This window comes from endosymbiont 'TC1' of Trimyema compressum, from assembly GCF_001584725.1.
Taxonomy (GTDB): domain Bacteria; phylum Bacillota; class TC1; order TC1; family TC1; genus TC1.
This window is the reverse complement of record NZ_CP014606.1, coordinates 504850-735535: the sequence shown is the minus strand read 5'-3', so window position 1 is coordinate 735535 and position 230686 is coordinate 504850. Positions and strand designations below refer to the sequence as shown.

283 protein-coding genes, 1 tRNA gene, 37 pseudogenes, 3 riboswitches and 2 other annotated features (2 of these 326 running past the window's edge) are annotated in these 230686 nt (G+C 33.4%); of the genes and pseudogenes, 34 read left to right on the top strand and 287 right to left on the bottom strand.

What is annotated here, in order from left to right; genetic code table 11:
* The 23 genes and pseudogenes from AZF37_RS04670 to AZF37_RS13215 all read right to left on the bottom strand — a co-directional run.
* Positions 1–281: the beginning of an ABC transporter ATP-binding protein gene (locus AZF37_RS04670; protein ID WP_088369786.1), read on the bottom strand. 646 nt of this gene lie to the left of the window's left edge; 281 of the gene's 927 nt are visible here — the first part of the coding sequence; the start codon lies at positions 279–281; its stop codon lies beyond the left edge, outside the window.
* A gap of 22 nt (positions 282–303) precedes the next feature.
* A pseudogene (locus AZF37_RS13225) lies at positions 304–1108 on the bottom strand (TlyA family RNA methyltransferase).
* A complete protein-coding gene (gene dxs / locus AZF37_RS04660) occupies positions 1101–2924 on the bottom strand; it encodes a 1-deoxy-D-xylulose-5-phosphate synthase (protein WP_088369785.1) in 1824 nt (607 codons plus the stop codon). The pseudogene AZF37_RS13225 and the gene dxs overlap by 8 nt, the downstream one beginning before the upstream one ends.
* A 126-nt stretch (positions 2925–3050) precedes the next feature.
* Positions 3051–3236: a 50S ribosomal protein L32 gene (rpmF, locus tag AZF37_RS04655; protein ID WP_088369784.1), complete on the bottom strand. Its 186-nt coding sequence runs from the start codon at positions 3234–3236 to the stop codon at positions 3051–3053.
* Positions 3237–3257: 21 nt separating this feature from the next.
* Positions 3258–3722 (bottom strand): YceD family protein, encoded by a 465-nt coding sequence (locus tag AZF37_RS04650; protein WP_088369783.1) that lies wholly within the window; start codon positions 3720–3722, stop codon positions 3258–3260.
* Between the two features lie 53 nt (positions 3723–3775).
* Positions 3776–4975 (bottom strand): acetate kinase, encoded by a 1200-nt coding sequence (locus AZF37_RS04645; protein WP_088369782.1) that lies wholly within the window; start codon positions 4973–4975, stop codon positions 3776–3778.
* A gap of 41 nt (positions 4976–5016) precedes the next feature.
* Positions 5017–5478, bottom strand: a complete 462-nt coding sequence (locus tag AZF37_RS04640; RefSeq protein ID WP_088369781.1) for a hypothetical protein — start codon at positions 5476–5478, stop codon at positions 5017–5019.
* A gap of 13 nt (positions 5479–5491) precedes the next feature.
* Positions 5492–6046 carry a 16S rRNA (guanine(966)-N(2))-methyltransferase RsmD gene (rsmD, locus tag AZF37_RS04635; RefSeq protein WP_162473897.1) on the bottom strand — a complete coding sequence of 185 codons (555 nt, stop codon included), beginning with the start codon at positions 6044–6046 and terminating at the stop codon, positions 5492–5494.
* An 18-nt stretch (positions 6047–6064) separates the two neighbouring features.
* Entirely contained in the window at positions 6065–6304 is a 240-nt protein-coding gene (locus AZF37_RS12300; RefSeq protein WP_088369779.1) for a histidine phosphatase family protein, read from the bottom strand.
* A 59-nt stretch (positions 6305–6363) separates the two neighbouring features.
* Positions 6364–6639 (bottom strand): histidine phosphatase family protein, encoded by a 276-nt coding sequence (locus tag AZF37_RS12295; protein WP_425425462.1) that lies wholly within the window; start codon positions 6637–6639, stop codon positions 6364–6366.
* Positions 6632–6682 (bottom strand): annotated as a pseudogene (locus tag AZF37_RS13220) (hypothetical protein); the annotation flags it as partial. The pseudogene AZF37_RS13220 and the gene AZF37_RS12295, both read right to left, overlap by 8 nt.
* A gap of 103 nt (positions 6683–6785) precedes the next feature.
* Entirely contained in the window at positions 6786–7325 is a 540-nt protein-coding gene (locus AZF37_RS04620; protein WP_088369777.1) for an ECF transporter S component, read from the bottom strand.
* A gap of 80 nt (positions 7326–7405) precedes the next feature.
* Positions 7406–7523, bottom strand: a riboswitch (FMN riboswitch).
* A gap of 38 nt (positions 7524–7561) precedes the next feature.
* On the bottom strand, positions 7562–8209 hold the full coding sequence (gene rpe / locus AZF37_RS04615) for a ribulose-phosphate 3-epimerase (protein WP_088369776.1): 648 nt from the start codon (positions 8207–8209) through the stop codon (positions 7562–7564).
* Positions 8210–9088, bottom strand: a complete 879-nt coding sequence (rsgA, locus tag AZF37_RS04610; RefSeq protein ID WP_088369775.1) for a ribosome small subunit-dependent GTPase A — start codon at positions 9086–9088, stop codon at positions 8210–8212.
* An 8-nt stretch (positions 9089–9096) separates the two neighbouring features.
* Positions 9097–10950: a Stk1 family PASTA domain-containing Ser/Thr kinase gene (gene pknB, locus AZF37_RS04605; protein WP_088369774.1), complete on the bottom strand. Its 1854-nt coding sequence runs from the start codon at positions 10948–10950 to the stop codon at positions 9097–9099.
* Between the two features lie 5 nt (positions 10951–10955).
* The gene (locus tag AZF37_RS04600; protein ID WP_088369773.1) at positions 10956–11675 is read right to left on the bottom strand and encodes a Stp1/IreP family PP2C-type Ser/Thr phosphatase; all 720 of its coding nucleotides are present in this window, start codon (positions 11673–11675) and stop codon (positions 10956–10958) included.
* Positions 11672–12733: a dual-specificity RNA methyltransferase RlmN gene (gene rlmN / locus AZF37_RS04595; protein WP_088369772.1), complete on the bottom strand. Its 1062-nt coding sequence runs from the start codon at positions 12731–12733 to the stop codon at positions 11672–11674. Before rlmN ends, AZF37_RS04600 begins: the two co-directional genes overlap by 4 nt.
* Positions 12734–12736: 3 nt before the next feature.
* Positions 12737–13435: a zinc metallopeptidase gene (locus AZF37_RS04590; RefSeq protein WP_088369771.1), complete on the bottom strand. Its 699-nt coding sequence runs from the start codon at positions 13433–13435 to the stop codon at positions 12737–12739.
* A gap of 13 nt (positions 13436–13448) precedes the next feature.
* On the bottom strand, positions 13449–14390 hold the full coding sequence (fmt, locus tag AZF37_RS04585) for a methionyl-tRNA formyltransferase (RefSeq protein WP_088369770.1): 942 nt from the start codon (positions 14388–14390) through the stop codon (positions 13449–13451).
* A complete protein-coding gene (gene def, locus AZF37_RS04580) occupies positions 14390–14842 on the bottom strand; it encodes a peptide deformylase (RefSeq protein WP_088369769.1) in 453 nt (150 codons plus the stop codon). The genes fmt and def overlap by 1 nt, the downstream gene beginning before the upstream one ends.
* A 10-nt stretch (positions 14843–14852) precedes the next feature.
* Positions 14853–17036, bottom strand: coding sequence for a replication restart helicase PriA (priA, locus tag AZF37_RS04575; RefSeq protein WP_088369768.1), 2184 nt, complete (start codon positions 17034–17036; stop codon positions 14853–14855).
* Between the two features lie 13 nt (positions 17037–17049).
* Positions 17050–17349: pseudogene (locus AZF37_RS12290) on the bottom strand (DUF554 family protein); the annotation flags it as partial.
* A gap of 10 nt (positions 17350–17359) precedes the next feature.
* Positions 17360–17763: pseudogene (locus tag AZF37_RS13215) on the bottom strand (DUF554 family protein).
* 84 nt (positions 17764–17847) lie between these two features.
* Between AZF37_RS13215 and AZF37_RS04555 the strand changes: the two are divergent.
* Positions 17848–18207 (top strand): hypothetical protein, encoded by a 360-nt coding sequence (locus AZF37_RS04555; protein ID WP_281178949.1) that lies wholly within the window; start codon positions 17848–17850, stop codon positions 18205–18207.
* A 79-nt stretch (positions 18208–18286) separates the two neighbouring features.
* On the opposite strand, the gene AZF37_RS10385 is transcribed toward AZF37_RS04555, so the two are convergent.
* Both AZF37_RS10385 and AZF37_RS04550 read right to left on the bottom strand, forming a co-directional pair.
* Positions 18287–18457 carry a hypothetical protein gene (locus tag AZF37_RS10385; protein WP_162473893.1) on the bottom strand — a complete coding sequence of 57 codons (171 nt, stop codon included), beginning with the start codon at positions 18455–18457 and terminating at the stop codon, positions 18287–18289.
* A 12-nt stretch (positions 18458–18469) separates the two neighbouring features.
* Complete coding sequence (locus AZF37_RS04550; RefSeq protein ID WP_088369763.1) at positions 18470–19612, bottom strand: aminotransferase class V-fold PLP-dependent enzyme; 1143 nt, start codon at positions 19610–19612, stop codon at positions 18470–18472.
* A 55-nt stretch (positions 19613–19667) separates the two neighbouring features.
* Here AZF37_RS04550 and AZF37_RS04545 point away from each other — a divergent pair, with 55 nt between their 5' ends.
* Positions 19668–19901 (top strand): putative Se/S carrier protein, encoded by a 234-nt coding sequence (locus AZF37_RS04545; protein WP_162473892.1) that lies wholly within the window; start codon positions 19668–19670, stop codon positions 19899–19901.
* Between the two features lie 7 nt (positions 19902–19908).
* Here AZF37_RS04545 and AZF37_RS04540 read toward each other — a convergent pair whose 3' ends face one another.
* The 56 genes and pseudogenes from AZF37_RS04540 to AZF37_RS04290 all read right to left on the bottom strand — a co-directional run bounded on the left by AZF37_RS04540 (position 19909) and on the right by AZF37_RS04290 (position 61915).
* Positions 19909–21801 carry a DUF2207 family protein gene (locus AZF37_RS04540; protein WP_162473891.1) on the bottom strand — a complete coding sequence of 631 codons (1893 nt, stop codon included), beginning with the start codon at positions 21799–21801 and terminating at the stop codon, positions 19909–19911.
* Positions 21794–22348, bottom strand: a complete 555-nt coding sequence (locus AZF37_RS04535; protein ID WP_245612055.1) for a LemA family protein — start codon at positions 22346–22348, stop codon at positions 21794–21796. The genes AZF37_RS04540 and AZF37_RS04535 overlap by 8 nt, the downstream gene beginning before the upstream one ends.
* Positions 22349–22443: 95 nt before the next feature.
* Positions 22444–23586 (bottom strand): RNA polymerase sigma factor RpoD, encoded by a 1143-nt coding sequence (gene rpoD / locus AZF37_RS04530; RefSeq protein ID WP_216634032.1) that lies wholly within the window; start codon positions 23584–23586, stop codon positions 22444–22446.
* Complete coding sequence (gene dnaG / locus AZF37_RS04525) at positions 23586–25427, bottom strand: DNA primase (RefSeq protein WP_162473890.1); 1842 nt, start codon at positions 25425–25427, stop codon at positions 23586–23588. Before dnaG ends, rpoD begins: the two co-directional genes overlap by 1 nt.
* Positions 25427–25873, bottom strand: a complete 447-nt coding sequence (gene nifU / locus AZF37_RS04520) for a Fe-S cluster assembly scaffold protein NifU (protein ID WP_088369757.1) — start codon at positions 25871–25873, stop codon at positions 25427–25429. Before nifU ends, dnaG begins: the two co-directional genes overlap by 1 nt.
* Position 25874: 1 nt before the next feature.
* A complete protein-coding gene (gene nifS, locus AZF37_RS04515) occupies positions 25875–27068 on the bottom strand; it encodes a cysteine desulfurase NifS (RefSeq protein ID WP_172793078.1) in 1194 nt (397 codons plus the stop codon).
* Positions 27055–27504 (bottom strand): RrF2 family transcriptional regulator, encoded by a 450-nt coding sequence (locus AZF37_RS04510; protein WP_088369755.1) that lies wholly within the window; start codon positions 27502–27504, stop codon positions 27055–27057. The genes nifS and AZF37_RS04510 overlap by 14 nt, the downstream gene beginning before the upstream one ends.
* Before the next feature lie 131 nt (positions 27505–27635).
* A pseudogene (locus tag AZF37_RS04505) lies at positions 27636–28147 on the bottom strand (GNAT family N-acetyltransferase).
* A gap of 43 nt (positions 28148–28190) precedes the next feature.
* The gene (locus tag AZF37_RS04500) at positions 28191–29852 is read right to left on the bottom strand and encodes a B12-binding domain-containing radical SAM protein (protein WP_088369754.1); all 1662 of its coding nucleotides are present in this window, start codon (positions 29850–29852) and stop codon (positions 28191–28193) included.
* A gap of 12 nt (positions 29853–29864) precedes the next feature.
* Entirely contained in the window at positions 29865–30872 is a 1008-nt protein-coding gene (locus AZF37_RS04495) for a deoxyguanosinetriphosphate triphosphohydrolase (protein WP_088369753.1), read from the bottom strand.
* Between the two features lie 21 nt (positions 30873–30893).
* The gene (locus AZF37_RS04490; protein ID WP_088369752.1) at positions 30894–31256 is read right to left on the bottom strand and encodes a hypothetical protein; all 363 of its coding nucleotides are present in this window, start codon (positions 31254–31256) and stop codon (positions 30894–30896) included.
* On the bottom strand, positions 31243–32397 hold the full coding sequence (locus AZF37_RS04485; protein ID WP_342668694.1) for a THUMP domain-containing class I SAM-dependent RNA methyltransferase: 1155 nt from the start codon (positions 32395–32397) through the stop codon (positions 31243–31245). The genes AZF37_RS04490 and AZF37_RS04485 overlap by 14 nt, the downstream gene beginning before the upstream one ends.
* Complete coding sequence (locus AZF37_RS04480; RefSeq protein ID WP_088369750.1) at positions 32387–33241, bottom strand: 3'-5' exoribonuclease YhaM family protein; 855 nt, start codon at positions 33239–33241, stop codon at positions 32387–32389. The genes AZF37_RS04485 and AZF37_RS04480 overlap by 11 nt, the downstream gene beginning before the upstream one ends.
* A 174-nt stretch (positions 33242–33415) precedes the next feature.
* The gene (locus tag AZF37_RS04475) at positions 33416–33580 is read right to left on the bottom strand and encodes a Smr/MutS family protein (RefSeq protein ID WP_088369749.1); all 165 of its coding nucleotides are present in this window, start codon (positions 33578–33580) and stop codon (positions 33416–33418) included.
* Between the two features lie 33 nt (positions 33581–33613).
* On the bottom strand, positions 33614–33820 hold the full coding sequence (locus tag AZF37_RS04470) for a MutS2/Smr-associated SH3 domain-containing protein (protein ID WP_088369748.1): 207 nt from the start codon (positions 33818–33820) through the stop codon (positions 33614–33616).
* 108 nt (positions 33821–33928) lie between these two features.
* The gene (locus tag AZF37_RS04465; protein ID WP_088369747.1) at positions 33929–34219 is read right to left on the bottom strand and encodes a hypothetical protein; all 291 of its coding nucleotides are present in this window, start codon (positions 34217–34219) and stop codon (positions 33929–33931) included.
* Between the two features lie 63 nt (positions 34220–34282).
* Positions 34283–34543 carry a MutS-related protein gene (locus AZF37_RS04460; RefSeq protein WP_245612078.1) on the bottom strand — a complete coding sequence of 87 codons (261 nt, stop codon included), beginning with the start codon at positions 34541–34543 and terminating at the stop codon, positions 34283–34285.
* A 34-nt stretch (positions 34544–34577) separates the two neighbouring features.
* A complete protein-coding gene (locus AZF37_RS04455; RefSeq protein ID WP_088369745.1) occupies positions 34578–34940 on the bottom strand; it encodes a hypothetical protein in 363 nt (120 codons plus the stop codon).
* Between the two features lie 184 nt (positions 34941–35124).
* On the bottom strand, positions 35125–35316 hold the full coding sequence (locus tag AZF37_RS04450; protein ID WP_088369744.1) for a hypothetical protein: 192 nt from the start codon (positions 35314–35316) through the stop codon (positions 35125–35127).
* A gap of 130 nt (positions 35317–35446) precedes the next feature.
* Positions 35447–35686 (bottom strand): hypothetical protein, encoded by a 240-nt coding sequence (locus AZF37_RS04445; RefSeq protein ID WP_088369743.1) that lies wholly within the window; start codon positions 35684–35686, stop codon positions 35447–35449.
* Positions 35687–35769: 83 nt separating this feature from the next.
* On the bottom strand, positions 35770–36639 hold the full coding sequence (locus AZF37_RS04440; protein WP_162473889.1) for a U32 family peptidase: 870 nt from the start codon (positions 36637–36639) through the stop codon (positions 35770–35772).
* Between the two features lie 27 nt (positions 36640–36666).
* Positions 36667–36786: pseudogene (locus AZF37_RS13210) on the bottom strand (hypothetical protein); the annotation flags it as partial.
* 20 nt (positions 36787–36806) lie between these two features.
* Positions 36807–36986 (bottom strand): hypothetical protein, encoded by a 180-nt coding sequence (locus AZF37_RS04435; protein WP_088369741.1) that lies wholly within the window; start codon positions 36984–36986, stop codon positions 36807–36809.
* Between the two features lie 5 nt (positions 36987–36991).
* A complete protein-coding gene (locus tag AZF37_RS04430; RefSeq protein WP_088369740.1) occupies positions 36992–37174 on the bottom strand; it encodes a hypothetical protein in 183 nt (60 codons plus the stop codon).
* A pseudogene (locus AZF37_RS12280) lies at positions 37159–37464 on the bottom strand (peptidase U32 family protein); the annotation flags it as partial. The gene AZF37_RS04430 and the pseudogene AZF37_RS12280, both read right to left, overlap by 16 nt.
* 23 nt (positions 37465–37487) lie before the next feature.
* A complete protein-coding gene (locus AZF37_RS12275) occupies positions 37488–37868 on the bottom strand; it encodes a peptidase U32 family protein (protein WP_088369738.1) in 381 nt (126 codons plus the stop codon).
* A 15-nt stretch (positions 37869–37883) separates the two neighbouring features.
* Positions 37884–38114, bottom strand: a complete 231-nt coding sequence (locus AZF37_RS04415) for a peptidase U32 family protein (protein WP_088369737.1) — start codon at positions 38112–38114, stop codon at positions 37884–37886.
* Between the two features lie 135 nt (positions 38115–38249).
* Positions 38250–38507: a radical SAM family protein gene (locus tag AZF37_RS11570; RefSeq protein ID WP_245612053.1), complete on the bottom strand. Its 258-nt coding sequence runs from the start codon at positions 38505–38507 to the stop codon at positions 38250–38252.
* Positions 38508–38543: 36 nt separating this feature from the next.
* Positions 38544–38723, bottom strand: coding sequence for a radical SAM family protein (locus AZF37_RS11565; protein WP_245612052.1), 180 nt, complete (start codon positions 38721–38723; stop codon positions 38544–38546).
* Positions 38720–38998, bottom strand: coding sequence for a radical SAM family protein (locus AZF37_RS11560; RefSeq protein ID WP_245612051.1), 279 nt, complete (start codon positions 38996–38998; stop codon positions 38720–38722). Before AZF37_RS11560 ends, AZF37_RS11565 begins: the two co-directional genes overlap by 4 nt.
* A 307-nt stretch (positions 38999–39305) precedes the next feature.
* A complete protein-coding gene (locus tag AZF37_RS04405) occupies positions 39306–39611 on the bottom strand; it encodes a hypothetical protein (RefSeq protein WP_088369736.1) in 306 nt (101 codons plus the stop codon).
* Positions 39612–39830: 219 nt separating this feature from the next.
* Positions 39831–41012 carry a methionine adenosyltransferase gene (gene metK, locus AZF37_RS04400; protein WP_088369735.1) on the bottom strand — a complete coding sequence of 394 codons (1182 nt, stop codon included), beginning with the start codon at positions 41010–41012 and terminating at the stop codon, positions 39831–39833.
* Between the two features lie 5 nt (positions 41013–41017).
* A complete protein-coding gene (locus tag AZF37_RS04395; RefSeq protein ID WP_088369734.1) occupies positions 41018–42019 on the bottom strand; it encodes a hypothetical protein in 1002 nt (333 codons plus the stop codon).
* Between the two features lie 2 nt (positions 42020–42021).
* Positions 42022–42309, bottom strand: coding sequence for a DNA-directed RNA polymerase subunit omega (rpoZ, locus tag AZF37_RS04390; RefSeq protein ID WP_162473888.1), 288 nt, complete (start codon positions 42307–42309; stop codon positions 42022–42024).
* Positions 42310–42313: 4 nt separating this feature from the next.
* Entirely contained in the window at positions 42314–42922 is a 609-nt protein-coding gene (gene gmk, locus AZF37_RS04385; protein ID WP_088369732.1) for a guanylate kinase, read from the bottom strand.
* 17 nt (positions 42923–42939) lie between these two features.
* A complete protein-coding gene (locus tag AZF37_RS04380) occupies positions 42940–43812 on the bottom strand; it encodes a YicC/YloC family endoribonuclease (RefSeq protein WP_088369731.1) in 873 nt (290 codons plus the stop codon).
* Between the two features lie 100 nt (positions 43813–43912).
* Positions 43913–44308 (bottom strand): hypothetical protein, encoded by a 396-nt coding sequence (locus tag AZF37_RS04375; RefSeq protein ID WP_088369730.1) that lies wholly within the window; start codon positions 44306–44308, stop codon positions 43913–43915.
* Positions 44309–44761: 453 nt separating this feature from the next.
* Positions 44762–45043, bottom strand: coding sequence for a hypothetical protein (locus tag AZF37_RS04370; protein ID WP_162473887.1), 282 nt, complete (start codon positions 45041–45043; stop codon positions 44762–44764).
* Between the two features lie 79 nt (positions 45044–45122).
* The gene (locus AZF37_RS04365) at positions 45123–45503 is read right to left on the bottom strand and encodes a hypothetical protein (RefSeq protein ID WP_088369728.1); all 381 of its coding nucleotides are present in this window, start codon (positions 45501–45503) and stop codon (positions 45123–45125) included.
* Positions 45496–46235, bottom strand: a pseudogene (locus tag AZF37_RS04360) (ABC transporter ATP-binding protein). Before AZF37_RS04360 ends, AZF37_RS04365 begins: the two are co-directional and overlap by 8 nt.
* A gap of 11 nt (positions 46236–46246) precedes the next feature.
* Complete coding sequence (locus AZF37_RS04355; protein WP_088369727.1) at positions 46247–47656, bottom strand: sodium-dependent transporter; 1410 nt, start codon at positions 47654–47656, stop codon at positions 46247–46249.
* Between the two features lie 40 nt (positions 47657–47696).
* Entirely contained in the window at positions 47697–49844 is a 2148-nt protein-coding gene (gene recD2, locus AZF37_RS04350; protein ID WP_088369726.1) for an SF1B family DNA helicase RecD2, read from the bottom strand.
* 12 nt (positions 49845–49856) lie between these two features.
* On the bottom strand, positions 49857–50186 hold the full coding sequence (locus tag AZF37_RS04345; protein ID WP_088369725.1) for a lipopolysaccharide assembly protein LapA domain-containing protein: 330 nt from the start codon (positions 50184–50186) through the stop codon (positions 49857–49859).
* A 122-nt stretch (positions 50187–50308) separates the two neighbouring features.
* On the bottom strand, positions 50309–50476 hold the full coding sequence (locus AZF37_RS10380; RefSeq protein WP_162473886.1) for a cell division protein ZapA: 168 nt from the start codon (positions 50474–50476) through the stop codon (positions 50309–50311).
* 2 nt (positions 50477–50478) lie between these two features.
* Positions 50479–52872: a phenylalanine--tRNA ligase subunit beta gene (gene pheT / locus AZF37_RS04340; protein WP_088369724.1), complete on the bottom strand. Its 2394-nt coding sequence runs from the start codon at positions 52870–52872 to the stop codon at positions 50479–50481.
* Between the two features lie 11 nt (positions 52873–52883).
* Positions 52884–53981: a phenylalanine--tRNA ligase subunit alpha gene (gene pheS / locus AZF37_RS04335; protein WP_245612050.1), complete on the bottom strand. Its 1098-nt coding sequence runs from the start codon at positions 53979–53981 to the stop codon at positions 52884–52886.
* A gap of 343 nt (positions 53982–54324) precedes the next feature.
* A complete protein-coding gene (locus tag AZF37_RS12725) occupies positions 54325–54831 on the bottom strand; it encodes a cation diffusion facilitator family transporter (RefSeq protein ID WP_342668693.1) in 507 nt (168 codons plus the stop codon).
* Positions 54809–55139, bottom strand: a pseudogene (locus AZF37_RS12720) (cation diffusion facilitator family transporter). Before AZF37_RS12720 ends, AZF37_RS12725 begins: the two are co-directional and overlap by 23 nt.
* Positions 55140–55210: 71 nt before the next feature.
* Complete coding sequence (locus tag AZF37_RS04325; protein ID WP_088369723.1) at positions 55211–55441, bottom strand: CBS domain-containing protein; 231 nt, start codon at positions 55439–55441, stop codon at positions 55211–55213.
* A gap of 12 nt (positions 55442–55453) precedes the next feature.
* On the bottom strand, positions 55454–55789 hold the full coding sequence (locus AZF37_RS12270) for an ATP-binding cassette domain-containing protein (protein WP_088369722.1): 336 nt from the start codon (positions 55787–55789) through the stop codon (positions 55454–55456).
* A 5-nt stretch (positions 55790–55794) separates the two neighbouring features.
* Complete coding sequence (locus tag AZF37_RS12265; protein ID WP_088369721.1) at positions 55795–56163, bottom strand: ATP-binding cassette domain-containing protein; 369 nt, start codon at positions 56161–56163, stop codon at positions 55795–55797.
* A gap of 9 nt (positions 56164–56172) precedes the next feature.
* On the bottom strand, positions 56173–56832 hold the full coding sequence (locus AZF37_RS04310; protein WP_088370659.1) for an ABC transporter permease: 660 nt from the start codon (positions 56830–56832) through the stop codon (positions 56173–56175).
* A 23-nt stretch (positions 56833–56855) separates the two neighbouring features.
* Complete coding sequence (locus tag AZF37_RS04305; protein ID WP_088369720.1) at positions 56856–57812, bottom strand: alpha/beta hydrolase; 957 nt, start codon at positions 57810–57812, stop codon at positions 56856–56858.
* Between the two features lie 21 nt (positions 57813–57833).
* Positions 57834–58310 (bottom strand): annotated as a pseudogene (locus AZF37_RS04300) (GNAT family N-acetyltransferase); the annotation flags it as partial.
* A 92-nt stretch (positions 58311–58402) separates the two neighbouring features.
* Positions 58403–61090, bottom strand: a complete 2688-nt coding sequence (locus AZF37_RS04295) for a calcium-translocating P-type ATPase, PMCA-type (protein ID WP_088369718.1) — start codon at positions 61088–61090, stop codon at positions 58403–58405.
* A 206-nt stretch (positions 61091–61296) separates the two neighbouring features.
* A pseudogene (locus tag AZF37_RS04290) lies at positions 61297–61915 on the bottom strand (ATP-binding protein).
* A gap of 98 nt (positions 61916–62013) precedes the next feature.
* On the opposite strand from AZF37_RS04290, the gene AZF37_RS04285 reads away from it, so the two are divergent.
* Both AZF37_RS04285 and AZF37_RS04280 read left to right on the top strand, forming a co-directional pair.
* Positions 62014–62700, top strand: a complete 687-nt coding sequence (locus AZF37_RS04285; protein WP_162473885.1) for a Crp/Fnr family transcriptional regulator — start codon at positions 62014–62016, stop codon at positions 62698–62700.
* A gap of 353 nt (positions 62701–63053) precedes the next feature.
* Positions 63054–64561 (top strand): annotated as a pseudogene (locus tag AZF37_RS04280) (catalase).
* Positions 64562–64589: 28 nt separating this feature from the next.
* Here AZF37_RS04280 and AZF37_RS12715 read toward each other — a convergent pair.
* From AZF37_RS12715 to AZF37_RS04205, 19 genes and pseudogenes are all read right to left on the bottom strand, one after another.
* On the bottom strand, positions 64590–64865 hold the full coding sequence (locus AZF37_RS12715; RefSeq protein ID WP_342668692.1) for a hypothetical protein: 276 nt from the start codon (positions 64863–64865) through the stop codon (positions 64590–64592).
* Positions 64866–65185: 320 nt separating this feature from the next.
* Positions 65186–65323: an aldehyde dehydrogenase family protein gene (locus AZF37_RS12710; RefSeq protein ID WP_342668707.1), complete on the bottom strand. Its 138-nt coding sequence runs from the start codon at positions 65321–65323 to the stop codon at positions 65186–65188.
* 35 nt (positions 65324–65358) lie between these two features.
* Positions 65359–65745 (bottom strand): aldehyde dehydrogenase family protein, encoded by a 387-nt coding sequence (locus AZF37_RS12705; RefSeq protein ID WP_342668706.1) that lies wholly within the window; start codon positions 65743–65745, stop codon positions 65359–65361.
* A 125-nt stretch (positions 65746–65870) separates the two neighbouring features.
* Positions 65871–66005 carry a hypothetical protein gene (locus tag AZF37_RS12700; protein WP_342668691.1) on the bottom strand — a complete coding sequence of 45 codons (135 nt, stop codon included), beginning with the start codon at positions 66003–66005 and terminating at the stop codon, positions 65871–65873.
* A gap of 34 nt (positions 66006–66039) precedes the next feature.
* Positions 66040–66258 carry a DUF6483 family protein gene (locus AZF37_RS04270; RefSeq protein ID WP_281178912.1) on the bottom strand — a complete coding sequence of 73 codons (219 nt, stop codon included), beginning with the start codon at positions 66256–66258 and terminating at the stop codon, positions 66040–66042.
* Between the two features lie 203 nt (positions 66259–66461).
* The gene (locus AZF37_RS10965; RefSeq protein ID WP_088369715.1) at positions 66462–66659 is read right to left on the bottom strand and encodes an N-acetyltransferase; all 198 of its coding nucleotides are present in this window, start codon (positions 66657–66659) and stop codon (positions 66462–66464) included.
* On the bottom strand, positions 66649–66903 hold the full coding sequence (locus AZF37_RS04260; RefSeq protein ID WP_162473884.1) for a hypothetical protein: 255 nt from the start codon (positions 66901–66903) through the stop codon (positions 66649–66651). Before AZF37_RS04260 ends, AZF37_RS10965 begins: the two co-directional genes overlap by 11 nt.
* A gap of 1 nt (position 66904) precedes the next feature.
* Positions 66905–67455 (bottom strand): annotated as a pseudogene (locus AZF37_RS04255) (DNA-3-methyladenine glycosylase I).
* 113 nt (positions 67456–67568) lie between these two features.
* Positions 67569–68390: a metal ABC transporter permease gene (locus AZF37_RS04250; RefSeq protein ID WP_088369713.1), complete on the bottom strand. Its 822-nt coding sequence runs from the start codon at positions 68388–68390 to the stop codon at positions 67569–67571.
* Positions 68380–69060 (bottom strand): metal ABC transporter ATP-binding protein, encoded by a 681-nt coding sequence (locus tag AZF37_RS04245; RefSeq protein WP_088369712.1) that lies wholly within the window; start codon positions 69058–69060, stop codon positions 68380–68382. Before AZF37_RS04245 ends, AZF37_RS04250 begins: the two co-directional genes overlap by 11 nt.
* A complete protein-coding gene (locus AZF37_RS04240) occupies positions 69061–69990 on the bottom strand; it encodes a metal ABC transporter substrate-binding protein (protein ID WP_088369711.1) in 930 nt (309 codons plus the stop codon).
* Positions 69991–69999: 9 nt separating this feature from the next.
* Positions 70000–70419 carry a Fur family transcriptional regulator gene (locus AZF37_RS04235; protein ID WP_088369710.1) on the bottom strand — a complete coding sequence of 140 codons (420 nt, stop codon included), beginning with the start codon at positions 70417–70419 and terminating at the stop codon, positions 70000–70002.
* Positions 70420–70579: 160 nt separating this feature from the next.
* Positions 70580–70842 (bottom strand): annotated as a pseudogene (locus AZF37_RS04230) (DUF1905 domain-containing protein).
* A gap of 40 nt (positions 70843–70882) precedes the next feature.
* Positions 70883–71338: a flavodoxin domain-containing protein gene (locus tag AZF37_RS04225; protein WP_088369709.1), complete on the bottom strand. Its 456-nt coding sequence runs from the start codon at positions 71336–71338 to the stop codon at positions 70883–70885.
* Positions 71339–71468: 130 nt separating this feature from the next.
* Positions 71469–71699 carry a hypothetical protein gene (locus AZF37_RS04220; protein ID WP_088369708.1) on the bottom strand — a complete coding sequence of 77 codons (231 nt, stop codon included), beginning with the start codon at positions 71697–71699 and terminating at the stop codon, positions 71469–71471.
* 26 nt (positions 71700–71725) lie between these two features.
* Positions 71726–71818 (bottom strand): TetR family transcriptional regulator, encoded by a 93-nt coding sequence (locus tag AZF37_RS04215; RefSeq protein ID WP_088369707.1) that lies wholly within the window; start codon positions 71816–71818, stop codon positions 71726–71728.
* A 324-nt stretch (positions 71819–72142) separates the two neighbouring features.
* Positions 72143–72541 carry a GyrI-like domain-containing protein gene (locus AZF37_RS11545; RefSeq protein WP_245612048.1) on the bottom strand — a complete coding sequence of 133 codons (399 nt, stop codon included), beginning with the start codon at positions 72539–72541 and terminating at the stop codon, positions 72143–72145.
* Between the two features lie 63 nt (positions 72542–72604).
* A complete protein-coding gene (locus tag AZF37_RS11540; protein WP_245612047.1) occupies positions 72605–72868 on the bottom strand; it encodes a MerR family transcriptional regulator in 264 nt (87 codons plus the stop codon).
* A gap of 343 nt (positions 72869–73211) precedes the next feature.
* Positions 73212–73382: a pyridoxamine 5'-phosphate oxidase family protein gene (locus AZF37_RS04205; RefSeq protein ID WP_088369706.1), complete on the bottom strand. Its 171-nt coding sequence runs from the start codon at positions 73380–73382 to the stop codon at positions 73212–73214.
* Positions 73383–73507: 125 nt separating this feature from the next.
* On the opposite strand from AZF37_RS04205, the pseudogene AZF37_RS04200 reads away from it, so the two are divergent.
* Positions 73508–74178: pseudogene (locus AZF37_RS04200) on the top strand (cytochrome c biogenesis CcdA family protein).
* On the opposite strand, the gene AZF37_RS04195 reads toward AZF37_RS04200, so the two are convergent.
* The 10 genes and pseudogenes from AZF37_RS04195 to AZF37_RS11520 form a co-directional block, all read right to left on the bottom strand.
* On the bottom strand, positions 74179–74496 hold the full coding sequence (locus AZF37_RS04195) for a hypothetical protein (protein WP_088369705.1): 318 nt from the start codon (positions 74494–74496) through the stop codon (positions 74179–74181).
* Positions 74497–74851: 355 nt separating this feature from the next.
* A pseudogene (locus tag AZF37_RS04185) lies at positions 74852–75753 on the bottom strand (radical SAM protein).
* Positions 75754–75805: 52 nt separating this feature from the next.
* Positions 75806–76525 carry a CorA family divalent cation transporter gene (locus tag AZF37_RS04180; RefSeq protein WP_281178947.1) on the bottom strand — a complete coding sequence of 240 codons (720 nt, stop codon included), beginning with the start codon at positions 76523–76525 and terminating at the stop codon, positions 75806–75808.
* Between the two features lie 21 nt (positions 76526–76546).
* Positions 76547–76741, bottom strand: a complete 195-nt coding sequence (locus tag AZF37_RS04175; RefSeq protein WP_088369702.1) for a hypothetical protein — start codon at positions 76739–76741, stop codon at positions 76547–76549.
* 104 nt (positions 76742–76845) lie between these two features.
* Positions 76846–77666, bottom strand: a pseudogene (gene modD / locus AZF37_RS11535) (ModD protein).
* Positions 77667–77736: 70 nt separating this feature from the next.
* Complete coding sequence (gene accC, locus AZF37_RS04160) at positions 77737–79077, bottom strand: acetyl-CoA carboxylase biotin carboxylase subunit (RefSeq protein WP_088369699.1); 1341 nt, start codon at positions 79075–79077, stop codon at positions 77737–77739.
* Positions 79078–79079: 2 nt separating this feature from the next.
* The gene (gene accB / locus AZF37_RS04155; RefSeq protein ID WP_088369698.1) at positions 79080–80957 is read right to left on the bottom strand and encodes an acetyl-CoA carboxylase biotin carboxyl carrier protein; all 1878 of its coding nucleotides are present in this window, start codon (positions 80955–80957) and stop codon (positions 79080–79082) included.
* 230 nt (positions 80958–81187) lie between these two features.
* On the bottom strand, positions 81188–81628 hold the full coding sequence (locus tag AZF37_RS11530; RefSeq protein ID WP_245612045.1) for an aminotransferase-like domain-containing protein: 441 nt from the start codon (positions 81626–81628) through the stop codon (positions 81188–81190).
* Between the two features lie 16 nt (positions 81629–81644).
* Positions 81645–81866 carry a hypothetical protein gene (locus AZF37_RS11525; protein ID WP_245612044.1) on the bottom strand — a complete coding sequence of 74 codons (222 nt, stop codon included), beginning with the start codon at positions 81864–81866 and terminating at the stop codon, positions 81645–81647.
* 213 nt (positions 81867–82079) lie between these two features.
* The gene (locus AZF37_RS11520; RefSeq protein ID WP_245612043.1) at positions 82080–82583 is read right to left on the bottom strand and encodes a GntR family transcriptional regulator; all 504 of its coding nucleotides are present in this window, start codon (positions 82581–82583) and stop codon (positions 82080–82082) included.
* A 276-nt stretch (positions 82584–82859) separates the two neighbouring features.
* Between AZF37_RS11520 and AZF37_RS04145 the strand changes: the two are divergent.
* A pseudogene (locus tag AZF37_RS04145) lies at positions 82860–83215 on the top strand (beta/alpha barrel domain-containing protein); the annotation flags it as partial.
* A 65-nt stretch (positions 83216–83280) separates the two neighbouring features.
* Here the strand turns inward: AZF37_RS04145 and AZF37_RS10960 are convergent.
* The 5 genes and pseudogenes from AZF37_RS10960 to tnpA all read right to left on the bottom strand — a co-directional run.
* On the bottom strand, positions 83281–83505 hold the full coding sequence (locus AZF37_RS10960; RefSeq protein WP_216634031.1) for a hypothetical protein: 225 nt from the start codon (positions 83503–83505) through the stop codon (positions 83281–83283).
* A gap of 145 nt (positions 83506–83650) precedes the next feature.
* Positions 83651–83830: a hypothetical protein gene (locus AZF37_RS10955; protein ID WP_216634030.1), complete on the bottom strand. Its 180-nt coding sequence runs from the start codon at positions 83828–83830 to the stop codon at positions 83651–83653.
* Between the two features lie 29 nt (positions 83831–83859).
* Positions 83860–84072 (bottom strand): annotated as a pseudogene (locus AZF37_RS04135) (VOC family protein); the annotation flags it as partial.
* Entirely contained in the window at positions 84071–84385 is a 315-nt protein-coding gene (locus AZF37_RS04130; protein WP_088369697.1) for a carboxymuconolactone decarboxylase family protein, read from the bottom strand. The pseudogene AZF37_RS04135 and the gene AZF37_RS04130, both read right to left, overlap by 2 nt.
* A gap of 70 nt (positions 84386–84455) precedes the next feature.
* Positions 84456–84875, bottom strand: a pseudogene (gene tnpA / locus AZF37_RS04125) (IS200/IS605 family transposase); the annotation flags it as partial.
* Positions 84876–85127: 252 nt separating this feature from the next.
* Here tnpA and AZF37_RS04120 point away from each other — a divergent pair.
* Positions 85128–86277: pseudogene (locus AZF37_RS04120) on the top strand (IS3 family transposase).
* Here AZF37_RS04120 and AZF37_RS10375 read toward each other — a convergent pair.
* The 8 genes from AZF37_RS10375 to AZF37_RS10360 all read right to left on the bottom strand — a co-directional run bounded on the left by AZF37_RS10375 (position 86267) and on the right by AZF37_RS10360 (position 89533).
* Positions 86267–86482, bottom strand: coding sequence for a WxL domain-containing protein (locus AZF37_RS10375; RefSeq protein WP_162473882.1), 216 nt, complete (start codon positions 86480–86482; stop codon positions 86267–86269). The pseudogene AZF37_RS04120 and the gene AZF37_RS10375 overlap by 11 nt on opposite strands.
* A 468-nt stretch (positions 86483–86950) precedes the next feature.
* The gene (locus tag AZF37_RS10370; RefSeq protein WP_162473881.1) at positions 86951–87103 is read right to left on the bottom strand and encodes a hypothetical protein; all 153 of its coding nucleotides are present in this window, start codon (positions 87101–87103) and stop codon (positions 86951–86953) included.
* A gap of 149 nt (positions 87104–87252) precedes the next feature.
* Positions 87253–87471, bottom strand: coding sequence for a DDE-type integrase/transposase/recombinase (locus AZF37_RS10875; RefSeq protein ID WP_088369696.1), 219 nt, complete (start codon positions 87469–87471; stop codon positions 87253–87255).
* A gap of 410 nt (positions 87472–87881) precedes the next feature.
* Positions 87882–88250 (bottom strand): PucR family transcriptional regulator, encoded by a 369-nt coding sequence (locus tag AZF37_RS04110; protein ID WP_162473880.1) that lies wholly within the window; start codon positions 88248–88250, stop codon positions 87882–87884.
* A gap of 61 nt (positions 88251–88311) precedes the next feature.
* Positions 88312–88536: a hypothetical protein gene (locus AZF37_RS04105; protein ID WP_162473879.1), complete on the bottom strand. Its 225-nt coding sequence runs from the start codon at positions 88534–88536 to the stop codon at positions 88312–88314.
* 286 nt (positions 88537–88822) lie between these two features.
* The gene (locus AZF37_RS10365) at positions 88823–88999 is read right to left on the bottom strand and encodes a hypothetical protein (RefSeq protein WP_162473878.1); all 177 of its coding nucleotides are present in this window, start codon (positions 88997–88999) and stop codon (positions 88823–88825) included.
* A gap of 138 nt (positions 89000–89137) precedes the next feature.
* The gene (locus tag AZF37_RS10950; RefSeq protein ID WP_216634028.1) at positions 89138–89263 is read right to left on the bottom strand and encodes a PucR family transcriptional regulator ligand-binding domain-containing protein; all 126 of its coding nucleotides are present in this window, start codon (positions 89261–89263) and stop codon (positions 89138–89140) included.
* Positions 89264–89329: 66 nt separating this feature from the next.
* Positions 89330–89533 (bottom strand): hypothetical protein, encoded by a 204-nt coding sequence (locus tag AZF37_RS10360; RefSeq protein ID WP_162473877.1) that lies wholly within the window; start codon positions 89531–89533, stop codon positions 89330–89332.
* Between the two features lie 442 nt (positions 89534–89975).
* Between AZF37_RS10360 and AZF37_RS04100 the strand changes: the two genes are divergently transcribed.
* Both AZF37_RS04100 and AZF37_RS13205 read left to right on the top strand, forming a co-directional pair.
* Positions 89976–90608, top strand: a complete 633-nt coding sequence (locus tag AZF37_RS04100) for an XRE family transcriptional regulator (RefSeq protein WP_088369693.1) — start codon at positions 89976–89978, stop codon at positions 90606–90608.
* Positions 90609–90828: 220 nt separating this feature from the next.
* Positions 90829–91083 (top strand): S24 family peptidase, encoded by a 255-nt coding sequence (locus tag AZF37_RS13205; protein WP_425425461.1) that lies wholly within the window; start codon positions 90829–90831, stop codon positions 91081–91083.
* A gap of 202 nt (positions 91084–91285) precedes the next feature.
* On the opposite strand, the gene AZF37_RS04090 is transcribed toward AZF37_RS13205, so the two are convergent.
* From AZF37_RS04090 to AZF37_RS03880, 44 genes and pseudogenes are all read right to left on the bottom strand, one after another.
* Positions 91286–95557 (bottom strand): 2-hydroxyacyl-CoA dehydratase, encoded by a 4272-nt coding sequence (locus AZF37_RS04090; RefSeq protein WP_088369691.1) that lies wholly within the window; start codon positions 95555–95557, stop codon positions 91286–91288.
* Positions 95558–95575: 18 nt separating this feature from the next.
* Positions 95576–96715 (bottom strand): radical SAM family heme chaperone HemW, encoded by a 1140-nt coding sequence (gene hemW / locus AZF37_RS04085; RefSeq protein ID WP_088369690.1) that lies wholly within the window; start codon positions 96713–96715, stop codon positions 95576–95578.
* The gene (gene lepA, locus AZF37_RS04080) at positions 96705–98510 is read right to left on the bottom strand and encodes a translation elongation factor 4 (protein ID WP_088369689.1); all 1806 of its coding nucleotides are present in this window, start codon (positions 98508–98510) and stop codon (positions 96705–96707) included. Before lepA ends, hemW begins: the two co-directional genes overlap by 11 nt.
* A 111-nt stretch (positions 98511–98621) precedes the next feature.
* Positions 98622–99221: an RdgB/HAM1 family non-canonical purine NTP pyrophosphatase gene (gene rdgB, locus AZF37_RS04075; RefSeq protein ID WP_088369688.1), complete on the bottom strand. Its 600-nt coding sequence runs from the start codon at positions 99219–99221 to the stop codon at positions 98622–98624.
* A complete protein-coding gene (gene rph / locus AZF37_RS04070) occupies positions 99218–99931 on the bottom strand; it encodes a ribonuclease PH (protein WP_088369687.1) in 714 nt (237 codons plus the stop codon). The genes rdgB and rph overlap by 4 nt, the downstream gene beginning before the upstream one ends.
* A 4-nt stretch (positions 99932–99935) precedes the next feature.
* Positions 99936–100709 carry a glutamate racemase gene (gene murI, locus AZF37_RS04065; RefSeq protein ID WP_088369686.1) on the bottom strand — a complete coding sequence of 258 codons (774 nt, stop codon included), beginning with the start codon at positions 100707–100709 and terminating at the stop codon, positions 99936–99938.
* Between the two features lie 307 nt (positions 100710–101016).
* Positions 101017–101397, bottom strand: a complete 381-nt coding sequence (locus AZF37_RS04060; protein WP_088369685.1) for an aminotransferase class I/II-fold pyridoxal phosphate-dependent enzyme — start codon at positions 101395–101397, stop codon at positions 101017–101019.
* Positions 101361–101579, bottom strand: a complete 219-nt coding sequence (locus AZF37_RS04055) for a hypothetical protein (protein WP_088369684.1) — start codon at positions 101577–101579, stop codon at positions 101361–101363. The genes AZF37_RS04060 and AZF37_RS04055 overlap by 37 nt, the downstream gene beginning before the upstream one ends.
* A gap of 10 nt (positions 101580–101589) precedes the next feature.
* Positions 101590–102021 (bottom strand): hypothetical protein, encoded by a 432-nt coding sequence (locus tag AZF37_RS04050; RefSeq protein WP_088369683.1) that lies wholly within the window; start codon positions 102019–102021, stop codon positions 101590–101592.
* A 5-nt stretch (positions 102022–102026) separates the two neighbouring features.
* Positions 102027–102791: an amino acid ABC transporter ATP-binding protein gene (locus tag AZF37_RS04045; protein ID WP_281178910.1), complete on the bottom strand. Its 765-nt coding sequence runs from the start codon at positions 102789–102791 to the stop codon at positions 102027–102029.
* Positions 102788–103453, bottom strand: coding sequence for an amino acid ABC transporter permease (locus AZF37_RS04040; protein ID WP_172793077.1), 666 nt, complete (start codon positions 103451–103453; stop codon positions 102788–102790). The genes AZF37_RS04045 and AZF37_RS04040 overlap by 4 nt, the downstream gene beginning before the upstream one ends.
* 13 nt (positions 103454–103466) lie before the next feature.
* A complete protein-coding gene (locus AZF37_RS04035) occupies positions 103467–104243 on the bottom strand; it encodes a substrate-binding periplasmic protein (protein ID WP_088369682.1) in 777 nt (258 codons plus the stop codon).
* 79 nt (positions 104244–104322) lie between these two features.
* Positions 104323–105050: pseudogene (locus AZF37_RS04030) on the bottom strand (tyrosine-protein phosphatase).
* A gap of 24 nt (positions 105051–105074) precedes the next feature.
* Positions 105075–106253 carry a TraB/GumN family protein gene (locus tag AZF37_RS04020; protein ID WP_088369679.1) on the bottom strand — a complete coding sequence of 393 codons (1179 nt, stop codon included), beginning with the start codon at positions 106251–106253 and terminating at the stop codon, positions 105075–105077.
* Complete coding sequence (locus AZF37_RS04015) at positions 106246–106704, bottom strand: methylated-DNA--[protein]-cysteine S-methyltransferase (protein ID WP_088369678.1); 459 nt, start codon at positions 106702–106704, stop codon at positions 106246–106248. Before AZF37_RS04015 ends, AZF37_RS04020 begins: the two co-directional genes overlap by 8 nt.
* Entirely contained in the window at positions 106679–106864 is a 186-nt protein-coding gene (locus AZF37_RS04010) for a hypothetical protein (protein ID WP_088369677.1), read from the bottom strand. Before AZF37_RS04010 ends, AZF37_RS04015 begins: the two co-directional genes overlap by 26 nt.
* On the bottom strand, positions 106821–106967 hold the full coding sequence (locus AZF37_RS10355; protein ID WP_162473875.1) for a hypothetical protein: 147 nt from the start codon (positions 106965–106967) through the stop codon (positions 106821–106823). The genes AZF37_RS04010 and AZF37_RS10355 overlap by 44 nt, the downstream gene beginning before the upstream one ends.
* A 179-nt stretch (positions 106968–107146) precedes the next feature.
* Positions 107147–108838 (bottom strand): putative polysaccharide biosynthesis protein, encoded by a 1692-nt coding sequence (locus tag AZF37_RS04005; protein WP_088369676.1) that lies wholly within the window; start codon positions 108836–108838, stop codon positions 107147–107149.
* Complete coding sequence (locus AZF37_RS04000) at positions 108831–109091, bottom strand: hypothetical protein (protein WP_172793076.1); 261 nt, start codon at positions 109089–109091, stop codon at positions 108831–108833. The genes AZF37_RS04005 and AZF37_RS04000 overlap by 8 nt, the downstream gene beginning before the upstream one ends.
* Positions 109064–109393, bottom strand: a complete 330-nt coding sequence (locus tag AZF37_RS03995) for an MATE family efflux transporter (protein ID WP_281178946.1) — start codon at positions 109391–109393, stop codon at positions 109064–109066. The genes AZF37_RS04000 and AZF37_RS03995 overlap by 28 nt, the downstream gene beginning before the upstream one ends.
* A gap of 100 nt (positions 109394–109493) precedes the next feature.
* Positions 109494–110183, bottom strand: a complete 690-nt coding sequence (locus AZF37_RS03990) for an MATE family efflux transporter (RefSeq protein ID WP_088369673.1) — start codon at positions 110181–110183, stop codon at positions 109494–109496.
* Positions 110184–110195: 12 nt separating this feature from the next.
* On the bottom strand, positions 110196–111473 hold the full coding sequence (locus tag AZF37_RS03985) for a DNA recombination protein RmuC (RefSeq protein ID WP_088369672.1): 1278 nt from the start codon (positions 111471–111473) through the stop codon (positions 110196–110198).
* Positions 111474–111485: 12 nt separating this feature from the next.
* Positions 111486–114893, bottom strand: a complete 3408-nt coding sequence (locus AZF37_RS03980; RefSeq protein ID WP_172793075.1) for a UvrD-helicase domain-containing protein — start codon at positions 114891–114893, stop codon at positions 111486–111488.
* The gene (locus AZF37_RS03975) at positions 114883–118131 is read right to left on the bottom strand and encodes a PD-(D/E)XK nuclease family protein (RefSeq protein WP_088369670.1); all 3249 of its coding nucleotides are present in this window, start codon (positions 118129–118131) and stop codon (positions 114883–114885) included. Before AZF37_RS03975 ends, AZF37_RS03980 begins: the two co-directional genes overlap by 11 nt.
* A gap of 12 nt (positions 118132–118143) precedes the next feature.
* Positions 118144–119286, bottom strand: coding sequence for a DNA-processing protein DprA (locus tag AZF37_RS03970; RefSeq protein WP_088369669.1), 1143 nt, complete (start codon positions 119284–119286; stop codon positions 118144–118146).
* Between the two features lie 55 nt (positions 119287–119341).
* A complete protein-coding gene (gene smpB / locus AZF37_RS03965; protein ID WP_425425445.1) occupies positions 119342–119800 on the bottom strand; it encodes an SsrA-binding protein SmpB in 459 nt (152 codons plus the stop codon).
* Positions 119784–121910: a ribonuclease R gene (gene rnr, locus AZF37_RS03960; protein WP_088369667.1), complete on the bottom strand. Its 2127-nt coding sequence runs from the start codon at positions 121908–121910 to the stop codon at positions 119784–119786. Before rnr ends, smpB begins: the two co-directional genes overlap by 17 nt.
* Before the next feature lie 47 nt (positions 121911–121957).
* Positions 121958–122185 carry a preprotein translocase subunit SecG gene (gene secG / locus AZF37_RS03955; protein ID WP_088369666.1) on the bottom strand — a complete coding sequence of 76 codons (228 nt, stop codon included), beginning with the start codon at positions 122183–122185 and terminating at the stop codon, positions 121958–121960.
* Positions 122186–122206: 21 nt separating this feature from the next.
* A complete protein-coding gene (eno, locus tag AZF37_RS03950) occupies positions 122207–123499 on the bottom strand; it encodes a phosphopyruvate hydratase (RefSeq protein WP_088369665.1) in 1293 nt (430 codons plus the stop codon).
* Between the two features lie 14 nt (positions 123500–123513).
* On the bottom strand, positions 123514–125049 hold the full coding sequence (gene gpmI / locus AZF37_RS03945) for a 2,3-bisphosphoglycerate-independent phosphoglycerate mutase (protein WP_088369664.1): 1536 nt from the start codon (positions 125047–125049) through the stop codon (positions 123514–123516).
* 16 nt (positions 125050–125065) lie between these two features.
* Positions 125066–126997 carry a triose-phosphate isomerase gene (gene tpiA / locus AZF37_RS03940; protein ID WP_088369663.1) on the bottom strand — a complete coding sequence of 644 codons (1932 nt, stop codon included), beginning with the start codon at positions 126995–126997 and terminating at the stop codon, positions 125066–125068.
* Positions 126998–127010: 13 nt separating this feature from the next.
* The gene (gene gap / locus AZF37_RS03935) at positions 127011–128015 is read right to left on the bottom strand and encodes a type I glyceraldehyde-3-phosphate dehydrogenase (protein WP_088369662.1); all 1005 of its coding nucleotides are present in this window, start codon (positions 128013–128015) and stop codon (positions 127011–127013) included.
* A gap of 83 nt (positions 128016–128098) precedes the next feature.
* Positions 128099–128401 carry a DUF2325 domain-containing protein gene (locus AZF37_RS03930; protein ID WP_088369661.1) on the bottom strand — a complete coding sequence of 101 codons (303 nt, stop codon included), beginning with the start codon at positions 128399–128401 and terminating at the stop codon, positions 128099–128101.
* A 380-nt stretch (positions 128402–128781) separates the two neighbouring features.
* Positions 128782–128892: a rubredoxin-like domain-containing protein gene (locus tag AZF37_RS13200; RefSeq protein WP_425425460.1), complete on the bottom strand. Its 111-nt coding sequence runs from the start codon at positions 128890–128892 to the stop codon at positions 128782–128784.
* Between the two features lie 63 nt (positions 128893–128955).
* Positions 128956–129318 (bottom strand): annotated as a pseudogene (locus tag AZF37_RS03925) (rubrerythrin family protein); the annotation flags it as partial.
* Positions 129319–129393: 75 nt separating this feature from the next.
* A complete protein-coding gene (locus tag AZF37_RS03920; RefSeq protein ID WP_088369660.1) occupies positions 129394–130152 on the bottom strand; it encodes a TrmH family RNA methyltransferase in 759 nt (252 codons plus the stop codon).
* Between the two features lie 45 nt (positions 130153–130197).
* The gene (gene rplT, locus AZF37_RS03915) at positions 130198–130554 is read right to left on the bottom strand and encodes a 50S ribosomal protein L20 (protein ID WP_088369659.1); all 357 of its coding nucleotides are present in this window, start codon (positions 130552–130554) and stop codon (positions 130198–130200) included.
* A gap of 21 nt (positions 130555–130575) precedes the next feature.
* On the bottom strand, positions 130576–130773 hold the full coding sequence (gene rpmI, locus AZF37_RS03910) for a 50S ribosomal protein L35 (protein ID WP_088369658.1): 198 nt from the start codon (positions 130771–130773) through the stop codon (positions 130576–130578).
* Positions 130774–130793: 20 nt separating this feature from the next.
* Positions 130794–131315 carry a translation initiation factor IF-3 gene (gene infC / locus AZF37_RS03905; protein ID WP_162473874.1) on the bottom strand — a complete coding sequence of 174 codons (522 nt, stop codon included), beginning with the start codon at positions 131313–131315 and terminating at the stop codon, positions 130794–130796.
* A 2-nt stretch (positions 131316–131317) separates the two neighbouring features.
* Positions 131318–131449, bottom strand: a sequence feature (ribosomal protein L20 leader region).
* A 42-nt stretch (positions 131450–131491) separates the two neighbouring features.
* A complete protein-coding gene (locus AZF37_RS03900; protein WP_088369657.1) occupies positions 131492–132046 on the bottom strand; it encodes a class D sortase in 555 nt (184 codons plus the stop codon).
* 73 nt (positions 132047–132119) lie between these two features.
* Positions 132120–132572, bottom strand: a complete 453-nt coding sequence (dut, locus tag AZF37_RS03895; RefSeq protein WP_088369656.1) for a dUTP diphosphatase — start codon at positions 132570–132572, stop codon at positions 132120–132122.
* Positions 132560–133837 (bottom strand): M16 family metallopeptidase, encoded by a 1278-nt coding sequence (locus AZF37_RS03890; protein ID WP_088369655.1) that lies wholly within the window; start codon positions 133835–133837, stop codon positions 132560–132562. The genes dut and AZF37_RS03890 overlap by 13 nt, the downstream gene beginning before the upstream one ends.
* A gap of 11 nt (positions 133838–133848) precedes the next feature.
* A complete protein-coding gene (locus AZF37_RS03885) occupies positions 133849–135474 on the bottom strand; it encodes a DAK2 domain-containing protein (RefSeq protein ID WP_088369654.1) in 1626 nt (541 codons plus the stop codon).
* A gap of 20 nt (positions 135475–135494) precedes the next feature.
* Entirely contained in the window at positions 135495–135851 is a 357-nt protein-coding gene (locus AZF37_RS03880) for an Asp23/Gls24 family envelope stress response protein (RefSeq protein ID WP_088369653.1), read from the bottom strand.
* A gap of 204 nt (positions 135852–136055) precedes the next feature.
* Between AZF37_RS03880 and rpmB the strand changes: the two genes are divergently transcribed.
* Positions 136056–136241 (top strand): 50S ribosomal protein L28, encoded by a 186-nt coding sequence (rpmB, locus tag AZF37_RS03875; protein WP_088369652.1) that lies wholly within the window; start codon positions 136056–136058, stop codon positions 136239–136241.
* Between the two features lie 162 nt (positions 136242–136403).
* On the opposite strand, the gene AZF37_RS03870 is transcribed toward rpmB, so the two are convergent.
* The 21 genes and pseudogenes from AZF37_RS03870 to AZF37_RS03765 all read right to left on the bottom strand — a co-directional run bounded on the left by AZF37_RS03870 (position 136404) and on the right by AZF37_RS03765 (position 154705).
* The gene (locus AZF37_RS03870; protein ID WP_162473873.1) at positions 136404–137225 is read right to left on the bottom strand and encodes a DUF4352 domain-containing protein; all 822 of its coding nucleotides are present in this window, start codon (positions 137223–137225) and stop codon (positions 136404–136406) included.
* A 33-nt stretch (positions 137226–137258) separates the two neighbouring features.
* On the bottom strand, positions 137259–137774 hold the full coding sequence (locus AZF37_RS03865; RefSeq protein ID WP_088369650.1) for a chromate transporter: 516 nt from the start codon (positions 137772–137774) through the stop codon (positions 137259–137261).
* On the bottom strand, positions 137761–138342 hold the full coding sequence (locus AZF37_RS03860; protein ID WP_088369649.1) for a chromate transporter: 582 nt from the start codon (positions 138340–138342) through the stop codon (positions 137761–137763). The genes AZF37_RS03865 and AZF37_RS03860 overlap by 14 nt, the downstream gene beginning before the upstream one ends.
* The gene (locus tag AZF37_RS03855) at positions 138317–140491 is read right to left on the bottom strand and encodes a polyribonucleotide nucleotidyltransferase (protein WP_245612042.1); all 2175 of its coding nucleotides are present in this window, start codon (positions 140489–140491) and stop codon (positions 138317–138319) included. The genes AZF37_RS03860 and AZF37_RS03855 overlap by 26 nt, the downstream gene beginning before the upstream one ends.
* Before the next feature lie 206 nt (positions 140492–140697).
* Positions 140698–140868: pseudogene (locus AZF37_RS03850) on the bottom strand (ABC transporter); the annotation flags it as partial.
* 101 nt (positions 140869–140969) lie between these two features.
* A complete protein-coding gene (locus AZF37_RS13195) occupies positions 140970–141194 on the bottom strand; it encodes an ATP-binding cassette domain-containing protein (protein ID WP_088370656.1) in 225 nt (74 codons plus the stop codon).
* A gap of 183 nt (positions 141195–141377) precedes the next feature.
* Positions 141378–141758 (bottom strand): ABC transporter permease, encoded by a 381-nt coding sequence (locus AZF37_RS11515; RefSeq protein ID WP_245612041.1) that lies wholly within the window; start codon positions 141756–141758, stop codon positions 141378–141380.
* 229 nt (positions 141759–141987) lie between these two features.
* Entirely contained in the window at positions 141988–142245 is a 258-nt protein-coding gene (gene rpsO, locus AZF37_RS03835; protein ID WP_088369647.1) for a 30S ribosomal protein S15, read from the bottom strand.
* Between the two features lie 108 nt (positions 142246–142353).
* Entirely contained in the window at positions 142354–143271 is a 918-nt protein-coding gene (locus AZF37_RS03830; RefSeq protein WP_088369646.1) for a bifunctional riboflavin kinase/FAD synthetase, read from the bottom strand.
* Positions 143258–144172, bottom strand: coding sequence for a tRNA pseudouridine(55) synthase TruB (gene truB, locus AZF37_RS03825; RefSeq protein ID WP_088369645.1), 915 nt, complete (start codon positions 144170–144172; stop codon positions 143258–143260). The genes AZF37_RS03830 and truB overlap by 14 nt, the downstream gene beginning before the upstream one ends.
* Complete coding sequence (locus tag AZF37_RS03820) at positions 144156–145145, bottom strand: DHH family phosphoesterase (protein ID WP_088369644.1); 990 nt, start codon at positions 145143–145145, stop codon at positions 144156–144158. The genes truB and AZF37_RS03820 overlap by 17 nt, the downstream gene beginning before the upstream one ends.
* 3 nt (positions 145146–145148) lie before the next feature.
* A complete protein-coding gene (gene rbfA, locus AZF37_RS03815) occupies positions 145149–145499 on the bottom strand; it encodes a 30S ribosome-binding factor RbfA (protein ID WP_088369643.1) in 351 nt (116 codons plus the stop codon).
* An 11-nt stretch (positions 145500–145510) separates the two neighbouring features.
* On the bottom strand, positions 145511–147787 hold the full coding sequence (gene infB, locus AZF37_RS03810) for a translation initiation factor IF-2 (RefSeq protein WP_088369642.1): 2277 nt from the start codon (positions 147785–147787) through the stop codon (positions 145511–145513).
* A 101-nt stretch (positions 147788–147888) separates the two neighbouring features.
* Complete coding sequence (locus AZF37_RS10350) at positions 147889–148059, bottom strand: hypothetical protein (RefSeq protein WP_162473872.1); 171 nt, start codon at positions 148057–148059, stop codon at positions 147889–147891.
* 20 nt (positions 148060–148079) lie between these two features.
* A complete protein-coding gene (gene rnpM / locus AZF37_RS03800) occupies positions 148080–148355 on the bottom strand; it encodes an RNase P modulator RnpM (protein WP_088369640.1) in 276 nt (91 codons plus the stop codon).
* Positions 148345–149646 (bottom strand): transcription termination factor NusA, encoded by a 1302-nt coding sequence (gene nusA / locus AZF37_RS03795; RefSeq protein ID WP_088369639.1) that lies wholly within the window; start codon positions 149644–149646, stop codon positions 148345–148347. Before nusA ends, rnpM begins: the two co-directional genes overlap by 11 nt.
* A gap of 14 nt (positions 149647–149660) precedes the next feature.
* Positions 149661–150110, bottom strand: a complete 450-nt coding sequence (locus AZF37_RS03790; RefSeq protein WP_088369638.1) for a ribosome maturation factor RimP — start codon at positions 150108–150110, stop codon at positions 149661–149663.
* 123 nt (positions 150111–150233) lie between these two features.
* A pseudogene (gene trmFO / locus AZF37_RS03785) lies at positions 150234–151536 on the bottom strand (methylenetetrahydrofolate--tRNA-(uracil(54)-C(5))-methyltransferase (FADH(2)-oxidizing) TrmFO).
* The gene (gene topA, locus AZF37_RS03780) at positions 151536–153620 is read right to left on the bottom strand and encodes a type I DNA topoisomerase (protein WP_088369637.1); all 2085 of its coding nucleotides are present in this window, start codon (positions 153618–153620) and stop codon (positions 151536–151538) included. The pseudogene trmFO and the gene topA overlap by 1 nt, the downstream one beginning before the upstream one ends.
* Before the next feature lie 442 nt (positions 153621–154062).
* Positions 154063–154424 (bottom strand): annotated as a pseudogene (locus AZF37_RS13190) (DNA-processing protein DprA).
* The gene (locus tag AZF37_RS03765; protein WP_088369635.1) at positions 154421–154705 is read right to left on the bottom strand and encodes a hypothetical protein; all 285 of its coding nucleotides are present in this window, start codon (positions 154703–154705) and stop codon (positions 154421–154423) included. The pseudogene AZF37_RS13190 and the gene AZF37_RS03765 overlap by 4 nt, the downstream one beginning before the upstream one ends.
* An 84-nt stretch (positions 154706–154789) precedes the next feature.
* Here AZF37_RS03765 and ychF point away from each other — a divergent pair, with 84 nt between their 5' ends.
* From ychF to AZF37_RS13185, 10 genes are all read left to right on the top strand, one after another.
* Complete coding sequence (ychF, locus tag AZF37_RS03760) at positions 154790–155890, top strand: redox-regulated ATPase YchF (RefSeq protein ID WP_088370654.1); 1101 nt, start codon at positions 154790–154792, stop codon at positions 155888–155890.
* 138 nt (positions 155891–156028) lie between these two features.
* On the top strand, positions 156029–157345 hold the full coding sequence (rsxC, locus tag AZF37_RS03755) for an electron transport complex subunit RsxC (protein WP_162473871.1): 1317 nt from the start codon (positions 156029–156031) through the stop codon (positions 157343–157345).
* Positions 157346–158392, top strand: a complete 1047-nt coding sequence (locus AZF37_RS03750) for an RnfABCDGE type electron transport complex subunit D (RefSeq protein WP_088369633.1) — start codon at positions 157346–157348, stop codon at positions 158390–158392.
* Entirely contained in the window at positions 158376–158957 is a 582-nt protein-coding gene (locus AZF37_RS03745; protein WP_088369632.1) for an RnfABCDGE type electron transport complex subunit G, read from the top strand. The genes AZF37_RS03750 and AZF37_RS03745 overlap by 17 nt, the downstream gene beginning before the upstream one ends.
* Positions 158958–158969: 12 nt before the next feature.
* Positions 158970–159581, top strand: a complete 612-nt coding sequence (gene rsxE / locus AZF37_RS03740; RefSeq protein ID WP_088369631.1) for an electron transport complex subunit RsxE — start codon at positions 158970–158972, stop codon at positions 159579–159581.
* Between the two features lie 3 nt (positions 159582–159584).
* Positions 159585–160169, top strand: a complete 585-nt coding sequence (rsxA, locus tag AZF37_RS03735) for an electron transport complex subunit RsxA (RefSeq protein WP_088369630.1) — start codon at positions 159585–159587, stop codon at positions 160167–160169.
* 10 nt (positions 160170–160179) lie between these two features.
* Positions 160180–161055 (top strand): RnfABCDGE type electron transport complex subunit B, encoded by an 876-nt coding sequence (locus AZF37_RS03730; protein ID WP_088369629.1) that lies wholly within the window; start codon positions 160180–160182, stop codon positions 161053–161055.
* Between the two features lie 21 nt (positions 161056–161076).
* Positions 161077–162150 carry an FAD:protein FMN transferase gene (locus tag AZF37_RS03725; protein ID WP_162473870.1) on the top strand — a complete coding sequence of 358 codons (1074 nt, stop codon included), beginning with the start codon at positions 161077–161079 and terminating at the stop codon, positions 162148–162150.
* On the top strand, positions 162137–162505 hold the full coding sequence (locus tag AZF37_RS03720; RefSeq protein ID WP_162473869.1) for a NusG domain II-containing protein: 369 nt from the start codon (positions 162137–162139) through the stop codon (positions 162503–162505). Before AZF37_RS03725 ends, AZF37_RS03720 begins: the two co-directional genes overlap by 14 nt.
* 2 nt (positions 162506–162507) lie before the next feature.
* Positions 162508–163011: a Gx transporter family protein gene (locus tag AZF37_RS13185; protein ID WP_088369626.1), complete on the top strand. Its 504-nt coding sequence runs from the start codon at positions 162508–162510 to the stop codon at positions 163009–163011.
* Between the two features lie 352 nt (positions 163012–163363).
* Here AZF37_RS13185 and AZF37_RS03710 read toward each other — a convergent pair whose 3' ends face one another.
* From AZF37_RS03710 to AZF37_RS11510, 11 genes and pseudogenes are all read right to left on the bottom strand, one after another.
* Positions 163364–163729, bottom strand: a complete 366-nt coding sequence (locus tag AZF37_RS03710) for a M15 family metallopeptidase (protein ID WP_281178944.1) — start codon at positions 163727–163729, stop codon at positions 163364–163366.
* A 5-nt stretch (positions 163730–163734) separates the two neighbouring features.
* Positions 163735–163950 (bottom strand): hypothetical protein, encoded by a 216-nt coding sequence (locus AZF37_RS03705; RefSeq protein WP_088369624.1) that lies wholly within the window; start codon positions 163948–163950, stop codon positions 163735–163737.
* A gap of 19 nt (positions 163951–163969) precedes the next feature.
* Complete coding sequence (locus AZF37_RS03700; RefSeq protein WP_088369623.1) at positions 163970–164419, bottom strand: hypothetical protein; 450 nt, start codon at positions 164417–164419, stop codon at positions 163970–163972.
* A 232-nt stretch (positions 164420–164651) separates the two neighbouring features.
* Positions 164652–164840, bottom strand: a complete 189-nt coding sequence (locus AZF37_RS12695; RefSeq protein ID WP_088369622.1) for a potassium transporter TrkG — start codon at positions 164838–164840, stop codon at positions 164652–164654.
* A gap of 17 nt (positions 164841–164857) precedes the next feature.
* Positions 164858–165679, bottom strand: a pseudogene (locus AZF37_RS03690) (TrkH family potassium uptake protein); the annotation flags it as partial.
* 55 nt (positions 165680–165734) lie between these two features.
* Positions 165735–165929, bottom strand: a complete 195-nt coding sequence (locus AZF37_RS03685; protein ID WP_088369620.1) for a hypothetical protein — start codon at positions 165927–165929, stop codon at positions 165735–165737.
* Positions 165930–166107: 178 nt separating this feature from the next.
* Positions 166108–166776, bottom strand: a complete 669-nt coding sequence (locus AZF37_RS03675; protein ID WP_088369618.1) for a potassium channel family protein — start codon at positions 166774–166776, stop codon at positions 166108–166110.
* Positions 166776–167222, bottom strand: coding sequence for a potassium channel family protein (locus AZF37_RS03670; protein ID WP_088369617.1), 447 nt, complete (start codon positions 167220–167222; stop codon positions 166776–166778). The genes AZF37_RS03675 and AZF37_RS03670 overlap by 1 nt, the downstream gene beginning before the upstream one ends.
* 73 nt (positions 167223–167295) lie before the next feature.
* Complete coding sequence (locus tag AZF37_RS03665; protein ID WP_088369616.1) at positions 167296–167514, bottom strand: carbonic anhydrase family protein; 219 nt, start codon at positions 167512–167514, stop codon at positions 167296–167298.
* A gap of 16 nt (positions 167515–167530) precedes the next feature.
* The gene (locus AZF37_RS03660) at positions 167531–167965 is read right to left on the bottom strand and encodes a carbonic anhydrase family protein (protein WP_088369615.1); all 435 of its coding nucleotides are present in this window, start codon (positions 167963–167965) and stop codon (positions 167531–167533) included.
* A gap of 313 nt (positions 167966–168278) precedes the next feature.
* Positions 168279–168896, bottom strand: a pseudogene (locus AZF37_RS11510) (SDR family NAD(P)-dependent oxidoreductase).
* A 71-nt stretch (positions 168897–168967) separates the two neighbouring features.
* On the opposite strand from AZF37_RS11510, the gene AZF37_RS03645 reads away from it, so the two are divergent.
* The 4 genes from AZF37_RS03645 (at position 168968) to AZF37_RS03630 (ending at position 170843) form a co-directional block, all read left to right on the top strand.
* Positions 168968–169249 (top strand): transposase, encoded by a 282-nt coding sequence (locus tag AZF37_RS03645; RefSeq protein ID WP_088369612.1) that lies wholly within the window; start codon positions 168968–168970, stop codon positions 169247–169249.
* Between the two features lie 251 nt (positions 169250–169500).
* Positions 169501–169683, top strand: coding sequence for a hypothetical protein (locus AZF37_RS10345; RefSeq protein ID WP_162473867.1), 183 nt, complete (start codon positions 169501–169503; stop codon positions 169681–169683).
* Between the two features lie 409 nt (positions 169684–170092).
* Complete coding sequence (locus AZF37_RS03635; RefSeq protein ID WP_088369610.1) at positions 170093–170365, top strand: fluoride efflux transporter FluC; 273 nt, start codon at positions 170093–170095, stop codon at positions 170363–170365.
* Between the two features lie 196 nt (positions 170366–170561).
* Positions 170562–170843: a DDE-type integrase/transposase/recombinase gene (locus tag AZF37_RS03630; RefSeq protein WP_342668705.1), complete on the top strand. Its 282-nt coding sequence runs from the start codon at positions 170562–170564 to the stop codon at positions 170841–170843.
* A gap of 194 nt (positions 170844–171037) precedes the next feature.
* Here AZF37_RS03630 and AZF37_RS03625 read toward each other — a convergent pair whose 3' ends face one another.
* From AZF37_RS03625 to AZF37_RS12250, 5 genes and pseudogenes are all read right to left on the bottom strand, one after another.
* Complete coding sequence (locus tag AZF37_RS03625) at positions 171038–171490, bottom strand: GNAT family N-acetyltransferase (RefSeq protein ID WP_088369608.1); 453 nt, start codon at positions 171488–171490, stop codon at positions 171038–171040.
* 11 nt (positions 171491–171501) lie between these two features.
* Positions 171502–172624 (bottom strand): annotated as a pseudogene (locus AZF37_RS03620) (O-acetylhomoserine aminocarboxypropyltransferase/cysteine synthase family protein).
* A 5-nt stretch (positions 172625–172629) separates the two neighbouring features.
* The gene (locus AZF37_RS12255; protein WP_281178909.1) at positions 172630–172758 is read right to left on the bottom strand and encodes a hypothetical protein; all 129 of its coding nucleotides are present in this window, start codon (positions 172756–172758) and stop codon (positions 172630–172632) included.
* Between the two features lie 105 nt (positions 172759–172863).
* Positions 172864–172965, bottom strand: a riboswitch (SAM riboswitch).
* Positions 172966–173051: 86 nt separating this feature from the next.
* Positions 173052–173372: a flavodoxin family protein gene (locus AZF37_RS03615; RefSeq protein ID WP_162473866.1), complete on the bottom strand. Its 321-nt coding sequence runs from the start codon at positions 173370–173372 to the stop codon at positions 173052–173054.
* The gene (locus AZF37_RS12250) at positions 173350–173472 is read right to left on the bottom strand and encodes an NADPH-dependent FMN reductase family protein (RefSeq protein WP_281178908.1); all 123 of its coding nucleotides are present in this window, start codon (positions 173470–173472) and stop codon (positions 173350–173352) included. The genes AZF37_RS03615 and AZF37_RS12250 overlap by 23 nt, the downstream gene beginning before the upstream one ends.
* A gap of 136 nt (positions 173473–173608) precedes the next feature.
* On the opposite strand from AZF37_RS12250, the gene AZF37_RS03610 reads away from it, so the two are divergent.
* Positions 173609–173893 carry a DUF4190 domain-containing protein gene (locus AZF37_RS03610; protein ID WP_088369606.1) on the top strand — a complete coding sequence of 95 codons (285 nt, stop codon included), beginning with the start codon at positions 173609–173611 and terminating at the stop codon, positions 173891–173893.
* 108 nt (positions 173894–174001) lie between these two features.
* On the opposite strand, the gene AZF37_RS12690 is transcribed toward AZF37_RS03610, so the two are convergent.
* The 9 genes and pseudogenes from AZF37_RS12690 to AZF37_RS10865 form a co-directional block, all read right to left on the bottom strand.
* Positions 174002–174217 (bottom strand): hypothetical protein, encoded by a 216-nt coding sequence (locus AZF37_RS12690; protein WP_342668690.1) that lies wholly within the window; start codon positions 174215–174217, stop codon positions 174002–174004.
* Complete coding sequence (locus tag AZF37_RS12685) at positions 174199–174564, bottom strand: HesA/MoeB/ThiF family protein (RefSeq protein ID WP_342668688.1); 366 nt, start codon at positions 174562–174564, stop codon at positions 174199–174201. Before AZF37_RS12685 ends, AZF37_RS12690 begins: the two co-directional genes overlap by 19 nt.
* A gap of 75 nt (positions 174565–174639) precedes the next feature.
* Positions 174640–174870, bottom strand: coding sequence for a MoaD/ThiS family protein (locus tag AZF37_RS03600; RefSeq protein WP_425425444.1), 231 nt, complete (start codon positions 174868–174870; stop codon positions 174640–174642).
* 9 nt (positions 174871–174879) lie between these two features.
* Positions 174880–176709: pseudogene (locus AZF37_RS03595) on the bottom strand (aldehyde ferredoxin oxidoreductase family protein).
* 16 nt (positions 176710–176725) lie between these two features.
* Positions 176726–176846, bottom strand: a riboswitch (molybdenum cofactor riboswitch).
* A 414-nt stretch (positions 176847–177260) separates the two neighbouring features.
* Positions 177261–177452: a hemolysin III family protein gene (locus AZF37_RS13180; protein WP_425425459.1), complete on the bottom strand. Its 192-nt coding sequence runs from the start codon at positions 177450–177452 to the stop codon at positions 177261–177263.
* Positions 177453–177467: 15 nt separating this feature from the next.
* Complete coding sequence (locus tag AZF37_RS10870; RefSeq protein ID WP_172793053.1) at positions 177468–177650, bottom strand: AdipoR/hemolysin III family protein; 183 nt, start codon at positions 177648–177650, stop codon at positions 177468–177470.
* Positions 177634–177717 (bottom strand): hypothetical protein, encoded by an 84-nt coding sequence (locus AZF37_RS13175; protein WP_425425458.1) that lies wholly within the window; start codon positions 177715–177717, stop codon positions 177634–177636. Before AZF37_RS13175 ends, AZF37_RS10870 begins: the two co-directional genes overlap by 17 nt.
* A gap of 369 nt (positions 177718–178086) precedes the next feature.
* Entirely contained in the window at positions 178087–178530 is a 444-nt protein-coding gene (gene lexA, locus AZF37_RS03590) for a transcriptional repressor LexA (protein WP_088369605.1), read from the bottom strand.
* A gap of 79 nt (positions 178531–178609) precedes the next feature.
* Positions 178610–178801, bottom strand: coding sequence for a hypothetical protein (locus AZF37_RS10865; protein ID WP_172793074.1), 192 nt, complete (start codon positions 178799–178801; stop codon positions 178610–178612).
* A gap of 18 nt (positions 178802–178819) precedes the next feature.
* Between AZF37_RS10865 and AZF37_RS03585 the strand changes: the two are divergent.
* Positions 178820–179969, top strand: a pseudogene (locus tag AZF37_RS03585) (IS3 family transposase).
* Between the two features lie 217 nt (positions 179970–180186).
* On the opposite strand, the gene AZF37_RS10335 reads toward AZF37_RS03585, so the two are convergent.
* From AZF37_RS10335 to AZF37_RS03545, 14 genes and pseudogenes are all read right to left on the bottom strand, one after another.
* Entirely contained in the window at positions 180187–180330 is a 144-nt protein-coding gene (locus tag AZF37_RS10335) for a hypothetical protein (protein WP_172793073.1), read from the bottom strand.
* A complete protein-coding gene (locus tag AZF37_RS10860) occupies positions 180320–180484 on the bottom strand; it encodes a hypothetical protein (RefSeq protein ID WP_172793072.1) in 165 nt (54 codons plus the stop codon). Before AZF37_RS10860 ends, AZF37_RS10335 begins: the two co-directional genes overlap by 11 nt.
* Positions 180485–180896: 412 nt before the next feature.
* A pseudogene (locus AZF37_RS13170) lies at positions 180897–181013 on the bottom strand (InlB B-repeat-containing protein); the annotation flags it as partial.
* A 186-nt stretch (positions 181014–181199) separates the two neighbouring features.
* Positions 181200–181538, bottom strand: coding sequence for an acyl-CoA thioester hydrolase/BAAT C-terminal domain-containing protein (locus tag AZF37_RS11505; protein ID WP_245612040.1), 339 nt, complete (start codon positions 181536–181538; stop codon positions 181200–181202).
* A gap of 147 nt (positions 181539–181685) precedes the next feature.
* Entirely contained in the window at positions 181686–181859 is a 174-nt protein-coding gene (locus AZF37_RS11500) for an acyl-CoA thioester hydrolase/BAAT C-terminal domain-containing protein (RefSeq protein ID WP_245612039.1), read from the bottom strand.
* A complete protein-coding gene (locus AZF37_RS11495; protein WP_245612038.1) occupies positions 181843–182181 on the bottom strand; it encodes a dienelactone hydrolase family protein in 339 nt (112 codons plus the stop codon). Before AZF37_RS11495 ends, AZF37_RS11500 begins: the two co-directional genes overlap by 17 nt.
* Positions 182174–182506 carry an acyl-CoA thioesterase/BAAT N-terminal domain-containing protein gene (locus AZF37_RS11490; protein WP_245612037.1) on the bottom strand — a complete coding sequence of 111 codons (333 nt, stop codon included), beginning with the start codon at positions 182504–182506 and terminating at the stop codon, positions 182174–182176. Before AZF37_RS11490 ends, AZF37_RS11495 begins: the two co-directional genes overlap by 8 nt.
* A 168-nt stretch (positions 182507–182674) precedes the next feature.
* Positions 182675–182824 carry a hypothetical protein gene (locus AZF37_RS10330; RefSeq protein ID WP_162473862.1) on the bottom strand — a complete coding sequence of 50 codons (150 nt, stop codon included), beginning with the start codon at positions 182822–182824 and terminating at the stop codon, positions 182675–182677.
* Positions 182825–183303: 479 nt separating this feature from the next.
* Positions 183304–183380 (bottom strand) — tRNA-Cys (locus AZF37_RS03570).
* 209 nt (positions 183381–183589) lie between these two features.
* On the bottom strand, positions 183590–184039 hold the full coding sequence (locus AZF37_RS03565; protein WP_088369604.1) for a hypothetical protein: 450 nt from the start codon (positions 184037–184039) through the stop codon (positions 183590–183592).
* Positions 184040–184094: 55 nt separating this feature from the next.
* Positions 184095–184442: a YtxH domain-containing protein gene (locus AZF37_RS03560; protein WP_088369603.1), complete on the bottom strand. Its 348-nt coding sequence runs from the start codon at positions 184440–184442 to the stop codon at positions 184095–184097.
* A gap of 351 nt (positions 184443–184793) precedes the next feature.
* Positions 184794–185150: an InlB B-repeat-containing protein gene (locus tag AZF37_RS03555; protein WP_088369602.1), complete on the bottom strand. Its 357-nt coding sequence runs from the start codon at positions 185148–185150 to the stop codon at positions 184794–184796.
* Between the two features lie 266 nt (positions 185151–185416).
* On the bottom strand, positions 185417–186034 hold the full coding sequence (locus AZF37_RS03550) for a hypothetical protein (protein WP_088369601.1): 618 nt from the start codon (positions 186032–186034) through the stop codon (positions 185417–185419).
* Positions 186031–186288 (bottom strand): hypothetical protein, encoded by a 258-nt coding sequence (locus tag AZF37_RS03545; RefSeq protein WP_088369600.1) that lies wholly within the window; start codon positions 186286–186288, stop codon positions 186031–186033. Before AZF37_RS03545 ends, AZF37_RS03550 begins: the two co-directional genes overlap by 4 nt.
* A 237-nt stretch (positions 186289–186525) precedes the next feature.
* On the opposite strand from AZF37_RS03545, the gene AZF37_RS10325 reads away from it, so the two are divergent.
* The 3 genes and pseudogenes from AZF37_RS10325 to AZF37_RS12240 all read left to right on the top strand — a co-directional run bounded on the left by AZF37_RS10325 (position 186526) and on the right by AZF37_RS12240 (position 187585).
* Entirely contained in the window at positions 186526–186663 is a 138-nt protein-coding gene (locus AZF37_RS10325; RefSeq protein ID WP_162473861.1) for a hypothetical protein, read from the top strand.
* Positions 186664–186701: 38 nt separating this feature from the next.
* Positions 186702–187061: pseudogene (locus AZF37_RS12245) on the top strand (iron-containing alcohol dehydrogenase); the annotation flags it as partial.
* A 47-nt stretch (positions 187062–187108) separates the two neighbouring features.
* Positions 187109–187585, top strand: a complete 477-nt coding sequence (locus tag AZF37_RS12240; RefSeq protein WP_088369598.1) for a dehydroquinate synthase/iron-containing alcohol dehydrogenase family protein — start codon at positions 187109–187111, stop codon at positions 187583–187585.
* 7 nt (positions 187586–187592) lie between these two features.
* Here the strand turns inward: AZF37_RS12240 and AZF37_RS03530 are convergent, their stop codons facing one another.
* From AZF37_RS03530 to AZF37_RS03500, 6 genes and pseudogenes are all read right to left on the bottom strand, one after another.
* A complete protein-coding gene (locus tag AZF37_RS03530) occupies positions 187593–187961 on the bottom strand; it encodes a hypothetical protein (RefSeq protein WP_088369597.1) in 369 nt (122 codons plus the stop codon).
* Positions 187962–188738, bottom strand: a pseudogene (locus AZF37_RS03525) (ABC transporter ATP-binding protein).
* A gap of 14 nt (positions 188739–188752) precedes the next feature.
* On the bottom strand, positions 188753–189043 hold the full coding sequence (locus AZF37_RS03515; protein WP_088369594.1) for a hypothetical protein: 291 nt from the start codon (positions 189041–189043) through the stop codon (positions 188753–188755).
* A 21-nt stretch (positions 189044–189064) separates the two neighbouring features.
* Positions 189065–189397, bottom strand: coding sequence for a type 2 periplasmic-binding domain-containing protein (locus AZF37_RS03510; protein ID WP_088369593.1), 333 nt, complete (start codon positions 189395–189397; stop codon positions 189065–189067).
* Positions 189398–189421: 24 nt separating this feature from the next.
* A complete protein-coding gene (locus AZF37_RS03505; RefSeq protein WP_088369592.1) occupies positions 189422–189817 on the bottom strand; it encodes an ABC transporter substrate-binding protein in 396 nt (131 codons plus the stop codon).
* 360 nt (positions 189818–190177) lie between these two features.
* Positions 190178–190471, bottom strand: coding sequence for an InlB B-repeat-containing protein (locus AZF37_RS03500; RefSeq protein ID WP_088369591.1), 294 nt, complete (start codon positions 190469–190471; stop codon positions 190178–190180).
* Between the two features lie 513 nt (positions 190472–190984).
* On the opposite strand from AZF37_RS03500, the pseudogene AZF37_RS13165 reads away from it, so the two are divergent.
* Both AZF37_RS13165 and AZF37_RS13160 read left to right on the top strand, forming a co-directional pair.
* A pseudogene (locus AZF37_RS13165) lies at positions 190985–191318 on the top strand (transposase); the annotation flags it as partial.
* A 61-nt stretch (positions 191319–191379) separates the two neighbouring features.
* The gene (locus AZF37_RS13160) at positions 191380–191850 is read left to right on the top strand and encodes a DDE-type integrase/transposase/recombinase (RefSeq protein ID WP_425425417.1); all 471 of its coding nucleotides are present in this window, start codon (positions 191380–191382) and stop codon (positions 191848–191850) included.
* Positions 191851–192153: 303 nt separating this feature from the next.
* Here the strand turns inward: AZF37_RS13160 and AZF37_RS12235 are convergent, their stop codons facing one another.
* The 46 genes from AZF37_RS12235 to rpmG form a co-directional block, all read right to left on the bottom strand.
* Positions 192154–192282 (bottom strand): hypothetical protein, encoded by a 129-nt coding sequence (locus AZF37_RS12235; RefSeq protein WP_281178907.1) that lies wholly within the window; start codon positions 192280–192282, stop codon positions 192154–192156.
* Between the two features lie 75 nt (positions 192283–192357).
* Entirely contained in the window at positions 192358–192708 is a 351-nt protein-coding gene (gene rplQ, locus AZF37_RS03490; protein ID WP_088369590.1) for a 50S ribosomal protein L17, read from the bottom strand.
* Positions 192709–192722: 14 nt separating this feature from the next.
* Complete coding sequence (locus tag AZF37_RS03485) at positions 192723–193673, bottom strand: DNA-directed RNA polymerase subunit alpha (RefSeq protein ID WP_088369589.1); 951 nt, start codon at positions 193671–193673, stop codon at positions 192723–192725.
* 25 nt (positions 193674–193698) lie between these two features.
* Positions 193699–194316: a 30S ribosomal protein S4 gene (gene rpsD / locus AZF37_RS03480; protein ID WP_088369588.1), complete on the bottom strand. Its 618-nt coding sequence runs from the start codon at positions 194314–194316 to the stop codon at positions 193699–193701.
* A gap of 16 nt (positions 194317–194332) precedes the next feature.
* Entirely contained in the window at positions 194333–194725 is a 393-nt protein-coding gene (gene rpsK / locus AZF37_RS03475; RefSeq protein ID WP_088369587.1) for a 30S ribosomal protein S11, read from the bottom strand.
* A 12-nt stretch (positions 194726–194737) separates the two neighbouring features.
* Positions 194738–195106, bottom strand: a complete 369-nt coding sequence (rpsM, locus tag AZF37_RS03470; protein WP_088369586.1) for a 30S ribosomal protein S13 — start codon at positions 195104–195106, stop codon at positions 194738–194740.
* 21 nt (positions 195107–195127) lie between these two features.
* Positions 195128–195241, bottom strand: coding sequence for a 50S ribosomal protein L36 (rpmJ, locus tag AZF37_RS03465; protein ID WP_088369585.1), 114 nt, complete (start codon positions 195239–195241; stop codon positions 195128–195130).
* A gap of 15 nt (positions 195242–195256) precedes the next feature.
* Complete coding sequence (gene infA, locus AZF37_RS03460) at positions 195257–195475, bottom strand: translation initiation factor IF-1 (protein WP_088369584.1); 219 nt, start codon at positions 195473–195475, stop codon at positions 195257–195259.
* A 90-nt stretch (positions 195476–195565) separates the two neighbouring features.
* Positions 195566–196312, bottom strand: coding sequence for a type I methionyl aminopeptidase (gene map, locus AZF37_RS03455; RefSeq protein WP_088369583.1), 747 nt, complete (start codon positions 196310–196312; stop codon positions 195566–195568).
* Positions 196313–196951 carry an adenylate kinase gene (locus AZF37_RS03450; protein ID WP_162473860.1) on the bottom strand — a complete coding sequence of 213 codons (639 nt, stop codon included), beginning with the start codon at positions 196949–196951 and terminating at the stop codon, positions 196313–196315.
* An 11-nt stretch (positions 196952–196962) separates the two neighbouring features.
* Positions 196963–198222 (bottom strand): preprotein translocase subunit SecY, encoded by a 1260-nt coding sequence (gene secY, locus AZF37_RS03445; protein ID WP_088369581.1) that lies wholly within the window; start codon positions 198220–198222, stop codon positions 196963–196965.
* Positions 198223–198225: 3 nt separating this feature from the next.
* The gene (gene rplO, locus AZF37_RS03440; RefSeq protein WP_088369580.1) at positions 198226–198666 is read right to left on the bottom strand and encodes a 50S ribosomal protein L15; all 441 of its coding nucleotides are present in this window, start codon (positions 198664–198666) and stop codon (positions 198226–198228) included.
* Between the two features lie 11 nt (positions 198667–198677).
* Positions 198678–198863 carry a 50S ribosomal protein L30 gene (gene rpmD / locus AZF37_RS03435; protein WP_172793071.1) on the bottom strand — a complete coding sequence of 62 codons (186 nt, stop codon included), beginning with the start codon at positions 198861–198863 and terminating at the stop codon, positions 198678–198680.
* Between the two features lie 5 nt (positions 198864–198868).
* Positions 198869–199366: a 30S ribosomal protein S5 gene (gene rpsE / locus AZF37_RS03430; RefSeq protein WP_088369579.1), complete on the bottom strand. Its 498-nt coding sequence runs from the start codon at positions 199364–199366 to the stop codon at positions 198869–198871.
* Between the two features lie 20 nt (positions 199367–199386).
* Positions 199387–199743, bottom strand: a complete 357-nt coding sequence (gene rplR, locus AZF37_RS03425; protein WP_088369578.1) for a 50S ribosomal protein L18 — start codon at positions 199741–199743, stop codon at positions 199387–199389.
* A 22-nt stretch (positions 199744–199765) separates the two neighbouring features.
* Positions 199766–200305 (bottom strand): 50S ribosomal protein L6, encoded by a 540-nt coding sequence (gene rplF, locus AZF37_RS03420; protein WP_088369577.1) that lies wholly within the window; start codon positions 200303–200305, stop codon positions 199766–199768.
* A 14-nt stretch (positions 200306–200319) separates the two neighbouring features.
* Entirely contained in the window at positions 200320–200721 is a 402-nt protein-coding gene (rpsH, locus tag AZF37_RS03415; RefSeq protein ID WP_088369576.1) for a 30S ribosomal protein S8, read from the bottom strand.
* Positions 200722–200748: 27 nt separating this feature from the next.
* Positions 200749–200934, bottom strand: coding sequence for a type Z 30S ribosomal protein S14 (locus AZF37_RS03410; RefSeq protein ID WP_088369575.1), 186 nt, complete (start codon positions 200932–200934; stop codon positions 200749–200751).
* 15 nt (positions 200935–200949) lie between these two features.
* Positions 200950–201489, bottom strand: coding sequence for a 50S ribosomal protein L5 (gene rplE, locus AZF37_RS03405; RefSeq protein ID WP_088369574.1), 540 nt, complete (start codon positions 201487–201489; stop codon positions 200950–200952).
* A gap of 19 nt (positions 201490–201508) precedes the next feature.
* A complete protein-coding gene (gene rplX, locus AZF37_RS03400; protein WP_245612036.1) occupies positions 201509–201829 on the bottom strand; it encodes a 50S ribosomal protein L24 in 321 nt (106 codons plus the stop codon).
* A gap of 20 nt (positions 201830–201849) precedes the next feature.
* Positions 201850–202218: a 50S ribosomal protein L14 gene (gene rplN / locus AZF37_RS03395; protein ID WP_088369572.1), complete on the bottom strand. Its 369-nt coding sequence runs from the start codon at positions 202216–202218 to the stop codon at positions 201850–201852.
* 27 nt (positions 202219–202245) lie between these two features.
* Complete coding sequence (gene rpsQ, locus AZF37_RS03390; protein ID WP_088369571.1) at positions 202246–202509, bottom strand: 30S ribosomal protein S17; 264 nt, start codon at positions 202507–202509, stop codon at positions 202246–202248.
* A 15-nt stretch (positions 202510–202524) separates the two neighbouring features.
* Positions 202525–202716 carry a 50S ribosomal protein L29 gene (gene rpmC / locus AZF37_RS03385; protein ID WP_088369570.1) on the bottom strand — a complete coding sequence of 64 codons (192 nt, stop codon included), beginning with the start codon at positions 202714–202716 and terminating at the stop codon, positions 202525–202527.
* Positions 202706–203149: a 50S ribosomal protein L16 gene (gene rplP, locus AZF37_RS03380; RefSeq protein WP_088369569.1), complete on the bottom strand. Its 444-nt coding sequence runs from the start codon at positions 203147–203149 to the stop codon at positions 202706–202708. Before rplP ends, rpmC begins: the two co-directional genes overlap by 11 nt.
* Entirely contained in the window at positions 203143–203817 is a 675-nt protein-coding gene (gene rpsC / locus AZF37_RS03375) for a 30S ribosomal protein S3 (protein ID WP_088369568.1), read from the bottom strand. The genes rplP and rpsC overlap by 7 nt, the downstream gene beginning before the upstream one ends.
* Positions 203818–203819: 2 nt before the next feature.
* Positions 203820–204164 (bottom strand): 50S ribosomal protein L22, encoded by a 345-nt coding sequence (gene rplV, locus AZF37_RS03370; protein ID WP_088369567.1) that lies wholly within the window; start codon positions 204162–204164, stop codon positions 203820–203822.
* Between the two features lie 18 nt (positions 204165–204182).
* Positions 204183–204452 (bottom strand): 30S ribosomal protein S19, encoded by a 270-nt coding sequence (gene rpsS / locus AZF37_RS03365; RefSeq protein WP_088369566.1) that lies wholly within the window; start codon positions 204450–204452, stop codon positions 204183–204185.
* 18 nt (positions 204453–204470) lie between these two features.
* Positions 204471–205304, bottom strand: a complete 834-nt coding sequence (gene rplB / locus AZF37_RS03360) for a 50S ribosomal protein L2 (RefSeq protein ID WP_088369565.1) — start codon at positions 205302–205304, stop codon at positions 204471–204473.
* 25 nt (positions 205305–205329) lie between these two features.
* The gene (rplW, locus tag AZF37_RS03355) at positions 205330–205614 is read right to left on the bottom strand and encodes a 50S ribosomal protein L23 (protein WP_088369564.1); all 285 of its coding nucleotides are present in this window, start codon (positions 205612–205614) and stop codon (positions 205330–205332) included.
* Positions 205607–206236 carry a 50S ribosomal protein L4 gene (gene rplD, locus AZF37_RS03350; RefSeq protein ID WP_088369563.1) on the bottom strand — a complete coding sequence of 210 codons (630 nt, stop codon included), beginning with the start codon at positions 206234–206236 and terminating at the stop codon, positions 205607–205609. Before rplD ends, rplW begins: the two co-directional genes overlap by 8 nt.
* Positions 206237–206251: 15 nt before the next feature.
* Positions 206252–206869: a 50S ribosomal protein L3 gene (rplC, locus tag AZF37_RS03345; RefSeq protein WP_088369562.1), complete on the bottom strand. Its 618-nt coding sequence runs from the start codon at positions 206867–206869 to the stop codon at positions 206252–206254.
* A 33-nt stretch (positions 206870–206902) separates the two neighbouring features.
* A complete protein-coding gene (gene rpsJ, locus AZF37_RS03340; protein ID WP_088370651.1) occupies positions 206903–207211 on the bottom strand; it encodes a 30S ribosomal protein S10 in 309 nt (102 codons plus the stop codon).
* Between the two features lie 168 nt (positions 207212–207379).
* The gene (tuf, locus tag AZF37_RS03335; protein WP_088369561.1) at positions 207380–208585 is read right to left on the bottom strand and encodes an elongation factor Tu; all 1206 of its coding nucleotides are present in this window, start codon (positions 208583–208585) and stop codon (positions 207380–207382) included.
* A 23-nt stretch (positions 208586–208608) separates the two neighbouring features.
* On the bottom strand, positions 208609–210687 hold the full coding sequence (gene fusA / locus AZF37_RS03330) for an elongation factor G (RefSeq protein ID WP_088369560.1): 2079 nt from the start codon (positions 210685–210687) through the stop codon (positions 208609–208611).
* A 15-nt stretch (positions 210688–210702) separates the two neighbouring features.
* Entirely contained in the window at positions 210703–211173 is a 471-nt protein-coding gene (gene rpsG / locus AZF37_RS03325) for a 30S ribosomal protein S7 (RefSeq protein WP_088369559.1), read from the bottom strand.
* A 16-nt stretch (positions 211174–211189) separates the two neighbouring features.
* A complete protein-coding gene (rpsL, locus tag AZF37_RS03320; RefSeq protein WP_088369558.1) occupies positions 211190–211564 on the bottom strand; it encodes a 30S ribosomal protein S12 in 375 nt (124 codons plus the stop codon).
* 14 nt (positions 211565–211578) lie between these two features.
* The gene (locus AZF37_RS03315; RefSeq protein ID WP_088369557.1) at positions 211579–211836 is read right to left on the bottom strand and encodes a ribosomal L7Ae/L30e/S12e/Gadd45 family protein; all 258 of its coding nucleotides are present in this window, start codon (positions 211834–211836) and stop codon (positions 211579–211581) included.
* Positions 211837–211875: 39 nt separating this feature from the next.
* A complete protein-coding gene (gene rpoC / locus AZF37_RS03310; RefSeq protein WP_088369556.1) occupies positions 211876–215382 on the bottom strand; it encodes a DNA-directed RNA polymerase subunit beta' in 3507 nt (1168 codons plus the stop codon).
* Positions 215369–218761: a DNA-directed RNA polymerase subunit beta gene (rpoB, locus tag AZF37_RS03305; protein WP_281178906.1), complete on the bottom strand. Its 3393-nt coding sequence runs from the start codon at positions 218759–218761 to the stop codon at positions 215369–215371. The genes rpoC and rpoB overlap by 14 nt, the downstream gene beginning before the upstream one ends.
* Before the next feature lie 442 nt (positions 218762–219203).
* Positions 219204–219578 (bottom strand): 50S ribosomal protein L7/L12, encoded by a 375-nt coding sequence (gene rplL / locus AZF37_RS03300; protein ID WP_088369555.1) that lies wholly within the window; start codon positions 219576–219578, stop codon positions 219204–219206.
* A gap of 38 nt (positions 219579–219616) precedes the next feature.
* Complete coding sequence (rplJ, locus tag AZF37_RS03295) at positions 219617–220189, bottom strand: 50S ribosomal protein L10 (RefSeq protein ID WP_088370649.1); 573 nt, start codon at positions 220187–220189, stop codon at positions 219617–219619.
* Positions 220162–220293, bottom strand: a sequence feature (ribosomal protein L10 leader region). Its footprint overlaps the gene before it by 28 nt.
* A gap of 41 nt (positions 220294–220334) precedes the next feature.
* On the bottom strand, positions 220335–221030 hold the full coding sequence (gene rplA, locus AZF37_RS03290) for a 50S ribosomal protein L1 (RefSeq protein ID WP_088369554.1): 696 nt from the start codon (positions 221028–221030) through the stop codon (positions 220335–220337).
* Between the two features lie 37 nt (positions 221031–221067).
* Positions 221068–221493, bottom strand: a complete 426-nt coding sequence (rplK, locus tag AZF37_RS03285) for a 50S ribosomal protein L11 (RefSeq protein ID WP_088369553.1) — start codon at positions 221491–221493, stop codon at positions 221068–221070.
* A 15-nt stretch (positions 221494–221508) separates the two neighbouring features.
* Positions 221509–222039 (bottom strand): transcription termination/antitermination protein NusG, encoded by a 531-nt coding sequence (nusG, locus tag AZF37_RS03280; RefSeq protein ID WP_088369552.1) that lies wholly within the window; start codon positions 222037–222039, stop codon positions 221509–221511.
* 11 nt (positions 222040–222050) lie between these two features.
* Positions 222051–222260: a preprotein translocase subunit SecE gene (gene secE / locus AZF37_RS03275; protein WP_088369551.1), complete on the bottom strand. Its 210-nt coding sequence runs from the start codon at positions 222258–222260 to the stop codon at positions 222051–222053.
* Positions 222261–222280: 20 nt separating this feature from the next.
* Positions 222281–222430 (bottom strand): 50S ribosomal protein L33, encoded by a 150-nt coding sequence (rpmG, locus tag AZF37_RS03270; protein WP_088369550.1) that lies wholly within the window; start codon positions 222428–222430, stop codon positions 222281–222283.
* Between the two features lie 299 nt (positions 222431–222729).
* Here rpmG and AZF37_RS03265 point away from each other — a divergent pair, with 299 nt between their 5' ends.
* Positions 222730–223194, top strand: coding sequence for a phage tail protein (locus AZF37_RS03265; RefSeq protein WP_088369549.1), 465 nt, complete (start codon positions 222730–222732; stop codon positions 223192–223194).
* A 469-nt stretch (positions 223195–223663) separates the two neighbouring features.
* Here AZF37_RS03265 and AZF37_RS13155 read toward each other — a convergent pair whose 3' ends face one another.
* From AZF37_RS13155 to AZF37_RS03250, 4 genes are all read right to left on the bottom strand, one after another.
* Positions 223664–223777 carry a DUF5362 family protein gene (locus AZF37_RS13155; RefSeq protein ID WP_425425457.1) on the bottom strand — a complete coding sequence of 38 codons (114 nt, stop codon included), beginning with the start codon at positions 223775–223777 and terminating at the stop codon, positions 223664–223666.
* A gap of 54 nt (positions 223778–223831) precedes the next feature.
* A complete protein-coding gene (locus AZF37_RS03260) occupies positions 223832–224155 on the bottom strand; it encodes a DUF2085 domain-containing protein (protein WP_088369548.1) in 324 nt (107 codons plus the stop codon).
* 71 nt (positions 224156–224226) lie between these two features.
* Positions 224227–225432, bottom strand: coding sequence for an elongation factor Tu (tuf, locus tag AZF37_RS03255; protein ID WP_088369561.1), 1206 nt, complete (start codon positions 225430–225432; stop codon positions 224227–224229).
* 318 nt (positions 225433–225750) lie between these two features.
* Complete coding sequence (locus tag AZF37_RS03250; protein ID WP_088369547.1) at positions 225751–226011, bottom strand: DUF2752 domain-containing protein; 261 nt, start codon at positions 226009–226011, stop codon at positions 225751–225753.
* 237 nt (positions 226012–226248) lie between these two features.
* Here AZF37_RS03250 and AZF37_RS12230 point away from each other — a divergent pair, with 237 nt between their 5' ends.
* Both AZF37_RS12230 and AZF37_RS03245 read left to right on the top strand, forming a co-directional pair.
* Entirely contained in the window at positions 226249–226374 is a 126-nt protein-coding gene (locus tag AZF37_RS12230) for a hypothetical protein (protein WP_281178905.1), read from the top strand.
* 37 nt (positions 226375–226411) lie between these two features.
* A pseudogene (locus AZF37_RS03245) lies at positions 226412–226655 on the top strand (TM2 domain-containing protein); the annotation flags it as partial.
* Positions 226656–226722: 67 nt separating this feature from the next.
* On the opposite strand, the gene AZF37_RS03240 reads toward AZF37_RS03245, so the two are convergent.
* The 4 genes and pseudogenes from AZF37_RS03240 to AZF37_RS13150 form a co-directional block, all read right to left on the bottom strand.
* Complete coding sequence (locus tag AZF37_RS03240; RefSeq protein WP_088369546.1) at positions 226723–229482, bottom strand: molybdopterin-dependent oxidoreductase; 2760 nt, start codon at positions 229480–229482, stop codon at positions 226723–226725.
* A 56-nt stretch (positions 229483–229538) separates the two neighbouring features.
* A complete protein-coding gene (gene xdhC / locus AZF37_RS03235; RefSeq protein ID WP_088369545.1) occupies positions 229539–230021 on the bottom strand; it encodes a xanthine dehydrogenase subunit XdhC in 483 nt (160 codons plus the stop codon).
* Positions 230014–230244 (bottom strand): hypothetical protein, encoded by a 231-nt coding sequence (locus AZF37_RS12225; protein ID WP_425425443.1) that lies wholly within the window; start codon positions 230242–230244, stop codon positions 230014–230016. Before AZF37_RS12225 ends, xdhC begins: the two co-directional genes overlap by 8 nt.
* A pseudogene (locus AZF37_RS13150) lies at positions 230168–230686 on the bottom strand (FAD binding domain-containing protein) (it continues 211 nt past the right edge of the window). The gene AZF37_RS12225 and the pseudogene AZF37_RS13150 overlap by 77 nt, the downstream one beginning before the upstream one ends.

Below are 230686 nucleotides of genomic sequence, written 5' to 3'. Positions count from 1 at the left end.
ACTGTTAATAACTCATCTAGCATACTATTTTGAAAAACAATACCAATATTTTGCCTAACCATTTGATCCTCTGAACCAACATGATAGCCATTAACAAGAATATCCCCTGATGTTTTTTCAAGCAATGTAGCAATAATATTTATAGTAGTTGATTTCCCAGCTCCATTAGGACCTAAAAAAGCAAACAAAGACTGTTTTTCAACTGTAAAAGAAATATCATTTACAGCTCCAAAATCCCCATACTTCTTAATGAGTTTTTTAACTTCTAAAATAACTGACATTAAACCCCTCCTATGTTAAATACTAAATTTCAGCAAATGCTAAAGCAACAACTTTCTTTATTATATCATTTTCTATTAATATTTTTGTTTCTGCTTCCTTTTTTAAATAAATAAGGTATTCCCTATTGCCCTTTGGCTCTTTAAGAGGAGAACTAGCTAAATCTAAAACTGAAAATCCTATATCAGAACTAATAGCAATAATTTTCTCAATTACCTCAATGCGGACCTTTGGCTCAGTAACAACCCTTTTTTATTAACACCATCTTTACCGGCTTCAAACTGAGGCTTAATTAAGGCTATCATTTCTCCATCATCTTTTAAACAACTGTAGGCTGCCGGTAAAATCTTATCTAAAGAAATAAAAGAAACATCAGTTACTTACAATATCAACTTGATTGTTATCTAAGTTTTCAGGTGTCAAATTGCGACCATTGGTTTTTCTAAAACAACTACTTTGGGATTTTGTCTCAATGACCATGCCAGCTGATTATAGCCAACATCAACACTATAGACTTTCAGAGCTCCATTTAACAATAATATTTCCGTAAATCCTCCTGTTGATGCGCCAATATCTAAAGCAACTTTCCCCTTAACAGAAACATTGAATGCCTCTAAACCTTTTTTAAGTTTAAGCGCTCCTCTGCTTACATAAGGAATTTTTTTCCTAAAACTGTAATAATACTATCATCTTTAATTAAAGTACCTGCTTTTTCAATTTTAATATGATCAACAAGAATATTCCCAGCCATAATTTCTGCTTTTGCTTTCTGTCTAGTTTTAAAATAACCATTTTCAATTAGAAAAACATCTAAACGAACCTTACTCAACTACCTTTTCCTCAATTTCTTTTAGAATTTGATTTCTAGTAAAACCTACTTCCTTTCTGATCTCTTCAATACTTCCATGAGGCATAAATACATTAGGCAAACCAAAACTATAAACTTTAGCCTTATTCAATTGAGATTTTATAAAAGAACCAAACCCGCCTACTACAACATGATTTTCAATAGTAAACACTTGGTTATAACTATTGAGTTTATCTAGCCAAAATTGATTAATCGGTTTAATAAATCTTGGATTAATTACATCAATTAAAATATTTTTCTTTTTTAATTCTTCTGCAATATAAAGAGCCATTGTCTCCTCAGTTCCCAAAGCTACTATGCAACACTTCCCATTGTTATCAAGAATCATTTCCATCTCACCAAGTACTATAGGACTGACTTCTGCACTAAAAATAGGTGAACTTCCTTTTGGAAAACGAATCATTGTTGGTCCATTATACACTGTAGCAAATGTCAGCATAGCTTCTAATTCCTTACCATCTTTAGGCTCCATAAACACAAGATTGGGAATGGCGCCAAACAAGGCAATATCAAATATTCCATGATGGGTTTCTCCATCTTCACCTACAAGACCGGCTCTATCAGAAATCATAGTAACCGGTAGATTCTGTAAACAAATATCATGAATAATTTGATCTACTCCTCTCTGCATAAAGGTTGCATAAATGGAAATAACAGGATGTAAACCCTGTACACTTTGTCCAGCTGCAAATGTTAAACCATGTTGCTCCGCTATACTCACATCAAAGAATCTTTGAGGAAACTCTTTTCTGAAAATATCTAAACCTGTACCAGTGCACATAGCCGCTGTAATAGCCGTTATTTTTTTATTTTCTTTTGCTAACTCAACTAAACGGGAACCAAAAAACTCTGTTAAACTTCTATATTTTTTTCCTTTTCCTGGTGATACTCCATGAAATTTTTCAGGATTGTATTCTGCTTCTTCGTTACCTTTTCCTTTTGTAGTAACAACATGGAGTAAAACGGGACCCTCTACAAACTTAGCTATTTTAAAGCCTTCCTCTAAACCAATTACATCATGACCATCATAGGGTCCAAGATAAGTTAATCCAAACTGTTCAAATAATACACCCTTCTTTGAAAATAAATATTTAATACTACCTTTAAAGCGACTTAAAACTCTTCTAGATTTCCTACCGACTGCCGTCTTAGATAAACTAACATTTAAACTTTGTTTAAAACGTCTATACGCATTCCCAGAACTAAGGCGACTTAAATACTTAGATACACCGCCAATATTTTCTGAAATAGACATTTCATTATCATTTAGTACAATGATTACTTTCGACTGTAAATGACCTAAATGGTTCATTGCCTCAAAAGCCATGCCACCTGTTAAGGCTCCATCACCAATATGTGCTACTATTTGAAAATCTTCTTTTTCAATATCTCTTGCCGTTGCTATCCCTAATGCAGCTGATATAGAAGTACTGCTATGTCCTGTATCAAACGGATCATAAGGGCTTTCTGAACGTTTAGGAAAACCACTTAACCCTTTGTATTGTCTCAAAGTTTTAAAAGCCTCATAACGGCCAGTTAATATTTTATGGGTATAGCTTTGATGGCCTACATCGAAGATTATTTTATCTTTTGGCGCATCAAAAGAACGGTGCATTGCAACGGTTAGCTCTACTGCACCTAGGTTGGAAGCTAAATGACCTCCATTTTTATTAACAACACTCTCTATATATTCTCTAATCTCTTCGCATAAAGGTCTTAGATTTTTTTCATTAACTTTCTTTAAATCCTCAGGAGATTTAATATTTTCTAAAATCATTTGTCTGCCTCTTTTTCTTTTGAAGTAGCTATTTACTTAAAAATAGCACCAATCAGAAAAAATATTATTTTTCTATATGACACAAAAGAGCTGGTTAATTCCAGCTCTTTTATTATAACTCTTTAATTAATTGTTTTCTACAGCAAGTACTTGCTTTCCTTTATAAAAACCACAAGTTGGGCAAACCTTGTGGGGTTCTTTCAACTCATGACACTGAGGACATTCAGCAATCGCTGGGGCATCCATTTTTCTCCAGGCAGATCTTCTCATATTCTTTTTGGATTTTGACGTTCTTCTTTTAGGTACTCCCATTTTCCATCCTCCTCTCTCTAACTAATCCTCCAATAATAAGGACCTTAACATCTCAAACTTAGGATTGATTTCTCGTGTATCACATTGACAAATAGATTTATTTAAATCAATACCACATTGATCACATAATCCCTTACATGACTCTGAACATAAAAACTTTTCGGGCATTGCTGATTGTAAGATTTCATACATAATTCCATCTAAATCAATACCTTCATTGTCATATGCATAGTAAGTTTTAGCTAGATCTTTAGACATAAACTCTTCTTCAAATGTTGTTTGCAATACAGAGGTAAATGACTTTAAACAACGATCACAACATACACTTATTTCTGTTCTCAATGAACCAGACACATGAAGGGCATTATTTTCAGAAAAATAATAAGCACCATCTATTATCACTTCATTTTTAAATTCTGGAAGGAATCCAGAAATATAAAAATTTTTAGGAGTATTTACTTGTTTATTTAATAATAATCTCATCATTTATAACCACACTATATCATTATAACTGATTATGAGAATTTTTCAAGTACAAATTATCTGGAAATAATATCTTTTGCTTCCCTTGCAATTACTAACTCTTCATCAGTAGGAATCACAATTACAGCAACTTTTGATTCAGGTGTTGAGATAATTGTTTCTTTACCACGCACTTTATTTTTCTCTAAATCAATTTCTATACCAAGAGCACTTAAATTTTTACAAACGGCTTCTCGCATTTCTGGTGAATTTTCACCAAGACCACCTGTGAATAAAATTACATCAGCCCCATTTAAAATCCCGAAATATGCACTAATATAAAATTTAACTCTATAGTCGAACATTTGCAATGCTAATGCAGCTCTTTTATTGCCTTCGTTAAAAGCTGCGTTTTCCAAGTCTCTAAAGTCACTGGAAACACCAGAGATACCTTTAACTCCGCTTTCTTTATTTAAGGCATTGTCTACATCTTCTGTTGAATAATTCCTTTTCCCCATAATATAAGGGATAATAGCTGGATCAATATCGCCACAACGTGTGCCCATTACAAGACCTTGTAATGGGGTGAAGCCCATACTAGTATCAATTGATTCACCTTTATTAACAGCAGCAACACTTGCACCATTACCTAAGTGACATGAAATAATTTTTAAATCATCCCATTTTCTATTTAGTATTTGACCAGCTCTTTTACTAACAAATTCATGAGATAAACCATGGAATCCATATTTTCTTACACCATCCTCTTGATACCAATCATATGGTAGTGCATACATGTATGCATGATCAGGTAAAGTTTGATGAAAAACAGTATCAAAACAAGCAATGTTGGGTACACCAGGTACCACTTCTTCAATTGCTAAAATACCTTTGAATTGAGGGGGATTATGTAAAGAAGCCAACTGGAAACAATCCTTAATTTTTGTCTTTACATCATCATTAACTAAACTTGATGATTTAAAATAACTTCCACCTTGGGCAATCCTATGTCCTACAGCATCAATTTCTGTAACCGTTTTAATAACGCCGCATTCAGCATCTAAAAGAGCGTCAATCATTACTTTGATGCCCTCTAGATGGTTTGGAATACTTTTTGTTATTTTAGTTTTTTTACCTTCTCCATTGACGAAGCTAACAATGCTTTCATCAAATCCAATTTTTTCTGCTAGTCCTTTAGCCAATAATACCTCTTGCTCCATATCTAGTAATTGATACTTAATGGATGAACTCCCTGAATTTAAAACTAAAATGTTCATAAAGTCTCTTTGTCTCTCCTTTAATATTAAATTGTAGTATTCTACATACTTTTCTTAGTTTTAATTGATGTTAATTGTCGTTTAGCTTCTTTAATGTTGCCAGAACATTTATTAACATAATTATCAAGCGTATTGAGAATCTCTTCAGAATAAGACTCACTGTGATTGATTAATTGTGAAGCCTTCTTATAAGCAGCTTCTTCAATTTCAGCTGCTTTCTGCTCAGCTCTTCTCTTAATAGATGTTTCACTTATCATATTTTCTATATTAGCTTCAACGCCTTTTATAATCATATCTGCTTCTCTTTTGGCGCTGTCTATCATCTGTTCTCTTTCTCTAACAATTTGACGTGCTTTTTTAACTTCTTCCTGAAAAGAATCCCTAATTTCATTTAGCAAGTCAAAAATCTCGTCTCCCTTAATCATAATATTCCCAGTTAAAGGTACTTTGTGTGCTGTTTCAAGCATCTCTTCAAGAGAATCAATTAACTTTAACGTATTCATGTGTTTACCCCTCCTACATTTCTTTATAAAACCATATTATTGTATTTCCATAACGAATTTTTCTATAACAAATAAATCCATTAATTTGACTTTTCACTTGAACTGCTTTATCTGTTTCCAAAATAATAATTCCACCTTCTGAAAGACACTGGCTACTGCCAATGGCTTCTATAACTTCATGATAAACATCTAAGCCATAAGGTGGATCCACAAATATCCAATCAAAAACCTCAGTGGTTTTCTTCAGAAATATATGCCATGATGATGGAAAAACAAAGCTTTTATTAAGATAATTAGTTTTCTTTAGATTTTCCCTAATAACAGCAAAAGCAACCTTGTCTTTTTCAACAAAAGTTACTGCCTGAGCCCCCCTGGATAATGCTTCAATGCCAACTGCACCACTACCAGCAAATAAATCCAATCCCAATGAATTGGGCATAACAGATTGAAGTATATTGAATATATTTTCTCTGACTCTGTTAAGGGTAGGCCTTGTACTAGTTCCTACTTTTGTTTTTAAAGAGAATCCTTTTTTGTCTCCACCAATTATTTTAATAATTTTAAACACTCCTATTTTAACATAAATTTACCTGTTAGACAAGTGACTATAGTCATTTAAAACTGCTAAAACTGCTAGATTAAAAACATTTTCACGGTATTGTAAAACGGTAAATGACGTATTAGATAGTACAAATCTCCAATAATAAGACAAGGGTAATCCAAGACTACACAACAGAGCTAATCGTAAAATACCAGCATGTGCAATAATGGCAATCCTCTCACCATTGTGAACTTCCCCCAAATTAGCTAAATCTTTTTTAATCATACTATTTCGGCTGTTAAGTCATCTCCATTTGGAATCCTATGGGTACTAGGATCTGCATACTACTCATCTATCCAAGGTGTAATATTTCTTATTTCCTCAAAAGTATAGCCTTCCCAATCTCCAAAGGAAATTTCACAAAAGTCATTTTGTATGGAAACCCTTGATTTTTGCTTTTCAGAAATAATCTGGGCTGTCTCTTTCGCTCTATCTAGTGGACTAGAATATATTATCTCAAAAGGCACCTTACTTAAACGTTTGGCCAGCATTTCAGCTTCTAATCTTCCTTGATCTGTTAATTGAATATTTCTTTTCCCCCTGAAATCGATGGTTGATATTCCATGTCGTCTGCCCATGTCGTATTAAATATATTTCTGTCATTCCACGCTCCTCAAAATTACTGTTACCACTCCTACTATCTTAACAGTTTTTGTATGCCTTTGGCAACAAAAAGCCTTCTTATTTCAAGAAGGCTTAGATTTTTTTATTTGAAGCGTTGTAATCTGTTTTTTAACCCTAAAAACAGGAGGCAACCTAATATTGAAGAAATTAATCCTTTGATAATATTAAAAGGAATAACAGCACCTAAAACCAAAGGACCTCTTGCTGCCTCTTCAATTCCCCAGGCATTGAGGAGAAAAAATTGATTTAGGAGTGCCATCACTACTGTTAAACCAATAGTACCAATAATAATACCTGCAACAAGGGATATTTTCTTAGCCTTATAGCGATAAATACTAACTGTCCCTAAAAGAAGAGTTACACTGGCAATAATAGCAGCTATTAAGCCAATAAATCCCGTAGCATTCTTACCGGATATTGCAAAAATAAGTGATTTGACTAAAGCTACAATAATTCCTCCAAGTGGACCAAAAAATAAGCCTGCAAAGATAACGGGAACATCACTAGGATCATACTGCAAAAAAGGTGCCGTTGGTAAAATTGGAAATTCAAAAAACATTAACAAGCCACTTAATGCACCTAATAAAGCCAGTATTACAAATTTTCTTGTGTTGATTTTCATTTTAATTCCTCTTTTCTTTAAACAATAGAAAACCCCTTAAGGGTATTTCCTTAAGGGGTAAAAACCATTGTATAAAACGGCAATCTCTTCTCTCATCCAGACTCTACTGTCGGCTCTGGATTTACACCAGATCAACAACCTATGTTGCTCGCGGGCTTTACCGCCGGTAAGGAATTTCACCTACCCCTGAAGAAATATTCTTAAATAATAATAGCATCAACAATTAAGCTTGTCAATTATTCTAAGGATTTTTCTAATGCCTTAAATGCAGCACCGCTATCCTTTTCTCCAAAGACAGCAGACCCAGCTATAAGAATATCTGCACCAGCCATTTTCACTAAATTAGCATTTTCTAAACATACACCACCATCTACTTCAATAAGTGTATCTAAATTTCTGTTTTCAATCATTGTTTTAAGTTCTTTAATTTTAGGCAACATCTCATGAATGAATTTTTGTCCACCAAAGCCAGGGTTTACTGACATAATTAAAACAACATCAACGTCTTCTAAAACCCACTTAATTGACTCTAATGGCGTTCCAGGGTTCAATACGACACCAGCTTGACAGCCTACTTCCTTAATGGATTGAACCACTCTATGGAGGTGGGTAGAAGCTTCTACAGAAACACTGATTAAATCAGCCCCTGCATCTTTAAAAACTTCAATATAGTTTTCTGGATTTTCAATCATTAAATGACAGTCAAAAAACAAGTTAGTGTGAGGACGCAAAGCCTTAATAATACTTGGACCAAAACTAATATTGGGCACAAAATGGCCATCCATTACATCTAAATGCAACCATTTAGCACCGCTATCTTCTATTTTCTTAACTGCTTCTTTTAAATTGGCAAAATCCGCAGATAACAATGAAGGGGCAATCATTTATTTATACCTTCTTTCTTCTCTTTCAGTTAATTCTTCTAGGAAATAGAGGTAGCGCTTATAGCGTCCCTCATCAATTAGCCCTTCCTCAACGGCCTTCTTTACACCACATTTTTTTTCTTTGTGATGTAAACAGCTAAGGAATTGACAATCGCCTTTAAAAGGAACAAATTCATTATATAGAGCAGGGAGTTCCTGTTTATCTATAGTTGGTAGCTCTAGTCGACTAAAACCCGGCGTATCAGCTATTAAACCATTACCAACTTGATAAAACTCTGATACTCTAGTGGTATGTCTACCTCTGTTTATTTTTTCACCTAATAATCCTGTTTTTAAAACCAATGCAGAATCTAAAGCAATTAAAATACTTGACTTGCCTACACCTGAAGGGCCAGCTAAAATAGTAAGTTTACTATCTAAACTTCTTTTTATAATTTCAATACCTTCTCCACTCATAGCAGATGCAGGAAATAGCCGAATATCAGCATTTTTATAAGATTCCCTTACACTGACAAGGAATCCTTTCTTTTCTTCATCCTTTTTATTCAGAATTAGACCAACTGAAAGCTTACTCCACTTTCCTAATAAAATAAGTCTATCTAGCAAATTATAATCTAATTCAGGTAAAGCGATACTCATTACAATATATAGTTGATCACCATTAGCAATAGGCGGTCTAACTAAAAATGTTCTTTTATCATCAATCTTCTCAATAATGCCCTTATCCGCTTCTAAAATATTAAAGTGAACTACATCTCCGGGATAACCTTTGCCTTTAACAGCTTTTTGTTTTCCTCTGAGTTTACATTCAAATAATAGACCATCTGAAAGCACATAATAAAAACCACTATCGCTTCTGATAATTCTTCCTGTTCTCAAAAGTCCTCCTACTGTAACTGAATTGTATCCACTACAGTGTCATTGTCTCTAAATACTAAAGTGCCTGACCCAAAATACTGAATATCTTTACTAAACTGAGTATCCGTCGCACTCATTTTATCTGTAATAGTTCGACTGCCTTTTTTATCTGTCACTGTCATTTCTAAGTTTCTCACTATACCTGCAGTTACTTTATAAGTCAAACAATATACTTTAGAAGTAAACTCTTTAGCTACAACAAGGCTAACAGCAGCGCCTGCATTTACAGTTGTTCCAGGCGCAACGCCTTGACTAATTACCTGCCCTGGCAAATAATCTGAAGTCTCTTGATTAGTCACTTCTCCTACAGTTAATTTGCTACTACTCAAAGTATTTTCAGCTGAATCTAGTGTTTGACCAACTAAATTAGGAACAGATACAGTAGTAATTTTTTTACCTAAACTAACAACAACAGTTACTTCTGTTTCCGGCATTGCTTTCTCACCACTTGAGGGATTTTGAGAAATAACTTGTCCTTGAGAAACAGAATCACTGTTATCATTAGTAACTTTAACTTTAAAACCAGCACTCTGTAATTTCAAAGTAGCTTCTTTTTCACCCATACCAGCAACATTAGGAATATCAACTTTATCTTTGCCTTTGCTGATTTTAAGCTTGACAACTTTATTTGTTTTAGCAACTGTATTACCTCGAGGTTCTTGTTCAATTACTTTGCCAGACTCAACTTCTGAAGAAAAGACACCTTCCGTTTGGTATTTAAAGCCAGCACCTTCTAATTTCACCTTAGCATCTGCTTCTGTTAAGCCAGCAACATCTGGTACTACTTTTTCTTCACCCCCTGTTAAACCAACAATTAAACTTATTATAGCCACTAAAGCAATTAGAGCAACACCAGTAATAATAGCAATTTTCTTTATGTTTCTCTTTGGTTTTTTGGGTTTGCTTTTTGGCCCCTTTTTTAAATTATCCTTAAGTTCTTTTTTGTCCTTAATAGGTTCTTCAAGAGGAATTCTTGCTACTTGATTAACCTTACCTTCTTCCATTAAAACCCGTACTTTTTCAATGCAAATATTCATCTCTAATGCAGATTTGAATCTTTTCTTAGGATCTCTCATTGTAGCTTTTAGAACAATATTTTCAAGCTCTTGAGGAATATCTGCCACTAAATCTTTAGGCGGTATAAGTCCACCTTGGATATGGTTAACAGCAACTGAAACAGGATTTTGTCCTTCATAAGGCAAACGCCCCGTTAACATTTCATAAAATACAATACCACTGGAATAAACATCAGCAAGTTCAGTTATTTTATTTCCTGCTGCTTGCTCAGGAGATAAATAATGAACAGAACCAACAATATCAGTTGTTAATGTCATAGTCGAGTTTTTGTCAGTAATTCTAGCAATACCAAAATCCATGACTTTTACTTCCCCATCTCTATTGACCATAATATTATGGGGTTTAATATCCCTATGAATCACACCTTTTTTATGGGAATGAATCAAAGCAGATAAAATACCTTCCATAACATGAATAGCAAAATATGGAGACAAAGGCGCCTTGTCTTTGACAATATCTTTTAATGTTTTGCCATCAATTAATTCCATTACAATATAAGGATGTCCTTCAGCCATGCCCACATCATAAACTTCAACAATATTGGGATGAGACAAGTGCGAAATAGCCTCTGCTTCATTTTTAAAATAACGAACACTTTCTCTATTGTTAATTAACTCTTTTCTTAAAATCTTTATGGCAATAGATTTATTAAGCATAATATCTTCTGCTAAATAAACTTCTGCCATTCCCCCACTGCCAATAAGTTTAATGATTTTATGCCGATCAGCAAATATTTTTCCTACCATATCACTTATCTATCCTCTCCGAAAATTTTGTCAATAATTATAAAAGAGAAGTTATCTACAGCGTCTCTTTCAATAATCAAATTTGAAATAGTTTGAACTCTCTCATCACCTTCTTTTTGTAAAAGAATACTAATTAATTCTTCATCTTGCAACAAATTATAGACACCATCAGAGCATAAGAATATAATATCCCCATCTAATATTTGAAATTCTAAAATTTGTGGTTCAATTGGCTTATCGCTGCCTAAAGCTTTTAATAAAATATTTTTTTTAGGATGATTTTCATATTCTTCAAATGTAATAATACCTTCTTGATAAAGCTTTTCAACATAAGTATGATCCTCAGTTAACTTTATTATTTCCTGATTGCGAATAAGATAAATTCTACTATCGCCAATATGACCTAAATAGCCTTTATCCTTTTCAATTTTAAGAACAGTTAATGTTGTACCCATAATCAGCTGTTGTTTCTCAAAACTACTGGTATCAAATATCAATTTATTAGTTTCTTTGAAAGCATTTTCCAGTGTCTTGCTGTCGATAGTCTCCTTATCCTCTAACTCTATTCTTATTTTTTCAACTGCCATACTGCTAGCCACTTCACCAGCTTCATGACCGCCCATACCATCGGCAATAACAAAAAAGCCTTTTTCAGTATTAGCATAAATAGAGTCTTCATTATTTTTTCGCACACTACCTGTTTCACTTACTGCCCAACTTCTCATAACAATCCCTTTCTCTGATTTCGTAACTGCCCACAAGCGCCATTAATACTTTGGCCTTTCTCTTCTCTTATAGAAAAAGAAATTCCTTCTTTTTCAACAGCAGTTCTAAAAAAGTTCATTTCGTTCTTACTTGGTTTCTTATAAGGATATTCTTCAGTTTCATTTAATGGAATGCCATTAATATGACACTTTAAACCTTTTAACAATAATCCCAATTCTCTGCTATTTTGCAAACCAATATTTTTATTATGAATCATAATGTATTCAAAAGTAATTCTTCGATTTGCCTTATTCATATAATATCGACAACTTTGAATAAGCTCTTCTAAAGGGTATTTTTTATTTATTGGCACTAATTCATCTCTCAGCTGATTATTAGAACCATGTAAAGAGATTGCAAGAACCCATTGCTTGCCTAAATCCGCTAGTGCTTCAATACCCTTTGTGACACCACTTGTAGAAATTGTAATCCTTCTTTCCCCAATTTTAAACCTTGTATTCATAATAGTTGCTGCATTTTTAACTGCTTCCCAATTTAAAAAAGGCTCTCCCATTCCCATAAAAACTATATTATTAATTTTCTCAGAATTATTCACAGTATTCCGTAAATAATTATTAGCTAAAAAAAGCTGCTCAAGAATTTCTGCAGTTGTTAAATTTCTTTTAAATCCTGACTGTCCAGTTGCACAAAAAGGGCAAGCAATTTGACAGCCTATTTGACTAGAAATACACAGAGTATTCCTAATTTTAGTAGTTTGTTTTTCAGGATAACGCATAATAACTATTTCTACAGTCTCTTTATCGCATAGCTCTAGCAATAATTTAATGGTTTGCCTATCATCAGACGCAATACTTTTAATGATTTCTATTGTCTTAAATTTGAATTGATTACTTATAAAGCTTTTATAGCTTCTATCTAAATTACTCATTAATTCTAAATCTAAAATAGATTTATCATATAGCCAACTGTAAAGCTGTTTACTGCGAAAGCTTGGAAAACCACCTTCAATAGTTATTTTTTGAAGTTCTTCTTCACTGAAGTTTAAAATAGAATCCATCCTTTAATCACGTGATCCTAAGAAAATAAAAATAAAACGCAGTAATTGTACAAGAACAGCTGCCATAGCTGCAATATAAGTTAAGGCTGCTGCTGACAGCACTTTTTTAGCGCCTTTAAGCTCTTCCTCTGATAAATAGGAACTCCCTTTTAACATCACCAAGGCTCTTCTAGATGCATTTAATTCAATAGGCGCTGTAATAACTTGAAATATGGCAATAACACTATATAAAATAATTCCTGCTAACACAATATTGCTATTACTTACAATAAAACCAAAAATCAGCAATGGAATTGCTGCCTGAGAACTAAACTTTAAGACTGGAAATGTAGCATCTCTAAATCTTAGCAATAGATTCTTTTCAGCATGCTGTCTCGCATGCCCCATTTCATGAGCAGCAATTGCTACCGATGCAATACTTGCTTTATCAGCTACATTTGCACTTAAAGCAAGTTTTTTATTACGTGGATCATAGTGATCCGTTAATTCACCATTAATTCTTTCTATAGACAAATCGTCCATTTGAAATTCTCTTTTTAAATCTTCAGCCATTTCATAGCCAGTAATTCCTTTTCTATTGGGTATTGCTAAATACCTTTTGTAAGTACTACTTACTTTTATTTGAGCATATATTGAAAGTACCATAACTGCAATAAATGCTATAAACAAAGGTATCGTCCATCCTCCAAACCACCATAACATAGTTAGTCACTCCTTATTTACTCGATTCTAATTTTTCACCTATATTTAATGGATTGCCATTTAAATAGGCTTTAAAATACATTACTTTTTTACCAGAAGGTTTTAATTTGGTAATAAAAATACCTCCTACTTTACATTGTACTAGAATACCTTTTTTTTTGTCAATTTTTATTATTTCACCCATTTCACCTATCAAGTCAATAGGCTCATAAACTGCTTTGCAAATGCCTAGAGGTTCCCCTTTATAAAAAGCAAGTGCAAAGGTTCTCGGCTGCAAACCTCTTACTAAGTTAATAATATCTTTGCCCTGTGAATTAAAAGCAATATAACGATCCTCTTTAGTTATTTTATGTGCATAAGTAGCGTCCTCACTATTCTGAGCTATGCCTGTTAGTTCACCATTTTGCAAAGCTTGAATACCCTCAATTAATATTTGAGCCCCTAGTACTTTTAATTTTGATTCCACGTCACCGCTAGTCATAGTATCAGAAATTTCCATTTCTCTTTTCAAATACATTTCCCCAGCATCTAAGGCTTTAACCACCTTTATTAAAGTAACGCCAGTTACCCTTTCTCCAGCCATAACTGCTCGCTCTATAGGAGCAGCTCCCCTGTACTTAGGTAATAATGAGCCATGAACATTTAATGGAACAATACTAGGAATTGCTAATAACTGTTCTGATAATAGTTGTCCATAAGCAATTACAACTAAAAAATCAGCATTAAATTTCTTTAAAAAATCAACAGATTCAGCAGTATTCACATTTTCTGGTTGATATACAGTTAAACCTAATTCCAGAGCTACTTCTTTGACTGGTGTCCCCTTGATTTTTTTACCTCTATCTCTTTTTCTATCTGGCTGAGTAACAACACAGTCAACAGCCATACCATTTGCTACAAGCTGTCTTAAGGGTTCTACAGCAAATTCACTGGTTCCTAAAAAAATTATCCCCATTATATGGCCTCAATATCTGTTGCTTTTTCAATAAATAAAATGCCATTTAAATGATCAATTTCATGTTGCAGAATTCGTGCTAATAAATCTTCAGCTTCAATTGTAATAGAATTGCCATTAATATCAAATCCCCTAACAGTAACTGATGTAAAACGCTTAACCTGACCCATTCTATCAGGAACACTTAGACAACCTTCTTCACCAACTGCTTCACCATCGCATTTAACTATTTCTGGATTAATTACTTCAATTAGTCCATTTCCATCATCAACAATGATTACTCTTTTGGAAATACCAATCTGCGGTGCCGCTAATCCTACACCATAATGTGCTCTCATTGTATCCTTCATATTATTAATCAACTTATTCATTCTTTCATCAAATTTAGTTACCTCTTTAGCCGTTTCCTTTAAAAAAGGATCCCCAATTCTTAATACTTGATAAATTGCCATTATTACCTCCTTAAAGCAGTCCATTGGGATTTCGTTCCATATAAATCAACAACTGCCTACTCTGATTTAAATATATCTTATCTAGATAGCTTTTAAAATAAACTTCAACTTCAGTTAATCTTTTGTTTCCTTTAGGAATTTTAAACAGTATTTGCCAACCGAATTGATCCCTTATTTTCTTAATGCTATTAGCCTTAGGTAAAAATAATTCTTCTGAAAAAAAATCTCCTTTAATTTCATCATAAATTGCCCAAGCTTTTTGAATGACTTTAGTCTCATCTATACCCAAAATTTGAATGCGAAAAATTTCGCCGAAAGGTGGATATCTATAGGCTTCTCTAAAAGCTAGCTCACTGTTATAAAAACCTTTGAAATCAAAATTTTCTATCTTCTTAAATATTATATCAAAAGGTCGATAACTTTGTAACAAAACTTCGCCTTTTTCATATCTTCTTCCTGTCCTACCAATGACCTGAAGCAGTAACTGAAAAGTCCACTCTCTCGCCCTATAGTCAGGAAAGTTTAAGGATAAATCACCAAGTAAAATCCCAATGAGAGTTACATTAGGAAAATCAATGCCTTTTGCTATAAGCTGGGTACCAACTAAAATATCAATTTCTCCTTTTTTAAAAGACTCAATTATATAGTGTTTCCTATTTTTGCCACCTTTTAAATCCCCATCTAATCGAGCTACAGTATAGTCAGAATAAGACTCCTTTATTAATTGTAAAACCTGTTCCGTTCCCAAACCAATACCTCTAATTCTTTGGGATTGGCATTCTGGACAGACTTTTAAAACTTCCTTTTCCTTGCCACAATAGTGACAAACCATTTTCTTTTTCTCTCGATGATAAGACATGGCTAAATCACATGAATCGCATTTCATCACAAAGCCACAATCTCTACATAATAAAAAATTATAGTAACCCCTTCTATTTAAAAACAGAAGCACTTGCTTACCATTTTCTACAGTCTTAGTTATTGCTTTTCTTAGTTTCTCACTAAGAATAGAATAATTACCGAGCTTTAACTCTGCAGCCATATCTATAGTTTCAACTTCTGGATTTTCTTGGCTATAAAATTTCTTTTTTAAAGCAAGACCAATCAGTTCTTTTTCTTTAACCATAAACATACTTTCAACTGAAGGGGTCCCGCTACCTAATATAACCGTGGCTTTTTCAATTTCACTTCTCATTAAAGCAACTGTTTTACCATGATAAATGGGCATTGTATTTTGATAGTAACTATTATCATGCTCTTCATCCACAATGACTAACCCTAAGTTTTCCATTGGTACAAATACAGCTGACCTTGGTCCAATGAGAATATTTTTTTCTTTATGCTTTAAAGCTTCAATATTTTTTTTCTTCTCACCAAAAGACATTTGGCTATGCCACTTTACTACATTTTTAGGAAAAGCTTTTTCAAAACGATCAATCATTTGTTCTGTTAAATTAATTTCTGGAAGCATAACTAAAACCTGTTGACCTTTATCTAAAGCCTTTTTAATGCAATGGAAATAAACTTCAGTTTTGCCACTGCCAGTTACACCGAAAAGTAAATATTTTTCTGCTTTACCTTCACTAATATTCTTTTCAATTATATTATAACATGCCTGCTGTTCCTTATTTAACTCATGGAGATGGACATGCTTATCTTCTTCTCTTTTATATAACTCAATTAAACCATCCTTTAATAAAACTCTTAAAATAGATAAACTAATTGAACTACCTAAAACCTCTTTCAATAAAATAGGTCCAGTTAAAAGACTTTCTAAAAAAATTTTTTTCTTAGATTTTCTCATTGATTCAATACTGAAGCAACCTTTTTCTGTTATGGTTGCTGTTAAAACCTCAAAAGATTCCTTGTAATCCCCTACTGTTAGAAACATTAACTTTAATGCGCTTGCATAGGGAATAAAATAATAATCTCTGATTTTTTTTGCCAATAGCAACATCTTCTCATCAGGAAAAACTTTATTTTCTTTAATCTCAATAATATCTTTAATATCTTCATTAATTGCTTCACCTTCAAGAGATAAAACGTATCCTTCTATTTTTCTATCACCATTGCCAAAAGGAACAGTTACACAAGATCCTAACGTTATGGATTTTTCTAAATGCTCAGGTACTCTATAGGTAAATAGTCGATTTAGACTTCTAACTTCAAGACTTGGCAATATTTGTGCTAACAAATTTTTCTCTCCTTTAAAAATAGTTTTTAAGAGTGCCTATTAAACTTTGAATAGGTTCATATAATATAGGAATAAACATTGCAGGCAATAAATTAACAATATTAAGCTTCTTAATTTTCAACAAATTAATACCCAGTCCAATAATGAGTATGCTTCCCATTACTGAAATAGCGCTAATAGTTTCAGGACTTAGTATATCCACTAACAAAAATGCTCCTAAAGTAACTAAGCCTTGATAAACCAAAACGCTTATTCCTGATAACAATACATTGAAACCAAATGCAGAAGCAAAAATAAAAGCAGTAACACCATCTAATGATGCTTTAAATCATTAATAGACTTAAGTCATTTTCAAAAACAGCCTTAATTGGTCCAATAATAGACATAGAACCCACACAGAAAATCATAGTTGTCGTAATAAAACCTTCTTTAAAGTTATCATTATCTTTATTGTCTTTAGTAAACTTACACTCTAGAAAATGCGTAAATTTTTCTAACTTTTTTCTAATTTTAAACTTTCACCAATAATAGCACCTAGAATAATTGAAAACAGATAGAGTAAATGGTTTTCACCTACAATAGCGCCACTGATTCCAATTACCAATGTGAAAATACCAAAACCTTGCATAATTCTATCTCCAATTGCTGCTGGCGTTTTTTTTCTAAATAAAAGCCCCAGTGTACCACCAACAAAAATAGCACCAACATTAATTAATGTACCTAACATATTTCGCCTCTTATGATTTACTATGATATAATAAATAAAAAAACTTAAGGAGTCTCTCATGGATAAAAAACACTTGCCAGCTATATTGATCACACTTGTTTAAAACAAAATATGACTATTCTCGATTTAGAGAAACTCATAGGAGAAAGTATTGAAAATAATTTTTTTAGTATTTGCATTCCACCAATGTATGTTTCTAAGGGACGTGAGATGCTAAAGAATATACCCGTAAAAACAATAACCGTTGTAGCATTTCCCCTAGGCTATAAAAACCTTAAATCAAAAGCAGTAGAAACCTATCAGTGCCTCACTGATGGCGCTGAAGAAATCGATATAGTCGCCAATATACCTCACCTTAAAAATAGAAATTTCATTGCTTACCAAGAAGAAATTGAAAGTATCAAAAAAGTTTGTCAGTCTATTCCATTAAAAGTTATTATTTAAACCAGTCTTTTAACCTCTAAGGAAATTACAATTGCTTCAAAATTAGCAGCAACTGGAGGTGCGGATTTTATTAAAAAATCTAGTGGGTTTGGCCAAAGAGAGGCGCAACCTTAGAAAATATTGACTTAATAAAAGCTGGAGCACCTAAAACTAAAATAAAAGCCTCTGGCGGCATTAGAACGACAATTGACGCTTTAGCGCCTATATTGAAAAAGGCGTGTCTAGAATAGGCACTAGTAACGGTATCCAAATATTAGCTGGTTTAGAATAAACTATCAAAACAGTTTAAAACATAATCAACTTCTTCATCAGTAGTATAATGTCCCACTGAAAAGCGAATACTTCCTCTTAAATCTGAAAATGTCTCATGGGCTAAAGGAGAACAATGTAAGCCACTTCTAGCCATTATTTGAAAATATTCATCAAGATAATCAGCAAACTCACCATTATCGACATTTTCAATATTAAAAGACATGACCCCAATTTTAGGAACAGCCATATTACCATAAAAATGAATATTAGGAACACTATCTAAAAGACCTTTATATAATCTGTTATGAAGGTCCTTTTCTTTTCCTTCCAGTTGTAGAATACTTTTCTCAAGAAGATACTCAACAGCCGCACCCAACCCAGCTATCCCAACTGCATTGACAGTACCAGCTTCAAAATGATCAGGTAAAAATCCAGGCATTAGAGCATTTTCTGATAAACTACCTGTTCCTCCGTGAATGAGGGGTGGTATGGACTCACCTAATGATTTTTTAATTAAAAAACCACCGGTTCCCATAGGTCCCATTAAATGTTTATGTCCAGTAAAACAAAAAACATCCATTGGTTGATTTTGAAAATCAACAGGCAATATACCTGCACTTTGAGCACCATCAACAACTAAAAGAATATTATTTTCTCGGCAATATTTGCCAATATCATTAATTGGCATAATGTGACCTGAAACATTAGAGGCGTGATTTAAAATAAAAGCCTTTGTATTATTTCTCTTTTTATTTTCCAAACTCTCAAAAGAAAACTCACCTGATGGCAATACTGCTACAATGTCATAGGTAATTAAACCGATTTGTGCTAAATAATCAATAGTTCTATAGACACTGTTATGCTCAATAGATGAAATTAAAAAATGATCACTTTTATTAGCTAATCCCTTTATTACAATATTAAGAGCTTCCGTTACATTTTTTGTAAAAATAACTTGGTCTTCCAAACTGCCATTAAAAAATTTCAGAATATTGGCTCTGGCTTGAAAAACACATTGACCTGCTTCAACAGCTAACTGGTATCCTCCTCTGCCAGGATTAGTATTATTGTTATTAAAAAAAGATGACATAGCTTCAAAAACCACTGCTGGCTTTTTATAACTTGTTGCCCCATAATCTAAATAAACTTCCATTTAATTCTCCTTATGGTTTATAATATAATTAATGACTTATGAAAGGATGATACTAATGACCTATATTTACATTACATTTTCCTCAACACATGATGCACTAACTTTTGAAAATACATTTAAAGGACGATTCCCTTTTAGAATAGTACCTGTACCTAGAGAAATTAGTACATCATGTGGCATTGCTGCAAGACTTGATGAAAAAGATTCAAAAACCCTTGAAGATGCTTTAAAGAAACATCCGGTTGCCTATGGGGAAATTCATAAAATCACTAAACAAAAACCGTTTTAGGAGGGGGTTACCAAGAACCCCCTCCACCACCGCCAAATCCGCCACCGGAGAATCCCCCTCCACCACCAGTGCCACCACCAGCAGAATTAAACTGACCAATACTACTAGATCGAATACCTGTATCAACAGCACTATTCATACTGTTCATTAAACCACCATATATCCAGAGATAGGTAAATGGCACACCGCTGTTACCTTGATACCAATCAGGCTGAACAACATCAATATCTTTAAATTTATCAATCCAAACCTTAGTTACCCCAAAAACATGAGCATAAGGTAGAATATCATAAAAATACATAGGTGATTCATTAATGAGCTTTTCCAGCTCATCTTTTTTTGCTTTATCAATAAAAGTTCTAAATCCTTTTAAGCGGCCCATTAACATGGCTTGGTCAGCATTCCTTTTTATGATGAAAAAACTCCAGAGGAAAGAAAAACCAAAAAGTAAATATAGCACAACTAAAGAAACCACACCCGTCACAAGCATTAAAATTAGGCTACCGCCTATAATTGTCACGATAGTAACAATAAATGAACCTCCTTTACCTCTACCAATACCAGAAATACTTTTTTCAAGAATATTACCGCTAATGGAAAGAATAATCAATGTAGCTAAATATATAACAATGCTTACAAACATGCCTACAGGTGTTTTATCTGCCAGACCTATAATAATAGGAATCACAGGAATACAAGCCAAAATAAAGCCTAGGACCATAAAGCCTTTGCTCTTACCTTCAACAACTTTACATGCAGGAAGCATGGAAATAGTATTGCTTGCAATTTCATAATAATCTTTTTCAATATCTGCCTTAGCCACTTCATCTTTTTCTTTGAAGATACTATTATAAAAGTAAATAATGTGATCTGCTTCTTCTCCTAAGGATTTATTGGTTTTCTTTAAAATAAAGTTATCCTTATCTTCAAAAGAAATATTCAGATAACCTTTATTTGCTAAGTAATAAAACAAACTACTACATTTTTTTACTTTGTCAGGTGTTACCACATCTAAATCCGTTTCTCTCAAATACTTATCCACAGCAATTGGAGATAAGCCTTCAGGTGGATAAAATTCTACAACGGATACAATTTTATGGCTTCTGCCAAAGAAGAACCATAATAACAAAATAACGATTAACACCACAATTGAAGCAACTAAATAGCCTGGTAAAAAAGCATCATAGGTAGATGACAGTATAGCGGCTGCTGAAAAATAGTCATCAGGCACAGGAATAAAGACTGTTAAAAACTCATTAGGCCCTATAGGTTTTACTACATCTGCTACAATAGCCTTATTAACATCATCATAACCAAAATTAGTAAACGCTGTTTTAGAACCAATAGCACCTTGGAAAAATTGTATTTTACTATCGTCAATGGCTTTAGGTAATTGAATTCTAATTCTTCCTTTATCTATATTAGTAGACATATTACCCATAATATTGTAATAAATAAATTGCTGATTTCCAGGTATTTTACCAACTTTATAATCAAAGTTTATCTTATAAACATAATTACCTGTTAATTCCTTATCTGCATCTCCAATTTTAAGTACTTTGACTGATGTCCCCTCACTACTGTCTGTAGATACATCAAAAGGATAATCGAGAACATTAATATTCTCGATTCTTGGAAATACATTTCTGTTTTCTGAAAAACGATAAGGTATAAATTTAAAAATTCCATGTTTTGGTACTGGGAAATTAACAAAGATACTTTCTTGTACTTCGTAAAAATTCTCATCCGTTATATTTATATTTACATCATAATTAGTGACTCTATAATTACCTGTATTATTAGTACTACTAGCAAAAAGGCAGCTACCCGTAAGAGCAGCTGCAAAAAAACATATTAAAGTAACAGCTACTAGCAGCTGCTTTCTATACATTTTAATCATTAAATTTAACCTCCACAGGTTGTGTGCTCGCTTCATCTACTTCAAAGTAAGGCTCTTCCTTAAATCCAGTAATACCAGCAACAATGTTATTTGGGAAAGATTGAACAGCAATATTGTATTCTCTTACGTTTGCATTATAATATTTTCTGCTCATAGCAATTTCATCTTCAATAGCTTGAAGCTGTCTTTGCAAATCTAAAAAATTTGTATTTGCTTTTAAATCAGGATAGCTTTCAGCTACAGCAAATAAGCTCTTTAATGTGCCAGTAAGCATATTTTCAGCTGCGAATTTATCCTCAGCATTGGTTGCGCCCATAGCTACATTTCTCGCCTGGGTAACATTTTCCAATGTACTCTTCTCATGATTCGCATAACCTTTTACAGTCTCCACTAAATTAGGAATTAAGTCATACCTTTTCTTAAGATATACGCCGATAGTGGAAAAGGCTTCTTTGACTTTGTTTTTCAAACCTACTAAACGGTTATAAAATGCAACAAAAAATACTATAATCAATAAAATGATTACGCCTACAATAATCCATACCATAACTTTCATCTCCTTCTAAATTCTTCACTATATTATAACATATCTACTTAAAAAAACACATAACAAGGCCTCTTAAAAAGACGCCTTGTTATCTTTTAATCTAAATAATCTTTAAGTTTCTTACTTCTACTAGGATGTTTCAATTTTCTTAATGCTTTGGCTTCGATTTGTCGAATTCTTTCCCTAGTTACTCCAAATTCTTTACCAACTTCCTCCAAGGTTCTACTTCTCCCATCATCTAATCCGAAACGAAGTGTTAATACTTTCTTTTCTCGCTCAGTTAATGTGTCCAGAACTTCCTCTAACTGCTTTTTCAAAAGCATAAAAGCAGCAATATCAGGAGGAGACAAAGCACCTTCATCTTCAACAAAATCACCAAGGTGACTATCTTCTTCTTCGCCAATTGGTGTTTCCAAAGAAACTGGTTCTAAAGAAATTTTTTGGATTTCTCTAATCTTATCTAAAGTAACATCCATTTCCTCAGCAATTTCCTCTGGTAGCGGTTCACGGCCTTTTTCCTGTAGCAATTGTCTTGAAACACGAATATATTTATTAATAGTTTCTACCATATGAACAGGTATACGGATTGTCCTTGCTTGGTCAGCAATTGCTCTAGTAATGGCTTGACGAATCCACCAAGTAGCATACGTACTAAATTTAAAACCTTTTGTGTAATCAAATTTATCAATAGCCTTAATAAGTCCCAAGTTTCCTTCCTGAATCAAATCCAAAAACAACATACCTCTACCAACATAGCGCTTTGCAATACTAACTACCAGTCTCAGATTTGCTTCTGCTAGTTCTTTTTTGGCTTCATCATCGCCAGATTCCATACGCTTTGCCAATACAATTTCTTCTTCTGAAGTTAAAAGATCAACACGTCCAATTTCTTTTAAGTACATACGAACTGGATCATCAGTTGAAACCCCTTCAGAGACAGATAAGTCTAAAGGTTTCGCTTCTTCAATCTCATCAATCTCATCATTTAAAATATCTAAACCCTGTTTTTCAAGTTCATCATAAATAAAAGTAAATTCTTCTAAAGATAACTCTAAATCCTTATAGCTATCTTTAATCTCTTCCCTAGTTGATAATGTAATGGCAGACTTGTTGCCTTTAATAATATCTGTAATAATTCCTTGAAGTTGTTCTTTTTTACTGTCACTAATTGCGAGATCAATATCAGCTTCTAGCACATCGTCTTTAGTCACTTTTTTTGTCGCCTTAGCTTTCCTCATCATAAAACTCCTTTTTGTGTTTTCTCTATTTGAGTAATTTCCTTTGTATAGAAAATACCCTCTTTTTGTAGTTCGTTAAGCAAACTCTTATTTCCTTCTTTTTCTGCTAATTTCATTTTAACAATTATTTCGTTAAGCAATACCTTTAAATAATTTTTTCTAACAGCAAGTAAGTAACACTCAAAATCTTTTTCTTCCATAACAGGGAATTCGTATTCTGATTCCATTGTAAGAGCTGCCAAAATACTTTTCATATCCAAGTCTGAATGTAGTTTAGCTAAAATTACATCCATCCTTCTTTCCTCTGAAGGTAATGCCAAAATATAATCCAATAAAGCTCTTATTCTCTCATTCGTAAAAGAAACTAATATTTCTTCATTAAACAGATGAGCAAATTGCAAATGATTAGTAAAAAGCTTAACAGCTGCTAATTGGCTTTTATCAAGAGGCTCCTCTGCTTCGATTTTTTTTGGTTTTTCATTTATTCTATCTTCTCTATAGTGGTTTGGTTTTGAAGGCGTTAATTTTTTGCCAAAGACAATAGATTGAAGTTCTGTTTTATCCATTGCCAATTCTTCAGCTAAAATATTTAAATACTCATTTCTTAATAATTCATCTTCAAAAGACATCACATAAGATAACAATTGCCTCACACATTTAACTTTTTCCTCCGGAATTTTACAATCAAAACGCTCTTTATTATAATCTAAGATATATCTAAATCCGCTTTTAGCTAGACGTATTCTTTCTAAAAATGCATTTAATCCAAATTCTCTAATATAATCGTCTGGATCCTTAGCGCCAACTAATGTAGCAATTTTCACTTCAACTTCTAAAGGTTTTAATATATCAATGGCTTTTAAAGCAGCCTTTATTCCAGCATCATCACTATCATATACAACAACAATTTCATTACAATACCTCAGCAACAAACGACCTTGCTCCTCAGCAAAGGCAGTGCCTAAGGAAGCTACACTATTTTTAACACCATTTTGCCAGACAGAAATAACATCCATATAGCCTTCCATTAAAAGCACTTGATTCTGCTTTTTAATAGCTGGAAGTGCATGCTTCAAAGCAAATAAATTATTTTTCTTTCTAAATATAGGTGTTTCCTGACTATTTAAATATTTAGGTTCATTATTGTTAGGTTCATTATTGCCAATAGATCTTCCTCCAAAGGCAATAATTTTGCCTTGAGAATTTTCAATAGGAAATATTAAGCGATTATAAAATTTACAATAAATACGGCCTGTATTGTTTTTACCAAAAATACCAGATAGAAGCAACTCTTCCTCTGTATGGTGCAATTTAATTAACTGTTCTACTAGCTCATCACTATGATATGGAGCATAACCTACTTTAAATGTTTCTAAAGTTTCCTTTAAAAGACCTCTTTTTTGTGTATAGTAAAATGCCTCTCTACCTAGCTCACTGTAAAATTTTCTATAGAAATATCTAGCAACAAAAGCATGTATTGTATATAATCTCTCAATTTTTTCTCGCTCTTCATCACTGACATGTTTTCCTTTGCCAGCAACTTTGGCTTTTTCTGTGTCAATGCCTAACTTTTCTCCTAAATAAACAATAGCTTCACTAAAAGTTAAATCTTCATATTCCATTAAAAACGAAAAAACATCCCCAGAAGCACCACAGCCAAAACAATAGTAAATTTGTTTTTCTGGACTGACTACAAAGGATGGTGTTTTTTCTCCATGAAATGGACATAGGGCAAGGAAATTTCTCCCCCTTTTTTTAAGGGGGAGAAATTCACCTATTATGGAAACAATATCGCCTTTATTTCTTATTTCTTCAATGACACTATTATCATAATAGCTCACTATTCATCGTCCTCCTCCAAGGATTCTTCATGATCATGAATATCTTCTTTTGGCGGTTTTAATCCTTCAATTTTAATACTTTTTTTCTCAGCATAATCCCATAAAGCAGCATGAATAGCTTCTTCCGCTAATAAGGAACAGTGGACTTTAGCAGGTGGTAAGCCATCAAGGGCTTCTGTTACTGCTTTATTTGTTATCAGTAACGCTTCCTCAATAGTTTTACCTTTAACTAATTCTGTTGCCATACTACTTGCAGCAATAGCTGCACCACAACCAAAAGTTTTAAATTTCACATCTCTAATAATGTGATTATCATCAATATCTAAGAAGATACGCATTATATCTCCACATTTTGCATTACCAACAGTACCGACACCATCAGCACCTTCAATTTCGCCCATATTTCTTGGATTCATAAAATGTTCCATTACTTTTTCAGTATACATCTTATTTTGCTCCTTTCGTTTTTAAAAAATCTTCATATAAAGGAGACATACTTCTTAAACGCTCAATGACTCCTGGAATTACCTGAAGAAAATAGTCAATTTCCTCTTTTGAATTAAATTCACTTAAAGTTAATCGTAATGATCCGTGGGCAGTTTCATGTTCTAAACCAATGGCTAATAGAACATGTGATGGATCTAATGAACCTGATGTACAAGCTGAACCGCTAGAGCCACAAATTCCGTACATATCAAGTGCTAATAACATTGATTCGCCTTCAATAAAGCTAAAACTAATATTCGCATTACCAGCTAATCTCTTTTCTCGATGACCATTTAGTCTAATATGAGGAACTTTTTTTATAACTTCATCAATTAAGTACTCTCTTAGCTCTAAAACTTTTTTTGTATTGCTGGCCATATTAGCAGTTGAGATTTCCAAAGCTTTGCTCAAACCTACAATACCTGTTATATTTTCAGTCCCAGGTCTTTTATTACGTTCCTGTCCACCACCTTCTAAAAGGTTAGTAATTTTAACGCCTTTTCTAATATAAAGAGCACCAATACCTTTTGGTCCATGAAACTTATGAGCAGATAAAGATAATAAATCTACTGGCAATGTTTTTAAGTCAATTGATACTTTCCCAATAACCTGTGCTGCATCTGTATGAAAAAGAATACCTTTATCCTTTGCTAAAGCCCCAATTTCTGCTATAGGTTGAATAGAACCAATTTCATTATTAGCATACATAACTGTAATTAAAATAGTATCAGGTCTAATGGCTCTTTTCAAATCATCTAAAGAAATTATTCCATATTCATCTACTGGTAAATAGGTAACGTCAAAGCCTTCTTTTTCAAGTTTCTGACAGACATGTAAAACAGCATGATGCTCAATTGAAGATGTTATAATGTGTTTACCTTTGTTTTTAAGTTTATCGACTGCCCCTAAGATAGCCCAATTATTAGCTTCTGTTGCGCCACTTGTAAAAAATATTTCTTTATCAGTTGCTCCTAGTAACTCTGCTACTATTTTTCTTGAATTATCCAAATATCCTTTTGTTTTTCTGCCAAAACTATGAACACTAGATGGGTTACCATATAGTTCTTCAGAAAAAGGTCTCATAGATTCAACAACTTCTGAATACACTTTTGTTGTTGCAGCATTGTCAAAATAAATTACTTTATTCTCCATCATTTCTCCTCTTCTCTAGTACCTCTTGCTTTTTTATTAAGTCATCTAAGGTCATATGATCGATGACTTCTCTAATTTTCTCTGCTATTTCATCTCCAATTACTCTTGAAACACAAGAGTCAAATGTATCGCAACTTTCGCTTTTATTATCGCCACAGCCACAAACATCTAAGGGCCCTTCTAAAATAGCAAGAAGTTCGGAAACTGTAATATTGTTTGGAGAAACTGCTAAACAGTAACCTCCTAAAGCACCCCTTTGTGTTTTCACAAAACCAGCTCTTTTTAATTTAGCAATTAGGCGTTCTAGATAAGCTTCAGAAATATTTCGATTATTAGCTATAGAGCCAAGAGGAATATACTCTTCATTATCCCTAATATAGCTTTTTCCTAAATCAGTCATAGCAATTAATCCATACTTTCCTTTTGTAGACAACTTCAATTAAAATACCTCCTTTTCTAATCATAACCAAATTGGTTGGGTTTCTTACTTAATAGTATCACTAGAGTTCCTACCTGTCAACAAAAAAGAGACTATTTTTCAATAGTCTCTGTATTTTTTTACACTGCAAATTAATTTAGAAAGGATTGGCTAAATATATAAAACTCTTCTTGACTTAATTGATATTTCTTTTCCATTTTCTTAAGTTTACCATCAAAAATATCAGCCTCTTTACTATCAACGCTCATTACTGGACTTTCATAATATAGCCATTTCTTTCCTTGAAGAACACCTTCTTTAAGCTCTTTTACCAACATAGCTGCTGGTAGTTTTCCATCTTCAATAGACATATTAAATCTTTTACAGCTTTTAAATCCAATGGAAACTGGTCCAAACGTTAGAATTTCTTTTTCTTTTCCACTTCATCAACTAGTTTAGCCTTCGTATACATTATATTCCCTATAACTTTACCCTTATATTCAATTACGAAATCTAGTCCAGGTATAAAATCCTCATGATTACGCATAATATGAACCAAATAGTGCTCATTACAACCTGATACAAACAAATTATTAAAAGCCTTTCTTGTAATTGCTTCGACTAGCTTGTATTCCTTTTCTTCTTTGTTTCTAATAGTAATCATGTTTTCCTCTCTATTGTTTCTTTAACAGTTACTTGAATTTAAATTATTCAACTAACAATTTTTCCTCAATTAAATTCATTTCTGGATACCCATAAATAGTTTGCTTTTTTTCATAGTCTAAAAGATAGAAAGTGTTTTCTTTCCTGCCAATAACGCCATCAGTTCCTATTATTACATATTCAAAAGGTAGTTTTATTATCTTCAACCACTTTAGCCTATCCTTACTAATACCATACTTCTGAATCTCATCTTTATAAGCTAAAAGAGGCTTCATCTGAAGCTGAGCATCCAATAAAAATAAGGGCTCTTTTTTATGCCTGTGATTTAGATGCCAATCTATAGTCATTATAGAAAGCAGCTCATGCGTATCAATATTTGCACAATTATTTTTTATAAATTTCATTAAAAATTCAAATTTCTCTTCTATACCTAACTGATCTTCTCTATGGAAATAAAGTTCTCCCAGTTTTTCAAAAAAAATAAAAAAGTTATCTATCTTATTTTTTAAATAAAGAAAAGTCTGTCTAAAGTAGGCTGTATTATAAAAAACATCAACACCTTCTTCTACATACTTAATTTTAAATAAGTCTGATACAGAGAGATCAGCTGTTTCTAAAACCTCATAAGGAGGATAACTTCTGTACACAATACCCCATTTATCACCTTCACGCTTCAAACGAGTATTAGGAATAACTTTTAAAAATCCAACTTGGAATATATGTCCATATATTTGATAAACATTATTAAAGGATTGTTGGAAAGATTGCAGATCTTCTAAGGGTAATCCTGCAATAATGTCTGTATGAACATGAATATTACCTTCTTTGATTAAGTCCTTACAATGTTCTTTAATTTTATTGAAATTATTGAGTCGACCTACTGCTTCCAATGTTTTATAATTAGTTGACTGAATCCCTACTTCTAACTGAAATAAACCAACAGGTGCCAGCTGAAAAAAATCAATAAGCTCACTGCTGACTTTATCAATACTGACTTCAAAATGAAAATTACATTTATAATCAGCAAATTGAAGTAAAGTTTTTGCTACTTCTAAAGCCCATTTAGGATGGGCATTAAATGTTCTATCAACAAATTTAACCTGATTTACACCAGCATCAAGTAAAGCCTTAATCTCTTCTTTAATATGTTTAGGGGATTTTAAACGCAATACATTATCTTCACCAGATAAACAATAACTACACTTAAAAGGGCAACCTCTACTACCCTCATAATAGACAATTTTATGCTCTAAACAATCTAACTCATAAGGAAATGGTAATTTATCTAAATCTATGTAAATATCTTTATTTTCAATTAATTGCAATCCAGTGCAATTATTTTTCAAAAATTCATCAAAAATAAGTTCACCTTCGCCTACTAATAAATGGTCAATGTATTCATAGGATAAATAATCTTTTGAAATTTCTGGCCCACCTAATACAATTGCTGTGTTAGGCAGAATCCTTTTTATAGACTCTGCTAATTTTAAAATAATTTCTTTATTCCAAATATAGGTTGAAAAACAGATAACTTGACTTTTAACTTCTACAATTTTCTGAAATAATTTATCAATTGGTTCATGAATAGAACTTTCTAATCTTCTTAGTTCATGATTGTATTTACCTTGGGAATAATTAAAAAGGGTATCAATAGCTAAATTTTTATGAATATAACGAGTATTAATACCTACCAACAATACTTTCATGAAATGCACTCCTTATTCAATATTCTTATAACCAGCTGGTAGATAGATTTTTTTAAATATGTTGACAGCAAAACTATCTGTCATCCCAGCAATATAGTCTACAATACGTCTTTCTTTAGTGACATCAATATGTTTAGCATATTCTTCTGGTAGCCGATCCTCATGTTCCAAATAAAAAGCATATAGTTCATTTAATAGGCGATCAACTTTATCATCTTCAATTTTAGCCTTCGAGTTCACATAAACTTTTTCAAACATATATTGTCTTAAATCATCAATTGCTTGTTTAATTGTCGGTGACGGTACTACATAATCTTGATCCATACTATAATGAATGACATCAGCAACCATTGTATTTATTCTCTCACCGTGCTTATTACCTAAAATATCTAAACAAGACTCAGGTAATTCATCTTCCTTTATGATTCCACCTCGTAAGGCATCATCAATATCATGGTTTAAGTAAGCAATTCTATCAGAGAGCTTGACTACATAGCCTTCAAGAGTTTTTGGGGTTCTTTTTCCAGTATGGTTAACAATGCCGTCTCGAACTTCAAATGTTAAATTTAAACCTTCTCCATCTTTTTCTAAAACATCAACTACTCTTAAACTTTGTTTATAATGGGTAAAACCACCTTGATCTTTTAAAATTCTATTCAAAACCTGTTCTCCAGAATGTCCAAAAGGAGTATGTCCCAAATCATGTCCTAAAGCAATTGCTTCAGTTAAGTCTTCATTTAAACACAGACCTTGAGCAATTGTTCTAGCAATTTGCGCTACTTCTAGCGTATGCGTTAACCTTGTTCTATAGTGGTCTCCAGGGGAAATAAAAACCTGCGTCTTATGCATTAAACGTCTAAAAGATTTACAATGAATAATCCTGTCTCTATCTCTCTGAAAGTCAGTTCTCAACTCACTTGGTTCTTCAGGACGAACCCTGCCTTGTGAATTTTTACTTAAAACAGCTCTTGACGACAATACTTTTTCTTCAAGTGTTTCAATTCTTTCTCTAATGATCATTTTATCACTTCTTTCTCAGGGCTAGATAAACAAGAAAATTGTAAGGACAACAACAGCAACAAGGTGAATAGCGCTCATTACTGTAATCTGCCTTAGACTTTTCTCATAAGAGATAATAGTATCAGTATATTCCTTTTTTTCTTCTTCTGTTACATTTGTTATATTTTTTTCAGTTTCAATGCTCTTAATTAATCCTTTGCGCCAGTTTAGCAAAATCACACTAAAAAGTATGGCAAAAAGGCCTAATACTAAAATACACAAAGAGAATATTAATACTTCTTTATCTGTAATTTTCATAATAGCAGCTACCATGCAAACAAGGATAATAATAATGGAAATTATTCCAATTCTTTTATACTTTTCTAAAATATTATTTTCCTTCATTGTCAACATCCTTTCTCATTGGTGGCTTAGGTCCTAAATACTGGTAATAGGTACATTCTATTTTTCCGTTGTACAGCTTTCTTCTACGGCTTGCTTTTTGTCCAAATACTTTTTCAAAATCCTTATAGGCAGTTAAAAAATAACAGGACCAAGTTGGATGTTCTTCATAAAACCCACCCATATATTTATAAAGGGGTTGAACAGACTCAGCGCTTCCCATGCGTTCACCATAAGGTGGATTAGCAATGATAATACCATATTTTTTAGAACTTTTAAATTCCTTAACATCTAATTTTTGAACATGAATTTTCCCTTCCAAGCCAGCATTTTCAATGTGAGCCCTAGCCAACGATAATTGACTACCGTCTACATCACTGCCAAAAATATTTAGCTCCTCATTGAGAATAGAATCTCTTCCTTCTTCTCGAATTTTTGCAAAATCACCTGTCCCTAGATTTTCCCAAGTTTCACAAACAAAAGAACGGTTTAAGCCTGGTGGTATATTTAAAACTTTCATTGCAGCCTCTATTAGAATAGTGCCTGTTCCACAAAAAGGATCATATAAAAATCTATCTTGGCTATAATAACTTAAATCGACTAAAGCAGCCGCCAAAGTCTCTTTTAAAGGCGCATAGCCAGTTAAATTTCGGTAGCCTCTTTTATGAAGTCCTGGACCTGTCGTATCAATTGTTAATATTACCTCATCTTTTAAAAGAGTAACTTCAATTTTATAGAGAGGTCCAGTCTCCTCAATCCAGTTTGTCTTATAGTATTCTCCTAAACGAGTTGCAATTGCTTTTTTCACCATTTTTTGACAATTAGGCACGCTATGTAGTAGTGACTTAATTGATTTGCCAACTACTGGGAAAGTAGCCTTATTAGGAATAAAATCCTCCCAAGGAATACTGTATGTATTGTCAAAAAGCTCCTCAAAGGAATAAGCCTTAAACTTATTGACACAAATTAAAACACGATCGGCTGAACGCAAATATAAATTACATTTCTTAATGGCTTCTCCACCTCCTTTAAAAAGAACACCACCATTAAATGTTTCAGTAATAGGATAGCCTAGTTCCTCTACCTCCCTTTTTACAATAGCTTCTAAACCAAATGTAGCAGTAGCAATTAAATTAAATTCCATTATTCTCTCTCCATTTCGGTTTGTAAATATGTCTATTATCTAAAGTATAAATTCTATCAGAAAATGTACCTGGCTCTAAGTGACTATAAATATAATCATATTGATTCATTTTAGCATCAATGTTATCAATTAAATGTAAAAGCTCTGCTTCTGGTAGTGCAGGAGGTTTAGGACTACCAAATTCAGCTTTATTATGATGGGACAATACTAAATGCTCCAACACGATAATAATTTCTTCATCAATTCCTGCTTCTTTACCAATACGGTTAATATGAGTAACACCTGTTACTAAATGTCCCAGCAAATTACCTTTAAGTGTATAATCTTCTACCCCAAATTCATCAGCAATCATCTCTTCAGTTTTATCTAAATCATGAAGAATAATACCTGCTAACAAAACGTTTCTATCTAGAAATGGATAAATAGGCAATAGTTTCTCACCAATTTGGACCATTGTAGTGGTATGATATAAAAGTCCTCCAATAAAGCTATGATGAATTGACTTAGCCGCAGGATAATATAAGAGTTTTTCTTTAATTTCTGTTACTCTTTTACTAACAATAGTTTTAATAGGTTCAAAAGTAAAACTATTAATAGTATCTATTAGCATTTCATACATGATCTCCCCAGAAAGAGGAGCATTTTTAATAAAAAAAGCCTTGTCAATGTTGTCTTCCGGTATGGCTTCTCTAATTTGCACAATATTAAGTTGTAAAGCACCTCTGTATTCCTCAACCTTAGCTTTTACTTTGACTAAAGTGCCTCTTACAATTGGCTGAACCTTCACTGGATCACAGCGCCAAAACTTAGCCGTTATTTCCCCTGTTTTATCAACTAACAGCAAGTCTAAATATTTGCCATTAGTAGCATCTTTTAGATTCTGTTCTTTTACTAAAAAAATGTAATAATTTCTTCACCTTTTTCCAGTTCACTAATATCCATTTACTTCTCCTTTATTTAAAATATACGACAGTCACGCCAGTACCGCCTTATCCTGTTTCACCTAACCTAAACTCTTTTATATGAGGATGTTTTTCAAATAACTCCAGATGCCTTTTTGAAGAACACCAGTTCCTTTACCATGAATAATCCTCACAAATGGATAATTACCAAGATAGACATCATCTAAATACTTATCCACTAGATAGACGCCATCCTCTATATTATGACCGCGAACATCAATTTCTGTAGCAACATAATTGCTTTTAAAGTTTCCTCAACTTGGCATTACAGATTCTACAGTCTCCACAGTCTTTATTTTTCCCAATCCATTGAAAGGTACTTTTATAGTCATCAGACCAACCTTAACATGAGCAGTTTTTTTATGAGTGTCTATAAACTCAACAGTCCCTTCCTTATTAACAGAATAAACTAAGACTGAGTCCCCAACCTCAACAGATTTTAAACCTTCTCTTGTATTCACTGTATTGGTTTTTAAAAACTTGTTTTCAAGTCCCTTAATTTTCTTTCTGATTTGATTAGTTATTTCAGGTTTATTTTTAAATTGTTCTTTTAATGCTTCAATTATTTTTTATGATTCAATTCTGAGATTATAAAGTTCCAGCTCCGCTTTCTTTTGCTCTTTTTGAAGTTTATCCTTACGTTTTTCTTCAAACTTATCTTTGTCTTTTTCCAAAGCTTCTCTCGCATTAGTCAACTCTTTTTTCAGTTTATTTACTTTTATTGTTTCTTCTTTAAGTTCATTTCTAGTTTTATCTAAGTCAACAATTAATGCTGAAACCTCTAAAGCGCCTTCTTGTTGAAAATTTTTGGCCATTTCAATAACACTAGGATCTAAACCATAACGGTTGGGCAACTGCAATACCTAAACTAGCCCCAGGCGTTCCAATTACTAGTTTATAAGTAAGGGGATAAAGTATTCTCATCAAAATGTAACTGAACCATTTTCAAAGCCCTCATTTTCATAAGTAAATGCTTTTAACTCACCATAGTGAGTTGTGGCAATTGTTCTCGAACCATTTTCTCCTAGATGAGTTAAGATAGCCATGGCTAAACTACTGCCTTCTGAGGGATCAGTACCACTACCTAGCTCATCAAAAAGCAATAGAGATTGATAATCGCCTTCATCTACCATTTCTTTAATTTGCACCATATGAGATGAAAAAGTACTTAAAGACTGCTCTATACTCTGTTCATCACCAATTTGAGCAAATACTTTTTTAAAAAAAAGGCATTTTAGTGCCTATTCTAGCAGGTACGCCTAACCCTAATCGAACCATTAGTGAAAATAAACCTACCATTTTTAATACAACTGTTTTACCCCCGGTATTAGGACCTGTAATAATTAAAGTATGAAATTTTTCGCCTAAGAATACATTATTAGGAACAACATTTCCTTCTAGTAGAGGGCGTTTACCAGAATATATTTCCATAATACCTTTATTGTTTAAATCCGGTACTATACCTCTCATTTGAGACAATAATGATGCCTTAGCTAAATAAAAATTATAATAGCCTAACCCTTTAAAATTACTTTCTAAATCCCTAGACTCTAAATAAGCCCATTCTGATATACTTCTCAAGATTCTATCAATTTCTTCTTTTTCTTCTCTTTTAAGAACACCTCTATCGCTTCTAATTTGAATGGCTTCTCTCAGTTCAATAAATATAGTACTACCAGTACTAGAAGTATCTTGAACTAACCCCCGCTTACTTTATGACCATACTCTCTCTTAACACTTAAGCAATAGCTATCGCCTCTTTTAACTACAATAGGCTCTTGTAAAAAAGAAACATACGAACCTTTTTTGTCATATTCTCCACAATAGTTTTCTCTTTATTCTTCAATTGTAGCAGTTTTCGTCTAATTTCTTTTAAAGCTGGGCTTCCTGTATCTAAAATAACTAATGTTTCATCTATCGTATTATTTAAAATATTTTTCAAGTCATCTTTAGTCATTAAAAGCTGAATTAAATTAGAAAAAAGCGGTATTTCAATTGGCTCTTTAAAAAACCTTTAACTTCGGCTAGTTACTTCCAAAAGCCTAAGCAAATTAAATAAATCTTCTTCTTTTAATAGGGATTCTTTCTTATTTTTTTTGAATCGTTAAATCCATTGGAGGTAATCCTCCTGACTTTAACAAGGGGTATTCTCTTTTTATATCCATAGCACAGCTTGTTTCAAATAGCCTGCTTTCAGTTTCTTCATAACTAGAAGCTAGTTCCATATTTATTGCCCAATCCCCTGCTAATGGATGGCTACAAAAGGCAGCTAAACGCTTTCTAATTTCTGCCAACTCAAGAACCATTTGAGTTTTCTCAATCATCATTTCAATTAACTCCTCTATGATAATGACCTTTAGTATAGTTATACACGGTATTTTTTAAATTCTCAATAGCTTTTGAAACCTGATTATTTTTTTTGATTTTCCAAACTCTTAAATAGAAATAAATAACCAGTTAGAACTTTTTCCATTGTTTCTAGGCTATCTAATGAAAAGTCTAACTCAAAATCACTAAATTTCTTTTTATGCAAGGACTCAACATCTTCATTGATAAATAAGTTTTTACTATTAAAAATATGGGTTTTACATAAGGCATCTGTCTTCAAAGGAAAGAGCACATTTTTCCTATCTTTTAAAGTATAGTCAAATTTCCCGCAAGCTTTACCCTGACAACCTATGCTACCATTAATAACACAATGCTCAAGAACCATTAAAGGCAAAGCTCCATAGACTAATAAGCTCCTATTACCTTTAAAATCACTTAAGTTTTTCATATTTAATTCTCTTGAAAGACTAAGACATTCAGCTCCAAAAGCTTCTTTTAGGGCAACATATGTGTAAGGATTATAAATATTTAAATGGCTAACCCCTCTAATAAAAGGTAATTTTCTATTTTTTAAATATACTAATTGGTCTAAAGTATTTGCTTTAAATAAGCTTATTTTAGGATAGAATAAATCAAAAGCTTCTTCTAAAACAGGCATTTCCTCTTCCCTGACAATATTGGGTAGAACTAAGCCTATTCTATCAAGTATTTCAGCTGGTTTATTTTCTAAATAAGCCAATAAGTTTTCTGCTATTCCCTTAAATGGCAGGAGTGGATAAAAAACTTTTTCCACCCCTTGTTCTAAAGCAAACTTCAGTTGGTCAATAGTTGAAACAGTAGCTTCAACTTTGATTTCAGCTATTGATTTAAGAGGTAAATTTAATTTCACAGAAACAGCTTTCTTTCCACTATGGAACAAGGTATCTAAAGCTTCAATACACTCTCTCCTCAATTGATTAAGTGTACTTTTAGGTATAATACAGGCTCCTTTAATTTCATTAATTAAGGAATTTAGTGTATACTTCGTATTGCCAAGACGTATTTGACCTCTTAAAATTTTTTCATCTAGTGGATGCTGTAGCGCTTTTTCTAGGCGGATCTTTGATGCTCTTGTTACTTCTAACCCTTTTCTGTTTTCATAGTTAGCAGAAGTGGCTTACCGATTTCCCCAGAAAACTTAACGTCTAAGAGAATTTTATCTTTGTTTTCTAATTTTTTAATTTGTTCAGTAAGTAGAAGTTTACGTTGACTGCTCTCAATTTTAAAAACCCTGTCTTCTTTACCGATTTTTCTTGGCACATCAATTACAATCGTTTGTCCATTGTGAATCCTCTTTTCACTATGTTGCCATTTAATTCAATTTTACCAACTTCAGTAACAACACGACCATCCCTTTTTGTCCAAAAAGCAATTTTGTCCCCTAGATCTAAATCATTTTTTAGTAAAATAGTTGCTTTATGCCCTTGATACTCTACAACCCGTCCCAAAAAACACCTCTATGGTTAGGCTTTTTGTGACTCATAAGGGCCCTATCTTTAATACCTTTCAAATAACCTTCTGTGAAATCTCTATTAAATACCTCTAACAAATTCTGTTTTTCAGCTTCACTTAATTTATAAGGGGTCCCTTTATAATAAACATCAATAGCCTTGCGATAGTATTTTACAGACTCTGCTACATATTCAGGTGTTTTCATTCTGCCTTCAATTTTAAAAGAATTAATACCTGCATTAATCATCTGCTGCACAGAATCAATTAATAGTAAATCTTTAGGACTTAGATAATGGGCCCTTGGAGCAACTACTTCTTAATTCCTAAGTATAAATTATAGGTAAGTCGACAAGGTTGGGCACAAGCCCCCTTATTTCCACTTCTACCACCAATCATACTAGACAGAAGACATTGTCCTGAATAGCTAATACAAATAGCCCCATGTACAAAAGCTTCTAGTTCCAAGCCACCTTCACTTAGTACTTTAATATCCGCAAGACTAGACTCTCTAGGAACCACAACTCTCTTTACGCCAATATTCTTTAAATAGGTAATTGTTTCTATATTGGCAATTGTCATTTGAGTACTAGTATGTACATCCATCTCAGGGCAATATTTCAAGACTAAATTCATTAAGCCTACATCCTGAACAATAACGCCATCAATGCCAATCTGACTTAGCCAATCAATGAAAACTAAGGCTTCTTATACATCCTCTTTATACAATAATGTGTTAATAGCACAAAACATTTTCACATTATATTTTTTAGTTAAACGACGCGCAATTATTATTTCCTCATCTGAAAAATTTCGAGCACTTTGCCTAGCTGAAAAAGCGCTACCGCCAAAGTAGACAGCATCTGCACCATTTACTGCAGCAGCCTTTAGTTGTTCGATTCTCCCTGCTGGGGCTAGCAATTCTATTTTGTTATTCATACTGCTCCTTCCTAATCATTAAATAAAGATAATTGGTAGCTCATATCTCCATATTTTTTTAACTTACTCATTTCATATACTAAACCATTTTCCCTACATAAAAGGGTAAATTGATTATTTAATTGGCGCCAGTTGTTAGCTGAACAATTGTAACGGCTGGCTGTCAAATTTTTTAAGATACTTTTCCTTTACTCCTGGAAAATACTCCTCTAATTTCTTATAGTAGTACTCTCGTTGTCCTTCCCTGTTGGTCATCCCAAAAGCAGGAATAATAAAGGAAGCGCCATACTTTTTGCTCTCCTTAACAATATCCCTAATATTATCCTCAATAAATGGTAGAATTGGCATCATCGTTACACCAACATAAATACCTAAAGCAGATAATATTCCCATGGCTTCCAACCGTTTTGAAGGTAGAGGGGCATACGGTTATATTATTTTAGCAATTTCATCATCTACAGTTGTAAGGGTAAAAACTACTACAGCAAGCATTTTATTAATTTCCATTAATGCATCAATATCTTTTAAAACAAGATTGCTTTTTGTAACTATAGTAACCGGGTAACGGTTTTCAGCAATTAGCCCTAAAGCCTGCCCCGTTAAATTCAACTTTTTTCTAATGGTATGTAAGGATCGCTCATGGCTCCTGTTCCAATCATTCCTTTTACCCGTTTCCTAGGTAATTCTTTTTTTAAAATTTCAATAGCATTGGTTTTAACACCTATATCTTCAAAGTCTCCAATTTGATAGCAAGTACTTCTTGAATCATAATAGATACAGCCATGGCTGCATCCTCTATAAATATTCATGTTGTACATAACATGAAACCACATAGATGGCTTCTTTGTTTTAATTAACAGACTCTTAGCCACTATTTCATGCATTGAAATCTCCTCTCATTCTCTTTATTATAGCATAATATAAAAGAGAGAAAAGCCATTTAAAAAGAGCCCTAAGGCTCTTTTTAACTTTATCGTTTTTTAATTAAACAACCTACCTCATGAAATGTTAAATTGTTTAATTGTTTTTGTTTGATTTTATAAGGAGTTAACAAAAGAAAACCTCTGCCTTCCTTGATTTTAGTTAAATGACTTACCTTGTTTTCTCTGTTTTCTACAAGGAAACAATTAGTGTTTTCGATTAATTTTTGTACACCTTTTTATACTTTCATTTTTAAGAATATAAATCTCATCAATTCCAAATAGTATCAACAAGACTTCTAAATGTCTCAAGAGGTACAAAATACTCCAAATTCATTGCATCTATTTCATCGTCATCACATCTAAGAAAATAAACCCAGTGGCCATCTTGCCCTATATTAAATCTTAACTTATTCTTATTGGCCTTACTAAATAAAGAAATAACAAATGACGTAGATAATCCTTTAATTACTTCAGTGTGAAAACCTACTATATTAATATTTAAATATGCGCTAATATCTCGACAACAGCGAATCATTTCATCTCTTATAGCTGAATCTTCAGAAAAAACATTCATTATACCACCATGAGGATAACGACCACCTACAGATAGGATCTCATACAGAGCAGTATAAATTTTTCCATCGTTATATAATATGGCAAAACAATTTCAACATCATGTTTTCCTAACCCAGCACCAAAAGAAGTTGCTTGGGAGATTATCTCGTAGGTTATGGGTCAAAATGATTTATAAATATATTTCTAACTGGATACTGAATGAGAAAACACTTCTTTCCTATTGAAAAGCTTTCTTTAACGCCTCAACTTTATCTACTTTTTCCCAAGGCAAATCTAAATCATGTCTGCCGAAATGACCATATGCCGCTGTATTTCTATATATTGGTCTACGCAAATCAAAATGTCTAATAATTGCTGCAGGTCTTAAATCAAAATTTTCATTAATAAGCCTAATCAGCACATCGTCTCCAACTTTTCCAGTTCCATATGTATTTACAAATACAGAAATAGGTTTAGCAATACCAATTGCATAAGATAATTGAATTTCACAACGGTTTGCAAGACCCGCAGCTACAATATTTTTTGCTACATAACGAGCTGCATAAGCAGCTGAACGATCTACTTTTGTTGGATCTTTACCACTAAAAGCACCGCCCCCATGAGCAGCAGCACCACCATAAGTGTCTACAATGATTTTGCGACCTGTTAAACCAGTATCACCCTGAGGTCCACCAATAACAAATCTACCTGTTGGATTGATATGATACTTAGTATTTTCATCTAGTAAACTTGAATCTATAATAGGTTTAACAACTTTCTCAATCATATCTTCATAAATTGTTTCTTGTTTCACAGTTGGATTATGTTGTGTAGAAATAACAACTGTTTCAACTCTAACTGGTTTATCATCGTCATATTCGACAGTTACCTGTGTCTTGCCATCTGGTCTTAAATAAGGGAGTTCACCGGACTTTCGCACTTCTGCAAGTCTCTGTGCAAGCTTATGAGCCAATAAAATTGGCAGAGGCATAAGTCCCTCAGTTTCATCAGATGCATAGCCGAACATCATACCCTGGTCACCAGCCCCAATAGCATCTTCTGAAGCATACTCACCCCGTTTACCTTCTTCTGATAAATCTACCCCTAAAGAAATATCTTTAGATTGCTCATCTAAGGCAACCATAACACCACAAGTATCACAGTCAAAACCATATTTTGCTCTTGTATAACCAATTTCTCTAATAGTTTCACGAACAACTTTTTGAATATCAATATAGCAGTCTGTGGAAATCTCACCAGCTACAACAACTAATCCAGTTGTAACAAATGTTTCACATGCTACTCTGCCTTTTGGATCTTCTCTTAAAATTGCGTCTAATACGGCATCAGATATTTGGTCACATACTTTATCCGGATGGCCTTCAGTTACTGATTCTGAAGTAAAAAATTTCTTAATCATATTTATCAACTTCCTTCTAACATTGTTATGCATTCATTAATCACTGCTTGGCTTAACTCGTCAATTTTCTGATAAGAAACAACCCTAAGTGAATGCTCTCTCGTATATAGTTTTGAAAAACCTTTATATCCAGTCCTGCTTTTATTATCCTTTTCATTGCTGATAATGCCCTGAATACCGGTGTTTTCAAAATAGTAATCTATGCTATCTAGATCCATCTCATAACCGTCAAAAAATTTCATAATTACCTGGTTATTAGAAAGCAAACCCTTATCTTTAAAAGGTAAATAGGACTCTTCTAGTTCAGCATAAAATTTTTGATACTCCACATGGACTTCTTCTCCATCGGATAAACTAAATCTTGGAATCTTACATCCATCCAATATTATATCATACTTAAATGCTTTTGCGTTTAAAACAGATTTATATTCTTCAATATTTTCCACATAAATAACATCTTCGGCAAAAGAAATTGGTTTTTGATCCTCTGTAGTTACAACCGTTAACAAACCACCGTCTAATGTTATTTTTTTTATCAGGGAATATAAAAAATTAGGGTTTTGATAACCAGCTAAATAATGTTGACTATCAAAAGAAGATTTTAGCCCACCTACTGTTACTAAAAAACTATATTGGTTCAGTTTATTACTTTTAAAATTACACTTAACAGTTTCAATAATAGACTGGGTATTAAAGCGTTCATCAACAGTAACACCTAAATAAGGTAGCTGGTTTTCAAACAGAAAATCCACCACCTCATTTTCTCTATTATCACTTTCCAAATCGGCTTCAAACTCAGTATTTATAGGGTATACAATTAAAAAATCAAAAGAGCCCTCCTTCGTTAAATACTTTTCCCAATAATAGAATGGAAGTAAATTTTCACTAACTTTAGTCTTTAAAATATTAACATCAAAGCCAGCACTCTCAAAATCATCTATTAACCGAAAAACACCGTAGGCCTTCTCGTCTTCATGTAAGGCTAGAAGAATTCTTTTTCTTTTCATTGTTATTTTTCCTCATTAAATGAAAACTCAAGTTCACCTTCAGCCAACTCATTAAGTGCAACTATAATTGGTTTATGATTTTTTAATGCTTCTCTTTCTTTATCGCTTAAATGACCTGCAAATTCTACAGGCTCTAATGATTTATTTTTATCCTGCTCTTCCTCTATTCTTTTTTCTTTTTCTTCCATTGAAGCTAGCTGTCTACCTCTTTTAGCTGCAATCATAGCTAACATATACTTACTTTGTACTTTTTTTAGGATTTGACCAATATTAATTCTTTTATCTTCCATTTCTTCACTCCTCAATAAATGCATCTACATCAATCGTTCTTTTAAATAAACGACATTTTTCAGCCATTAATATAGCTTCCATTTTATCAACTGCCTTATCAACTTCGTCATTTACAACTACATAGTCATATTCGGAAATATAGTTTAATTCTCGTCGAACTTCTTCCATCCTTTTTTCAATATCCTCCATAGAATCTCTACCTCTATTATATATCCTATTTTTAAGTTCTGTAAAGGATGGTGGCATTACAAAAATGAAAATTGCATTTTTGTAATTCTCTTTAATTTGCATCGCTCCTTGTATATCAATTTCTAATATAACATCATAGCCCATTTCCAACATTGAAAAAACTTCTTCTTTCAATGTGCCATAATAGTTCCCATATACTTCCGCATATTCAAGAAAAGCACATTCAGTTATCTTTTTAATGAAAACTTCTCTTCCAATATAGTGGTAGGAAACCCCAGGAATCTCAGCGCCTCTACAGTCTCTACTTGTAGCTGAAACTGCACAATGAACACTAGAGTTACGTTCAATTAAGGCTTTACACAAAGTACCTTTACCTGCACCAGAAGGACCTGATAAAACAATCAGAGAGTTTTTAATAAGCATAGTGAGTCCTCCTTCTATTATTCTATATTCTGTACTTGCTCTCTTATTTTCTCCAGCTCACTTTTTAAAATAACCACTGCATTGGCAATGGTAGTCACACTTGATTTTGAGCCTATCGTATTAATTTCTCTATTCATCTCTTGAATCAGAAAGTCTAATTTTCTGCCAACAGCGTCCTCATCATTTAAAAGACGTTCAAATTCTTTAATATGAATCCTCAATCGGACAAGCTCTTCAGTTATGCTACTTTTATCCGCAAAAGCAGCAACTTCATAAGCTATTCTATCTTCATTTACTGGTACTTGATCCAGTAAACTCTCAATTCTTTCCCTTAAGCGAATTTGATAGTCTTTAACAACTTCTAAGCTATCTTCATCAACAACTTCCAAAGTTTTTGATATGAGCTGAAGCCTCTTCAATAAATCTGTCTTCAAAGCCTCTCCTTCTAAACGCCTCATAACACCAATTGTTTTTAAAGCTTCATTTAAAGCATTAGACACTGCTGGCCAAAGTACATCTTCCTCTTCTACTCCTTGACTTTTAATTACATCTGGATAACGTAATATATCTTGTAATGACAAACTGCTGGTCATGCCTAAATGATTTTTCACCTTTTCAGCTGCCTGAAAATAGCTTTCAGCAATACTTAAGTCCAAATCTAATTCACATGGGGAGGTCCCATTATTTCTAATATCTAAATAAATGGAAAAAGTACCTCTCTTAAAGGTATTTTTAATTGCTTTATCAATTTTTTCCTCAATGGATAATAATCCTTTTGGCAAACGTATTTTAACTTCAATAAATCGATGATTAACTGAACGCGCTTCAATAGTATAAATTTTACTCTCAGTTTCAAAAGAACCCTTGCCAAATCCTGTCATACTGTTCATTTATTATTATTACTCCTTCCATTCACTTAATTTACTATATTTAATAAATTATACCAAAAATCAGACAAGAAAAAACTCTTTAAAAGAGTTTTTTCTTGCTTTAACTTTGTATTCTGCTTATTCTGCTACTTCCAGTCTTTTTTACTAATAAAATAACTAAACCAGTTAGTATTAAACCTAGTACATAGAATACTAAATAAATCACCAGTGATGGAATTGGTACTGCTAATCGAGCAAATCCCAAAACAACACCAATAATAACAATAACTCCTATAAAAATTAAACCAATAAGCATAGAAAATAAACTATTAAGATTCTTATTAATACACATTTTTGGTGTTGTCCATTTCATGTAAGGTCTTAAACTATCCATAAGAACAGACATCAGTGTTAATGGTAATAAAAATAATGCTGATAATAAGAACAGATTGATTAAATCAAATAATCCCAATCCTATTATAGCCCCAATTACTAATGCTACAACACTAGTTAACAATGAAAATACGTAGGCTATAATTGCCTTGCTCCATTATAACCAAGAACTTTTTAATGGAAGCAGTTTCTTTATATAAAAATAGTTACCTTTATTATTACAATCCAAATAGCATTTTCACTTTGCACAAAATTATTAACCTCATGCATTATACCTTGAAATCCTTCTTCCTTTGTATCGATTTTATTAAGAAAGTAAAAAGGTATTAAACAGAAAAATGGCATTAAAACTGCTGAGAAAAGAGTATATAAAAAAACATAGGTGTTTTAAACAAATATATAAAATCCCACTTGAGCAAAGCTTTAAAAGGACTTTCTGCTTTATTAACACCAGTAATTTTCCCTTTTTTCTTTTTCCCTGTCGATTCTAACTTAGCTAAAATAAACCAATTATAATATACTCTTGTAGCTACTTTAAAGAATATAAACAGGATTGCAATAGAAACTACTAAAAATATTAAAAAATTATAAAAAGGACTAAAAAAATAGCTCCAGCAAGAGGATAGATACCAGAATAATTAAGGAATGATTGAGCAGCTCCTAAAAGCTCTAAGGAATTAGTATTACTATTGCTCAATATTGGGCCTAAAGCTGAAATAGAAAAACTAAAAATAATAATTATAAGAGTTCCTATAAATGATAAAACACCTCGTGCACCTTTTGTAGTCAATACTCTGCCTAATAATAAAGTAATAATACCGACAATTACTAGAGTTAATGCAGGTAATAAAACAATCACAGTTGTAGCAACCAACCAGTAAATAGGATTACCATAGGGAATAACATATGCAAAAACTAAAGGAATTAAAATTAAAATATTACTTAATAATATATAAAGTATAAATAAATTTACTATAAATAATATGACTGGTTTTAATAGGCATTGGAATAATTAATTCTGTATTTTTATCTTCAATAAACATATTAAAGAAAAGAGAAAATCCCTCAACTAACATAATTAAAAAACAATAAAAATACCAATTTTCAAACCTTGCCTCAGGAAAGCCGAAAACATTGCTTATTATACCTAATGCCAAGGCCAGAAAAAAGAAAACAATACCCATAATAAATTTAACAATTAATTTTAAAATACTTGTTAGGATAGGCCCAACTCTGCCTTTTTTAGTCATATAGGCAATTTCAGAAATACCACTAGCTTGTTTAAAATAAATTTTCAATAATTCTTTGATACTATTCATTGTCAATAATCTCCAATACAATATCTTCAAGAGACTCATCTTTAAATGCTTCTTTAATTTCTTTAATAGAGCCTATTGTTACTAATTCTCCTTTTCTAATAATACCAATTCTATCACATAGTTTTTCAACAACTTCAAGAATGTGACTTGAAAAGAACACAATATTGCCTTTTTCAGCATGTTTCTTCATTATTTCTTTTAAAGTAAATGCTGACTTAGGGTCTAATCCAACTAAAGGCTCATCTAAAATCCAAACTTTCGGTTCATAAATCAAAACACCAATAACTGCCAATTTCTGTTTCATACCATGAGAATAAGACTCAATAAAATCATAAAGATTATCTTGAAGAGCAAGGGCCTCACTGTATTCCTTAATCCTAGCTTCTCTTAAATCTTTAGGAACTTCATAAATATTATCAATAAAATTCAAATAATCCATACCTTTAATTTTTCCGAAAATACTCGGTGTATCAGGAGCATAACCAAACATTTTTTAGTAGCTTCTGGGTTTTTCACAATATCATTGCCACCCATAGTAATAGAACCACTATCAGGTCTCAATAAACCAGTCATCATTTTAATCAATGTAGTTTTGCCAGCTCCATCAGGACCTAGAAAGCCAAATATTTCTCCTGGTTTAACCTCAAATGACACACCATTAACTGCCGGTTTATCATTTGGGTTATAACGTTTAATTACCTCGTTAATTTTAATATCTGTTGTATTTGCCATAAAATTCCTCCTTAAATAGTAATGCCTAAAAGGCTTAAAATACCAGATACCTTTAGGAAAATAAAAAATAATACAAAAGGTGTAAGCTTTAAAATCCATCGGTAAATTTTTATTGCTTTTATATTATTAATTGAACCAAAATTACTCAATTCATTAATAACTGTTTTTTCATCCATTTTATAGGCCACAAGAATTGCTGTAAACATGCCAATTAATGGCATAAATATATTGGAAACTATATAATCAAATATATTGGTAATTCCTGATTTTTCAATATCACCAATACGCATAACCAAAGTGCTATCTCCGAAATAACTAAAAAGAGAATTACCGAGGCTTGGTATACTACCAACTATCATTATTACGGCTATGACAATCCAGACTGTTGATAATCTACCTAATCTCGTTTTTTCACTGATAACAGCAATAGGAACTTCTAATATAGAAATTGCTGCTGTAAAAGCTACAATACCAGTTAAAAAAAAGAATAAAAACATAACATGTTGACCCAGAAATACATTTGAAAATAAAACAGGCAAAGATTCAAATAATAAATCAAATCCAGCCAGTGGCAAACCAGAACCATTTCCTGAAAAAAATCCTGAAAAAACAGCAAAACCTGCTAGTACTGAAACTACTAAATCAATAATAATAATTTTTGCTGCAGTACTCATTATTTTAGTTTGTCCATCAGAATAACTGCCATATATAACCATAGAGCCAATTCCCAAAGATAGTTTAAAAAAGCTAAGACCCAAGGCAGTAACTACCACTGCACTAGTAATTTTACTAAAATCTGGGCTTAACAAAAACTTTAATGCTGAACCTGCTTCAGGTAAAAGCGCTCCCCGAACTACAGCAATTATAAGAATAACAATTAATAAGGGCATTAAAATTTTGACAACTCTTTCAATTCCTTTTTTAACGCCAAATGATAAAACAATCCCTGCTAAAAGTAGAAATCCAACTTGCCAAAAAAAAGGCTCTGCAGATCCATTGAAATTACTAAAAAGAGTTTTAGCAACCCCTACATCCGTAATGCCATTTAACTGACCAGTCATAGTTGTATACGCATAACGCATCACCCAACTTGCAAATAAAGTATAATATGCTAAAAGAAGCATAGCTGCAAAAGTTCCAAGCCATCCGAGAGCGCCCCAAGACTTTCTCCCTCCTGCTTCAGTATATGCATCAACATTATTTTTATGGGCTTTTCTACCAATAAAAATTTCGGCTACCATTATTGGGAATCCAGAAACTAATAAACAAATAATATAAACTAAGATAAAAGCAGCTCCGCCATTTTCCCCTACTAATGCTGGAAATTTAATAATATTTCCAACCCCTAATGCAGAACCTAACATAGCTAAAAGCGCACCAATACTACTTCCAAAACCATCTCTTTTTTTAATATCTTCCACTCTGACACCTACTAAAATTTATATTTTTAATAATTATACCTTAAATCCTCCATTTTTCCAGTAGCAAACTCAGTTTTTCCTTAAGGCTTGTATTCCTTTTATCAATAGTATCTTTTTCAAGTGCAATAGCTAGGGCTTTATCATTGCCTATTAATATAAATAATTTTTTAGCTCTAGTTAATCCTGTGTAAATCAAGTTTTTCTGAAGCATCATAAAATGCTGATTGACTAGAGGCATTATAACAACTGGATACTCACTCCCCTGGCTTTTATGAATAGTAATAGCATAGGCTAATTGAAGCTCATCCAGCTCAGTATGCTCGTAGGAAATTAATTCATTTTCAAACTGTACTAACAAACTACTATCACTTTCATCAACTTCTGCTATTCTCCCAATATCTCCATTAAATACATTTTTATCATAGTTATTTTTTAACTGCATCACTTTATCCTTTACCCTAAAAGTATACTCTCCAGAAACAATAGCTGGACCTAATGGATTAAATGTATTCTGGAATAGCTCATTTATTGTCTTTGTACTAACAATTCCTTTTTTAACAGGTACTAATACTTGAACATCATTAATTGGATCCACACCATATTTTTTAGGCAATCTTTCTTGGCATAGCTTTTTTATTAAAGTAAAAATACGTTCTCTCTTAACTTCTTTAATATAAAAGAAATCATCATCTTCATTATTATTAACTTGAGGAAAAATCCCTTTATTTATTAAGTGTGCATTAGTAATAATTTTACTTTCCTTACCCTGTCTAAAAATCTCTTTTAGGTAAACCGTTTTGATTAAGCCAGAACCAATCAAATCCTGCAACACGTTACCAGGACCAACTGAAGGTAGTTGATCAACATCTCCAATAAAAATTAATGATGCAGAATCTGGAACTGCTTTAAGTAAATGATAAAAAAGTACAATATCAACCATAGAAAATTCATCTACTATTACTACATTACAATCTAGAGGATTATTTTCATTTCTATTAAAACCTTCTAGAAGAGAAAACTCTAATAAACGATGAATAGTTTTGCTTTCTTTACCTGTAATTTCACTTAAGCGTTTTGCAGCTCTTCCTGTTGGCGCAGCAATTAGAATTTTTTGATTAATCTCCTCTAAAGCTTGAATGATGCCTAATGTTGTGGTTGTCTTACCCGTTCCTGGGCCTCCAGTTAAAATCATAATTTTTTCTTTTAAAGCATCTAAAATAGCTAGTCTCTGTTCTTCATTATAGTTAAAATGATTTTTCTCAACAACTTTTTCTAGAACTTTTTTTCTTTCCCTTACTGTAAATTTGCCACTCATTAAAATTGATTCCAGCCTCTTTACCGCTCCATTTTCACAAACAAACAATGAAGGAAGATAAATAGCTTCTGGACTTTCGAAAATCGCCTCATCATCCATAATCATACAATCAAGACTATCCTCAAGTAAATAGGCTGAAACTCCTAATAGAGCTTCTCCTTCAGTTAGTAAGTTTTTTTTATCTACATAAACATGACCTTTGCCACTGTTCTGAATTAGCAAATAACGTAATCCAGCTTTAGCTCGTTTTAAAGATTCTCTTTCAAAGCCCATTGTAGAAGCTATTCGGTCAGCAATATGAAAACCTATGCCAAACACATCTTCAGCTAAAGCATAGGGATTTTCAGAAACAATTCTTATGCTATCATTTTTATATGTTTTATATATTTTTAAAGCATAAGTAGATGACACCCCATGACTTTGTAGAAATATCATAACATCCTTTATTTCTCTTTGACCTTGATAAGAAGAAACAATCTGCTCATATTTTTTCTCACCAATACCTTCTATTTCAAGTAACCTTTCAGGATATTTTTCAAGTATCTCCAGTGTATCCTCTTTAAAGTAGTTAACTATCTTTTTGCCATAAACTGCTCCAACTCCTTTAATTAAACCACTTGATAAGTATTTCTCAATGCCTTCAAGAGAGTTAGGTAAATGTTCTTTATATTCAGAAGCTTCAAACTGTTCTCCATATTTAAAAACACCAAATCGGCCCTTTGCTTCAAGTAAAAGGCCGACTGAAATACCGGCAAAATAGCCTGTTACAGTAATTAAATTATTTTTCAATTCTTCTCTTAATCGTAGAACAGTAAAACCATTTTCTTCATTTTGATAAACGATTCTCTCAACTATTCCGACTAGTTTTCCCATCTAACTCTGTTCTTACTCCTCAGTTTTTTTGACTTCTTCTTCTTTCTTCAAAACTTTTTGTTCTAATTCCTTAAGTTGTTCTTTTAGTTTAAGCTCTCTCTTACTAAGAGTTTTAACGGCCTTTCTTTCCTGATCCAATTTATTTTTTAAAATTAAATTTTTAATTGAAAATGAAAGATAAGTAAGAACCACACCAATTAACAAACAGGTTAGTAAGAGAACACTTAGAGGGATACCATGTAACATAATGCCAAAAAAATTAAAATCGATTGTTTGGGTATTAAGTTGTCCCAACACTATACTTACGATTAATAAGAGTAATACAAGCACTAATACAAACATACATTCACCTCTTTACTTATTTTTTGAACCTAATTCCATTTTTTTTGCAACTTTGATTAAAGACTCATAATCTTTTTCTAGTTTTTTATGTTTATCCATAAATTGTAACATGACTAAGGTCATCATTTCAATTTCTGATGAAGTACCTTTTTTGAGGCTCTATGAAGAAGTTGATCTAATTCTTTTGCTAAATTATCGATATAATCAGTTTTTTCATCAGTTTTAATAGCATATGGTCGATTGAAAATTGTAACTGAAACAACATGGTTTTTCTTATTCGTAAATTCCACCCCTATCTTAATTTAGCGCCAAGCTCATATTGTAATCCTTTTAATATACCATCATGAATAACACTTACTTTTTCATCAGTTAATGTTTTATTTTTATCTTGATAAATAATCTGATAAGCTACACTTTTATAGTCCGCTTCAATTTGAGCACCCTCATAAACATCGAACAAATGGTAATCAACTACATTCTCAGCATGAGCAGCTTTTTCTACTACTGATTTTATCTGAGCCATTGAGACATTTTGCGGCACAATAAAAGCCATATCTCTTTCTACAGAAGGATACTTGGGTAGGGGATTGTATTGAGGTACAGTTTGGGGTTTGAAATTTTCAAGGGTAATTTCAAAATAATATATTCTTTCCTTAATATCATAAGCTGCAGCAACTTGAGGATGAAGCTCTCCAATGATGCCTACAACTTGATTATCAATTAAAATAGTCCCACATCTCCCTGGGTGATAAGTTTTATTCTCTACTTCTCTCTCTAATCTAAAATCAGTACCAAGGCTGTTAATAAGGCTTCTTAATATTCCCTTTAAATAAAAGAAATCAACAGACTCTTTACCATACCATTGCTTAATGTCACGACCTAAAATCAATGCACCTAAGCGCTGTTCTTCAAGAGGCTTCTCTTGTCCCGCTCTTTTAAAGATACGTCCTACTTCAAATAAAGAAAGATCTTTTTGCTGCCTTTTATAGTTACTACTAGCAATTTCTAGGATGTTAGGTAAAAGCATCGTCCTCATTACAGACTGATTTTCACTAATTGGGTTCATTATTTTAACAGCATCTCTTTCAACAGCGATATTGTCCAATCTTATTTTATCAAAATAATTAGGATCAATAAAGCTATAGGTTATTACTTCATTGAAACCAAGTGCTGCCATTTTATTTTTCGCCTGACATCCTAAAGTAATCTTAAAGTCTTGATCTAAGACATTTGTAGTTCCTTCTGGCAGTATTGCTGGCAATTTATCATAACCATAAATTCTAATAACTTCTTCAATTAAGTCAACATATGAAGTAATATCAATTCTGTGTGGAAGGGGTGTAACCCCTAATATATTATTTCTTTCTTCAACTTTAAAATCAAGTTTTTCAAAAATATTAATCATTTCTTCTTTAGAAATTGACATGCCTAATACTTTGTTCACACAATCGACTTCAACATAAATTACAGGTATATTTTGTTTAACAGGGTATGAATCGGCATAAACCTCCTCAACCTCACCCATATCTAAAAGTTCTATTAAATAGGCAGCCCTATTCATTGCAATTAAAGTATTATCTTCTGATAAGCCTTTTTCAAAACGGCTAGAAGCCTCTGATCGCAAGCCTAATTTTCTACTTGTTTTTCGTATATTAGCACCATTAAAATGAGCAGCTTCTAATAGAACATTCTTAGTATTCTCTGTAACTTCGGAATTCAAACCACCCATAACCCCTGCTAAAGCCACTGTTTTTTCATCATCACAAATTGCCAACATTTCCTCAGTTACTTCTCTTTTTACACCATCTAAAGTAACAAAAATTTCATTGTTTTTTGCTTTTCTAACATGAATCCTATTAGATGCCAATGTATCTAAATCAAAGGCATGCATTGGGTGTCCTAATTCCAACATTACATAGTTTGTAATATCAACTAAATTACTAATAGGTCTTACACCTGCACTTCTTAAAAAGTTTTGAAACCATAAAGGGGATGGACCGAGTTTAATATTTCGAATGACTCTGGCAATATAGCGATGACAGAGCTCTTCTTCTTCAATGTTAACAGTAATTAAAGAGGCATCTTCTACACCCTCTTTAATCTCTAAAGGTTTAATATTGGTATCGTAGGCAATGGCTACCTCACGAGCAACATTATAAATACCATAGCAATCGGATCTATTAGGTGTTAAATCAATATCTAAAATATCATCATCTAGACCTAACACTAATTCAATGTCCGCTCCCAATACAGTTGTTTCAGGTAATGGCAAAATACCATATTTTTCAAAATCATTTAAGACACTTGAATCTATACCTAATTCTTCTCCTGAACATAACATTCCAAAAGAGCTTACACCTCTTAATTTACTTTCTTTAATAGGTCCCTGAATAACTTTTCCACCGATTAGTGCTACTGGTACAACCATTCCTTCATATACATTATTAGCCCCTGTCACAATAGTTAAAACTTCCTTACCTACATCGACTTGGCAAATGACTAACTTATCAGCATCTGGATGCTTTTCAATTGTAACAATTTTTCCTGCCACAATAGATGAAATGCCATTTCTAAGAGATGAGACACTTTCCACTTCCAAACCCAAACCCGTTAACTCTTTTTCTAAGCTTGATGCTTCAAGAGTATTTGTAACATATTCATTAAGCCAATTCTTACTTACTAACATTAAAGCACCTCCTAAAATTGTTTTAAAAATCGATTATCATTTTCATAGAATAATCGAATATCATTAATATCATATTTCAACATAGCAACTCTTTCTACACCTAAGCCAAAAGCAAATCCTTGAACTTCATCAGGATCATAACCAGCCATTTCTAATACTTTTGGATGGACCATGCCACTGCCTAATATTTCTAGCCATCCACTGTAGCTACAGACACGACAACCTGTACCACCGCAGTTGCCACAGGACACATCTACTTCGCCACTAGGTTCAGTAAATGGAAAATAGCTTGGACGTAAACGTATTTCCCTATCCTCACCAAAAATCTTTCTTAAAAAGTGAAGCAATGTCCCTTTTAAATGGGCGAATGTTATATTTTTATCAACCAGCAAACCTTCTATTTGATGAAACATAGGTGAATGAGTAGAGTCATCATCCCTTCTAAACACCTTACCAGGTGATATAATTTTCACTGGCAACTGAGGTGTAATTTTATCCATAGTTCTAGTTTGAACTGGAGAAGTATGTGTTCTCAAAACTAACTCTTGATTAATATAAAAACTATCCTGCATTTCTCTAGCCGGATGGTCTTTAGGAATATTTAGACGTTCAAAGTTATAGTAATCCTCCTCAATCTCATAACCTTCAACAACAGTGTAACCAATCTTATTAAAAATAGATAAAATTTCTTCTTGAATAAGTGTAATTGGATGTTTGTGACCTTCATAAACTTTCTGTCCCGGTAATGTAATATCCACCATTTCTTTTTGCAACTTCAATTCTTCTTCTTGCTCTGCAAAAAAAATAATTTTAGCTTCTAATTTTTTTTCTATAATCTGTCTGGATTCATGAAGCACTTTTCCTAATACAGGTCTATCATTTGCACTTACTTTCCCCATATTTTTTAGCAATTCTGTCATATGACCTTTTTTGCCAAATATACCTACTTGTATTTTTTTTACTTTCTCTAATGAATCTGCATTTTCAATATCCTCTAAAGCTTCTTCAGTTGCTTCATTAACAATACCTTCTAAAGCTTTTTTATGGGCTTCAAGTGTATCTTTTTTTAGCTGTTCAAAAAACGATTTAGCCTCATCCATCAAACTCATATAAACACCTCCAAATAATCTCCTGAATATATAAAAGCTTTCTCCCCAAAAGGGGCGAAAGCTTTGTTTGCGGTACCCACCCTTAATTAACCTAATCTCATAATTAAGCTATCTTAAATAGTCTCTAACGGCAACTAACCGGCGCAAGCCCTACATAATTTCAGGTTGCGACTCCTAGAGGAATTTCCATACTCATATACTATAGAGCTTTCAGTCAAGACTCTATCTCCCTTTCAGAATAGCGGAATATGTACTCTTTCTATTCATCGTCATTGCTCTAATTTTAACATCTTTTAGTTTAAGATTCAATTATATGGCTAGAATTATTTACTTAAATTATTCATTAAAAGGTTCTATATATAATTACATCTGTGTTCTTCAATTCTTGCTCTAACTCTTTCTCAATAATTTCACTTAAGTCATGAGCCTTTTTCACTGACATTGTTCCTGGTACGAGTAAATGGAACTCAATATACTTCATATAGCCTGATTTTCTGGTTTTCAATGCATGGTAACCAACTTTATCCGTAATATATTGGCTAATTACTTTTTTTATTTTATCTAAGGATTCTTTCTCCAAATTACTATCAAGAATAGGATTAAAAGCATTTTTAATTAAATGCCAACCTTCTTTTAAAATAAATAAAGCAACTAAAATTGCTACAACATGGTCAATAAATGTTAAACCTGTTATATTGAATAAGAATAATCCTAAAGCAACTCCTAGAGAAGTATAGACATCAGTTTTCAGATGAAGAGCATCTCCTTCTAAAGCAATGGAATCTTCTTCTCTAGCAACCCGCAACATATAAGTAGATATGAAAAAGTTAACAGCAGCTGATATAAGCATAACAATTAACGCCTATATAACTCGCTTTAATAGGAACTGAATGAATTAATTTATCGACTGCTTCTTTAATAATTAAAAAAGCAGCCAATATAATGAGTCCACCTTCTATTACAGCTGCTACATTTTCAACTTTACCATGGCCGTAGGGATGTCCCTCATCTGCAGGTTTAGAAGCAATCCGAATTGAAAAAAGCCAACATAGCTGCCAATAAATCCATTGCTGAATGAATTGCTTCAGAAATAATACTAATAGAACCTGTTAGTATACCTTCTATAATTTTTATAACAATTATAAATGCATTAGACATAATAGATAAAAATGATGTTCTTACTTTTCTTTTATAATTGCTCAAAATAACCACCCTTAAATATTTTTATATTAATATAGTACATAATTTAAATCCTCAAAAGAAAACATGCCTTTTCTTATACCTACTTCATCATCGACAACATACAAATAAGGTAATTGATATTCTAAAAGTATTTTTAATCCTTCTAAAATTGAAGCATCTTCCATAACCTCCATTGTAACACAATCATCTTCTTTGAAAATTGGTTTCATCACATCTTTTAGTGGTGTAATAGACAAATAGCTTGAAAAAGTTTTCAAACCAAAAAAATTTCAAAAAAGGAATCTCCTTTGTAAAAAAGAATGGTTTTTGTCACCATTGTATTTGATTTTTCCATCTTTAAGAAAAACAATTTTAGTCCCTAGCCTAAAATCTTCTTCAATATCATGATTAACAAAAACAATGGTCTTCCCAGACTCCTCATATATTTTTTTTATTTCATTTTGCAAACTCCGCCTAGTAATTTCGTCTACAGCACTAAAAGGTTCATCCATTAATATTATTTCAGGATTTCTTGCTAAAGCTCTAGCTAAGCTTATTCTTTGCTGTTGTCCGCCACTTAAAGCTCTTGGATATCGACTTAAGTAAGATACATCTAAACCTAACATTTTGATTAACGCCTCACTTTTTCAGTCATGATATCTTGAGTTTCATTTTCCAAATCAAGAACATATTCAATATTCCTCTTAACTGTCATATGAGGAAATAAGCCTACTTGCTGAACAACATAGCCAATATCTCTTCTTAACTTAATAATATTCCAGTCCTTTAAATACCGTCCTTTAATGGATAAATAGCCCTCATTTGGTTGAACAAGCCCATTAATTAATTTTAAAAGGGTAGTTTTACCGCAACCTGATGGTCCAATTAGTACTACAAATTCACCTTTATTAATAGTTAAATCAATGTTGTGTAATATGGTCTTACCTTCAGTATAATATTGTGTCACATTATCAAACTTTATTATTATCTTCTCGTCCATAATTTCTCCTTAATTACCCAACACTTTTTGCCTAATCTTCTTTTCAATCCAGCCCATTATTAAATCAGCAATAATTGCTACAATAGCAATTAAAATAGAACCTGCTACAGTCATCAAAGCATTGTTAGTAGTAATACCTCTCCAAATAGCTACACCTAAACCTCCTGCCCCTATAAAAGATGCAATCCCCACCATAGCGATTGTCATTACAATCATCGTTCTTAAACCGGCAATAATTACAGGAGATGCCAGCGGTAACTGAATTTTTAACAGTAATTGTCTATTGGTTGTCCCCATACCTATTGCAGCTTCAATAATCATAGGATCAACTTCTTTTATACCAATATAGGTATTTCTTACCACAGGCAACAAACCATAAAGAACAATGGCTATTAAAGCACTTTTTATACCAATACCTGTTATGGCTAATAATATGCCAAATAAAGCAATAGAAGGAATAGTATAACACAAATTGCAGATCCCAATTATAAATGTAGCAAGCTTCTTATTATTACGAATAATAATACCCAATAAAATACCAATTACAGTTATAATAACAATTGAAATAACTGACAGGAAAATATGTTCCCCTAATAATTTCAAGAAAAAGGAAGCCTTGTCAACATATAAATCAATTAGTAAACTAAAAAACTCATCAGAACACCTCATATCCAAATAATAATCAAAATATATTAATGTATATATTGAGCCAAAAATTCATCTACTTTTGTATAATATAAGTCTGGATGCTCTACAGCAGATATTGCATGTAATGCATCAGGAACACTTAAATAATCTTTTTCACCACAGGCAGCAGTATAGAGAATAGGCATATTGCCATAAGGTACATAGGTATCTTTTATGCCATGAATAAACAGTATTGGAACACCAACTTTTTCTAATTGTTTTAGTGCAGAACCCTCCCTAAAACCAAATTTATTGCGTATTTTACATACACTATTAGCTGCATATACAACAGGAAATGGTTGTAATTTATACATTTTTTTTAATTGATATGAAAATTCATCCCAAATACTAGTATAACCACAGTCTTCAATTACTGCCTTAACATTTTTAGGCAAGGATTCACCTCTCGTCATCATAACGGTAGCAGCACCCATGGAAACGCCAAAAAGAATAATTTCTGCATCAGGGTCAGTTTCTATAATTTTATTTATCCAGCCTACCATATCAAGACGATCATACCAACCCATACCAATAAAATTCCCTTCACTTTTGCCATGGCCTCTACAGTCTGGTGCTAAAACATTATAGCCTCTTTCAAAATAAGGTTTAATAAACCCACTCATTTGACTAGCTCTGTTTCCATAACCATGGACAAGCAAAGCCCATTTATTGGTAGTATTTTGCTGTAAATAATATTCTCCATGTAACTTCAATCCATCAAATGAATTCGTATACCAAGATTGACTCAAATGACTTTCAGCCCATTTTTTAGCATCATTTTTCCATGAAATCAATTTTTCACTTTTGCCAGACCATGCAGAGTTATCAGGATTTTCTTTCTTCCTGCTATCTAAATTTTCTCTTTTTGGTTTCATGGCATAAGAATAAAATACATATCCTATAATAAAATACAATGCTACTAAAATAATTAGCACAATAAGCACTACATATAATACAACCATTTAGATTCCTCCAAGCAATAATTACTTTTCCTTAACTATAGCATAAATATAGCTATCGCTCACTACTCCATTTTTAAAAATCCTGCTTTTAAGTGTTGCTTCTTTTAAAAAACCTACTTTCTCTAATACTCTAGCAGAGCCTTTATTAAAAGCAAAAACTTCAGCCCAGATTCGTACTAAACCCATTGTTTCAAACCCATAAGCTACTATGTCTTTAAGAGCTTTTGTCATAATACCTTCGCCCCAGAAAGGCTCACCTAACCAGTAACCCGCTTCACCACACAAAGAATAAATGTCGGATTCTCTTAACAGACTAATCGTACCAACTGCTTCTCCCTCCCAATCTATAGCTCTCACAAACTCCTCTTTATTTGGCGTATTGCCAACAATTTCCAAAAATAATTTACCATCTTCTTTTATATAGGGCATGGGAAAAACATTTCTCAAATTTCTATATATTTTCTCATTATTAGCATACTTTATCAACGATTCTAAATCTCCTTTATTCCATTTTCATAATATCATTCTATACTTAGCCTCCTTTAGAGAAAAGAATACCTGCTAGAGGTATTCTTTTTAATTTAGTATTATTAATTGTTTTTCACAAAAATTCTTTTTATTAATTTTATTAATTCAGATGCTAACACAACAGTAAATGCAACACCAATTATTTTCAACCATATGTCTAGGGAAAGTGGAACCGTTTTGAAAACAGCCCCCCCAACTTGGACAATGAAAATTTGCAATGCAAATGTAAATACAAACACAATAACCATCATTCTATTTTTTAAGAGATTCTTAAAAATACTTGTATTGCTTAGTTCTCTGCTATTAAAAGCATTAAATAATTGGAATGCAACAAATAATGTAAAGAGGATTGTGCCTTGCTGTTCAGCCACCCCCCCAATAATATTAAAGAAATTCTGAATCATAAAGATAACGGAAATAAATAAGCCATTAACAATAATTCTGCCTAACATACTTTTAGTCACAATATTAGCTTTTCTGGAAATAGGTTTTCGTTTCATTAAATCTTCACGGATTGGCTCAAGACCCAGTGTTACTGCTGGTGGTCCATCCATAATTAAATTAATCCAAAGTATTTGAAGAGCTGAAAAAGGCGCTCCCATACCAGCAAACAAAGATGCAATAATAACAATTACTGCTGATAAGTTAACTGTTAATTGAAATTGAATAAAACGCTGGAAGTTTTCATAGATGCCACGGCCCCACTGGACTGCCTTAACAATAATGGAAAAAGCATCATCAAGCAAAACAATATCGCTAGCTTCTTTAGAAACCTCAGTACCTGATATCCCCATAGCTATGCCTACATCAGCATTTTTAATAGCAGGAGCATCATTAATACCATCTCCCGTTACTGCAACAACATGACCTAATTCTTTTAAAGCATTTACTACCCTCATTTTGATAACAGGTGTACTTCTTGCTATTACTCGAATTAAAGGAATTCTAGATTTTAACTCTTCATCAGTTAAATCCTCTACATCTTTGCCTTCAACGACCATATGATCATCATCTAATATACCTAAATCATCGGCAATTGCTCTTGCAGTTACTATATTATCTCCTGTTAGCATTTTTAAATCAATACCAGCATTCCGACACCTTATTACAGCCTCATAAACATCACTACGGACAGGATCTGTAATTGCTACAAAACCATCATAAATCATTTCAGATTCAATTATTGAACGGCTTGATTCAAAATCCAAAACCTCTGAAAATTCTTTATGGGCAAACGCTAGTACTCTATTGGCTTTTTCTTGGAAACCAATAATTGCATCTTCTATTTCTTTTCTAATGTCATCTGTTAAAGGTTTAACCTTATCATTAATTAGAATATGCGTACATTGAGCCAATATTTTTTCTGGACTACCTTTAGAATAGGCATCATATTCATTGCCATCTCTAACTACTGTAGTCATATTTTTTGTTTCAGATGAAAAAGAATATGAGTGAGCTATTTCAGCATCCTCCCTTACAGTTTCATAAGAATCAGTAGTATCCTTACCTTTGCCATAAGCAACTAACATGGCACATTCTGTTGGATTACCTATGAATTTTGGTGATTCCCCTCTATAATCCACATCAGCAGTACTGTTAACCAGCATATTATAAGCCAAACGATTTAGATTTAAATCTTCTGGTTTAATAATTTTGCCATCAATAAAGACACCTGTTACAGTCATTCTATTTTCTGTTAAGGTACCTGTTTTATCCGAACAAATTACATTAATACTACCAATAGTTTCACAGGCAACTAATTTTTTTACAAGAGCATTTTCTTTAGACATCTTTATTATATTAAGGGCTAAAGATATGGCCACAATAGTTGGTAATCCCTCTGGAACAGCCGTAACTATAAATACAATACTTGTAATAAAAGCTTGTGAGATAATTTCAAAAGTTGCATTACCATTCATAACAGCTATGACTACTTGAAAGATAAAAACTAAAGCTGCTGCAGTTGCGCCAAATATAGTAATAATTTTACCTAAACGAGCCAGCTTTTCTTGCAGAGGCGTTGTCCACGTTTCATCACCAGATAGTTCTCTAGCAATTAAACCAAATTCAGTTTGATCCCCTACCTCCGTAACAATAATTTTACCTCTACCGCCTGTAATAAAACAGCCAGAATAAAGCATATTAACTCTCTCAGCTAATGGTGTCTTATCATCTTCAAATACGACATCAACTTGTTTCTCAACATGATGGCTTTCACCTGTTAAAGCAGATTCATCAACTGTTAGTCCAACTGACTCCAGCATTCTACCATCGGCTGGTATTTTATTACCTGTTTCTAATTCAACAATGTCCCCTACTACAATTTCGTTTTGAGGAATGAGTAGAATCTGACCATTTCTAATTATTTTAACATCAATATCTTCTTTAATTTTATTTAAAGCATCAAATGCCTTAGCACTTCTACCTTCCATAGCAACTGTTATAATAACTGAAATAGCTACTGCAGCAACAATACTAATGCATTCAATAAAATCAGCTATCCCGGTTTGGAGAAAATGAATTAAATTCACTACAAATGTAATTAATGCAGCTATAATTAAGAGAATAATCATAGGCTCTTTTGCCGCATCCCAAGTTCTTTGTAACAGTGATTTAGTTTTACCTTTAGTAAAACTGTTCTCACCATAAATTTCTTTACTCTTTGCTACCTCATCATCACTTAGGCCAGCACTTAGATTACTATTTAATCTTTCCAGAGTCTCTCTGGAGGATTCCTTAAATGCTTTCAACTGCCTCCTCCTTCATACTTATTACTAAAAAAGACTTTTAGCGTAATCAATAAAATGATTATGCTAAAAGTCTCGCTACCTTTCAAAGGTGATAAAGCCAGATGCAACTCAATTTGCATCAGGTTGTTGACTTTATCATTCCAACTACTCCCTCTTAACTAATTTGATTATACTAGAAATAATTCTAACTTGTCAACTTATTTAAATTATATTACTTGACCTTTACGTGAAAGTGTAATAATTTTCAAAGGCACATTCTTTGAAGTATTATTGACAGCTGCTTCTACAGCTCTTGATAAACCCTTACAACAAGGCACTTCCATTTTAATAACCGTTATAGAAGCTAAATTATTGCTCTCAATAATCGCCTTTGATTTTTTCACTATAATCTCCTTCATCTAATTTAGGACAGCCTGTTAATGTAACCCTATTTTTCATAAAATCATTATGGAAGTTTCCATAAGCATAAGCAGTACAATCTGCAGCCAGAAGCAAATGACTTTTTTTGATAATAGTCTGCTTCTATTGGCGCAAGCTTAATTTGGATGGGCCACTGGGTTAACTGACTTATCCTTTCTTTATATTTTCGTTCAGTAATTTTATTTTCTACTAGCACCTCATTATAGCTTCTGCTTCTCTTTCGATAATTTCTATAGCCCCTTCTGGACATCCTGACAAACAATCTCCCAGTCCATCACAGTATTCATCGGAAATTAACTTAGCTTTACCATCAACTATTACAAGTGCCTCTTCATGACAAGCTGAAATACAAATTCCGCAACCAGTACATTTATCTTCATTAATTTTAATAATTTTCCTTATCATTGTTATTCCTCCTAAGTGTTTGCTTTACTCACCTTATTCTAATATAATAAAGGAAAATAATCGGTAACATATGTTGCTAAATATTGGGAGTTTTAAAAATGAAAAAAATTAAAATATTAGCCACTTCAGACCTTTTTAAAGGTTTTTCAAATCAAGATATTGAAGCAATATTAATAGACAATCAAACCTATTTAAAAACATTTACTAAAAACAGTACCATTGCTGTAGGAGATGCCCCTTGCGAAAGTGTTGGCATCCTAATTGAAGGCCAAGTACAAATTATTAAAGAAAGTGCATCAGGTAATCTATCTATTTTACGAAGTCTCCATCAGGGAGATATTTTTGGTGAAATGGCAATATTCTCAGCAAATAAAAAATGGCCAGCCAGTGTTCAATCTAAAACAGATTCAACCGTTTTATTTATTAATATTAAGGCTTTTTTTACAGAAGAAAAACCATTAACTTTTCTAAGAGAAAAGCTAATCTATAATATGCTCTCTATTTTGTCTAATAGAGCACTCTATTTAAACAAACGTTTGAACTATCTGTTTTTAAAAACAATAAGAGAGAAAATAGCACTCTATCTTTTAGAAGAATACAATAAAAATAATACAGCACTTTTTGTAGCTTCTATGAATAGGAATACACTTGCAGAATTTTTAAATATTACGAAACCCTCCCTCTCCAGAGAGCTCGGTAACCTAAAAGCTGAAGGCATTCTTGACTATAGCGGTAATTCTTTTAAAATTATTAATTTAAAAAAATTACAAAATATTCTTAGCTGATGGGCATCAAATTGAATCCCTATAACTTGGCAAATGAAAATATCATGGCTGTCTAAAGAAAGAATATCTTTAACTTAGGCCCATTGATACCATAACCATAGGCATTGATAATCCAAATGCACCTACCTTATTAATGCCTTTTTCTGTCATTTTACTTTTCATAAGTAATTCACTCTTTCATTACATAATTTTAACCTATTTTTCTCTATTCTACTTCCCCAATTTAAAAATTACCACAAGTAGTAACTAATAGCATATCAATAAAATTGACACTCTTTTTTATATCCTATATACTTAATCTATAGGATAGTTAAACATAGACTAAAAACTTTGTTCTGAAAGGAATGGAGAATATGAAAAAGAAAGATTTAACAACAACTCAGGGAGCACCAGTTTCTAATGACAACCAATCCATGTCAACTGGTATACCAGGACAAACTTTAATTCAAGATGTGCAGCTATTAGATAAACTAGCACATTTTGATAGAGAGAGAATTCCGGAAAGAGTCGTCCATGCTAAAGGCGGGGGTGCTTTAGGTACATTTACTGTAACCCATGATTTTACTGAATTTACAGCAGCAAAATTTCTCTAAAAAGTAGGTAAAAACTGATGTTATAGTCCTTTTTTCCACAGTTGGAGGTGAGCGAGGCAGTGCTGATTCAGAGCAAGATCCGCGAGGTTTTGCAGTTAAATTTTATACGGAAGATGGTAACTATGATTTAGTCGGAAATAATACACCTATCTTTTTTATTAGAGACGCTATTAAATTTCCTGACTTCATTCACACCCAAAAACATTTAGCTAAAAACAACTTAAAAGATGCTAACATGGTCTGGGATTTCTTTTCGCTAAATCCAGAGTCACTTCACCAAGCAGCTTTCCTATTTAGCAATAGAGGCACTCCCTATGGATTCCGCCACATGCATGGCTTTGGTAGTCATACCTTTATGTGGTATACAAATAAGAAAAACTATGTGTGGGTCAAGTATCATTGGATCTGTAATCAACCAATTAAAAGCTTCACTGGACCAGAAGCGGATGCCATGAGAGGTATAGACCCAGATATTGCAGTAAGAGATTTATATGAAGCTATAGAAGAAAAAACTATCCAAGTTGGACATTAAATGCACAAATTATGACACCAGAAGAAGCTAAAACATACAAATTTGATCCTTTCGATGTAACGAAAGTTTGGTATCATGGAGATTTCCCTCTACGACCAGTAGGCAAAATGGTTTTAAATGAAAACCCAACAATTTTTTTGCTGAAATTGAACAAGTTGCTTTTGCACCTTCCCATTTCGTCTATGGTATTGATGCCTCTCCAGATAAATTACTTCAAGAGGAAGATTGGTTTTCATACCCTGATACACAGAGACGTCGCTTAGGTCCTAATTTTGAACAGCTTCCTGTTAATTCACCAAAACACAGTACAGTTAATAACTATCAAAGAGATGGTTATACGGCTTACGGTAATAACGGAGGAGAAGAAGCAAACTAATACCCAAATACTACAACGGGAGTTGCAACGCCTAATTCTTCTTACAGCCCTCCAGCATTTCCTATAAATGGGTCTGGAGAAAAACATCTCATGGAAATAGCTGATATTGATTTTGAACAACCAGGAGAATTCTATCGACGTGTACTACTCAGTAAAGAAAAAGAGGATTTTTTAAAGAATATTGCAAATCATTTAGGTCAAGCAGAAGAACGGATTCAATACAGACAAACAACCCCTTTTTACAAAGCCGACAGAGACTGGGGAGAAAAGATTGCCGAATCCTTAACCCTTGATTTAAAAAAGGTCATAAAACTTTCAGAGATGACTCAGGATGAAAGAGTAGCCAAAACAATGAGATAAATATAGTAATATAAGAAGGGTATAGCATTCAGCTATACCCTTTTTCAGCATCTTCTTTGAAATAATAAGCTAATAGTCTATTTTTTCTTAGCAACTTCTTAACAGCCTTTAGCTTATTAGCTGCTGGTGGATATTTTAAATTTAAATCGATTTTTATTGATTTAAATAAAACACTTTTATAGTGAGAAAATGCTTCAAAACTCTTTTTCCCATGGTAACTCCCCATGCCACTTGCTCCAACGCCACTAAAAGGTAATCTATTAGCGGAAATATGCATAATGGTATCAAAAATTGATACAAGCACCTCCAGATGACGTCTCAGAGAGTAGTTTTTGCCCGTTCTCAGGGACTTCAGTAAAACAATACAAAGCCAACGCGGTTTTTCTCTTTAATTAATAAAGGCTATAGCTTCTTCTAATGTATCTGTAAATATAATAGGTAATAGGCCAAATATTTCTTCTTTCATAAGCGTTTAATCTAAAGGGACGTCTTCTAATAATGTAGGCTCAATAATTCTTTTATTGAAATTACTTTGACCACCAAAAATAATAGTTCCATCTTCCATTAATTTTAGGAGCCGATTAAAATGACTTTCATTAATTATAGAAGGATATTCAGCACTAATTAGTTCACCTTCATAATAAAAAAATTTAATCCATTTTTTAGGGATTCAATCAACTCATTTTTAATATTTTTATTCACTAGTAAATAGTCAGGAGCAATGCAAATTTGTCCAGAATTAATTAACTTACCCCAAACAATTCTTTTTGCAGCTAAAGAGATGTTAGTTGTTTCATCTACAATACAAGAAGATTTTTTCCCCCTAACTCTAAAATGACAGGCGTTAAATTCTTCGCAGCTGAAGCCATTACAATTTCCCCTACCTGAGTACTACCTGTAAAGAATATCATGTCAAAACGCTCTTCTAAAACTTTAGCTGCTACTATAGCATCACCTAAAACTACATCTACAAAACCTCTATCAAACGTATCCTCAATAATGGTTTTTAATACTTCAGAAGTATAAAGAGAAAGTTCACTTGGTTTAATCAGTACTGTATTACCACTTGCTATCGCTCCAACAAGTGGCAATAATGTTAACTGAACAGGATAATTCCATGGCGCAATTATTGAAACAGTACCATAAGGTTCAGAATATATTTTCCCTTTTGAAGGAAAATTCATTAACACCCCTTACCCTCTTAGAATTCATCCATTTTTTAAATGTTTTATACTATAATCAATTTCTTCAATTACTAAAAGTATTTCACTTATATAGGGCTCAAAAGCTGTTTTACTTAAATCTTTTTCTAATGCTTCAAATATGACTTTTCAAGAGCTTTTTTAAGTTTCTTTAAAGCCTCTATTCTAAAAGAATAAGGAATAGTTTTGCCACTTTTAAAATAGTTTTTTAGATTTGTTGCCACATCTTTAATTTGGTCCATAGATTGCACCTCTTTTCTAAATTGCTAAATATCATCAATTACGCCATACCGTTCCCTCACAGCCTCTAAAACCTTCTTCTATTTCTTCTATTGTATAGTTACACTTCTTTAAATACTCAGGTGGTAATTTCAAAAGCTCTGTATAGAAAAATAAAGCTGCCTTTAAATTACTCTCACTTGAAATTCTGTAAATTTTATCAAATAAAATATTTTCTGCTTCATTTATTTCACCTGAGTTAATCATCTCTTTCAATTTTTCCTTAAAGGCAATTTAAGCTATAAGCTACTCTTTAGGAATTTCAATTTCCTGTTCTTTTTCTCTAAACAAAACATGTGTTAAAAATTGAGATAGAATGTTGATTTGCCTTATAATATAGTCATTTCTCTGAAACATTTATTAAGCCTCCTCTAATTTATAGTTTAATAATAGTTGGGGTAATAGCGTATCATCCTCAACTATATTTTTTTCTTTTCCGCTTTTAATAAATCCTGTGCTTCGTAAAAATCTATAGCTCTCTTATTTTCCTTTAATACCCAAACATCTACTACATCATACTTTTCTTGAAGACAATTAAAAGTACTTTCCATTAATTGTCTGCCAAAATTTAGGATTAATATAAAATGAATAGACTTCGCCATGGTCCTAAATTCCATCTCTACTATTACCAAATATGGAAGCGCCAATTATGGTCTCCTTATCTTCAACAACTAAAATAGTTCCCATTTTATTTTCAAACATAGTATTTAAAAAGGGAACCCAACGGTTTTCCTTAAGTGCTTCAAAAAATGCTTTTCTAAAAACATTTTGATAAGTAAGAAGCCATGATTTATATAGCACTTTACTAATTACTAAACCATCTTCTCTATTAGCCGCTCTAGCCATTTTTAACTGCCTCATATCAAAAACAATCTATAGTATGATCATTAACCATACCTACAAATTGTATGAATGCATAACAAATTGTTGGTCCTACAAATTCAAAACCTCTCTTTTTTAAATCTTTGCTCATGACTTTTGATATAGCAGTTTCTCCTGGAACATCTTCTAAAGACCGGAACTGATTATATATAGGTTGATGCCCTACAAATGACCAAATATAGTCACTAAAAGAACCTAATTCATGCTGTATTTTTAAATAACTTCGAGCATTGAGAACCAGCCCATTTACCTTTAACTTATTTCTAATAATACGTTCATCTTTTAAAAGTTCCACAATTTTTTCTTGACTATATAATACCGCTATAATCTCAGGATTAAAATTATCAAATGCTACAGTCATGCCTTCTTTTCTTTTCAGTATGGTCAGCCAACTTAGTCCTGCTTGCATACCTTCTAGTACTAGCCTTTCAAAATAAAGCTCTGTCATCATAAATTGCTCGTCCCCAAACGTTAATCATGGTTTTCTATTTCTAATGGGTCTTTAGCCCATTTACATCTAGTTTTACTCATGGTTTACCTCCATAATATAGATACTCTCATTTTAGCAGTATCTATCTCTAGTGTCGAGGTTCTCAATAACATTATTAAGAAGCATATCAACATAGTGAAATGCTTCTTTAAGTTCATTCTTTAATTAACTTTTTAAAAACAGTCGATAATATTAAAAGAATAATATTTACAAATACGATACAGGCTCCTGTCGGCAAATCTAAAATAAAAGAAAAAATCATTCCAATGACAAAAGCAAAAACAGAAAGAATACCAGAAACTACAATTAACATTCTAAAACTTTTAACTAGTTTTTTGGCAATAATTGCTGGAAAAATTATCAAACTGGATATGAGCAGTGTCCCCATCATACGCATCCCAATAACAACAGTTAAACCTGTTAAAAAAGACAATAGAAATTGATATTGAATAACAGGAATACCTAATGCCTTGCCATACTCCTCATCATAGGTAATCATAAATAATGGTTTATAGAAGATAATAAATAAACTGATAACTACAACTGACAAAACTAGACTTAAAATAACATCACCATCGTTCATAGCCAATATACTGCCAAACATATAATTATAAACATCAACATTAAATCCACTGCCTAGAGCCGTAACAATAACCCCTACTGATAAAGCGCCAGTAGCAATCATTCCAATAGCAATATCCCCATTGACTTTTTTATTTTGACTAATGCCCATTATCAGAAAGGAAGCTAATATTACAATAGGCATAGAAATAGCCATTGGTGACCAACCAAGAACAACAGCAATAGCCAAAGCTGCAAATCCAACATCTGCCAATCCGTGGCCTATTAATGAATACCGCTTTAATACAAGAATCACACCTAATGATGCAGCACAAATAGAAACTAAAACACCTACAACTAAAGCTCTGTACACAAAAGGATAGGTAAATAACTCAAAAAGGGTTTCAAAAGACATTACACACCTCCTCTTTTATGTAATCCTTGACAGTACCACTATACAATAGCTTTTTATTAATAACAATTACATTATTACAAACACTTTGAGCCTTCTGAAATTCATGAGAAATCATTAATAATGTAATCCCTTTTTGTTGATTGAGATTGCCTAATATATTATAAAGATTATTTCCCATTTCCGTGTCTAAAGCAGCATCGGGTTCATCTAAAATAAACAAAAGAGGATTACGGCTATAGCCCCTTGCTAGCAGCACTCTCTGCTGCTGGCCACCTGACAGTTCTCCAGTCCGCTTATTAGCTAAATTTTCAATGCCAAACACCCCCAGGGCCTCTTCACATCTTACCTTTTGCTCTTTTGAATAAAAAGGATTTAAATCCCCTATTTTCATAGTACCAGTTAAAACGATTTCTTTAACTGTAGCAGGAAAATCTGAAACAGCTGTACTTTGTTGAGGCGCATAGGCAATTGCTTCCTTTTTAACACTGAAATCCATAGTTCCTTCATAGGGTAAAAGACCCATAATGCCTTTTATTAATGTGCTTTTACCAGAGCCATTAGGACCTATTAAACATGTAAAATCACCTTTTTCAAGTTTAAAACTAACATCATCAACAGCCTTATACTGACCATATTTCATTGTAATATTACTTAATTTCAAAACTGTCATCTATTTTAAACCTTCTTTTACATTTGCTAAATTTTCTCTCATTAATTCCATAAAAGAGATACCTGAGTTAAATTGATCTTTAGTCACATTATGGGCTGTTGTAAAGAGAAGTGGTTTTACACCCGTTTCAGCTGCAATGGAATTAGCAATTTTAGGATCAACAAACTCTTCATAATAGATTACATTAATCTTATTATCATTAATATATTTAATAATCTCACTTATTGTCTTAACACTGGGCTCACCTTCACTAGAACAAGAATCATAAGCAGTTACATAATTTAAGCCATAATGATCTAAAAAATACTGATAGGCAAATCGCCCGCCAAAAACAAGTGTGTCTTTAGTTCCTTCCTCTACAGCACTTTTAAATTCCTGATCTAAGGCAGACAATTCTTTTTTATAAGCTTCTCCATTACTTCTATAATAAGCTTCATTTTCAGAATCTCTTTCAATAAAACCATCGACTATATTATCCACCATTTTAGCAGCAAGGGTTAAATCCAGCCAAATATGAGGATCAAAACTATGATTGTCATGACTATGGTCTTCATGACCAACTTCCTCATAGCTTACTTCTAAAGGAATTCCCTTCGAAGCATCAACAACAATACTCTTCCCCTTGTTACCTTCAATTATCCGATGGGCCCAAGGCTCCATATACGCTCCTGTATAAATAAACAAATCGCTTTTGTTTATTTTTAAGATATCCCCTGGAGTTGGTTTATAAGAATGGCTTTCAACTCCTGGAGAAAGCAATAGTGTTACCTCAGCTTTATCCCCACCAATTGCTTTGTCAAAATCATATTGAGGAAAGAGAGTCGCTACAACAGATAACTTACTTTTATCCTCAGCACTGTCCCCACTGCAACCCACTACTCCTAATGCTAAAACTAAGCCTATTAAAACACTTATAATAATCTTTTTCATTCCTTCACCCTATCCTTCATCACTAGTACAAACCTTACATTTACCATAAAATACAGTTCTTTGTTGATCAAAGCTTAAACCATTTTCTTCTAATGATTTAAAAGCTACTTCCAGTTCCTCGCTGCTAAAATGAATAATTCTTCCACAATTATCACAGAGCAAATGATAATGCTCTTTATAATTCTTTTCATCTCCTATGTATTGATAACAACAAGATAACTCTCCCTTTAATGTATAGCGTCTCAGAACACCCTCTTCTTCAAGAGTATTTAAATAGCGATAAACAGTTGCACGGCCAACTGGTGTATCGCCTTTCATTAGTAAAAAAAATAGTTCTTCAGCAGTAAAATATTGCTCTTTATTATTCTCAAGCCATTTATCTATGGTAATTTTTTGTTTAGTTTTTCTTTTATTGTATGCTGTAGACATATTTCCACCTCCGCTTGTTGATATTGAGTCTCTTTATCAAATATTAACACGAATACTTACTGATGTAAAGGAGCTAACAAAAAATTAAGGAGTCTCTTAGTTTTTTCTAAGAGACTCCTTTTAACAATCATAAAGTGAATCAAATTCATTGCTAATAAGCTTATCGTTCTTCAATTGTAACAATAATTAAATAACCAGGTTCTTTGCCTATTTTTTTCCTAATATCTTTTCTAATGCCAATAATATAAGAAGGCAATCCCATTTTTACAATACTGCCTTTATAAGGCTCTCCATCAAATGTAGCATTTACAGGAACTCTACCCTTACCAAATACTACTTTAACATCAAATGGAACTCTACATAAGCACCATTAATATCTGTCACCTTTTTTATAATTGCCTCAAATTCATATTTTTTACTCATTAAAATATCCTTTTCATTGTTTATTATATCTATTATTCCATCATTGCTTTTGAAAAAGTTTCAATTGCCTCTTCAGAAATACTAGGCATTTCTTTTTTCCAACGACTGCCTTAATTATTAAGCGCTCTATAAAGTTAGCTTTTGATGGATCAAAAGAACCACCCATAAAAGAATTCATTATTGAATGTATTATTAAGTCCTGTGGAAAATTATTGTCAAAATACTTGCTGACAGCTTCACCAGCAAGACCTGATAGAAATAAACCAATTCTTTTTGTTAGTAATAACGCTTCGTTTACAGTTAGAAAATTTTTCATTTCCTTGCCTATAGAGCCTGCATAAATACTGCTTCCCATGATAATAGTATCATATTCATTTAAGTTCGGATTACTAGTCTTTACATTCATAATAGTAACATTACCTATACTATCACCTATTTTTTCAGCTATTAATTTTGCTACACCATGTTTGCTACTAAATAAAATCAATGTTTTCAATTACTAATCCCCCTTATTAATATTTATAATTGGCAGTCTATAAATACTTCCTTTTCATCAATAAGATAATCTTTTTATATTATCATTTTCATAACCAAACCAAAAACTGAAGACCAAATGCATTGCGCTACTAATAAAGTATTTCCTTTTCTAAAAATTTTGACTCCATACCTTCGTTTATAGTCTCCTTTAAAATCCCCAATCCTTTGCTTTGATAACTGAATGATTTAGATAAAACACCTGTTACTTTTAACACATTTTGTTTACTGCTTGTCATTATTACTTTATATATATCAGACCACTCTAATGCACCTATAACATACCTTTTAAAAGCTACTTTTATTTTTTGATCCGGTAACAAAGCAGTCTCATTAATAGTAATTGTCTTTAATATTTTTCATAACTCTCAAATAAAATTGCTTCAATAATTTCATCTTTATTATTAAAGTAGTGATAAATAATGCCTGGTGAATAGCCCATTCTGTTAGTAATAACCCTACCTAATAGAAACTTTTTCTAGTCCCTTTTCTTCCATTATTTTCTTTGCAGTACTAAGAATTTTCTGTTTAACGATTTCATGCTACTTAAACTGTTTATCTTTTAGCATCTCAAACTCCCTTTATATTAAACAATTGAACACTGTTTAATACATTCTAGCATATAATTAAAATAAAATCACTATTAATAATAGTGATTTTTTAAAACTATATCTTTTTGCAACTGGACACTGAATCTCAGTTAGCCAATTCTCCTCATTGGCTTTATTCCAAATCCCATCGATGTAGGATTCCCTAGGATTATCTTTTAAGGTATAGCCATTATTCTCAATCCATTCTCAAATGCAGCGCCATAAGCTTCACCTAAAGAAGTGTAAGGACCTTTGTGAAGTACACAAACTGCTTCATCTATTGCTGGCAAAACTTTAAAATTCAGTAATTTGTTCCCTTCTTTAGCTTCTATTACTGTCTCGCAAATTTCAACATCAATATTCTCCTCTTTATACTCCCCATCATGGTAAATATTAAAACAATAATTAGGATCAGAAAATATACAACCTATTCTATCTAACTCTTGATCCATTTCAGTCATTGAATCAAATAATATCTGATGATATGGGATAACCAATCTCCTATAAGCTACAATAATTTCAATTTCAGGCAGTGATTTAAGATTTAATAAGAATAGTATAGGCCATCTTAGCATCTCCTTTTTTATCTAGATAATGAACAACCTGTGATAGTTGACCAATAGTATCATCTATAGTCTTTAGTAAAATTGTTTTTTCTGTAAAAGAATTTTATGCAAGTCTTCATCCTTTTGTATTTTTATAATTTCATCTATAGTACAACCCATTTGTCTTAATGCCATAATTTTGTGGATAATAGGCAGTTGTTCTGAAGTATAATAGCGATAACCAGTCATCTCATCAATATAAGCAGGCTTTAATAATCCAATTTCATCGTAATATCTCAGTGCCTTTATAGTTACTCTGTTCATTTTAGAAAACATACCTGTTCTATACAAAATCATCACTCCTTAATAATAATAGTTGTTCTCATTATAAAATCTCCTCCTAGGGATGAGTCAAGCACTATCAATAACGCCTTACTTTAATCTATATTTTCTCTACAGTTATTCTCATGATAGCTGTACGATTATATGATTTTTCAATAGCACTATCTAAATTATCGAGATTGCTACTAGCATATTTTATACAAATTTATTCTAAAACTTTTAGTTTTTCATTATCATCTTTTAAAACTTCACCTACGCCGAAAGCAATAGCAGATTCATAGGCAGTCGTAAATTTTTCAGGTACTAATCTTGTTTTACCAATGCAATTAATTGAAACAAATGGTTTTAATTCAAAAATTTATTTTAACTTCCCTTTATTTGAAGTATGAAAGTAAATATTGTTATCCAAAACAACAGGTGAAATAGGAATACTATATGGACGAGCGTCCTGGTCAATTACTGCAACTACGCCATATTCACAATTTTTAAAAAGGTCCCAAGCATTTTTTTCTTTTACTGAACTTTCCATAATATTTTCCTTTCTTTATTTATATATTATAAATAGTAACATATTCATGCTTTATAATCTATGGTAGCGTCTTGCGCGTTTTTTTAGTAAAATAAGTATAATGAAGTAAAAAAGAGGTGAGCTTTTTGACATATTTACTACTATTTCTTGAAGGCATTATTACTTTTATATCACCGTGCCTACTACCAATGCTTCCTGTCTATGTTTCCTATTTTGCTGGAGATAAAGAAAAAAATCTACTAAAAACACATTAATAAATGCATTGGGTTTTGTGGCGGGATTCACATTAATCTTTATATTACTAGGTGCTTTTGCAGGAACCATAGGAAGACTACTTAAAGAATATACAGTAATTGTTAATATAACCACAGGCTTAATTGTTGTCCTATTTGGTTTAAACTACTTAGGCTTATTAAAAATTAAAATTCTTAATAAAACTTTTGCAAAGAACCATGGCCTAAAACAAACTGGATTTTTTAAAAGTATGTTATTTGGACTTGTTTTCTCAATAGGTTGGACTCCCTGTGTTGGTGCTTTTTCAGGTTCCGCCCTTTTATTAGCCAGCCAACAAGGTTCTATTATCCAAGGAATATTAATGCTTCTGGCCTATTCTTTAGGATTAGGAATACCTTTTATTATAAGTGCCCTTCTAATTCAAAAATTAAAAAGCACTTTTGATTTTATTAAAAGAAACTATAAAATAATTACTACTTTATCTGGTATCCTTTTAGTTATTGTAGGTGTTCTGATGATGACAGGCTTAATGGGATACTTTTTATCACTGCTGACATTTTAATTAAAGGAGATTAACAATGGGTAAAAAATCATTATCCTGTAAATAATTCTTTGTTTTTTCCGATCTCTCTTTCATTGCTTGCCTATCTTTTGAAAATTGATTAAGAATTCGGTCATATACAACTACTAATACCAATCCTGAATTATTTGCTAAAATAAAATTTGTAAGAGTTTCTCCAGCAATCGAAGGAAAAATATTGATAACTTGTGAAATAATTAATATTAAAAAATAAAATATAAATAAAACTGTCTTAAAAGAAACATAACTATCCATTATCCATAAAATTACTCGATGATTATGTTTCTGAGTTTTTTTCATTTAAGTTATCCGTGTTCTTCAGAGATAAAAATTTTTTATAATATTTATCTAATATTGAGCCAGCAACCATGAAAAAGCGATATACTCTATATGCAAACGAAAGTGAGTGTTTGTCTAATAATATTCCAATAATAATAAGTGTTAGAGAACCTATATAGGCAAGTAATAGTGAATATTGAGCTAGCCATATAAACGCAAAGTAATAAATAAACCCAAAAATAACATTTGTCAAAAGAATATATAAAAAATAATGAATAAACTTTTTAAATTTAATTAGCATTTACTTTCCCCACTTCTAGGAATCTATTATTAGTTTTAATCAATAAGTAATGTATAGTTTCATAATCCCTTGTATTTAAAACAATGACAATTGTTTACTTTCCGCTTCACTTAAACTCATTTTTTCTGAAATAACTTTACTAAAGGAAGTTGAGAGACCGTATTTCTTTAACAGAAAATTTATCATAACATATAAGCGGTCCTTATAGTTTTTATCCAAGCCACCCTTTTTATAAAGTTCTTTAAAAATAGTATAATAAAAAGGATATTCTTTTGCAATAAAACTAAAAAACTTTTTCGTGTTGGTCCCCTTAAATAGAGAACGCTTGGTAATATGTAATGGGTATTAATATCTTTTGCAGGGAAAAATAAATTATCTACACTTTCATATACATCTGTTAAGTAAGGTACAATAGGCATCATATGCAAACCAATTGAGGCATTGGTCTTTCTAAATGTTCTTAACATCTCAAAACGTCTAGCTGAAGAAACACCACCTGGTTCAAGCTTTTGTCTAACGCCTTCGTCTGTAGTTGTGATTGTTGCTGCAATGTTTACATATGTAATTTGTGAAAGCTCATCGATTAAATCATAATCTCTTAATATTAAATCAGATTTTAAAGATATAATGATAGGTGTTTTATATTTAATAAAAAGCTTTAAAATATCAGGCATTAATTTATAATTAGCCTCTGCTTTTTGATAGCTATCTGTAACACCGCCTATGTTAACAACTTCTCTTTTCCAGCTCGGAGAACTTAACTTTTCCTCTAATTTATCAACAATATTTGTTTTAACAAAAATATCCTTGAAAAAGTCACCTGTATTAACTTCTAAATACTGATGAGAGTATAGGGCAAAACAATATTGACATTGATGAACACAGCCTCTATAAAAAATATTTAAATCCCATTTATAAGGGAGACGTCCTGAAACATTATTTAAAGCATTTTTACATTGAATTTCTTTGTATGACACAGATGTATCTCCTTTACAATATCCCTTACACGAAACTGACTAAGATACACTCTTATAGCAATTTAATCTTCTTTAAGACAAAAAAGATAATCAGTGAAACAGTAAGCATAATACCTAAAACTATAAAATAGCCGTATTCATGTTGTAATTCCGGCATATCAATAAAATTCATACCATAAATACCCGATATAACTGTTAATGGTGTTGCAAAAACAGTGAATATCGTTAATTTATTAATTAAATTATTGGTTTTCGAAGAAATTGTTGAATCATACAAACCCATTAAATGCTCACACATTTCATGAATTGATTCAGAAGACTCATATAGACGATTAATATTCAAATCAATATTTCTAACATATTTTAAATCATCTTGAGGAATTAACTCATTTTCATTAACTAAAAGTTGATCACCTACATATAAAAGAAGCCTTAAATACTTTTTAACTTGAAATGATTTACTCTTTAAAGTCACAATTTTTTCAAAACTGTAACTTTCAATATTCTCAATCAAAGACAATTCAATTTTAACTAGGAACTCTTCAAATTGAACAAGTGAATCAAACATATCGCTTAAAATTTGACTGAATATTTTATAGTAAACATAGCTTAATACATTGCTGTCATTTTGGCTTTTAATATTATTAAAATCCAGACATGACAATAGCTTATTATGGAGTTCTTCCTTATCTTCAACAATTAACAATAAAAAGTATTTACTATAAATGATACTAATTTTCTCGAAAACAAAATCCTCCTTATGAAATCTAATATAAAAAAAGCTAATTTCATCTTAATATTTTTTACTTTCGAAAATAATATCTTCAGATGAGTCTTTAAAAGAATTATCTGCTGTAATTTGGATATTCAACTTTTCTAAAACGCTTTGAGATTCTTCCTTATTTACTATAATTAAATAACTATTAGTTTCAGTTAATTCCTGAAACTGATGAATATATTCTCCACTATTAATTTTACAAAATATCATTTTACACCCCTAGCACAATATAATATGATAAGATTAATCATTACAATTAATCTTATCATATTATAGGAAAATAACAAATATAGAGTACAAACTATATATTTTAATTAGAGGGGCTTAATATCCACTTTAATATCACTGGGTTTACCAAAATACATAGCTGACGTAGCTACACCATGGACACCAGTTTGAGCATATAAGCCAATGTTTTCAATATTTATACCTCCTGTGGCAATTAGCAATAAATCATTATTGTGTTCTTTAATTGAGTGAACTAGTTCTTTTAAATCCTCAATAGGTATTTTATCTAATTGTAAACCATCTATTGACATTTTAGAAAATTCTAAAGCCTCTTCTTTAGTACCTGCCTCAATAATTAGTTTTTTTCTGGAGCCATCTTTCTTACAGAATAAAGCTTCTCTTCCAAAGATCCTTCCAAAAATATTCTATGATGATCAAAGACCAGTATTGTTTCTGATAAGCCTAATCGATGGGGATAAACCCCTCCTGAAAGAACCCCTTTAAGAGCCAGCTCTTTTATATTAGGAAAGTGTTTTCTCGTTGAAACAACAAAAAAATCTTTATTATATTGTTGTCCCTTATCTAGTAATCCTCGACTATACGTTGCAATTCCTGAAGCGTATTCCAAAATATTTAAGGCTGCTTTCCAAAGACTGTGAATCTGGGATACCTGCCCATTCAAAGTAAGGAAATTGCTACCTTTTTCAATTTTTGTTCCTGAAGGTTTGGCACAAACGGTTTCAAGGTCTAAAAGTTCACCCATGTGAGTAACTTCTTCTGAACCAGCTAAAATCATATTATGTCTAGCTGCAAATGATATTTCTCCCATAGCATTCCCAATACCTAAAAGCTCTGTAGTTAAATCTAAATAAGGAACATCTTCTTTTAAAATTGTTTCTAAAAACATTTTACTAACACAATACATTAATAACACCTCTTTTAAAAAACCCTTCCTGATTAAGCAGGAAGGGTTTTAACTATTTCATTCTAGTTGTCATAAAACTTGTATCAACATCACCTTTTCTAAAGTAAGCATTATCCAATACTTTTAAATGAAATGGTTTTGTTGTTTTAACCCCTTCTATTACAAACTCTCCTAATGCTCGTTTCATACGTTCAATTGCCTCTTCACGAGTTTGTCCCCAAACAATTAGTTTTCCAATCATTGAGTCATAAAATGGGGGAATAGAATAGCCCTCATAAACAGCGCTATCCATTCTCACGCCAAAGCCACCTGGTACATGATATGCTGTTATGGTACCTGGAGAAGGACAAAAATTATTATCTGAATCCTCTGCATTAATACGACATTCAATTGAATAGCCTTTAATACACACGTCTTTTTGTTTATAACCTAATTTTTCTCCAGCAGCAATTCTTATTTGCTCTTTCATTAAATCAATTTGAGTTACCATTTCAGTTACAGGATGTTCCACTTGAATTCTAGTATTCATTTCCATAAAATAGAATTCACCTGACTTATCCAAAAGAAACTCAATAGTACCAACACTATGATAATTAACTGCTTTAGCTGCTTTTACAGCAACATCCCCCATAGCTTCTCTCATTTTTTGAGTGACAGCAACTGATGGCGCTTCTTCTAAGACTTTCTGATGTCTTCTCTGTAAAGAGCAATCTCTTTCGCCTAAATAAACAACTTCGCCATAGTTATCAGCAACAATTTGCATTTCAATATGACGAGGTTCAATAATACATCTTTCTAGATAAATATCCGGATTGCCAAAAGCCGCCTTAGCTTCATTTTGAGCCATTGTAAAAGCATTTTCAAATTCTTCTTTAGAATTTGCTACTCTCATACCTTTACCACCACCACCAGCTGAAGCTTTAATCATAATTGGATAGCCAATTCTTTCAGCTTCCTTTAATGCTTTTTTACAATCATTTACAATGCCATCAGTCCCTGGCACAACAGGAACACCTGCAGCTACCATAGCATCTCTAGCATTCGCCTTATCGCCCATCCTCTCAATAGCATCTGGAGATGGACCAATAAAAATAATATCTTCATTGGCACAAGTTCTCGCAAAATCTGCATTTTCAGCTAAAAAGCCATAACCAGGATGAATTGCTTCTGCTCCTGTGATTTTAGCCGCTGCAATAATATTGGAAACATTTAAATAACTTTTTACTGAAGGAGCTGGACCAATACAAATTGCCTCATCTGCTTGCATCACATGTTGACTAGTTATATCTCCTTCAGAATAAACCGCCACAGTTTGTATGCCCATTTCTTTACAGGTTCTTATTATACGCAGTGCAATTTCACCACGATTTGCAATTAATATTTTTTTAAGCATTCTTATTCATCCTCTACAATAATAAATAAGTCCTGTCCATACTCTACAGGTGTAGCATCCTCTAAAAGAACTTTCGCTACAGTACCAGCAACCTCTGCTTGAATTTCATTCATTAATTTCATAGCTTCAACAATACAAAGAGTTTGTCCAACTTCTACCTTTGTACCAACTTCAACATAAGAAGGAGCATCAGGAGATGGTGATTTATAGAATGTACCAACCATCGGCGACTTTACAGCTACGCCATCTACTTCATTTTCGACTTCTGAAATAGTTTCAACAATCTCTTCAATAATACGACTTTGTTTGCTTGTTTGCCTTGGTATGCTATAAGTTGAGTTATCTCTTTTAATGCTTAATTCAACACCATCTGTTTTAACATTTAACTCAGCAATATCCGAGTTGCTTACTTCGCTGATTAAAGCTTTAATTTCATTTACATTCATACTATCCACATCCTTACTAACATTCATTTTCTGAATATTCTCAGCACGATCTTTCTTTGCTTTTCGAACATCATCTAAATTTGATTCTCTGATAACAATGCCTTTTTCACGTGCTTCTAAAAACTTTTTAGCAACTTGTGGGAAAAGCGCATATGAAATTATATCATCAATATCATCAGTTAAATAAGAAATATCTTCTCTCGCTTTTTCCATTCCAGGCTCTAATAAATTTGCTGGACGGCATTCAATTGGTTTTTCATCACCAATAATTTTTTTACGAATTTCTTCTGAAACCTGACCTGCTGGTTGACCATATAAACCTTTCATATAGGCCTTTACTTCACCAGGCACTAATTTATAGCGTTCCCCGGTTAAGACATTGAGAACTGCTTGTGTGCCAACAATTTGACTAGTTGGTGTTACTAATGGTGGGTAACCAAACTCTGCCCTTACTTTAGGAATCTCATCTAATACTTCATCTAATCTATTACCAGCTTTTTGCTCTTTCAATTGACTGACTAAGTTAGAAATCATGCCACCAGGTACTTGATGTTGGAATACGCGCATATCACTAATACGTGTGACCCCTCTTTCATGGCCTAGCTTTACTCTTAATCCTTCTAGGTACTGGTCAATTTCAAATAGCTGAGATAAATCTAATCCTGTTTCATAAGGAGTATCCTGAAATGCTCTTACTAGGGTTTCTACAGGAGGTTGTGATGCACCAAAAGCAAGAGGTCCACTTGCAGTATCTACAACATCTACACCTGCCTCAGCTGCTTTCATACAAGTAGCAACTGCTAAACCACCAATATAATGATTATGAAGCTCAACAGGCATTCTTAAATGCTCCTTAAACAGCTTCACCATTTCGTATGCTTTATAAGGAGTTAAAAGACCAGCCATATCCTTAATGCATAGAGAATCAACGCCTAATACTTCTAATTCTAATGCCTTTTCTAAATAGCTCTCTAGTGTATGCACTGGACTAATTGTATAAACAACAGACCCTTGAATATGAGCACCTTCTCTTTTTGCTACTCTAATCGCCACTTCCATATTTCTAATATCATTTAAAGCATCAAAAATACGAATAATATCAATACCGTTTTGAACAGCTCTTGTAATAAAAGCTTCTACAACATCATCAGGATAGTGCTGATAGCCAACCAATGATTGACCTCTTAGCAACATTTGTAATGGTGTCTTTTTAATATGCTTTTTAAGGGTTCGTAATCGCTCCCATGGATCTTCCCCTAAGAACCGTAGACACACATCAAATGTTGCTCCACCCCACACTTCTAATGCATGATAGCCAACATTATCCAAAGCTTCTGCAATTGGCAACATATCTTCAGTATGCATCCTTGTAGCCCAAAGGCTTTGATGTGCATCTCTAAAGGTTGTATCAGTAATCTTTATATTATGCATCATAATCCTCCTTCATTTTCTTTTATCTGATTGAAAGCAGTTAAAGAAAAAGTTTTGCTGCCAATTTATTACATCTATTCAATCATTTCAGTCACTAAAAAAGAAGACAGGTTTTCACCTGTAATTCCTTTTCACACTTACTGTTAATTCTACCAAAATTTCCACCTTTAGGAAAGTATTTAAGGCAAAATAACTACTATTTATTCCTTTAAACTTAATTTCCCCCAATTATTTTATGAAAACCACCCTTCTTTCAACAGCTTTGTTGCCTCAATAATTATTTCCTCTGTCATAGCACCATAACCTAAAACAACTTGAGGTACAGTTATCTCAGGTTTACGCAAATAATAGTTCAATAAACTATAGACTTTTATACCTTTATCTCCAGCCCTTTTGACAAGTTCCTTTTCACTCATACCATTATTAACTTTCAACAATAAATGGAGGCCTGCATTAGCTCCTAAAACTTCAACTGCCTTAAGGTTACTTTTTATTTCACTTAGAAACAATGCTCTTTTCTTCTTATAGACATTACGCATTCTATTTAAATGTTTTTCAAAATAACCTTCTTCAATAAAACTCTGTAAAACTTTTTGCTGGATAATAGGGACAGGGCAAATATAAAAAGAAAGCTTCTCTAAATATAATTTTAATAAATGTTCTGGTAAAACCATATAGCTAATCCGTAAGCTAGGAGATATTGACTTGGAAAAAGAGCCTATATATAACTTTACCACCTCTATCTAACCCTTGTAAGGCTGGTATTGGTTTACCACTAAATTTAAATTCACTATCATAATCATCTTCAATAATATAACGATTAACCGATTCCTGTGCCCAATTCAGCAATTGAATACGTCTCTTAATAGGATAAATACCCCAGTAGGAAATTGATGAGAAGGCGTAACACAAGCTATATTGCCACCGTTTTTAATTAAAGCCTCTAAGACCATCCCTTCATCATCTACGGCTGTAGGAACATAAGCTACCTCATTACTGTCAAATATTAAATTAAATTTTTCGTAGCCAGGATTTTCTAACGCAAATACATTGTTTTTACCTAAAAGTTGAATTAGTAATTGAAAAAGAAATTCCGTTCCAGAACTAACAATAATTTGTTCAGCATTACAGAAAACCCCTCGAGAATGATGTAAATATTCTGCAATTGATCGCCTTGAGCTTAGGATAGCCTTGAGGGCTTCCCTGAATAACTAAATCCTTATCGTCCTTATCAATAACTTCACAACTTAATTTTTTCCAAACTTTAAAAGGAAAGTTACTAAAATCTACTCCTTCATATGAAAAATTATAGGTTGTTTCTAGATCTTTTTCAGGTATTTCTTCTTTTATCCTTTCAACAGAATTCAAATGAAGTAATTCTTCTAAATCAGAAACATAATAACCTTTTTTAGGAAGGGCATAGATATAACCCTCACTTAACAACTGATCATAAGCGCCTTGAACTGTATTAAGACTAACTTGTAAATGGTTCGCCAATTTTCTTTTAGAAGGCAATTTACTCTTTGGTTTTATTTGTTCTGACACTATTTCATTTTTTATATAATCATATAGTTGCTCATAAAGAGGTTTTTTAATATTATTGTCTAAAAAAATGGTAAAAGAAATCATAATCCTCTCCAATCTGATATCATCAATTTTAGCAAAACTGGTATCAATAATACATCCAATTTATTAAATTATAGCACAACAATAGCCTTTTTCATATCCTATGATTCAAGGGATTATTTCAAATCTGGTTCCTAATCAATAAATAAATTCTAGGACTACAAAGGCATCCAATTTTTAATTAATTATGCTATTAATAGATAAAAACTTAAAATGAAAAGAGGTAATTCAATTAAAAAAACAAATCTATCTAACTGAAGATTTAGCCAACCAGTTAAAATAACAACACCTGATCAAGGTAAGATTGCTGAACAGGCCGGCGCTTACTCTGTCATGGCACTAGAAAGAATTCCTGCCGACATTAGAGTTGCTGGCGGGGTTTTTAGAATGAGTGATCCTAAAATGATAAAAGGAATCCAAAAAACAGTTTCTATTCCTGTCATGGCCAAAGTCCGAATTGGTCATTTTATTTTATAGAAGCGCAAATACTAGAGTCTCTTAAAATAGACTATATTGATGAAAGTGAAGTACTATCACCTGCAGATGATACTTTTCACATTGACAAAACAAACTTTAAATCCCCATTTGTATGTAGCGCAAGAAATTTAGGTGAAGCAATTATTGGTATAAATGAAGAGGAAATTGAAATATTAATGGCTCAAAGATAAACAAAAAAAGGTATAGCCGATTGGCTATACCTTTAATCTCTACTGATTTTCTTTGTCCTTCTTGTACACCTCTTTATCTTTAAAAGAAACAACCCATTTTTTAAAGAATCCAAAACACCGATTTGCTGTTGAATAATAGTTCTTCCCACTAAAGGAATATGTTCTCTTTGAAGCGCCATAAGTTTGAGATAATCCACACTCACATTAATATTAGATTCAATTTTTTTAATTAGTAAAAAAGCATTCTCTTTTTCCATTTTGTTTAAATTGACAACCACAGCATTAAAATCAAATAAAATCTGAATAGGGTTTGAACCAATTTTTTCATTAAATCCATAAAATAGTCCTTGCCTTTTTCAGTAATTGAATAGACCGCCTTTTCAGCCATATTCCCTTCTTTAGTCAAAGTACTCTAGAAAGATAACCTTTTCCCTCAAGTCTAATTACCTTTTTATAAACTGAAGGGGCACTAATTTTAACCCAGTTTGAAAGATTTCTGTACTCTATATCTTTTTGTATAGCATAAGCACTTTGGGGATAGTCATATACCAGCCCTAATAGTATTAAATCTACTGTAGACATTTTTCAAAACTCCTTTCAACTATGTTTATTTAAGTATAATCTGCAATGCCAAAGCGATTGCCAAAGTCATCTTCAAATTCAGCTGCCATTCCAGTGCTCATTTTAAAGGGTCTTGAAATAAAATCAACCCCTCTCTTTTTCAGCAACTCATATTCCTCAAGAACATCATCAACAACAAACCATATTGTTTCTTTAATATTGGGAAATTTATTTTTATCTTTTAAGATAATAGCTGGTTCTTCATTCTTCCTCATCATAACTGTTTAAGCCAATTAATAAGGCCTCAGTTACTTTCAATCCAGTTACAGGCATTCCCACAAGTAGTGCACTTTTAATTTCAGCTCTTGATGCTCCAAGAAGCTTGGCAGATTTCACATGAAAAGGCAAACCTCCTAAAATTCCCGTTGCAGCTAAAACGGCAATATAGGCTAACTTTCCAGTTTTCTTATCTAAAGCACTGGCATTGGATATTCTCATAACTGCTTCCATAAATGCCTCTCCAGCATCACCTGATTCTTCCATAAAAAACTTAAAATTATCGCTTACATTATTCATTTGATAACCTCCTTAATATTTGTATAAAAACATTACTATACTTTATAGTAGTTGTCAATATAGCATTTAGTCATGACCACTCGTAAAACGGGTGGCATACTCTAGTCCTATAAGGGCTTGTCACTTGCCAGCACCTAAAAGTGCTGGCTTTCATTTTATTCAAGCCATTGTGCACTGATTTTACACTCACCTTATCTATCACTTGATCATAAGTATTTTGTTCTCTTACATATTTTGCTATCGTTTGCTCATTTAATCCTACGGTTCTTACATAATAACCCGTTGCCCAAAATGACTGTTACCAAATTTATATTTCAAATTGCTGTGTCTATCAAATATCATCATGGCACCTTTTTCCCTTCAGATATACCATAAAACTTGATACACTTGTTTTTTGAGGGCTTGATACTAGCAAATGGATATGCTCTGGCATTACATTTCCTTCTATTATTTCCATTCCTTTCCATTTGCATAAATCCCTTATTATTTCTCGTACATTTTTTTTATTTTTTTTGATTCATAGAAATTCACCTCTTCTCTTTGATTTTGATGGCTTGAACATCATCATTATATCAAAGGTTTGGTGAATTTCTTTCTATAAGTCTTAATCTCACCCGTACAACGGTAGTTTTTCAGGCGACATTGTCGCTTACTTGCAAATGCATGGACATATACTAAAAAAGTAGACAGGAAAAAGTGAAACATGTTTTAAATAAGTAGACACATAAGAAAGGATAAAATTATGAATAATTACAAGAAATACGATGAAGAATTTAAAAAAAGTATTGTTAATTTACACCAAAACGGTAAAACTCAATCCCAACTTTCTAAAGAATATGGTGTCTCCATGTCTGCTTTACACAAGTGGATTAAACTTTATTCTCAGGTTAGAATTGATGATGATACTATTCTAACCGCTAAGCAGATTAAGGATCTTCAAAAGCGTAATGCTCGACTCTAGGAGGAAAATATCATTTTAAAAAAAGCAATTGCCATATTCACGCCTCACTCAGACAAAGATTAATGGCTGTTCATACCCTTCGTTTTCAGCACGCTATCTCTTTTCTTTGTCATGTCCTTAAAGTGAACCGCAGCTCCTATTACAAATACTTTTCGGAAAAACTTTCTCCTAGAACTATTGAGAATTAAAAACTCCGTCAGCTTATTCTCGGAGATTTGTCATCTTACTAAGAGACGTATTGGCCCATCTAAGATTAAGGCTCTTCTTTCCTATGACTATGGCATCAACATCAGTATTGGTAGAGCGAGCCGCCTGATGACTGACATGAATCTTCCTAAAATGCCTACTATCAAACTTCGGTTTATTCATCCGAGGTCTATTCCCAATTTTGATTGCCCTAACTACCTAAATCAAAATTTTAATGTTCCTCAGCCCAATCAAGTCTGGGCTAGTGACATTACCTATATTAATTTAAATGCCTCTTTTGCTTATCTCTGTGTTATTATGGATTTATTTTCTCGTAAAATTATTGCTTGGAAGCTCTCTCTTAAAATTGATACTTCTCTTGTTAAGGATACTTTTATCAAAGCCTTTTATTCTCAAAAACCTTCTACTTCTCTTATTTTTCATTCTGACAGAGGTTCCTAATATACTTCTTTTATCTTTAGAAAGCTCCTTGATTCTTTTGGTATCATTCAATCTTTTTCTAAGCTTTCTCATCCTTGGGACAATGCTGTCGTTGAGTCCTTTTTAAATATATGAAAAAAGAAGAAATTCTTCGTAGGTCTTTTTCTTCCTTTGCTCAAATTAAGCTTTCCTGCTTTGAACACATTGAGGGCTTCTACAACCCCCTATACGTCCCCACTCTGCTAATAACATTCTTTCTCCTAATTCCAAAGAAGACTATTTTTTCACTTCTATTAAAACTTAATTTCACTTTTTCTATCTACTCTATTGACATTCTTCCAGTAGCTTGTTTGATCTGGATTCTCTGGATTAACTGGATTTGTGGAATCCGTATCCGCAATAAATATTACTGTTGCGTCTGATGTTACTGTTTTGTCTTCTGCATAAATTGTTGCAACCATAAATAAACAACATGCTGATATTAAGAAAAATATAAACAACTTTTTCATATTACTTCTCATCATATAATTTTATTTAGGATTTGAACATGACCTATAACTAGGACTACAATAAATTTAATTCAATATCGATAGCATCATTGGCTGTCTTCTCAATTATTAGGATACTCTATGACCATTACCGTTAATAAGACAATATAATCTATAGTCCATTTGCATAGGCGGTCACAAACGCAGCCTTATCAAAAACATTGCTTACTAAAACCAAGCGGGATTTCTACCCTCTTTGGCTTTCATAACGCCTAAAATTCTCTTATTTATTTACTATATGTATTATATTTATATCGAATAAATTATAATATTTTATATATGTCTTAGTAAAACTAGAAAATAAAAAATATATGATTGGATGAAAAATATATAATGATATAATGCAAGGAGAAAAAATTATATCTTTGATTTTATTTTAATGGTTTAAAGTATTTTTTGATATACAGTCAAGAAAACGGACCAAAAGAGTTAGACAGAATGAAAGGAATAGGTCTCAAAATCATTAGGTGTCATGTAACCTAAAGATTGATGAATGCCTTTGATATTGTAAAAACCATAATTGTATTCAAAAGACTGGATATAGACCTCTTCCAAATCTTTTAAGGATATTCGACAAGCCATTCTCTTTTTAGTACAGCATGTTAGGATTCAATAATGACATTGTGATACGGGTATCCTTTAGCACTGTAAGAAGGATATACTTGTATTGTGACAGCAGTTTCCTGTAAGAATTAGCGGTATATTGACTGCCTCTATCACTATGAATCATTTTAAATATCAGGATACTTTTTTAGAAGTTTTTCTGTACTAGGATCAACAAAGTAGCTATCCATTTTTCTAGCAACATCAAAGTGCAATACTTTTCTGGTATAAAGATCCAAGAAAGTCAGCTGATAAATCCAGTCATCCTTTTTTATATGAAGATAGGTTATGTCTGTTGCAATATGAATATGCGGTTTTGTTATGGCTTCATTTAAAAGAAAATTCACGCAATTTTCGTCGGTTGATTTTAACCTTTTAGACTGATACTTTTTAACATAACAAAATTTAAGATTAAGTAGCTTTAAATCATGAGTAACATATTAAGACAAAGTATTCAGATAAGACTTAAAAGGTTATTTCCTAGTATTTCAATACACGGTCTTAGGCACTATTGTATATCATACTTAATTAATATATTCAATAGCGAAATTCATAGATCATAGCGACCCAAGCATGATATTAAAAGTTTATAATCATTTGTATAAGGGAAAATATAATAATTATGTTATTAAAGTTAATGAAAATATTAATAAAAAAGTAACATTTTAGTAACAAAATCTATGGAAAATAAAGAAAAAGATGGAATTAAAAGCTATTTTAATAGTTAAAAAGTACGTATCTATAGGCTTTTTGTTTTTTATGTTAGGCTTTCCACTTTCTTAAAAAGTGGTAATAATTTAAGTGCAATCATCATATTAAATTGATCCTCACTGTTTTTAAAGTTTATCTTACAAAATTTTTCAACTAAAGCTACTCTGTAACGAGCAGTATTTCCATGTATAAAAAGATTTTCTGCAGTTTCACTATAATTAAAATTATTAGCAATTAATTTTTCTAGCGTTTCTACCAAAACATCAAAGGTCTCTTCATTATTATACTCTTTAAGTGATTTTAAATAACGAATGTAATAATTAAATAACTCTCTATTAATTTCTACAGAATTATCAAGTCCAATCTTCACTAATTTAAAAAAACCTAATTCAGAAAACCTAATAATAGCTTTCATCTCCATTACATCATTAATTATTAAAGCCTTTAAAGCCTCATAATAACTTTCTTTAATTTCGCTAAAAGGATATAATCTCGCCTACACCAATAGTTAATGGGGATTTCTGAAAGCCCAAAGCCAATTGATGATAGAGTTTTTCTATACTCAATTCACTTTCTACTTTTTCATCCATAATTAAAACCCCTAAATTTTTCTTAAGAATTCCTGAAATTAAATTTTTTTGATAAACAATAGCTACAGCATCTTCTAACGTTGTTAAATCGTCAACACCCTTAATTAGCACAACCCTTGCCCTTGGAGGCAAAGTCCAATGTAAATCAAGGGCTTCTTTTTCAATATCCGCTGTGCTACTATTTTTTAAAAAGATTTTTTTGAAAAAACACTTTTATATTTACGCTTCATTATCATAGTTTTCTTTTTCCCTCTAACTTCAAGGTTACAAAGAATGCCAACATAATTTAAAAGCCAAAATATATCCTCCCCTATATTTTCACAAACATTTGTAAATAAAAAAATATAACCAACAGTTTTCCCCTCATATGCAATATCAAAACCAATCCACTCAAGTGCTACCTAATTATTTTTGTGGGTGTAACAATGAATATTCTCATTTCCATTTTTCCAACTACAATTCTTTTTATCCAAAATTCAGGATTAAATGGCAGGCTCTCTATTGACTTAGGAACCCCATAAATACTATTTTCTACTACAATCATAACCTCTAGTCCAGTCCACTGATAAAGCATTTAACAAGACCATCATACCCAGATTGATAGGCAATTTCGGCAATCTCATTATAAACTTGATTATAACTTTCAGCTTCACAATTACTATTAAATATAAATTTTTCATGAATAAACTGCTTAATATCAAAAGTAGATACATTAGTGCCAAAACTGATAAATAATTGGTATCTTCATATTATTAGCCTCTTTTATCACCTCTTCAGTTAATATATGGTCACTAAAGTTTGTTTTTAAAACTAATGCAGCCACATTGCTCATTGCCATTTTCCGAATATTCTCTTTACTAAATATCTGGATATTAAAGACGCCTTCATTATTAGCTAAAATTACTTAACCATTTTCAAAACATAAATTAGTTTCTAAGGATTCAAGAATCCTCACGCGCTTAACAAGTCGATTAACCCCTTCTTTACCAGCTAATATCCTTATATTTGAAAAATACTGACAGTTTATAAGTTCTTTAACATTAAGATCCATAATTGCTACCTCACTTTGTGTCTTTAATATTCTAATTATAACTTTAATTTTTCTCATTTTGATAATTTTTTTGACTGAAAATTAATAATAATTATAGCAGTTGTTAATTCACTTAATAAGGAAAAATAGATGGTCAAAACTAACCATCTATCACAAAAATCGCCTAATTGGATACTCTAAGGAATGCCTATAGCTCCTTACAAGGAAAGAGTTAACTTTGTTAAAGCTTGCAAAACAACTCTTAGATTTTCATATAGGCGGAAGAATTATTATTGTATAGTGCGTCCATCCCATAGAGTACCCCACGTAGATTACAAAATATATGTTCTGGCTCAATAATAATAATTCCTTCATTACTTATATTTGAGCTTTTAATTATTAGATTCATTTTAAATGAAGTTACCTATATTTAATCATTTAAAATGAGCTTTGTCAAGAAACTTCAATTTTAATCTTGTATAGTGTATACTATTAATTAATCGAAAGATAGGTGATACAGTTGAGAAAAATACTTGCAAATAATATAAAATACTTAAGAAATAAAAATAAACTAACTCAGACAAAAATGGGTGAATTAATAGCTAAACAAGCAACTGCTATTTCTGAATGGGAAAATGGTAAAAATATTCCTAGAAGTGGTACTCTTTATCAACTGGCTTCCCTATTTGAATTCAGTATCCATGATCTTCTGGAAACTGATTTAACTTCTGAATACTCAACTTCTAATAATACAAGTAACAATCAGAAAAATAACTATTTAATACCCATTTGCAATACTGCATTCGCTAGACTTAAAGAGCCTAAACAAATTAATGTTAAAATCGTTTCTTTAGATTTAGATTACTACAGTCAATATGGCAACAATATATTTGCTGTACTCGTTGAAGGAAACAGCATGTTACCAAGAATTTTACCAGGAGATATACTAATAATAAAAGAACAGTCAGAAGTTAACAATGGAGACATTGCACTTCTCTCTGTCCAAAATGAAATGATTATTAAGGAATATAGAAAACATCCAGAAGGTATTCAATTAATTTCATGGAATACTACTTTTTATACATTGAAAGAAATAGAAGCGCTGGAAATTAAAGTAATAGGAAAAGCCATAAAAATTATTGGTAACCTATGATTCGAAAGGATTGAAAAATGAGTGATAATTACTTTGCTAACGATGGTGATGTGACGTATATAGATTTAAGACAGTCAAATTCAAAAGATCTTGAAGAAAGAGAAAAAGACTTAGAAGAAAGACATGCAAAATTAGAATAAGAATTTAAGAGAATAAAAAAAGACATTAATATTTATCAGATAACCCTCTTTTATGTCCTAAAAATAATACTAAATATCAAATTCCAACCTTTAAAATTCTTCTTCCCAATACACCCATTGAAAATCAAAAAGATGTTTTAGGTTATATAAATGTAGCCTCTAATGGTGATGATTATAAAAATTATTTTGCCATGTCAGTCATTAAAAATTCCCTTGAACCTAGACTAAAAGTCGGCGATATCGTAATTGTTAGAAAGGCCTCAAAAACACAAATTAAAAATGGTGACTTAGTAGTCTTTTCTGCAAAAGGAAAAAGAAAACAGAAGTTAATGTAAGATTAATAAAATATTTAGATAATGGTATTAACTTTGCAGGAATAAATCCCAGAGCTGAAGCTTTCTTTTATAATGAAGATGATTTAGAAAAATTCTCAGTTCAAATAATTGGCAAAGTAGAACAAGGCATTATTCAGTTTTAAATTAAAATCAAACAAAGGCCCATTAAATACAATTTGTATTTAATGGGCCTAATATATCTTTACTTGTTACGCTCCACTCTATCTTCACTTTCCTTACCTATATTCTTATAGGCTTTAGAGAGCATAAGCTTTAAACGATTAACCTGATTTACTTCACTAATACCGGGGTCATAGTCTACTGGTACTATATTAGCAAATTCAAAACGTCTCTTTAGTTCTTTAATAATACCTTTACCTGTAATATGATTTGGTAGGCAAGCAAATGGTTGCACACAAACAATGTTATTAACACCACTTTCAATTAATTCTACCATTTCTCCTGTTAGGAACCATCCTTCACCCATATTATTCCCTAAGGATAAAATTGGCTTTGCTCCTTCTGTTAATGATTTTATTGTAGCTTGCTCTGTAAAATGCTTAGATGCTCTTAAAGCTTTTCTAGCTGCTTTTCTGTAAATTTCCAAAATATTAATCATAAAGTAGCCTACTTGCTTATCTTTCTTCTTACCAGCTAACTCATCAGATCTAAAAACATTAGAATACAAGGAGTATAGCATAAAATCTAGCAAGTCAGGAACAACAACTTCTGCTCCCTCTTTTTCAAGAAACTCAACTACATTGTTATTAGCATAAGAATGAAATTTCACCAATATCTCTCCAACAACACCGACTTTTGGTTTCTCTATATTATTTCTAGCCAGTTCATCAAAGTCTTTAATCATATTTCTCAAATCATCATTAAACTGTCTAAATTTACCATTATAGACATTCTTATTACATTTGTCTATCCAATGCTGATAAAGAACATCAGTAGAGCCTCCTTCTTTCTCATATGGCCTTGTTGCTCTTAAAATACGCAATAGGACATCACCATAAATAACAGCCATTAAAATACGATTTAAGAAGCCTAAGCTAATTTTAAAACCAGTTGATTTTTCTAAATTACTTGCTGCCGTTACAGGAATAATTGGAATATTTGGATGACCTGAATCAATTAAAGCTTTCTTTAAGAGAGCAATATAGTTTGTTGCTCTACAACCACCACCTGTCTGAGTCATTAAAATTGCAACTTTATCGGTATTATATTCTCCGCTTTTAATGGCTTCTAGTATTTGTCCAATTACAACTAGTGTTGGATAACAAGCATCATTGTTCACATATTGCAGTGCCAAATCCATTGCATATTTACTCACATGGGGTAGTACTTTTAAATTATACCCTTGAGCCTTAAAAGCCTGTGAGAAAAACTGAAAATGAATTGGAGACATTTCTGGGCAAAGCAATGTGTAATCTTCCATCCCCTCTACAAAAGCAGGCGTATCAAGTCTCTCTTTTCTCTTTACAGGTATAATCCCTTTTTTTTCTCGCTCTTCCATTGCTGCTAATAAAGAACGTACACGAATTCTAGCAGCACCTAGATTATTGATTTCATCAATTTTAATTAAAGTATAGATTTTACCGTAGCGATCTAAAATTTCAAAAACCTGATCAGATGTAATAGCATCTAAACCACAACCAAATGAAGTTAATTGAACCAATTCAATATTCGGCTCATCTTTCACAAATTCAGCAGCATTATAGAGCCTTGAGTGGTAAACCCACTGGTTAACTACTCTAAGTTTATCTTTGCTTACTTCTTCCGGAATATGGGCAACAGCCTCTTCTGAAAGAACAACTAATCCCAATTGATTCATCATTTCAGGAATACCATGGTTAATTTCCGGATCCACATGATAAGGCCTGCCTGCTAAAACAACACCTTTTAAGTTATTTTCGTGAATATAGTTAAGAGTATCTCTGCCTTTTTCACGTATATCTTCTTTGTATTTATATAAAGCACTATAGCCCTTTTCCAAAGCCACTTTCACTTCTTTTTTTGTTAAGTCAGGGTAATAAGGTCTAAAAGTTTCATACAGTCTTTTAGCCATTTTCTTTTCATCATAAATTGGTAAAAAAGGATGAATGAAATTAATGGCATCAGCCTTAACTTCTTCCATATTATTTTCAATTACTTCTGGATAGCTAGTAACAATAGGGCAATTATACTGATTTTCAGCATTTTCTTGCTCCTTAATATCATAAGGTATTGATGGATAGAAAATTGTATTAACACCTTTTTTTAATAAATTAATCATATGTCCATTAACAATTTTAGCGGGATAACATAGTGACTCCGATGGAATAGATTCCATACCAGATTCATAAAGCTTCTTTGAACTTCTACCGGATAATTCTACTCTAAATCCTAAGTCTGTGAAAAAAGTATGCCATAATGGATAATGGGCATAAATATTTAACCCTCTAGGTATACCTATTACACCACGGATTGCTTGAGGCTTGTCCAAAGAACGGTATTCTTTAAACAAACGCTCATAGGTATACGTATAAAGATTAGGCAATTGTTTTTTATCCTTTTCAACTAAGCCCGAACCTCTTTCACAACGATTACCTGAGACAAAAAATTTACCATCAGTAAAGTTGGTAATTGTTAATAAGCAGTTATTTCCACATAAACCACAACGTCTCATATCATTTTCATATTCAAATGAATTTAATTCTTCCTTTGGTAATAAGGTTGATTCCTCACCTTCAAAATAACGTTCTTTAGAAACTAAAGCCATTCCAAAAGCACCCATAATACCAGCAATATCTGGACGGATAACCTCTCTTCCTGTAATGCGTTCAAAACTTCTTAGTACTGCTTCATTATAAAAGGTTCCTCCTTGAACAACTATTTTTTCTCCTAAATCATTTGGATTTTTAATTTTAATAACTTTATATAAAGCATTTTTAATAACGGAATAAGATACCCCTGCTGATATATCCCCAACAGTTGCTCCATCCTTTTGAGCTTGCTTGATTTTAGAGTTCATAAAGACAGTACAACGGGTTCCCAAGTCTACTGGTTCCTGGGATAATAGGGCCATTTTGGCAAAATCCTTTACTGGAATAGAAAGTGACTGGGCATAAGTTTCAATAAATGATCCACAGCCTGACGAACAAGCTTCATTAAGCATAATACTAGTAATGACTCCTTCACTGACTTTCAGACACTTCATATCTTGACCACCAATATCTAAAATAAAATCAACTCCTGGGCAAAAGAAATCAGCTGCTTTAAAATGAGCTACTGTTTCAATTTCACCTTCATCAATATTTAGAGCTGCTTTAAGTAAACCTTCACCATATCCAGTTACACCACTTCTAGCAATTTTAAGATTTGGAACCTCATCATATAAATTCGTTAAATGCTTGACTACATTCTCAAGAGGTTTCCCCTCATTACTGCCATAATAAGACCATACCAATGCACCTGTACTATCAATTAAAGCAATTTTACTAGTTGTAGAACCAGCATCTATACCTAAAAAGAACGGTGCAACACCCTCTTTATAAGGAACTTTTCTAACTTTAGCTTCATCATGACGTTTTCTAAAAATTTCATAATCTGCTTCATCTTTAAACAATGGTGGTAATAATTCCCTTTCCTCGTCCTCAAAATCGTCTTTATCTAAGGCTTCTAAAATCCCCTTTAAAACAAAAGTACCCTCATTTTTCTGAGCAGCTATTTCAGCTGTTCCTAAAGCAACAAAATACTGAGAATTTTCAGGGAAAATAATTTCATCTTCTTCTAAATCAAGAGAATCAATGAAACGATTCCTAAGCTCAGATAAAAAGGTTAAAGGACCTCCTAAAAAAGCAATTTTACCTCTAATTGGACGGCCACAAGCCAATCCACTAATGGTTTGATTAACAACTGCTTGAAAGATGGATACAGCAATATCTTCTAGAGCTGCTCCCTCATTAATTAAAGGCTGAATATCCGTTTTAGCAAAAACACCGCAACGAGATGCAATAGGATAAATTGTATCATAATTTTTAGCTAACTCATTTAACTCACTAATCTCCACATGCATTAATTGTGCCATTTGATCAATAAAAGCACCTGTTCCACCAGCACAGACCCCATTCATTCTTTGTTCACTACCAGCACCTAAATAGGTGATTTTAGCATCTTCACCACCTAATTCAATAGCCACATCTGTTTCCGGAATATATTTTTCAATGGCTTCTACTAATGCAACAACCTCTTGGACAAAAGGTAGGTGTAATTTTGCTGAAACACCAAGACCACCTGAACCAGTTACCATAATTTTAAATGATTCACCAGGTAAAGCCTCATCAACTTCACGTAACATTGATAACACTGTTTTAAGTAATTCAGAATAGTGTCTTGTGTAGTTTTTATATAAACAGTTATCATTCTCATCTACTACAACTACTTTAACAGTAGTAGAACCTACATCTATTCCTAAGCATTTAGTTTTCATTTTGTTTTAGTTTCCTCCTTAGCATAAAAACATTCCCAAACAATAGTTGGAAATGGCTAGTCCTCTCAGCGTCAAGTATAGCTGTCCATTATCAATTTTTAGACAACCTTCTTCTTTTAAAAGCCTAATGGGCTCTTTATACATCTCTAGCAAATCTATGTCATATCTTTTCTTAAATTCATATATATTAATGCCATCTATTAATCGTAATCCTAAAAGGATTTCTTCTTCAATAGCTTCCTTATTTCCAATTTTATAGCAGTCTAATTTACTGCTTTTATTTTCTTTTTTTTCAGCTATATAGCCTGAAATACTATCCATATTTTTATAGCGCTCTCCCTGCCAATAACTGCTAGCATCAGCCCCTAAACCTAAATAATTTTTATTTTGCCAATAGATTAAATTATGTTTTGAAAAAAAACCTTTTTTTCCATAATTGGATATTTCATAATGTCTAAATCCAGCTTTCTCTAATAAAATGGTACCCGTTTCCCTCATTTGAAGAAGTAATTCTTCAGCAGGTAAATTAAGGGTTCCTTTTTCATATTCTGCAAAAAACTGAGTTCCCTCTTCTATAATTAAGCCATAAAGAGATAGATGGTCCACACCTAATTCAATACCGGCTTTTATATCTGTAATAAGTTCTTCTAAAGTTTCATCAGGCAGACCATAAATTAAATCTAAAGAAATATTTTCAAAACCAGCTGCTCTTGCTGCCTTTACAGTAGAACTAATATCCTTTGCTAAATGAATTCTACCTAGTCTTTTCAAATGTTTTTCATTAAAAGATTGAGCCCCCATAGATAAACGATTAATGCCCATAGCGCTATAGGCTTTTAAAGCATCAAACTTAACAGTGCCTGGATTAACTTCAATTGTAATCTCTGCATTGTCTTTTATTCTAAAAGCCGCCCTAACATGAGCCATAATTGACTCAATAGAGGACAACATCAAAATAGAGGGAGTCCCTCCCCCTATGTATATGGTATCTATATCTAAATCTTCATTATTAAATGAATCGATTTCATGAATCAGCGCCTCAACATAGGGAACCATTAATTCAGCTTTTCCTCTAAAGGAAAAAAAGTCACAGTAATGGCACTTTTCCTTGCAAAAAGGAATATGTATATATAATCCTAGCATTTCTCTATTCGTCATCTAGACTCAGAACAGCCATAAATGCCTCTTGTGGCACTTCAAATCTGCCAACTTGTTTCATTCTCTTCTTACCTTCTTTTTGCTTTTCAAGTAATTTTTTCTTTCTTGAAATATCCCCACCATAGCATTTTTCTAGAACATCTTTACGCATTGCCTTAACAGTTTCCCTAGCAATAATTTTGGCTCCTATTGCGGCTTGAATAGGCACTTCAAATAATTGTCTTGGAATCAGCTTACGCAATTTTGCAACTAAAGAGCGTCCTCTATAGTAAGCCTTATCTTTATGCACAATACAGGATAAAGCATCAATAACTTCTCCAGCAAGTAAAATATCTAATTTAACTAAATTTGATTTTTCGTGACCAATTACTTCGTAATCAAAGGAAGCATAGCCTTTCGTTCTAGATTTCAACTGATCAAAAAAGTCATATATTATCTCACCTAATGGTAATCTATAAGTAATGAGTACTCTCTCTTGGGTTAGATAATCCATATTAATAAACCTGCCTCTTTTTTCCTGGCAAAGCTCCATAACAGCTCCCACATAATCGCTTGGTACCATAATTGAGCCTTTAACCATAGGTTCTTCAATATGATCAATTTCTGTTACAGAAGGCAACTGAGAGGGACTATCAATAGAAATAACAGAACCATCCAACTTATAAATATTAAAAATAACACTTGGAGCTGTTGTAATAAGTTGAATATTATATTCTCTTTCTAATCGTTCCTGGATAATCTCCATATGCAGAAGACCTAAAAAACCACATCTAAATCCAAACCCTAATGCCGCAGAAGTCTCAGGATCAAAAATTAAGGAAGCATCATTTAGCTGTAACTTCTCCAAAGAATCTCTAAGATCATCATATTGTTTAGTATCAATAGGATAAAGACCACAATAAACCATAGGTATTGCTTTTTTATAGCCTGGCAAAGCTTCTTTTGCAGGGTTCTCACTATCTGTTATAGTATCGCCTACATTAGTGTCCCCTACTTTTTTAATACTTGCAGCCACATAGCCAACTTCTCCAGTATCAAGGGAAGTCACAACTTTAGGACGGGGTTCAAAAACCCCTACTTCCGTAACTTCAAATTCATGTTTTGTAGACATCATCTGAATATCCATGCCCTTTTTAATTACTCCATCAACGACTCTTACATAGGATAATGCTCCCTTGTAAGCATCAAAATGAGAATCAAATATAAGGGCTTTTAATGGTCCTTCTTTATGCCCTTCTGGACAGGGCACAGTTTTAACAACAGCCTCTAGTATTGTTTCAGTTCCTTGGCCTGTTTTTGCTGATGTAAAAATAGCATTACTTGTATCGAGACCAATTACCTCTTCTATTTCAGCACAAACCCTTTCAGGATCTGCACTCGGCAAATCTATTTTATTAATTACAGGAATAATTTCTAAATCATTGTCGATAGCTAAATAGACATTGGCCAAAGTTTGGGCTTCAATACCTTGTGAAGCATCTACAACAAGTAGGGCACCCTCACAGGCAGCCAAACTTCTTGATACTTCATATGAAAAGTCAACATGACCAGGGGTATCAATTAAATTCAGTAAAAAAGTCTCTCCTTTTTTACTTGTATATTTCATTTTTACAGCTTGTAACTTAATTGTAATGCCTCTTTCTTGCTCTAAATCCATCTGATCTAAAAGCTGTGAGGACATATCTCTTTTTTCAACAGCACCAGTATACTCAATTAGTCGGTCAGCCAGTGTTGACTTACCATGGTCAATATGAGCAATGATACAAAAGTTTCTAATATTCTCAATTTTAGCCATCTTTCACCTCTAGTTTCCTTTTTATCATTATACACTTTTTTAATATATTGTGAACACTTTGAGCTGAATTGCTTTTTATAATCATTACAATATGCTTAAAATGCCTATTAACTAATCATATGGAAAAAGAATAGGAATTCTTGCCTTAAATGCCTCAAAAACCTTGCCCCTATGACTAATTTTATTTTTTTCAGTCAATGAAATTTCAGCCATTGATTGCTTATATTCTGGGAGATAGAAAATAGGATCATAACCAAAACCGCCTTTGCCAGCCGGAGACTCACTAATTACACCTTCACATGTTTCCTCCACATAAAAAGACTCTACTTCATCCTTAATAAAATAGAGACAAAAAACATAATAAGCACCTCTTTTAGCATAAGGAACATTTTTTAATGCATCTAAAATAAGCCTATTTTTTTCTTCCGCTGTTGCACCTATACCACCATATCTTGCAGAATGAATTCCAGGTTCTCCTTTTAGAAAATCAATACAAATACCAGAATCATCAGCCAAAGTTGAAATACCATATTTTTTATAAATAGTCGTTGCTTTAATTTTAGCATTTTCTAAAAAACTATTCCCATCTTCAATTATTTCATCTTCGAAACCTACATCAGCTAAACTATAAACCTGAAAGCTAGTATCTTTAAGGAGTTTCTCGATTTCTCTTTTCTTATCATTATTATGAGTTGTAAAAATAAACTTCATTCCGCTACTCCTAAAGCTGCTTTTTGCTTTTCAATTAATATTTTAATACCCTGTTCACCTAAATCAAGAAATTGACCCAACTCATTTCTGGAAAAGGTGCCACCTTCTCCTGTGCCTTGAATCTCTATTAACTCACCATCATCCTTCATAACTAAATTCAAGTCTACAATAGCCGAAACATCTTCCTCATAGCATAAATCTAAAATATAATCATCTTTAGATTTTCCAACACTTACTGCCGCTAAAAAGCCATTAAGTGGCATTTCATCAATCATTTCCTTTTCAAGTAAATATTCACAAGCATCATATAAGGCAACAAAAGCACCTGTAATAGAAGCACAAAGAGTTCCACCATCCCCCTTGTAAAACATCACACAATCTAGAATTATAGTTCTCGGTCCCAATGCTTTTCTATTTACTATAGCTCTTAAGGAACGACCAATTAATCGCTTTATTTCAGCACTACGCCCATCAAGTTTGCCTTTAGTAAAACCTCTGAGAGTTCTATGTTTGTTATCCCTAGGCAACATACTGTATTCAGCAGTAACCCATCCTTCTAATTTTCCTTCAAGAAAAGGAGGTACTTTTTCTTCAATAGTAGCCGTTATAAGAACCTTGGTATTCCCAACTTCAATTAAACAAGAACCTTCAGGGTAAAGCAAAACATTTCTTTTTATACTAACGTCTCTTAGTGCACTGTTATTTTTCATATTCTTACTCCTCTATCGGGTCATAGGTAACTATTTTCTCAAATCCATGGTCTGGATAGAGAGCAGTTAAAGCACTATAGAAGGAATGATAGTCACCACTAATATAGCAAATATCTTCTCCTTCTCTTGAGGACTCATACGCCTTTAATTCATTAACAGCTGCTACTGCTGGATTAATTAAAGTCATTGAATCTCCAATCAGTTCATAAATAGTATCGCTTAAAAAAGGATAATGGGTGCAGCCTAACACTAATGTGTCACAGTTGGCTAAAAATAGAGGATTTAAATAGTCTCGTAAAACGCGTTTTAAATAAGATGAATTTAAATCACCATCTTCAATAAATCCTACAAGCTTTGGACAATGTATAGAAACTACTTCCGTTGATTTTTCTTGAGCTTTAATGGCTACATCATAACAACCACTTTTTATAGTTGCTTCCGTACCCATGACACCTACTTTACCTTTAGTAACTTTGCTAGCACTATCAGCGCCTGGAACTAAAACCCCTACAATTGGTACTGTATGCTTTTCTTGTAAATAAGGTAATGCCAATGCCGAGGTTGTATTACAGGCATCAATAATCACATCGGCTCCCTCTCTAATTAAAAAAGCTACAATCTGCTCAGACAAATTAATTAATTCTTCTTTATCTTTTCCTCCATAAGGAACTCTTTTTGTATCGCCAAAATATATTATTTTTTCGTCAGGCAATTGTTTTCTAATTTCCTTTACTACTGTAATGCCTCCAATGCCTGAATCAAATACTCCTATTGCCATTTTTCCTCCATTTTTATCATAAAAATAGAGTGTAATACACTCTATTTTTTCACTTATTTCTATTATATCATATTTCTTTTAAAACCTTATCTAGACTTTCAATAAAACTTTTTGCTCAAGAGTCCCGATGGTAACTCGTATGTATTCAGGAGAAGCAAAAACGCTACCTTTTGTCGGGGATAATAATGTCTTCCTTTAACTTTATTGAAGCATTTAAATGCTTTCTCATCCGTCAAAGCGGCTAAAGCCCCTACTTGGGCTAAATGATTAACATTAAATAGCTCTTTAACTCTATGAATCCATTTAATTAAAGGAATGCTACCAATTTAACAAATTGTATTAAAGCCTCCTTACCCACTGCTGTTCCTGTTGGATTATTGGGATTGCAAATAACCACCATCTTTGTTGTTTCATCAATAGCAGCAAGAATACCTTTTAAGTCATAAGTATAGTCAACTAAAGGCACATTAACTACATTAGCGCCCATTAAGTGACCTGCAAATGCATATTCAGAAAAAGAAGGATAACCTATAATTAAACTACTGCCATCAGTTAAAAAACTTTCTCCAATTAATTTAATTATTTCATCTGACCCGTTACCCACAATTATTTGTTCAGGTAAAACACCTTTTGCAGTGGCAATACCTTCCTTTAAAAGTTCGCAATTACCATCTGGGTAAATATGCATTGATAAAAGCTCTTCATTAATTGCTGCAACAGCTTTTTTGAAGGACCAATAGCATTTTCATTTGAAGCCATCTTATAAATTTCAGATAGACCTAATTCCTTTTCTACTGATGAAACTGACTTACCAGGAGAATAGGGTTTAATATTCTCCAATGCTGAACGACCTATCCACTTTTCCGACATAACTTACCTCCTAAACACCATATACATTATCTTCTGTTAATAATGTAATATTTTTATTATCCATTACATTAATAGCTGCTTTAATATCTTCAACTTTCATTGCCAAATAAGCATAGCCCTCTTTATTTAAAAAGCCATATAAATACTCTACATTTAAATCACTTTCTTCCAAATAAAAAAGTAACTGGCAAAGCTCACCAGGCTTATCCTCAATTTTAACAACAATAATATTACTTGTTTGACTAGAAATTCCAGCTTCCTTTAATAAGGCAGCACCTTCCTCAGGATAGTCAACTATTAAACGCAACACACCTGATTCACTAGTATCTGTAATACACATACCTCTAATATTAATATTGGCTTCTTTTAATAAACGGGTTATTGAAAGAAGTCTTCCAGGTTTATTGGCTAAAAAAATAGATAATTGTTTTATTTCAAACATCTCATTCACCTTAAAACTTTACTTAAAAATAGTTTTGTTCTTTCTTCTTTAGGATAATCAAAAATAGCTTCTGGCGTACCAGTTTCAACAATAACACCATCATCCATAAAAATCACACGGTCAGCTACTTCTTCGGCAAAACCCATTTCATGAGTTACAACCACCATAGTCATGCCTTCAAGAGCTAACTCTTTCATAACTTCTAATACCCCTCCAACTAATTCTGGATCCAGTGCACTAGTAGGCTCATCAAAAAGCATTACATCAGGATGCATGGCTAATGCTCTAGCAATAGCGACCCTTTGTTGTTGCCCGCCAGAAAGGTTACCAGGAAATTCTTTTTCCTTTTCTAGTAAACCGACTTTATCCAACAACTTTCTAGCTTCAAGTATAGTCTTTTCTTTCTTTTCTTTTAATACAACTGACGGTCCTTCCATAACATTTTCAATTACTGTTTTTTGGGGAAACAAATTGAATCGTTGAAAAACCATCCCCATTCTTTTGCGAATGGCAATAATATCTCTTTTAGGAACTTCCTTATATGTATTCTTTTCTTTAATATAATGGAGACCAACTGGCTGTCCCTCATAAAGAATTTCCCCTTCTTCATGGTGTTCAAGTTGGTTAAGGCAACGTAAAAGTGTACTTTTACCACTGCCTGAAGGTCCAATAATAACAAGAACCTCTCCCTTTTCTACTGACATATCGACACCTTTCAAAACCCTTAAGTGTCCAAATTTTTTATGGAGATTTCTTACTTCAATAATCATCTTTTAACCCTCTGTACTTTAAGTTGGAATTTTTTCTCCAGAAAATATATGCCTAACATAATTACAGATGTCATCAATAAATACATTACACCTGCCGATAAATATATTTCCATTGAACGAAAATGCGTAGCATCCAGTGTTTGAGCTTGTCGCATTAACTCTACTAAAGTAATTGTTGAAACCAGTGCTGTATCCTTCATTGAAGTTATACACTCATTACTAAAAGGTGGCAATATTGTTTTAAAAGCCTGTGGTAAAACAATACGCTTCATACTTTGGCCAGATGTCATGCCTAATGATAAAGCCGCCTCTTTCTGACCTTTATCCACTGACAAAATACCAGCTCTAAAGATTTCAGAAATATAGGCGCCTTCACAAAGGCTTAAGGCACAGACGCCAGCTACAAAAGCATTTAGTTCTATACCAATACTTGGAAAACCATAATACCAGACAAATAGTTGCACCAGTAATGGGGTTCCTCTAATAACCCAAGTGTAGAACCAGGAAATCCCCCTCAAAATTCTAAATCTCGAAAGGCGCATTAATGCAGAAATCAACCCTATGACAGTACCAAAAGTCAAAGCTAATAGCGTTAGTATAATTGTTACTTTTGCCCCTTGTAATAAGAAAGGGAAAATAAGATTAAAAAAATCTAAGTCCACTGTTTATATCTCCTTACTGCGGGATAACTCCCTTGGCATTTTCTGCTCCAAACCATTTAACTGCAATAGCCTCTAAAGAACCGTCTACTTTCATAGCAGCAATCGCCTCATTTACTTTCTTCTGTAAGTCAGTGTTATCTTTTGCAAGAGCCACACCATATTTTTCTGTAATTATTTTTTCTGGCAACAATTCAAGCTCACTGCTTCTTTCCTTAATAAAATAAGCACCAACAACTGTATCCACAGCAACTACATCAATTCTACCAATACCTAAGTCATTAAATGCAGCTGGGTAAGCATCATAAGTAGAAACATTTTCAGTAAATCCTAATTCAGTAAAACCTTTAGCTCCAGAACTACCAGTTTGAACGCCAATTTTCTTATTTGCTAAATCTTTAATAGATAAAATCCCCCTATAGCCCTTTTTTACAACCATAGAGATACCAGCATCCATATATGGGGCTGATAAAAAGATTTGCTCTTCTCTTTCAGGCGTAATGGTTACACCGCAAATAACCATATCATTTTTTTTAGTTTTAAGGGATTGTACCATACCCTTCCATTCAATTGGTTGCCATTCTAAGGTAACCCCTATTCTTTTAGCAATTTCTTCCCCCATGTCTACATCAAAGCCAATTATATCATTGGTGTTAGGGTCTCTATATGTCATTGGTGGAAAAGCGTCATCAACACCTACAATTAATTTGCCTTCTTCTTTATTTTGGCTACTACAACCAAATAAGCCTATTCCTAAAAGGCCAAATAATACTAATACCAAAAACTTTTTCATTTTATTTTCTCCTTTTAAAATTTTCTAAACTAGTTATAATTTTACGCTTGAAAAGGAACAAAGTCAACACAACAACCTGCTAAACAAATGTACCTTGAATATTTTGAATCACCTTATTAGACAATCCTAAATGCTTTAAAAAACCTTCACTGTTACCATAGGTTCTATTTAATTCACTCAGGAAAGTTTCCATAGCCTCAGGTCCTGCAACTAGAAAAGGTTTCAGATATTCTTCATTCATATTTTCGTATTTCTTAATGACAGGTCCAATATTTTCTCCTGAATAAGCATAATCTTCAACAATCACCTTATCTGAAACACCTACAAGATTTAAAAGTAAAGCTGCAATTAAACCTGTTCTATCTTTACCAACAGAACAATGAAACAGAATAGCCGCCTCTTCTCTACTTCCTATTAATTTGAAAACTTCTCTAAATCCCTCCTGACAATAATGTAAAACCATAATATAAAATTCACCTAAGGATTTAGGTATTTTAGAAAAATCAGCCTTGGATAAATCCTTAATTTGATCTTCAAAAATACTTAATAGTGAAATAGAGGCATAAGCCATTCCTTTAACACCTTTTAATCTATCAATATTTTTATCAATTTCACTTTGGCTTCTTAAATCAATATCTAAAAGAATATTTTTTGATTTCAAAATAGCAATATCATTTTCGGTTAATCCTTGAAGACCATCCCCCTATAAAATCGATCCCATTTGGTTTCTTTGTCACTTTTAGTAGGATAACCCCCTAAATCTCGCACATTATAAGCACCTTCAAGTAATACTAATCGCTTCTCCATCTAAAACTCCTTTACTTAAATATTTCAAAAAAAGCCTTCCAATATATTTTTAAGTCCTAAAATATTTCCAATAGCGCTTCCCATAGAAGTTAAAAAGAAAACATTAAATATTTTTAAAATCTTATTTTGCCACCACCCCTTAAATGTGAAAATAGCAGTATTCAAGCTTTCAAAATCTTTAACTTGAGGCTTTCTTACTTTAGCTTCAACTAATCCACTAATCATGCCACTGGCCACAAAAGGCAATGCAGCCCCAATCGGGGACCCAATAATTGCCGCTAGTATAGTCAATGGATGCCCCCCAGCTAATAAAGCACCAAAGCCTCCTAAAGTACAGGTTAAAATTAGCCAATAACCAATATTTGATGCCCCAACAGTTGGATTTGCACTGAATGTAACAGCTACCAATATTATAAAAAGAATTAACAACCCTAAGGCAATCCAAGAACCTGTCTTTTTCTTTTTAGGAATCTGGCTTATTTCCTTTATATATTCTGATGTAACATCATTGTTAATTAAATGTTTCTTAACGCCTTCTAAATGGGCAGCCCCAAAAACAGCAACAACAGTTTCTCCTGGGCTTTTACCAATCTTATAAGCTAAGTAAGAATCTCTTTCATCTACTAAATATTTTTTTACAGAAGGGAAAACTGAACCTAATTGATCTAGACTTGCAGCAATGGTTTCTTGATTTTTTAAAGATTCTATAGTTGATTCATTAATATCTTCAGTTCCTACATCATCCTCAGCTGTAAAATAAAGAACTAATAGCTTATAAAGTCCCTTCATTTTTTCCCAAAACTTCAAATGAACTAAAACTCTTCTTAAAGTGACTGTAACATCTCTATCAGCCAAAGTAATCGTTGCGCCTTCTTCTCTAGCTACCTCAACAGCTTTCGCCATTTCAGCCCCTGGTTTTACTCCTAAAGATTCCCCTATTTTCTTTTGATAGGAAGATAAGAAAAAGTTAACAATCATAAGCATTCCTTGCCCTTTTTTTAAAACAGATTCAATATCTAAGTTCTCCCAGCCTGAATCTCTGCCATCCATTCTTCTAAAACGAGCTTCACAAAGTTCTATAGCCACACTTTCAGGATTGTTTTCTCTAATCACAGTTGCAACTTCCTCTACACTATTTTGAGAAACATGGGCTGTTCCTACTAACATAATCTTCTTATTTTCTAATGTTACAATTTCAATCATTACTCTTTTCCATTTCTAATAAAGTTTTTTTGAAAGATAAGCCATAGGCGAATCCTGTTAATTTGCCACCTACACCAACAACTCTATGACAAGGCACAAATATTGGCAAGGGATTGCTGTTACAGGCAGCCCCAACAGCTCTGGCCCCTTTTTGGGAACCAACTTTCATTGCTAATTCACCATAAGTTGCCACTTGACAATAAGGAATTTTCATCATTGCCTCATAAACCTTTTTTTGAAAAGGTGTTCCTCCAATTTTCAAAGGTACTGAAAACTTTTTTAACTTTCCTTTTAAATAGAGTTCCAACTCTATTTTTGCTGCTAATAAAACTTTTGAAGGCTTTAATGAATCTATACTGCTTTTTTGTTCAAGGCTAAGAATTTTCTCCCCGTCACCTACAATTGTAAATGGCAGCGTATAGATTTCAATTTGTAGGGTTTCTAAATCCATCTAAAAACGCCCTTCCTTCTTCTATAATATTTTTATCCAAATCATAAATAGTTGAATATTGGATAATTTCCCAGAGATTATCTAAATCTAACTCCTTGTTTTCTTTTAATAAAAAATCAACTAATACTAAACAATCTAAAAATCCTTTTTTCTTTCTCAATAGCAACAGCTTTTTCTAAAGCATGAATACTCTGAACCTCTTTTTCAGTATAGCCATCTACTACCTCAATGCTCTGAGAAACTAAAAAAGCTTCTACCTCCATAGCCTCCATATTAACATGTTAAGCATAGGGTCCATTATGATAGGCCTCATAGGTAAAATGGATTGGATAGCCAAAAACTTCCAGTAAGTATACTAAGCGTTGTACGATTTGTCTTAGCCCATTTTAAATCAAATCCTAGTTTTTTAAAATATGATAGATTTTTATCCATTCAGCATCCATTATGATCTCCTTATTCTTTTAAATATTTTTCCAAATATAAAACCAATTTTGGGAATACTCTTAACTTCATCTTCTTTAATTGCTCTAAACAAGACTAAAGTAATAAAATAAACAATAATGCCAGCAATAACTGCAAAAATTAGGCTAATTAACAGATTTAATATTCCTTCATTAATAAAACCAATAATTAAATTAAATAATCTATACACCCCATAGGCTATAGCACCTGTTATCAAGGCACTTAATAGTCCCTGAGGCAACCATGTTAACCACTTTGAACGGTAACCTACAATACGCTTTACGGCAATAAAATTAATAATTGCAGCAGTAAAATAAGCAACAGTATGAGCAATTGGCGCTCCTAGGATATTAAGGCCCTTAATAGGTAATAATAAATTTAATAATCCTATATTTACAAGCAGTCCAGCAAACAACGATACTAAAGGAACGTAAATTTTCCCTACACCCTGCAAGACACCTGTTGTACTATGATAAATAGACATAAATAGAATCATAAACACACTGGCCTGCAATACCATGTAAACATCATTATCAACTTCATTAAATATAAGGGCTACAATAGGCTTACTTAATAAAAACATACTGGCTGCTGCTGGCAAGCTAATTAAAGTAACGAGCTTAATGGATAGTGCTGTTTTATTTTTAACCTCTTGATCATTCTTTCTTCCTCTTGCGTCTGCAATTGCAGGTACTAAACTTGCAGCAAACGAAGATGCAGCTAAAATAATTATATTTACTAAAATCATTGCCGTATTCGTAAAATAGCCAAAAGAAGCATTAGCTGCTTTATAACTTAAGCCAGCTCCCATTAAGACATTGGGAATAAGTGTAGCATCAGCCATATCAATTAAAGTAGGTAATAATGCAGCTAAAGTTACTGGAATAGCAAATAAAAGAATTCTTTTAGTTAAATACCCTGTAGTAGCTTCTCGTCTAGATTGTCTATTGCCATAAGTAATCTTTCTATTTAAACTATTCTTTCTCTTGTAGTAAAAATAGATAATAGGCAAAAAACCAATAATGGCACCAACAAAAGGTCCTAGAGCAACGCCATCAGCAATAGACTGTACCAACGATTGATCTCTACTAGTAACACCCATTACCTCACTTAAGTTAGTCCCTGCTACAAAATAAATATAGACTAGAGTAATGGCAACTGAAAAAACAATTCTACCTAATTGCTCAAAAATTTGTGAGTAGGCAGTTGGTCCCATATTTTGTTGTCCCTGAAAATAGCCTCTAAAAGCTGCCATAAAAGTAACAACTAAAAGTGCAGGTGCAGTTGCCTGAATAATCCAAGTAACATTTGGATCCACATAAAAGTTACTAGCAATATAAGGTGCTCCAAAAAACAAACCTACAGACAATACAATTCCAATTATGCCTAAAATCAAAGAAGCCACTTTAAATATTTTAAAAGCAATGCCAGTATTACCTTTGGCAATTTCTTCTGACATTAATTTTGAGATAGCAATAGAAATTCCTGCAGCTGAAACAGCCAATAACATGGCATAGAAGGCTATTCCTTTAGCATATAAAGCTGATCCTTCAGCTCCAATTACTCTATATAAAAATATCTGATAAACTGCACCTACTACTTTAGAAAGTATTGCAGCAAAAGATAATATAAATGCATTTTTAAGCATTAAATTTTCTTTACTATTATCCAACTTTCTGCTCCCAACTTATTTTTATTTTTCTTAACCCATATTCTATAATAATAACACTAATAATAGCAGAAAGTATATCAGAAATTGGAAATGAAAGCCAAATTCCCTCTAATCCTATTATTAAACTTAAAATAAATAACAATGGTATGGCAATAACTAATTGCCTAATAACTGCTATAAATAATGCTGTTCGTATTTTTCCAAAAGATTGATAACTTGCTGTGCCTACCATCTGAAAACTAATAATTGGCAATGCACCAAACACAAAATATAACCGTACTTAGTAATGTCTTTCACCAAACCATCAGAAGTAAATAATGAGAGTATTGGATCCATAAACACTAAAATAATTATAAGACTAGTTATAGATAATAAAACACAGGATAAAGCACCCTTATAGACACTTTCCTTAACCCTTTTATAATTGTGAGCACCATAATTATAGCCAACTACAGGTTGAATACCCTGTAATAATCCAAATATTGGCAACGTAATTAACGTATATAGCTTATTAATAATCCCCATAGCATTTAAATATTCTACACCACCATATATAAGTAAAAACGATTATATAACAAAATGCTTACACTGCCTATTGTCTGTCTTAAAAATGAAGAAAAACCTAGACCACAAATTGAACCAAAGTAATCCCATTTCATTCTAACAGTTTTTTATTTAAAGGCAGTACTAGAGCCCCTCTTCTGTAGTATACAAAAAGCAGAATAGAGGACAAGCCTTGGGAAATAGAAGTAGATAAACCAACGCCAAAAGTACCCATTTTAAAAACTAAAATAAATAGGGGCGCTAAAAATATATTAGCAACAATACTTGTTAGCATTATTGAATAAGCTTTCTTAGCTTCTTCAACACAGCGTAAGAGATTATTGCCAACAACAACAAGTGGAAAATAAATCCATCCAATAATAATACCTATTAAATATGATTTACTCTCACCTATAATTTCTGGAGCTGCACCAGCTACTTGTAGTAGAGGTTCACTAAAAATAATAGTAAAAGCTACTAGAATAGCACCTATTAATAATGCTCCTACTATAGCAGTCCCTGCATATAAAGCAGCATCTTCCTGTTTCTTTTCTCCAAGTCTCATTGAAACCAAGGAAGCCATACCAATGGCCACCATAGTGGTAATCCCCATATAGAATATTTGTATAGGCAACACAGCATTAGTTGCGCCTAAAGCATCTGGACCAACAAAATTACCTAAATATATGCCATAAATAATATTATAAGAGGCATTAGCTAACATAGCAATAATCGACGGATAGGAAAGTTGTAACAATAATTTACTAATTTTCTCATTTTCAAAATCTACTCTTAACGCCATAATTATTCTCCTCTAGTCTTCTATACTTCTAATATCTTTAGGTGATTTTTCTACAGATGTTAACTCATTAATCTCTTTGTCCGAGGAAATACCGAGCTCTTTAAAACGTCTTGTTGAAGGCAATACTCTTGATTCAAAAGAACCGACTGCCTTATTATAGGATTCAATAGACCTTTCTAATCCTTTTTTTACACCCGCCATATTCTCAACAAAAGTAGCCATTCTATCATATAAATCCTTACCTAGTCGGCTTATCTGTCTAGCATTATTTGCTAAAGCAGCTTGATTCCAGCCATAAGAAACTGATTTTAATAAGGCAATTAAAGTTGTAGGTGTGGCAATAAGCACATTATCATTAATACCAGCCTCAATTAATGCTGGATCCCCTTCTAATGCACTCTGATACATGGCATCATTTGGTAAAAATAAAACAACAAACTCAGGACTATTTTCAAATTGATCCCAATAGGCCTTTCCTCCTAATTGCTTAATATGTGTTTTAACTTGTCTACTATGGTGTTTCAAACACTCCTTACGTTGGCTATCAGTCTCAGCTTCAGTAGCATCTAAATAAGCTGATAAGGGAGTTTTAGCATCAATCACAATAGTTTTATTACCTGGCAAATTAATAACCACGTCTGGTCTTAACTTGCCTCCGTCAGTATCAGTAGACACTTGCTCAATAAAATCGACATAATTAAGCATGCCAGCCATTTCCACAACACGTTTTAACTGTAGTTCTCCCCACTGTCCTCGAACTTGCGGTAAACTTAAAGCCTTAACTAAATTTGCAGTTTCCGTCTGTAATTTAGTCTGATCTTCTTTTAAATATTTAAACTGTTCTTTCACTTCTGTAAAAGTACTTTGATAATCTTTCTCAATAGTATCCATTTTACCTTTGACTTCACTGAGAATAATTTTCATAGGATCCACTAAATGTTTGAAAGATTCTTCTTTTTCTTTTAGTAAACCAGCCCCTTCACTCTGCTGTTTTGCCAAGGTTTCTTTTGCCAAAGTTAAGAAGACTTCGTTATTTTCCTGGAGCACTTTAGAGGATAAGGATCTAAAGGAGCTTTCCATATCTTCCTTGGTTTTATTATAATAAGCTTCTTTTTCAAGCCAATGCTTTCTTTCCTGTTCTAAAGAATTTTCCGCCTGTGCTAAAGCAATAACTAGGTCTCCTTCTTTAGCTTCAGCAGTCTTTACTTTTTTCTTCATTACGCCATAGGTTATTATAGCCATTACTATGCCACCTAATAATAGGCATATTAGGGCAATTAACACTTCCATTTCTATTCTCCTTTATTCTTCTACCTTAACTGACTTTCTAAGGGTACTAAAATACAAGTAAACCTCTTTTACGTTAGCCTTTTTAATCTCAGTTAATGCTTCCTTATATAATAAAACTTGCTTCCTGTATTCATCAATATCATTTGCAAGAGTGTCTTCTCGAACATAGTCTGTCTTATAATCAACTAGAACATAACCGTCCCTTTCTTTAAAAAACAAATCAATTACCCCTTGTAAAAGAGTATCATCCACTCCTTCATAACCCTCTAAAAAACGGTTAGGGCTCAAACAATAGTTAAAGGGTTTTTCTTGCTCAATTAAACTACTCTCTCTAACTCTTTTACCTAACGGACTCTTAATAAAAGCAATAATACCTTCAATATCAATAGCCTCTTTTTCCCTAGGTAAAATTATTTTATTATTTACTAAACCATTAATATAGTCATAAACATCCGTTTCATTTACTACTTTTTTAAAATCCAGATGCTCCATAGCTAGATGAAAAAGAATACCTTTTTCTACAGCTGACATTTTCTTGCCCTCAATAAACTCAGGCCTTATTTTCAAATCTCCTTTTAAGAAATCTTTTGTCATGGCATCCGCTACTGTAGTTTTCTTCATCTCTGTTACCGAAATTTTACGAGGAACAGGTGTCTTCATAACAAAAAAATCATCCTTTGTTAGTAATCCATCAGTCTTTTTAATGACTAAATTTACTGACTTTTTTTCAAGCTCAGAATGATAAGTTTCCATATTCGTTTCCATTATCTTATAGCGACTTCGAATACTGTCATTGCCATATAAATAGGGCAGTAGAAAATCATAGAAACATTTTGGTTTTATCAGTGTTTCAGTGGTTCCTAAAAGCCATTCTTTCTTCTTCTTAGCTAAATCCTTAACAGAACCTACTAAATATAATAGGTGTTTGCCTCTTGTCATACCTACATAAAGAAGATTAAGCTGATCCTCAATTTTTTCCCTTTCATTAGTCTTTTCAATAATATAATTGGCTAATGTTTTAATTTTTTTACCTTTACTTGCATATACAGGTCCAATGCCTAAATAAGGATGAAAGTTTATGAGGCTTTTTTTAGGGTGTCTAAACTCATTACCTAAACCACATAAAAATACTACTGGAAATTCTAAACCTTTACTTTTATGGAGTGTTAGAATTTTAACAACATCTGCATTATCAGACAAAATACTGGCTTCACCAATATTAATTTCCTCTTTTTTTAAATATTCAAAGTAAGCTAAAAATCCCCTTAAATGATCGTTATGATCCACCTCATATTCGCCAGCCATATACAACAGTTCTCTAATGTTAGCTGCTTCTTGATTACCATTATTTTTACTGAACAGTAAATAATAAAAGTTAGTCTTTGTTAGAATATGGGTTAATAAACCCACTAGAGAATGCTCTGTTACATCCTTTTTAAATTCATTGAGAATTGTCAAAAAATAATCTTTTTTAACCTGAATAGAATCCTCTAAACTATAGGCAGAAAAAGCTTCGTGAAAACTTTTGTGTTGCTGATTTTGACTTCTGATTTTACCTAATTCTTCTAAGGTAAACTGAAAGACAGGGCTTTTTAAAATATTGATTAATGAAAGATCTTCTTTGTAATTATTAATTACTTTTAAAAGATCCAAAAATAATTGCACACTTTCTGATTCAAAAAAACCTGTGTCAATTTCCCCAAATAATGGAATCCCCATTTTTTTAAAAACTTCCATGTAAATAGGTAAAGTCACTTTAGTTGAAAACATTAAAATAGCAATATCTTCATACTTTATCTTTCTAACTCCGTCTTTATTTACATCATGTAATTCTACTCCTTGATTCACAAGTGTTTTAATCTTCTCAGCACAAATCATAGCTTCTCTATAGACCTTATCCTGACTGGTTTCCTCAGTTAATAGACCTTCATCACGGTCAACAACAAAAACTTCGATAGGTTCCTCTCTGTTAACACCAGAGCCAAAAACCAAACGACCATCTTTTTTGTATTCAATAGAAGAATTTTCGCCATTCATCAATTCATCAAATACACAGTTTACACCATCGACAATGTTCTTACTGCATCTGAAATTTTTATTTAAAAATATAGTTTCACTTAAAGAATCAATTCTATAATTATTTAATGTTCTTAAAAATATACTAGCATCAGCTAATCTGAAACGATAAATACTCTGTTTAATATCTCCTACAAAAAAAAGATTATTTTCCTTAGCAACCCTTTTAACAATACTTTCTTGAACTAAGTTACTATCTTGAAATTCGTCAACAAAAACATGAGTAAAATAATTTTGATAACTTTTTTTAATCTCCTCATTTTCTAGAAGATTCACCATTAGATGTTCTAGGTCATTAAAGTCAACTGCTTCCTTCTCCTTTTTTAACCCTTTATAAATTTCATCAAAATCCTTAACCATTTGAATTAAGTAATGGGTTTTTGCCTTTACACTACCTAATAAAGCTAAATGTGCTTTAAAATCAAAGGCCATTTCTTTTACCTTCTTCTTATAATCATCTCTAATTTTCTTAAATAAATCATGTTCCTCATTTTGATTTTCTTTTTTTACAGAAGGTAGCTTAGAAAAAGAAGCATGAGTATTTTCCATAAATAGGGAAATGCCTTTCCTTAATAAAGTATTCTTTAGCTCCACCATAATTTCAAAATCTTTTTCGGTTGTTTCCAAATATTCAGTAGCACCTAATGCTGCAATTTTAGACCCCTTCCTAATTAATGCTTCTACTAAAGAAAGTTCTCGTTCTAAAATTTCTTTTAAAGTAATCCCCAATGGATTATTTAAAAATTCATCTTCAATACAATTTAGGCTTTCTTCACCAGCATCTAACCAAATTGAAGGATAAGGTGCCCCTTGGCTAAAATGAAAAAGCGCTTTTATAGTTTCTCGTAATCCATTATCATTTTCTAAACTACTATAGGTTTCTAAAAGTCTAATAAAAAGAGGTTCTTTTTTTTCATAATATTTTTCTAATAATAAATCCATACTTTCATCTTTTATTTGAGCTCCTTCATTTTCTTCTAAAACTTTAAAAGCAATATCAATATCTAAAATATTGAAGTTTTCTTGAATAGCATTTTTACAAAAGCTATGCATAGTGCTAATCTGAGCATTTTCTAAAAGCTCTAACTGCTCTCTTAAAAAAATATCTTCTGGATATAACAGTGTTGCCTCTTCTAACTTTTTTTCTAAACGTTCAGCCATTTCCTTAGCGGCTTTGTTGGTAAAAGTTATCATTAAAATAGTTTCTACTGATACACGATCCTTGAAAATTAACTGAAAAAGTCGCTCAATTAAGACTGCCGTCTTTCCAGAACCAGCAGCCGCAGAAACTAAAATATTTTTTTCTCTTAAATCAATAACTTCTTGTTGCTCTTTAGTCCACATTGTCATTATCCTTCTTAATACTATCCAATACAATCTCTTTCTTTTTTGGCGTCAAATAATTGTATTTTAACTTATTTTTGCAAATTGAATTAAACTGACAAAAAGTACAATACTTTTCTTCCCTTGCCTTGTAATAATACGGGTTAACCTTAAAGTCCCCTTTAAGAATTCCCTTAAGTGATTCATCTGTTTTTACTTGCACATGTTCCGTACAATTATAAAAATCTTCCTCACTTAAAACACTGCTGGTTTTAGATAGCGTATCAGACTTTGTAAAAGTTATGGGTAGAAACTCAACTGGCATTCTTTCAATAATTGCCCTGTTATTTAAAACTTCACCTTTCAATCGGTACTGAGTATAAGTTTTATCTAAATCTTCTTTAACATCTATAACCGATTTTTCTTCATTAAGGACAAAATAAAGGAGAGCCCCTGGGTTTAATTTTTTATTAGGAAATAACGCCTGACCTTTCTTCATTAAAGCATTTAAATAAAAAAATAGCTGTAATGAAATACCATCATAAAATTTACCATAATCAAGTTTTTTATCATTTAATTTATAGTCAATGATTTTCGAATATACAACATCACTTTCTTCTAATAAATCCACTCTGTCAATTTTACCTTCCAAAGCAATAGCTTGACCATTAATATTTCTCACAATAGGTCCCAAAGGTTGATTTTTACCAAAGGCTAATTCAAAATAAGTTGGTTTGAAATCATCTGTTTTCAATTGCTCCATTAATAAAATTAGGTTCTCTAAACCAACAGATTTAATTTTTTCAAGTCTATAATGACTGCTAAATGTATGAAACTTATCTAAATAACCATCGGCTTCATACAATGAATTAAAGACTTCCTGACCTTTTTCGATTATAGTGTCTTGATCTAATGTCTCAAGAATATAAGACTCTTGAAATGTTTCCAGTGCTTTATGATAAATATTGCCAATATCTAAATTATCAATTTTAGAACCTTTATAGATTAATGGCCTTAACCCATACTGAATAAAAAATGCATAGGGACAAGACGCATATTTTTCAATTTTAGATACTGAAAATGAAGGTAATTGGCTTTTAAAGAAAAGTGCATCTGTAACTACATTGCTAATATTACCTTCAAATTCAAAATGCTTTTTAAAATCAAAAAGTCCATTAAGCAGTGTTCCAAAAACATTGCTTTCTTTAAAATAGCAATAGCTTTTATAGTCCTCTCCCTCAATACAACCTTTCCCAATAGCTTCCATTAAATCTAAAAAACGCTTATTTTCGGAAATTATCAGTTGATGCTCTCTCTCAACTAAAAGGTAATCTTTTTTTACACCAGGCAGTTTTTTCAAAAGAGCAACAATACGCAATGACAATGTTTGTCCTTCCCCTTTTCGATCCCCTAAACTATAACTAATATATAAATATTCAACTGCCCCTGTTAATGAAAAATAAACTTCCATATCCTTATTCTTTTTTTGCCATAAATAACTATTATGCCAACCAAAAACTTCATCTAGTAATTTTAATTCTTTAGATTTAAATAAGCTTTTTTTATCAATTGGTGAGGGAAAAATACCATCACTTGCCCCTATAATAAAGATACACTTAGCTTTTTCTTTAAACATATCTTGACTACCTAAAATTAAAACCTCACGAAGTCCTGTTGGCAAGATATTTATTTTTTCCGTTAAGAAACTGCTTTTTAAGATACTGGATAATTCTTTTAAATCAGATTCCTCGTTACCTAAAAACAAAACACATTGATCAAAAGTATCCAGCAATATATTCCAAATCTGAGTATCAATATAAACATTCTTATATTTCCCCTCTGCTTTATAATTTTCTATTTTCTCTATTAGCTGCTCATATAATTGAAGTTTCTCTAAAAAAGAATATAATCCTTTAATTTTCTCACGAAAATTTGATTTTGCTTTTATATACGTTCTAGCTTCATTAAGAAATCCCAAAATTTCTTGTCTTGCTAACTCTGCTCCTTCTTCTCTAAATGGATACTGCCACTTATAATTCTCAATGCCATATTCTCTCACATAAATTTCCAGGGTTTCAATAGCATCCCTTTCCATTGGCACCCAGCCTGTTTTTAGAAGACTCATAATAACTTTTGTATTATTAGATTCTATTGAATCAAGAATTAATAAAACAAACTGAATGATAGGATGGGTATGAACCCATATTTCCTCATCCATAAAAATGGGAATATTATAAATATCCCTATAGAGTTTAAAAAGATTCCTATATGTATCAAGATCATTACAAACAATTTTCATATCTTTAAAACTATAGTTTTTTTCTTTAACTAGTTGAGCAATTGTTTCAAAGACTTCTCGAACCTCAATTTCTGGACTACCTGTTTCTTTAACAACAATGCCTTCTGGGTTGCCTGAATAATAAGAACCACCATAATGGGTCATTGTTCTTTCAATAAAGGATAAAGCAGGTTTTTGATAATGATTTTCCTCTAAATGAATAGTTTCATATTCAATTTTTTCCAACTTACAGTGTTTTTTCAATTGTCCATAAAGCACATTGACAGCTTCAAAATAACCTCTATCATTTTTACCTAATGGTAAAGCAATAGTAACCGTTTTACACTGTTTCATTAAAGTTTTAATAATAGCTAATTGAGTTTTTGAAAAGGAAAAGAAATCATCAATATAAAAATGAGTATTTAAACCAAAGTCACTGGTAATTATGCTATCAATTAATAAATTACCATAAGTAACTTCATCAATATGGTCCCCAGTAAGCTCTGCTTCATAAGCTTCCTTAATTAAATGAAGTTCTTTTATTTTCTCATATAGCACTTTATTATTTTCTAATACTTTTAAAGAATCTAAAGAATAGTCCCCTTCTTTTAATTCTTTTACACTCTTAAGAATTTTCTCTAAAACTACCTCTTTATATAAGCCACTTCTATAATATAAGAGAGGCAAATCTTTTAGAACTTTCCTCAAAATCATTTTTTGCCCTTGCTCTTTTAAAAGTGCTTTCGTTCGTCCTTCAGTTTTTTTTAAAAGCAAGCTTCCTAATTTTTCAAAACTAATGACTTGAATGTCCAGAGTCCCTTTAGAACCCAGTGTTTTAATAACAGACATTTCTACATCTAAGGTGCTTTGCTCTGGCACTAATAAGTAGCCCTTTTCATTTTTCAAGCTTACTTTATTCACTTCATTTATTAAATAAGTACTCTTGCCAGTTTTTCTTCTCCCCAGCACAAATGTAACCATTATTAGCTCCTTTTATCCATTTACAACTAAATTAAATTGCTTAACAAAATCTTCATAATCCTTGTATAAAACAACACCTTTTTTCATTAAATACTTGTCAGCCCAATCAGAATTCTTAGTCCCCTTTCTAGGAAAAGGAAAGAAAACCAAGCGACCTTGTTTTAAACAATACTCAATTTGTTTATAGTCACCTTCGTTTAAAGACACATCTACCACTACTGTCATCTGTGAAATACCACTTAAAACCATTCCTCTAATAGGAAAATGCCAGCTTTTCACAGGAGCAGCAGGAGAAAACTGTGAAAGAATTAAACCATTTCCCATAGCGCTCACTTCTTTTTGCAAAGCTTCATTTTCTCGAGGATAAGCCTTATTAAGAGGTGTACCTATAACCCCAATAGAGGGTATTTTATTGCTATGAGCCGTTTCCATAACCACCGTATCAACACCTCTAGATAAACCTGTTGCAATGGAGTAGCCATCCTCACCTAAAAATTTAGTAATCTGATAAGCTAGCATTTTTTCTTCCTGGGTTGGATTTTTGGTACCAATCAAAGAAACTATAGGTGTATCTAAAAGCTTAATATTTCCACGTAAAAAAAGAAAAAGAGGACTGGAATCTAACCTTTTCAACTCAAAAGGATAGGCTTCATCAGTTCTATTAATAACTTGATCAGTTAACATTAACTTTTCAAAACTTCTAACAGTAGCTCTGTAGCGCTCTCCTAATTCATCTTCGTCTGTTCCTAAATAGACAGCTAATTCTTCAGAATAATGGGTTAGAGGCACATTAATCATATCTCTTTTTTCAGTTATAAAGGCATAATTTGTTTCGGTTTTTTTATAAGCATAATCATAATAAGATTGTATGGTAAAGTAATTCACTGCTTCTTGTAAAGTAGGAGAATTGATTTTAAGGGTAGGTTGAAGAGCAGTTAGTAATATTTCTTTTCCTATTGTAGCTATTAAATACTTTCTTTCATCTAAATCTCGTTTCATAAATAAAGTGCCTGAAGGGCTTTTTCTGACAGGAATCAATTCTTCTTTATGGACTAATTTATTTAATCGTTGAACACTGATTCCTAAATATTCTGCTGCTTCTTTAGCAAACATAATCTCTTCAGCTATCATACTTCTAAGTTTATCTTCAATCATATAGAACCTCCTCTTAATTAATCTCTCTTTATTTTACATTAAGAGTTTCAATATATCAATCATTAATAATTTTTTCTTTTAAAGCTCTCTCAATCTGTCTATCAGACTCTTTTTTTGCTAAAACATGTCTTTTATCATATAGTTTCTTACCTTTGGCAAGTCCTAATGAAACCTTAACTTTTCCTCTTTCATTAAAATAAAAAGAAAGAGGCACCAACGTAAGTCCTTCTTCCTTAATTTTTCCTATTAAACGGCTAATTTGCCTCTTGTGAAGCAAGAGTTTTCTAGTTCTAAGAGGTTCATGGTTAAAACGATTTCCCTCCTCAAAAGGGCTAATATGAACCCCTTCTAAAAATATTTCACCTTTTACCACTGTGCCATAACTATCTTTTAGATTTAAACGTCTTTTACGAATTGATTTCATTTCAGTGCCAGTCAATACAATGCCTACTTCTATTTTTTCAAGAATAAAATAATCGTGATAGGCCTTCTTATTATCAGCTATTTTCATCATTATTATCATCCTCTATAATAAAATCCAAGTGACCTAAAGCAATATTAGCAGCCACTAGCTTGACCCTTACTGGATCCCCAATTTTAAATGACACTTGATTGCCACCATCTCTTACTACCATTTCAGTTTCTGAAAAAACATGGTAGCCATTCAAAGTAGCAAAAGGAATAAATCCTTCTGCTAAGTTCTCTAACTGTACAAAAATTCCACTATGAATCATACCTGAAACTCTGGAATTAAATGACTCTCCAACAAAAGGCTTCATATATTCAACCACTTTTACTGTTGTGATTTCTCTTTCAACAGATTCTGCTACTAACTCCCGTTCGCTGGCTTCAGTAGCAACAGCAATATCTCTTGCCATTAATTTTTTCTTCATGCTCATTCCTGCTCCTTGGAAGGAAGCCTTTAAACTTCTATGAACAGCCAAATCAGGATAACGTCTAATAGGAGAAGTAAAATGACAGTAGTAAGTTACCGAAAGTCCAAAATGACCTAGAGGTTCAACATTATATCTTGCATGACTCATAGACCGCAATAAAAGATTCATAATCATATCTTTCATTGGGTGATTTTGAATTTTTTCAATAATTTCCTGATAAATTTTAGGATGGATTTCACCAGATCCTCCAACTACTATTTTAATATCAAAAGGTCCCATAACCTCATTAAAATGGGTTATTCCTTCTAAAGGTGGACTTTCATGGATTCTGTAAACACATGGAAACTCTAGCCAATACAAATGTTCAGCTACAGTTTCATTGGCAACTAGCATAAATTCTTCAATAATTGATTCAGCTTTATTTCTCTTGCGAATAGATAAAGAAATAGGCTTAGCATTTTCATCAACATTTACTTTGAGTTCAGGCAAATCAAAAAACAAAGAACCTCTCTTCTCCCGCTTCTTACCTAAAATATCAGCAAGCACTGACATCTCATTAAAAAAGCCAATTAAATGCTCATAACGCTTAAGAAGCTCCTCGTCTTCTCCTTTTAAAATTTTAGCAACATTGGTATAAGTCATCCGTTCCTCAACTTTAATAAGTGATGGGAAGATTTCATAATTAACAACTTTACCTTTATTGTTTATTTCCATCATTGCAGTCATTGCCATTCTATCAACACCAATATTTAGGCTACATATACCATTTGATAAGGCAACAGGAAGCATCGGTAATACTCGACCAGGAAAATAAATACTGGTGCCTCTTTTAAAAGCCTCTTTATCAATGTGTGAGCCTTCTTTAACATAATGGCTAACATCAGCAATATGAACCCCAAGCTTATAATTTCCATTATCTAAAAGTTCAATTGATACTGCATCATCAAAATCCTTAGCATCCTCTCCATCAATAGTAACCATTTGTAATGCCCTTAAATCTCTTCTGCCTTCTTCAAGAGATTCTGTAACAGTCTGAGGAATCTTATTGCTTTCAGCTAAAACAGCTTCAGGAAATTCTTCAGCTAGGCCATTTCTTAAAAGTATGTTTTCAATTATGGCCTCAACACTCTCACCACTAGTCTCTAACTTAGTCATCATTTTAACTTTACCCATTCTTTTCTGCTGACCATACTCTGTAATAGCAACAAAAATCCGCTCACCCTTTTGCATCCCTTTTTCAGGATTTTCAATTGTATATCTGCCGAATATTCTTCTGTCTTCAGGTTCAATAATTAATTGATTACGAAAATAAGTAAGGATACCAACAAAGCCTTTAGTACCTCTTTTTAATATTTTTTCTACTTTTGCTTCTCCGTTTTTTTCTTTTGCATTAGGAATCAGTGAAACCAGTACCCTATCTTTATCTAAAGCTCCCTTTAAGTCTTTGTTAGGAATGAAATATTCATCTTTAGTACCATCTTTTTTTAAAAAAGCAAAACCTTTTACATTTGCTGTTAAAACACCTGAAAAATAGCCTCTTTTCTCAGGTGTAATATACTTACTTTTCTTGGTAAGCATAACTAAACCCTTTTCTTCTAATTCAGCTAGATTTTTCATAAAAAGAGGTATATTAAATTCCTCAATACCAAAATTTTTTATTAATTCTTCAGCAGTTTGAGGCGCATAATCTTTATCCTTTATTTTTTCTAAAATTTCGTCTATACCCATGTCTCCTCCTTAAAAGAAGCTATTGTCCTAGGACAATAGCTTCTTTTCTATACTAATGCAGCTAAAACTAAAGTTAGGATAAAAAAGATAATGCCTAAAACAATAGTTACTTTTTTTAATAATGCCTCTGCTCCTTTATTTTTACCAAACAATTGTTGTTCATTTATACCAGTTGAATCCCCTTGGAATCCTGCGCTTTTAGCTGGTTGTAGCAAAATAACAATGATTAGAAATAAAGAAACAAGTCCAATAATTACAGATAAAACAACATTCATTGCTAATCCTTCCCTTCTTTATTACTTGTTCTTTAAATTATAAAATGTATCGTTGCCTTTGTAAACAGCTAAATCACCTAATTCATCTTCTATTCTTAAAAGTTGATTGTATTTTGCAACACGATCTGAACGAGATGGAGCACCTGTTTTAATTTGTCCAGCATTTGTAGCTACAGCAATATCAGCTATTGTTGTATCTTCAGTTTCTCCTGATCGATGTGAAATAATAGCTGTATAACCTGCTTTTTGAGCCATTTCAATAGCATTAAAAGTTTCAGTTAATGTACCAATTTGGTTTACTTTAATTAAAATAGCATTAGCAGTATCTAATTGAATACCTTTTTCTAAACGCTTTGTATTGGTTACGAATAAATCATCTCCCACAATTTGTAAGCGATCCCCTAAACATTCTGTTTTTTTCTTAAAGCCATCCCAATCTTCTTCAGCTAAGCCATCTTCAATTGAAATAATTGGATATTTACCAATTAAGTAAGCATAGAAATCAATCATTTCATCCGTTGATAATTCTCTATTCTCACCTTTTAATTCATATTTATTAGTTTTTTCATTATAAAATTCAGTTGCTGCTGGATCCATGGCAATCTTAAAGTCATCATTCAACTTATAGCCTGCTTTTTCAATAGCATCACAAATAAAGATTAAAGCTTCTTCATTGGAGTTTAAATTAGGTGCAAAACCACCCTCATCTCCCACAGTAGTATTAAGTCCTTTCTCATTTAAAACAGACTTTAGGTTATGGTAAACCTCTGTACACATGCGAAGAGCTTCGGAAAAAGTTGGTGCCCCTACAGGCATAATCATAAATTCTTGTAAATCTACATTATTATCTGCATGCTCTCCACCATTTAAAATATTCATCATAGGAACAGGTAATTCTTTGCTGTTAACACCACCTAAGTAGCGATACAATGGCAATCCTAAAGATTCTGCAGTCGCTTTAGCTACTGCTAATGATACCCCTAATAAAGCGTTGGCACCTAAGTGAGCCTTATTTGGCGTGCCATCTAACTCAATTAATATAGCATCAATAGATACTTGGTCATCACTTTCTAAACCAATAATTTCTGGAGCGATAACCATATTAACATTATCAACAGCTTTGCGTACGCCTTTACCAAAATAGCGGCTGTCACCATCTCTTAGTTCAACTGCTTCAAAAGCACCTGTTGATGCGCCACTAGGCACAGCTGCCCTACCCATAAAACCATCTTCTAAGTAGACCTCTACTTCAACAGTAGGATTGCCTCTAGAGTCTAGTATTTCTCTTGCATATACGTCTGAAATTATACCCATTTTTATCTCCTATCTTACTTTATAATTAAAGATTTGCCCGTCATCTCTTCAGGTATCTCAAGTCCCAACAGAGATAATATAGTTGGGACAATATCTCTCAATGCTAAATTTTGATTTTGTTTTAATTGAACTGACTTTCCTGCCTTTGAAACTAAAATAAAAGGAACAGGATTTAATGTATGAGATGTCAATGGCTCCCCTGATTTTTCATCTGCCATGGTTTCACAATTTCCATGGTCAGCGGTAATTAAGAGTTGTCCATTCTTTTCCAACACTTTTTCAGCTACCTTCCCTAAGGCCTTATCAACTGCCTCAACTGCTTTTATTGCAGCTTCTAAAATACCTGTATGCCCTACCATATCGCCATTAGCAAAGTTAACGATGACTACATCATAAATATCTTTATCAAGTGCCTCTAAAACAGAATCTGTTAGTTGAGGTAGACTCATTTCTGGTTGTAAGTCATAGGTTGCAACCTTTGGGGACGGAATTAATATACGATGCTCTCCTTTATTAGGGGCTTCAATACCATCATTAAAGAAAAAGGTAACATGGGCATACTTCTCAGTTTCAGCAGCCCTAAGTTGCTTCAATCCTCTCTTGCTAATGTATTCGCCTAAAGTATTCTGGAGGTGTTCTGGAGGAAAAGCAATAGGTCCTTTTAATGTACTATCGTATTCTGTCATACAAATATAGTTAACCTTAATATGCTTTGTTTCAAATCCTTTAAAAGATGGATCTAGAAATACTCTAGAAATCTCTCTCGCTCTATCGCTTCTATAATTGAAAAATACCACAGTATCCTCATCTTCAATTACGACAGGTTTCCCTTCATGGAGAATAACTGTAGGTAAAACAAATTCATCAGTTTCACCACGTTCATAAGCCATTTGCAAAGCTTCTTCAGCTGAATTGGCTTTAAGGCCTTTTCCTAAGGCCATTATAGCATAACCTTTTTCTAATCTCTCAAAACGATTATCTCTATCCATAGTATAATAGCGACCAGCAATGCTGGCCAAACTACCAATACCCATTGTTTTAAACACTGCTTCAATTTTCTTTATATAGACCATAGCAGATGAAGGAGGTACGTCTCGACCGTCTAAGATAGCATGAACATAAACTTCCTCCGCTCCCAGTTTATTACTCATTTTTAATAGAGCAATAAGATGGCTAAGCTGGCTGTGAACACCACCATCAGATAATAGGCCAGCGAAATGAATTGCTTTTTTATTAAGAACTGCATTGGAAATAGCTTTTTTTAAAACACGATTGTCAAAAAAAGCGCCTGTCTCAATAGCATTATCAATTCTCGTTAAATCTTGATAAACAATACGACCACTGCCTATGTTTAGATGGCCAACTTCTGAGTTACCCATCTGTCCATCTGGCAAGCCAACAAATGTACCAGAAGCATTTAATTCTGTAGAAGGATAGTTTTTCAAAATACTACAATAATTAGGTGTTTCACCAAGTAAAACACTATTGTTTTCTTTCTTCTCTCTGTTTCCCCATCCATCTAATATTAATAATACAACTGGTTGTTTCATCTATTATTGTCCTCTCTTATAAAGCACTTTCAATAATGTCTAGGAATGTTTCTCCCTTTAAAGAAGCCCCTCCTACTAAAGCACCATCAATGTCCTCACAAGATAAAAGCTCTTGTGCATTTTTACTATTAACACTGCCTCCATAGAGAATAAGAATTTTCTCTGAAGGATATCCTAGCTCCCCTAATGTTTTTCTAATAAAACTACACATAGACTCTGCTTGTTCTTTTGTGGCAGTTTCACCTGTGCCAATTGCCCAGATTGGTTCATATGCCACAATAATTTCTTTAGCCAATTCTGGTTTAATACCCTCAAACCCTTTTATTATTTGTGAAGCCACATATTTTTTTTCTTCGCAATTATTTCTAACATCTAATGATTCTCCACAACAAAGAATTGGTGTAATAAAATATTTTAATAACTTTTTAGCTTTTAAATTAACCTTTTCATCAGTTTCAGCAAAGAATTGTCTTCTTTCTGAATGACCAATAATACAATAATCCATTTTCAAGTCTGTAAGCATCGGAGCTGCAATCTCACCTGTAAATGCTCCCGCGTCCTTTTCATGAACATTTTGAGCGCCTATTTTAATTGGGCTATTTTCAATAACTGCTTTGAAATGCTCTAAATGGGTAAATGGTGGGCAAATAGCTACTTTAACTTTTTGACGACCATTTAGTCCCTCCATAATAGTTTGTAATAAAGCACTACCTTCTTGGATAGTGGTATTCATTTTCCAGTTTCCACAGATAAATGTAGGTCTAAGTTGATCTTCTAAAGCAGCAATACCTGGCAACTCCTTACCTTCAATAAATTCTAAAGAAGCGCCACCACCTGTTGAAATATGGGTCATTTGATTGGCTAAACCTGCTAGGTCAACTGCAGCCGCAGAGTCTCCACCGCCTACAACTGTTATTCCCTTAGATTCAGACATAGCTGTTGCTACCCCAAATGTCCCCTTTGAAAAATTACTCATTTCAAAAACACCCATTGGACCATTCCAAAAAATAGTTTCAGCTTCCAGAATTACTTTTTGGAATTGTTTCACTGACTTAGGACCAATATCTAATCCCATCATATTGTCCTTTATGTGTTCTTTATCGACTATTTCATAATGGGCATCATTAGAAAAAGCATCCGCAATTACAACATCTTCAGGCAGTAGAATTTCTACCCCTTTTCTTTTGGCTTTTTCTAAAATACCTTTTGCTAAATCAATTTTATCTTTTTCTAAAAGAGATTTCCCAATATCGAGACCCATAGCAGCATAAAAAGTAAACATCATGCCACCGCCAATAATTAAGGAATCAACTTTATCCACCAAATTATTAATAACCCCAATTTTATCTGAAACCTTTGAACCACCTAGAATAGCTACAAAAGGTTTCTTAGGCTTGTTGAGGACCTGATCTAAAATGTCTATTTCTCTTTTCAATAAAAACCCTGCTCCAGATGGCAAATAATTTGCAATACCAACTGTTGAACAATGGGCTCTATGAGCAGTTCCAAAGGCATCATTAATAAAAATATCCCCTAATGAAGCTAGCTCTTTTGAAAATCCTGGATCATTTTCTTCTTCTTTACGAAAACGGGTATTTTGTAACAGTAAAACATCCCCATCTTTCATAAGTTTCACTAATGCCTTTGTTTGTTCACCGATAACGGCATCATCATCGGCAAACAATACAGGTTGCCCTATTGTTGCCCCCAAATATTTTGCTACAAATCCCAATGAATATTTACTATCTGGTTTTCCTTTAGGTCGACCGAAGTGAGACATTAGGATTACTTTTGCTTTTTCGTTAATCAGGTATTGTATGGTTTTAAGAGATGCCATAATACGCGCACTGTTAATAATCACGCCGTCTCTGACAGGCACATTAAAATCGCAACGCACTAATACTTTCTTACCAGCAACATTAAAATCTGTAATAGACTTTTTATTCAAGATTAATATCCTCCTAAAGCCCTTGATTTGCCATATAAACGGCTAAGTCTACACAACGAGTTGCATAGCCCATCTCATTATCATACCAAGAGAAAACCTTAACCATGTTGTCTTCCATTACCATTGTTAAATCACTATCGATAATTGAAGAAAGAGGATTACCATTAAAATCATGAGATACTAAAGGTTCGTCTGTATAGCCTAAAATACCTTTTAATTCATTTTCACTAGCATCTTTAAATGCTTTATTCACTTCTTCTTTTGTAACACTTTTATTAAGTTCCATAACTAAATCTACAACGGAAACGTTTGGTGTTGGAACACGCATAGACATACCATTTAGCTTCCCTTTTAATTCTGGTAAAACTAAACCTACAGCCTTAGCAGCACCTGTAGATGTTGGAATCATTGAAAGAGCAGCAGCTCTTGCACGTCTTAAATCTTTATGTTTTTTATCTAAAATTTTCTGATCATTTGTGTAGGAGTGGATTGTTGTCATTACACCTCTGATAATACCAAATTTTTCATTAAGTACCTTGGCAACAGGTGCTAAACAGTTTGTAGTACAGGATGCATTAGAAACAATATGATGATTATCTTTATCATATTTATCCTCATTAACACCTAATACAACTGTAATATCCTCATTTTTCCCCGGTGAGGAAAGGATAACTTTTTTAACAGAACCTCCTAAGTGAGCTTTAGCTAATTCAGCCTCTGTAAAAAGACCTGTAGAATCAATAACGATTTCAGCCCCAAAAGAATTCCAATCGATATCAGCTGGTTCTCTTTCTGTGAACAACTTCACTTCTTTTCCATTTACAATAATTGAACCTTTACCAGCCTCTACAGTGCCATCGAAGGTATTATGGACTGAGTCGTATTTAAAAAGATGGGCAGTAGTTTTTTCATCTGCTGTACCATTAATAGCCACAACCTCAACAGAAGGATAGTTTCCGACTGCTCGAAGCACCAATCTACCAATTCTTCCGAATCCATTAATTCCTATTTTTATCATTACAAAAAACGCCTCCTTATAATCTTTACTCCACTTAATATTATACCCTTTTTCCCACTATAATTAAAGGGTAAAAAGGACTTTTATACCTTTTTACCCTTTAGGGAATCTTCAAGAATTTTAATAGCGTTTTTTAATGAATCCGCACTACTACCATGACTTTTAAATACTGGTATTTTCAATTTTTTAACTTCCGACGTGGCTACTCTGACCATTTTATGGGAAACAGTATTCGTAAAAAACAAAATAGCATCTGGATTACCAATAGATTTAGCAAATCGAGCCGGCATCTGCGTGTAGACTTTTATTCGATGCTCCTTCTCTTTACCCATTTCTTTATAGCGACGATCCATTCTGTCATGTCCTCCTATTAATACAATACTCATCTATATCATCTCCTTTAAAAGTTAAGCATTGTAAACATTTTAACCTTTTTTCAACCTTTTGTCAAATAAACAAGAAGATAAGTACACAGTTTTTTAATGATACATGCTTATCTCTTCTTGCGTCATTTCTTTTAAATGGCGAGTAAATATAACTAGACAAAATACTTTTATAAGCTTGCGGTTTGCGATACGCATTTCCCCAAGTCTCTATTTACCGAAACTTGAAGTAAAGCAACTTTCAATATTGGCATAATAGCACTTCCTTTCAATTTTCTCAAACTATCTGTTTTATTTTACCTATATTTAAATTAAGTAAAAAGCCCTTCTTAATAAAAGCATCCTATAGCTAAGATATAGGATGCTTTAGATTTCAATTATGACTAATATGTTTTTTTGTAAATAGCTCTGTAAGCTTGTGGATGGTCACAGACAGGACAGTTAGTAGATGGTGCTTCTGGTCCTATATAAACATTACCACACTCTAAGCAAATCCACTCTTGAGGCGTGTCTTTTTTAAAGACATTACCTTGTTCAATATTATCAAGTAGACTTCTGTATCTAGTTTCGTGACCCTTTTCAATAGCACCAACCATATTAAATAGTCCAGCTAATTCAATAAACCCTTCTTCAAGAGCAACTTTAGCAAATCCAGGATACATTTCCGCATTCTCATAGTGTTCACCAACAATACATAAAGCAAGATTTGCTTTTGTGTCACCGAATTAACCTAGTTTTTTAAACCAAATTTTTGCGTGTGCCTTTTCATTATGTGATGTTTCTTCGAAAATTCTTGCCATTTGCTCATAACCATCTTTTCTGGCTTGTTTAGCAAAGTATAAATACTTATTTGTTGCTAGACATTCTCCATTTAATGCAGCCCATAGGTTAGCTTCTGTTTTTGAACCTTTTAAATCCATAATATAAACCTCCTACTTATAATTATATGAAATACATTATAACAAAGATATCCGCTAAATGCATCATAAATCATGCTACAGATTAATTGGGTTATAATTTTTATACATAAAAATACTTCCAGCAACACCAGCATTTAATGATTCAAGACCAACCATCGGAATTGTTACTTCTCTATCAGCTAAAGCTATAAACTCTTTCGTTAAACCCTTGTTTTCATTGCCGATTCCCAACACAAACGGTTTTGCCGGTTGCCACTCTTCAAGAGGTAAACCATTAAATGTACTAGCTACTATTTCAAAACCTTTTTCCTTTAAAACAGCAATAGTTTCCAAAGTCACTTCAAATATCGGAAAAGTAAAAATCCCTCCCATAGTGCTTCTTAAAACCTTGCTATTATATGGATCTACAGTTCCTTCACCTAAAAGTAGACCATCTATATTAAAGGCTCCACCTGAGCGAATTAAAGTACCTAGATTACCTGGATCTTGAATGCCATCAACATAAAATAAATGTTGACACTTATCTAATAGTCTCATATTTAATGGCTGGATAGGATAGATACCGATAAAGCCCTGACTATTTTCAGTGTCACATAATGAGTTAAATGGCCCTGTTTCTAAAAACACTATTGTTTCAATTCGTCTAAAAGCTTCCGGTATTACCATCCCCTCCCTTACAATTAATACTTCTGGTTCAAAGCCTTTAATCAATCCTTCTTCAATGCCCCTTATACTTTCAAGTAGAAATTTCCCTTCTTTTTTTCTTCCTTTATTGGCTAATAAAGAACGCCATAGCTTAACCCGTTCATTGTCCTTTGAAAAAATATCCTCCATTAAATTTCCTCCTTAATAAAAAAGACCGTAAAACGATCTTTTTTATTATTTCAAATTATCTTTAGCTACAGTTACCAATTGTGCAAAACCATTGCTATCACGAACAGCTAAATCAGCTAAAATTTTTCTGTTAACAACAACGCCTGCATTTCTCAAACCACCCATGAAGCGGCTATAGGATAATCCATTAATTCTTGCTGCTGCATTAATTCTTTGAATCCAAAGTCTTCTGAAGTCGCCTTTTTTCTTCTTTCTATGCGCATATGCATAAGATAGAGACTTCATAACCTGCTCATTAGCTGATCTGTATAGTTTAGATTTAGCTCCAAAATATCCTTTTGCTAGCTTTAATATTTTTTTATGTCTGCGTTTTACGCTGACGCCTCTTTTAACTCTTGCCATGTCTTATGTACCTCCTCTATCCTATAAATATGGTAATAATACTTTAATTTTCTTAGCTTCCGCTGCACAAAGAATATCAGATTTTCTCAAATGTCTTTTTCTTTTATTAGTCTTTTTCTCTAAAATATGATTTCTATTTGCATGAGCTACCTTGTATTTTCCGCTTCCGGTTTTTTTAATTCTCTTTGCTGCCCCTCTATGGGTTTTCATTTTTGGCATCCTATTAGTCCCTCCTCAATTTAAACGTTTTTTGGTGCTAAAATCATAATCATGTTTCTGCCTTCATGTTTTGGCATTCTTTCTACACTGGTATATTCGCTTAAAAACTCAACTAATTTATCACAAAGTGCTCTTCCGATTTCAGGATGGTTCATCTCTCGACCCCTGAACATAATAGTTACTTTTACTTTATGACCTTCCCCTAGAAATTTCTGAATGTTTTTAGCCTTAACTTTAAAGTCGTGGTCTTCAATTCCTAAACGAAGCTTCATTTCCTTCACCTGAATTGTTTTTTGTTTCTTTTTCGCTTCCTTGTCTTTTTTTGACTGATCGAATTTAAACTTTCCGTAATCCATTATCCTGCACACCGGCGGTTTAGCGTTAGGGGCTACCTCAACTAAATCAAAACCTCTTTCTCTCGCAATTTGAATTGCATCTCTAATAGGCATAATATCCAGTTGTTCACCTCTATCATCAATAACCCGAACTTCCTTTGCACGTATATCTTCATTTACTCGAGCTTCTTTGCTTATGATAGTCACCTCCAAAAAAATAATAGCAGGCCAAACAGCCTGCTATCTATATAACACTTTGAACACATTATTATTGTTCTGGTTAATATTAACCTTATTAGCATTGCCATAAGGTGAGAAACAGGCAGTTTCTTCTTGCTCTAAACATTATACTAAACTCCTTAACCAATGTCAATTCATTAATATTAAATTTTTTCGCCACCTTCTGCAAATGCAATCACACGAGTAGATCCTGTAAAGTTACAAGTAACTAAAGTAATTTTTTTACGATCAGTTACATTTTCCAAAACACTAACATCACTCAGATCCACTTCTTTAAGTCCTGTAACTCGATACTCAAAACGTCCTTCTTTTGAATGAACAATTATTTTATCCCCAGGCACAAATTTTTCTACATTCTTAAAGAAAGTGTCATTGTGTGCTGCAAATGCTGAATTACCACTGTCCTCCCAAGGCAATGGCGTCTCCGGAAAATGGCCAGCTGAATAGGCGATAACACTTAAATCAACACCTTCTGTTACAGCAACTTGATCACCAAATCTAGGAAACTCTAAAACAGCAATAGGATTGCCACTATTTTCAACAATAGGTTCCTGTTTACTATCTATATTAGTCATAAATGTTTCAGTTAATCCATTCATTTTATCAGTATTCATCTTATCCATTACAAATTTCCCAATCAAAATACCGCATCCAATAATAATCAACAGAACGCCTAATGCAATCATAAATTTCTTCAAATATGTATCCTCCTACTAAGGTCTCTCTACTAATATAGTAACATAAAATAATACTTCCGTAAATATATTTTCCCTATTTTCCAGTAGAACCAAAGCCACCTTCACCTCTGCAAGTAGCTTCTAAATCATCAACAACCTCTAATTCAACCTTTTTAATTGGCATAATTACTAATTGAGCCATTCTCTCTAAAGGATTTAAAACATACATCTGGTCTGATAAATTAATTAATGGGCAAAATATTTCCCCTCTATAATCACTATCGATTACACCAACTCCATTTGCTAAAGCAATCCCAAACTTTGTAGACAAACCACTTCTAGGATAAACTAAGCCAACTTCTTCTTCATGGTCAAGAGCAATAGCTATACCAGTTGGAATTAGCTTTCTCTCCCCTGGATTAATAGTAGCTGGATCTGTTAAAGCGGCTTTTAAATCCATTCCTGCTGAGCCAACTGTCTTATATTCAGGTAGAACCTCTTCTAATTTAAAATGATTTCTCATTAGCTTTATTTTTAATTTCCCCATTGAGTCAATCTCCATTTCTCTTTAAAATTTTCCATTCCTTTAGGTCCTACTAAGGACAAACTCATATTTTCTCTTTTCAAAAACCCTTTAACAAATAAATTAAAATCTGCATAAGGAATAGATTCAATTAAGTTTTTTGCTTCTGACACTGGTACTTCTCTACCATTATAAAGAAAATTATTGCCCAATCTAAGTTTACTAAGAATGCCTTCACTGGCTAAAACAATCTGACTAACCATTTGTTTTTTACCTCGTAAAAATGCTCCTTCATTTACACTATTTTTCACCATATCATCTAAAAGCTCAGCAACAGTTTTAAGCACTTTGGGAAAGGACTCAATACTTGTAGCACCATGAATTACTAATTCTCCAGTTTCATAAAAAGAAGAATTAAAACTGCCAATATCATAACACAATCCTAATGCATCTCTAATTTGCAAAAACAAATAGGAACTAGAACCTTCACCTAATAGCGTACTTAATAGCTCTAAAGCATAATAGTTAGAATGGGTTTTAGCTACACCAAGACAGCCTAAAGCGAAATTAACTTGGGTTACATCTTCTTTCATAATAGCATGGTAGTTAAAAGGCTTAATGCCGCTTGTTTCAATTAAGGGAGCGTCTTTAAAAGCGCCTTTAGCCATCTTACCAAATGTATTCTCTATTTTTTTCGTTAAATCTTCTTCATTAAAATGACCTGCCAGTACAATTATTATATTCTCAGGTCTATAGTATTTATTAAAAAAATCAAGTAATTTCTCCTGATTAATTGATTTCAAAGATTCAACCGTACCTAAAATACTATTGCTTAAAGGTGTTCCAACAAAAAGCTTTTTTGTAAATGTTTCTACAACTAAGCCTCCTGGTTCATCCTCATACATATTCATCTCTTCAAAAATTACTTTCTTTTCCTTCTCTATTTCACCTTTGTCAAATAAACTATTTAATAGCATATCACTAATAACATCATAAGCATAAGAACAATCTTCGCTGAGACTATGGCTATAAAAACAAGTATAATCATGGCTTGTAAAAGCATTAATTATACCACCAATTTCATCCATAGATTCTGCTAGTTCACGACCTGTTTTAGTTGCTGTACCTTTGAAAAACATATGCTCTAAAAAATGGGCACAGCCAAAGTTATCTTTAGTTTCATTCCGAGTACCAGCTTTTACAAAAACACCAAATACTGCTGATAAACTATCCGGTATCAAAGACTTAATTACCGTTAGCCCATTTTTATATATTTTTTTATCAATCAAATTTATATGTCCTATTCTAGAGATAGAATGTAGTAATAAACAGGTTGTTTACCCTCAAATAAGACTACCTCTAACTCAGGATATTTCTTTTCAATTCTTTTTTTCATCTTTGTTCCATCTTCTTTAGAAACCATATTGCCTGTATATAGTGTTAGAATATCTTGATCTTTATAAGCTTTTTCTAAAAATATATCCATAGACTCATCAATAGTTTTCGTAGCAGCAATAATCTCTTTGCCTATCATCGACAATATCTGATTTTTTTTGATAACTAAGCCATTAACTGATGTATCTCTTACTGCATAAGTAATAGCCCCTGCTGTTATCTCTCTAAAAGATGTTTTCATACTTGCTAAATTTTCCTTTGGTTTCTTAGCCTCATTAAATGCTAAAAGACTATTAAACCCTTCAGGGATATTAGTACTTGGAACAACAATAACTTTTTTATTTTTTACTAATTCAGCTGCTTGTTCTGAAGCTAAAATAATATTTTTATTGTTGGGCAATAAATAAACAACTTTAGCATTTACTGTAGCAATAGCTTCTTGAATATCATGGGTACTTGGGTTCATAGTCTGTCCTCCATTTAAAATAGAGTCAACGCCCATGCTTTTAGCTATATCCCCTAAACCACTACCCGGAACCACCATAACAAAGCCAAAGGGCTTTTGCTTTTCAGTTTCTTTAGTAATATTTTTGTTTGGATGTTTTTTTACAAACTGTTCTAACATATTGTCAATTTTTATATTGGTGACAGGACCAACACCAATTGCATATTCAATTAGTTCACCTGGATGGTTAGTATGCATATGGATTTTAGCAATACCATCAGCAGCAATAGTAATTAAACTATCACCTCTTTTAGGATCATCTAAGTCTTTTCTTAATTGTTCATTGCTTTTTGTAGGATTTAAAATAATAAACTCTGTACAGTAAGCAAATTTAATATCTTCTACATTTTGAATCCCTTCATCAAAAATAGAGGATTGAATAACATCTTCTGGAGACTCAAAAACTACAGATTTGCCTAATGCACCTCTGTATAGCCCCTCTAGTATAACCATTAGACCTTTACCACCAGCGTCAACTACACCAGATTCTTTAAGAATTGGGAGATATTCTGGCGTTTTCTCTAAAGCTTTATTTCCAGCCTTAATACTCTCCTCTAAAACAAAGAGAACATCATTTTTTCTAATTGCACTTTTATTAGCACCTTCTTTAATGCCTTTCATAACCGTTAAAATAGTTCCTTCAACTGGTTTTTTTACAGCCTGATAAGCAATTTCCTCTCCAAGTGTAAATGCTTGAGCCAATGTTTTCCCATCTATTGTACTTTGATTTTGTATCCCCATAGCAAAACCTCTAAATATTTGAGATAATATTACTCCTGAATTACCTCTTGCTCCCATAAGAGCTCCTTTAGACAAACTCTCAGAAAATTGAGAAAAGGTTTCAGGCCTACTGTCCTCAATAAACTTTAAAGCACCTTTAATTGTTAAATACATATTGGTACCTGTATCCCCATCTGGAACAGGAAAGACATTTAGATTATCCACTTCTTCACGTTGAGATTCTAGCTGAGCACCAGCTGCTTTCATCATGTTTAATAAAACCTCAACTTTTTCTATTGACTTCACTATATTAAAGTCCTCCTGTTTTATTTTAAAATGGAAATATCATCAACATAAACATTGACAACTTTATCTAAATTTGGGATATATTGATCAATTGCATAAACAACTTGATCCATCACATTTTGAGCTATAGCATCGATTTTTCCACCGTAAGCTAAAATCACATGAACATTAATTTGGCATTTATCATCTGTATTAACAACTTCAACGCCTTTATCATATTGCTCTTTACCAAAAAACTTTTGAATACCATCTCTAAAGTTTCTTGATACCATACCTACAACACCATAGCATTCAATTGCGGCTTTACCTGCAACCTTGCTAATTAGATTCTCAGAAATATCAATTTTACCTGAATCTGTTGTTTTTAACTCAACCATTATAACTCCTCCTTAAAATGTTTATCTATTACTTATATCATTATACCAAAAATACCATAAATAAAGAACTCTTTTATAATTACTAAGTAAATAATTTTCTCTAGTATGAAACCTTGTTTTTTAAAGAATTATTTGCTATAATTTAAAAGCATGTTAGATAATATTGAATGTAATATGTTTTTTTAATAGACAGGAGGTGCCGTTATGGCAAAATGTGCAGTATGTGGTAAGGGTCAGATATCTGGGAACAGAGTAAGCCACTCCCATGTTAAAACAAGAAGAAAATGGAATGCTAACCTACAACCAGTACGTGTTGAAAAAAATGGAACAGTTAAAAAACAAATGGTTTGTAGCCGTTGCTTACGTTCAGGAAAAGTAGAAAGAGCATAAAAAAGTTTGCAGTCAGTGGCGTACTGTTAAAACATGCTCAAAAAATTAATAGTTGTAATTCGGAAAAAGCAAATGACAGTGATAATAATCAGAATAGTCATTGCTTTTTTGTTTGTAAAATTTATGCCCCACAGCTTTACTGTGAGACATTTTGTAAAAAGGCTATTGCTTTTCAGTTTTTTCGATAATAAATATCTTTTTTCCATTTAAAAATAACTGAAATTTCTTTTCAGTTTTAGGAACTACAAAAGCCACATCAAAAGCAGTCTTCTCACCCTTCTGTAAAGCATCCTTATCAGCTTTTTTTGTCCCTACAGCTTTATCACTACCTTTTTCATAAAATTGTCCAGCGTAATTTTTTAGACTAAAATTATCTTTGTTTAGATAGACTACAGTTCCTTTGTAATCACTCACATTTTCCAATGTCATATTAACAATTAAATAGACCATGCCTTCTGGCGGTAGTGTATCCCCCACTTGAGAAAAGCGATAATTATTTACTAAATATTTTTCTGAGCTTCCTATTGTCAAATCTTCCCCTATGGCTAAAGAAGAATCCTCAATCTTCACTCCTTGTTCTCTTGTCGCAACTTCTGGAAAAGACAATACAAGATTTTCAGTATTGCCACCACTGCTGGTGATTTCAAGAGTAGCTTTTTCCGAACTTGGAAAATGAAATGTAAATTGAAATTCTTTGCTTTCACCTTTTGAAAGCAAAATTTTGGGATAACCATTTATTGGATAAGATGCTAAATTATTCTCCTCAACTAACCGTACCTGTGAAATAGGGTCAATGTTTTTCCCTCTTTCAACAGTAACAGTAAATTTAATATGAGCCGTATTATTTTCAATAACAGAATTTTCCACTTTATAAGTCAATAAACTATCCTCAGGTGATGAATTTTCTTTAAAAAAAGTAATACAAATTGCTACTACTAGTAGCAATATTAAAATTGAAAGAATAACTAAAGTTTTTCTTTTCACGATACCTGTTTGCTCCTTTTATCTGTATTCCCCCTATAAAAGAATCATACCAAGTAAACCTCCCAGCAATAGCAGAACAATACTGCTTATTTTATTACTTAAAGCCAATAGGAATATAATGACAAAAATCACTATACCCATCATACTAAATGGGACCCCTGAAAATAACAAGATTGCTGTTTGCACAAACAAAGCCCCTATAACACTTATTAAATAAAAATTTACATTTTGAAACCATTGTCTCTCATTATATTTATCCCAAGCTTTCAATACCAGATAAGTTAAAATTAATCCAGGAAGTGCAAACCCAATGGTTGCAACTAAAGAACCAAAGAACCCACCTTGTTCCAAGCCAATCCAAGTTGCCATTTTAATGGAAACAGGTCCAGGAGTTATATTCGAGAATCCTACATACCTATTAAAAAGCTCTTTAGTCAACCAACTATGATTCATAGCTTCTCTCTCAACAACTGGTAAAATTGCATAGCCTCCGCCGAAGCCAAAAAGACCAATCATCATAAATGTTAAAAAAAGCTCAACTAATATCATCTGTCTTACCTCCTATTAAGGCAACAAGAACACCGATAATAATAGCCATGGCTATGAATATAAGTGGCGTTAATTTAAAAACTAATACGCCAATTAAGGTAATTAAAAAAATAGCAATAGGAACCTTCTTCTTAGAAAACCTTCTCAATAAATCAAGAGCCATTAAAAAGACTAATCCACTAGCTGCTAAGTTAACACCATATAAAAACTTCTCTAATAGAATCGGTATGAATTCTTGGCTACTCACCAATAATTTGAGTACCAGTATAATAGCTGTAGATGGAAAAAGTATACCAATGATACCCAGCAAGGCCCCCTTCTTTTTTAAAAGAAGGTGACCTAACATGAAAGCACCATTTAATCCAAAAGGACCTGGTAAACTTTGTACAATGGGTAACCTTAAATCAAATTCTTCAGCTGTCATCCATTGTCTCATGTCTACAATTTCACTTCTAAAGGCCACTAATATAATAGGACCCCCTCCTAAAACTAGTGTACCTACTTTTAAGAAAACTAAAAACAAAGACCGACTGGTTAATGGTCTAGCTGTCTTTACTTTTTTGTTCATCTAAAAGAGCCTCTTTTCTTGACAACTTCAGACGACCTAAGTGGTCAATTTCAGTCGCTTTAACTAGAATTTGATCTCCCTCTTTTACTATGTCTTCAACTTTGTTTACACGTTTTGTATCTAATTGAGAAATATGTACAAGGCCTTCTTTACCAAAAGAACCGTAAACACCTTCAATAACTTCAATAAAAGCACCAAAATCTGTAACACGCATTACTTTACCTTTGTAAATCTTACCGATTTCTACTTGAGATGTAATTTTTTCTACAATTTCTTTTGCTTTTTTTAAAGAATCCCTATCAACAGCAGAAATTTCAACAATACCATCATCAGTAATGTTCATACCTACGCCAGTGTCTTCAATGATTTTTTTAATCATTTTGCCACCAGGTCCAATAATTTCTCTAATTTTATCTGGATGTACCTGAATAGTAATAATTTTAGGTGCATAATCAGATAACTCATTTCTCCCTGCTTTTATTGTTTCATTCATAATGCCCATAATGTGCATACGACCATCTTTTGCTTGGTTTAATGCTTGTTCTAAAATTTCTCTATTAATACCAGCAATTTTAATATCCATTTGCAGAGCAGTAATACCTTCTTCAGTTCCTGTTACCTTAAAGTCCATATCTCCAAGATGGTCTTCCATACCTTGAATATCTGTTAAAACGGCAATGTCATTCCCTCTTTTAATCAGTCCCATGGCAATTCCAGATACTGGGCTTTTCAATGGTACACCAGCCGCCATTAAGGATAGAGAACTACCACAAACACTGCCCATTGATGTCGAACCATTAGAACTCAATGCTTCTGAAACAACACGCATTACATATGGAAAGTCTTCTTGGCTAGGCAAAACAGCTAAAAGGGCTCTTTCAGCAAGATTACCATGACCAATTTCTCTTCTGCCTGGCCCTCTCATTGGTTTAGCCTCTCCAACACTATAAGGCGGGAAATTATATTGGTGCATGTAACGCTTGGAGCCAGATAAATTAATATCATCAACCATTTGCTCATCCCTATTTGGACCTAAAGTTGTTACACTTAAAATTTGTGTTTCGCCACGTGTAAAGAGAGCAGATCCATGGGTTCTTGGCAATAAATCCACTTCACAAGTAATCGGTCTAACTTCAGTCAATTTCCTATTATCAATTCTAATTTTCCTATCCAAAATTAAGTTTCTAAAAGCTTCTTTTTCAAGTGCATCAAATTGCTCTTTAAACCATTTCATAACGATAGGTTTTTCTTCCATAATCTGCGCCTTATCTTCAAAGAAAGTCTCAATTAATGCTTCTTTAAGAGAGCCTAGATGCTCATCTCTTTTCTCTTTTCTTAAATCTTTTTCTAAAATGTATTCAATGCACTCATCAATTGCGGGTTTAATAAGTAAAGCAGCTTGATTTAAAAATACTTCATCTTTTTCTTCTGGTTTAAAATCAATTTTTTCTCCACATAATCCCATAGTTGATGCTTCTTCTCTAAAATCTTCAATAAATTGAACCAGCTTTTTAATTTCATCATGACCTTTAAGAATACACTCCATCATAACAGTTTCAGGTACAATTTTAGCGCCTGCCTCAACCATCATCACAGCTTCTTTAGTTCCTGCAACTGTTAAATTAACAGTTGAAACTTCTCGTTGCTCTTCATTAGGGTTAATAATGTATTGCCCATCTATATAACCAACTCTAACAGCTGCAATAGGCCCCATAAATGGCGCTCTAGACAAATGTAATGCAGCTGATGCACAGTTTATAGCAATAATATCAGCCTCATTATCTGGCTCAATTGATAAAACAGTTGCTACTAGCTGAATATCGCTTTTATAACCTTCTGGAAATAAAGGTCTAATAGGTCTATCAATTAAGCGAGCCGTTAAAATAGCCCTTTCCCCAGGTCTTGTTTCTCGTTTAATAAAGCCACCAGGTATTTTACCTGCAGCATACATTTTTTCTTCTACATCAACTGTTAATGGAAAGAAGTCTATACATTCCCTTGGTGCTTTTGAAACAGTAGCTGTTCCTAAAACAACAGTATCCCCATAAGCGCCTAACACTGAACCGTCAGCTAGCTTAGCCATTTTACCAGTTTCCATAGTAAACGTTCTGCCACCAACTTCAATTGATTTTCTTAATACTTGAGTCACTTTGTTTCCTCCAAATCTCTTTTCATCGTCTCTATTTCAATATAAAGTATAATCTTTTTTTTCAAAACAAGCAAATGTTTCTTAAAAAATATTCATTAAATCCCTAATTAAGGGAATAGAACTATTTAAAACAGCCTCTTTTTCTCCACAGGCTACTACTTTCCCTTGGTCTAAAAATAGAATTTGAGTTGCAATTTTTGTTGCCTCTACAAAGTTATGGTTTGAAAAATAATAGTTTTACCTTCATTTTTTAAAGTTTCAATACTATCCCTAATCGTCATAGATGCTTTTATATCTATATTACTTGTTGGCTCATCTAAAAGTATTAAATTGGGATTTCTAATTATAGTCCTCAAAAAAGCAACCTTAGCTTTTTCTCCCCCAGATAAATCTCAAGCTCTTTTAGCTGTATATTTTCAAGATCCAAGATTTTCATGTAGTCTTTTAATTTCCCGGTTTCCTTTTCAATAGAAATTTTCTATATTTTTAAAGGCAACACTACTAAATTATCCCACACAGTCCCTTGAAACATATATACTTGTTGCAACATAATTGCTTTTTTCTCTAGGCTTTTATCTTCATATATAATATCCGCCTTAGTAAAAGGAACAATGTTAACTAAGCCATTAAGGAGTGTACTTTTGCCACTTCCATTTAGTCCTAGGACTGCATAAACTCCTTTTTCTAAGTAAAGATTTTTAATATCTAAGGTTACTTTATCGCCATAAGCTTTAAATGCTTTTTTATAAAAATACCCATTAGCTTTTTCTCCTTAAATACTGCAATAAAAGATTCACTAGAAAAGCAATGACTAAAAGAATAAGACCTAAAATTAAAGCGTCCTGAAAATTACCTTTCCCAGTTTCAGTAGCAATATATGTAGTCATCACACTCTTGTTTTATCTTGAATATTGCCAACAACCATCATAACGGCTCCTACTTCGGCAATGCCTCTGGCAAATCCAGTTCCAATAAACGTAAAAAATTGGTTGGCACTTTCTTTAACTAATATGAAAAAAGTTGCTCTAGAACAAGCCCCTATTGCTTTCGCATTCTTCATAATTTCATCACTATGTTTTTCTAAATACCCATAAACCAAAGCCATAATAATAGGCGTAATTAGTAGTATTTGAGCAATAATCATTGCCGTAGGTGTAAACAGCAGTCTGAAACTTCCCAAAGGGCCTTTCCTCGATAAAAGCATATAAACCAACAATCCCATTAAAACAGGTGGCATACTCATTAAAGTGTTAATAATTTTAATCACAGTTCTTTTTAGAAAACTATCTTTTCTTTTTAATAAAAAAATGAACATGGAATCCCTATTATCGTGCCAATAACTGTAGCTGTTAAAGTAACAAACACAGATAATATTAAAATTGACATTAGTTTTTCCATTCCATCCTCCTTCTGCTTATTGCAATAAAGAAAAGGGAGGCATCTGCCTCCCTTATGCACAGCTAGGTAACAAATCAATGATTTGCTACCTAGTTCAATTACTTTCTTAAGTTAAGTTTTGTAATAATATTACGGTATCTTTCAAAGTCTTTCTTTTGTAAATACTTTAAAAATCCTCTTCTTTGTCCAACTAACTTTAGAAGTCCACGTCTTGTGTGGAAATCTTTCTTGTGTACTTTTAAGTGCTCTGTTAGATGTAAAATTCTTTCAGTTAATAAAGCAATTTGAACTTCTGGAGATCCAGTATCTTTCTCATTAATACGAAACTCTTTTACAATTTCTTCTTTTGTTTTCATTTTTTTCCTCCTAAATTTTAAATACGCCTTAGGCCTTGTAAAGGTTGGAGATCCATAACAACGCAAAAGGTACTCAATGATTATAACTTATTTTATAAATTTTAACAACTAATTTAACTCATTTTCAATTGAAATTTGGTCTTTTCTCAATTGAGCCTTTAATTCTTCCACAGAATTAAATTTAATTTCATCTCGCATTCTTTTAATGAAGTGAATACAAATAATTTCACCATAAACATCTTCATTAAAATCAAAAAAATGAACTTCAACTACTAACTGTTTCTTTCTATCAAATGTAGGTTGATAGCCTACATTACAAAACCCTCTAACTTTTTTACCAGAGACGTGACCAATAACACCGTAAACGCCAACCTTGGGAATTATTTTAACCTCATCAATCAATAAATTAGCTGTAGCAAAACCCAATGTTTTCCCCACTCCAGAACCATGAATAACCTGTCCTGTAACAAGGGGATAATACCCTAAAAGATCCTTGCTTAAAACAATTTCACCTGCTTCAATTAAAGTTCTTATTTTAGAAGAACTTACAACTTCTCCTTGAATCTTAAAGGCTGGCACCACGATTAAATGATAGCCCAACTGCGTCTTTTTCTCTTCTAAAAAATCAACGTTACCAGCTCCTTGATAACCAAAACGATAATCATGGCCTACGACAATATCGGTTACCCCTATCTTATCAATAAGAATATTTTTAAGAAAATCTTCTCTATTCATTTTAGAAAAAGTCTCAGTAAAAGCCAGTGCTGAAACACCATCAACACCTAATTTTTCAAAACACTGTAACTTTTCATCTAAAGTTTGGATTCTCTTTATGGATTCCCCCTTCAAATCTTTTGAATGAGGATCAAAGGTAATAACTAATATTGATGCTCCCGTTTCTTCTTTTCTTTTTAAAGCTGCCTTAACTAATTCCCGGTGCCCTTTATGGCAGCCATCAAAATTACCTAATACAGCTATAATATCTTTATGAAAAAAAACATCTTCTATTCTTTTAAAAAATTCCATCTTTAACTCCGCATAAGTTTTTAAGTACTTTCATATTATTTTCTTTTATTTCACAAATAGAATAAAGACTCCCCTCATAGAGACAAGCAATCTGTCGTCCATCTCCAAATTTTTCTTTATTTTCAATTGTTTGTCCATAATATAGATTTTTTGCCTCTGCTTTAGAAGGTTCATAAAGTAACATTTCATTTTCTATACCAGTTTTCAATGGTAATAAAAAGGAGATATCATTTTTTTCTAATTTTTCTTTTATATCTGTTAACTTAAAAGCATTCTCTATTTTAAAAGTCCCAACTGATACTCTTTTAAGTGAGCTCATTACTGTTGGTATCCCAATTGACTCACCAATAGTAACACAGAGTGTCCTAATATAAGTCCCTTTTGAAACTTTTGCATAAAATGCCATTTTTATGCCTGTTTCTAATTCATAAAAATCACTTATTCTCTCTATAGTTTCTATGAATATAGGTCTCGCTTCTCTTTTAATAACCTTGCCTTCTCTAGCATACTCATAAAGTTTTCGACCCTCTATCTTAACACTTGAATACATAGGTGGAATCTGCATTATTTCCTGACCAGATAATTTTTCAAAAAGTAAATCTATTTCCTTTAAATTAAGAAGCGCTTCAGCATAGGGTTTCTTTGTGAGAATCCCTGTCATATCTTCGGTGTCAGATGTGTATCCAAAAGCCAATTCACCTTCATAGCCTTTACCTGAATTTGTAATATATTCTAAAATACGAGTCCCTTTTCCTACGCCAATTACTAAGACACCTTCAACTTCTGGATCTAAAGTGCCACCATGACCAATTTTTTTGGTACCGAGAATTTTTCTAAGCTGGGCTACGACATCATGAGAAGTCATGTCCTTCTCTTTAAAAACATTAATCAACCCATTCATTCTGATTTAACCCTAACTCTATTTTAGCAACAATAGATTCAGCAACCTCTAAAATAGGTCCTTTTTTTCTAAAACCAGCTGCTCTAAAATGACCACCACCACCGAAAGAACTAGCTAATTTATTGGCATCAATTTTTTCCTTAGTTCTCACAGAAACCTTAACAACATCCTCTTCAAATTCTTTTAAAAAAAGAGCAACTTCACAGGTATCTAGTTTTCTAGGGTAATCAACATAGCCTTCAGCATCACCTGAAATCAATTGTAAAGAATCTATATCCTTTTTACTTAAAAAAGTATAAGCAATTTCACCACTTTTAGAGACATTTAAGTTATTCAAAACTATCTTTAAAGCTTCTAATTTATTAATGCTTTCATTTTCGTAAATATTCCTACGGACTAGATTTGTTTGAGCCCCCATTTTATAAAGGCGACTCACAAGATTAACAGTACGGTAAGATGTTGATTCATAGGTTAAATTACCCGTATCAGTCATAATCCCTGCATATAATGCTGTCGCAGGCTCAACATCAATAATTTGCTGACAAGCGAGATAGATTCGCGTAACAATTTCAGCAGTAGCACCTACTGGCTTAACATAATTAATATCACCAAATTTATTATTACTAATATGATGATCAATGTTAAATACTGCCTCCAGGTTTTTAAAAATTTCCCTATAATTGAAACCTAGTCTCATTTCATTAGCTGAATCCAAAACAATTAAAACTTCAATAGATTCTTTTTCCACGTCTGTTAAACTGGATAATTTCTGGACAACAATATTGTTTTGTAAAAAAGCATACTTAGAAGGAATAGTATCATTGTTTACTACCAAAGTTTCTATTCCTAATTGCTTCATCAGGTAACCCATAGCTAAAGAAGAACCAATACAGTCTCCATCAGGAGCCTCATGTCCCGTTACACACACTCTTTTATCTGCAATATTTTTAAGTGCCTTAACTAGTTTATTCATATTCTAGTCCTCTTTTGAAATTTCTTTTAAAAGACGATTGATTTTCATACTGTGAGCCATTGACTCATCAGCTACAAAAGTAATTTCTGGTGCTACCCTTAAATCAAGCTGGCGTGCAGCAATTGAACGCAAATGACCTTTCGCTTTATTCAAAGCATCCATTGTGTCTTTTTCTTCCTGATTTTCTAAAACACTTATATAGACTTTAGCATGAGATAAATCTCTTGTCACATCTACTTTAGTAATGGTCACAAAACCAATTCTAGGATCTTTAATATCTTCTAAAAAAGCTTGTCCTAAAATTTTTTTTAATTCTTCACCTAAACGTTCTTTTTTATGACTTTTCTTATGCATTTTAACACCCTCTAATCTATTTTTCTAGCAATAGTTTCATAAGTAAATGCTTCTAGAATGTCACCTTCCTTAATATCATTAAAGTCAACAACACTAATACCACATTCATAACCTTGTGCTACTTCTTTAATTTCATCTTTAAAGCGTTTTAATGCGTCAATGTCACCTTCATGAACAATAACACCATCTCTGACCACTCTAATTTTAGCTGTGTTAGTTATTTTACCCTCCACTACATAACAGCCTGCAATAACACCTACTTTAGGCACCTTAATTAGCTGTCTTACTTCAGCAGATCCTAACTCAACTTCCTTAATATCAGGATCTAATAAACCACCAATGGCTTGCTTAATATCTTCTAATACCTCATAGATGATTCTGTAAAGACGAATATCTACAGATTCTTCTTGAGCTAATTTTTTAGCATTAGTATCTGGTCTAACATTAAAACCAATAATTAAACCATTAGATGCCATAGCTAACTTTACATCAGTCTCTGAAATAGCCCCAACACCTTCATGGATAATATTAACCTTAACTTCCTCAGTATTAATACCAGCAATAGACTGTGCTAAAGCTTCAACAGTACCATGTACATCACCTTTAAGAATAATATTTAGTTCTTTCAAATTTTCTTCACTAATTTTTTCAAAAAGATTCTCAAGAGAGACTTTTTGATTCTTCTTAGCAATTTCTTCTTTTTTAACAATTTTTCTTTCATTAGCTAAGTGTGATGCTAAACGTTCATCCTTAACTGCTTGGAAAATATCACCTGCTTCAGGTACATCAGACAAACCCAATACCTCAACTGGCATTGAAGGACCAGCCTGCTTAATACGCTTACCTGAATCATTCATCATAGCTCTAATTTTACCAAAGGATTCCCCTGTTAAAATCATATCACTAACTTTTAAAGTACCCTTTGATACTAACAGACTCGCTACAACACCCTTTTCTCGATCTAATTTTGCTTCTAAAACAAAACCCTCAGCTAAACGATTTGGATTAGCTTTTAAGTCTTCAACTTCAGCTACTAAAAGCACCATTTCAAGTAAAGCATCAATATTTTCTCTTTTCTTCGCTGAAACTTGAACAAAAATTGTATCTCCGCCCCACTCCTCAGGTACTAAACCATGTTCAGTTAATTGTTGCATCACACGACTTGGATCTGCTCCTGGTTTATCAATTTTATTTACAGCTACAATAATTGGTACCTCTGCCGCCTTGGCATGGCTAATAGCCTCAATAGTTTGAGGCATGACTCCATCATCAGCTGCTACTACTAGAATAGCAATATCTGTAATTTTAGCGCCTCTAGCTCTCATAGATGTAAAAGCAGCGTGACCTGGTGTATCAATAAAGGTAATTTTTCTGCCTTTATAGTTAATTTGGTAAGCACCAATATGTTGAGTTATCCCCCCAGCCTCTGTTGCCATAACATTGGCGCTTCTTACTGCATCCAATAAAGATGTTTTACCATGGTCTACGTGACCCATAACTGTAATAATTGGCGGTCTTTCCTTTAATGTATCTGGCTTATCTTCAATTTCTTTTAATTTAGTCTGTCGTTTAACTGACTTAAATTCGACTTCTTCAATGCCAAATTCTTGGGCAATGAGACTGGCAGTATCAAAATCAACATATTGGTTAATAGTTGCCATTGCCCCTAAGCCCATTAACTTTTTAATAACTTCACCAGCTGCTTTATTCATACGCATAGCCAAATCTTTTACTTGAATTTCTTCACCAATAGTAATTTTTTTAATAACTACTTCAGCTACCTCTTCTTTTGGCTGATTATTTTTAAATTTATTTTTGCCATACCGGTTGTTTTTCTTGTTAAAACCTCCCTGTCTATTGTGACTGTTGTAACCGCCTTTTTTATTTGAGTTATTGAACTCTTTCTTTTTTGAAGGAGGTGCACTATCTTTTTTTACTGGTTGATTACTCTTAACTGCTTCCTGTTTTTCAACAGGTTTCTTAGAATCCACTTTTTTAGGCATAGGTTTTAATATTGATTTTTTTTCAGCAGTTTTTTCTTCCATCTCAGGTTCCTTTTTTATTTCTTCTATTTTTTTTGCTTGCACCACTTGCTTCTTCTCTTCCTTTTCGGCTACTACCTTTTTTTCTAACTTCTTATAATATTCATTAATCTTTTGTTCTTGATCTGATTCCAATGCACTCATATGAGACTTCACCTTAATATTTAACTTTTCAAGTATCCAAAGAATTTCTTTATTGCTTACACCTTTTTCTTTAGCCAACTCATATATACGTTTTTTTGCCATTTGCATCACTCCTTTGCTTTTATGGCTTCCTCTCTAATTTTTCTTGCGAAACCAATATCTGTAACACCTACAACAGATGCTTCTTCATGGCCAATACATTGTCATAGAGAATCTTTAGTACCTAATATTAAAACAGGTCCTTTAAAGCCTTTTAATATTGTTGCCTTGGTACTCTCTTTTGTATCGACTGCAAAAATAATTAAATGAATTTTCTTTAAGTTACATAAACAACTGTTTTTACCGGGTATGACGCCCTCCTGCTCTTTTTCCAAATCCAAGAAGGGTCTTTATTTTACTGGTCATTTTTGTCATTGATGGCGCAGTTTAACTCCACCAATATATCATCAGAGATTTTACAGCTTAATGCTCTTTCAATTGCCTTCTTCTTAATAGCAGCTGTTAAGCACTCTCCCTTAGAACAAATATAAACACCTCTCCCAGGCTGTTTGCCGGTTCTATCGAGAATGATTTCACCATTAGGAGTCTTAACAATTCTGACTAAAGACTTTTTATCTGTTTTCAGTCCACAGCCAACACAGCTTCTCTGAGGGACCTTCTTAGTCTTCACTATCAGTACCACCTCCTGTATCCTCATCTTTAATGGTTTCTACTACTGCTTCAGCCCTCTCTTCTAAAATCTCTTTTTCAGGAGATCCCATAGAAACATCATCTAAGCTAGATACCATTTCATCACTTACTATATCGATTTTCCAGCCAGTTAAACGGGCTGCCAAACGCACATTCTGACCATCTTTACCAATGGCTAATGAAAAAACATCTTTAGCAACTAAGACTTTAGCTTCTTTTGCATCCTCATTTAAACGAATATCAAGAATTTTAGCTGGTGCTAAAGCATTTTCAATATAAATAGCTGGATTTTCTGAGTAGACAATAATATCAATTTTTTCACCAGGCTCTGTATCTTGACCAATTTCTTGAAGCACATTACCAATACGAGCACCTTTTGGGCCAATACAAGCGCCAATTGGATCCACTTCCTCGTTAGAACTGTAAACAGATATTTTAGACCTTGACCCAGCTTCTCTGGCAATATCCTTAATAACAACAGTGCCATCATAAATTTCTGGTACTTCTAATTCAAATAAACGCTTAATTAATTCCTTATGACGTCTTGATATGGTAACAATAGGTGCTTTTGTTGTCTTTTTAACATTGATAACATAGACTTTTAAACGCTGTCCTATCGTATAAATTTCATTTTCAATTTGTTCATCAGGTGGCAAAATAAATTCACCATTATTAATGGCTAAGAATACATTGTAAACTTCCTTAACAATAGGATGCCCTTCACTATCTAAAATAGCGTGTCCTTTTTTATCTTTAAGATGACCTTTCTCAACTAATGATTTTCTTGTGACTACGCATGTAACAATATCTTTTTCTTTTTTTGCAAACTCTTCATAAAGATTATTTCTTTCAATTTCCCGAATTTTCTGTGTAATAATCTGCTTAGCTGTCTGAGCAACCATTCTGCCCATGGTTTTAGTATCAACTTTAATAGGTTCTCTTACTAAGGAGCCAATTTCAAATACATGATATTTTTCTTTAGCTTCCTTTACACTGATTTCATTTAATTCATCTGTAACTTCTTCTACTACTGTTCTTAGTAAGTAAATATCAATTTTACCTGTTTCTCTATCTAAAATAGCTTTAAGGTTTTCATACTGGGGCTTTGCCACTTCAACGGTATCTTTCACTTCATTTTTGTAATCACTAATTTGCTTTTTCTTAATCCCTGATACAATAGCTGCCTCAATAGTAGTATAAAGCACTTCTGGATCAATGACTTTTTCTACCTCTAAAGCCTTAACCGCTAAAATAAGTTCTTTGTTATCCATCTTTTTCCTCCCGATTAAAAGTCAATTATTAAATTAATTTTACTAATATTCTTTTTTGGTATCATAATTACTTCTCCTTCACTTTCAAGAGCAACTGATTCTCCAAAGTCTTTTAGAATACCAATAATAATCTTCTTTTTGTTAATTGCCGTATATAAATGAGCCATTACAAGACTCCCAATATTCTCCTCATAGTCCTGATTATTTCTAAGAGGTCTTTCTAATCCTAGAGAAGACACTTCTAAAATATATTGGTTAGGAACTAACTCTTCTTCATCTAAAATAGGCTCTATAGCTCTACTAACAGTTTCACAATCTGTTAAATCAATACCATCAGATTTATTGATAAAAAACCTTAAGTACCATTCTTGACCCTCTTTTAAATACTCTGCATAGGCTAAATCATAGCCTAAATCCTCAACTATAGGTCTAAATTTACTTTCAATATTTTCACTTATTGACATTTTGTTTCTCCTTTTTAAAACAAAAAAGTGGGCAAACCCACTTTTAAATGTACTGTATCTATAGTAAGTATACCTTGTTTTAAATTAAAATGCAAATAAAACAATGGCTTTAAAGAAAATCAATTAAATAAAATCAGAAAGTGCTTTTAAACTTCTTTCAACCATTCGCTCCTTCTTAATTTTTTTATCCCTAATTTTCTCTGTGAGACTAGGCGATAAACCAAAGTTAGCATTCATTGGTTGAAAATGCTTACTGATACCTTCCGTTAAATAATAGCTCAGAGCACCAATCATTGTCTCTCTAGGGAAAGTTCTAATTATTCGATTCTCCTCTAAATAGGCTTTCATATAGCAGCCAGCCAAATAGCCACTAGCGGCACTTTTCTACATAGCCTTCTACTCCCGATAGTTGACCTGCAATAAAAACATTTGGATAGCCTTTAAGCTGACCTGTTAATGTTAATACTTTCGGTCCATTTAAATAAGAATTTCTATGCACAACACCATATCTTAATATTTCAGCATTTTCAAGACCAGGTATCATTTTTACTATTTTTTTCTGAGGGCCAAACCTCAAGCCTGTTTGACAACCTGCTAAATTATACATGGTTTTCTCATCATTTTCAGCTCTTAATTGGATAACGGCACAATAGCCTTCACCTGTAACTGGATGATTTAAGCCTACTGGTTTGAGTGGTCCAAATAGCAAGGTTTTTCCCTTTTGGCCATTGCTTCAATAGGCATGCAGCCATCAAAGTATATTTCCTTTTCAGAATCCAAATGTGGAATTGCTCTTTCCCCTATAATTAACTGTTCATAAAAAGCTGCATACTCTTCTCTTGTCATCGGACAATTTAAATAATCAGCTCCAGAACCCTTGCCATAGTGACTAGCAAAGAAATCTTTACTATAGTCAATAGAATCAGCTGCTATAATTGGAGCAGCGCCATCAAAGAAATAGTAGCAGGGTTCTCCTACCAATGTCTGTAAATCCTTAAACAAAGAACCACTAGTCAATGGTCCTTTGGCAACAATAACAGGTTGGTCCAAAGGAATAGTTGTTATTTCTTCTTCAACAATAGTTACAAGAGGATGATTTTTGATAGTCTCTGTTAAATAGCTACTAAATTTATCTCGATTAACAGCTAAAGCACCGCCTGCTGGAATAGCCGCCTTTAAGGCTGACTCCATAAATAAAGTACCTAATTGTCTCATTTCTTCTTTTAATAAACCAACTCCTTTAGCTAAACTACTTCCCTCTAAATGAATTGCTACAAACCAATTCTCCCAAATATGCAGTTTTATGAGCTTCTGTCGTTTTAGTAGGTCTCATTTCATATAAAGTCACTGGGACATCATCTTTTATAAGTTGATAGGTAGCTTCAACACCAGCTAAGCCACCACCAATTACAATTACTGATTCTATTATTCTTCTGACTCTTTCTCTTCCCGTTTTTTCTTAACTTTACACCCTTCATTAGAACAAACTAAAAAGTTTCCCTTTTCCATTAAAAGAGACCCACATTCTGGGCATTTCTCATTAACTGGTTTATTCCAGAAAGATACCTCACACTCTGGATATTGATCACAACCGTAAAAAACACGACCTTTCTTACTTCTCTTTACTACAATTTCCCCATTGCATTCTGGACAAGGAACACCTATTTTTTCAACAAGAGGTTTAGCATTACGACACTCTGGGAATCCCGGACAAGCTAAAAATTTTCCATATCTCCCTGTCTTTATAACCATATTCCTGCCACACTTTTCACAGATTACATCTGTAATCTCATCAGGCTCTTTTTCTAAAGTGATTTTTTCGATTTCAGCTTCAGCATGTTCTAACAGTACAGAAAAAGGCTCATAGAATTCTTTAACTGTATTGTGCCATTCTCTTTTTCCTTCAGCTATTAAATCTAAATCATTTTCTAATTTTGATGTAAACTTAACATTAATAATATCCTCAAAATATTTTTTTAATAAATCCCCTACCAGGAGACCAAGTTCAGTTGTAAAAAACTGTTTTTCCTCTTTAACAACATAACCCCTTCGTGTAATAGTATCCAAAATAGTTGCATAAGTACTCGGTCTACCTATGCCTAAACTTTCCAGCTGTTTAATTAAAGAAGCCTCTGTAAACCTTGGTGGTGGTTGTGTAAAATGCTGGTTTTTTTCTAATTCATCAATAGCTATACCATCATCTTTATTAATAATAGGCAACCACTTATCTTCACCCTTTGTTTCAATCATTACTTTAAGAAAACCATCAAATTTTAATTTAGAGCCAATACTCTTAAAAAGATATTCTCCACAAAAAATCTCAATTGTAACTTGATCATAGATTGCAGAAGGCATTTCACTTGATAAAAAACGCTTCCATATTAATTGATACAATTTAAACTGGTCTTTTGAAAGAAAATTCTTGATTTTCTCTGGTGTATTAAAAATTGAAGTTGGACGAATGGCCTCATGAGCATCTTGAGCTTTATTACCCATTTTATAATAACGAGGTTTTTCTGGAATATATTCCTGTCCATAATTTTTTAATAAAAATTCTTTTGCTTCTTCTTTTGCAACAGAAGAAATACGAGTTGAATCGGTACGCATATACGTAATTAAACCTACTAAACCGCCATTTTCTTTTCCTAAATCTACACCCTCATAAAGTTGCTGAGCAATTTGCATGGTTTTTCTACTTGTAAAGTTTAAACTTTGAGCCGCTCTTTGTTGTATTGTACTAGTAATAAAAGGCGGCAGCGGATTTTTCTTTTTTTCTTTTTCAACAATACTGTCAATTATAGGCGTTTCCTTTAAAATTACATCAATAATTTTTTGGGCAGATTCCTCATTATTCATGACAAGCTTTTTACCCTTAAACTTTAAAAGATCTCCTTTAAATTGAGTACCATCTTTTAAAGAAAAAGTAGCTTCAATAGTCCAGTATTCTTTTTCATCAAAAGCATCAATTTCTTTTTCTCTATCTATTATTATCTGTAAAGCAACAGACTGAACACGTCCAGCCGATAATCCCTTTTTGACCTTTTTCCATAATAAAGGGCTTAGTTTATAGCCTACAATACGATCTAAAACACGTCTTGCTTGTTGGGCATCTACTAAGTCCTGATTAATAACAACTGGATGTTTAATTGCTTCTTTAATAGAAGCTTTTGTAATTTCATTAAAGGCGATTCTACAAACCGCATCATCTTCCAAACCTAAAGCATTTTTCAAATGCCAAGCAATAGCTTCTCCTTCTCTATCAGGGTCAGTGGCAAGAAAAACCTTACTCGACTTTTTATAGGCTGTCTTGATTTCCTTTAAAATACTTGCTTTCCCTCGAACAGTTATATATCTCGGTTCAAAGTTATTGTCTAGATCAATACCTAATTTACTTTTTGGTAAATCGATAACATGACCAACTGAAGACTTAATAATGTAATTGCTTCCCAGATATTTCTTTATTGTTTTTGCCTTAGAAGGCGATTCCACAATAACTAAATTTCTCCCCATATTTCCTCCAAAATCATTTATTTCATACATTCATACATAATTAATGTCTAATATGTATTTTTCTTATTATTCTATCTTAGCCTACCATATCTTATTTATTAGTACAAGAGCCTTTTTCTATATCTTCAAAAAACATTCTCTTAATAATTATGACTTTTTATTTTATTCAAGAATACTATCTTAACATAAAAATTAAAATTTTTTAATCTTATCTCTAGATAATACGCTGGAAAAGGTAGCCATTAAAGCACAACCAACCCTATATAATTGAAAAATTTTCCCTTTTATTAATGAATCAAATTACTTTAAATGCTCAAGCCCATATTCTTTTAATTGACTTAATGAATAGAATTCACAACCAATTAGTGACTCAAGACCTTTTGATATAAAAATATCACGTCCCTCTTCCAAGGCAAAATCCAAAGTAATAAAGGCACCGTTTTTAGGGCCTCTCCATACAACAACTAAACCTAATGAAAGAACCGCTAATAATTCTATTTCGCCTTGGAAAATGATATTTTAGAGGATCTGCATTGAGCGGAAACTCTGAAATTATACAACCTTTTTTCTCTAATTCTAATTGACACCCTTTATTAATTTTAGGATAATATTTATTTATTCCTGTTCCTAAAACAGCTATAGAACAACCATTATAGAATAGAGCACCCTTATGAACTGCCCCATAATACCCTTTGCTAAGCCACTGACAACGACCCAGCCTGCTTTTGCTAACCCTCTGCCTAAATTAAAGGCTTTTTTTAAATAAGCAGAAGGACTTTGACGACTTCCTACAACACTTATCATTGGTTTTTTAATAGTTGGGCATTTCCTTTAAAAAAAGCAATAGGTGGATCATAAATTTTTTTAAGAAGAAAAGGATAATATTCATCAAAAATTGTTATTATTTTATACTGATTATCCTTAAGATAACTATTGAATAAAATAGCTTCTGCTTTTTTCGAAAATAATTCCTTCCTAAAAAATCTATTTTCATTAACCCCCTCTCCAACACACTTTAGCATTTCCATTAAAATTCTATGGTTGTAAGCTTTCTTCATTAATTGATACCATGCATAGTTTTTCATTTAAATCCTCCTTGTCTTTTTACACTGTTTTCTATATACTAAAAATATACTAAAAATTAAGGAACTTAGAAGAGGTGAAATATGGTGGCTTTAAAATGCGGAATAGTAGGTTTACCTAATGTTGGTAAATCTACATTATTTAATGCAATTACTCAGGCAGGCGCTGAATCTGCCAACTATCCATTCTGTACAATTGACCCTAATGTGGGCATGGTAACAGTACCGGATAAAAGACTTGAAACATTGTCAAAACTATATGAAACTAAAAAGGAAATACCTACAGCTTATGAGTTTGTAGATATTGCTGGATTAGTGGCAGGAGCAAGTAAGGGAGAAGGTTTAGGTAACCAATTTTTATCTCATATTCGAGAAGTAGATGCTATTGCTCATGTTGTCCGTTGTTTTGAAGATGAAAATATCACCCATGTAGGTGGTAACATTAATCCTAAAACAGATATTGATGTTATTAATATTGAGCTTATATTAGCTGACCTAGAAAGCATGGAAAAAAGACTTCAAAAACTTACAAGTAAAATTAAAACTAAAGACAAAGATGCACTAGCTGAGTATGCCTTAACAGAAAAAATACTCAATACCTTAAAAGACAATATTCCAGCTCGAAAACTATCTTTTAATGAAGAAGAAGAAAAAAAATTGAAAGGTTTAAATCTTTTAACCTTAAAACCTATTATCTATATTGCTAATATTAGTGAAAATGATATAGGCTCAAAAGATAATCTACCTATGGTTAAAGCTATTCAGGAAATAGCTAATAAAGAAGGGTCTCGAGTTATTCCAGTTTCAGCACAAATTGAATCAGAAATCGCTCAACTATCTGCTGAAGAAAAAAAAGAGTTTTTAGAAACGTTAGGTTTAACTTACTCTGGCTTAGAAGAAATTATTAGAGCAACTTATGAGTTGCTAGGCTTAATTACTTACTTTACTGCTGGTGTTCAAGAATGTAGAGCCCGGACAGTAAATGAAGGCACCAAAGCTCCTGCCGCAGCAGGCGTCATTCATACTGACTTTGAACGAGGTTTTATTAAAGCCGAAGTTATTAGCTATGGAGACCTGATAGAATATGGCTCAGAAGCAAAAGCTAAAGAAGCAGGAAAATTGCGCATCGAAGGTAAAGAATATATTGTTAAAGATGGAGATATTATCCATTTTCGTTTCAATGTATAGCTTTCCTTGTTGAAAGCTGTTACACTTCATTGCTTTTACTAATATTTTCCTTAGTATAATTTAAGGAAGTTAACAATGTAAGATGAAAAAAGCATACAAATACACAGTGCATTATTATTAAATAAAGGGGTGAAAATCTTGGTAAAATTTACATTTAAAGGTGGCATTCATATACATGGTGCAAACAAGAAAAAAAAGTTAACAACTAAAGCTGAAGCACCTGTTTCTGAATTTACCGCTGCCAAGCTCGTTTATCTTCCACTTGGACAACAACTTGGAAAACCTTCCATTCCCGTTGTAACAATTGGAGATACTGTAAAAGTCGGACAATTAATTGCAAAAGGAGATGGCGCTTTTTCAAGCAACCTCCATGCTTCTGTCAGTGGTACTATTCTAAAAATAGAAAACCACCCAGAACCAACAGGAAATGTTTCTCCTACAATTATTATTGAAAACGATGAAAAAAACCAATGGATTTCATTAACAGAAACTCCAAGAGGAACTGACTTAACAAGAGAAGCTATTGTTGAAAAAATAGCTGAAGCAGGTATCGTAGGCTTAGGAGGAGCTACTTTCCCTACGCCGGTTAAGTACACATCAGATAAACCTTGCGACATGGTTCTCCTCAATGGTATTGAGTGCGAACCTTATAATACTGCAGACTGTATAACAATGAAAAACCATCCAGATGAAATTATTCAAGGATTAGTCTATTTAGTTAAGGCAGCCAATGCAAAAAAAGGTGTAATTTGTATTGAAGATAATAAAATGGATATTTATAAGATTTTTGATAAAAAAACTAAGAATCTAGATTCAATTTTTGTTGCTCTTTTTAAAGAGAAATATCCTCAAGGAGCAGAAAAACAAATGATTTATGCACTGACTAAAAAGGAAGTTCCTTATGGCGGTTTACCAATTGATATAGGTGTTATTGTTAACAATGTTGGCACAGCAAAAGCTGTCTGTGATGCTATTGAAAAAGGCAAAACCTTAACCCACCATTATGTAACAGTAACTGGGGATGCTTTAAAAACCCCTAAATCATTTCTCATACCCATTGGTACACCATTTAAAGACTTGATTGATGCTTGTGGTGGTGGTTTAGATAACCAAGTCCTTTTAGCAGGTGGATTAATGATGGGTAAAGCCATGTACAGTGAAATGGTTCCTGTAACAAAAGGTATTAATGCAATTATTTTATTAAAGAATTTACCAAAGAAAACCAAGGAAATGAATTGTGTGCGTTGCTCTGCTTGTGTAGATAAATGTCCTGCATTTTTAGAGCCAACAACACTGGCGACCCTCGTAAAAAAAGGAAAAGTAGATGAATTAGAAAACAATGGACTATCTGCCTGTATTGAATGCGGTAGTTGCTCCTATGTCTGTCCATCAGCTATTCCTTTACTAGATTATATTCGACAAGGCAAAATTGAATTAAGAAGGAGGAAGAAATAAATGGAAACTACTATGAAAAGAATTTCCCTTTCTCCATTTGCTCATAATGGTAATACTGTTCAAAAAGCTATGATAGATGTAATTATTGCTTTATTACCAGCTGTAGCTGTCAGTATTTATTTTTTTGGAGTACAAGCACTAATACTACTTTTAGTAACGGTTGTTTCCGCTCTTCTTTTTGAATGGATTGCTAGAAAAATAATGAAAAGAGAAAATTCACTTTGGGACTGTAGTACTATAGTAACTGGTATTTTACTCACTTTAACTTTACCTGTGAGTACACCTATTCCAATTGCTATTTTAGGCTCTTTCCTAGCCATTGTTCTCGTTAAGCAATTTTTTGGTGGTTTAGGATGTAATATATTCAATCCAGCTATTGCAGCTCGTGGTATTTTACTTATTTCTTTTTCTGTCCCATTAACAACTTGGGTAGAACCAGGTAAAGGTCTTGATGCTATTGCTTCTGCTACACCATTGGTACAAGTTAAAGAAATGTTTAAACTGCTTTCTGTTGGTGATGGTTCCGGTGCCGTATCATTAGCCCATAATGTAGATTCTAATCCAGATGCCCTTTGGGCCTTATTCATCGGTAATACCTCCGGTTCTCTCGGAGAAACCAGTGTAGTTGCTCTCTTAATCGGTGGTATTTATTTAGCATTTAGAAAGAGAATTCACTTAGAAATTCCTCTACTCTATATTGGAACATGTTTCGTAATCGCTTGGATTATTGGTTCCATGAATGGATTAGGAATTGTTTTTCCAATTCTTCACATTTTATCTGGTGGTTTATTCTTAGGAGCAATTTTCATGGCAACAGATTGGGTAACAAAACCATTGACCCGTAAAGGTAGAATTATCTATGCTATTGCATTAGGTGTTATTACCATGATTATTAGACTTCAAGGCAACTACCCTGAAGGTGTTTTATTCTCAATTCTAATTATGAATATGTTTGTTCCATTAATGGATCGACATTTAAGAAAAAGAATATTTGGAAAAATTAAAATAAAGAAAAAAGGAAGAGCTAAAGATGAAAAAGTCGCCTAGTGTTCCTGTCTTAGGAGCCATCCTATTTATTATTTGTATAGTAATTGCAGCTTCTGTTTCTTTGGTTAATCAGATTACAGCACCTATTATAGCTGATTCTGCTGAATCCTCTAAGAAAACTTCCTTTGAAGATGTTTTCCCAAATGCAACTGACTTTAAAGATGTTACAGCTGAATTTCCAGATAGGGATACTCGTATTTCAGAAATACATGAAGTCCAAGGTCTAAGCGGCACCTTAGGCTACCTCTATATTGTTTCAACAGTCGGTTATGCTGATCAAGTCAAAAATCTTGTTGCCATTGACCAAGAAACTCAAACCATTAAATCAATAACCATTTTAAAACATAATGAAACTCCTGGTTTAGGTGCAAAAGCTAAAGAACCTGAATTTAAAGATCAGTTTAATGGCTTACCAATAAACCAAGAAGTTACCATTATTAAAGGGCCTGGCAATATTGAAACCGGTGAAGTTCAAGCTATCACTGCTTCTACTATAACCAGTGATGCTGTGGCCTTAGGGATTAATCTAGTTTTAGCTGATTATACCAAAAATTTTGGAAATTAGGAGAGGAGTTAGATGAATAAAATTAAAAATATTATTGCCAATGGCGTCTATAAAAAGAATGCAATCTTTGTCCTTCTCTTAGGCATGTGTCCATCACTAGCAGTTACAACATCCTTAACAAACGCTGTTGGAATGGGTGTTTCTGTTATTTTCATTTTAGCTGTTTCAAATTTTGCAATTTCATTATTGAGACGCTTTATTCCTAGCACAATCCGTATTCCCGCTTTTATTGGAATTATTGCAGCATTTGTAACAATAGTGGAAATGGTAATGAATGCTTACTTACCTGAGCTCTACATTAGCTTAGGTATATATTTACCATTGATTGTAGTAAACTGTATTATTCTTGAAAGAGCAGAATCATTTGCAAGTAAAAACCCAGTTATTTATTCAGTAATCGATGGTATTGCTGTAGGGATTGGATTCACAGTTGCGCTCTTTGTAATTTCATTTTTCAGAGAGCTTATAGGTGCAGGTACCTTGTTTGGCATTCCAGTTTTACCAGAAACATTTATGCCAGCTCTTATTATGATTCTTCCTCCAGGAGCCTTTATTACCTTAGGGATAATACTTGCTGTATTTGCTCATATTAAAAATAAAAGAAAAGAAAAAAAGGAGGCCTAAAAAATGGAAGTATTCGGCGGTTTATTGACCCTACTACTAACCAGCATGATTGTTAAAAACGTTGTTTTAAGTCAGTTTTTAGGTATGTGTCCTTTTTTAGGTGTTTCCAAAAAAACTGAAAATGCAATTGGCATGGGGATGGCTGTATTAGTTGTTTTAACCATATCTGCTGCTCTTGCTTGGATTTTGTATACTTTTGTTTTAGTACCACTAGAACTTACATTCTTAAAGACAATTGCTTTTATCATTGTAATTGCATCTTTAGTACAATTAGTGGAAATGGTACTAAAGAAATTCTCCCCTGGACTTTACAAGTCTTTGGGAATTTTCTTACCCTTAATTACAACAAACTGTGCCGTACTTGGTGTCGCACTATTAAATATTCAAAATGGCTATAACTTTTTAGAAACCTTATTTTACAGCATTGGTGCTGCCTTAGGTTTCTTAATAGTATTGGTTATCTTTTCCAGTATTCGAGAAAAACTGGAATTAACAAATGTGCCAAAAGCGTTTAAAGGCTTGCCAATAGCATTGATTACTGCAAGTGTCATGTCTGTTGCCTTCATGGGCTTTATAGGCGTTTTATAGGAGGAATTACATGATTTATGCAATTATTTTACTAGGTGCTATCGGGATTATATTCGGTATCATTTTAGGTGTTGTCAATAAAAAACTAAGTGTAAAAACAGACCCTAGAGAAGAAGCCATTATAGACGCCTTACCAGGTGCCAACTGTGGCGCTTGTGGTTTTGCTGGATGTGCTGCCTGTGGTGCAGCCATTTTCAATGGTGAAGCTCCCATTGATGCCTGTCCAGTAGGAGGACCAGCTTGTGCGGAAGCCATTGCTGCTATTCTAGGTGTAGAAGCCTCTTCTGCTGAGCCAAGTATTGCAAGGGTAGCTTGTAATGGTTCTCCAGACAATGCGAAAACACTTTATGACTATACAGGAGCAAAATCCTGTATAGTGGCAAAAACATCTTTTAATGGTCAAAAAATGTGTGACTTTAGTTGTTTTGGTTTTGGAAGCTGTGCCGCAGCCTGTCCATTTGAAGCTATTGATATGGTCAATGGCTTGCCAGTAGTTAACAGAAAAAAATGTACATCTTGTGGTATTTGTGTAAGTACCTGTCCACAGACACTTATGCACTTAGTCCCAAGAAAACAACATGTATTTGTTAACTGTAGCAACTTAATTAAAGGTAAAGCCGTTATGGCTGCTTGTAAAGTAGGCTGTATAAAATGTAAAAAATGTGAAAAAACATGTGAATTTGACGCAATTCATGTTACAGATGTGGCAAGAATCGATTATGATAAATGTACTAACTGTCAAGCTTGTGTAGCCGTTTGCCCAACAAAATGTATTACAGTTGATACTTTTACAGATGATTTTTCCAAAGCCCCAAAAGCAGAAGATACTGAGCCGGCTGGCTGTAGTTCCTGTGCTTCAAGAGATACCTGTCAATCAAAGGAATAGTTGATTTTAGGAGGAACTGGTTTGACAACTAATAAGAAAAGATCTAATAAAAAAACCGTTTTAACTATAGGACTATTTCTTCTAATAGCAGTAATTGCAGTCCTGTTTGTTTTTACAACAAACAGGACTTCTCAATCTCAAAAGTTAGAAGAAACCCAAATTCTTATGGATACTCCCGTAACCTTAACACTTTACGGAGCTAATGAAAAAACACTGCGGACTGATAAAAATGAAGCTTTTGCTCTATTCTCTAAAATAGATAAGCTATCTAATCGCTATGATATTATTGAAGGTAATATTGGCTATATTAACAGTGAAAGCGGTAAAACCATTACAATTGATCCCCTTCTTGCTGAACAATTAGAAACAGCTATTGCCTATAGTCAAAAAACAGACAACCAATTTAATATCGGGTTAGGCAAATTAATTGAATTATGGAAAAAAAAAGAGATTGAAAATACATTGCCAACTGAAGATGAAATTAGTCTGTCCCTGAAAAATACTGACAGTAGTGAAATCTTATTAGCAGACAATAGGCTATCAATTCCTGAAGGTATGGTATTGGATTTAGGTGCAGTTTCAAAAGGGTACGCAATTGAAAAAACATGGCAACTGTTAAATGCAAAACAGCATTTGACTGGTGCAATAATTAATGGGGGAGGCAATGTTAAGGTACTGGGAACACCACCAGGTAAAGATTCCTATAGAATTGGTGTTCAGGATCCACGAGAACCAGATCAACTTATAGGGACTACCACATTAACCCATGAAGACACTATTTCAACATCAGGTGATTACCAGCGCTACTATACTATAAACGGTATTAAATGCCCACATATTTTTTCCAGTAGAACTGGCTTTCCCGCTAAGGAAAATGTTGCTGTAACTGTGATTACCCAAAATGGTATGTTAGCTGACATACTTTCTACTACTCTTTATCTATTGCCTTATAAAGAAGGTCTTGCTTTTTTAGAGAACTTGCTTTTTAAAGTTGAAGCACTTTGGATTTCTAAAGACTTGAAAATTACTAAAACAACTGGCTTTCCATTTGCTTTAGAAGATGAGAAAGGACACTATATTTATGAAACGCCATAAAAGAGAAATCATCATACTACTGATTCTACTGCTTGTAGGAATTCTTTCTTTTACTATAATTAATTTAACAAAAAAAACAGCTAATGAAATTGTTGTACAAGTAGATAATAAAATTATTGGAACATATGATTTATCACAAAATCAGATTATTCCAATTAATGGTACAAGTGGTTTAATTGAATTAACAGTTGCAAATGGCGAGGTCTATGTCCACTCCTCTAGTTGCCCTGATAAACTCTGTCAAAAACAAGGTAGAATTAGCCATACTAATGAAAAATTAGTGTGCTTACCTAATAAAACAGTCATCTCCATTGAAAATGATAAAGAAAATACCATTGATGGGCTGGTGAAATAAAAATGATTTCTAAAACAAGGAAAATAGTATTTCTAAGCCTTTTAATAGGAATAGGGCTTATATTGAGCTACCTAGAGTCAATCCTCCCCTCATTTGTGCCTTTACCAGGCTTTAAAATAGGTTTTAGTCAAATTGCCGTCCTCCTAGCATTCATACTGTTCTCAATTAAGGAAGCCACCATTGTATCTATAGGAAAAACTTTTCTAGGAGCTTTAATTAATGGGACTTTTTTATCCTATATTTTCTTAATCAGCATGGCTGGCATGATAGTAGCTCTCCTTTTCCTAATAATTAGTCAGAAACTTAAATTTTCCATTTATGGTAAAAGCATTTTCAGCGCTATTGGTCATAATATAGGACAGAGCATTGCCATTGGACTAACACTTTCCTTTTCCCTAGTGCTGGTCTATAGTCCTTATTTAATTTTTATTAGTTTAGGAGCAGGTTTTTTAATAGGTTATCTCTGTAAATTACTATCCAAACCCTTAAATAATTTTTTGAAATAAAAATAGCAGTCAGAAGCAAAATCTAACTGCTATTTTTATATTTATAATCAACTTTTCTTTATTTTACTTGGCCTAATGGAATTTTAACAATAACGCCTTTGCTATTATCTATTGAAACATCAACACCATTATTACCTGTATATTGGATATTATCAGGTTTCTCATTTTCCTTAAAATACCAGATACCATACTGGTTTTTATATCTTCTTCCTCATAGGTCAATGTTCTATCTTTTCTTAAATTGTCTATATACTCATCGTATGTAATATTTTTCTTAGTAACAATTTCACTATGTGGTAAACCAATATAGCGAAAATGCCATGGCTCATAAATAACCTTGGTAATATTTTTTCTATTCTGGATATCTTAAAATAAAACCATATTTATAGCTATTCTTGTTCAACCATTTTCCTGCAATTGTATTTTTAAAGTCCTCTGTTAACAGCTCTCCCGGAATAGCAAAATCTGCTGCCAATCCCAATTGATGTTCACTCATCCCTGGTGTAGCAACTCGAGTACGAGTTTCTTTAGTTGCTTCTTCCTTACTGAGTCCATTAGCAACGCTATCTGCTACTTCTTGATTAAAAAGCTCTTCTTGATTCTGATAGTCTCTAAAACCACTTGAGAGAATCATATTAACATTACTATCTTCATACATTTTAACTAATGCATTAGCTGCTTTTTTACGTAATTTTGTATTACCGCCATAAGTGCCTATAGAATTTAAACTATTGACATCACAACTAAATCACTAGGTACAAAATCTTTTGACAAAGAATTATCATTATTAACTAGAGATAGATAACCTTCAGAACCAGTAAATTTTAAAAACTTATCTTCTTCTTTGTTTTCTTTAATATTAAAAATAGCTATATTTTCAACAAAAGATGCCTTTGATCCAAAAATCACTTCTAATCTAATAATTGGCCTGGAACCCAAATCCTTTCCCCTGCTGTCATTACTGGTCCATTGTATTTTTCTTCTGACCATTAATTGCTACTCTCTTAGAACCTTCTTCAATAACCATTTCAGTTCCGTTATTAAATACAATTGATTTTTCTTTTTCATTAATCTCCTTAAGCTGTCCACCACCTAAAGCAATAAAAAAATCTAAAGGAATTAATTTATTTCCATAAGTATCTGTAGAGGCTTTCATAGTTACCTTACTATCACTAATAGTCATTTCATTAATAGCATAAGCAACAGGATATTTTGCTGGCAATTGAAATACATTAACCATTAAATAGATTAAAATACCAATTAATACTAACCCAATAATACCTAGAATTAATTTTCCTTTGCCTGATTTTCTCTTCTTAACAGGTTTGACATATTTCTGGGAGACACTATTTTTACTACTATTAATTCCTTTAAGATGTGTTTTCTTTTTATGGGTATATTTAGCCATTTTACTCAATTCTCTCCTTTTTTCAGAATCTAAAAAGATGACTCAAAAAGTCATCTTTTTAGGTATGTAATATGATATAATTCCTAGGATTAAAACCAACCGGAATATTCCTAGAAACATAGGGGGCTAACTCTCTTAAATTATAGCATTTTAGTTCTCTAAGCGCAAGCACTAAAATCAGATTTCTTAAAAATATTATTGTTTTTTAAGCGTCAAGATATTTTTAAGATCTTTAATGATCTTTAAGCCTGCAACAAAGATTACATATATTTCTAAACGTTCCAAGTAGCATACCTGCAATCTCCGTCCAAAGAATGAATCTTGGGGCATCTGGTCCTGTAATACCTAAAGATAGCCCTGAAGTTCCAATAGCTGATGCAAATTCAAATATGCTATCTTGAAAAGTATAGCCATGGGCCATAAAAATTAAAACACCTACTATATAAAATAAAATGTCATAAAAGCAAAAATATAGGAAGCAGATTTAGAGACTAATTTATGATTAATATAAACTTTGCCTTCTGGTCTCCAAAAATAGTTTTCATTAACCATTCTCTCTGGCTTTAAATAACGACTAATATTCCACAAACCTTTTTTTGCCATAATTAAAACCCGGTAAACTTTGACACCACCAGATGTTGCTCCTATACAGCCTCTAATTAGCATTAATAATACAATGACTAAAATAGAAAATGAAGGCATTTCTTCTACTGGCATAATATTAAATCCAGTACTGCTAATTACAGAGATTGCTTGGAAAAAGCTAATTCTCAGACCTTCACCAATAGTATTATAATGTTGATTTAAGCCAAAGAGAGTCAACAGTACAATAGCTATTCCAATTAATAAAACAAAAAAACGTACCTCTGATAGTTTAAAGAATCTCTTAAAATGGCCACGTAACAATAAAATATGAGTTCCAAAACCCAATGACCCTAAAAACATTAACGCAACTGTTACAACATAAACCATATTATTCTCATAAGGAGCTATACCATCAGACAAAGTAGAAAATCCCCCTGTAGAAACAGCTGCCATTGATTGATTAATAGCCTCAAACATAGGTATTCCAGCAATCACATACAAAATAGTGCCTACAATAGCATAGCCAGCATAAATAGTCATAATCATCCGAGCCGACTTGCCTACATTGGGCATAATACGTTCCATATTACCTTCAGCAGTAAATAGTTTAATACCCATTCCTGTTGATAAAACGGATAGCATTACTAAGACAATGCCTACGCCACCAAAAAACCCTGTTAAAGTTCTATGAAGTAAAAAATCTTAGGAGTTGTAGCCACATCAATTACTGTTAAGCCTGTTGAAGTCCAGCCACTAACCATTTCAAAAAAGCTAATGTAAATGGTAATTCCAGAGATAAAGCCATAGGTATTGTTGAAATAAGAGGAGCAATAATCCAAGTCAAAACCACTAATATGGAGTCCTGCCTAAAAGTTAATTGGCTTTCTCTAGCCCCTCTTAAAAATGTATCTAACGAAATAAGCAAAGGGTCATAAATATAACCCCTGTAACTACAAAATATACAATTTGATTAATTTCATCTGGGTAGAAAATACAAGATATAATAAGCAACAGTAAAGATGAACCAAACACTAACAGAAGTGTTCCCTCGTAACCAAAAACTGATTTATAGCTATTGATTACCTTCTCATTTAAAGTTATTGTCATGACCTAATTTTTCCTGTTATTGTCGTAATTACCTTATTTTGAACAGTTGGTTTTGCGAGAATAATAAGACGGTCATTTACCATAATTACAGTATTGTTATTAGGAATAACCACATCAACACCGCGCATAATACAACCAATATTAGCTTCATCTGCTAAATCTATATCCGTTAATTTTTTATTCACTACAGGGTAGTCAGCCTTTATATCAATTTCAGTTAAAGAAACACGTCCTTCTTCAAGAGGAAGATAATTAATAATTTCTTCCAATGTTGCAAGCTGTTCAATCATATCACCAACAATATATGTTGAGTTAACTACAATATCAACACCTAACTTCTTAAAAACATCAACGTTACGAGGATTATTAGCCATTGCCACGGCCTTTGTAACATCAAAATTTTTTTTAATTAATTGGCAAATAACTAAATTATCAGCATCATTTGGTGTCAGAGCAATTACAATTGATATTGCCTCCATGTCAGCAGCCTCATAAACATAGAGTTTACTGGCATCCCCCCATAATACAGGTACCTCATGTCGCCTAGATAAATATTTACAATATTCTCGATCATCATTAATAACTGTAACATGATGATGTTTTCTTAAGAGAGAGCCAACAAGATAGTCAGCTTTTTTTCTACCACCAATTACTAAAACATACATTATTCTTCCTCCTTGTCTTTCTTGCAAGGTAGAACAGATAGTTTATTAAATTCTTGAATTGATAGCTTTGAAGGGTAAATAATTTGTATATCAAAGCCTTTATAAATAGATTCCTTCTCTGTATCGTAGAGCCTTGAAATTACTTTTTCCACATCAAAAATCTTACTGGATATTTCAGATATCATAATATTCACATTATCATTATCTGTAGCAGCTAAAACAATGTCTGCTTCGTCAATACCTGCTTCTTTCAAAATAGAAATGTCTGTTGCATCTCCTTCTAATGTAAAACCGCTATAATTATGAGGCAATTTTGTAAATGAATCTCCATTTATATCAATAATGATAACAGATTTACCTCGGCTAGATAACTCTCCTGCCACACTGATTCCCAAACGACTACAGCCAGCCACAATTGCTAGGGCTTTCTGTTTCTTAAAAAACATTTCTTCATCTCCTCATTTTCATAAAATACACTGTTTTATATTATATCATTTCCCTGACATTAGATACAGTCCGTTAGCTGATCATGCTTCCCCCTTTAAATACATAACGGCCTTTACTATTCTGGATTAAGCGGTGGGAATCAGGATACTTATTAATATAAGTATCAAGTTGTTCATCTGAAATTGATTTTGGAATTTCAAACAAAACCCAGTCAGCATTTTCAGTACAGGGAGGCATTGTTAAAGAGCCCGTATAAACAAAAACAACTTCTATCTTCAGGCAACATCTCATCTAAATTGAAGTTTATTTATTTCTCACCTAATTCAAAAGCATCTCCAATAATATTACTTTCATCACCAATTTCAAAGAAAATTCCAATAATTAAGTAGTGACCATCAATATTCTGATGAACCATTTGCATTTCCATTGGATAATATTCCCTATTGATACTGTGTTCACTTGGCGTGTGAAAGCTTATTTCCGTTAGCCAATAAACATCCCCTCTATAAATTACTTTATCTATATTGCCCAGAGGTCTAAAAACTAAAACATTGCCAGTGTCATAAACTAGAAAATTTTCATTATTATAAATGGTTCCTAATACATTCTCTTCTAGTAGCACATTACAGCCACTGACTTCAATATTTATTGGTAATTGACTTTTGCCACTATCACAAAGACTATAAGCCTTGTCAATGGCACTCCAATTTGCTTTATCTTTATAAGACCACCTAGTTTTCATCTATGCCTCCTAGATATTTTAAATTTATACTATAACCTTTATTTTATCAGAATAATTAGAAACAAGAAAGGGCTAAAATTCCTTTAAAATTCAAGATTTTGAAGTATTTTACAAATTGATAAGGTATAGTTTTACTATAGGTTTTATGAAATCCAACTTCAGAAAAGGAGCTCTCTCTATTTATGGAAAAACAACATTAAAACAATTTCCTATTTATATTTAAGCCCTATACTGACACTATCATTTCTTCACTTATTAGAAATAAAAATCATAATAAAAGGTATTATCAATTCTCTGATAATACCTTTTATTTCTATTTTGCTACAACGCCACCATCGATGGCTAACTCAGCCCCATTAACAAACTTAGATTCATCTGAAGCTAAATACAGAACGCCGTTAACCACATCTGAAGGTTCTCCCAAATACGGCATTGGTGTCAAGGATCTAAACCAGTTAAGCATTTGTTCATTTGAAAATAAGTTTTCACTCATAGCTGTTTTAATAACGCCAGGATGAATAGAGTTCGAGCGAATTTTAAATGGCCCATAATCTACAGCTGCCGCTTTAGTTAACATGCGAACTGCGCCTTTACTTGCAGTGTAAGGTTCCAGCACCTGAACCTGAATTACCTACTAATCCTGCCATTGAAGAAATATTAACAAAAGAGCCACCTCTTTCTATCATAATAGGCACACACAATTTATAACTTAAAAAACACTCTCAACATTTATATTCATAACCCAATTCCAATCTTCTAAAGTAACTTCTTCAAGTGGCTTTTCGAAAGATACACCAGCATTATTCACTACAATATCTAACTGTCCATATTCAGCTATAGCCATATTAACAACATTTTTCCAATCAATCTCTGAAGCTACATCATGTTTAACATATGTAGCTACTCCTCCATTAGCATTAATCTTGGACATATACTAAAAAAGTAGACAGGAAAAAGTGAAACATGTTTTAAATAAGTAGACACATAAGAAAGGATAAAATTATGAATAATTACAAGAAATACGATGAAGAATTTAAAAAAAGTATTGTTAATTTACACCAAAACGGTAAAACTCAATCCCAACTTTCTAAAGAATATGGTGTCTCCATGTCTGCTTTACACAAGTGGATTAAACTTTATTCTCAGGTTAGAATTGATGATGATACTATTCTAACCGCTAAGCAGATTAAGGATCTTCAAAAGCGTAATGCTCGACTCGAGGAGGAAAATATCATTTTAAAAAAAGCAATTGCCATATTCACGCCTCACTCAGACAAAGATTAATGGCTGTTCATACCCTTCGTTTTCAGCACGCTATCTCTTTTCTTTGTCATGTCCTTAAAGTGAACCGCAGCTCCTATTACAAATACTTTTCGGAAAAACTTTCTCCTAGAACTATTGAGAATTAAAAACTCCGTCAGCTTATTCTCGAGATTTGTCATCTTACTAAGAGACGTATTGGCCCATCTAAGATTAAGGCTCTTCTTTCCTATGACTATGGCATCAACATCAGTATTGGTAGAGCGAGCCGCCTGATGACTGACATGAATCTTCCTAAAATGCCTACTATCAAACTTCGGTTTATTCATCCGAGGTCTATTCCCAATTTTGATTGCCCTAACTACCTAAATCAAAATTTTAATGTTCCTCAGCCCAATCAAGTCTGGGCTAGTGACATTACCTATATTAATTTAAATGCCTCTTTCTTTAGGATTTAAAAGACCAACTGATGTAACACCAGCTTTTTCTGCAAGACTTTTAATTTCTCCTTCGGTTAGAGGTTCTCTCTCAAAATTTCTATACTCAATCTCATATCCCTTTTCTTCCAGCCAAACACGAGCTTTTTTACAAGTACTTCATGTATTGGTGCAGTAATAAAATATTTTTTCATTTGCTAGCCCTCCATCAGTTCTTTTTATCATTATACCATCTATCTTGAATACCAGCTATAACTTTAATGCTAATGATATGATATAATTATAAACAATAAAAAAAGAAATAAGGTGAATACACAATGCAAGTTATTCTTTTAATTGGTTTAGGTGGTGGATTAGGTGCTATCAGCCGCTATTTAGTCTCCTTAGCTACCTTGAAATGGTGGAGTGACGCCTTTTTCCATTAGGCACATTGCTAGCCAATGTAATAGGCTGTTTTTTAATAGGTTTTTTAATGTCCTACTTTCTTTCATCAGGCAAAAACAATCCCTTTATGCCATTTTTAATAACTGGCTTTTTAGGTGGTTTCACAACATTTTCAACTTTTAGTTACGAAACCATTTCCCTGTTTACTAATGGTGCTATTGCTAAAGGATTGATTAATCTATCTCTAACACTATTTTTTTGTTTTCTTGGTGTTGCACTTGGTATTTTTCTAGGAAAACTAATTTTTAGCAGAAATTAAAAGGACAGAAGCTAATTGTTGAAATAGTATAAAGATAGGAGACACAAAAAGACGTGTCTCCTATCTTTTGTTATATAATGAAAAAAGACGGTGAGAAAATGAGAAAAGAATATACCTTTCACAGTAAAGAAGAAAAGCTATCAATAGTAAAGCGATACTTGTCAGGAGAATCTAGAAAAAACCTCTCAACAATGAAATTATAGAATGGGAATTAAGTGATTCTCTTGGTATGAAATTTGTTCTAGACTCCGCAAAAAGGTTTCTGGAAAAACAAAGCGTACTTGATTACCCTATCCTTTTACACCGTGACCAAGGTATTCAATACACTTCATCAGCTTATCAAGCCTTGCTTAGAGAATATAATGTTGTTCAAAGTATGTCAAGAGTCGATAACCCAAAAGATAATGCCATTACGGAAAGTTTCTTTGGCAGGTTTAAAGATGTTTTGCGTTTTCAATTCCGCCCCGTTATTGGTTAGAAGATGATTTACGCTCTGTAGTCGCTAAAACAATTCACTATTTTAATTATATTAGGCCTGTTCGGAAACTTAATGGAAAACCACCTGTCCGATTTAGAATTGAACAGGTGGTTTAATTCAGTCTTTTTATGCCTCTTAATTATTGACTACTTCATTAATCCTCTGCCCTTTTAATAATAACACTCTAAGAATATTTAAATAGATCCTTTAATTCTAATCATTTGGTCATAATCTAAACTTTCAAAACCTAATCTTTCATAAAGCTTAGTTGCTCTATCATTTTCAGCAGATACTTCCAATCTAAATCCAACAACTAAATCCTTGTAAATCTCTTTTAAGGATTCCAAGTATTCTGTACCTAAACGTTGTCCACGGTACTCAGCTTTTACATAAATTTCATCAATAAAGCACATGAGCCCACCAGCTTCATTACTCCAATAAAGCCAATGTAAACCATAGCCAGCTATTTCTCCAGCGCCTTCAATAATATGACCTTTAATATAAGGATTACCCTGAATAATTGCTTCAAAAGTCTTTATAATATTTTCTTCTGGAATAGTGTGTAAAACAGCTTCTCCAGAATAAAAATCAAGGCACATTTCAATAAAATCTTTTCTATCTTGTTCCTTAAGTGCTCTTAAAATCATAATAACCGTCCTTACTTAGCAGCCTGAAATGCTTGCTCAAAATCTGAAATTAAATCATCAACATTCTCAATACCTGCAGAAATTCTAATTAAATCAGGCGTTACAAAAGCTTTAATTTGTTCCTCTTCAGAAAGTTGGCAATGTGTTGTACTTGCAGGATGAGATACAATTGTTCTAATATCGCCTAAATTAGCAGAATGTATAGCTAATTTAATTGTGTTAATAAATGTCTTTCCAGCTTCATAACCACCTTTAATACCAAATGAAAGCATATCTGAAGCCCCTTTTACAAAATATTCTTTAGCTCTTTTGAAATCTGGATGACTGGGCAATAATGGACAGGATACCCATTCAACTTGTAGGTGAGATTCTAACCATTTAGCAATAGTTATAGCATTAGCACAATGATGTTCCATTCTTAAATGCAATGTCTCAATACCAGTATGAATTAAGAAAGCATTAAAAGGACTAATTGTAGCACCAATATCTCTTATTAGCTGAACTCTAGCTTTCATAATATAAGCAGCACTACCTAATGTTTCTGCATATATTAAACCATGTTAGGCTGGATCTGGTATCGTAAATTCAGGGAAATTACAATTTGCCCAATCAAAATTACCTGCATCTACAATGGCACCACCTAAAGCATTACCATGTCCTCCTAAATATTTTGTTGCAGAATTAATGACTATATCTGCACCATGTTCAATCGGTCTAAACAAATAAGGTGTTGATAGGTATTGTCAACAACCAGCGGTAATCCTGCCCCATGAGCCAACTTACTAAATTTATCAAAATCCAAAATATTATTTTTTGGATTCCCAATAGTTTCAGCAAAAACTAACTTAGTATTCTCCTGGATATATTTTTGTAGTTCTTCAAGAGGTGAATCTTGATCTACAAAAGTAGCTGTAATGCCAAACTTTTTAAGGGTGTTTTGGAAAAGAGAAAAAGTTCCCCCCATATAGAGTTTGAGAGGCCAAAATATGATCCCCAGCGCCACAAATATTTAAAATAGCAAAGTGTAATTGCTGAAGAACCAGAACTGGTTATTAATGTTCCGATGCCTCCCTCTAATAGGTTGATTTTCTCACCTAATAAATCCCATGTGGGATTCGTTAATCTTGTGTAAATATTACCTAACTCCTGTAAATCAAATAAAGCCGCCCCCCTTGTTCAGCTGTATTAAACTGATAAGCTGTTGTTTGATGAATTGGCATTGTAATAGAACGTGTTTCATCTGGTGTATACCCTCCACGAACTGCCACTGTTTCTAAATGTAATTTTTTTCGTCACTCATCAATAGTACCTCCTTGTATAAAAAAATTCTTCCAAGCTACTTGGAAGAATTTTGTTCACTCTATAAAAGTTTCACGTCATCTCCCAGAATAATTTCTGATAGGAATTAGCACCTTGCCTTTAGCAGGTTGCTGAAGCGTCATAGGGCCTAGTCCCTCAACTTCTCTTGATGAATGATTTAATTCTAACAGAAGCATCAAATCTTGTAAAGCCTTTTTCTACTATTTCAACAACAAACTTAATCTTTTAGCTTTTTCTAGCACTAAAACATTATCTTTAACATCTTTTTATCTGTTTTAGTCCCTGAAGTTATTAATAGAAGCCCTTTTTTTAGGCTTCTGCATAATTTCTTTATAATCTTTCCGTACATATTTGGAAGCCCAATAAGTCTGGAATCGACTAAAGCAGCTAGCATCTTTCCCGTTAAATTACCAAAATGTATAGGAGAAGCTAAAATAAAATTATCGGCATTTTCAGCTGCTTCATATAAAAGATGCATATCATTATTTTTAATTGAACAACCTCGATTTTTATAGCAAGCTCTACAATCAATACAAGGTTTAATATTTTTTATAAACATCAATAAAAGAAATATCGCCTCCTATTTCAGCCGCAACATAGTCTGCTAACATTTTTGTCTGTCCGTTTCCATTAGGAGAACCAATCACAATAACCGTTTTCAAAATCCTCACTCCTTGTTTTCTTTTCTAATATTATACCATACTCCAACAATTTACTTAATCCATGGCTCATGATATAATGATTCTATAACCAATGAAAACAGTTAAATGTTTTCAAATAACTCTAAAGGAGAAAAAGATGGAACAATCAAATAAAGGATTGGCTATTGCTAGTTTAGTGCTCGGAATCATTGGCATATTAACAAGTTTTTTCTGCATGTGTTTCATGCCATTTATTGCTCCTTTTTTAGGAATCCCAGGCCTTGTATTGGGTATTATTGGTATTCGTAAAAAAGAAGGCGGTATGGCAATTGCAGGCACAATACTATCAAGTATTACATTAATATTAAGTCTTATTTTCTTAATGTTCTGGGGAGTTGCCGTTATGTCAGACGGATCAAATTTCTTCAGCAATATATTTTAACCCTTACTACTATTACTAAAAAACAAAAAGTTCTCTAGGTATAGAGAGCTTTTTTATTTTATAATCCAAAATCTAAAACTTCAAATTCATTATTTAAGCTGTCAATTCTCAGTACTTTTTTCTCAATAATTCTCCTTTATCCAAAAGACATTTAAGAGATTCACTACATTCGATAGAAGCTACTAAAGCTAGAATAAAAGAAGGATTTCCCATTTTCTTTTCAATTCCAATCTGATCTTTTTTATAAAGAAAATTTAAAGTATCATCCCCTGAAAAAATAGTAGTTACTTGACCATAAAACCCACCTATAGCACCATAGACCAAAGGAATATTAAACTTTTTTTGCAAAAGTCTTGCAACAACAAGCTTGTATTAATATTATCAAGACAATCAACAACTAAATCCATTTTCTTTAAATGAATTTCAGCATTATCTTCTCCAAGCATTTGTGCTACTGCTACAACTTTAATTTCCTCATTAATATCTTTCATAGCTTCTTTTGTAAATTCTGCCTTATTTCTGCCTATTGATGATTGAAAAGCAAATACTTGCCTATTTAAATTAGAGGGTGCAAAAACATCACCATCAATAATTTTCAAATAGCCAATACCAAAGCGCCCTAGGATTTCGATAACATAGCCACCCAAACCGCCACAACCCACAACTACCACTTTTTGCGGGTTAATAAGACAAGCTCTTCTTCAGAGAGAAAGCATTCATATTTTTTAAGTAACGTTCACTAATCATTATCCGCCTCCTACTGGTGGAAATAAAGAAACAACATCACCTTCTTTTAAAGGAGTATCTAAAAGCCCGTCCCTGCCATTTATTAATAGAATAGATATTTCATCTGATTCTATTTTTAATGTTTTTAGGATAGACCTTACTGTTTTCTCTTCAAGGTATAACCGTCGTCCCCTGCCATCCCTAAGATATGCAAACAATCGAACTTCTATCCTTCCTTCTATAATATGCAACTACACTTCCTATTTCAGATACTCTGAAATTCCAAATTTCTCCGCTGTTTCAATTAACATTATACCCTCGTTATCCCAACCTCTTTGTTGATAGTATTCAGTAATCATACTATTAATATCAATTTTTTCATTTGCTGAAGGACCTTTTTTCAATGACTCCTCAATTAAACGCTTAGGCAGCGTATCTTCTTGACGGGGTTAGCCTATTTTCTATATTATAAAGTCGCTCAAGTTGCCAAATTCGTGCTCCTGCTTCTAAAAGTGACTCAATAGTGTGGTTAGTTCCACAGCAACCATTCATTAAATCCACATAATCCTGAACATCTTTTAAACCAAATGTAGTGAAAATACAAATACCCATGGCATCAACTAAAGAAGTTAAATCTTGGAATAAAATGGTAGTTGCAATTTTTCCTCATCTTCTGTAAAGCGATCTACTTTTACTGGATAGCCTAAAATTTCTGCATTAATCATATAGCCTTTAATGTGACAACCACCTCTATTGCTAGTTGCATAGTTAAGTACAATTCCTTTTGAGCCCCTTGGATCATAGGCTGCAATCTCTTGTTTTTTACAGACATAGATAATTCTGGATGCCCAAAAGATTCACATAAACTATAGGAGCCCTCAGCAAGCTTGGCACCAAAACCTTCATTTCTACCAGTTTTATGTAGCCACTGCAAAATAGCATCAGAGCATCTCCCCGCTTTAAAGAAAGTCCATCTGCTTTAATATCGTTATCTTTAATATAGCCCTTCTCATACATTTCCATAGCTGCTGCTATTGTTGCTCCAGCAGAAATTGTATCTAAACCATATTCATTACAGAGTTCATTAGCTTCATTAATATTATTCAAATCAAAATTATAACAATCTGCACCAAAAGACCAGATTGTTTCATACTAAGGTCCCCCTACAATACGTCCATCATCTAACTTAACCTCTCTGCCACATCCAATGGGACATGATGCACAATTCGTTTTTCTAGTTAAATAATCTTTAGTTAGTGTTTCGCCACTTACTTTATCAATAGTGTCAGGGTCTAAATAACCATCTTGAAAATTTTTATTTGGATGAATGCCATGCTCATTAATAATATTTACAAGTACTGCTGTCCCATATAGCGGAAGACCTTGTCCACCAACTGGATCATTCTTAAGTTTTTCAACTTTCTCTTTTACTGTTTTTAAATAGGCATTTTTATCCGGAAGAGGCACTTCTTTATTGCCTCTTGCTACAATGGCTTTTAAGTTTTTAAAGCCGAGAACAACACATAGTCCACCTCTACCGGCAGCTCTATCAATATCATTCATTACAGCTGCCATTGTGGTGATAAGTTTTCTCCAGCAGGTCCAATAGCTAAAATTTTATGTTTAGAAGAAGTTTCCTCTTCTAATATTTTAGTAGTTTCAGACAGAACCTTACTCCAGAAATGGCTAGCACCTTTTAACTCAATACGATTTTCCTCTATCAAAAGATATGTTAGCTTTGAAGCCTTCCCTTCAATAATAACCATATCAATTCCAGCTTTTTTAACTGTGTACCAAAATAACCACCAGGGTTAGCAATTCCAATTCTTTCAGTCAATGGTGATTTTGTAATAACCATATAGCGACCACCTGTTGGCGCAAAAGTTCCTGTTAAAGGTCCTGTTGCAATCATCACCTTATTCTCTTCACTTAATGCGTCTATCTTAGGATTCACTTCATCCATATAGGTTTTAACACCTAAACCTCTAGACCCAATATAGTTTTTTTGCATCCTCCATATTAAGTGCTTCAACTTCTGTTGTTCCTTTTGTCAAATTAACTCTTAATACATTACCCATATAACCATACATAAAAATTACCTCCCTTTATTTGAAATATGCCCTTCCTTTCCAAATGCGGGAGGTATAAAAGTTTCCTTTTATACCCAATGGTATACAATTCATATTTTATAAAACTTAGAAAAGTATACTCGGAAAATAAATATGGTATATTAATACATAGCTCTATTATATCACCGACTTAGTTTTTCACCTATTTATAAAAATATCCTATTATGAAATCGTTTGTATTTTCAATTTATTCTCAAATAAAAGCAATAAGTTCACACCGAAAACACACTGGTAATTTATAATACATATATTAGAAGTTACTATATTGTTCTTCTATGTTCATTCCTGTTTTGGAATATTTGTTTATTCCAAACGAAAAAATGGAGACTTTTACCAGTCTCCATTTTTATTACCCAATCTTTTCCTAATCTTAACTCAAACTACACTTATGCCTCATATTGAACTTCTATAATAACATTATAAACAAAAATAACCTACTACCGATAAACTTTTCATATGACCTCAAAAAAGGAACTGTACACAGTTCCTTTTTTATTTACCTTTTCCTATCCTTATAAGAGTACATACAATATTACAGCCAATATATGACAAACACTTCCTAGCAAAACAAAAATATGCCAAATACTATAAAAATATTTTTTGCTTTTAATCAAATAAAACACCAAGCCTAAAGTGTAGAATAACCCACCTGTAGCCAATAGAATAATACCACCTAAAGGAATGTTAGCAATTAAAGGCTGAATTGTAAAAATAATTGCCTAGCCCATTAGTACATAGAGAATCGTTGAAAATAGCTTATAGCGTTTTACATCAATAGCATTAAATATAATGCCTATTAAAGAACTAAGCCAAATAATACCAAAAATAATCCAACCGAAAGTACCCCCTATAGCAACTAATGCAAAGGGTGATAGGTTCCTGCAATTAAAATTGAAAGGCACAATGATCTAAAACTTTAAAAAAGTTTTTAGCTCGTGGATTCGTAATGTTGTGATATAGAGTAGACATCATATATAGTAACAATAAAGAAATGCCAAAACTATAGATGAGCCTAATTTTATAGGACTTCCAACACTAACTGAAATTACAATCATAATAACCAATGCCGCAATACTGATTTCACTGCCTACAAGATGGGTTGTTGAATTAAAAATTTCTTCTCCTAAAGAATATGCCTTTTTGTGGTGCTAGGCTTTTTTTAAAATGTTTTTTCTTTCATGAGCTCCCTGCCCTTCTATGTTTTACATTATAACATTTATCTGAACTCAGAGGTTATTTTTAGAATCTTTTAAAAACACTAATTACTTTTCCAATAATTATAAAATCCCCTTTTATAGGTTTATAACTACTATTTTATGGCATTAAAATATATGAATTTTATTCTTTAACTAGACGTTTAACATTAGCTTCTTCTCCAATTAAAGCAACTACAATATCATAATTATTAGCAACGTATGTCTTTTCCACAATAACTAAATCTCCATTATGGATACCTGCATTAATCATACTATCACCTTTAACCGTTAAAACAAAAACATTTTTTCCCTTAGTAATTATTTCTGGAACAGGAAACTCACCCTGATACTCCTCATCTGCAAAAATGGGAATACCAGCTGTGACCTTACCTAGGATAGGCGCCATTACAAAAGGTACTGCCTCCTTCCTCCTTAAACGCAATGTCCTACTTTCAAAGGGATCTTTTTCTAAAAGTCCTGCTTCTATTAACTTTTCTAAATGAAAATAAACGGTATTATTAGATTTTAAACCAACACCTGTTCCTATTTCACGCACACTAGGAGAATACCTTTTTCCTCTATAAATTTTTTAATATAGTCGTAAACTTTTTCTCTCCTATTATTTTTATTCATCTCACTTACCTTCCATAAACCATTTTCCTTCTTCAAAAAAGGTAGGATATTTTTCCCATGATTTTACAAGTATAGCGCATGCCCTGTCCCCCTGTTTTTAAAGCAGCACGCCTATCTCGACCCAAAGCTTTGTCTACTGTATATACCTTACCATCTTCCCATGTTGGACATATACTAAAAAAGTAGACAGGAAAAAGTGAAACATGTTTTAAATAAGTAGACACATAAGAAAGGATAAAATTATGAATAATTACAAGAAATACGATGAAGAATTTAAAAAAAGTATTGTTAATTTACACCAAAACGGTAAAACTCAATCCCAACTTTCTAAAGAATATGGTGTCTCCATGTCTGCTTTACACAAGTGGATTAAACTTTATTCTCAGGTTAGAATTGATGATGATACTATTCTAACCGCTAAGCAGATTAAGGATCTTCAAAAGCGTAATGCTCGACTCTAGGAGGAAAATATCATTTTAAAAAAAGCAATTGCCATATTCACGCCTCACTCAGACAAAGATTAATGGCTGTTCATACCCTTCGTTTTCAGCACGCTATCTCTTTTCTTTGTCATGTCCTTAAAGTGAACCGCAGCTCCTATTACAAATACTTTTCGGAAAAACTTTCTCCTAGAACTATTGAGAATTAAAAACTCCGTCAGCTTATTCTCGGAGATTTGTCATCTTACTAAGAGACGTATTGGCCCATCTAAGATTAAGGCTCTTCTTTCCTATGACTATGGCATCAACATCAGTATTGGTAGAGCGAGCCGCCTGATGACTGACATGAATCTTCCTAAAATGCCTACTATCAAACTTCGGTTTATTCATCCGAGGTCTATTCCCAATTTTGATTGCCCTAACTACCTAAATCAAAATTTTAATGTTCCTCAGCCCAATCAAGTCTGGGCTAGTGACATTACCTATATTAATTTAAATGCCTCTTTTGCTTATCTCTGTGTTATTATGGATTTATTTTCTCGTAAAATTATTGCTTGGAAGCTCTCTCTTAAAATTGATACTTCTCTTGTTAAGGATACTTTTATCAAAGCCTTTTATTCTCAAAAACCTTCTACTTCTCTTATTTTTCATTCTGACAGAGGTTCCTAATATACTTCTTTTATCTTTAGAAAGCTCCTTGATTCTTTTGGTATCATTCAATCTTTTTCTAAGCTTTCTCATCCTTGGGACAATGCTGTCGTTGAGTCCTTTTTAAATATATGAAAAAAGAAGAAATTCTTCGTAGGTCTTTTTCTTCCTTTGCTCAAATTAAGCTTTCCTGCTTTGAACACATTGAGGGCTTCTACAACCCCCTATACGTCCCCACTCTGCTAATAACATTCTTTCTCCTAATTCCAAAGAAGACTATTTTTTCACTTCTATTAAAACTTAATTTCACTTTTTCTATCTACTCTATTGACATTCTTCCAGTAGCTTGCAAATACTGGAGCCATTATTTCAATAGTTTCGTTATTTATAATAGCCTTTCTTTTTTTATGTTTTCACTTTTGCTTCAATTATTTAATTTAAGAAAATAAATAATCTTTTATTGTTAGTAAATATATTTTTTAACTATTTTGTATTGACTGGTCAGCATCCTCAATCATTTTTTAAGTCTTAGAAGCAACAGTAAAAGATAACCCCTCTTCCAATTTTTCATCTGATTCTAAAATAACCTGAAGTTTATAATTACGTAGCTCTATAGTCTTTTGATTCCCAAAAATAGGCAAATCAATATTAGTATTAGGCGCCATCTGTAAATCGCATTTTTTCATCTGCATTGGATAGTCTATGAAGAATTCCCTTGTTAACTTCTGTTTTATATCCTATTTTCTTATTAATACAGGGATAACATTTTAAATATTTCTTATATTTTCTATTACGAATCGGTGTAAAAAGACAGACCATTATAGCAATTGAAGAACTTTTAGTAATAGTGAAGACAACACCCAGATTCTTAAAATAACAATTTTAAGGTATTTCATCGCACTTAAACACTTTGGAATTGTTAAAACATATAATATCAAATACCCCTAATTTTGTAATTGACTTGAAGTGTATATTATTGAAGGAAAAATAATTTGAAAGTAAAATGCCCTCTTCATGAATGGGCATTTTACAAGATAAGAGCTAGAAATTATGTGATGACCCCTAACTTTTATCAAGGCGTTTTTTTGCTACCTTGATATTTTTATATAGCAAAACTCCCTAAGCTCATTGCCTAGGGAATTTTACATTAAATGAAAAAAATTAAAAGGTTGTTAGCATTATAATGATAGTAACATTAATTATTCTTTTTGTAAATAACTTTATTTATCAGTTACCACCAACATTGCCATTGGGCATATAGTGTTACATTATGATCAGGCATTGTTGTTTTATTGAATTTCCAGTTTTCTCCACTTCCATCTTTTGCTGTATTCCAGCCTTTGAAAGTATAACGCTTTCTAACTTATTGTGCCTTGTCTCCCTCATGTAATATTTGATCTTCTTTCTTATTAAATATTTAGACTGTAGTTTTTATGTTTTTTTAATTATATATTATAAATTATAATTTATGCAATAAAAACCCATTTCTTCCAATTAAATCTTCATTTGTTTATATGACCTGCTCTCCATTTATCTAAAAAATCAATTGTTTGATTCCAACTATCATTGCATGCCTTATCCCATTCCTGCAAAAATCCATTGCATTTTTTATCATTGATAATAGATTGATAAGGTAATGTAAGCATATGTCCAGCTTTTTTATAAGTACGATGTTTATAATAATGCTTAAATTTTTTTCAGATAGCCTCTTAGTTGCAATTTCGCAATGAAGGAAAGAAGGCCATATTTTACCTTCCTCTGAAGATAAAAACAAAATTGAACCATTAATGTTTTCTACCTCTATACTCGCACCCTCTATAATAAATTTTTTAATCATATTCTGATACATCTCTCTAATATAGTCTTTTTTCATAATATTTTTTTATAATTGCTTTAAACAAAATAAAAAAAGAAAATTTTATATAAGGTAATTCTAAACCTCGATATGTCCATGATGATTGATGATAAGGCTTTCCTTTTATTAACCCTTCATAAATATAACAACTAGGCATATTAGCAATCACACAAGTGATACTAGAAAAATAGAAGCAGCTATAAGTGCTAACTCTCCGCCCTTTGAACGCCCATAAATTCCAATGCATTTATTATCAACAGTATCTTGATTTTTCAACCATTCTAAAGAGTTTTCAATAATTTTAAGTGGGATTAAATTCAGATTAGGTGATGTGGTCATTCATTCCAAAATAGCAAACAGCCAATGTTGAATACCCTTGTTGAGCTAATACTTCTGCAATAGCCTGTGCCTTTTCAATTCTTCCTTCACTTCCACTAACTACAATAATTGCAGGTCTTTGTTTTTTAATTTCAGAAATAAAATAACGTCCAACAAAATTTTTCTGAACAATACTCTTACTTATTATTGTATCATCACAAAATTGTCTAGTATGTATTTTAGAAGCTAATACCTTTCCATCAATTTCAACCGTAAAAATAATATTACAACTTCGATTTTCACTAATATCTAAAAGATTTTTCGCCAACTCTTTATTACGCATTTTTTATTTTCATCGAATAAAAAAGTCCCATTGAATTACAATCCTTATAGGTACCATCAATTGGCATAGCGCTTTTTAAAAAAATATTTCCATTATCATCAGAAATAAAAACACCATATGATTCCCACAAAGAATTTTTCCCCTGTTCAAGCATTCCACAATTAATACAATAATAATCTTTACTCTCAGCGCGAACAATCACTTTTTGATTGCATTTCAACCCACTTATTGTAATATCAACATCTTCATTAATGAAAGATTTATTAGGCATTATTTTTATAATACAATTTGAATCTATTAAGGTTGTATCATCAATTTTTTTCATACTTACCTCCATATGTATTTTTCTATTTTTCACATTCCCCATCCTTCAAATCATGTTTATTTGAATCACAATTTTATCGTTTTATTATGCCATAACAATTTAGATCATATCAATATTTACAAGCTGAGTGGCTTGTAAAAAAGCCTAGAGGAAATCAATCCCCTAAGCTCATGACATCTCTTTACTTCTTAAAACCCTTATCACAATATTTTCCTTAGTAAACCGCCTAATCGGAATAGCTATCCAATCTTGATTAGTTGAATCATTTGGGTTAACAGTATAAATCTTAGTTTCATTGCCTTTTTTACCACAGCCCAAGCCAACAGCTTTCCCAGAATACTTATTAATAATCTGGATAGTTGGGAGCCTGCTTCCGTCAATCCTCTATACTTATGTACAAACTGAAGGTTTTACAAATGCGCAGGTAAGCTACAGTGCATCAGAAAATGGGTATTAAATGACATCAATAAAAAAGAACCCCAATCTCTACCAGTTGTAAAAGGTTCTTTCATGAGAATTACGTAGACCCATTATGAGTCTACCCTTTCTTCATTATACTATAGTATAATGAAGAAAGGAAAATGGAGTCAGTGAGAGAACAATTGTAGGGCATACAACTGTTAAGCAAATCCAAAAAATTTACAGGCATCTATATAAAGAAAATATCGAAATTTCAGCAAATGTATTAAATGAACAATTTGAAAAAATGATATCAACATTTTTTTTAGAATTTGTCCAGAGCTTGTCCAGAGAAAAAACAAATAAAAAAGCCCCTATTATAGAGCTTTTAGTAATAGTGGAGGCGACGCCCGGATTCGAACCGGGGAATGAAGGTTTTGCAGACCTCTGCCTTAGCCAACTTGGCGACGTCGCCCCATATTATATAAGGGAACATTTCCCATTATAACATTTCCCATTATACAGGTTGCTTTTTGCATTTCTAGAATATCCAACGCAAGAACTATTATATCTTTAATCTTGAAATAAGTCAATAGAAAAAACGCAAAGTTAAGCTTTAAATTCTCTCTAAAAAAGAAACCCTTTTAACATGTAAATAATTGCTAAAAGGGTCATCTTTATTAACTATTTAGAAAATTTTTGATAGATAAATTTAACAAGCTCTACAATACCTGCAAAATAAGTTCCATAGCTGGCAGTTTCTTCTTTAAATGACTTAACAGTATCATCAATACCTTCTCCAATGTTAAAAATAACTTCTCCAACCATTTCTACACTATCTCTTGCATTTCCAGTAATTGTTTCAACATGATCTAAAACAACAGGAACAGTTTCCTTAACCTGTCCTGATACATTTTTTAAGTCTTCTGTAATATCTTTAGCATTTTCTAATGTTTCAGGCAATGCAGCTAATGAGCGATTAATATTATCTTTATTTTCTATAAGTAAATTTTTAACTCTACTAAGAACACCTATAAGTTTAACTAGCAGAATAATCAGAAAAATTCCAATTACAAAAAGTAAAAGGCCTCCTAGAAAGGAAAATAAATCATTTAACGAAAATTGTATATTCATCCTTTACCTCACTTCGCATTATTTAATATCTTTTTTAACATTATCTACCGTTAACTCAATATCTTCTGCAACTTTTTGTTTTTCCTTCAGAAATATCTTTGTGCGCTGCAGCGACTTTGATTTTAGCTTTTTCTGCACTTTCATTAACTTCCTCAGAAAACTCTTGAGCTTTTGATTTTGTTGCTTGAACTGCTTTATTAACATTTTCCCTTGCTACTGTTGCAACTTGGCTTGCTGTTTCTTTGATATCTTGTCTAGTCTCTTTTCCAGCTTTAGGTGCTATCAAAATACCTGCTAATGCTCCTACTAAAACACCAATGCCAATACCTAATGCAAAGTCTTTTGCATTAGCTGCCTTTTCTTGTTCTCTTCTTCTTTTTGAAAATTCAAAAAAATCTTTCATTTTTTCACTTCCTTTATAAATTATAAAACAACTTAGCCAAAGTGAGAAAGTCTTCATATATACCTGTATTATATATTAAAACAGACTTTTTGTAAACTTAAACATAAAACCCAATTTTGCAAACATGGCAGTCATTTAACAATAGGGATTTTCCTTATTCATATACCTTTTAAAAATCAAATAAAATAAATACCACTTAAAACCCCCGTAAACTAAAGCTAGCTTATGGGTTTTAATCTAAAAACTATTTATTTTTCCTTATGGCATTTATATTAAATATAATGCCAGTTAATACAATTGCAACGCTAGCTATTATATTTAAATTATTCCCTGTTTTAGGTAGTTCCTTACTTAATTCGGTGATACTCTGATTTTCAGTATCAGTATTTTTTCTTCTACTTCTGGGCCTACAGTTACTATTTCATTTGGTTCCCATTGAGCATATAGTGTTATATTCCTTGCTGGCATTGTATCAACTGCATAATCCCACAATTTTCCGCTACCATCAGCAGCCGTATTCCAACCTTTAAAAGTGTATCCATCTTTTATAATATCTCCAGCGTCAAGATTATTAATTAATTGTCCTTCTAAATAATCGGTATTATCAAGAGGCAATGTACCACCAGTATTCAGATTGCCATCATAAGTAACCTTGTATGTTAAAGGAGCATTTTCTTTATAAATAAAATTCACTGCTTGTTCATACACACGAAAAACCCCATAGTATTTACTGGGTAATTATCTAAGTCAATTGAATAACCAGAAATATCCTTAGCAGCTGCTACATATTTAGCATCTAATTCCCCTTTTAAAAAATCGGGTTCAGCTACTTAATTACCAAGGATATCTAAATAATTTACAGTAACAGTATTAGCTGGCAAAAAGTTAATCGCAAAAGTTTGCTCAGCTGTTGCTCCAACATCTAAAGTAAAAGGTACTTGCGTAAATATAATTTCTGAATCATCATCTGGCCATTAACCACTAAAAGCAACGTCTCCTGGATTCCCCACATTTTCAAAATTGATTGGATTATATACTCTATAGGTATTTATAAATCCATTTTCCCATATTCTCTGATGTTCTCTAGTACCAAGGCTACCATCAACACCATTCAGACCTGATACACGGAGCTTTAAAGCCCCATTTTTCAAGTAATATGTATGTTGAGACTCACCATAGTAAATCGGAACACCATCATGAATTAAATAAGTATCCAATTTATTTAAAATTCTAAAAGTAGGAATATCATTTAATCCAATATTTTTAAAATAAGCATGGTGATAAATACCACTATTTTTAAACTCTACAATCTGCGTAAAAAGTACTTTTTCTCCTGTTATTAATTCAATTGTACTTTCTTCTTTAACCTTATTACCTGAGTAATAATACTTATAATCTGTAACGATTCCATTAGGATTATTCCAGCTATTATTTGCTGGGAATGATGGCTTCAAAACATAAGGGGATTGAGCACCATTTTCCTCAATAGCAAAAAATACGCCAGACGATTCAGATGAACCATCTGCAAAAGTGTAGATATAATCATTACCTCCCATAGTAATAACTACTCCAAATTGATTGGCATTGGTCATATAGCCAGTCGGTACTGTTGGATTTCCTGGCGCAAACTCACTTTTGCTTTAGCATCAATATAGTTCAAAATAAAGTCAATTGTTACATCACCGCCAGTCCACTCAATCCAATTCTCTGTTAAAGCAGCTTCCATTGCATTATGTTCTTCTGGCATCCCACCTTTAACAGCCATGTCCCTTGAAAATAGTTGCCAGTAAAATACAGTTAAAATCATAATCACTGCAATACATAATTTGCTCCTCATTTTAGTCATCTTATCAAACTCCTTCCCATAATATCAAACCATACTAAAGTATAGTATATTATTTTACAAAATGTCAACATTTCTTCTCCAGAGTCACCAACAAGGTACTAATGTATATGATTTTTTTCATATTTTGCAATAAGTATAAAAAACATATATTTTAGCATTAAATAGTTGTTTTTTCATCAAAAACCTTATACTAAAATAATCAATTAAAATATTTTTTTGATTTGAAAGGATAGAAAAATGGAACACATTGAACATATTCACTTTTCTGGAAAATATATTCAGGGAGAAGATACCTTAAAAGAACTGCCTAAAATACTTAACACCTTAGAAGGAGAACCTTTTCTTATCGCAATTCCTAGATTTAAAAAACACTAGAAGATTTATGTCATTTCCCTGTTGAAACATTTAATGGACAATACACCTATTTAGAAATAAATCGATTAATAGCCATTGGAAAAAAATTTAACACTTTAGTTGTAATGGGTGGTGGAAAAATAATTGACTGTGGTAAAGTTTTCGCAGACCATTTAAATATCCCTTTAGTAGTTGTACCTACAGTAGCTTCTACAGATGCTCCTTGTACAGGTTGTGCAGTCATTTACGATAAACACAATCATATTACAAGTTTTGAAATTCAAAAAAACAGCCCTGCAATTGTTTTAGTTGATACCAACATTCTCTTAGCAAGTCCCATAAGATACTTTATAAGTGGGATGGCAGATGCTTTAGCAACTGGCTTTGAAGCAAAGTCTTGGCTTAAAAAGGTTCTATAAGCTATCACGGAGGACAAGCAACGACTACGGGAATCCTCCTAGCCCAAATGGCTACTCAAATTATTTTAGAAGATGGCTTAAAAGCTATTAATGATTTTAAAAAAGCTCAAATTACACCTGCTCTTAATAGAGTGATTGAAAGTACTATTCTTTTAAGTGGTGTGGGGTTTGAATCCTGTCACTTAGCCGGTCCACACGCTCTGCATAATGGATTAGTTGAATTAGAAGCAACCAAAAATTGCCTTCATGGAGAATTAGTTGCTTTTGGTATCTTAGTGGCTTTAATGCTTAATAATGAGGAACATACCTCTGTGGCCAATGATATCTATGATTTCTATTCAAAAACTAACTTACCAATGACTTTAAAAGATATTGGAATTTCAAAAAATATTGAAGAAAATCTTAAAGATATAGTTTCCTTTGTTTGTACAGAAAATTCCTTTATTTATAATGAGCCTGTTGACATTACAGAAAAAATACTATTTGAAGCTATTTTAAAAACAGATCAGCTAGTCACCAACTAAAAATAACCTAAAAATAACCTAAAAATAACAGTATTGTTGAAGCTACAATATTTATGAAAAAGGTCTCATATTGAGTTGCAAGAACATTAAATACATTTTCTGGTGCTGGAAACAAAATAGGCTGTAACAGATTAAGCTTTGTTACCAGTATTTCCCAAACAATAAAGAACAGCCAAATAATAACCATTAAATTACTAATATAAGGATTAGATTTTCTTTTTAATTGTAAAAGATAAAATAGTTCAATTAAAAAACAAGCAACTATAAATGGAAGTGACGACTCAACTAACTTACTACTAGGCGTTACTATTAGTATAATTAAAAAAAGCAATAGAATATGATTTAAAATAAATAAACACCTGCCCCTATACTTCATTTATAACACTCCTTCTTTCAAGCGCCTAATAAAGAAACTATCTCTTCTTTTAATTTGAAATAGGACTCTGAAACACTTCCAAAATCGGCCTTCTTTCTTAATCTCTGAAGGAACAACAAACGACTTTATAACACTTTTATTTCCCATTACAATAATGCGATTCCCTAATAGTATTGCCTCATCAATATCATGGGTTACAAAAACAACAGTTTTTCTTTCTGATTCCATTGTCCAAAGCACTTGCAAAAGATGCTGTAAACTTTTTCTGCGAGTAGCATCTAAAGCGCCAAAGGGTTCGTCTAAAAGTAAAATTTCACTTTTAATTGCAAGTGCTCTAACAATAGCAATTCTCTGTTGCATCCCACCAGACAATTGATAAGGATATTTATCGCCCCAATTATTCATTCCTACTAAGTCTAAATAAACTTGAGCCTTCTCCAAAGCCTTTTTTTGAAATACTTTTATGGCTCTGTCTAATTGCAAAACAAATATTTTTTTGCTGGTCAACCAAGGAAATAAAGAATAATGCTGAAAGACTATAGCTCGATCAGTACCTGGTCCTTTAATAGGTTTACCATTAATTAAAACTTATCCGTTTTGCGGTTTAAGAAAACCACCAATAATATTAAGAAGCGTACTTTTACCACATCCTGAATGACCTACAACACATAAAAAATCACCCTTATGAGTATTTAAATTAAGGTTTTTTAGTGCTAAATAATCATCATTAATGGATTGATAGCTAAAAGATAAATTTTCAATTTCAATAAAGCTCATATAATTCACACCTTTTATTCCATATTATTTTGTTTGAATTCCTCCATTAATGATTGGAACAATGTAGAATTCCCCCCTCTTTCAATCATTGTTTTCAATGCATCCTCATAAATACTTATATCTATAAAATCCTCTATTTTAAATTGAGTACTTTTATCAATATCTCCATTATTTTTCATTACTTCATAAAAATCTATTACTTTTTTGTTAGGATCTAAGAAAATGACCATTGCATTATCATAAACACCTTCAATACCATAAATTACTGCTTTAACATACTCTTCTGGCTGACCACTATAATCCACTAATTTTTTAATAGCTAATGCTTAATTGTTTTTAATAAGTTCATATGTTCTTAAATTAGCAATTTGAAATTTTACTAAAGCATCTCTTTTATTTTCAAAACTTTTTCTTGAAGTAGTCTGTATACAACATGGAAACCCTTCCTCAAAATCAGCAACTTTTCCAGCAATGGCTAAGCCTGACTGTTCAGCAATATAACCTTGGCCACTATTTAAAAATCTAACATCAGCCTCTCCTTTTCTTACTGCTTCCATGATACTCTGTTGAGAATCCAAAAGAATAAAGGATACATCTTTATCAATAACCATTCCTGCATCTCTTAACAGGCCCTTCATAACCATATGACCTGTTTCCATTCTATAGCAACCAATTTTTTATTTTTAAAATCCTCTATTTTTTAAGCTATCTTTATGTTCAAGCTTTACTACTAATTCGCTGCCTTCTGAAATAGTCCCTCCAAAAATAACAACATCTGAACCCTGACTAATAAAAGTTGCTGACGGAATAACGCCAAATGGTAAAATATCCAATTTCCCCATATCGACAGCCGTTAGTCCCTCGCTTAAATTTGAAATAGTCTCAAACTCAACATTAACACCTTCTTCTTGAAAATAGCCCATACCCTGAGCAATTATTATACATGCAGTTTTAATATCTTTTCCTGCCATACCTACTTTTAATGTCTCAACCTCACGACTAGCCTCCTCATTACTACAACCTATTAAAAAATAGCATAGCAAAATTAATACTCCTACAGCACACCCTTTTTTAAGCATTACAAACACCTTCCTTTATAGAATTATTATACTAAGTCCAGTATAACTTTTTAATACACCATTAGACTATGTTTAAAAGAAACAAAAACAATACCTATAACTTTTAAATAATCATGTTTTTTGTAATAAATTTTAATAATATAAAAAAACAAGACATATCTAAATAGAATATGTCTTGTTTTATAATAAAATATAGATTTATTAATTACTTATTTACTTCTTTTTGAATGGTAACCTATTAATAATGAACCTACTATTGTTATGACTAAACCATAGAAAAAGATTGAGTTCCCTATTTGTGGAAGTTTTATTATGGAGTCTTTATTGACTGGCTTCCCTTCAGTATCAATAATATTCAAATCATCTTTTTTTGCTAATTTCATCATTGTTATTATCACTTTTAGTTTTTTTCCACTGAGCATATAAAATAACATCTTGTGCTGGCATTGTTGCATTTTTAAAATCCCACATTACACCACTGCCATCCCTTACTGTATTCCAGCCTTTTAATATATAACCTACCCCAACTGATATCAAAGGCGCTGTAATTTTATCCCCTTCACATAAAGACTCACAAATAGGTTCTTTTCCTATATTATCATTTAAATCAAAAGATAAATTATAATAAGTTACCTTAAAATTCAACTCAAGCATCTCAGCTGTACGCTATTATCTAATAATAGACTTTGCATTTTTGTTTTAATACCTTCTCAAATAATAATAAAACCAGTTCTCATCTCTATCATAAAAATACTATTTAATTGTAAATAAAAAAAGCTTCTGGCAATTTACTAGAAACCTTTTTTGGTGCCTGAGATTGGAATCAAATCAGCATAGAATTTGACATCTGCAGGATTTTAATTTTAAATAAAGATTTTAACCAATGGATTTAAAAGAACTTAAGTATTTTAGCATTGCATGATGTACTATAACCATCATAGGATTTGCTAGTTTTTACCGTCAAAAACCCTACTGAGTATATTAACACATATGTTATGGCAGCAATATATATAATCATAAATTAGGTGTCCGCTCTGAATCATACCGCATCCTATTTTATCTCTATACAACAAAACTCCCTAAGCCCATTGGATATATACTAAAAAAGTAGACAGGAAAAAGTGAAACATGTTTTAAATAAGTAGACACATAAGAAAGGATAAAATTATGAATAATTACAAGAAATACGATGAAGAATTTAAAAAAAGTATTGTTAATTTACACCAAAACGGTAAAACTCAATCCCAACTTTCTAAAGAATATGGTGTCTCCATGTCTGCTTTACACAAGTGGATTAAACTTTATTCTCAGGTTAGAATTGATGATGATACTATTCTAACCGCTAAGCAGATTAAGGATCTTCAAAAGCGTAATGCTCGACTCTAGGAGGAAAATATCATTTAAAAAAAGCAATTGCCATATTCACGCCTCACTCAGACAAAGATTAATGGCTGTTCATACCCTTCGTTTTCAGCACGCTATCTCTTTTCTTTGTCATGTCCTTAAAGTGAACCGCAGCTCCTATTACAAATACTTTTCGGAAAAACTTTCTCCTAGAACTATTGAGAATTAAAAACTCCGTCAGCTTATTCTCGGAGATTTGTCATCTTACTAAGAGACGTATTGGCCCATCTAAGATTAAGGCTCTTCTTTCCTATGACTATGGCATCAACATCAGTATTGGTAGAGCGAGCCGCCTGATGACTGACATGAATCTTCCTAAAATGCCTACTATCAAACTTCGGTTTATTCATCCGAGGTCTATTCCCAATTTTGATTGCCCTAACTACCTAAATCAAAATTTTAATGTTCCTCAGCCCAATCAAGTCTGGGCTAGTGACATTACCTATATTAATTTAAATGCCTCTTTTGCTTATCTCTGTGTTATTATGGATTTATTTTCTCGTAAAATTATTGCTTGGAAGCTCTCTCTTAAAATTGATACTTCTCTTGTTAAGGATACTTTTATCAAAGCCTTTTATTCTCAAAAACCTTCTACTTCTCTTATTTTTCATTCTGACAGAGGTTCCTAATATACTTCTTTTATCTTTAGAAAGCTCCTTGATTCTTTTGGTATCATTCAATCTTTTTCTAAGCTTTCTCATCCTTGGGACAATGCTGTCGTTGAGTCCTTTTTAAATATATGAAAAAAGAAGAAATTCTTCGTAGGTCTTTTTCTTCCTTTGCTCAAATTAAGCTTTCCTGCTTTGAACACATTGAGGGCTTCTACAACCCCCTATACGTCCCCACTCTGCTAATAACATTCTTTCTCCTAATTCCAAAGAAGACTATTTTTTCACTTCTATTAAAACTTAATTTCACTTTTTCTATCTACTCTATTGACATTCTTCCAAGCCTTTGCAAAAAAAGAAGTGACTTAAGGTTAGCGCAATAAGGGTTATTATACTAACAGCAATAGTTGTAAATACTATTGCCAGCCCCTTGGATTTTCTAGCTTTATTCATTTTTTTTGGGTCTCCTCGCATTTTAAAAAAGGTCCTCATGGCAATTTGCACGCCATGAGAACCTCTATTTTTTTATTAGTCTACTAATTCAACTATTGCCATAGGAGCAGCGTCGCCTCTTCTATAGCCAGTTTTAATTACGCGTGTATAGCCACCTTGTCTTGTAGCATATTTAGTAGCATATTCGCCAAATACTTTATTCATTACAACATCTTCACTGTTTAAATAGCCCAGTGCTTGACGTACAGCATGAAGATCAGATTTTCCTCTTTTGCCAAGAGTAATCATTTTCTCAGCAACACGTCTCACTTCTTTTGCTCTTGTTTCAGTTGTAACAATTCTGCCATGTTCAAGTAAAGAAGTTGTCATATTTCTAAGCATAGCTCTTCTTTGATTGGAACGAAGTCCAAGTTTTCGATAGCCCACTTTAATCCCTCCTTTTAATCTTCGTCTTCATTTCTGAAAGACAGTTCTAATTCTGCAACTTTTTCATGAATTTCATCTAAGGATTTCTTACCTAAGTTACGCACACGCATAATCTCAAGTTCAGTGTGATTTACTAAATCACCAACCGTATTAATGTCTGCTCTTTTCAAGCAATTATATGGTCGCACTGATAAGTCTAAATCCTCAATAGATTTTTCAAGAAGCTGATCTTTTTTCTCTGCTTCTTTTTCTACTAGAGGAACCCCTGCAATGTCAGAATCACTTAAAGCTACAAATAAAGTAATGTGGTTAAAAATTAGTCTAGCTGCACCACTGATTGCTTCTTCAGGAGTAAGACTACCATTAGTCCATACTTCTAAAATAAGTAAATCATGGTCTGCTTCTTTTCCAACTCTTTTGTCTTTTACTTCATAGTTAACTTTAACAACAGGAGAGAATAGTGAGTCAATTGGAATTTCACCAATAGCTGCATCTTCACCTTTGTTATCATCTGCGCCTACATAACCTCGGCCAACTTTTATATTAATTTCCATAAATAGTCTGCCTTCTTTTTCTAATGTGGCAATGTGTAAATCAGGGTTTAATATTTCAATGTCACTGTCACAGATAATATCTCTAGCAGTAACCGTGCCAGCGCCTTCTTTTTCAATTCTTAAAACTTTAGGTTCTTTAGATTGACTTTTAAGCTTTAAAGATTTCATTGCCAATAGTAAATCCGTTGTATCCTCAACCACGCCTGGAATAGTAGAAAATTCGTGTTGAACTCCTTCTATTTGCATGCTGGTTACTGCAATACCTGGTAAGGAAGAAAGTAAGGTTCTTCTTAATGCATTGCCTAGAGTAATCCCAAACCCTTGTTCCAATGGCTCAATTGCAATTTTGCCATAAGAACCGTCTTCACTGGTTTCTATTATAGAAATTTTTGGTTTTTCAATTTCTAACATACTTTTACTCCTATCTATCAGGCTATTATCTTGAGTATAATTCAACGATGAGTTGCTCATCAACTGGAATTGAAATTTCTTCTCTTGTTGGAAGTAATTCAACTTTACCAACCAGTTCCCCTGATTTAACTGTTAACCAACTTGGAGCAGTAACGTTATCTGAAAGCTCCTTGAATGCAACACTGCTTCTGCTTTTCTCTCGAACGCTAATTTCGTCTCCAACTCTTACTAAGTAAGAAGGAATATTGATTTTCTTTCCATTTAGAAGAAAATGGCCATGACGCACTAATTGTCTTGCTTCAGTACGTGTTTTTGCCAATCCTAAACGGAAAGCTACATTATCTAAACGTCTTTCTAAAAGAACTAAAAGGTTATCACCTGTAATGCCATTTTGACGATCAGCTTCTTTAAAGTACCCTCTAAATTGCTTCTCTAAAACACCATATATACGTTTAACTGTTTGTTTTGCTCTTAATTGTAATCCATACTCAGTTACTTTCTTTCTACCTTGTCCATGTTGTCCTGGTGGATAGCCTCTTCTTTCCATAGCACATTGGTTAGAATAGCAACGGTCGGATTTTAAGTATAGCTTTGTGCCTTCTCTACGACAGAGACGACAAGCAGTGCCTTTATATCTTGCCATATTTTTTCCTCCTCCTCTAAACTCTTCTACGTTTTGGTGGTCTACAACCATTATGAGGAATTGGTGTGACATCTTTAATCATTGCCACTCCAATGCCTGCTGCTGTTAGAGCGCGAATTGCCGCTTCTCTACCTGAGCCAGGTCCTTTTACATAGCAATCCACTTCTTTTACACCATGTTCAGCTGCAGCTTCTGCTGCTTTTTCAGCTGCCATTTGGGCTGCGAAAGGTGTACTCTTTCTTGATCCTTTAAAGCCAAGAGATCCGGCACTAGACCAAGAGATAGTATCGCCTTCTTTATCGGTGATGGTAATAATTGTATTATTAAATGTAGACTGAATATGAGCTACGCCATAATCGATTTTTTTCTTATCCCGTTTCTTAGAACGGACTTTACCTTTACCTGCCATAACCTATCCCTCCTATTTCTTTTTAGCAACGGCCCCTCTATTAGGCCCTTTTCTTGTTCTTGCATTATTTTTTGTATTTTGTCCACGAACAGGCAAGCCTCTTCTGTGGCGCATTCCTCTATAGCAATTAATTTCCATTAAACGCTTAATATTAAGAGAAACTTCTCTTCTTAAGTCACCTTCTACACTATGTGACTTACCAATTTCGTCTCTGATTGCATTGACTTCCTCGTCTGTTAAATCCTTAACCTTTGCGTTTGGATTGATTCCAACAGCTGCTAAAATTTCATTAGCAGTTGTACGTCCAATACCGTATACGTAAGTTAAAGAAATTTCTACTCTTTTGTCGTTTGGTATATCAACACCAGCAATACGTGCCATTCTTACACCTCCATAAGTTTTTTACCCTTGTACTTGTTTATGTTTTGGATTTTCGCAAATAACCATTACTTTGCCTTTACGTTTTATCACTTTACACTTTTCACAAATGGGCTTAACAGATGTTCTAACTTTCATAATAAAGCCTCCTTTTTATTTAAATCTATAAGTGATACGACCTTTACTAAGGTCGTAAGGAGATAATTCAACTTTGACTCTATCTCCAGGTAGTATCTTAATAAAGTTTACTCTGATTTTTCCTGAGATATGGGCCAAAATTTGGTGACCATTATCTAATTCAACTTTAAACATAGCATTAGGTAAAGAATCAATTACTTTACCTTCCACTTCAATTACATCTTCTTTGGACACTTGATCATCTCCTTTTTATTAACTGAAATACTGCTTATAGTAACGCATTTCTTATTCAGGATTATCATCCTTATCTTCACCTTATCCCTTCTACAACCGAGTGAGTATGATAGGCTCACTCTCTGTGATAATCACAGTATGCTCATAGTGGGCTGAAGGCTGTTTATCTTTAGTTACGACTGTCCATCCATCTTCTAAAATCTCGATATTGGAGCCGCCCATATTTACCATAGGTTCTATGGCAAGAGCCATGCCAGCCTCAAGACGAGGGCCTCTACCAGGGGGGCCATAATTAGGTACAGCAGGATCTTCATGTAAATCTTCACCGATTCCATGACCTACAAATTCTCTAACAATACTAAAGCCAGCTGATTCAACTGTTTTCTGTATTGCATGAGAAATGTCCCCTAAACGATTGCCTACTTTTGCCATTTGGAGTCCTTTAAAAAAACTATCTTCTGTAACAGAAATCAGCTTTTCTTTTTCAGGTGAAATGACTCCCACTGCCGCAGTAAAAGCAGCATCTCCATGGTACCCATCTTTCAATGCACCAACGTCTATACTGATAATCTCTCCTTCTTTTAAGCGCCTACTACTTGGAATGCCATGGACGACAACTTCATCCATCGAGGCGCAAATAGTGTTGGGAAACCCTTCATAACCTTTGAAGCTAGGGATAGCTCCATGTTCTCTGATTATTTTTTCAGCTTCTCTATCCAACTCTAAAAGGGAGATGCCAGGCGTAATTATTTCCTTTAGTTTTTGGTGTACTAATGCGACTAAGGTGCCTGCTTCTTTCATTTTTGAAATACTATCTTTATTTTTAATAATAATCAACTAAATGTCCCTTCCTAAGCATTTGCCAATCTCTTTTGTCGCTTCCTTAACTGAATTATCGCCTGCAATAGAACACACAATTCCTTTGCTCTCATAAAATTCAATTAACGGTTTTGTTTCTTTTTCATATACTTTAATTCGATCTAATACAGTTTCTTCATTATCATCATCTCGTGCTGACAATGATTCACCACAATAATCACAAATATTTTCTATCTTTGGAGGATTGGTAGTAATATTAAAGGAACCACCACAAGATTTACAAAATCTGCGATTGAGAATTCTGTCTACAGTAGTTTCTTCAGGGACATCTAACATAACAACATAATCAAGATTCTGATGTTTCTCAGCTAAGTAGGCATCAAGCACCTCAGCTTGAGAGAGTGTTCTAGGATAACCATCTAAAATATAGCCACCTATACAGTCACTGCGTTCTATCCGTTTAAAAACCATAGCGTTAGTCAAACTATCTGGGACCAGTTGGCCCTTATTAATAAGGGCCTTTAGTTCCTCGCTTTGCGGTGTTGCTTCACTCATTGCTTGTCTGAAAATATCTCCAGTTGAAATGTGAGGTATTTTCAAAGCCTCTGCAACTATTTTTCCTTGTGTTCCTTTACCAGAGCCTGGAGGACCCATCATTAGAATTCGCATTATTTCAAAAATCCTTGATAGTGTCTCATTAAAAGTTGTGACTCCATTTGTTTCATAGTATCAAGAGCTACGCCGACTGCAATTAACAAACTTGTTCCTCCAAACTGCAACTGCATTCCGCCAATAAAACCTCCTAAAATATTAGGTAATAAAGCAATAATAGCTAAGAAAATAGCACCGAATAAAGTAATTCTTGTTAAGATTTTTTGCAATGCTTCAGACGTTGGTTTTCCTGGTCGAATACCCGGGATAAAACCACCACTCTTCTTTAAGTTATCTGCTACATCCGCTGGATTAAAAGCAATAACAGAATAAAAGAATGTAAATACGATAATGAGCAATGCATAGAATACGATGTAAACAGGTGTGTTTACACCAAACCATTGTTGGAAAAACTGAGCAAAACCTGTATCTGCAAAGAAAATCGAAACAATAGTTCCTGGTAATATTAAAAGTGATGAAGCAAAGATAATTGGAATTACCCCTGCTTGATTCAATTTAATCGGAATAAATGTGCTTTGCCCACCGTACATTTTACGGCCAACAACGCGCTTTGCATAGTGAACAGTAACCCTTCTCTCTCCTTGTTGAACTGCAACAATGCCGACAACAGCCAGAAGAAGAGCTACTAGTAGTAAAATTGCCATGTAACCATGTGTATTACCACTACTTACTTGTTGCATAACTGTATTAACTAAAACAGGCACTCTAGAAACAATACCAATGAAAATAATTAGGGAAATACCATTTCCAATACCATGTTCATTAATAAGTTCTCCCAGCCACATAAGTAGCATAGCACCCGCTGTCATAGTTAATGCACAAACAATCCAAGTAAATGCATTTGGATCTGCAAATCCGTTACTTGCATTAATAAAGATTGTTAAGCCTATGGCTTGAACCAATGCCAACGCAAGTGTTAAATAACGAGTATACTGGGCAATTTTTTTATTGTCCTCTTTCGCTATCTGCTTTAAGCGATCAAACCCTGCGGTCAGCAGGGTCATTATAATAGAAGCATTAATGTAGGGCACGATAGACATTGCAAAGATAGTAAATCGACTCAAGGAGCCCCCTGAGAATGTATCGATAATATCTAAAATACCGTTGTTTGAAAAAATTTGACTTAAGACAGCAGAATCAATCCCAGGAATCGGAATATAAGCTCCAAAACGTACGACTACGAGTATGAGAAGCGTAAATATAATCTTCCTTCTGATTTCCTTGACCTTCAGCGCATTTATTAGAGTTTCAAACATTACTTAAATCACCTCTACTTTTCCTCCAGCAGCTTCAATCTTACTTTTTGCGGAATCGCTAATTTTGTTACATTGAACTGTTAATTTTTTTGTTACTTCACCATTACCGAGAATTTTAATGCCATCTTGAAGCTTTCTAGCAACTCCACAGTTTAGCATATCGTCAATAGTTACTGTAGCACCATCTTCAAATCTATTTAATTGGTCTAGATTTATAATAGTATACTCTGTTGCAAATATATTTGTAAAACCTCTTTTTGGTATTCTTCTAATTAAAGGCATTTGTCCGCCTTCAAATCCTCTTTTTTGGCTATAGCCAGAACGGGATTTTTGGCCATTATGACCTCTACCACAGGTTTTGCCTGTACCAGAACCCATGCCTCTTCCAACACGTTTAGATGCTTTTTTTGCACCTGCTGCTGGGCTTAAATCATGAAGCTTCATCACAAAACCTCCTATATTTCTTCATATTTGACCAGATGAGAAACTTTATTTAATTTCCCCTCAATATCTGGTGTTAGCTTTTGTATTACTTGGCTGTTAATTTTTCCTAAACCTAAAGACCTTACAGTTTCCTTCTGTCTTTCAGGACGTCCAATAATACTTTTAACTAATGTAACTTTTACTTCTTTCACGCCCATCCCTCCTAACCGAATAACTCGTCGGTGGTTTTACCGCGTAGTCTTGCTACTTCATCAGCGCGCTTCAAAGAAGCTAAACCTTCTATGGTAGCATATACCATGTTATTTTTATTAGATGAGCCTAAAGATTTTGTCAAAATATTTTTAATGCCTGCTAATTCTAAAACTGCACGCGCTGGTCCACCAGCAATAACGCCAGTACCATTTGCTGCAGGTTTTAATAGAACGGCACCTGCTCCGAATTTACCGATAATTTGGTGGGGTATTGTTGTATTAACAATCGGAACATTGATAACATTTTTCTTTGCATCTTCAACAGCTTTTTTAATAGCTGTAGGAACTTCTTGAGCTTTCCCATGTCCTACGCCAACTCTGCCTTCGCCATCGCCAACAACGACTAAAGCACTAAAGCTAAAACGACGTCCACCTTTTACGACCTTAGCAACACGATTAATGTTGACTACTCTTTCTGAGAATTCACTCTTTTTTTCATCAGTGTGCACGTTTTTCCCTCCTTTTGGATTTAAAATTCTAATCCGCCTTCTCTAGCACCTTCTGCAAGGGCTTGAACTCTTCCGTGATAAATATAGCCACTTCTATCAAAAACTACTGATTTCACACAAGCTTTAACTGCTTTTTCAGCAAGTAATTTACCAACAACACCAGCGCCTTCTACATTGCCACCATTTACATCCCTCACTTCAAGAGAGGAAGCTGCAACCAATGTGTGACCTGCAACATCATCGATAATCTGAGCATGAATGTTTTTTCCACTTCTGAAAACACATAGTCTTGGACAGGTTGCTGTTCCGCTGATATTTTTACGAACTCTTCTGTGTTTCTTAGCACGAACTTTTTTTCTGTTAATCTGTTTAATCAAAACTGCTCACTCCTTTCTTGCTCTATTTGGAGCCAGTTTTACCGACTTTTCTTCTAATATGTTCGTCAGCATACTTAATACCTTTGCCTTTATATGGCTCAGGTAGACGAATACTTCTCACATTAGCAGCAAAAGCCCCTACTTGTTGCTTATCAATACCTTTAACAATAATCACTGTTGGTTTTGGAACCTCAACTTCTAAACCAGCTTCAACTTCCATTTCAACTGGATGGGAATAACCAGCATTTACAACTAGTTTCTTCCCAGCAAGATTGGCTTTATAACCTACCCCAACCATGTTTAACTCTTTTTGGAAACCAGTGCTTACACCAGTTACCATATTGTTTATTATCGCTCTTGTCATTCCGTGTAGTGAACGGTTATGTTTATCATCATCTGCTCTTGAAACCAATACTTCACCGTCTTCTACTTTAATTGTTATTACAGGCTCAAAAGTAAACTCTAATTTTCCTTTAGGTCCCTTAACTGCCACATGGCTACCAGAGACGTTTACTTCCGCTCCTTCGGGAATAACAACAGGTGCTTTACCTATTCTTGACATGTTGTACCTCCTGGTTACCAGACATAGCAGAGTACTTCTCCACCAACGCCTTCTTTTCTTGCTGATTTATCTGTCATAATTCCTTTTGATGTTGAAAGAACTGCAATACCGAAACCACCTAACACTCTAGGAACATCTTCAGTTCCTACATATACTCTAAGGCTAGGTTTGCTAATTCTTTTTAGTCCGGAAATTACTCTTGTTTTATCATCATATTTTAAATAAACGCGAATTGCTTTTTTAGCAGGGTTGTCGCCATCTACTACTTCAAATCCTTTTATAAAGCCTTCCTCTTTTAGAATACGAGACATAGACTCCTTTAAATTAGAAGCAGGAATATCTACAGATTTCTTATATGCAGTATTCGCGTTACGAACTCTTGTTAAATAATCCGCTATTGGATCTGTCATTACCATTCAAATACCTCCTTCCAAAGCATATGCTTACCAGCTTGCTTTTCTAACTCCAGGCAATTCTCCATTGCTGGCTCTTTTGCGGAAACAAATTCTGCAGATACCAAATTTTCTGATATATGCATGTGGTCTTCCACAAATTTTGCAGCGATTATAAGCTCTAACTTTATACTTAGGAGTTCTTTGTTGACTTATTTTTTTTGATGTTTTAGCCATTGCTATCCTCCTTAATTACTTAGCAAAAGGAGCGCCGAGTAACTTTAGTAATTCTCTCGCTTCCTCATCTGTTTTTGCTGTTGTAACAAATGTTATATCCATCCCTCTTACTTTATCAATTTTATCAAAATCAATTTCAGGAAATATTAATTGCTCAGTGATACCTAATGTATAGTTACCACGACCATCGAAACCTTTATTAGAGATTCCTTTAAAATCACGAACCCTCGGCAAGGAAGCATTCACTAAGCGATCTAGAAATTCATACATTCTAGCGCCTCTCATTGTAACTTTACAGCCGATAGGCATGCCTTCTCTTAATTTAAAAGTAGCAATAGATTTTTTTGCTTTAGTGATTACAGGTTTTTGTCCAGTAATCATTATAATATCAGAAACTGCTCCTTCTAAAACTTTGCTGTTTTGCACTGCTTCACCAACACCCATATTAACAATAATTTTGTTAAGTTTTGGTGCTTCGTTAACATTTTTATATGAAAACTTTTCAACTAATGCAGGCACAACTTCTTCCTTATACGTATCTTTTAGTCTAGCCAATGTAAGGTCCTCCTTTCTTTTAGTCTAATACTTTTCCGCATTTTTTACATACGCGTACTTTTTTGTCTTCTTTAACTTCGTGTCCATGACGCACGCCACGGTTGCACTTAGAACAAAACAGAAGAACATTAGACGCTTGAATAGGTGCTTCTTTCTCGATAATGCCACCCTGCGGATTCTTTTGAGTCCCTTTTGTATGTCTTTTAACTTTATTAATTCCTTTAACGAGTACTTTTCCATCACTTGGATAACTCTCCAGAATCTTGCCGTTTTTATTTTTATCTTTACCGACGATAATTTCTACCTTATCCCCTTTTTTCACATGTAAGTGTGGTGTCAACTTGTTCACCTCCGTAATTTCTATAGCACTTCTGGTGCTAGAGAAACAATTTTCATATAGTTTTTCTCTCTGAGCTCTCTAGCAACAGGACCAAAGATACGGGTGCCTTTCGGAGTACCATCATCTTTAATTAAAACTGCTGCATTTTCATTAAATTTAATATAAGAACCATCAGGGCGTCTTGTTTGGTAAACAGTACGAACTACAACAGCTTTCACTACCTCGCCCTTCTTTACCACGCCACCTGGTGTTGCGTGTTTGACGGAACATACGATAACATCTCCCACAGAAGCCGTTCTTTTTCTAGAACCACCTAGAACACGAATGCAAAGTAATTCTTTTGCTCCAGTATTGTCCCCAACTTTTAATCTTGATTCTTGTTGGACCATTTCATAACCCTCCTTTTATGGCAGATACTAAACCCTCTTACCTTTTACAAGTACTTCAAGTACTCTAAAATGTTTATCTTTAGAAAGAGGACGTGTTTCCATAATTTTTACTTTATCACCTATCATGCAAGTGTTGTTTTCATCATGTGCTTTAAATTTTTTAGATACTTTAAAACGCTTGTGATAAATAGAGTGTTTTTTAAAGTTTTCAACTTTAACAACAACTGTTTTGTCCATTTTATCACTAACAACAACACCAATTCTTGTTTTTCTGCTTGTATTTCTTTCCAAGAATCTTTCCTCCTTCTATTGATTTTCTTTTTGCGTTAAGATCGTTTTTGCTCTTGCAATAGAACGCTTAACTTCACGAATGCGCATTGGATTTGATAATTGCGCTGTCGCTGCTTGGAATCTCAAGTTAAATAACTCTTTTTTTAAACCATCTATTTGAGAGACTAATTCATCAGTTGATAAATCTCTATATTCTTTATTTTTCATTAGCGTCACCACCAATTTCTTCGTCGGCTTTCACAACGAATTTTGTTTTTAATGGGAGCTTGTGTGATGCTAGACGCATAGCCTCGCGAGCTTGCTCTTCGCTAATACCAGAAATTTCAAAAAGAACACGTCCTGGTTTAACCACTGCTACCCAATACTCCGGAGAACCTTTGCCTTTACCCATACGAGTTTCCGCAGGAGTTTGTGTAATTGGACGATCCGGAAATATTTTAATCCATACTTTACCGTCTCTTTTTGTATAACGGGTCATGGCGATACGTGCTGCTTCAATTTGTCTTGAAGTAACCCATGCTGGTGATGTAGCTCTTAAGCCAAATTCACCATAAGTTACATGGTTGCCACCTTTTGATTTCCCCTTCATCTTCTTAGGACGGCGAGGTCTTCTGTATTTAACCTTTTTAGGCATTAACATGATTCACTTCCCCTCCTTAACTTCCTGTTTTTTTCTTCAGTAAGGATGTCTCCTAGGTAAACCCATGTTTTTACACCAATTTTTCCATAAGTAGTATCAGCTTCAGCTGTTGCATAAACTACATTGGCACGAATTGTATGCAATGGCACTTTACCCTCGCTATACCATTCAGTTCTAGCAATTTCAGCGCCACCTAAACGACCGGATACAGCTACTCTGATACCACCTGCACCAATTTTCATAGCACGTTGAACTGCTTGCTTAACAGCACGTCTGAAAGAAATTCTTTTTTCTAATTGTGCTGCAATATTCTCAGCAATTAATTGAGCTTCCATTTCTGGCTTTTTCACTTCAATTACTTTAATATTTATTTGATGTCCTTTAACCATGGATTTTAATGAGTTTCTTAATTTTTCAATTTCAGAACCACCACGTCCGATAACCACTCCTGGTTTACCTGTGTGGATGGTAATAGTAATACGCTTGCCTACACGCTCAATTAAAATTCTAGCAATGCCAGCGTGGTATAAACTTTTCTTAATATATTCTCTGATTTTTACATCTTCCAATAAAATATCTGAATAATCTTTATTGCTACCGTACCATTTTGCATCCCAGTCCTGAACAACGCCTAAACGCATTGATTTTGGATGTACTTTCTGTCCCACTACTAAACCTCCTTCTCAGCCACAACTACTGTTACATGGCTGGTTCTTTTTAGTACTAAATCGGCTCTTCCCATCGCTCTTGGTTTAAAGCGTTTCAAGGTTGGACCTTCCCCTACATATATTTCAGAAATATACAGGGCATCTTTATTTAAGCTGCTGTTATTTTCTGCATTACTCGCAGCAGATTTAACTACTTTCTCCAGCAAAAATGATGCTTTTTTAGGAGAGAATTTTAAGATAGCTAATGCATTTCTTAATTCTTTACCCCTAATTTCATTTGCAACACTTCTCAATTTTTGAGGGGAGATACGCATATATTTCGCAACTGCTTTTACTTCACTTGCCATTATTTTGTCCTCCTTCCTCTATCTAGCTTTGTTGCCCGCATGACCTCTGTAAGTTCTTGTCGGAGCAAACTCACCTAATTTATGACCTACCATATCCTCAGATACATACACTGGAATATGTTTTCTTCCATTATGTACATTAAAGGTATATCCTACCATTTCAGGGAAAATTGTAGATCTTCTGGACCACGTTTTAATAACGCGTTTTTCATCTGTTTCATTCATTGCTTCAACTTTTTTCAAAAGTTTAGGTTCACAATAAGGACCTTTTTTTATTGATCTTGACACAATTTTGTCCTCCCTTCACTACTTATCATAACGTCTACGAACAATGAACTTATCAGAAGAATTTGTTTTCTTTCTTGTTCTTTGTCCAAGCGCTGGTCTACCCCAAGGGGTAACTGGATGTTTTCTGCCAACTGGTGAACGTCCTTCACCACCACCGTGTGGGTGATCGTTAGGGTTCATTACAACGCCACGAACTGTTGGACGGAAGCCTAAGTGACGTTTACGTCCAGCTTTACCAATAGTAATATTACCATGGTCTCCATTACCAACTTCGCCAATTGTTGCTTTACAGTCAACTAAAATCATTCTTACTTCACTGGAAGGCATTCGCACTTGTGCATAACGACCTTCTTTAGCCATTAACTGTGCAGAGTTTCCTGCACCTCTAACAAGTTGTCCACCTTTTCCAGGCTTCATCTCAATGTTATGAATTGTGGCACCCACAGGGATGTTTGCAAGTGGTAATGCATTACCTGGCTTAATATCAGCTTTTTCGCCAGATTCAACTTTAACGCCTACTTTTAATCCTTCTGGTGCTAAAATATATCTTTTTTCTCCGTCTGCGTAGTGTAGTAGTGCAATATTAGCTGAGCGATTTGGATCATACTCAATACTCTCCACTTTTGCTGGAATATTGTCCTTGTTTCTTTTAAAATCAATAATTCTATATAGACGTTTTTCGCCGCCTCCGCGGTGTCTTACTGTAATTCTACCCTGGTTATTACGCCCTGCTTTTTTTGATAGTGGGGCTGTTAAAGACTTTTCAGGTTTTTTTGCAGTTACTTCTTCAAATGAAGAAACCGTCATTTGTCTTAAACCAGGTGATGTTGGTCTGAAAGATTTTAATGCCATCTTTTCTCCTCCTTATCTCTCTGGTTTACATGCCTTCAAATAATTCGATAGTTCCTTCTATTAAAGTAACTATTGCTTTTTTACGATCTGGTCTATAGCCTTGTGTTTTACCTTGTCTCTTGAGCTTCCCTTTAACAGTCATCGTATTAACTTTTCCTACTTTTACATTGAATTGTTTTTCAATTGCATGTCTAATCTCAATTTTATTTGCATCTTTATTAACAAAGAATACATATTTATTTTGTGCTGACAAGTCCATACTCTTTTCAGAAATAACTGGCTTGACGATTACATCTGCTGGGTTACGCATCTAAAAGCACCTCCTCCAGCTTTAGCACAGCTTCTTTAGTAGCAATTAGGGATGCATGTCTGACCATATCATAAACATTTACACTGCCTGTAAAAGTTGTTGTTACCCCTTGTAAATTGCTTGCAGAAGCAATAACGTTGTTCTCTTTATCTAAAGTAACAATTAAAGCTGTTCTACCAGCCTTTAAATTAGCTAAAACATTTTTCATTTCTTTTGTTTTAGGCTCTTTAAAATTAAAGCTGTCTACAACGATTAATTCTTCATTAGCTACTTTGTCGCTTAGTACAGATTTCATAGCTAAGCGCTTAACTTTCTTTGGTAGGCTGTAGCTGTAATCTCTTGGTTTAGGACCAAAAGCAACGCCACCTTTTCTCCAGACAGGATTTCTTGAACTACCTACTCTGGCTCTACCAGTTCCTTTTTGTCTCCAAGGCTTCTTTCCACCACCTGATACTTCTGCACGTGTTAAAGTGGAGTGAGTTCCTTGGCGTTTGTTTGCAAGTTGCATAACTACCACAGCGTGGACAGATGCTTCACTTGGCTCAATACCGAAAACTTCGTCTTTAAGTTCTAAAGATTCTTTAACAGAACCATCAGTACTTAGTACATTTATTTTTGCCATTTGCTCTACCTCCTTCTACTTCTTTTTAGCAGGTCTCACAGTAACGATTGATTTTTTCGCTCCTGGAATTGCACCTTTAATTAAAATTAAGTTTTGTTCTGGTAACACGTCTGCAATAACTAAATTTTGGACTGTTACACAATCGCCACCCATTCTTCCTGGCATTTTTTTGCCTTTGAATACACGGGCAGCATCCATAGATCCTAAAGAACCAACATTTCTGTGGTGTCTAGAACCATGACTTTCAGGTCCGCGGTGAAAACCATATCTTTTGATAACCCCTGCAAAACCCTTACCTTTTGATTTTCCTGTTACATCAACGTAGTCACCTGTTGCAAAAATATCAACTCTGATTTCCGCTCCAACTTCTGCTTCGCCTTCTACTGGAAGCTCTTTTAAAATCTTAAGTGGGCTAACATTTCCTTTTTTGAAATGGCCCGCTAATGGTTTAGTTGTGTGTTTTTCTTTTTTTGGTAAAAAACCGACTTGTACTCCCTCATAACCGTCATTTTCTTTAGTCTTTACTTGTGTAATTACACAAGGACCAGCTTCAATAACAGTAACTGGAATCATCGTTCCATCTTGGAAGATGCTTGTCATTCCAATTTTTTTACCTATAATTGCTTTAGCCATTATGACAATTCATCTCCTTTCCAATCTTTTTTCCTATAGTTTAATTTCTACATCTACCCCTGCAGGTAAATCAATGTGCATTAACGCATCTACTGTCTTAGGGTTCGGAGCCAATATATCGATAAGACGTTTATGAGTTCTCATCTCAAATTGCTCTCTTGAATCCTTATGGACGTGAGTAGAACGTAAAATGGTATAGATGTTTCTTTCTGTAGGAAGTGGGATTGGTCCGGAAACCATTGCACCTGTGTTCTTAGCAGTCTCAACAATTTTCCTTGCTGATTGGTCTAATAACTTGTGATCATATGCTTTCAAGCGAATTCTAATCTTCTCTTTTGCCACTTTTTGTTCCTTCCTTTCGTTTGTATTTTCAATACAACTGGCTCCATAAAAACACCCTTCCATCTGCAGATGAAAAGCAACCTTCTACTTCCTCGCCTATAAACGACACAACGTCAGTGGCATTAAGCCACTGACTTGTGTCTATCTATTTAATTTAAAACAACTGAATTAGTCAGCAAGTACTTTACTTACAACACCAGCTCCTACTGTTCTGCCACCTTCTCTTATAGCAAAATGTAAGCCTTCTTCAATCGCAATTGGCGTTATTAATTCTACTTTTAACTCTACGTCATCTCCTGGCATTACCATTTCTATTCCTTCTGGTAATTCTGCCATTCCTGTTACGTCTGTTGTTCTAAAGTAAAATTGGGGTCTGTATCCATTGAAAAACGGAGTGTGTCTGCCACCTTCTTCTTTTGTTAAGATGTATACTTGTCCTTCAAAATTCTTGTGTGGATTAATACTTCCCGGCTTTGCTAATACTTGTCCTCTCTCTATGTCTGAACGCTCAATGCCTCTTAGTAATGCGCCAATATTATCCCCTGCTTCTGCTTGGTCTAATAGCTTTCTAAACATTTCTACACCTGTTACTGTTGATTTTGTTGCCTTATCTTGTAAGCCTACAATCTCAATTTCATCTCCTACTTTTACGATGCCTCTCTCTACTCTGCCTGTTGCTACTGTTCCTCTTCCTGTAATAGTGAACACATCCTCAATTGGCATTAAAAATGGCTTGTCTGTTGCTCTCTCTGGCGTTGGAATGTATGCATCTACTGCATCCATTAATTCCCAAATCTTTCCAGACCATTTGTTCTCTCTTGTTCCGTCTCCTTCTTCTAACGCTTTTAATGCTGAACCTGTTACTACTGGTGCATTATCTCCGTCAAAGTCGTTGTCGCTTAGTAGCTCCCTTACTTCCATCTCTACTAATTCTAGTAATTCTGGATCGTCTACTTGATCTTCTTTATTTAAGAATACTACTATGTATGGTACCCCGACTTGTTTCGCTAATAGAATATGCTCTCTTGTTTGTGGCATCGGACCATCTGCTGCACTTACTACTAAAATCGCTCCGTCCATTTGTGCTGCTCCTGTTATCATATTCTTTACATAGTCTGCGTGACCTGGGCAGTCTACATGTGCATAGTGTCTGTTCTCTGTTTCATACTCTACGTGTGAAGTATTAATTGTAATACCTCTTTCTCTTTCTTCCGGTGCATTGTCAATCTGATCATAAGCTCTCGCTTCAGATCCTCCTGTTGTTGCTAACGTGTTGGTTATTGCTGCTGTTAATGTTGTTTTACCATGGTCTACGTGACCAATTGTTCCTATGTTTACATGGGGTTTGTTTCTTTCAAATTTTGCTTTTGACATTTCTTTCTTCTCCTCCTTAAAAACTATCCTCTTCTTTTTTCAATAATTTCTTCAGATATACTTTTTGGTACCGCTTCGTAATGATCAAATTGCATTACATAAGTACCACGACCTTGTGAACGTGAACGTAGGTCTGTAGCATAACCGAACATTTCTGCTAGCGGTACAAAACCTCTAACAACTGTTACGCCACCTGGTCTTGGGTCCATTCCTTCAATTCTTCCACGACGAGAGTTAATGTCGCCAATAACATCTCCCATGTATTCCTCAGGAATAGTAGCCTCAATTTTCATTACAGGCTCAACAATAGTTGCTCCAGCTTTTTTAGCCCCCTCTTTAAATGCCATACTTCCGGCAATTTTAAAGGCCATTTCAGATGAGTCAACATCATGATAAGATCCATCAACTAATGTAATCTTTACATCCATTAATGGATAACCAGCAATAACACCATTGACCATAGCTTCTTGAATACCAGCATCAACTGCTGGAATGTATTCCTTAGGAATAACACCACCTACAATTTTATTAACGAACTCATATCCTGTTCCTCTTTCAAGTGGTTCAATGTTAATAACAACGTGTCCGTATTGACCTCTACCACCTGATTGACGAGCATATTTAGTTTCTGAGCGAGCTTCTTTAGTAACTGTCTCTTTGTAAGCAACTTGCGGTTTACCGACTAACGCATCTACTTTAAATTCTCTTAACAGACGATCCACAATAACTTCTAAGTGTAATTCACCCATTCCAGAAATAATTGTTTGTCCAGTTTCTTCATCGGTATGCACTCTGAATGTTGGATCTTCTTCTGAAAGTTTCTGAAGAGCCATACCCATTTTTTCTTGGTCTTGCTTTGTTTTAGGCTCAATAGCAATATCAATAACTGGATCTGGGAATTCCATTGATTCTAAAACAATTGGATGCTTTTCGTCACATAGGGTTTCTCCAGTTGCAGTGTCCTTTAGACCGACTGCAGCTGCAATATCACCTGAACGGACTTCTTTAATATCTTCTCTTGAGTTAGCGTGCATTTGTAGGATTCTTCCTAAACGCTCTCTCTTACTTTTTACTGAGTTATAAATATAAGTTCCAGATTCAACAATCCCAGAATAAGATCTGAAGAACGCAAGCTTCCCAACAAACGGGTCAGCCATAATCTTAAACGCTAAAGCAGAAAATGGTGCATCGTCATCTGAGTCTCTTGTTTCTGTTTCTCCTGTTTCAGGATTAATACCTTCAACTGGTGGCACATCTACTGGAGATGGCATAAAATCAATAATAGCATCTAACAATGGTTGTATACCTTTGTTTTTAAAAGCAGACCCACAGAACACTGGAATCATTGTAACCGCCAAAGTTCCTCGTCTAATTCCTCGTCTAATTTCTTCTAATGAAAGTTCTTCACCTTCTAAATACTTCATCATTAATTCTTCATCATTTTCAGCTGCTGCTTCAATTAATTTTTCTCTATACTCCGCTGCTATTTCAACTAAATCTTCGGGAATAGCAGTGTGATCTGAAACTTGACCTAAGTCATCAGTATAAATAATTGCTTCATTTTCAATTAAATCTACAACACCTTTAAAGTTTTCTTCAGAACCAATTGGAATTTGCATTGGAACAGGATTTGCGCCTAAACGATCTTTAATCATATTGACACCTGTAAAGAAGTCAGCTCCTGTTCTATCCATTTTATTAATGTAAGCAATTCTTGGAACACCATACTTGTCTGCTTGTCTCCAAACAGTTTCAGATTGAGGTTCAACACCACCTACTGAGCAAAATACTGCTACTGCACCGTCTAAAACACGTAATGAACGTTCAACTTCCATTGTAAAGTCCACGTGTCCTGGTGTATCGATAATATTGATTTTGTGGTCTTTCCATGAACAAGTAGTTGCAGCAGAAGTAATTGTAATACCTCTTTCTTGCTCTTGAACCATCCAGTCCATAGTAGCTGCACCGTCATGTGTCTCCCCAATTTTATGAACACGACCAGTATAGAAGAGGATTCTCTCTGTTGTTGTGGTTTTACCCGCATCAATATGCGCCATAATACCAATATTTCTAGTTTTTTCTAAGCTAACTTGTCTAGCCATATGATTATCCCCTCTCTACCATTTGTAATGTGCAAATGCTCTATTAGCCTCAGCCATTTTATGAGTATCTTCTTTTCTTTTAACAGAAGAACCTGTGCCATTTGCAGCATCCATTAACTCATTTGCTAATTTTTGCTCCATTGACTTGCCACTTCTAGCTCTTGTGAATTTTGTAATCCAACGAATTGCTAATGTTTGTCTTCTCTCAGGCCTTACTTCAATTGGAACCTGATAGTTTGCCCCGCCAACACGACGTGCTTTAACTTCTAATAAAGGTATAACATTTTCCATAGCTTCATTAAAAACTTCCATTGGATCTCTTTCGGTTTTTTCTTTAATAATATTTAAAGCGCCATAGCAGATACCTTCCGCTATGCTCTTTTTGCCATCTAACATAATTTGATTAACTAATTTAGTTAGTACTACACTCCCGTAAATCGGGTCTGGCAATACTTCTCTTTTAGGAACACTACCTTTCCTTGGCATCTATTTCACCTCACACTTATTTTTTAGGTTTCTTTGTACCGTACTTAGAACGACTTTGCCCTCTATCTTGAACACCTGTTGTATCCAAAGCACCTCTTACAATATGATAACGAACACCTGGTAAGTCCTTAATTCTGCCACCTCTGATTAGCACAACTGAGTGCTCTTGTAATGAGTGACCAATTCCCGGAATATACGCTGTTACCTCAATGCTGTTCGTTAAGCGAACTCTGGCTACTTTACGTAAAGCTGAATTCGGCTTTTTAGGAGTGGCTGTATAAACTCTCGTACATACTCCTCTTTTTTGAGGGCAATTTTTGAGTGCTGGTGCTGTAGATTTTTGCTCCATCACTTCTCTACCTTTTCTTACTAATTGGTTAATTGTAGGCATACCACACCTCCTTTTTATTCTTCCTCTTTTAATACACCCGCAATGGCTGTACCTACTTCAATACCACAGGCCTTTCCTAATTTATACTTGGTTTCCACCCAGCAAATAGGAAGGCCTTTTTTATTTATTATTTCAACAAGTGGTTTCGTCACCTTATGTTCAGCATCCATTGCAACATAAACCGCTTTTAGCTGACTGTTTTGTAAGGCCTTTTTAGTCTGTTTGGTGCCAACTGTACGTCTTTTTGCTATTTTAAGTTCATCTAAAGACATAGAGTAGCCCCCTTTCCAAGCCATACAATTTTATCACTTTTAATCTTCTCTGTCAATGAAGAGTTCTTCTCGGTCAGGAATCTTATTAACTTCCAAATATTCATACTTTGTAAGGCCAGTTCCAGTTGGAATTAGCTTACCTATTTGAACATTCTCTTTCAAGCCAACAAGATAGTCAATCTTACCTCTAATAGCAGCATCTGTTAATACTCTAGTTGTCTCTTGGAAAGACGCTGCTGATAAGAAAGAATCTGTAGCTAATGATGCTTGGGTAATTCCTAATAAAATCGGAATAGCTTCTCCTTTATTTGTAGCAAGCTTATTAGCTTCTTCAAAATCAAATGTATTGACAATAGTTCCTTCAAGCAAGTGTGTATCTCCTGTATCTGACATCTTAACTTTTTTAAGCATTTGGTGAATAATAATTTCAATATGTTTATCACTAATATCAACACCCTGAGTTCTATATACTTTTTGAACTTCTCTTAAGATATAGTTTTGTAATGCCTTGGTGCCTTTATATGCCAATAAACTATGAGGATCTAAAGAACCTTCCGTTAATTGATCGCCTAATTCAACCTTATCACCAGTGGCTACTCTTAGTTTAGCAGATAATGGAACAGTAACTGTTTCTATGCCGTCTTTATTGGTAATGGAAATCTCATTTTTACCTTTAACCATTTTTATTTTAATTTTACCGGCAGCTGGAGCAAGCTCACCTTTCTCTTTAGGTTTACGAGCTTCAAAAAGTTCTTCTACTCTAGGTAAACCTTGGGTAATGTCATCTCCCGCAACACCACCAGTATGGAAAGTTCTCATTGTTAACTGAGTGCCTGGCTCTCCAATTGACTGAGCCGCAATTGTACCAACAGCTTCACCTAGTTCTACCGGTGTACCAATAGCTAAGTTTCTACCATAGCACTTTGCACAAACGCCTCGTCTTGTTTTACAGTTAAATGTTGAGAAAATCTTAACTTCTTCAACACCAGCAGCCACAACCTCTTCAGATTTATCTTCATCAACTAACTCATTTTTATGAGCAATAATCTCTTTTGTCTTAGGATGAATAATATCTTCAGCTAAATAACGTCCAATAATTCTCTCACCAAGAGATTCAATAACACGAGTTCCTTCAATAATAGAAGACACTGTAAACCCTTCTTCAGCACCACAGTCCTCTTCTCTAATAATAACATCTTGAGAAACATCAACTAAACGACGTGTTAAATAACCTGACTCAGCTGTTCTTAAAGCTGTATCCGCCAAACCTTTTCTGGCTCCGTGAGTAGATAAGAAATACTCAAGTACAGTTAATCCTTCACGGAAGTTAGCTTTAATAGGTAAGTCAACAATTTTACCAGATGGGTCAGCCATGAGTCCCCTCATACCTGCCAGCTGACGAATTTGCTGAACATTACCACGGGCTCCAGAGTTAGCCATCATAAAAATAGGATTGAACTTATCTAAGTTTTCCATCATAGACTTGGTAACAGCTCCTGTTGCACCATTCCAAAGTTCAATAACTTTTTCATGTCGCTCTTTTTCTGTACAAAAGCCCATTTTAAATAAGTTGTCAATTTTATCTACTTCTTCATCAGCCTTAGCAAGAATTTCTTTTTTAGCTTCAGGAATAAAGATATCGGCTACGCTAATTGTTAAACCAGCTTTTGTAGAATACTTATAACCTAATTTCTTAATACCATCTAAAACTTGAGCAGTTTTATCACTGCCTAATTTTCTGTAGCATAAGTAAATTAGTTCTCCAAGTTTCTTTTTATCCATTTCCTGATTATAGTAACCAAGTTCTTCAGGAATTGGTGTTTCGTAATTAAAGATTAAGCGACCTACCGTTGTTTCTAACCAATCACCATTTTTATCTTTCAGCTTAATTACTGCATGTAATTCAATAACACCATGCTCGTATGCCATTGCAGCTTCAGTGTAGTTGTTAAAGACTTTACCTTCGCCTTTTCCACCTTCTTTAACTACGGTTAGGTAATAACAACCTAATACCATGTCCTGTGTAGGTGTTGCAACAGGGTGACCATCCTTTGGATTCAAAATATTATTGGTACTCATCATTAAAAATCTAGCTTCAGCTTGTGCTTCTAAAGATAATGGTAAATGAACCGCCATTTGGTCACCATCAAAGTCTGCATTATAGGCTGTACAAACTAATGGATGTAGTTGAATGGCTTTACCACCAACTAAGATTGGTTCAAAAGCTTGAATACCTAAGCGGTGCAGTGTAGGAGCCCTGTTTAATAGAACCGGATGTTCCTTAACAACTTCCTCTAATATATCCCAAACTTTGCTTTCACCTTTTTCAACTTGCTTTTTAGCTTGTTTAATATTTAAAGCTTCACCTTGCTCGACTAAACACTTCATTACAAAAGGTTTGAAAAGTTCTAAAGCCATTTTTCTAGGCAAACCACATTGATGCATTTTAAGCTCTGGACCAACTACAATAACAGAACGACCTGAATAGTCAACACGTTTTCCTAATAGGTTTTGACGAAAACGACCATGTTTGCCTTTAAGCATATCGCTTAATGATTTCAAAGGACGGTTTCCTGAACCAGCAACGGGACGACCTCTTCTACCATTATCAATTAAAGCATCAACGGCTTCTTGTAGCATTCGCTTCTCATTTCTAACAATAATCTCTGGGGCATTTAAATCAAGTAGCTTCTTCAAACGATTATTTCTATTAATGACTCTTCTGTAGAGATCATTTAAGTCAGAAGTAGCAAAACGACCACCATCTAACTGTACCATCGGTCTTAGCTCTGGCGGAATCACTGGCAGAACATCTAAAATCATCCACTCAGGTTTATTGCCAGAAGTTCTGAATACTTCAACAACCTCAAGTCGTCTCAAAAGACGAATTTTCTTTTGAGAACTGGTATTTAAAATTTCAGCTCTAATTTCAGTTGCTAAAGTAGCTAGGTCAGTTTCCCGTAATAATTCCTTAATGGCTTCTGCTCCCATGCCGGCTTTAAATGCTTTACCAAATTTTTTACGATTATCTCTATATTCTTGTTCAGATAATATTTGTTTTTTTACAAGAGGTGTATCTCCTGGTTGTAAAACTATATAGCTTGAAAAATAAAGTACTTTTTCAATGGATTTTGGTGATACATCTAGAAGCAATCCCATACGGCTTGGCACACCTTTAAAATACCAAATACTGGAAACAGGTGCTGCAAACTCTATATGTCCCATTCTCTCTCTTCTAACTTTTGCACGTGTAATTTCAACGCCACAACGATCACAAACGATTCCTTCATACTTGACTTTCTTATATTTTCCACAATGACATTCCCAGTCCTTTGTAGGTCCAAAGATTTTCTCACAAAAGAGTCCATCTCTTTCCGGCTTTAGCGTTCTATAGTTAATGGTTTCTGGTTTTTTCACTTCACCATATGACCATGAACGTATTTTTTCTGGAGAGGCTAAACTTATACGAATAGCATCGAAAGCATTGGAGTCCACAGGATTACTATTATCCTTTTTAGAATCACTTTTTTTATTAATTTCTTCCATGTTCACCCTCCTGTTCTTCTTCCTTAACAACAAAACCAAAATCTACATTTTCATCGTCTTCGGATGTTACGTGGTATCCGGATGCGATGAGTTCTGCACCTTCTAAAACAATCTCCTCTGGATCTTTTTTTATTTCAGCAGTAATTGGTTCATTATCTGCAGTTTCAAATACATTTTTTTCTTTATTTTTATGGAGAACCTGAACATCTAGTCCTAAGCTCTGTAATTCCTTAATCAATACTTTGAAAGATTCTGGAATGCCTGGCTCAGGAATATTTTCTCCTTTTACAATAGCTTCATATGTTTTCACCCTACCAACAATATCATCTGACTTAATTGTCAATATCTCTTGTAGAGTATGGGCTGCACCATAGGCCTCTAATGCCCAAACCTCCATCTCTCCAAAACGCTGTCCACCAAACTGGGCTTTACCACCAAGGGGTTGCTGAGTTACCAGTGAGTACGGTCCAGTTGAGCGAGCGTGCATTTTATCATCTACTAAGTGGTGCAGTTTCAACATATATACTTGACCAACAGTGACCTCGTTATCAAATGGTTCTCCTGTTCTACCATCATATAATCTAGTTTTACCTGATGCGCTAATACCTACTGATGTTAACATTTTATGAATGTCATCTTCAGAAGCACCATCAAATACTGGTGTTGCTACCTTAATACCTTTTTTAACTGCTGCCATTCCTAAATGACACTCAAGAACCTGTCCAATATTCATACGCGATGGTACACCTAACGGATTAAGTACAATTTGCACTGGCGTGCCATCTGGTAAAAACGGCATATCCTCTTTAGGCAAAATTCTAGAAATAACACCTTTGTTACCATGACGTCCAGCCATTTTATCCCCTACAGATATTTTTCTTTTTTGGGCAATATAGACACGGACAACTTTATTCACACCTGGAGATAAAGCATTGTCTTTATCTTCTTTTTCAAACACTTTAACATCTACAACAATTCCTTTTTGCCCATGTGGCACTCTGAGTGAATTGTCTTTAACATCTCTTGATTTTTCTCCGAAGATAGCTCTTAAAAGACGTTCTTCAGAAGTTAGTTCTGTTTCACCTTTAGGTGTTACTTTACCAACCAGAATATCTCCAGCTTTTACTTCTGCCCCAATTCTAATGATACCTTCATCATCTAAATCAATGATAGCATCTTGTCCAACATTTGTAATTTCCCTAGTGATTTCTTCAGGTCCTAATTTTGTCTCACGTGCTTCACACTCATATTCATCCATATGAATAGATGTATAGACATCATCTTGAACCAGTTCTTCACTAATTAAAATAGCATCCTCATAGTTATAGCCTTCCCATGTCATGAACGCTACTAATACGTTACGGCCTAATGCTAATTCGCCATTATCAACAGATGGTCCATCGGCCAACACATCTCCTGCCTTAACCTTTTCACCTTTCTTAATAATTGGTTTTTGGTTAATACAAGTGCCTTGGTTAGATCGCTTGAACTTCACTACATTATGCACTTCTTGTTCTCCATCAATTGTGCGAATAACAATTTCATTGCCTGTAACTCTTTCGATAATTCCTTCTTTTTCAGCTAGAACACAAACTCCAGAGTCTTGCGCCGCTCTTTTTTCCATACCTGTTCCCACACATGGCGATTCAGTATAAATCAAAGGTACTGCTTGACGCTGCATGTTAGCACCCATAAGGGCACGGTTTGCATCATCATGCTCTAGAAATGGAATTAACGCAGTAGCAATACTCCAAACCTCTTTTGGCGATACGTCCATATAATCAATATCTTTAGGATCTACGTCAATATATTCTTTCCTAAAACGAGCATCTACTTTTTTATCTGTAAAATAGCCATTTTCATCTATAGGTGAGTTTGCTTGAGCAATAACGAAAACATCTTCCTCGTCTGCTGTTAAATAAACAATCTCATCTGTTACGCGACCATTAGCTTTTTCAACCTTTCTGTAAGGAGCACAAATAAAGCCAAGCTCATTAACCTTTCCATAAACACCAAGGGAACCAATTAAACCAATATTCGGTCCTTCTGGTGTCTCAATTGGACACATTCTGCCATAGTGAGAGTGGTGTACATCTCTAACCTCAAAACCAGCCCTTTCCCTTGAAAGACCACCTGGTCCAAGAGCCGACAAACGTCTCTTGTGTGTTAATTCAGCTAATGGATTTGTTTGATCCATAAATTGGGACAATTGGCTTGATCCAAAAAACTCTTTTACTGTCGCGATAACAGGCCTTATATTAATTAATTGTTGAGCACTAATACCCTCAATATCTTGTTGCGTCATTTTATCTTTAACGGAGCGTTCCATTCTTGACAAGCCAACTCTGAATTGATTTCTTAACAATTCACCAACAGAACGCAACCTTCTGTTTCCTAAGTGGTCAATATCATCTACTGGTAACTCTTCGTTCATAACTTTAAGGAAGTTTTCCATTGTACAAACAATATCCTTAATGTCTAACTGCCTGAAATAACGGCCACTAGCCTCATCTTTAGGTGTTTTAAATAAAGGAACATCATGTTCTAATTTTTTGTTAATTTTATAACGACCTACATTGTCTAGGTCATATCTCTTTGGATCGAAGAAAAGACTGTGAAGCAAGTTTTGAGCACTGTCCACTGTAGGTGGTTCACCGGGTCTTAACTTTCTATAGATTTCAATTAATGCAGCTTCTTTAGTATCTGCATTATCTTTTTCTAAAGTCTTCATAATATATTCATTTTGATTAAAATGCTTTATAATATCTTTTGTATCGCCAAATCCTAATGCTTTAAATAGTATTGTCGCTGGCAGTTTTCTTGTTCTGTCTATCCGGACATAAACATATCCTTGGGAATCACTTTCATACTCAAGCCAAGCACCCCTGTTTGGAATAATTGTCGAGTTATAAATGCGATCGCCATTAGTATCTGTTTGTCCACCGTAATAAACGCCAGGGGATCGGACCAACTGACTAACAACGACACGCTCAGCACCATTAATAATAAAAGTACCTGTCGGCGTCATCAAAGGAAAGTTTCCCAAGAAAACTTCATCTTCTTTCACTTCCCCTGTATCCTTGTTAATTAGGCGAGTCATTACACGTAAAGGCGCATCATAGTTAACATCTTTTTCTATTGCTTCCTCTACTGTATGTTTTGGCTGTCCAAATGTATGTTCTATAAATTCTAGTACGAGCCGACCTCCAAAATCCTCGATTGGCGATACATCTTGTAAAATAGATGCAATCCCTTCATCCAAAAACCACTCATAGGATTTTTTCTGAATTTCAATCAAGTTGGGCATTTCCATAATTTCGTTAATTTCCGCGAAACTCACCCGTTCTTCCGCTTTGTTTTTCTGTGGAGTATAAGCCACGGCGACACCTCCTGAATATATTTATATTGAATAGAGCTAAGGGATAATAATGTGCACAATCCCCCATTATCTAAATAATACATCTCATTATTATATCCTATTTAGCAGGAATGTCAATGGTTTTAGCCTTATTTTTAATAGATTATGAAAAATAATTAAAAAACTATATAATCTATTTTTAATAGACCATTATTTTTTCACAAAAACCAGCCTTCTTCGACTGGTTTTAAATTCAGAAAATTCTATTCTTTTCTTATTCTTACAAATCAATAATAAGATGCTAGCAATAGCAACAATAATAAGCAAAATATTAAATGTTTGCCAAAAAAATCTACCCTATACTCACTCATAGAATTCACGTCAATCATTTTAACAAATAAATAGCCAACGTACAAAAAAGGTTGAGTGTTAACACTCAACCTTTCAACTATAGAATTTTCTATTATTTTAATTCTACTTTAGCGCCAGCTTCTTCTAATTTAGCTTTAGCTTCTTCAGCTACTTCTTTGTTAGCGCCTTCTTTTACTGGGCTCGGAGCACCTTCAACTAATTCTTTAGCTTCTTTTAATCCTAAACCTGTTAAATCTCTAACTGCTTTAATAACAGCTATTTTGTTTCCACCAATGTCAGCTAAAACAACATCAAATTCAGATTTTTCTTCTTCAGCTGCACCGCCTGCTACTGGAGCTGCTGCTACTACTGCTACTGGAGCTGCTGCTGATACACCAAACTCCTCTTTAAATGTTTTTACTAGTTCGCTTAATTCTAAAACGCTCATTTCTTTTACAATATCAATTACTTCTTGAATTTTACTCATTATAAAATCTCCTCTCATAATACCCTAGCTACAATGGCTTAGGATGCTTGTTCTTTCTTTTCTTTAACTGCATTTACAACGCCAACTAAATCTCTTATTGGTGCTGCAAATAATGAAGCCATTGTTTGCATTGGTGCCGCAAAAGCGCCTGCAACTTGGCTTAGCAATGCTTCCTTAGAAGGAAGCATTGCTAAGGCTTTAAGCTGAGCAATTTCTACAGCCTTACCCTCTAGTAAACCACCTTTAATTTCCAGTAGTTTATGACTTTTTGCAAAATCAAATAATATTTTTGATGGTGCCACAGCATCTTCACTAAAAGCAATAGCTGTTGGTCCCTTTAAAACATCTTCTAATCCTTCAATGCCAGCGTCATTACAAGCTCTCTTTACTAATGTATTCTTAAGAACTTTAAAATCAACGCCTGCTTCTCTCAATTGTTTTCTTAACTCAGTAGCTTCTTCAACACTAAGTCCTCTATAGTCAGCAACAACAACAGATGTTGCACTATCTAATCTTTCCTTAATCTCAGAAACAACGACTTGTTTTTTCTCAATTGCTGGTTTCAAGTGGTACACCTCCTTATTCACAATAATAAAAAACCCTAACTGCATGACAGTTAGGGTTAAATAATACAATAACATATTATGTAACACATAACCTCGGCAGGAAATTAAGCTTTAGCGCCTGCTGTCTACAGTTGATTTTTTTTAATATTCTCTAAGTATATCACTCAGAGAATGGATGGTCAATATTAAATTATTTCGCAATGACAGATGGATCAATTTTGATTCCAGGTCCCATTGTAGATTTAATGGTAATGTTCTTCAAGTATACGCCTTTTGCTGAAGAAGGCTTAACCTTTACTACTGCTTCCATAAATACCTTGAAGTTTTCTTCAATTTTGTCGGAATCAAAAGAAGCTTTTGCAAATCCCACATGAAGAATACCGCCTTTATCTACGCGAAATTCTATTTTACCGGCTTTAATTTCCTCAATTGCTTTTGCAACGTCTTGGGTTACAGTACCTGTCTTAGGGTTAGGCATTAAACCTCTTGGACCTAATACTTTACCAAGTTTACCTACTATAGCCATTGTATCCGGTGTTGCTACAACAACATCAAAATCCATCCAGCCACCTTGGATTTTAGTTGCTAGTTCATCAAGTCCTGCATATTCTGCGCCAGCATCCAATGCTTCTTTTTCTTTTTCGCCTCTAGCAAAAACTAAAATCTTATGACTTTTTCCTGTTCCATGAGGCATTATAACAGTAGCTCTTACTTGTTGATCTGCATGACGTGGATCTACTCCTAAACGAACATTAGCCTCAATGGTTTCATCAAACTTAGCAGTTGCTGTCTCTTTAACTAACGCAACAGCTTCTTTGATGTCATAGTATTTCTCACTATCTACTTTTTCACTTGCCGCTTTAAAGCGCTTACCTACTTTAGGCATTTTAACCTCCTCGTGGTACTTACGGTTTCCCTCCCACTTATTCTTCTACTGTAATTCCCATACTTCTTGCTGTGCCTTCAATGATGCGCATAGCAGCATCAATGTCTGCAGCATTTAAGTCAGGTAGTTTGTATTCTGCAATTTCCTTAACCTGTGCTTTAGTAACTTTACCAACTTTTTCACGGTTTGGTACGCCAGAAGCTTTTTCAATACCAGCTGCTTTCTTTAAAAGAACTGGCGCTGGTGGTGTTTTCATTATAAATGAAAATGATCTGTCTTCATAAACAGTAATAACTACAGGAATAACTGTGCCATTTTGTTGCTGTGTTTTCTCATTAAACTCTTTGCAGAATGACATGATATTAACACCATGAGGTCCTAATGCAGTACCTACTGGAGGTGCCGGATTCGCTTGCCCTCCCTTAACTTGCAACTTAATTAAGCTAATTACTTTCTTTGCCATGTGATTCACCTCCCACTATTCGATTTCTCTTATTTGATCAAAATCTAACTCCAACGGAGTTTCTCTTCCAAACATAGACACAAGTACATGAATTTTCCCTTTGTCCATGTCGATAGCTGTAATTGTACCCATAAAATCTTCAAAAGGTCCTTCTGTAACTTGGATTTTATCTCCAACATTCACATCGAAGCGAAGGGATTGCTTTTTAAGACCCATTAGTTTAAATATTTTCTCAACTTCATAGTCTTCAAGAGGAACAGGCTTTGAACCAGCCCCTACGAACCCTGTAACCCCTGGTGTATTTCTAACAATATACCAAGAATCATCAGTCATAATCATTTCAACTAAAACATAACCTGGATAAACCTTCTTAACGACTGTTTTCTTCACGCCATCCTTTACCTGAACTTCTTCTTCAGGAATCAAAATTGTAAATATTTTATCTTGCATGCCTGTGGTCTCTATTCTTTTCTCCAAGTTAGTTTGCACTTTCTTTTCATAACCAGAATAGATATGCACCACATACCATTTTTTTTCGTTTTCCATATTCATTCCACCTATTTACCCAAACTCAAAATTAATTCCATGAGTTTAGATAAACCTAAGTCATAAATGCCAACAATTATCGTAAAGATAATTACTGCAACAATAACTACGACAGAATAAACCGCCAATTCTTTTTTAGTAGGCCAAGTTACTTTTTTCAGTTCCTTAAGCATACCTTTAAAAATATTATTCTTTTTTTTCTTTTCACTTTTCGCTGCCATAGCAATCCATTCCTTTACTATTACTTAGTTTCTTTATGCACAGTATGACCTTTACAAGTTTTGCAATACTTCTTTAACTCTAAACGATCAGTAGTATTTTTTTTGTTCTTCTTTGTTTGATAATTCCTATTTTTGCACTCTGTGCATTCTAAGGTAATGCCTACTCTCATTGGTAACACCCCCCTGTCTTATTTTATAGACACTTCGACTAAATAATTTTATAATAAAATACTTGTCCTGTCAAGTTTCCAGCACAACAAATCTATCTCTAATCTTCCTCTATTATAACAGGAAAAATCATTATGTGGTCAACTATTTCAAAACATGTTCTCCAGTGATTACCTCTCTACCTAAAGACTCCCGCAAAAATTAGACTACGGAGATTATCTCTAAACTTGACAAGTACTGTTTGAAACGGTAGTATGTATGATATATATATCTAAGCTAAATGGATACTTAAAGGAGAAAAATGATTTATGAAGTGGATTATAAGAATATCTCAACAATAGGATTAGACACCTCACTCTTTGCAACAGCTCTTGCAGGCTTAAGAGCAAATGAAGCCCGTTACCTAATGAATAAATACAAACATAAATTTACTGTAATCTCGGCAGAAAAAAGTCCAAATACCCTGAATTATGTAAATAAGATATTAAAAGAGGAACGAAATATTGAATTTCAAGCAAAACCCTTCGAAACATCACAATTTGAAGTTAATAACATGAAAATGGCCTATATCTTTTATGAAAGCGGCCTTGAAGTTAATGTAATGTACTCAATTGATGAAGCTAAAAAGCGAGCTGTTGGTTTCAAGCTATCTGAAGGTATGGAAATCCCTAAAGAATTAGAAGGCAAATTTAAGTTTGCTAGACAAAAATCTAAACTTGCAGGCACAATTAGAGGATCTTTTTTTGTAATTAAGGGAGAATATTAATTATCGTTATAAAGGCAGTAAACCGAGACCTCTTTGTTGCCTTCTTTTTATGCTAGTTGCCATGGTCTAAAATAAAAACAACATCTAGTCTCTTATCTGTTTGTGTAGCTTAATTGAAAACTACTATTAAGAGCTGTACAAGCAACCATTGCTAAGACAGCAGTTGATTAAAAATCAACTGCTGTCTTCCCTTATTATTTTATTTCATAAAACTTAGTAATAATAATGATATGAACCTCCATAACCTGATGCACCAGCAAAAATCAAAAAGAAAATTATAATGAAATAGAATATAAAGATAACAATTCCCAAGACATAAGAAACAATACTAACAATACCCATTATTTGGGCATAGCGACCGACCTCTTCAACAACTGCACCATGCTGCTCTTCCGTTGATATTACCTCCCCATCAGAAGTTCTTGTAATAATACTTTTTTGCTTTTAAAGCACCTTTTCTCATATTGATTCATGCAAAAATCACAGGAACGCCTATAATAGCACCAATAATTGTCAAGCAAGTTAAAGCTCCCGAAACAATTGCTAAAACACCATAAATATTACCCCATTTTGAAAAACCAATAATTGTTTGTTTTCCATAATTCCATCTCCTTTAAATTAATATAAACCAAATAAGTTACAAAAAAATGATAATGCCAATGCCACCTAACAATCCTACTAAAAGGCGTCTATTATTAGTCGAGTCTTTTTTTAGAGCAGTCTGTAAACCCCAATCAATTCCCATTGGCAACAGTAATATAGCTGCAAACCACATAGGTGGTGAAACAAAAATTCCTAAAATCAAACCAACTAAATATCCCAGTACAACACCTGTACACCTTGCACAAAGAGGCAGTTGATATCCTTTAATATAAAAGCTTCTATTAGGCATTTGATGACAACCTAACTTGCCACAAAGATAAAAAAAGCTTTCATATAATTTTCGTCCTACTTCTTTCATAGCCTCTCCTATTTAAAAAAGACTACTGATAGAGCTATATTATACCATCAGTAGTCTTAATCTCTTTTGAATTAGTCAGCAAGTACTTTACTTACAACACCAGCTCCTACTGTTCTGCCACCTTCTCTTATAGCAAAATGTAAGCCTTCTTCAATCGCAATTGGCGTTATTAATTCTACTTTTAACTCTACGTCATCTCCTGGCATTACCATTTCTATTCCTTCTGGTAATTCTGCCATTCCTGTTACGTCTGTTGTTCTAAAGTAAAATTGGGGTCTGTATCCATTGAAAAACGGAGTGTGTCTGCCACCTTCTTCTTTTGTTAAGATGTATACTTGTCCTTCAAAATTCTTGTGTGGATTAATACTTCCCGGCTTTGCTAATACTTGTCCTCTCTCTATGTCTGAACGCTCAATGCCTCTTAGTAATGCGCCAATATTATCCCCTGCTTCTGCTTGGTCTAATAGCTTTCTAAACATTTCTACACCTGTTACTGTTGATTTTGTTGCCTTATCTTGTAAGCCTACAATCTCAATTTCATCTCCTACTTTTACGATGCCTCTCTCTACTCTGCCTGTTGCTACTGTTCCTCTTCCTGTAATAGTGAACACATCCTCAATTGGCATTAAAAATGGCTTGTCTGTTGCTCTCTCTGGCGTTGGAATGTATGCATCTACTGCATCCATTAATTCCCAAATCTTTCCAGACCATTTGTTCTCTCTTGTTCCGTCTCCTTCTTCTAACGCTTTTAATGCTGAACCTGTTACTACTGGTGCATTATCTCCGTCAAAGTCGTTGTCGCTTAGTAGCTCCCTTACTTCCATCTCTACTAATTCTAGTAATTCTGGATCGTCTACTTGATCTTCTTTATTTAAGAATACTACTATGTATGGTACCCCGACTTGTTTCGCTAATAGAATATGCTCTCTTGTTTGTGGCATCGGACCATCTGCTGCACTTACTACTAAAATCGCTCCGTCCATTTGTGCTGCTCCTGTTATCATATTCTTTACATAGTCTGCGTGACCTGGGCAGTCTACATGTGCATAGTGTCTGTTCTCTGTTTCATACTCTACGTGTGAAGTATTAATTGTAATACCTCTTTCTCTTTCTTCCGGTGCATTGTCAATCTGATCATAAGCTCTCGCTTCAGATCCTCCTGTTGTTGCTAACGTGTTGGTTATTGCTGCTGTTAATGTTGTTTTACCATGGTCTACGTGACCAATTGTTCCTATGTTTACATGGGGTTTGTTTCTTTCAAATTTTGCTTTTGACATTTCTTTCTTCTCCTCCTTAAAATGAACACTATTATATGTTTTCATGATAATATGTTTCTGGGTCCTTTGTCAATACTAAAGGTTCTTTTAAAGGACTTCTATTGCAGCCCACGGAGGTGTATTTAAATTTTGAGAAAACCCCCAAACTATAAATAAAATCAAGGCAATTGTTAACATAATAAAAAAGCCTAAGTAAAGCTTTCTGCTAATCTTTTTCTTTTCTATATTTATCATAGTCTCTATAACCTAAGATAAAAGCGACCCGTCCTGTCGTAACAGCAGATACTAAGAAAAATGTTATCAAATATATTTATGTCATTATTTACCACCTTTTTCTTTTAAGCCTCTGAAGACCTGTTCAAAAAGAGCATCCATTAAAGAGATTCTATTATCTTTTTTTACTCTTCTCATTACAAATGTCCAAGCACCTTGAATCATCACTAAAAAAGACATAGGACCTAAAAATAATGTAAAGTACGGATTATAATAATAGGAATCCCCAATATCCCCATGTACTAGAGATGAAAAGGAGCGGGTCACTCCACAACTTGGAGAAACCATATTTAAAAGCTTGTTCAAATGAGCAAGGCTCTCCAGTTAAAAAATGGACCACAGGCACCACCATAAAAGCACCAATAAAAAGAATATAAACTATAATTCTTATTAATGCTACTTTTTCTTTTTTGCATTGACATAACCTCCTTCTCAAGGTTAATATTTTAGCTGATTTTTGTCAATGTATTTCCTATTATTATGTGTTATAATAATGGTGAATATATTAAGTAGTGATAAAACATTACTTAAGGAGGGATTCATTTGAATAACAGAAAATATTGGGGCAACAATGCCTCTCAAAAAACAACACATCAAGCATCTGATGTAATCAAAGCTGAGACTACAAAGAAAGTAGAGGAAGTTACACCTGAAAAAAAAGACTACTGATAATCAAAAAACAACAAACCAAAATGATTCTAAAGGTAAGTCAAAAATTGCGGCTGGACTATTTGGAATTTTTTTAGGATACTTTGGTATTCACAACTTTTATTTAGGATATACAGGAAAAGGCATAGCACAGCTTTTATTATCTACTGTAGGGGGCCCTTTTGCTTCACTTGTGGTTTTTCCAATCGTCTTTGCTGCAATCCGGGGGCCTTGTAGAAGGTATTCTTATTCTAACTGGTAGCATTGATAAAGATGCTAACGGTGTGCCATTGGTAGACTAAAAAACACACAAAAAGAAGGGCTTTTATTTTAAAAGCCCTTCTTTTTTATTTATTTTAAAATGTTTGCTTATTTTGCGTCTAGAGCAGCCTTTACTTTTTCTTTAGTAATAGGCAACTCACACATACGAACACCTAATGCATTAAATAGAGCATTAGATATAGCTGGTGCAACAGGGTTAACAGGTAATTCTCCCATGCCTTTTGCTCCAAAAGGTCCTTCAATTTGAGGTTCTTCAACTAGAATAATCTCAATATCAGGCATATCTGTAATTTTCGGCACTTTTAGCTTTGCTAAATTATCTGTAACAATTCTACCTTTATTAGTTACAAATTCCTCACTTTGTCCGTAGCCAAGTCCCATTGCAACACCACCCTCTACTTGTCCTTTAGACTGTAAAGGATGAACGGCTTTACCTAAGTCTTGCGCCGCAATTACTTTCAACACCTTATACTCACCAGTAATTTCATCTGCTTCTAGAATAACGCCATGAGTAGCATAAGTATAAGAATAGTGAATTTTATAATTAACTGGGATATCTCCTTCTTTAGGCGTATTATCTTCAGCTAATGGGCTTGTTTGTGGTGGAATGTATTCATATTCTAATTCCATAGGGCCTGTTTTCCCAACAAGTTCTTTAAAGGTATATGTTTTTCCATCGCTTTTACTTTTAAAACCATCTTTAACGTATTTAACATCACTAGCTTTAATGCTAAAATGCTTCTCTATTTCACGTCTCAATGCACTGTCAAATTGCTCTGCAACTGCTTTAGTTGCATTACCTGTCACAAAAGTCTGTCTTGAAGCAGTGGTTTCCTCACCATCAGGGCAAATTGGTGTGATATTATTAATTACATCAATAGAGCTATAAGGAATACCAGATGCTTCAGAAGCAATTAAAGCCATTGTTGTGTCTGGCCCTTGACCAATAGAAGCGGCACCATGTTTTAAGAGAATGGTACCTTCTTGAGTCAGCTCTAAGGCCGCTCCTGCACCATCTTTTAAACCAATACCAATACCGACATTCTTATAGGAACAGGCAATACCAATACCAATTTTTTTATTTTCACCACTTGGCTTATAATCATCTTTAATTTCAGCTAAGCGCTTACTTACTTTTTGAATACACTCAGTTAAGCCAATACCAGTTTCCATAGTTTGTCCTGTAATACCTTGGCGACCTTCTTTTAGCGCATTCTTAATTCTAAGATCTGCTGGATCCATACCTAATTTTTCAGCCATCATATCCACTAGGATTTCAGCACCAAATGTTACTTGCGTACTACCAAAGCCTCTAAAAGCTCCACCTGGAGGTGTATTAGTATAATGACCAATACTATCTGTATGGGCAAAAGGAACCTCGTAAGGCCCATTCATTACAACCCCTGAACGGAATACAACAGGTCCACCTAAAGAATCATAAGCACCACCATTAACATCTGCTCTTCCTTCAAATGCATAGAAAGTACCATCATTTTTACAACCGTACTTCATTTTTATATTTTCACCATGTCTCTTAGTAGAAGCAGCAATAGACTCTTCTCTAGTCATTACAACCTTACATGGTTTTTTAGTATACATGGTTCCAAGAGCACAGTGTAAATGAATTAATGGTTCCTCTTTTCCGCCAAATCCACCACCTGCTGGTGTTGTATTTATAATAATTTGTTCAGGTGTTAAATCAAGGGTTTGCATAAATTGATTTCGCATATCATATGCCCCTTGATGAGACATAAATACAATAAGTTGACCTTTATCATTATATTTAGTAACACAAGCCTCAGGTTCCATATAAGCGTGTTCTACTGGCGGAACCTTAAAAGCAGCTTCTACAATAACATCGCATTCTTTAAAAGCTTTTTCTGTGTCGCCTCTACGAATTTTAGTATGACTAGAAATAGCTTTATCTTTGTGCAGAACAGCTTTATTCTCTTTTAAAGCATCTTCAATAGTATAGACCCCTTCTAATTCCTCATACTCAACTTCAATTAGTTTAGTTGCTGCTTCAGCAAGTGCTAATGTTTCTGCAAAAACTGTTGCTACAGACTCTCCCATATAGAGAGCTGTATCGCCTTCTTCAACCATTACACGTTGATGAGGGTTTAATAATCCAAAGGTTTTTCTACCAGGAATATCTTTAGCTGTTATTACTTTTACAACGCCTTCAGCTTCTTCAGCTTTTGATGTGTCAATTTTTTTAACAATAGCATAAGGATATTCAGTATAGAGAACCTTACCATAAAGCATTTCCGGAAACTCTTTATCATCTGCATAAATAGGTAATCCTGTTGCTTTAGCATAAGCATCTTTACCTACTACAGATACACCCATACCACCTTCTTCTGGTAAATACTCTACTGGTTCTCCTCTAAGAATTTTAGCTGTCATATTGACTGCATCAATAATTGCTACATATCCAGTACAACGACAAATATTAAATTTCAAAGCAGTTCTGATTTCCTCTTCTGTTGGATTAAGATTTTTATCCAGTAATCCTTTTGCTGCCATAATAAAGCCTGGAGTACAAAAGCCACATTGAATAGCACCTGTGTGAATAAAACCAATTTGTACAGGATGCAGTTTACCATTTTTAGATAAATTTTCAATAGTCTCAATAGTTTTGCCTTCGACCTTGCTCATTCTCACTGTGCATGATCGCTTTGCATCACCATCAATAAGCACTGTACAAGCGCCACATTGAGCTTTATTACAGCCATTTTTAGCACCGAATAAATTTAGTTCATTTCTTAAATAATTAAGCAATGTTTCTTTTTCGTCTACATTCGCTGTAATACTTTCCCCATTCACAATAAATTTTGTTTCAATCATGTCTATTCCCTTCTTTCTCCTATTGAATCGATAATGCCACCTCTACTGGTCTTTCTTTAATTTTTTCCAAGATTTCTTTCTTCTGCCGTTTTTTCTACAGCTTCTAACACTTTTTGATACCCTGTACAACGACAAAGATTACCCGATAAGCCTCTTCTAATTTCTTCACGAGTTGGATCTGGATTATTATTTAAAAATGCTGTAGCTGATAGAACTAAACCCGGTGTGCAAAAGCCACACTGAATAGCACCCATCTCTACAAAATTACTTTGTAAATCTGACAGCCCACCATTTTCATCCTGAATACCTTCAATAGTTGTAATTTCTTTTCCATCTGCCCAAACAGCTAAATAAATACAAGAATCAACTACACTTCCATCCATAATAACTGAACATGCGCCACATTCACCAACGCCACAACCTTGTTTGACTCCCGTTAACTCTAAGCGTTTTCTCAACATTTCAAGAAGAGATTCTCCTGCTTCAACCATTAATGTGTGCGTACGCCCATTAACAACACAAGTAATTTGTTTAGACATCGCCCTCACCTCCTAAAGCAATTTCAATAGCCTTTCTAGGCAACGTTTTAATTAATTGTTCTCTAAATGCTTTAGAAGCTCTCCATGAATCTCTGGCCCTCGCACTTTCTAAACAACGTACGCATATTTCCTTGAGCACTGTATTACTAACTGGTTTCCCCTTGGCAAAGGCTTCTGCTTCTTCTGCTCGAATTGGTGTTGGTCCCGCTACCCCAAAAAGCAATTCTCATGTCATCAATAGGTCCACCTTGCTCTTTTAAAAGTACTGAACAGCCTAATGTGGCTATATCCATAGCTCTTCTTTGACTAAATTTAATATAATGACCTTTATAATCTTTGTAATCTTTTTCTTTAATTTTAAAACCTTTTAAAATTTCATTCGATTGTAAATCAACTTTTCCAGGTCCCAGATAAAACTCACTAATAGGCAATTCTCTATTTCCATTTATCCCAGTTAAGCAAACAATAGCATTAAATACATAAAGAGTTGATGCACTGTCTCCAGAGGTAGGCCCGTTGCAAACATTGCCACCAATAGTACCTGCATTCCTTACCTGTGGTCCACCTACAGTGCCAACAGCAAGCAAAGCTTAAACTACCTAAATACTGCTTAACTAAATGTGAATTTTCAACTTCAGTAAAAGTAGTAGTTGCTCCAATAAAAA

Bases quoted from the DNA above. Each gene is read 5' to 3' on its own strand.
- dxs (WP_088369785.1), bottom strand. From the start codon at position 2,924: ATGATTTTAGAAAATATTAAATCTCCTGAGGATTTAAAGAAAGTTAAT.
- rpmF (WP_088369784.1), bottom strand. From the start codon at position 3,236: ATGGGAGTACCTAAAAGAAGAACGTCAAAATCCAAAAAGAATATGAGA.
- AZF37_RS04650 (WP_088369783.1), bottom strand. From the start codon at position 3,722: ATGATGAGATTATTATTAAATAAACAAGTAAATACTCCTAAAAATTTT.
- AZF37_RS04645 (WP_088369782.1), bottom strand. From the start codon at position 4,975: ATGAACATTTTAGTTTTAAATTCAGGGAGTTCATCCATTAAGTATCAA.
- AZF37_RS04640 (WP_088369781.1), bottom strand. From the start codon at position 5,478: ATGAATACGTTAAAGTTAATTGATTCTCTTGAAGAGATGCTTGAAACA.
- AZF37_RS12300 (WP_088369779.1), bottom strand. From the start codon at position 6,304: ATGATTAAAAAAGATTTAGCTAATTTGGGGGAAGTTCACAATGGTGAG.
- AZF37_RS04620 (WP_088369777.1), bottom strand. From the start codon at position 7,325: ATGAAAATCAACACAAGAAAATTTGTAATACTGGCTTTATTAGGTGCA.
- rpe (WP_088369776.1), bottom strand. From the start codon at position 8,209: ATGATTGCCCCTTCATTGTTATCTGCGGATTTTGCCAATTTAAAAGAA.
- pknB (WP_088369774.1), bottom strand. From the start codon at position 10,950: ATGGTAGGAAAAATATTTGCTGATCGGCATAAAATCATTAAACTTATT.
- AZF37_RS04600 (WP_088369773.1), bottom strand. From the start codon at position 11,675: ATGAGAAGTTGGGCAGTAAGTGAAACAGGTAGTGTGCGAAAAAATAAT.
- rlmN (WP_088369772.1), bottom strand. From the start codon at position 12,733: ATGGATTCTATTTTAAACTTCAGTGAAGAAGAACTTCAAAAAATAACT.
- AZF37_RS04590 (WP_088369771.1), bottom strand. From the start codon at position 13,435: ATGTTATGGTGGTTTGGAGGATGGACGATACCTTTGTTTATAGCATTT.
- fmt (WP_088369770.1), bottom strand. From the start codon at position 14,390: ATGGGGATAATTTTTTTAGGAACCAGTGAATTTGCTGTAGAACCCTTA.
- def (WP_088369769.1), bottom strand. From the start codon at position 14,842: ATGGCAATTTATCAAGTATTAAGAATTGGGGATCCTTTTTTAAAGGAA.
- AZF37_RS04550 (WP_088369763.1), bottom strand. From the start codon at position 19,612: ATGGAAGTTTATTTAGATTATGGGGCAACAAGTTATAAAAAGCCAGCA.
- AZF37_RS04545 (WP_162473892.1), top strand. From the start codon at position 19,668: ATGACCTATATTTACATTACATTTTCCTCAACACATGATGCACTAACT.
- AZF37_RS04540 (WP_162473891.1), bottom strand. From the start codon at position 21,801: ATGATTAAAATGTATAGAAAGCAGCTGCTAGTAGCTGTTACTTTAATA.
- AZF37_RS04535 (WP_245612055.1), bottom strand. From the start codon at position 22,348: ATGGTATGGATTATTGTAGGCGTAATCATTTTATTGATTATAGTATTT.
- rpoD (WP_216634032.1), bottom strand. From the start codon at position 23,586: ATGAGGAAAGCTAAGGCGACAAAAAAAGTGACTAAAGACGATGTGCTA.
- nifU (WP_088369757.1), bottom strand. From the start codon at position 25,873: ATGTATACTGAAAAAGTAATGGAACATTTTATGAATCCAAGAAATATG.
- nifS (WP_172793078.1), bottom strand. From the start codon at position 27,068: ATGATGGAGAATAAAGTAATTTATTTTGACAATGCTGCAACAACAAAA.
- AZF37_RS04500 (WP_088369754.1), bottom strand. From the start codon at position 29,852: ATGAAAGTATTGTTGGTAGGTATTAATACTCGTTATATTCATAAAAAT.
- AZF37_RS04495 (WP_088369753.1), bottom strand. From the start codon at position 30,872: ATGATCATTAGAGAAAGAATTGAAACACTTGAAGAAAAAGTATTGTCG.
- AZF37_RS04490 (WP_088369752.1), bottom strand. From the start codon at position 31,256: ATGAAGGAAAATAATATTTTAGAAAAGTATAAAAGAATTGGAATAATT.
- AZF37_RS04485 (WP_342668694.1), bottom strand. From the start codon at position 32,397: ATGGAATTTAATTTAATTGCTACTGCTACATTTGGTTTAGAAGCTATT.
- AZF37_RS04450 (WP_088369744.1), bottom strand. From the start codon at position 35,316: ATGACTAAAGATGACTTGAAAAATATTTTAAATAATACGATAGATGAA.
- AZF37_RS04445 (WP_088369743.1), bottom strand. From the start codon at position 35,686: ATGATGATTGAGAAAACTCAAATGGTTCTTGAGTTGGCAGAAATTAGA.
- AZF37_RS04415 (WP_088369737.1), bottom strand. From the start codon at position 38,114: ATGAATAACAAAATAGAATTGCTAGCCCCAGCAGGGAGAATCGAACAA.
- AZF37_RS11570 (WP_245612053.1), bottom strand. From the start codon at position 38,507: ATGGGAATATTATCTGCTTTAGGTATTTATGTTGGTGTAACGATGATG.
- AZF37_RS11560 (WP_245612051.1), bottom strand. From the start codon at position 38,998: ATGCATGAAATAGTGGCTAAGAGTCTGTTAATTAAAACAAAGAAGCCA.
- AZF37_RS04405 (WP_088369736.1), bottom strand. From the start codon at position 39,611: ATGAATGTTTTTTCTGAAGATTCAGCTATAAGAGATGAAATGATTCGC.
- metK (WP_088369735.1), bottom strand. From the start codon at position 41,012: ATGATTAAGAAATTTTTTACTTCAGAATCAGTAACTGAAGGCCATCCG.
- AZF37_RS04395 (WP_088369734.1), bottom strand. From the start codon at position 42,019: ATGAAAAGAAAAAGAATTCTTCTAGCCTTACATGAAGACGAGAAGGCC.
- rpoZ (WP_162473888.1), bottom strand. From the start codon at position 42,309: ATGGAAGATAAAAGAATTAATATTGGTCAAATCCTAAAAAAAGTACAA.
- gmk (WP_088369732.1), bottom strand. From the start codon at position 42,922: ATGCTTATTAAAAACTCTCTGATTGTTTTATCAGGTCCTTCTGGTGCA.
- AZF37_RS04380 (WP_088369731.1), bottom strand. From the start codon at position 43,812: ATGAACAGTATGACAGGATTTGGCAAGGGTTCTTTTGAAACTGAGAGT.
- AZF37_RS04365 (WP_088369728.1), bottom strand. From the start codon at position 45,503: ATGAATAGTATCAAAGAATTATTGAAAATTTATTTTAAACAAGCTAGT.
- recD2 (WP_088369726.1), bottom strand. From the start codon at position 49,844: ATGGGAAAACTAGTCGGAATAGTTGAGAGAATCGTTTATCAAAATGAA.
- AZF37_RS04345 (WP_088369725.1), bottom strand. From the start codon at position 50,186: ATGTTTGTATTAGTGCTTGTATTACTCTTATTAATCGTAAGTATAGTG.
- pheT (WP_088369724.1), bottom strand. From the start codon at position 52,872: ATGTTAGTAAGTAAGAATTGGCTTAATGAATATGTTACAAATACTCTT.
- pheS (WP_245612050.1), bottom strand. From the start codon at position 53,981: ATGAGTTTGATGGATGAGGCTAAATCGTTTTTTGAACAGCTAAAAAAA.
- AZF37_RS12725 (WP_342668693.1), bottom strand. From the start codon at position 54,831: ATGCTTATATCAGCTGCTGTTAACTTTTTCATATCTACTTATATGTTG.
- AZF37_RS12270 (WP_088369722.1), bottom strand. From the start codon at position 55,789: ATGTTAGGTTTAGATGTATCTTACTTAAGTCGATATCCAAGAGCTTTA.
- AZF37_RS12265 (WP_088369721.1), bottom strand. From the start codon at position 56,163: ATGGACGAGAAGATAATAATAAAGTTTGATAATGTGACACAATATTAT.
- AZF37_RS04310 (WP_088370659.1), bottom strand. From the start codon at position 56,832: ATGAGGTGTTCTGATGAGTTTTTTAGTTTACTAATTGATTTATATGTT.
- AZF37_RS04305 (WP_088369720.1), bottom strand. From the start codon at position 57,812: ATGGTTGTATTATATGTAGTGCTTATTGTGCTAATTATTTTAGTAGCA.
- AZF37_RS04285 (WP_162473885.1), top strand. From the start codon at position 62,014: ATGAAAAAAATTAAAATATTAGCCACTTCAGACCTTTTTAAAGGTTTT.
- AZF37_RS12705 (WP_342668706.1), bottom strand. From the start codon at position 65,745: ATGAATTTTCCTTCAAAAGGGAAAATATATTCTGAACCTTATGGTACT.
- AZF37_RS12700 (WP_342668691.1), bottom strand. From the start codon at position 66,005: ATGGACCAAATTAAAGATGTGGCAACAAATCTAAAAAACTATTTTAAA.
- AZF37_RS10965 (WP_088369715.1), bottom strand. From the start codon at position 66,659: ATGGAATTTAGGACCATGGCGAAGTCTATTCATTTTATATTAATCCTA.
- AZF37_RS04260 (WP_162473884.1), bottom strand. From the start codon at position 66,903: ATGAGGCAGTTAAAAATGGCTAGAGCGGCTAATAGAGAAGATGGTTTA.
- AZF37_RS04250 (WP_088369713.1), bottom strand. From the start codon at position 68,390: ATGTCTTTTGAAACCCTTTTTGAGTTATTTACCTATCCTTTTGTGTAC.
- AZF37_RS04245 (WP_088369712.1), bottom strand. From the start codon at position 69,060: ATGACAGTTTTGAAATTAAGTAATATTACAATGAAATATGGTCAGTAT.
- AZF37_RS04240 (WP_088369711.1), bottom strand. From the start codon at position 69,990: ATGAAAAAGATTATTATAAGTGTTTTAATAGGCTTAGTTTTAGCATTA.
- AZF37_RS04235 (WP_088369710.1), bottom strand. From the start codon at position 70,419: ATGTCTACAGCATACAATAAAAGAAAAACTAAACAAAAAATTACCATA.
- AZF37_RS04215 (WP_088369707.1), bottom strand. From the start codon at position 71,818: ATGGGCTATTCACCAGGCATTATTTATCACTACTTTAATAATAAAGAT.
- AZF37_RS11545 (WP_245612048.1), bottom strand. From the start codon at position 72,541: ATGCTAAGATGGCCTATACTATTCTTATTAAATCTTAAATCACTGCCT.
- AZF37_RS11540 (WP_245612047.1), bottom strand. From the start codon at position 72,868: ATGATTTTGTATAGAACAGGTATGTTTTCTAAAATGAACAGAGTAACT.
- AZF37_RS04205 (WP_088369706.1), bottom strand. From the start codon at position 73,382: ATGGAAAGTTCAGTAAAAGAAAAAAATGCTTGGGACCTTTTTAAAAAT.
- AZF37_RS04195 (WP_088369705.1), bottom strand. From the start codon at position 74,496: ATGAAAAAAACTCAGAAACATAATCATCGAGTAATTTTATGGATAATG.
- AZF37_RS04175 (WP_088369702.1), bottom strand. From the start codon at position 76,741: ATGATATTTTGTAAAATTAATAGTGGAGAATATATTCATCAGTTTCAG.
- accC (WP_088369699.1), bottom strand. From the start codon at position 79,077: ATGCTTAAAAAAATATTAATTGCAAATCGTGGTGAAATTGCACTGCGT.
- accB (WP_088369698.1), bottom strand. From the start codon at position 80,957: ATGATGCATAATATAAAGATTACTGATACAACCTTTAGAGATGCACAT.
- AZF37_RS11530 (WP_245612045.1), bottom strand. From the start codon at position 81,628: ATGGTTTTACCAGAACATTTATTAAAATTATATTTAGAGAAGCTTTCT.
- AZF37_RS11520 (WP_245612043.1), bottom strand. From the start codon at position 82,583: ATGATTTCTTTTACCATTTTTTTAGACAATAATATTAAAAAACCTCTT.
- AZF37_RS10960 (WP_216634031.1), bottom strand. From the start codon at position 83,505: ATGGAAAAAGAGAATGCTTTTTTACTAATTAAAAAAATTGAATCTAAT.
- AZF37_RS10955 (WP_216634030.1), bottom strand. From the start codon at position 83,830: ATGTCTACAGTAGATTTAATACTATTAGGGCTGGTATATGACTATCCC.
- AZF37_RS04130 (WP_088369697.1), bottom strand. From the start codon at position 84,385: ATGAATAATGTAAGCGATAATTTTAAGTTTTTTATGGAAGAATCAGGT.
- AZF37_RS10375 (WP_162473882.1), bottom strand. From the start codon at position 86,482: ATGAAAAAGTTGTTTATATTTTTCTTAATATCAGCATGTTGTTTATTT.
- AZF37_RS10370 (WP_162473881.1), bottom strand. From the start codon at position 87,103: ATGGCTTGTCGAATATCCTTAAAAGATTTGGAAGAGGTCTATATCCAG.
- AZF37_RS04110 (WP_162473880.1), bottom strand. From the start codon at position 88,250: ATGAAAGCTATTATTAGGTTTTCTGAATTAGGTTTTTTTAAATTAGTG.
- AZF37_RS10365 (WP_162473878.1), bottom strand. From the start codon at position 88,999: ATGCTTTATCAGTGGACTGGACTAGAGGTTATGATTGTAGTAGAAAAT.
- AZF37_RS10950 (WP_216634028.1), bottom strand. From the start codon at position 89,263: ATGGCAATGAGCAATGTGGCTGCATTAGTTTTAAAAACAAACTTTAGT.
- AZF37_RS10360 (WP_162473877.1), bottom strand. From the start codon at position 89,533: ATGAGAAAAATTAAAGTTATAATTAGAATATTAAAGACACAAAGTGAG.
- AZF37_RS04090 (WP_088369691.1), bottom strand. From the start codon at position 95,557: ATGAAAACTAAATGCTTAGGAATAGATGTAGGTTCTACTACTGTTAAA.
- hemW (WP_088369690.1), bottom strand. From the start codon at position 96,715: ATGACGAATAGAGAAATGCTAGGATTATATATACATATTCCTTTTTGC.
- lepA (WP_088369689.1), bottom strand. From the start codon at position 98,510: ATGGCTAAAATTGAGAATATTAGAAACTTTTGTATCATTGCTCATATT.
- rdgB (WP_088369688.1), bottom strand. From the start codon at position 99,221: ATGAAGTTTATTTTTACAACTCATAATAATGATAAGAAAAGAGAAATC.
- rph (WP_088369687.1), bottom strand. From the start codon at position 99,931: ATGAAAAATAACAGTGCACTAAGAGACGTTAGTATAAAAAGAAATGTT.
- murI (WP_088369686.1), bottom strand. From the start codon at position 100,709: ATGGCAATAGGAGTATTTGATTCAGGCATTGGAGGCATTACAGTAGTA.
- AZF37_RS04060 (WP_088369685.1), bottom strand. From the start codon at position 101,397: ATGCATATTTACCCAGATGGTAATTGCGAACTTTTAAAGGAAGGTATT.
- AZF37_RS04055 (WP_088369684.1), bottom strand. From the start codon at position 101,579: ATGTCGGAAAAGTGGATAGGTCGTTCAGCATTGGAGAATATTAAACCC.
- AZF37_RS04050 (WP_088369683.1), bottom strand. From the start codon at position 102,021: ATGTTTGAAATAAAACAATTATCTATTTTTTTAGCCAATAAACCTGGA.
- AZF37_RS04045 (WP_281178910.1), bottom strand. From the start codon at position 102,791: ATGATTATTGAAGTAAGAAATCTCCATAAAAAATTTGGACACTTAAGG.
- AZF37_RS04035 (WP_088369682.1), bottom strand. From the start codon at position 104,243: ATGAAAAAGTTTTTGGTATTAGTATTATTTGGCCTTTTAGGAATAGGC.
- AZF37_RS04020 (WP_088369679.1), bottom strand. From the start codon at position 106,253: ATGATTGAAATTGTAACATTAGAAAATAAGAAGATTATGTTAGTAGGA.
- AZF37_RS04015 (WP_088369678.1), bottom strand. From the start codon at position 106,704: ATGGATTTAGAAACCCTACAAATTGAAATCTATACGCTGCCATTTACA.
- AZF37_RS10355 (WP_162473875.1), bottom strand. From the start codon at position 106,967: ATGGAGGTAGAAGCTTTTTTAGTTTCTCAGAGCATTGAGGTAGTAGAT.
- AZF37_RS03990 (WP_088369673.1), bottom strand. From the start codon at position 110,183: ATGGCGTTAAGAGTAGATTTTGAAAATGAGAAAATTAGTAAATTATTG.
- AZF37_RS03985 (WP_088369672.1), bottom strand. From the start codon at position 111,473: ATGGAAGTGTTAATTGCCCTAATATGCCTATTATTAGGTGGCATAGTA.
- AZF37_RS03980 (WP_172793075.1), bottom strand. From the start codon at position 114,893: ATGTGGACTAAAGAGCAACAAGAAGTTATTGATTTAAGAGAAAAAAAT.
- AZF37_RS03975 (WP_088369670.1), bottom strand. From the start codon at position 118,131: ATGGTTACATTTGTGCTGGGGAGAAGAAAAACTGGCAAGAGTACTTAT.
- AZF37_RS03970 (WP_088369669.1), bottom strand. From the start codon at position 119,286: ATGATTGAAGATAAACTTAGAAGTATGATAGCTGAAGAGATTATGTTT.
- smpB (WP_425425445.1), bottom strand. From the start codon at position 119,800: ATGATGAAAATAGCTGATAATAAGAAGGCCTATCACGATTATTTTATT.
- rnr (WP_088369667.1), bottom strand. From the start codon at position 121,910: ATGGGTATAGACGAAATTTTAGAAAAAATAAAGGATAAAGATTATGCG.
- secG (WP_088369666.1), bottom strand. From the start codon at position 122,185: ATGAATGTTGTTTTATCTGTAATTATTGGACTTGTTTCTTTATTTCTA.
- eno (WP_088369665.1), bottom strand. From the start codon at position 123,499: ATGGGTATAATTTCAGACGTATATGCAAGAGAAATACTAGACTCTAGA.
- gpmI (WP_088369664.1), bottom strand. From the start codon at position 125,049: ATGAAACAACCAGTTGTATTATTAATATTAGATGGATGGGGAAACAGA.
- gap (WP_088369662.1), bottom strand. From the start codon at position 128,015: ATGATAAAAATAGGAATTAATGGATTCGGAAGAATTGGTAGATTGGTG.
- AZF37_RS03930 (WP_088369661.1), bottom strand. From the start codon at position 128,401: ATGAGTATTGTATTAATAGGAGGACATGACAGAATGGATCGTCGCTAT.
- AZF37_RS03920 (WP_088369660.1), bottom strand. From the start codon at position 130,152: ATGGAGGATATTTTTTCAAAGGACAATGAACGGGTTAAGCTATGGCGT.
- rplT (WP_088369659.1), bottom strand. From the start codon at position 130,554: ATGGCAAGAGTTAAAAGAGGCGTCAGCGTAAAACGCAGACATAAAAAA.
- rpmI (WP_088369658.1), bottom strand. From the start codon at position 130,773: ATGCCAAAAATGAAAACCCATAGAGGGGCAGCAAAGAGAATTAAAAAA.
- dut (WP_088369656.1), bottom strand. From the start codon at position 132,572: ATGGGGAAATTAAAAATAAAGCTAATGAGAAATCATTTTAAATTAGAA.
- AZF37_RS03880 (WP_088369653.1), bottom strand. From the start codon at position 135,851: ATGGTTGAGTTAAAAACAACAGATTCAGGTAAAATTGATATTTCTGAG.
- rpmB (WP_088369652.1), top strand. From the start codon at position 136,056: ATGGCAAAATGTGCAGTATGTGGTAAGGGTCAGATATCTGGGAACAGA.
- AZF37_RS03865 (WP_088369650.1), bottom strand. From the start codon at position 137,774: ATGATATTAGTTGAGCTTTTTTTAACATTTATGATGATTGGTCTTTTT.
- AZF37_RS03860 (WP_088369649.1), bottom strand. From the start codon at position 138,342: ATGAACAAAAAAGTAAAGACAGCTAGACCATTAACCAGTCGGTCTTTG.
- rpsO (WP_088369647.1), bottom strand. From the start codon at position 142,245: ATGAAAACAAAAGAAGAAATTGTAAAAGAGTTTCGTATTAATGAGAAA.
- AZF37_RS03830 (WP_088369646.1), bottom strand. From the start codon at position 143,271: ATGGAATTTTTTAAAAGAATAGAAGATGTTTTTTTTCATAAAGATATT.
- truB (WP_088369645.1), bottom strand. From the start codon at position 144,172: ATGAATGGGTTGATTAATGTTTTTAAAGAGAAGGACATGACTTCTCAT.
- AZF37_RS03820 (WP_088369644.1), bottom strand. From the start codon at position 145,145: ATGAATAAACTAGTTAAGGCACTTAAAAATATTGCAGATAAAAGAGTG.
- rbfA (WP_088369643.1), bottom strand. From the start codon at position 145,499: ATGCATAAGAAAAGTCATAAAAAAGAACGTTTAGGTGAAGAATTAAAA.
- infB (WP_088369642.1), bottom strand. From the start codon at position 147,787: ATGGCAAAAAAACGTATATATGAGTTGGCTAAAGAAAAAGGTGTAAGC.
- nusA (WP_088369639.1), bottom strand. From the start codon at position 149,646: ATGGATAACAAAGAACTTATTTTAGCGGTTAAGGCTTTAGAGGTAGAA.
- AZF37_RS03790 (WP_088369638.1), bottom strand. From the start codon at position 150,110: ATGTCAATAAGTGAAAATATTGAAAGTAAATTTAGACCTATAGTTGAG.
- topA (WP_088369637.1), bottom strand. From the start codon at position 153,620: ATGGGGAGAAATTTAGTTATTGTGGAATCGCCTTCTAAGGCAAAAACA.
- AZF37_RS03765 (WP_088369635.1), bottom strand. From the start codon at position 154,705: ATGAAAAACTATGCATGGTATCAATTAATGAAGAAAGCTTACAACCAT.
- AZF37_RS03750 (WP_088369633.1), top strand. From the start codon at position 157,346: ATGGAAACTACTATGAAAAGAATTTCCCTTTCTCCATTTGCTCATAAT.
- AZF37_RS03745 (WP_088369632.1), top strand. From the start codon at position 158,376: ATGAAAAAGTCGCCTAGTGTTCCTGTCTTAGGAGCCATCCTATTTATT.
- rsxE (WP_088369631.1), top strand. From the start codon at position 158,970: ATGAATAAAATTAAAAATATTATTGCCAATGGCGTCTATAAAAAGAAT.
- rsxA (WP_088369630.1), top strand. From the start codon at position 159,585: ATGGAAGTATTCGGCGGTTTATTGACCCTACTACTAACCAGCATGATT.
- AZF37_RS03730 (WP_088369629.1), top strand. From the start codon at position 160,180: ATGATTTATGCAATTATTTTACTAGGTGCTATCGGGATTATATTCGGT.
- AZF37_RS03720 (WP_162473869.1), top strand. From the start codon at position 162,137: ATGAAACGCCATAAAAGAGAAATCATCATACTACTGATTCTACTGCTT.
- AZF37_RS13185 (WP_088369626.1), top strand. From the start codon at position 162,508: ATGATTTCTAAAACAAGGAAAATAGTATTTCTAAGCCTTTTAATAGGA.
- AZF37_RS03700 (WP_088369623.1), bottom strand. From the start codon at position 164,419: ATGGCTAAATATACCCATAAAAAGAAAACACATCTTAAAGGAATTAAT.
- AZF37_RS12695 (WP_088369622.1), bottom strand. From the start codon at position 164,840: ATGGCCCATGGCTATACTTTTCAAGATAGCATATTTGAATTTGCATCA.
- AZF37_RS03675 (WP_088369618.1), bottom strand. From the start codon at position 166,776: ATGTATGTTTTAGTAATTGGTGGTAGAAAAAAAGCTGACTATCTTGTT.
- AZF37_RS03670 (WP_088369617.1), bottom strand. From the start codon at position 167,222: ATGTTTTTTAAGAAACAGAAAGCCCTAGCAATTGTGGCTGGCTGTAGT.
- AZF37_RS03665 (WP_088369616.1), bottom strand. From the start codon at position 167,514: ATGAGATGTTGCCTGAAGATAGAAGTTGTTTTTGTTTATACGGGCTCT.
- AZF37_RS03660 (WP_088369615.1), bottom strand. From the start codon at position 167,965: ATGAAAACTAGGTGGTCTTATAAAGATAAAGCAAATTGGAGTGCCATT.
- AZF37_RS03645 (WP_088369612.1), top strand. From the start codon at position 168,968: ATGAATAATTACAAGAAATACGATGAAGAATTTAAAAAAAGTATTGTT.
- AZF37_RS10345 (WP_162473867.1), top strand. From the start codon at position 169,501: ATGACTGACATGAATCTTCCTAAAATGCCTACTATCAAACTTCGGTTT.
- AZF37_RS03625 (WP_088369608.1), bottom strand. From the start codon at position 171,490: ATGATTTTAAGAGCACTTAAGGAACAAGATAGAAAAGATTTTATTGAA.
- AZF37_RS03610 (WP_088369606.1), top strand. From the start codon at position 173,609: ATGGAACAATCAAATAAAGGATTGGCTATTGCTAGTTTAGTGCTCGGA.
- AZF37_RS13175 (WP_425425458.1), bottom strand. From the start codon at position 177,717: ATGTCTACTCTATATCACAACATTACGAATCCACGAGCTAAAAACTTT.
- AZF37_RS10335 (WP_172793073.1), bottom strand. From the start codon at position 180,330: ATGGCGCCTAATACTAATATTGATTTGCCTATTTTTGGGAATCAAAAG.
- AZF37_RS10860 (WP_172793072.1), bottom strand. From the start codon at position 180,484: ATGGTCTGTCTTTTTACACCGATTCGTAATAGAAAATATAAGAAATAT.
- AZF37_RS11505 (WP_245612040.1), bottom strand. From the start codon at position 181,538: ATGAAAAAAGACTATATTAGAGAGATGTATCAGAATATGATTAAAAAA.
- AZF37_RS11500 (WP_245612039.1), bottom strand. From the start codon at position 181,859: ATGACCACATCACCTAATCTGAATTTAATCCCACTTAAAATTATTGAA.
- AZF37_RS11495 (WP_245612038.1), bottom strand. From the start codon at position 182,181: ATGCGTAATAAAGAGTTGGCGAAAAATCTTTTAGATATTAGTGAAAAT.
- AZF37_RS11490 (WP_245612037.1), bottom strand. From the start codon at position 182,506: ATGAAAAAAATTGATGATACAACCTTAATAGATTCAAATTGTATTATA.
- AZF37_RS03565 (WP_088369604.1), bottom strand. From the start codon at position 184,039: ATGAATATACAATTTTCGTTAAATGATTTATTTTCCTTTCTAGGAGGC.
- AZF37_RS03560 (WP_088369603.1), bottom strand. From the start codon at position 184,442: ATGAAAGATTTTTTTGAATTTTCAAAAAGAAGAAGAGAACAAGAAAAG.
- AZF37_RS03550 (WP_088369601.1), bottom strand. From the start codon at position 186,034: ATGACCAATGCCAATCAATTTGGAGTAGTTATTACTATGGGAGGTAAT.
- AZF37_RS03545 (WP_088369600.1), bottom strand. From the start codon at position 186,288: ATGACTAAAATGAGGAGCAAATTATGTATTGCAGTGATTATGATTTTA.
- AZF37_RS10325 (WP_162473861.1), top strand. From the start codon at position 186,526: ATGGAACACATTGAACATATTCACTTTTCTGGAAAATATATTCAGGGA.
- AZF37_RS12240 (WP_088369598.1), top strand. From the start codon at position 187,109: ATGGCTACTCAAATTATTTTAGAAGATGGCTTAAAAGCTATTAATGAT.
- AZF37_RS03530 (WP_088369597.1), bottom strand. From the start codon at position 187,961: ATGAAGTATAGGGGCAGGTGTTTATTTATTTTAAATCATATTCTATTG.
- AZF37_RS03510 (WP_088369593.1), bottom strand. From the start codon at position 189,397: ATGGAAACAGGTCATATGGTTATGAAGGGCCTGTTAAGAGATGCAGGA.
- AZF37_RS03505 (WP_088369592.1), bottom strand. From the start codon at position 189,817: ATGCTTAAAAAAGGGTGTGCTGTAGGAGTATTAATTTTGCTATGCTAT.
- AZF37_RS03500 (WP_088369591.1), bottom strand. From the start codon at position 190,471: ATGCTTGAGTTGAATTTTAAGGTAACTTATTATAATTTATCTTTTGAT.
- AZF37_RS12235 (WP_281178907.1), bottom strand. From the start codon at position 192,282: ATGAATAAAGCTAGAAAATCCAAGGGGCTGGCAATAGTATTTACAACT.
- AZF37_RS03485 (WP_088369589.1), bottom strand. From the start codon at position 193,673: ATGTTAGAAATTGAAAAACCAAAAATTTCTATAATAGAAACCAGTGAA.
- rpsD (WP_088369588.1), bottom strand. From the start codon at position 194,316: ATGGCAAGATATAAAGGCACTGCTTGTCGTCTCTGTCGTAGAGAAGGC.
- rpsK (WP_088369587.1), bottom strand. From the start codon at position 194,725: ATGGCAGGTAAAGGTAAAGTCCGTTCTAAGAAACGGGATAAGAAAAAA.
- rpsM (WP_088369586.1), bottom strand. From the start codon at position 195,106: ATGGCACGTATTGCTGGTGTTGATATACCAAACGACAAAAGAGTAGAA.
- rpmJ (WP_088369585.1), bottom strand. From the start codon at position 195,241: ATGAAAGTTAGAACATCTGTTAAGCCCATTTGTGAAAAGTGTAAAGTG.
- AZF37_RS03450 (WP_162473860.1), bottom strand. From the start codon at position 196,951: ATGATGGGTCCTCCAGGCTCTGGTAAAGGAACACAAGGAAAAATAGTT.
- secY (WP_088369581.1), bottom strand. From the start codon at position 198,222: ATGTTTGAAACTCTAATAAATGCGCTGAAGGTCAAGGAAATCAGAAGG.
- rplO (WP_088369580.1), bottom strand. From the start codon at position 198,666: ATGAAGCTTCATGATTTAAGCCCAGCAGCAGGTGCAAAAAAAGCATCT.
- rpmD (WP_172793071.1), bottom strand. From the start codon at position 198,863: ATGGGCGTGAAAGAAGTAAAAGTTACATTAGTTAAAAGTATTATTGGA.
- rplF (WP_088369577.1), bottom strand. From the start codon at position 200,305: ATGTCAAGAATAGGTAAAGCACCTGTTGTTATTCCCGAAGGAGCGGAA.
- rpsH (WP_088369576.1), bottom strand. From the start codon at position 200,721: ATGGTAATGACAGATCCAATAGCGGATTATTTAACAAGAGTTCGTAAC.
- AZF37_RS03410 (WP_088369575.1), bottom strand. From the start codon at position 200,934: ATGGCTAAAACATCAAAAAAAATAAGTCAACAAAGAACTCCTAAGTAT.
- rplN (WP_088369572.1), bottom strand. From the start codon at position 202,218: ATGGTCCAACAAGAATCAAGATTAAAAGTTGGGGACAATACTGGAGCA.
- rpmC (WP_088369570.1), bottom strand. From the start codon at position 202,716: ATGAAAAATAAAGAATATAGAGATTTATCAACTGATGAATTAGTCTCT.
- rplP (WP_088369569.1), bottom strand. From the start codon at position 203,149: ATGTTAATGCCTAAAAAGGTTAAATACAGAAGACCTCGCCGTCCTAAG.
- rplV (WP_088369567.1), bottom strand. From the start codon at position 204,164: ATGGCAAGTGAAGTAAAAGCAGTTGCGAAATATATGCGTATCTCCCCT.
- rplB (WP_088369565.1), bottom strand. From the start codon at position 205,304: ATGGCATTAAAATCTTTCAGACCAACATCACCTGGTTTAAGACAAATG.
- rplW (WP_088369564.1), bottom strand. From the start codon at position 205,614: ATGCGTAACCCAGCAGATGTAATCGTCAAGCCAGTTATTTCTGAAAAG.
- rplD (WP_088369563.1), bottom strand. From the start codon at position 206,236: ATGGCAAAAATAAATGTACTAAGTACTGATGGTTCTGTTAAAGAATCT.
- rplC (WP_088369562.1), bottom strand. From the start codon at position 206,869: ATGGCTAAAGCAATTATAGGTAAAAAAATTGGAATGACAAGCATCTTC.
- tuf (WP_088369561.1), bottom strand. From the start codon at position 208,585: ATGTCAAAAGCAAAATTTGAAAGAAACAAACCCCATGTAAACATAGGA.
- fusA (WP_088369560.1), bottom strand. From the start codon at position 210,687: ATGGCTAGACAAGTTAGCTTAGAAAAAACTAGAAATATTGGTATTATG.
- rpsG (WP_088369559.1), bottom strand. From the start codon at position 211,173: ATGCCAAGGAAAGGTAGTGTTCCTAAAAGAGAAGTATTGCCAGACCCG.
- rpsL (WP_088369558.1), bottom strand. From the start codon at position 211,564: ATGCCTACAATTAACCAATTAGTAAGAAAAGGTAGAGAAGTGATGGAG.
- AZF37_RS03315 (WP_088369557.1), bottom strand. From the start codon at position 211,836: ATGTCTTTAGATGAACTTAAAATAGCAAAAAGACGTACAGTTGGCACC.
- rpoC (WP_088369556.1), bottom strand. From the start codon at position 215,382: ATGGAAGAAATTAATAAAAAAAGTGATTCTAAAAAGGATAATAGTAAT.
- rplL (WP_088369555.1), bottom strand. From the start codon at position 219,578: ATGAGTAAAATTCAAGAAGTAATTGATATTGTAAAAGAAATGAGCGTT.
- rplJ (WP_088370649.1), bottom strand. From the start codon at position 220,189: ATGCAGTTAGGGTTTTTTATTATTGTGAATAAGGAGGTGTACCACTTG.
- rplA (WP_088369554.1), bottom strand. From the start codon at position 221,030: ATGCCTAAAGTAGGTAAGCGCTTTAAAGCGGCAAGTGAAAAAGTAGAT.
- rplK (WP_088369553.1), bottom strand. From the start codon at position 221,493: ATGGCAAAGAAAGTAATTAGCTTAATTAAGTTGCAAGTTAAGGGAGGG.
- nusG (WP_088369552.1), bottom strand. From the start codon at position 222,039: ATGGAAAACGAAAAAAAATGGTATGTGGTGCATATCTATTCTGGTTAT.
- secE (WP_088369551.1), bottom strand. From the start codon at position 222,260: ATGGCAGCGAAAAGTGAAAAGAAAAAAAAGAATAATATTTTTAAAGGT.
- rpmG (WP_088369550.1), bottom strand. From the start codon at position 222,430: ATGAGAGTAGGCATTACCTTAGAATGCACAGAGTGCAAAAATAGGAAT.
- AZF37_RS03265 (WP_088369549.1), top strand. From the start codon at position 222,730: ATGATTTATGAAGTGGATTATAAGAATATCTCAACAATAGGATTAGAC.
- AZF37_RS03260 (WP_088369548.1), bottom strand. From the start codon at position 224,155: ATGAAAGAAGTAGGACGAAAATTATATGAAAGCTTTTTTTATCTTTGT.
- tuf (WP_088369561.1), bottom strand. From the start codon at position 225,432: ATGTCAAAAGCAAAATTTGAAAGAAACAAACCCCATGTAAACATAGGA.
- AZF37_RS03240 (WP_088369546.1), bottom strand. From the start codon at position 229,482: ATGATTGAAACAAAATTTATTGTGAATGGGGAAAGTATTACAGCGAAT.
- xdhC (WP_088369545.1), bottom strand. From the start codon at position 230,021: ATGTCTAAACAAATTACTTGTGTTGTTAATGGGCGTACGCACACATTA.